The following is a 230,686-nucleotide window of genomic DNA, read 5'->3' on the forward strand; positions in this document are numbered from 1 at the left end:
GTCGGTGCGCCGACCAGTAAGCCCAACTCAGGAAAGTCCCAAAGCTGTGGACCTTGCTGAGTACAGTACTCGAATGAGTACGGAACTTTATACAGAAAATCTGGCGAGGATCATGGAGCGTCAGGGAAATTTATCCGAAGCAAAGAAGATTTACAAGGCTTTGATTTGGAAATTTCCCGATAAAAAAGCTTACTTTGTGAATTGCATTGAAAAACTACATAATCTTAGAAAATAAATGTTTACTGTTTTAATTGGAGTGATCATCGTTGCAGCAGTATTGCTGGTTGTGGTTATCTTGGCGCAAAACCCTAAAGGTGGAGGATTATCTTCACAGTTTGGCGGCTCAAGCACCTCTCAGATCATGGGGGTAAAGAAAACCACAGATTTTTTGGAAAAAATCACTTGGGGATTGGCAATTGGTATTGTTGTGCTAACCCTTGCTACTCACTTTTTTATTGGTGAGCAAAGAACTACAGGAGGAAATACCTTCAACAGCCCTAATGTAGAAAAAGCAATTCAGTCAGCTCCGGCGACTCAACTGCCTCAGGCACCTGCTGAAACACCAGCAAGTGACGATGCAGCAGCACCGGCACAAGAAGCACCGGCAAATTAATTTTGCTGATAAAACACACTCTTCACTGAAGAGCGGAAAGCGCTGTTCCTATTCGGGACAGCGTTTTTTTTATGCCCAAAAAAACCACCACCCCCGCAGCTAAAAAATGGCAGGTGATCTGCCATCAACATCCATCAGCTATGTCATTTTTTCAAGCCTGTCAGTGCCACAACCCACCCGATGATGGTATTTATAAGTCAATTTGTCACAAATAAAGACGGCTTATAAATTGGCACATTCTATGTTCAAATTATGTTCGAAAATGTTTTAATTTTTAAACAGTAATAACAGAAATGTCTAACGTAACCATTAAACCTCTTGCGGACCGCGTGCTTGTGGAAGCCGCTGCCGCTGAAACGACAACAGCATCAGGAATTATCATCCCTGACACTGCCACTGAAAAACCATCTCAGGGTACTGTAGTGGCTGTTGGCCCAGGAAAAAAAGATGAGCCTTTAACGGTAAAAGTTGGCGATAGTGTATTGTATGGCAAATATGCCGGCACAGAGATCACTCACGAAGGCAAGCAATATTTGATCATGCGTGAAGCTGACATCTTCGCTATTATTTAATCTGTTTTTTTCATTTTAATTCTAAAATCCATACATCATGGCTAAAGATATTTTATTCCACGCTGATGCGCGTGAAAAGCTAAAAAAAGGTGTTTCAGTAATTGCTGATGCTGTAAAAGTAACTTTGGGACCTAAGGGCCGCAATGTAATCCTTGACAAAAAATTCGGTGCGCCATCAGTAACCAAAGATGGTGTTTCTGTTGCCAAAGAAATTGAATTGGAAGATTCAGTAGAAAACATGGCAGCGCAGTTGGTAAAAGAAGTTGCTTCTAAAACTGCTGACATGGCAGGTGACGGAACCACAACAGCCACTGTCTTGACACAGTCGATCTTTGAAAGCGGTATCAAAAACGTAGCAGCGGGCGCCAACCCAATGGACCTTAAGCGTGGTATCGACAAAGCTGTTGCTTTGATCATCGAAGATTTGAAAAAAACTTCAAAAGCAATCACTTCTTCTGAAGAGGTTGCACAGGTGGGTACAATCTCTGCCAACAACGATAAAGAAATCGGTACGATGATCGCGGAAGCGATGGATAAAGTGGGTAAAGACGGTGTAATTACTGTTGAAGAAGCCAAAGGTACTGAAACAGAAGTAAAAACGGTAGAAGGTATGCAATTCGACCGTGGATACCTTTCTCCATATTTTGTAACCAATACCGAAAAAATGGAAGTGGCGATGGAGTCCCCTTACATTTTGATTTACGACAAAAAAATCGGCAGCATGAAAGAATTGCTACCTGTTTTGGAAGCCGTAGTGCAAACAGGTAAAGGTTTGGTCATTGTTGCTGAGGACATCGAAGGTGAAGCTTTGGCGACTTTGGTTGTGAACAAAATGCGTGGTTCTTTGAAAATCGCTGCTGTAAAAGCACCAGGTTTCGGCGACCGTCGCAAAGCAATGTTGGAGGATCTTGCGGTACTGACAGGCGGTACGGTAATTTCTGAAGAGCGTGGTTACAAACTGGACGCAGCAACCATCGATATGTTGGGTACTGCTGAGAAAGTAAACATCGACAAAGACAACACGGTAATCGTTAATGGTGCTGGTAACAAAGAGCTTATCCAGGCGCGTATCAACGAGATCAAAGTTCAGATCGAAAACACTTCTTCAGACTACGATAAAGAGAAATTGCAAGAGCGTTTGGCTAAATTGGCTGGCGGTGTGGCAATTCTTTACATCGGTGCTGCTACTGAAGTAGAGATGAAAGAGAAAAAAGACCGTGTAGATGATGCATTGCATGCAACGCGTGCTGCTGTTCAGGAAGGAATCGTTCCTGGTGGTGGGGTTGCTTTGATCCGCGCATCGAACGTTCTTGATGGTGTTGAAGGCGAAAACGAAGATCAAACTACAGGTATCAACATTATCCGTCGTGCAATTGAGGCGCCTTTGCGTACTATCGTTGCCAATGCTGGCGGAGAAGGTTCTGTCGTTGTTCAAAAAATTCGCGAAGCGGAAGGTGACTTCGGTTACAATGCCCGTGACGACAAATACGAAGCAATGGTAGCTGCTGGTATCATCGACCCAACGAAAGTAACGCGTTTGGCTTTGGAGAATGCAGCCTCAATCGCTTCATTATTATTGACAACAGAATGTGTTGTTGCTGATCGTCCTGAAGAAGGTGCTGGCGCACCAGCTATGCCTCCAATGGGTGGCGGCATGCCAGGCATGATGTAATAAACACATCAAAAAAGCATATTATTTTAAAGGCCAGTTATTTGACTGGCCTTTTTTTATATCCCATATCATCAGCCAATAGTCCAATTCATCACTATTTAGGGCATAAAGGCAAAGGTTCTTTCATTTTTTACAAGACGACATAACCAAATAGCCCCAAGAAAAGGTTAAGACCATAGATTATACACAAACTATAACTATGAAAAACTATATTGACCGTTTTCTCGACCCTATGCTCTCTGGGCTTGGTGGAGTTGTCCCTTCGGTTGTAGGGGCTATTATTGTACTCATTGTGGGTTTTTTGATTGCCAAGGCCATCAAATCAGTCCTTAAAACGATCCTCAGCAAATCCAGGCTTGATGAAAGAATCAACAAGCGGACAAAAAGTGGTAATTTCAATATTGAAAACACCATTGCAAACATCGTCTATTACCTCATATTAGTCTATGTGCTGCTACTTGTCCTGGACATGATGGGCGTACGGGGTGTTTTGGCGCCACTACAGGGCATGTTCAATGAATTCATTCAGTTTATCCCGAGAATTCTTGCCGCGGGCATCATCGGTTTTGCAGGCTATATTATTGCCTCCATTGCCAAGGAAGCTGCTGGCCTGCTTACAGGAGGACTTGATAAATTATCCGCAAAAATTGGCGTAAAGTCTTCTTTCGATTTCACCAAAGTGGTGCGTCAGATCGTTTTCCTGATAGTCTTTATTCCAATTTTGATCATTGCGCTGGACAGCCTGAAAATGGAAGTCATTTCTGGTCCTGCAACAGAAGCTTTATCTACCCTACTCGGTGCGATTCCTAACATTATTGCAGCGGCGATTATTTTAGCCCTGTTCTTTATCGGAGGTCGATACATCTCAAAAATCATTGAAAGTTTAGCCGCAAATTTGGGCATCGACCAAATGGCCAATAAAGTGGAAGGCATTCAGTACATTTCCCAGAAAACAGCAATCAGTAAGATCATCGGTAACCTGGTCTTTTTCTTCATTGCTTTCAGCGGTACAATTGCAGCAATCGAGAAGCTGCAATTCATGCAACTCTCTGCCATTCTAAGCGAATTACTTGAACTTTGTGGGCATATCTTCTTTGGCCTGATCATTCTCGGTGTAGGTACCTGGATTGCCTCCATCGCTTATAAGATGCTGAGCAAAAATCAGGAGAACAAATTCGTCGCTTCCATTGCACGTGCAGGAATCATCGGCCTGTTCCTGGCTATTGGTTTACGTCAGATGGGCATTGCAGACGAAATCGTTAATTTAGCCTTTGGGCTTACCCTTGGCGCCATTGCAGTAGCCATTGCACTATCCTTTGGTATTGGTGGCCGCGAAGCCGCTGGCAAGCTGATGAACGACTGGGTGGAGAAATACCGCAACAGTAAGGGTGGCAATAATGAAGGACCTAAAAAATTACATTAAAGCATCATGCAATGCACACACCGATAAAAATGGCTATTGATCACTCCCTTTTTAGCCACATCAATGAGGTGCATTGTTTTGTAAAAAGGAAAGATGTTACACGCTAAAGCCTTCATTGTATTACAAGAGGTCTTTGGGAAAACGTTTTAACAAAATCATTCCTTTACATCAAATAGTAAATTGATGACCATTAAAAAAGGCTGCCTTATTTTGGCAGCCTTTTGCTATTCTTCACGAATAGAATTATCCTGAATGTCATCAATTCCTCTTAACTCGACATCAAAAGAGAACATGTTCTTAAAGTCCTCTCCAGTGTCTTCCATATCTTCATCCTCCACATCATAATACCACACCACACTTACCGAAGTATTGGAAGGGTGCCCCTCTTCAAGCATCTTGAGCATATCCACAAAACACTTGCTTGAACTCGTATTCATGTATTAGAGCTGAAATACCACCTTGGTTTTTTCGGGCGGATTTTGAAGGTAAATCTTCAGCCACGTCGTCACCTTTGCAAAAAATGTCCGAGCATCTTCTGGTATTGAACGGCCTCGAAACCTCATCAATCCCTTGTCGGTAGATAACAAAATTTCTGGCGTACGACGATCTGCACTTATATATACAATCTCTCCTTTTCCCATTAGGTTGAAATGAATGCCTGACACAGCCAAAGCGCCATGCCACAAATGAATTTATTCCACAAATTAACGGAAAATTCAATGAAACACAATAAGAAGGATTCCCTCTTATGAAATAAAAATAGCAAACATTTAGTTCATATCTCTAATTGTTTAACAATCGAACTAAATTAACATTCTTAGTTTAAATTTAAATTATTCAATAGAATTGGAGCCTGCAAATCTTAAAAATAATTTAGATTAAATTTAAACATACTCAATTTTTAGGGGTTAAAAATGCGAATACTGCAAATTATCATACTTTTTTACCCTTTACATTGACACTCATCATAATTTTATAGAATATGCAAAGGTATATTTGTTATGTATTACAAACATGACACTTTTTTTAAAATTTTTTAATTATGCAAGAACACGGAATCAAATCGAAAAATGGTTTTGAACACTTAGGATTAAAACCAGCAGTAGTTAAATGGAACTTGGGACCTGCGGAATGTACGCAAGAGGTATTAAGCCGTGGAGAAGGTGTTTTAACAGACAGAGGTTCTGTTATGGTGGACACTGGTAAGTTCACTGGACGTTCTCCTAAAGACAAATATACTGTAGAAGATGCTCAGACTAAAGATTCAGTATGGTGGGGTAAAATCAACCAACCAATCTCTGAAGAGAAATTCCAGATGTTAAGAACAAAATTGATCGCCTCTTTCGAAGGTGAAACAATGTATGTTCGCGATATGTACGCAGGTGCAGATCCAAATTATAGATTGAACGTTCGTGCTTATAACACTATTGCTTGGCAGCACATGTTCACCTACAATATGTTTATCCGCCCTTTGAAAGAAGAGTTGGAAAACTTTGAAGCCAACTGGACAATTCTTTGTAACCCTAAGTTTGAAGTAGAGAACTACGAGGAACTGGGAATGAACGGTAAGAATTTCGCGATCGTAAACATGACTACCCGCGAATTGATCATCGGTGGAACGGCTTACGCTGGAGAGATGAAAAAAGGAATCTTCTCTGTGCTTAACTATGTATTGCCACACGATCACAAAGTACTTTCAATGCACTGTTCTGCCAACGAAGGTAAAGAGGGCGACACAGCGATCTTCTTCGGACTTTCAGGTACTGGTAAAACAACTTTGTCTGCCGATCCTAACCGCGCGCTTATCGGTGATGACGAGCACGGCTGGACGGAAAACACGATCTTCAACTTTGAAGGCGGTTGTTACGCGAAATCTGTTGACCTGACAGAAGACAAAGAGCCAGACATCTGGAAAGCGGTTCGTTTCGGTGCTATTGAAGAAAATACGCGCTTCTTCGAAGGAACGCATACAATTGATTATGAAAACACCTCGGTAACAGAAAACATTCGCGTTTCTTACCCTGTTCACTTCATCGAAAATGCCAAAGAAGTATCTATCGGTGCGGTGCCTAAAAACATTTTCTTCCTGACTTTCGATGCCTTTGGGGTAATTCCTCCAATCTCACGTTTGTCTAAAGGACAGGCAATGTTCCACTTCATCTCGGGTTATACTTCAAAAGTTGCGGGTACTGAGATGGGCATCACAGAACCTACCCCTACATTCTCTGCTTGTTTCGGTGCTGCATTTATGCCGCTTCACCCTGCAGAATATGCAGAATTGCTTGGTAAGAAAATGGATGAGCAAAATGTGAACGTATGGATGATCAACACTGGACTGAATGGTACAGGATCACGAATGAAGCTGAAAGAGACTCGTGCGATGATTACTGCCGCTTTGGAAGGTAAATTGGACAACGTAGAGTTTATCCAACATCCAGAGTTTGGGTTTGAAGTACCATCAACTTGTGAAGGTGTAACCACTGAATTGCTGAACCCTCGTAACACCTGGGCATCAGAAGAGGCTTATACTGAAGCTTGTAACAAACTGGTAGAGCTATTCAACAAAAACTTTGTTCAGTTTGAAGAAGGTTCTTCTCAAGAGATTATGGCTGGTGCACCTAAGGTGTTGGCAGACTAATCACTGAACAGCGATCAAATATTCATGGGAACGGCTGCCTCTTCTGAGGTGGCCGTTTTTGCTTTTTTATGGTATTTTAACACAGGAAACCACCCAAATATTACTTGAATCCCCTTTTAAATATTAATTTAGTCGATAGAAAGTAATTCAATCAACTTGTAAACACTCAATATGAGGATAATATTTTTCGCTATACTGCTTTGTGGACTTGCTTTTTCAAGCCCCGCAGTCGCACAGAAAGAAACAATGACCCTCACTGGGGAAACCACTCCCAACGGGGTCCGAGAGGGCGTATGGTACTATGTTCATGGCACCGACTCACTGGTCGCAGGGATTTACCAGGATGGCCTAAAGGAAGGCATGTGGAACAGCTACACAAAAGCGGGACGACTGTACAAAAAAGTTTCTTACAAAAAAGGGAAAAAGGAAGGTGGTGAACAGCAAATTTATGCCAATGGGCAGCTGTTTCTGGAGTGTGTTTATAAAAATGACAAGCTTAATGGCCTTTTCAATACTTATCATGAAAATGGCAAACTCAAAAACTCGGGGGCTTATGTGTTCGGGAAAAAAGAGGGCAAATGGGTGTTCTATAACGAAGCTGGAAAAAAAATCAAAGAAGTCCCTTATAAAAACGGACTGATTGAGGGGAATGTAAACACCTACAACGAGTGGGGAAATATAGCCTCTGCCGCTCAGTATAAAGCCGACAAACCCGACGGCCAATACGTGGAGATGGATAATGCTGGAAATGTCATCACCAGGGGAACATATATCAATGGCAAAGAATCAGGCACCTGGAAATACCAATATCCTTTCAGCCTGCAAAAATACAAAGAGGAGACATTTGAAAATGGGCTGATCCAGGGAAAGCAAACGACTTACTTTGAATCGGGCAGAAAAGAATCGGTGTTTCATTATGTAAATGATACCGTGCAGGGCGCCGCAGCCATGTTCTATGAAAATGGCAATATCTATAAAAAAATAAATTATAAGGACGGCCTTGAAAGTGGCACTTATATTGAATATTTTGACAATAAAGCACGAAGCGCAGTTGGGAAATACAAAGAAGGGCTGAAAACTGGCAACTGGGAGTTCTTTTACGAAAACGGCATGACCTCCGAAGCAGGAGAATATAAATATGACCTGAGAAATGGGCTATGGAAAGCTTTTTACAGGGATGGAAGCCTGAAGTCGGAGGGGCATTATGTTGATGACCTTAAAGGTGGACAATGGTTTTATTACCATCCAGATAAATCCATCTCTAGCATCGGCACCTATCTCGCAGGGGAAGAAGAAGGTCTTTGGGGGTATTTCCACACCAATGGCGCTTTGCAAACCGAACTGACCTATGAAAATGGTTTGCTGAAAAAATGCACAGACCCGATTTCCAGCAAAGGAAAAGCGCTTAAAAAAGGCACCTTTGTTGATGGCAATGGCACTTTGATTTTTTATAATGAAGAAGACAAAAAAGTCAGCGAAGAGAATTATGCCAATGGGCTTAAAGAGGGCAAAAGTCGATTGTTCTACCCTAACGGAAAAGTAAAAGCGGAAGGCGATTTTATCAAGGGCAAGAAAAACGGTTTATGGATGTTCTATCAGAAAAATGGCCGCATAGAAAGTAACGGAAGTTACAAAAATGACCAACCAGTTGGTAAATGGCGATACTATGATAAGTCGGGTACTTTAATCAACGAGAAAGATTTTTAATAGAAAACAATCAAATATTTATAACCCAAATCCAGCATTGATCAGTTTTAACGATTTTTAACGGACTTTAGAAAAAAATCCTTTGAGGTTTTCGTTAGTTGATTATATATTTAAATTGGATTTTATAGAAAATTAGTCTTATAACATTATGAAAAGAACTTTTTTGGCAGTGATTTGCGTCTTAGCAATGGCCTTCACTGCAAATGCACAGGATTTCGCAGCACTGAAAAACGATGCGAACAAAGCAATGGCGGCGAAAGATTACACCACAGCATTGGACGCTTACAAAAAAGCTGAAGCTGCAATGCCTGCAGAAGTGGATGCGACTATCTACTTTAACGCTGGTTACTCTGCTTACAAAACCAAGAAATATGACGAAGCTGCAAGCTATTTCGATAAAGCTGCAGAAAACAACTATAAAGCTTGTAAAGCCCTTGACCTGAAAGTTGCTTCTTTGAAAAAAGCAAAGAAAATGGACGAGGTATATAAAGCATGTGAAGCAGGTATCGAAAAGTGCCCAAAAAGCCGTACAATGGTTCACACTTTATCAAGCAAATACTACAAGCAAGGTGCTAAAATCGTAAAGAAAGCCAACCAGATGCAAGCGGATCCAAAGCAAATCGAAGCTGCTAAAGCGGAAGCTAAAAAAGCGATTCCATTATTGGAAAAAGCTTTGGAGATCGAGCCAAACAACTCTTCTGCAAAAACTTTATTGGACAATGTTCAACAAATGATCAAATAATCATTTGACAATAAGAAATGAAAGAAGCCACCCATTCGGGTGGCTTTTTTTTTATGCCTGAAAAATCACTTGCCCTGCCAGAATCTCCCCAAATCGAAAGAAGGTCAAACGCCATATTCAATCGATCAGCACACGACCCCGTAGCCCCATGAGTCACCCTCTCAAGCTGAAGGAAGGATCAGCCCCTGTCCTGCTTTTGTTGAGTTCTTAAAAAGGGGAATTAGGTAATTTATCGTCGATCACCTCCCTATGGCACAAAAAATCACCCCACAAAAAAAGGCTTTCTGCCTAAATGGAAAACCTTGAAGAGATGTCAATAAGAGACGATTGATTAATCGGTTGATTGTGCCCGATATTTAGGATGGAAAGCCGTGATCCCTTTCGCCTTGAATCGAAACCGAAATTCAAAACCTTTATCAAAATCAGTAACTGCCTGTGCGTTCCAGTGCATGACCGTTTGGCCAGAGAACATATGTTCAACCACTTCCATAAACTGATAATCCTGTAGCGCATCAACAAAGAAAGCACTGTCGTATTTCAGGTCGATGGTGAGCTTAAATGTTCGGCAAGGCGCAAAAGGGCGCAATGCACTGATTGATTTTTCAACGAGCTCATCCCAGCTCTTGGCGTTTACGGTAATCTGCATATCAGTAAAATTGAGTCCGCAAAGATCGTCAATAATGCGCACTCCTACAAACATATCATTAAACTGCACTATTGAACAATTATATAGGATCGATCATCGCTGAGGATCAACTTTTTAGAATAATAAGCATTCCTATAAAGAGAACATCATCAATTTTAGCATGGTTACAGTAAAAAAACTAAAATCTATCGCTCGGCGACAATTGAATGGAAAAAAGGTGGGTCGGCAGATCGCATCCGTTTTCATGCGTCGATATCTTTTTGCACAGGAGAGTGAAGTTAATTTAGAACAGATTCCTGTAATCCCGCCAGAACCTTTGCCCATGGTGGTTCCCGAGCACGACTTTATTCATTTTCGTGACGATTACAAAACACAAAATGCCGATTGTGAAACGCCGCCCTCGAGCCTAACGATTGTAGAAAACTGCACGGTTTTTACAGATAACCTCTTTGAGTTTTTTGTACTGCAAAACAATCTTATTCTTCAACAGCATTCTTACTTTCATCGTGTGGACAGCAGTGCCGAGGCTTGTTCAACGGGCCACTACTTACCAAAAATACGCAAGCCCAGACAACTTCAGGGAAGCGTATTCAGCATGGTGATTGGTGGAGGAAAAGACAACTACTTCCATTGGATGGTGGACGCTATCCCCCGATTGTGGCTATTGAAAAAAAGTGGGCGATGGGATGACATTGACTGGTTCCTGATGCCCAATTATTCTCTGACTTTCCAAAAACAATCCATCGAATTTTTCGGAATTCCCGAAGAGAAAATCATCAATGCAGAAAACATTGAATACCTGCAATGCGAACGACTCTACTTGCCCACAACGTCGAGGTATAACGGATGGTTCAGGCCATGGCTGATGGACTTCTTTAAAGCCTATACGGCTGAGCTAACAGCGACCATAGATGCAGCACCATATATATACATCAGCAGAGGCGATGCCAGCCAGCGAAGGGTAACCAATGAAGACGAGGTGATCCTTGCCCTGCAAAAGCAGGGTTTTGATATTATTCAGCTTTCAAAACTTAGCTTTCAAAAACAGATTGCCTTGTTTAAGCAGGCGAAGGTGATTATAGCGCCACACGGGGCGGCCTTAACCAACCTTTTCTTCTGTGAACCAAAAACGAAGGTCATTGAGGTGTTTCCTTCGGAGTATGTTTCTCCACTTTACCAGGAACTCGCGCTGCGGCTGAACTTACAATACAAAATGCTTATTTGCCCCAGCATTAAAGGGGCCCATAAAAACGAGACACTTCATATTGCCAACAAGGCCGATATTGAAGTCCCTATAGATGCGCTCCATCAGTCGGTTAGCGCCTATCTGGAAGAAACAAAAGATTTAATTGGCAAGAAGCAAAGCAAAAGCTACAGGAAAGCCAAGTAAGTCAGGTAAGCCAATTCTTCAAACAACAAAAAGCCTCTTCATGAGAGGCTTTTTATTTTGACCAATTTCAAAATCAGTTTTTCTTTTGTTGTTGGGCGGTATGTATTTGCTTTGCCAGGGCGGCAAAGTCATCAGCAAGTTCTTCCACCAGATGATCAATCGTTTCGTTTTTTTTCAAAGCAGTCAATTGACTCAGGGTTTCTTCAACCTCTTTTTTCACTTGATTTTCACTTTTATCAGTGGTCATTTTTCATATACTTTAATGCGATAGAACTTCATCAAAATTCATACACAAATTTCCAGAAAAATACTTTTTAAAATATTAAGGGACAAACACACATTAGATATGATAAAATACAATATTTATATCGCTTTTTTCAATACGTTACCAACTTTCTTTTCCTGCCACCAAAAATTATTCCCAGATAAATCTTCGAAGGCCTGCTGAAGACCCACTTCTGGAACTTTAATCTGATACTGATATTGCCCGATACCCGCAAACAGCGCCTTTATGGGAGCATCCCAAGTGTGCAACGCCAAATCAAAAGTACCCCAATGCACTGGAATCATATACTTGACCCCCAACGTCTGATTCGCCTTCAATGACTGTTCGGGTAAAATGTGCGCATCTTCCCACAACTTATCATAGGCTCCAACCTGAAAAATACTGATATCGAACCCGCCAAAACGATCGTGGATTTCCTGAAATTCTGTGGGCATATCCGCAGTATCGCCACTGTATATCACTTTTCTCCCTGCGCCAATAAATGCCCAACCACTCCACAACGTTGAGGACTGATCTAAAATCCCGCGCCCAGAAGAATGACGGGCAGGAACACAGACCAGCTTCACCGTCCCAAGTTGCACACTCTCCCACCAGTCATATTCGTGAATACGCTCCGCAGAAACGCCCCAACCCTTGAGGTGATGCCCTATGCCAAGCGGCACATAAAAGTGTACGGAAGTCTCTTTTGCCAAAGATTTAATCGTGGCCGCATCCAGGTGATCGTAATGGTCATGTGAAATCAGTACGGCATCAAGCTTCGGTAATTCAGCCACGGTGATCGGTACTTCATGAAAACGTTTTGGACCAGCAAAGCTGAACATCGAGGCACGTTCACTAAAAACGGGATCTACCAAAAAGCGCTGCCCTTCAAAATCTAAAATAAACGAAGAATGACCAAGCCAGGTATATTCAAAATCTTTAGGTTTCAGGCTGAAATCTTTGGCACTGATCTTATGTACTGGAATATCAATTTTTGGAAGTCTGTCCTCCGTTTTGGCATGATAATAAGCCTTGGCCGTAGCCCAGAAATCATATTCATAATAAGGCTTGGCAGGTGTTAGGTTAACAAACTTCTTCCCATTAAAATTCGGGGAGTCAAATTGTGGTCGCATGATCGAGGATTGAATAAAGGAATAGCCGACTGCCGTCATGATGAACAGCAGTAAAAACCATAATAAGCGTGGTTGAGGCATGAGATTAATTAAATGTGATATGTAGATGCTTACGATCCAAAAATGAAAAGGTTTTCATTTTTGTTGGTTTATGCTTTTATCGCATCCCAAAGCAACTGAAAGGAGGCCTCGATCTTGGCGGAAGTCAGGACTATTTCTTTTTGATGTTGTGCGGTTGCAAGGGCCGTGAGGTAACCATACATTAAATTAAAGACCAGGTCATGGGGTGCATCCTTAATCAAAAGCTGCCGCCTGCCTTCGGCAAGAAAGGCATCGGCACGCAAAAGCCATTCCCCCGAAGCTGCCCGAACGGTGGAATCATAATAAGGGCTTTGCTTGTATTGCTCCATAAAAATACGCTGCGGCTGATGTGCTACGCTGAAATCGATCAGTTCTTTCCACAACTGAAACAACTGCAATTTAAAAGGTTGCTGAGGGTCAATCTCCTCAAAAGTCACCTGCATCACTTTGGTTTTCAAATCCAGGTACAGTGCCCGCAATAACGCTTCTTTATTTTCAAAATAAATATATAGCGTACCAGAAGCCATTCCTGCTGCTTTGGCAATCTTGGGGATGGTCGCTCCTACAATGCCAATCTCATTCACCAGCTGAATAGTCGCTTCGTAAATTCGGGCTATTTTTCCTTCATCTTTTATGCGCATACTCAAATTAAATGAAAATACGTTCATTTATCAAGTTTCCGAAAGGATATTTACGCTTTGAGTGAGGAAAAGCGCTGCTCCCATTGTGCATAAGCCTCACAGTAATCAATACCACGCAGCAACTTATTGGCTGTCAAGGTATCGGGCATAAAAAAATACAGGTCATCATAGGCAAATTCCAGGTAACTGTACTTTTTCACCAATTTGGAAAGCTGCGAGCCATTAATGATATATCCGTGCTTATTTTTTAGATCGACCTGATCGAAATTCTCTACCGTCAACTGACGGTGCTCTGCCATCGACATCACGGCCTGCCGCAACAGCGCAATAAGGCGGTTATATTCTCCAATAAGTTCGCCCAAAGTAACATTGGAATTTTCCATCCCACAACCCATAAAGGAGGGCTGTTCGAGGGCTTCAGGCAAAACAACGATAGGGGTATGCTGACTTTGTTTCATGTTTCAATAAACGCAAAAAACGGCTAAAAAACACCTGCGCGCCCAAGAACAAAAGCATAAGTCAGCCTCACGACCAGCCCCCTACTGCCATTGCGGATGCGCAAAGGGGTGCAAGTCTTTTTTAGCCTTAATCAGTCTGTAAACATAAAAGTTACGGGACAACTTCCCTCCCCTTTTCACAGGAATGACCGTCGCCAGTTCCACCTGCTGAAAATGGTCAGCATACAGCCCTTCAGCATCTACAAACATGGTCGAAGGGGTAATATAATAGGCACTGTCTCCTTTTTTAAATCCGCCACGTGCTTCAGTAAGCCAGGCGTACTCATGGGTGTCGAGCAAATTACCTCCACCATACATGTCAAACCCCAAAGGCGTGGCCACATAAAAGTCCAGGTGAGCAGCAGGAAACCATTTTTGGCTCATCATCTTGTTGCCGAGGTACTTCCCATTTTCCTTCTCTTTTTTTATAAATGCCGCAAAGGGCGCACGCAAATCTTTCCAGCCATGCATATCAAGGGTTACATCTCCCCGCCCGATACGTGTGGGTGCTGTTTCATGCGACAGCGGCACAATGCCTGTATTAATATCGATGATACCCACCACAAAAATAAAAAGGATCAGGCCTACCGACCATTTCAACACCGCAGGGTAGAGCACCTCTTGGCTGTTTTTACGCTCCCGCAGCCAAATTGCGGCCAGCAACATCAGGCTGAAAAACCCAGGACTTGTCCAGTGGGGCAAAATCTGCTTGAACAATGCCACTCCCGTAAACAAGAGCACCAGGGGCAGCCCCATGTAAATCAATACTTTTCGCAAAGGGTCAATCGTCAACTTTTTTCGCTGAGCAGCAACAAGGGCAATAATACACAAAACGGAATTGATGGGATTGTTATAGGCAATCTGCCCCAATACCGCCTGCATCAAAAACAATGGCCTAACTCCCGTATTTGGATCTACCCGTTCACCGTGAAAAGTAAAACTGATAAATGCATTCTGATAATTCCAGTACAGCACAGGAGAGAAAATCAGAATACTCAAAATACCCGCAGCATACAGCTCCCAGCGCAACCACCAGCGCCAATTATTAAAACTGATATACAACAAGGCACCCATCCACAGAAACACCCCGTGGTATTTACTATACATCGCCAAGCCCGTCCAAAGCCCTGCCAGCAGCAGTTGCTTGCCATGGTCGTCCTGCTGCCGATTTTCATCAAAAGCCTTAATAAAAGCAAACAGCCCCAGGAGCCAGAACAAAGACTGCGGCGTATCGGGGAGAATAAAAGTTCCCGCAATAATACTGCAATAAACCGAGCCTACATAAAGCAAGGCAGCGTACCAGCCTGTCAGCTCATCTTTCAGGTATTTACCGATATTGAAAAAGACCACGATGTTCACCGAGCCAATCAATAGCGCCCCACCGCGAATAAACACTTCATTGGTAAAATTCAAATTCAGGCTGCTGAGCCGTATAAGCCAGCCCACCAAAGGGGGGTGATCAAAATGGCTGATATCAGGCAGCACGGCATACGTCCAATAATACACCTCATCGTTACCCAAAGCGGTAAAATGAGCAATACAGAGTCGGATTAAAAAAGAAATACCAACAAGTATTCCCAGTCGCTTTGGCCAATTGATGGCACTCAGTTGGTTTTCGGAACTATTCATGCCCGCAAAAATAAGAGAAATGCGACGATCCTGAATATTAAAATATGAAAATTATTCTCTGTGCAGCTACCTATTTCATCTCTTGGCTTGCGCAGCTACTACCGATAAAAGTGAAAAATCAAGACAAATAGTCGTATATTTGCAAGCGCAATTTTTAAATCGATCGAACTGAATCCACATGAATATAGATAATCTGTTTCAAGAAGGCCTTGCCGAAGCTCAGAAAAACAAGCTTCCCGAAGCCATCAAGAAATTTAATCAGGCATTACTTCTCGACCCAAATCATGAGTTGAGCCGTGTGAACCGTGCCATTGCCCTCGGAAAAAACAAACAATATCAGGAGGCAGCGCAGGATTACGCCATGCTGATCAATGCCAGCCCTTTCAATGCCCAGTATTATGGCGACCGTGCCGTTTGTTTTTTTATGCTCAAGCAGCACGACAAGGCCATGAAGGATTTCGACAAAGCCGTATCCCTCGAACCGTCGAACCCTTACCGCTATTCTTCAAGAGCTTTCATCAAGGAACGCCTCAAGGATTATGACGGTGCCATTGCTGATTACGACAAGGCCATCGCCCTTGACCCAGAAGATGCCGTAGCGCATAACAACCGCGGCATGATCCTCGAAAATATGGGCAGAATGAAAGATGCCCAGAAAAGTTATCAGGAAGCTGATGAACTCAACAAGCCGCAGCGGTCGGCAGAGGACCAAAAGGCAATAGAGGAAGCCGAGGAGATTGAGGTCAAGCAGAAAAATGGAAAGATCGCCATTGCCAAACCTCAAAAAAATAAGGAGAAAAAAACCAAAGCACCCAAGCCTCAGCCAAAGGCTGCCGAGGTGGTTATTCCTGCCTCAGAGGTTGAACAGCCGAAAACCGTTACCCTTTCGCACCTGTTCAAAACCCTCAAGGAGATCCTCACAAATGCCGAAACCAGGGATGAGTTTCTGCTGTTTGTCAAATCGATTTTCACTAAAAAGAAATCCTGATTTGAAATGCTAAAAAGCGTTAAAACCGCCATTTTCTGAGGATAATACATTATTTTAAGCATTCACAAATTTTTTAATCACCATGTTCAGCAAGCTGAAATTTATATCTTTTGACCAATCTGCCCACCCCTTCGCCAGCATACTGTTGTTGATGCTTGCTTGGTGTTTATTTCAACCAACCAATGCGCAGGCGCAGTATTATCAGGGACAGGATTATCGTTTCAGCCCCGAGGTGGTTAAGTGGGTAACCCTGGGCAAGCAGTACATGGATAAGCAAGACTACCCCAATGCCAACATTGCCTTTCGTCGGGCATTGGCCACCAAGGATGTCCTGCCCACTGATATGGCCTATCTGTTTGCCGAAACCCTCTATCAGATTGACCAGTATAAGAATGCACAAAATTTTGTGGAAAAATACATTGGCCTCGAAGGTGAAAAAGGACACTATTACCCTGCAGCCATTGCGCTGAAACAAAAGATTCAAAGCAAATTGCAAGTCATTATCGACTGTAAATATTGTAATGCCCTCGGCTACCGACTCAAAGCCTGCGCCGAATGTAGCGGTAAAGGCACCCTCGACCAGTCCTGCCCCCGCTGCCATGGCGTTGGCAAAGAACGCTGCCGAGCATGTCAGGGGCAAGGGGTAAAAATTACCGTCAATCAGTTTGGGCTGAACGAATATGCCATCTGCCAGATATGCAACAACACCGGATTTGCCCCCTGCTCCCTATGCAACGGTGCAAAGCGCGTCCATGCGGCCTGCCCAGTATGTTTAGGTTCAGGGACTGTACCCACGCAGGAAATCTGTGACCACCAACCTCATACTCACTAAAAAATCAGCATAGCGCAGAAGAATAAAAAATGCAATTAACGTCCTTAGAAATAAAAGGCTTCAAGAGCTTTGGTGATCGTATAGAGATTAACTTCAACGAAGGCATCACGGGGATCGTTGGCCCCAACGGTTGCGGGAAGTCCAATGTTATTGACGCCATCCGATGGGTGCTCGGCGAGCAGAAAACCAGTGCCCTGCGCTCAGAAAAAATGGAGAATATCCTTTTTAATGGCAGCAAACAGCGAAAGCCGACCAATATGGCGGAGGTGTCACTGACTTTCAAAAACACCAAAAACCTGCTCCCTACGGAATACAACACCGTTACGATCAGCAGACGTTACTACCGAAGCGGCGACAGTGAATACCTGCTCAATGGCGTTACTTGCCGACTCAAAGACATTCACGGGCTCTTCCTCGACACGGGAATTACCGCCAACTCCTACGCCATTATTGAGCTCAGAATGGTTGAAGAGCTCCTTAATGACAAAGAAAATGCCCGAAGGGGGTTATTTGAAGAGGCTGCGGGCATTTCAAAGTTCAAGGTTCGGAGGAAAGAAACCATGCGTAAACTTCGCGATACTGATGCGGACCTTGAGCGTGTGGACGATCTTCTGGCGGAAATTGAAAAAAATATGCGCTCCCTCGAACGGCAGGCAAAAACCGCCCAGCGCTATTTTAAGCTGAAGGAGGATTACCGCAAGTGGAGCCTTTCCCTTGCCTGCCTGGAGATTGTCGATCTGCGCGATCAATTTTTACGGGCCACGCAGGAATTACAAACGGCCTCTGATCAGCGGACTGCCCTTTCAAGCCAAATGGCCCTGAAAACCGCCACCATCGAGGAGCAAAAAGCCATTTTAACAGACACAGAGCACGCCCTGAAAAACCAGCAGACGGCCTTGAATCAGCAGGTCAATAAAATCAGGGATTACCAAAGTGCGCAACATGTGGCTTTGGAGAAAAAAAGATTACTGACCGAAAGGGCCGAGCAATTGCAGCAACAATGTGAGGAACTGATGGAGCAGCAGGCCATGAATGAGCAACAAACTCAAGCAACAAACATGAGTCTGCAATCCAGTGAACGGCAGTTCAACGACAGCGAAATGCAACGCTCGCAACTGGAGCAGCAGAAAAATCAGCTCAAAGCACAGGTCGATGAGTACAAACAGAAAATGACCTCTGCCATTTCAGCAGAAAAGGCCAGTCAGCAACGATTGTATCAGGCACAAAAAGCACTGGAAGTCGCCAAAGTACAGCAATCGGCACTCAAGCAGGAGCTTGAAAAAAACGCCGCTCAGGAGCAGCAGCAGAAAAGCGAACTGAGCACTTTTGAACAGGCGCTCTTGCAGCTCGATCAGGAGCACGAGGCGCAGCACAAAGCCATCACCGCGCTTGAAGCGGAAGAACGACAACTGAAAGAAAGCATTGCGGAGCAGCAACAGGTTGCCGAAGGTTTGCGCGAGCAGGTTCGGAACGCCAATCGAATACTCGATGCCAAAACCAATGAATTACAGCTCAAGCAATCTATTATGGAGAATCTTGAGGGCTACCCAGAAGCGCTCCAGTGTCTGCGTCAGCAGTCTGCATGGTCCGAAGGGCCTGCGCCACTACTGTCTGAAATTGTGGATGCACCGAAACAATATCACCCAGCGCTTTCCGCTTTCCTTGAACCGTTCATGCACTATTTTGTCGTGCAAACGCAAGCCGAAGCCATGGCAGCCATTCAGCTTTTAAAATCAGCAGAAAAAGGCAAAGCCAACTTCTTCATCCTCGATAACATCAGTGGCGCCCCAGTCGGAACACCATTGCCTGCCTGTACCCTTGCCGCTGAGGTCGCGGTCTGCGATTCCACTTATAAACCACTCCTCGAACTCCTGCTTCATGGAGTGTATTTTGTCGCCCACCGACAGCAAATTCCGCTCGACACGCCAGGCATTTTCATCACCAATGAGGGGGATTTTATTCAGAAAAAGTTCAGCATCGGCGGAGGCGCCATAAATGCCGAACAAAATAGCCATTTGGGAAGTGGCCGCCAGATAGAGCAGCTCACCAAATTAATTGCCCAGCTTAGGGAACAGCTCAAGACCAATGAGGATGCTCTTGAAACGACCGAGCAGGAAATTCATGCCCTGCAGTCGGCATCAAAAGCCGAACAGCTCTCCGATTCAAAAATTGCACTGGGGATTTTAGCGCAGGAGCGGGCCGTAGCCAAAAGCCGCTTCGAGCAAACACAGCAACTCATCAGTCAGGGAGACAATAATCGACAGGAGGTGGAGGAAAAGCTGGGTATGCTCGCCGAAGAAATTGCCCTGCGAACTCCTCAGCTTGAAGAGGAGCAGCAGAAAATTCTTGAATTACAGGAGGAAGCTGAAATTTTTGAGGAAGATCACGAGCGTATTTATGAAGATTACCAACGTGTAGAAAGTCAATTTAATACTGTAAACCTTGAGTTTCACAAGCTGGAACATCGTATGGAAAACACGCTTCAGCAACTCGAACAACTGGAGCAGCTATCGCTAAAATTGAAAAAATCCGTTCAGCAGCAAAAGCAGGAACTGGAGAAAAACCGACGGGAACAGGAAGCGGTAAATGCCTATGACACGGGTGATGACGAGGTTCTGGATGCCCTTAATGCCGAACGCACGCAAATGGAGGAAGAGCTCACCCGCATGGAAAAAAACTATGGGCAGGCGCGCAGTCAGGTTGAATTGGAAGAGGGGGAACTGAAGCAATATCAGCGTGAAAAAGAGGTTGCTGATGAACTGATGCTGAAATATTCTCATTTGCTGAATGAAACCAAAATGGCCATGAGTGCCACTAAAGAACGCCTGAGCGTAGAGTTTGAGGTCGATCTTGAGCAATTATTGGAGGAAGATCAGTCGGAAACCGAAGAAGAAGAACAGATCACCGACCTTGAATTGCTGAAGCAAAAAGTTGCTGAGACCAAAGACAAGCTGGCTAAAGTCGGGCCGATCAACCCCTTGGCCGTAGAGGCTTTCGATGAAATCAAGACCCGATATCAGTTCATCACCGAACAAAAAGAAGATTTGGAGGCTGCAAAAACCTCTCTGATGGAAACCATTGGGCATATTGATCAAACGGCTAAAGAGAATTTTATGCATGCTTTTGATCAGATCAAAACCAACTTTATTCGGGTTTTCAGGTCCCTGTTTACGGAAGAGGACGATTGTGACCTCAAACTCAGCGACCCAGAAAATCCGCTCGAGTCCAAGATCGACATTATTGCCAAACCAAAGGGAAAGCGGCCATTATCGATCAGCCAGCTTTCAGGTGGGGAAAAAACACTTACGGCAACCTCCTTGCTGTTTGCGATCTACCTACTGAAGCCTGCGCCTTTTTGTATCTTTGATGAGGTTGATGCCCCACTGGACGATGCCAATATCGACAAGTTCAACAACATCATCCGTACCTTTTCCAATGAGTCGCAGTTCATCATCGTTACTCACAACAAGCGAACGATGGCTTCGACAGACATTATGTATGGCGTCACTATGCTGGAACAGGGCGTTTCAAGAGTTGTCCCCGTAGATTTAAGGCCACTGACCGAACAGGTACCCGCATAAAACTCAAAAAAGGCGATCAACAACTGATCGCCTTTTTTTTGCACGTATTTAAAACGTTTGTAAAGTTAAAATTAGAGACTGCCATTTAACGTTTACTGTATGTTTTCGTGGCTGAATTCAAGGTAGTGAAATTTCGGTTTACCGCGGAGTCAATCTGCAAGATTGACTTGCTAAATTTGTCCTCCGAATCTAGTCAATCTTGCAGATTGACGGGATTTCTACGAAGAACCAAATTCTCGGAAACCACCAACCAGCCATGAAATATACAGCGTGTTGAAGGTTTTTTTATTTTTTTGCCAGATAGATATACTCTTTAAGCGAGTCATTTTTGAAGTTTATCTTTCTTCTTTGAAACACTACCCAATTCAGTTTTTCTAATTCGTAAATGTCGCTATCTACGAATGAGCCAATTTGTTTTTCAATCAGCAAGTTGTCGCTTGTTCCGTCTTTATAAAAATACGGAAGTTCATCTGCGAAATGTTGCCTGTTTTTAAAAAACTTAATTCCTGTATCTCTATCTATAACATAAAGCTTATCATCAGAATAACCTGGGTATAACTCACGCATTTTAGTCAAGTTCCTAGGTTTTCCTTCTCGCATGCGATGATACTGTTCCAGCATTTTAAGCTCAATATCATATATATCACCATAGTCAAGAAAGATTTGATCTTTAACAACAGCTTTAGTTCTAATTTTTATTCCATTTTCAATTAAACTATATCCAGTGAAATCAACCGTATAATTTATGACAACTATTAAGATTTTTGATTTAGGAAAGATGTCCACTAAATCACTTTCAAGGTCAGTTAAAGTATCTTCTTCACTTATGTTTTTGTAGAAAATCTGATCTAGAAAGATATATGTATTGCCATCAGAAAAAGTAACACTCAAATCTTTTGGAGACAGGTTTGAAATTGAATTGGCTATTATTTTAGTTTTTAATTTCTTTGTATCCAGTTCATCTTCCGAAAATTCTCTCGGTAACGAGTTTATCAATATTCCGCAAATCTGATTTCCCATATTTTAATTACCTACAACAAACCGCTATCGTCGAAAATCAAGTTAATTCCATTACAAGCACTTATATCTCACTCAACTTCATCTCAATCTTAGGCCCTTCAGGTGCGATAACCTGTTTTTTCAAAGGCTGTCCCCACTTCCATTTTGGGCTTACCTGAAAGATTTTCCCGCGGGAATCCACCACCAGTGACATCTGATTGATCACCTTTTCGTGCTGCTTCACCAACACCTTATAACGTGAGCCATATTCCAGATACGCCAGGCTGACGGCAGAATAGGTGCGTTCTTTCCCCGACTCTACATTCATCAGGTAGATTTCGGTGTTCTTGGGCTTTTCACCCGCAGGGGTCAAAATCTCAAAGTACAACTCCTGAATTTTGCGTCGCATTCTGATGTTTTTCACAAACACCTCAGGGTAACGCTTGGTATGCTGAAAATTGATAATCCCACGGTATGGCTGACAGGTGTTGGCCAGCACTTCAAACTGATATTTATTCCCCAAGGGCAAAGGTACGACCTCTGGCTGCTGCCCCGCCTCGAAAAAGGAAGAATGCACCAGCTGATTGCCAGTATAGATATTAATTTTGCCACTGGTAGAACGCTGATCCTTCACATCTGCCAGCGAAAACTGCACCTGAATATCAGAAGAAAGGGCGAAATTTTGCTTGACCTTTTTATAGGTCGTAATGGCCGAAAGGTCGAGCAAGGTATCCGCCTCCACATGGTTGGGGGCAAAGAAGGTCAGTTTGTATTTTTTCCCCGCAGGGGCAATCAGGCTGTAGAAGCCGTCATTCACATTATTTTGCGTTACCAGCACCTCCTGATTTTCCTCGATATCCACCAGGCGCATGGTTGCAGGAAGGTGCATACCTATTTTTTTATCCTTCACATAACCCTGAACAAGCACCATAGGCGTTACTGGAAGGTCTTCAGGAATTTTCACCTGATAAAGCTGCTCGTCGACCACCGTGTAAAGTTGCTCAAGGGTAATCGGTACGCCACCAAGAAAATCATCTTTGGGGGTATTGGCAAAACTCAGCGGTTGCGGTTTGCTCCACTGCCCTTCCTGGTTTTGAGCATAGTGAATATCATAACCACCAATTCCGTTGGGGGCTTTCAGGGACATCAGCATCGTTTGACCACCACGATAAAGCACGGGTCGCTGAACATCATGTTCATTAAAAGCTGCGGCAACTTTTTTGGAAGCAGAAAACGACCCAACATTCACCCATTCCGACTGGTACAGGTTGTTTTTCCCCTCGCCAGTGTAGTCAAATTCTTCCCGGGTAAAATAAAGGGTTTTCCCATCCAGGCTTAAAGAAGGAGAGCCTTCCTTTTTCCAGCTGTTTACATCACCACTGATTGGTTTTGGCTTTTGCCAAACAGCACCAGAACGTTCACTGTAATAAATATCATAACTTGCGCCCCCTTTTGCTTTAGCGGAGAAAAACAGGTAATTGGCATCGTAACTGATGAAGGGATCTATGAGCGCATCAAAATCTCGGCTGATATGCGAAAGCTTGATCGGATCGCCCCATTTCCCATCCTCAGACCGAACCACCTCAAATAGTTCTACTGCTCGTTTTTTCTTCCCTGCTGAAAGGTAAATCAGCACATTCCCTCCTGCTGAAACGGTTGCTCCAAACACTTTTTCCTTACTGCTGATAAAATCACCCATCAGGGTGATTTGGGCTTGCAAGGGCATAAAATTGAAGAGAAGGAGTATCAATGACAGCGGAAACAAAGCTTTCCTGACCATAGGTTTGTAGTTGTGGTTGTACTTCAGTTGAATTAAATATCAAAGCTTGATACGTAATCAACAACTAAAAATTCAATAAATTTATGCAAAAATAACAATTTTAATGGAGACGCCCATCAATTTAGCGCGCATTGGTCATAAAAAAACCGAAGTGGTCATCACTTCGGTTTAATTTTTTTTATAAAAAGGACGAATATTAAGCGTTCGCCAATTCTTCTTTCAATTTACCCAACGATTTCTTGGCATCGCCGAACAACATTTTTGTACGGTCGCCGAAGAATAATGGGTTCTGAATACCGGCATAACCTGTACCCATAGAACGTTTAAAAACCACCACGTTTTTCGCTTGCTCCACATCCAAAATCGGCATACCGTAAATCGGAGATCCAGCATCAGATTTTGCCGCAGGGTTCACTACATCATTGGCACCAATCACCAATACCACATCTGTATTGTTGAAGGCATCATTGGCAGGCTCCAATTCCATCAGCTTATCGTAATCTACATCAGACTCCGCCAAAAGTACGTTCATGTGACCTGGCATACGACCCGCTACTGGGTGAATGGCATATTTCACATCCACACCTTCTGTTTCAAGCACCTGCTCCAGTTCATGACAAACGTGCTGCGCCTGCGCAACCGCCAAACCATAACCTGGCACGATAACTACGCGCTCAGAATATTTCAGCTGAATGGCCAAATCTGAAGGCGTTGCTTCTTTCACGACTTCCTCACGACCAGAACCTGACGCACTGCTTGCAGATGCACCGAAGCCACCGATAACAACAGAAATCAAGGAGCGGTTCATCGCCTCACACATCAGGATCGTCAATAGAATACCCGATGCACCTACCAGAATACCACCTACAATCATGATATTGTTTCCGTAGATCAGACCGGCAACCGTCGCGCCAATACCTGTAAATGAGTTCAGCAATGAGATCACTACCGGCATATCGCCACCACCAATCGGCGAAACAAAAGCCACACCGTAGAACAATGAAACGATGGTCAATACGATCAGCAAAGTGAAGTTCATTTCATTGCCCGCCATAATCAAATAAGACAACACAAATACGGCAATCAAAGTCGTTACATTGATAATTTGCGGCACTGGCAACTTAATGTTGTCACGCAAAGAACCATTCAGCTTACCCCAGGCAATTAAAGATCCTGAGAAAGACACCGCACCGATAAACAATGCAAATACAGAAGAAAATACGGAACCGGTAAACAAATCTGCATGTCCGGCTACGGCAGCAAGTTTTCCTGCCACACCTTCTGGTGCGTAATTTTTCAATTCAATAAAACCAATCAACATGGCAGTTGCACCACCCAAACCGTTGAACAAGGACACCATCTCTGGCATCGCAGTCATCGCTACACGCTTTGAAGCAACCAAACCAACGCCAGAACCAATCGCCATAGCGATGATAATGAACACATATTTGGTCATCGAAACGGCTGTGCCGGCAAGCATTGGTGTAAGCAAAGCAATCAAAATGGCCAAGCCCATACCTGCACCAGCCACCAGGTTCCCTTTGCGGGCGGTTGCTGGATTAGACAATCCCTTCATCCCGATGATGAAGATGATGATACTAATCAGATATAAAAAATCTATGATCTCTTTTCCCATAATAGTCTAATATTAAGCATAAACAGTTACCTGCTTATTTCTTTTTCTTTTTGAACATTTCCAACATGCGGTTCGTCACAGCGAAACCTCCCACAACGTTGACCATCGCCAGGGCAATACCCAATGAACCGACAACCAAGGTGATATAGTCTGCATCATCGGCCTTAAGGATCATGATGATCGCACCAATCACAACCACTCCCGAGATGGCATTTGAACCCGACATCAGCGGAGTATGCAATACCGTTGGTACTTTGGCAATAATCTCGATACCTACAAAAGTTGCAAGCACCAAAATGGTGATCATTGCCAGGTTATTTTCAATGAAGTTTAGAATCAATTCCATTTCTACAAATTATTTGGTTAAAGCTGGGGCACCGAAACGCACCTCACCGTTATAAACAATACATGCTGAACCGAAAATATCCTCTTCGAAATCAAAAGAAAAACCTTCCTCAGAAAGGAAATCTTTATGCTTCAGGAAGTTCTCCACATTTCGGCTGAACAATTGCGAAGCATGCTCTGGCACCTCATCGGCAAGTTCTGAATTCCCGACGATCGTAACGCCGTGTGTTTTCACGACTTCACGGTGCTTTGAAAAGGCCACATTACCACCTGTAGAAGCGGCAAGGTCAATCAAAACAGCCCCTTGCGGCATGGCTTTCAACATTTCCTCATTTACCAATAATGGCGCAGGACGGCCACGCAATTGCGCTGTCGTGATCACGATATCGGCTTTGGAAACCTTCTGGAAGATCAAATCAGCCTGACGCTGCTTATATTCTTCGGTTTGCTCAACGGCATAACCTCCGGCAGCTTTGTCATCGCTGGCGCCTTCCACCTCCACAAACTTGGCTCCCAAAGACATTACTTCCTCTTTGGCGGCAGCACGGGTATCGAAAGCCTCTACCATCGCGCCTAAACGGCGACCAGTAGCAATGGCCTGCAAACCGGCTACCCCGGCACCCAACACCAACATTTTCGCTGGGCGGATCGTTCCGGCAGCGGTTGAAAGCATCGGCATATAACGTGGCAAATGATCTGCGGCAGTCAATACGGCTTTATAACCTGCAATTGAGGCCATCGACGAAAGCACGTCCATTGCCTGAGCAATCGTTGAGCGAGGGATCATGTCCATACTCAGGGCAGTCAAACCTTTTGACGCCAGTTTTTCACAGATGGAGTCATCGGCGAACGGTTGAAACTGAGAGATCAATACGGCACCCTTTTTCACCTGATCAAGGTCAGATTCAGGCAATGGGATAATGGTCGTAATGACATCGGCAGCGGCCAAAACTTCGGCACGGTCTGCGGCTTTAGCCCCTTCGGCTACAAAAAGTTCATCAACAAGGGCAGCGCCCTCTCCGCAACCTTTCTCAAAAACCACCTCGTGTTTTTGAGCAACAAGTTTCTTGACAAAGTCAGGTGTGATCGCCACACGCTTCTCCGTCAATTCCTTTAAAATTCCAAAACGCATAGAATTGCTGGATGATATGTTTAATCAAAATATTCTTTAACTGAGCTGAAATAGTATTCAGCAGTTTCCTACTGATGAAAATTTCATCTTTAATAAAAAACTTACACGAAGAACGGCATTCGTACGCAATCGCACAAACGATTGTTATGAAAACAACATAGTTGTTACCTATATCTTATAAATAGTTAGATTATTTATGATCTGTTGCAAATCGAGATTTTTTACAACAGCTCCATTCACAGCGGATTTCGTTGAATAAATGAAAAATTTGATATAAAGTAGCTTATATTTTTTAGTATTTTCACAAATCATTATCCTATCTTGCCTTGATAATAATGTCTAAAATGTCAAAAAAAATAATTTTTCACACTTGCAAAATTACTTTTATGGCTTTGGTATTCAATTTGTATAATTGATATCATACTTATCTTTTTGGAAACTTATGGCGATCCGTTTAAATAAAAAATCAACGATTCTATTCATTTTAGGTCTATTATTATCTGCCTTGAGCATCACGGCCAAGGCTGACAACACGCACCTACGTAAAGAAAAAAACTTTAATTTCAGCACCGATCGCCTGCATACTGATCCCGGAATAGTTCAAGGAAAAATGATCCTGCTGTCTAAAAATGGAAAGATGATGTTTCCGCAGGAACCCCTTGAAGCGGACGAAAAGGCGGCATTGAAAATGCTTGACATCGAAGGATCTCACCAAAAAAATGCTGGGCAATATTATATTTTACTCAGTCGGGTAGCCTTCCTCGTCAATAAAAGTCAAGCGGAAATTTGCAACGAAGATCTTTGTAGCCTCGCCACACAGCAAGCCTTATTGCCTAATAATTCGGTATCAAAAATTGGCGACCATCAATTTCAGCTAACCGGTGGCATCATGTCCCCAGATTTTAAATACAGTCTACAGTTTCCTGCCCCCCTACAACCCTACGAAGCCTTTTTATCCAACTACCTTAGCCAAGACGAACTGGCGCATACGCAAATCAGCATTCAAAAAAATTATGATTTCGGACGTGTCCTTTTTCACAAAACCTCACAAAAATCATATATCATTACTACATATACTCGTTTTTCGAATGACAAAACACTAATTCAGAACTTCACTATAAATTATATCTATAATATTCCACCTGATTTTCTTGGAGGAATTAGTAAATTTGAATCGGCAATTTGGGAAGGCATACTCGATTTTGTGGATCACTTTCAATCGGTGATACCTGCAATCGCAGCTTCTCCTGAATTGTAACTTAAACAAACACCTCTCAACACCCGCCTATTTCACCTACGAGCAAGCCGCACGTGGAAATAATGCAAAATATCCTTACAACACGAAGAACATGAAGATACCTGAAATATCCCTTCCAAGAGTCGTTATCCTTGGCGGTGGATTCGCCGGTTTAAATATAGCAAAACGTATCGACACCAAGCACTATCAGGTCGTGATGGTCGATCGACACAATTACCACACTTTTCAGCCCTTACTTTATCAGGTAGCCACCTCCGGCCTTGAGCCCGACAGTATCGCCTACCCTTTGCGCAAGACTTTTGCTGATAAAAAAAGATTTCATTTCCGTATGGCAGAAGTGAAATCGGTGGATGAAAGCACCAAAATCGTCCAGACTTCCATTGGCGATATCCGTTACGATCACCTCATTATTGCCACTGGTGCCCGCTCCAATTATTTTGGAATGGAAAATGTGGAGCGTAATGCCATGCCGATGAAAACCCTCACCCAGTCGCTGGACCTGAGGAGTTTGATTCTTCAGAACTTTGAAAAAGCCCTGTACTGTAATGACATTAACGAGCAAAAGCGCCTGATGACTTTTGTAATCGTTGGTGGTGGACCTACGGGCGTAGAGCTTGCCGGTGCTTTGGCAGAACTTAAAACACAGGTATTGCCGACCGATTATCCGGATCTGGATTTGCGAGATATGGAAATTCACCTGGTGGAAGCCGCTCCAAAGGTACTGAGTGCGATGAGTGATCACGCTTCCCGCAAGGCCGATCGGTTCCTGGATAAAATGGGGGTGCATTTATGGATGAATACCTTCGTAAAGGATTATGACGGACAAACGGTCATTACTTCCGAAAGAGAGATTCCTGCTGAAACGCTCATCTGGGCAGCAGGGGTAATGGGTGCACCGATTCAAGGACTCAACGCCTCGAAAATTGGTGCTGCCAACCGCATTATTGTCAATACTAAATGTGAAGTTGAGGGCGCCGACAATGTTTATGCCGTAGGAGATGTTTCCCTGATGGCCACCAAAAACTTCCCTAAAGGCTTGCCGATGCTTGGCTCTGTAGCCATGCAGCAGGGAACCATGCTGGCCAAAAATTTCAACGCTATGGCCAAGGGCAAGAAAACCCGTGAGTTCAAATATAAGGACAAAGGGACCATGGCCACTATCGGACGAAACCGTGCGGTTGTCGATCTTCCTTTTTACAAATTCAGCGGTACCTTCGCCTGGTTTACCTGGATGTTCGTTCACCTGATGCTGCTTGCCGGCTTCCGTAACCGTGTGGTAACCTTTATTAACTGGGCATGGGGTTATTTAAGATATGACCAAGCCAACAGACTGATTGTCCGTACCTATCGCAGAAACAAAGGCGAAGTGCTGGAGCAGAATGACGTTTAACGCATCGAAGAATAAAATAATCCTCAGGAATAATTTTCATTCCGACAAAAAGGCAGCCCGTTTTCGCGAGCTGCCTTTTTTCTTTACCTCAACACTGTGCTGTCAGTTCAAAATATTACCGATTTATCAATTGCTGAAAACATTATTGGACGCCTATTCCAAGATTGACAATGAACATGTTAAAGATTAAATAAATGGTAATCCTGCAATTCGAGCCCGGAATAATGTATTCTTGGCAGGGTTCTTGCAAAATAGTGTGCCGTACCAATTTACTTATTTATGAAGGGTCTTAAAACATTCGGTTTCCTTCTTATGCTGAGCCCGCTCAGCAACACCTGTGGCTTTAACTCAAGCACATGGGGATCAGGTAAAATGCCTGAGAAAAACATGGAAGCCGGAGCAGATGCAAACTTCATTATGGTCGATGATTTCACAGATATTGTGAAAGTCGATGGGCCGGAAGTTACCCCAAATATTTATCAAAATCTCATGAGCTTGCATGAACTCCCTGTAAAGGAAAAAACAAGCACTTTCATTAACATGATGCTCCCTGCCGTATTGGTCGCAAGAGAGCGAAAACTCGCCGAATTGAAGCAGGTTGAGGCATTGATCGCCTCCATGGATGAAAAACCATCGGCCGCAAGCCTACTTTCCCCATATATGGAAAAGTACAAGGCCAAAACGATTGAAGAACTGCCTGAACGATTAACGCCACCGCCGGTCAGCATGATCTTGGCACAGAGCATTATGGAAACAGGCTGGGGCACCTCACCCATTTTCACAGAAGCAAATAATGCCTTTGGAGTTTGGTCATTCTCACACAAAGAGGCACGCCGACTGACACAAGGCACCAGAAATGGAAAAAAAGTATATGTCAGGGCTTACGACAACATTTTGGAGTCTGCAGAAAATTACCTCGACATTATTGGCCGGGTAAGCAGCTACAAAAACCTTCGCAAGACCATGCAAAAAACCGACAACTCTCTTATATTGGTTAATCACCTTTCCAACTATTCTGAAGAAGGCAGCCTGTATGTAAAACAGCTCCGTAGCCTCATCAGAAAGTACGAATTACAAAGATTTGACCATTACTTTACCCTGCCTACTTACGCCGTTTAGCAGTGGCAAAAAGTAAACAAAAAAAGGACCGCCCTAAACGCGGTCCTTTTTTTGTGCCTTAAATTGGAGCATTAAAAAAGCCACAGGCGAATATCATCACCTGCGGCTTTTCTTATCCTCAGCCTGCTCCTTTACAGGAACAAAGGCTGTATTTTAGGTTATATTAAGGCAATTCAACCGCACGGTAGTTACCTACCTGAACAGGTGAAATCGTTGATCCGAAATCTTTATTGATCGCATCGATAATTCCATTGGCAGTTACGGCATACCCACGAGGAGTCAAGTGGATACCATCAGTAGAGAATGCACCACCAGTAATATACGCTCCTGTAAGTGTTACACCATCAACAGCGTACCCTTTGATTACACGATCAAGGATTGGCTGAATGTCAAGGTAAGCTACATTTGGATTAGCATCGACAAGTGTCTTAATTTCAGTGTTCAGCTCTGTCGTTCTTTCAACTACAAGTGCTTTTTCATCTTGATCTAAAACATACTCGGTACCAATCGGGCTAACCTTAATACCATATTCATTATCAAATTCATTTTTAGCAGCAGGATAAACCATATCCAAATCCAACTGACCACCAGTAGCAGCTTTAACCTGCGCGGCAATTGCTCCCGCAGTAGCATCATCACCTGCATTTTTCGCTTCAACATATTGCTGAACCGGCACAATCAAAGCTTCTGAGATTGTCCCAACACCCAAAAGTGTAATAATAGCATTCGGTTGTTTTTGGCCTGCTTGTACTAAAGCAACATCAGTAAATAACTGCACCAAACCTGGAGAGGTCAAATCCAAATACCCCAATCCTTTTGCCAAAACATCACTCTGGATTCGAGAAAAAGTTAACAAAGCATCATCTGTGTCAATATCAAATTTACGAACAGTCGTAGAAGTTGAATCTTCTAACTGAATTAATGGGAAATTAAGTCCAGCTTCAAAGTTAGCGCCATTAAATCCACCCATAGCATACAATAGGTTAGCTTGCACTGCAGTTGCCGCATCAAAAGTTACCCTTTGCGCAATTGAATCTACCGCTAACAATGCCTGCACCTGAGGATTAACAGTGGTGAAATACGGCGCATCCAACACATTAGGAATAGATACTGCTACTCCTTTTGCATCATTCGCAGTCATCGTATTCAACAAAGCTTGATAATTTGGTAAAAATGCCTCACGACTTGTTAAAGAGGCTGTATTAATAGGATTAAAAGCTGATCCACTTTTACCTCCGTCAGCTGCATAACCCAAAATATCATTATTTCCCAACCATAAGGTGAAAAATGAAGGATTGGTTTTCGCAAGTGTGGCAATATATGAATCCATTCGGTTGGCATCCGGCAACATGCGGTAGAAAAACGGATTGGTTTTCACAGGATCACTTCCGTAGCCTGGCGCCTGAACATCCACTACACGAATACCAGGAACACCCATATTATTAAAAACAGGACCATCTGCCAAAGGCTGAGCAAAAGCAGGATCTGGTGCCACATTTTCGAAAACAGGGGAACCACCCACAAGGCCGGTCAGTTTCATATAGCCTGAACCATTTCCAGGGATCGTCGGCTGCGTAAACTCACCACCACCAACAGCCTGCATTTGCTGCGCGATCATCAATGGATAAGAGTTTTGCTGACTTTCAGCATAAAGGCCTCCATCGGCATAACCTGAAGTCAGGGAGTTACCAACAGCGATATAATTTGAAAAATCTGCTGATCCAGAAATTGGCGTGGGCACATTTTCAACCTCACGACAACCCACCATAGCAGTGGCAGCCAAACCAAGACCTAATAATATATTTTTATATGATTTCATCATCAGAATTCAGAGATAAAGGGGGGAGAATTAGAATAAATAAGAAACAGTCAAACCGCCTACCAAGCCGCTCAGCTTGTAAGTACCTGGCAATACATTTTGCTCAGGAGTTCCTGTCAAAGAACCGTCGGCCTCAATACCTTTAATAGTACCGGCATTTTTCGCATCGGTGTAAGTCTGGCGACGCTCGCTACCATTAATCCAAATGAAGGAAGCGTCCACAGAAAGGTGCTCGTTTGGCATCCATCCCAAACCGAAAGTCAGGTTGGTACGGTCTTGATCAGGTGTTTCAGGTGTCATGAATCCGTCTTGTACCGGAGTCTGATCGTAGTAAATACCGGCACGCAAAGCGAAAGTAGGAACGATTTTATATTCCGCACCCAGCTTAGCCTGCAGGGAATTTTTATAATCACGTGGAGAAGAAGAAATGAATTCTCCATTGATAGGATCAACAAAGTTGAAAGTCAGCGACTGGTAAGCTCCCCAGCCCACAATGTTACCTTCAAAACCAATGGTTACTTTTTCATCTGGTGTTACCGTTACCCCTACTGAAGTTACAGAAGGCAAAGGCAAGGTAGCATCGAACTGCGTTCCACCCTGAGGGAATGCACCACTGGCATAAACCAAATCAGGAATATTGGCAAAAGTCACATCTCCACCGCTTACTTTCGCATCTACACGCGAACGGTAGCTAAAGGAAAGGTTGACCATTTTCGAGGCCTGAAAATACAAACCAAGGTTGTATCCGATTCCGATATCTGATTTACCGTCCAGCTCAATTTGAGCCTGAGGGCTGACCTGAGGAATACCACGTTGCAAGTTTACAGAACCCGTAGAAACCACCAAACCTGCACCTACCGAGAAGCGGTCAGAAACACGGTAAGAAACGGTAGGCTGAAAGAAAATCGCCTGTAATTTAATGGAAGTTAATAAAGAAGATCCTTTCCAGTTATCATCCCAGTTTACGGATGAACCATAAGGCGTATAAACACCAATACCAAATGCCCAGTTGCTGTACTCGCCATCGCTATTTTTAGGCTGAAAAGCACCATAAACATGGAATGGCGTACCTAAAGGAGAATTTGTTGAAGCGGTGTAATTACTGTTAGGTGTTTCAGAATCCCAGTAATTCACTTTGGAATCAATCAGGTTGAAACCTACAGAAATACCACTGCGTCGCGCCATAGCCAACGCGCCAGGGTTCCAGAATACACTTGAAGGATCAGGCTGAAGGCCTACACCGAGGTTACCCATTGCGGCTTGGCGATTACCTTGCAGCAACACCTGGTATCCTGCTGCCATAGAACTGATACTACCCATTAAAAGTAGCGCGAAAAGTAAAATTCCTTTTCTCATAAGGGAATAATTTATTTTGGTATAGTTAATTGAAAAGTTACTCAGTTTCCGTTTGAGACATTCCGCTTCAAACCTTACAGCGAGCGAAAAAATCTATTTAAAAATAACACTCTACGGAAACCGCATGCAATATTAGGGATAAATTTTACGATAACAATATCGATCAATATAAAAATAACATCATTTTTACATTAGTGTATATTTAATTTATGCATTAATACAGACAGCTGAAAGGGTTTGCTGTTAATTTTATTGCTTTAATTTAATTTTTTACTCACATCAGTAAAGGAAACCGAAAAACACCAAAAGGAAACCCATACAAGCATATTAGTTTTATACCGTAACAATTCAGTCAAAAAAAAACGCCTAAAAAGGCGTTTTTCACTCCAAACATTACATCAAACAGCGTACTATTATAGCACTGCGTTTCTTCTACGGCACCGCAATCTCCCAATCAGTCTCTTGCTTGTAAGTTATTGCGCCATCGTGAATCTGTAATGGCGATGCAAAATTATTGTGGTACAACTGCCCGGTACCTAAACCCTGAGGCATGGTTACCTTCAGGTGTGCGGTAAACTGGGCGATAGCGTTCAGCCCCACATTGGACTCCAAGGCCGAAGTCATCCACCAACCAGCCTTTAGGGTATCCGCATGTTGAATCCATTGCAGGGATGCGGCGATCCCCCCCACCAAGGTCGGTTTCAGAATAATATATTGCGGCTGAATTTCATTCATCATCTCGGTCTGCTCCTGCTGTGTACTCAGGCCAATCAGTTCTTCATCAAGCGCAACGGGCGTTACAGCCTGATGACACAACCGCCCCATTGCTTCCCACTGTCCGGCTTTCAGTGGCTGTTCAATACTATGGACCTCCAGTCGGTTCAAATCCCGAAGGACCTCCCGGGCTTCATCGGGTGCAAAAGCCCCATTGGCATCTACCCTCAAAACAATTTTGTTGGCCGAATACTGCCGCCTCAGCTGGTGGAGCAAATTCATTTCCCGATCGTAATCGATGGCCCCAATTTTCATTTTGATACAGGCAAACCCTGCTTTCAGCTTCTGTTCCATTTGCTGTGCCATGAACTCCTCGGAGCCCATCCATACCAGGCCATTGATCGGAATAGCCTCTTGCCCATGATAAAAAGGCGTATCAAAAATCATTCGCTTTCCGCCATTAAAGTAATCCATCCAGGCCATCTCCATCCCAAACCGCAAAGAAGGAAGGGAATCGGGAATTCGCTCCTGCGCCCATTTGGGTACTTCGGCGAGTGTGGCGGGAAAATCCTGTGCACTGCTCCATTGCTCCAACAGGCTTGTCATTTCCTCCTGAACGGTCGGACGATCATCTACACTCAGTCCTTTCAGTGGCCCTGCCTCCCCCCAGGCCGTGCGCTTACCATCAGTCAGTTGAATAAGGTAAGTGCGCTTCTGTTTGAGCACCCCCCGCGAGGTCCCGGCATCAAACTTGAAATCGAGATCGTAAGGAAAGAGTTTTAGTTCAATTGGAGGCAGATTATGGATATTCATATCGTTAAATTCTTTGGTTCGCAATTGCCGATCAATTTGCAACCATGAACTGAAAATACAAAAGAGTGGGCCTGAATTAGCAGGTATTCTTTTTTCAGTGATCCGGAATGACAAATCAAAAAGTTACTTTCTGCTCATTTGAAAATTTACATCACCTTGTATTACCGTCAGCACAATTTTTAATTAAGCTAAGTTCAGTTGATAAAGATAAGCCATTGTTTAGGTATCTTTCATTTATCGCATACACCCCGCCTCTCTGACGCTTCAAGAAATTAATATGCGTATTATTGATGAATCGCATCGCCAATCGCGTCCATCACAGGAATGATTAAACCTCCAACCTTTTGCAATTGTAAAAATTTAAGGTTAATTTTTAATACAGCGTTATCGAGCTCGGCAGTTTGCTGCTGAAAAGGAACAACAACCCTTCATTTTTTTAACATCGCCATTGAACATGGCGCATCAACTTAACGGAATTATGGACAAAGATTATGTCAAAGTTTTGGTGGAAACCAACAAAGGAAGTCGCAACAGATATGTATGGGAGGAATCAGCGAAGCAAATGCGCTTTAACAGGACACTCTTTCATAATATGCGCTACCCTGCCGAATACGGCTTTATTGAAAATACCATTGACGAGGACAATAAGCCACTCGATGCCTTGGTATTGATTGACGAGCCCACCTTTCCGGGCTGCCTGATCCACGCCCGCCCTATCGGGATTTTCAAAATATTTGAAGAAAATACCGCAGACCACAAAGTTATCTGTGTACCGATTGAAGACCCCCGATGGAACAAAATATATCACCTCGATGAAGTGAACCCCGATTTAATGAAGGAAATAGAATTTTTCTTTGAGGCATACGTCAGGTTTGAATCCCAGAAAGTGGACATTGAAGGCTGGCAGGATTCTTCCATGGCTCAGAAAGTGCTTGAAAAAGCCAGCGAGCGATACCATGCGCAGTTTGCCATTTTTACGGAAGGATAAGCACAAAAAAAGTGATCAGTAAACCGCCATCACGACGCTACTGATCACTTTTAAATGATCTTATTCATCAGCCCCCGATACTGAGCGCATATTTAAGTCGAAGTAAATCAGTAACATGCTCACCGCAAACCTCCTGCGTCCGTCAGCCCTGACACTTGCTGACAATATCACGGGCAGCCACATAGCCGCCGCTCCAGGCATTCTGAAAATTATATCCGCCTGTTACGCCATCCACATCCAGCAACTCCCCGGCAATATACAGATGCTCGAATTTACGGCTTTGCATGGTTTTGAAATCCACCTCACCACATTTCACGCCGCCTGCGGTTACAAATTCCTCCTTAAAAGTGGTTTTCCCCTTGACGGTCAAATCCATCGACACCATACTGTTAATCAACTTATTGGCCATTTTCTTTGGCAGATCTGCCCAGCGCATCTCACCATCCACACCGGCCATCTCCAATAAAGCCGCCCACAAGCGCTGTGTCAATGGTTTTAAAGGGCTGTTGCTGATCTTCTTTTTAGCCTGACTGCTGCGGTTGTCTGCCACCCAATTGCGGATCAAATCTTCATTCCAGCTCGCATCCCATTTCACCAATACCTGAAACTGATAATCCTTTCCTGCCAGTTCCCGTGCCGCATAGGCAGACAACTTCAGCACCGCCGGACCACTGATCCCCCAATGGGTGATCAGCAAAGGACCATCATGCGATAATTTTGTGCCGGCAATTTTAACCTCAGCATTGGGTACTGCCGTTCCGCTTAAACTCACCAGTGGAAAATCAGGAATATTGAAAGTAAACAACGAAGGCAGTGGCGCTTCAATCTCCAGCCCAAGATCCGTCAGCCAAGAATAAGCCGCAGCCTTGGGATGCCCACCTGTGGCCAGCAACAAGTAATCGGCCATAAGTTTTTCACCATTGGCCAGCAAAAGTTCATACTGCGCGCCCACTTTTTCGATGGCCTGCACCGCAGCACCATATTGCACCTTTACACCAAGCCGTTGCGCCTCATTACGCAGGCAGTCAATGATGGTCTGAGAATCATTGGAAGCCGGAAAAACGCGCCCATCCGGCTCGGTTTTCAGGGCAACACCCCTTTGCTCAAACCAGGCCCGCACCTGCTCAGGGCCAAAAGCTTTGAACAGGTTTCGCAATTGCTTCTCTCCCCTCGGGTAATGCTTCACCAAAGCCCCCACCTGATCGGTGGAGGTGGTCACATTACAACGCCCGCCACCGGACACCTTTACTTTTGAAAGCGTTTTATTGCTCTTTTCCAAAATGGTGACCGAAACACCGGCAGGCAAACCATCCATATTGGCTGCAGCAAAATAGCCCGCAGCCCCTCCTCCAACAATCACTATATTTCGACTCATCGACTATTATCTATCTTAAGCAGCGGTTTTCGGCATTCCTTGCTGAACAATGAACCCTACCGACATCACCACTGCGCATCCTATCAAATTAAACCACAAATATCCGATATCACTGAACTTATAACAAGAAATAACCACAGCTTCGGCCACCAGGGCACCAATAAACACGGCGTGCCCCTGCACTTTTTTCAAATAAAAGGCTGTCAGGAAAATGCCCAAAATGGTGCCATAAAACAACGAACCGATAATATTTACCGCCTGAATCAGGTTTTCGAACATACTGGCGTAAGAAGCGAAGAGCAGCGCCACCACTCCCCAGCCAAAAGTAAACCAGCGCGATGCCTTCAGGTAATGGCTATCCGAGCCATCTTTCTTGATATTCCTTTTGTAAATATCCACCAGGGTGGTAGAGCCCAGGGCGTTGAGTTCCGAAGCCGTCGAAGACATTGCTGCGGAGAAAATCGCGGCAAGCAACAGGCCAATAATTCCATGGGGTAAATAGCGCATCACGAAAGTAATGAAGACGTAATCTGTATCGCGGGTTTCGGCCGTAGGTACTGCCGCGGAAATCAGCTGAACCGCCTGCTCCCGCACCTGCTTCTCCTGCTCATTCACCGATTTAATCTGCGGAATATAATCAGGGTTCCTGTCCTGTTTAGCCCAGTCGGTAACCAAGGCTTTTTTCTGCTGATATATTTGTTCATGGGACTGCTCCAATGCCTGAAAAGCCTCCTTCTGATCGGTCAGGTACACCTGTTCCACTACCGACTGATTGAAAAACAACGGTGCCTTTTCAAACTGAAAAAAGACAAATACCATCACCCCAATGAAGAGGATCAGAAACTGCATGGGAATTTTCAGGATACCATTCAGCAACAAGCCCAAACGACTCTCAGTAAGCGATTTCCCAGAAAGGTAACGCTGCACCTGCGACTGATCTGTGCCAAAATAACTCAGAAACAGAAAGAAACCCCCGAGTACCCCCGACCAGATATTGTACCGGTCGTTAAGATCAAACTCCCAGGAAATCATTTCCATTTTATCGAGGTGCCCCGCCAGTGCCACCCCGTCGGAGAAGCTGAATTCCTGCGGCAACATCAACACGATCAATATGCCGGCAAGGACCATCCCGCCCATCATGATGGTCATTTGGTGCTGCTGCGTTTTACTCACCGCTTTTGTTCCACCAGAAACGGTATAGAAAATCACCAGCACGCCAATAATCAGATTGGTCTGAAAAAGGGGCCAATGCAATAAAGTCGACAGGATGATAGAAGGAGCGTAAATCGTGATTCCGGCCGCCAGCCCCCGCTGAAACAAAAAGAGAAAAGCCGCCAGGGAACGTGTTTTTAAATCGAAACGCCCTTCAAGATACTCATATGCGGTGAAGACGTTCAGCTTGTAAAAGATGGGAATTGCGGTAACACAAAGGACCACCATAGCCAGTGGCATCCCGATATAAAATTGCATAAACCGCATACCGTCGGCGTAAGCCTGCCCCGGAGTAGAGAGGAAGGTGATCGCACTCGCCTGCGTGGCCATAATCGAGATCCCGACGGTCCACCACTTCAGCTCCTTATCGCCGAGTAAAAATCCCTGAATATTTTTGGCATTCTTGGTTTTCCAGATGCCATAGGTTACAATAGAAAAAATTGTCCCGATCAATACTACCCAATCCAGCCAATTCATGATACCAATGACGATAAAAGGGTAAACAACAAGACATAAAAGATAAAGATCCCAATAGTGATCAGGTAGAGGTTAGTCCAGGTACCTGCTATGGGTGGTTTAGTATCATCGGGCTGATCCCAAAAATTCATAGGGGTTGTGTTAGGTTTTAAAAAAGGTTGTTGACTGCCAAAGCAGTAAAATTCTGAAAGATCAAATTACGCAAAGCATCAGCAGGGACAAAAAAAACACGCTGAAAAAATGACTTCAGCGTGCTGGTGTTCCTGTTGGAATATCTTAGAACGGTGGATTGGCACCGTTTTCTTCTTCTGGCGGAATATAATCCGGTGTTGGTGGTGTACCCAAAGAGGAAGGATCGTTGGCCTTGGACTGAATGGTCATCACATTATTTTCAGAATCGAAAGTTGCAGTACCATCAGGTATGCGGGTCATGTTCTGAAAACCGCCCATGTCAAGGTCCTCAAATTTGGTATACTTACCGATAAAGCGCAAAGGCACCGTATCCAAAGCGCCATTACGGTGCTTGGCAATAATTACCTCTCCCGTTCCCGAAGTTGGGTTACCGGCCTCATCCTGGGTAATACCATAATACTCCGGACGGTAAAGGAACATCACCATATCGGCATCCTGCTCAATCGCTCCAGATTCACGCAAATCGGAAAGCTGCGGACGTTTATCACCTCCACGGGTTTCCACCGCACGCGACAACTGCGAGAGTGCAATAACTGGCACATTCAGTTCCTTGGCCAAGCCTTTCAGTGCACGGGAAATCGAGGAAATCTCCTGCTCACGGTTTCCGCCACTTGCGGATTTAGCATCACCGGACATCAACTGCAAATAGTCAATGATGATGATCTGAATATCATGCTGTGCCTTCAAACGACGACATTTGGCGCGAAGCTCCAAAATCGACAAGGCAGGGGTATCATCAATAAAGATCGGGGCGTTGGTCAGGCGGTTGGTACGCTCCACAAGCTGCTCCCACTCAAAATCCTGCAACATTCCTTTTTTCAGCTTCTCGGACTCCAGCTCTGCTTCAGCGGAAATCAAACGATTCACCAGCTGAACATTCGACATCTCGAGCGAGAAAATCGCTGCGGGTTTTTCAAAATCCACGGCGGCATTTCGCAGCACGGTCAATACAAAGGCCGTCTTACCCATCGCAGGACGGGCGGCAATAATCACCAAATCGGAAGGCTGCCAACCTGCCGTTACGCGGTCGAGTTGTGTCAGACCAGAAGGGACACCTGTCAGGCCATCTTTCAAGTGCTTTTTCGCTTCAAGCTCGGCAATTGCTTGCCCCATTACAGAACGCATATCGGCGACCGACTTGCGAATATTGGAGTTGGTAACCTCAAAAAGAGAGCGTTCGGTATCGTCAAGCAACTGAAATACATCACGGGTTTCATCATAGGCTTCGGTCTGAATTTTCGAAGCCACCTGAATGAGTTCCCGCTTGATCGACTGCTCGGAAATAATCCGGGCATGAAACTCCACATTGGCGGCATTGGAGGTTTTGGAAGTCAGCTTGGAGATGTATAAAGGGCCTCCCGCTTTTTCCAGATCACCATTTTTTCTCAGGCGGTTGGTCACCGTCATCAAATCTACCGGCTCTGCATCGTTAAACAGATCACGAATCGCCTTATAAACCAGCTTATGCGGTTCTTTATAGAAACTCTCCGGACGCAGGATATCGATCACATTGGTCAATGCATCTTTCTCCAACATCAACGCACCCAAAACCACTTCTTCCAGCTCCGATGCTTGTGGAGGCAATTTCCCTCCGGCCATCGTGCTCGGCACCCGTGTTTTGGTAGGCATTTTACTTTCTGCTGGTCCCCCAGTTACAGGCAAGCGAAATGCTCCGGTTCCTTTTTCTTTATTCTCAGACATATATATTCGTGATAACGGCCTATTTGATTTTCAACTGTGTCTTATAGCACTGACAATAGCCATGCCACCCTAATTTCACAATTAATAAGATCACAAATATAAGGCATCCGATCCGAGAAACAAGCATAAGGCGGGCATCAATTCTTAATTTCCGTACACAAAAGTCGTCCCTGCCCTCAGGAGGAAAGCACTGCAATCCTTGGGGCGGCTTGAATAAATTTCTATTTTTGTTCTCCTATTAAGTATCATTCCCCATGGAAAATAACAACCCACTAAAAATACACCTCATTGCAATGGGAGGGGCCATTATGCACAACCTCGCTATTGCACTAAAAAGGGCTGGGCACCTTGTCACGGGTTCCGATGACGAAATTTTTGACCCCGCACGTACCGCCCTTCAGCAGGAAGGCCTACTCCCTGACACCGAAGGCTGGAATGCCGAACGCATCAGTGAAGACCTCGACGCCATTATTCTGGGGATGCATGCCCGTTCCGATAACCCGGAGCTCCAGAAAGCGGAAGCTTTGGGGCTCAAGATTTATTCCTTTCCGGAGTTTGTCTATGAGCAATCCCAGGACAAAAAGCGGGTGGTGATTGCTGGCAGCCACGGCAAAACGAGCATCACGGCCATGATTATGCACGTGCTGCGTTTCCATCAGCAGGATTTTGACTTTTTGGTGGGTGCCAAAGTTAAAGGTTTTGACCTTTCGGTGAAGCTCTCCGATGCGCCGGTCATTATTATCGAAGGCGATGAATACCTGAATTCTGCCCTTGACCGTGTACCGAAATTCGTAAAATACCACCATCATATTGCACTGATCAGCGGTATTGCCTGGGATCATTTTAACGTGTTCCCAAAACTCGACGAATACATTGGGCTTTTTGAAACCCTTGCCGACCTCAGCCCGAAAGAGGGCGCGCTGATTTACAACTGCCAGGACCCTGAGGTCAACCGCATTGGACAAATGCCCCGTGCAGGCGTGGCACAAATCCCCTACCAGACGCATCCTTACGCTGTAAGGGAAGGGAAATCGTATCTGATGACCGAAGAAGGCGACGTTCCAGTAGCTATTATCGGTGCTCATAATATGGAAAATCTTGCTGGCGCCAAGGGTGTATGTCAGCAATTGGGCATTACTGATGTGCAGTTTTATGAAGCCATGCGCACTTTTGAAACGGCCAACAAACGACTGACCATTCTGAAATCCAGCGACGAACAGATCGTCTATCATGATTTCGCCCATTCGCCAAGTAAGGTAAAAGCCACAGCAAAAGCGGTACAGGAACAGTTCCCTCAGCGCGCCATGCATACCATTCTGGAATTGCATACCTTCAGCTCGCTGAACAAGGATTTCCTGCCTCAGTACGCCGACGCTTTGGCTGGTATTGAAAATCCTGTGGTATTTGTCAATAAATCAGTCCTTGAACACAAGGGACTCCCTCCTATTTCAGAAAAAGACATCAAAAATGCCTTTGCTAAGGAGGACATTTGTTATCTTCAAGACCCCAAAGACCTTCAGGATAAAATCGAATCCTGGAGCCCCGAGGGTAACTTACTGATCATGACCTCAGGAAACCTTGGAGGCATCAACCTACAATCGATCGCTGACCGTTGGGTCAAGTAAACATTTTAAAGCAGCTTATCATGAATTTAAAACTAAATAAACCCCTTGTATTTTTCGACCTTGAAACCACAGGGGTAAATGTCACTGGCGATCGTATCGTTGAATATGCCTTCATCAAGCAAAACCCTGATGGCAGCATCGACAAGCGCGTAAGCAAAGTCAATCCTGGTATTCCTATTCCTGTAGAAACCTCCATGATTCATGGCATTTACGATCAGGACGTCAAGGAAGCACCAACATTCAAGGACGTCGCCAGAGATTTGGCGCAATTCATGGAAGGTTGCGATTTGGGAGGCTTCAACATTGTTCGTTTTGATGTTCCCTTGTTGCTGGAAGAATTTAATCGCGTAGGCGTTGATTTTGACATCACCAAACGCAATTTGGTAGATGCCCAAAAACTTTTCCACCTGATGGAAAAACGCAACCTGACCGCTGCCTACAAGTTCTATTGTGGCAAAGATTTACAGGACGCCCACTCTGCGGAAGCCGACACCATCGCTACTTTGGAGGTTTTCAAGGCACAAATTCAAAAATACGAAGGGCAGGAAGCTTTCGACATGAAAGGCAATTCGATTGGTACCATTGAAAACGACATGAAGGTGATCAATGAAATTGGCGCCAACAATCAGGTAGATTTGGCTGGACGAATGGTGTACAGCGACGAAGGCGTGCCTTTGATTAACTTCGGAAAGCACAAAGGCAAACCCGTTGCACAGGTGTTGCGCAACGAACCAGCCTATTACGACTGGGTAATGCGTGGCGACTTCCCTCAGGATACCAAAAGACGCCTGACGCAGATCAAACTTGGCTTGCTGAAAAAAGGCAATCTATAAACCAATATGACTCTACTGCACCAAAAAATGCAGGCGAGTAACTTTAGGCTCAAAAACGGCTTCCTTGAAAAATGGAGCCGTTTTTTTATGTCCGCCTATTTTTGAAATTTTTCAGCAATTTCTTTCAAAGCTCCATAAATCCGCTTTTATTGAAGGCAAATAACACGCAGTATTATGATCAAGGATGTATTAGGAATAGGCCTGAAGGAATATATGGCGGGAAATGAAGAGGCCATGTTCTTTATTCACAACCAATTTGGCGAAGCGGACGAAATGCCGATCGCATCGTTTTTTGAACCTGAGGACGAGCTCACCGACCTGGAGTTTGTTGCACTCGAAACCTGCCGAGGCAGGGTACTTGATGTCGGTGCAGGGGCGGGGCGTTTTGCCCTCGGTTTGCAGAAGCGCAATCTCGAGGTGGTCGCTATTGATACCTCCGAAGGAGCTGTGGAAGTCATGAAACAACGTGGGGTAAAAGATGCCCGAGTAGCAGATATTTTTAATTTTAAGGAACAAAAATTCGATACGATTCTTTTAATGATGAATGGTATTGGATTGGCGGAAACCATTGAGCAAATTTCCCTGCTGCTTGAAAAATTAAAGGGGATGCTTGATGACAGCGGAGAAATAATTTTCGATTCTTCGGATGTTGAGTACCTATATGACGATCAGGTAAAGCCTAAAGACCGTTATTATGGTGAAATCGATTTTCGTTTTCAATATCAGAGTTTAAAAAGCGAATGGTTCAAATGGGTCTATGTAGATTTTGATACCATGAGTGAGATTGCCGACAAGTCGGGATTTTTCTGCGATTTGTTGATGCAAGATGAAAATGAACAATACCTGGCAAGCCTGACCCTGAAGCCAGATTAATTTTACCCTATGAAAACACTCAAACCGAAAGGAGACGCCTTGTTCTTTTGCATGGGATCCCATTGTAAAGGCAAAAACGAAAAATTATTTGATTGGGCCAAGGAGAAAAAATCCTTCAAGCCTTTCCATATTCTTCAAATGAAATGCTCTGGCCACTGTGATGACAAGCCTGTCGTTTTTGATTCCAACAGTCAGCAATGGCTCGGAAAAATGAAAAAAGAAGACCTCAAGGCGATGGTCGAAACTCCTGAAGAAAAAGCGCCTTCAGAGAAAAAGAAGGACAAAAGTAAGGACAAGAGCAAAGAGAAAAAAAGTAAAGGCAAGGACAAGGCCTAAAGGCTTCCTCCTTCTGGTTCGCCCACCGTTCATCAAGTCAGTGATTAATAAATACATCCGTATCGCCTTTCACTGAGCATTGATCGGTACATAAAGAGGCGCACAATAATCATTAGCGACGATTACTCAATAGCTGTTTTCAATTTTATTCCTGCTACCGCATGGAGGATCATCTGAAAGGCGGGTTGGGTGACCGTCGTTTTTTTTACCCAACCGCTGAAAAAAACGCCTCCACTTTAATGCCCCGAAAACTGATGGCCAATGTTTGAATCATTCCGCCTAAAAATTTGACTCATTTTTTTTACCTTGCCCATAGCATTATAATGCCCACACACCCTTGTGTGCTTACTTTTATTACCAACCACATTTTTTTATGCGAACAGCAACCCAAATCGTACCTGAAACGCCACAGGACACCGTGGCACCAAAGCCCCATAACAAACGGCTGACTTCCCTTGACATCTTTCGGGGGATCACCATGATGATGATGGTGCTTGTTAATAATCCTGGAGACTGGAACAACATCTACTACCCTTTTGCGCATGCCCAATGGCACGGTTGCAGCATGACCGACCTGATCTTCCCCTTCTTTATTTTCATGATGGGGGTATCGATGACTTTCAGTCTTAAAAAAGCCAAGGAGCAGCCAGAATTGCGCCCTCAGGCTTATAAAAAAGCGGGCATCCGCGCCATGAAGCTCATCGGTATTGGGTTACTTTTGAACCTTTTGCCCTTTTTTGATTTTGCCCACTGGCGCTTCATGGGTGTTTTGCAGCGCATCGGTATTTTGTTCATCATCAGTGTGCCCCTGTTTTTTTCCCTCGACTGGAAGGGGCTCCTGCGACTGTCATCCATTATTCTGATTGGATATTACCTGTTGCTCACCCGACTGCCCATCCCTGGCATTGGTATGCCTGACCTGAATGCCTTTGATCAGAATATCGGTGCTTATGTAGATTTCAAACTGATGGGTGCACACCTTTGGGAGCACGCCAAAACGTGGGACCCCGAAGGACTGATCAGCACCATTCCCGCCATCGTTACCGCCCTGAGTGGTATTTTGGCAGGACTCTGGATCGGCCATAAGAAAAGCACCCCTTACGCCTGTGTTACTGGCCTGATGGTGGCGGGTTTTATCCAGCTGATTGCTGGCGAATGGTTCGGCCTTGGTTTTCCCATCAATAAATCGCTATGGACGAGTTCGTTTGTTATCCTGACCAGTGGCTATGCCTGGCTGACCCTTGGGGCGCTTTACTGGTTATTGGATATTTACCGTTTTGAACACCGTGGCCTGACCTTCTTCAAAATTTTTGGTGTCAATGCCATCAGTGCATTTATTTTCTCCAATCTGCTGGTCAAATGCTTTGAAGCCTTCCCCGTGAATGGTCACAACCTGCTGAGCCTGCTTTACCAGTCGGCCTATATCTCATGGATGCCTGCCAAAACAGCCTCCCTCGCCTATGCGGTAACCCTCGTGTTGCTCAACGCCATCCCGATGTATTACCTGTACCGAAAAAACATTATTTTTAAGGTTTAATAGTGGTATCGCCTTCAGGCCTGAAATACAATATCAAATAAAAAAAAAGGCTGGTGATCAGTTCACGGAAAATTTAAACATTCCCATTACTGTTCACCAGCCTTTCCTGAAGACGCTTTCTTCCCATTTTCCTATAATTTCAGTGCTTTGAAGTTATAAGACAGGTACGCCAGCAAATCACCGAACGCCTCCACATGCTTTTTGTCTTCTTCAGCAACAGGCTTGCCCGTCATTTTGCATAGCAGGTAGCCATAAACCCCATTAATACACACCTGAATCGGGTTGGTTACTTTCCCTTCAGCCTTTTGCAAATACAGCTGAATGGATGGGCGAACGGCATTGAACAACTGCTGATATTCTTTATCCTCGGTCAGCAATTTAAAGTGCAATTCAAGCACCTTGTCCACAATTTCCTGATTGGCTTTCAGATGCCCTTCCTGCTCCACACCTTCCGCTTTCATCTCGGCAATCAATTGTCTGAAATAAGTACGCTTCTCCTCCTTCTCCTCCTCAGAGATCGGAAAGTGCTTCACCACATACTCCTCAATTTCAGCCATATCAAACTGATAGGCACGCACCAAATCTTCCATCTGATATTGGAAGATGATATATTCTGAAATATTATTTTCTCGTCTTTGCTTCGCGAAATTTTCCATATACTTTGTTCTTTGCCCAAAAGTAAGGAAATGCAGGAATTATACCAATCAAAAAAATCCCCAAGCATTAGCTCAGGGATTTTGATATTTTAAGAGTGTTCTTCTTTTGCTTTGGGCTCGCTTTTACTTTCGCTCGCCGACTTTTGAAATTCTTCCAACAAGCGGCGTACGGCGCGCTCATTCTCTACAAAATAAGTCGCTTCCGTCGATGCCCTGCCGACTTTAACGGTATCCCCTTTATCGCCAATGGCAACAAAAGTATCTTCATCCGTCCAGTCGTCGCCAATAGCAAACAGGTAATCGTGGGTAAACTTGCGAAGGAAGCGGTTGGTTGCTTTTCCTTTATTAACATCGCTCGATTTTACCTCAATCACCATATCGCCTTCAAGCACCTGCAAATTCATGCCGTGGGTAATATAACGCAGGTGGTTCACCAGCTCGCGGGCACGCAACTCCCCAAAGCCCTGTTCCGCCTTGCGGTAATGCCATGCAAGCGAGTAATCTTTTTCTTCAATAAATGAGCCTGGCGTTCTGTTCACGAAGGTGTCCATCACCAATCCCACAGCCTCTTTCCACTGCCCATTCATATTGCTGGCCTTCTTCCATTCCATGCCCTGATATCGGTACCAGACCCCATGTTCTGCCACCAAATCTACCGGAAGGTGCCCCAGCCAGTTCCCCAGTGTTTCCCGGTCGCGACCACTGATGATCACCACACGACCTTTACCATTTCCAATTTTGGTCAGCAAAGACAATAATTGACTGTCTGGCGTCGCTTTTTGCGGATCATGATGAAAGCCGGAGAGGGTACCATCATAATCCAGGAACAACATCGGCTCATTGGAATCATGATAACGGTGAACAAGATCCGTTCTGAGCTGCCCTTTCAGTGATTTCGCTCCGGCGGTTTTCTGGTCATCCTTAATGCCTTCAAGCTGCTCCAGGAACAATTTCACCCAGTGGTGGATATTATATCTTTTAATGGTCTGTTTCATGACAGCCATGTGCTGCTGCTGCACTTCCACTTCCATTTCCAGCGCATCCCTGATCGCATCAGACAATTGGTGGATGTCATTTGGATTAATGCGGATCGAATCCGAAAGTTCTTTGGAAGCACCTGCCATTTCCGAAAGAATAAGCACCCCTTTATTGTCGAGCTTACTGGCCACATATTCCTTGGCTACCAGGTTCATGCCATCGCGCATCGGTGTTACCAGTGCCACATCGGCCATGCGGTAAAATGCCGACAGCGAGTGGATATCAAAAGAACGGTAGAAGTAATGAATAGGCTTCCAGTTGACGGTCCCGATTTTGGCATTGATACGCCCAACGGCCAGATCAATTTCCTCTTTCAAAGCCCTGTATTTTGGTACAGTATCCCTTGAAGGTACCACAATCATGAACAGGGAAACCTCGCCAATATACTGCGGATTCAGATCAAAGAACATCTCTATTGCTTTGAGGCGGTTTGGAATTCCCTTGGAATAATCCAGACGGTCAATCGAAAGCATGACCTTGGTTTTGCCAATGCTGGTGCGGTAATCTACCTCCTGACTGAGGGTATCTGGGTGGCTTGCCATGCCCTCATATTTCTCAAAGTCAATCCCCATCGGGAAGGCGTCCACCGTAACAGTACGGTTACCGACCACTACCTGCGTTTGGTTGACTTTCATGCCTGCCAATCGCGACACAGAACTCAAAAAGTGACGCATATCGTCAAAAGTATGAAAGCCGACCAAATCAGCCCCCATCAGTCCCATCAGTAACTCACGGCGCCACGGAATGGCACGGAAGGTTTCAAAAGAGGGAAAAGGAATATGCTGAAAAAAGCCGATACTGATCTGTGGCAATTGATCGCGGAGCATTTGTGGCACCAGGAGCAATTGGTAATCGTGCACCCAAATGGTGTCATCTGGTCGGGCAATCTCAAGAATGGCATCACAGAATTTCTGATTGACCTTCTTATAGGACTCCCAGTGATTTTCATCAAAATTGGCGTAGGAAGGAAAATAGTGGAATATAGGCCAGAGGGTTTCATTACTGAAGCCTTCATAAAATTCATGCACCTCTTCTTCGGTCAGATATACAGGTCGCATATTACCCGCTTTGAGTTGCTGATCGACCACTTTGCGGTCGTTATCATTTTCTACGGCCAGGCCAGGCCAGCCGATCCACAAGTTATCTCCTTTTTTATAAACCGAACCAAGTCCTGTAGCCAAGCCCCCTTCACTTGTTGCAAATTGAAGCTGTTCATTGTCGTCTCTAAAGACCTTTAAGGGAAGTCGGTTAGATACAATAATTGTTCTACTCATGGTATGTAGGTTTTTATGTTGGGAAGCATTAGCGAATGGATATAAAGAATGTGCTTCCTCTTATTTGCTATTCTATTGTTGTCAATAAAATTAACAATTTCTGCGTAAATATTCAATAATATGGGCATTCGTTGTGAATTTCGAGCCCCATTTGCCTAAAATTGACAATCATATTGACCAAACCGCCCTATTTAAAGACTTTTCACTATTATCCTGAAAAAGGGCTACTGATCCCTTTTACCCCCCTCGGATCACAAGGCCCGGCCTTCTTTTTTGAGGCTTCGATACGGATATTTATGGAAAGGGGAAATATTTAAAATCCACAATAATAATTGAACCCACTACTGAAATGAGCACACTATAAATTTAGTCCTGAATTCCTGAAATAAATCGGCGCTTAAATATTGAAAAGCCATTATCTTTGCGCTATGGAATCATCTACCTATTTCAACTTTTTCAGTGAGCGGAAAGTCCTTTTGATCATTTTGCTCAACTCAGCCACCATTTTCCTTCAAGGGTTCGAGCTCTCGAAGGCGTTCTCCTTTTGGCTAAACCATTTTGATAATTTTTTCACCATATATTTTGTCTTTGAACTCAGCAAAAACATCAAACAACAGGGGTTCAGCAACTTTTGGCAATCAGCCTGGAACCGATTCGATTTCGTGCTGGTCGCCCTCGCCTTACCCTCCTTGCTGTATTGGTTCGGGAGAGAAACAGGCAATCAGGGGCTGGATTTTTTACTAATCTTCAGAACGGCAAGGGTCTTTAAATTCATGCGCTTTTTCCGCTTTATTCCTGGTGTACAGTCATTGCTCGCAGGCATTAACCGCGCACTGAAAGCCTCGGTGCTGGTGATTGTCACCTTCCTGATTTATAACTTCATAGTCGCCATTATTGCCTGCTCACTTTTTCAGGACCTCTCGCCAGAATATTTTGGCAACCCGCTCAGTGCGCTTTACAGCACCTTTAAAATTTTCACGGTAGAGGGCTGGTATGAAATTCCCGAAAGCATGATGGCCAACGGCAACCTTACCATTTTTCAGGAAGTGGGCATAAAGTTTTTCTTTATTGTGATTTTGCTCACGGGGGGAATCTTTGGTTTATCGCTTGTAAACTCCGTTTTTGTGGATGCCATGGTGATGGACAACAATGATGAACTTGAAGTGAAAGTTGATGACCTTAACAAAAAAATAGACCTGCTGACCGCAGAAATTCGTCAGCAACAAACCTCAAAATTTAGTCCACAAGAATAATGCAAACAGAACAACTAAACCACCTGCTAACACAGCCCCAATTCAACTTCGGGCAGTTTATCGCATTCATTGACCAGCACTACCAATATCAACCAACGGCTTTCAGGAATGGGGATTTACAAAATGATGCTGGCCAAAATGAAGGCTCTTGCAAACTATTTTTCTTCGCCAAACTGCATCAGCTTTCCGCCGAAAAAACACTGAAGTGCTTCGGCGAACATTATGCGACCGTTTTGGACACTCCCGAAGGAGACAGCCATCAGAATATTCGCAACTTCATGAAACACAGCTGGGAGGGCATCCAGTTTAATGGCATCGCCCTTTCCGAAAAATCATAATACTACAATTGCTTTCCATGCTCGTGCCAATCGATCAGGTATTTCACCGCCAGGGAAACCTGATCGCCCCAGGCACTGGAAATTTCCAGTATCCGCTGCTCAAAATTGTCGTTGGGAGCGATATCATATAGGTTCTCCACCACAATCGCCAGGTCACGGTCATGAATCGGGTTAATATTCGGAAGCCCAAGCGTATATAAGAGGATCATTTCAGTACAGTGCTCCCCCACCCCGTTAATTTTCGAAAAATGGCCCCGCAGTTCCTGCTCCGTCATGGTGAGCCAGGACAAATCCGGATTCATTTTCCAATAGGCAGCCACATTTTGTGTTGTTTGCCGGCGCTCATCAGTAACCCGTCCAGTACGAAGGGCTTTCTTCTCGAACGCTTCATATTTATCCACGGTCAGGTTCGACATCCTCGCCTCATCAAGCAGCTGATCAAACAAACCTCCACGGCTTCGGTAATGAATGATCCCCTCCAACACACAGCTCAATAAGTCATGGAATACATTTTTTGTGCTGTGCACCTGCGGCAGCGGTAACCGCTCCACAATACGGCACAGGATAGGATCAGCCTTGAAATAGATTTTGGGGTCAAAATTTGTTTGGTCAGTCATATTGATAAAGTTATTCTAAAACGCGCATCATAGCAGCGCAAAACCACGCTCCTACCTGTTAGAATACCTTTGAAGGCCGATTTGTTTGTAGCTACCAAAGCACTGACGGACAAAAAAAAGGTTTCACCCATTTTACTGATGAAACCTTACTGAATATATGTATTTGCTTAATTCAATCTTTTAACGAACGTCACCTTATCTTCTCCTTGCTGATAAAAATCCCGAATGACGGCCTCCTGTAAATAACCACATTGATAGTAGAAAGATCGCGTCGCTTTGAATTCGTCCAGGCCTGAAGTGTCCACCAGCAACAGGCGTACACCGCGCTTCTGCAGTTCTGCCTCAATATGGGCCAATACCGAACGGCCGATGCCCTGCCCCTGCCGATCTGCATGAACGGCGATCAAAAACAAATTCCAGGTACCTTCGGTCATTTTTTCTGGTGCGCAATAGGCCACAAAAGAAGGTCCATCCTGATCGCCTGTCAGCCACAGGCACTCTTCCTGTTGTGCGAAATAGGGGGCGATCATTTCCTCGATCATTTCAGAGGGAAACAGCTCACTACTGTCAATTACTGCTTTTAAATTCGACACATCAGCAGGCACTACCGCCCTGACAGCATATGGCTTAATCTCTTCTATCATGATTAGTGGGGTTCAGTTAAAATTAGTTTGTAATGCAGGATCATAATTCGATTTAAAATACAATATGCTAATTTTAAATGTAAAACGGATTAATATTCACATGAATTGAAAGCCGCAACCCAAGAGATTCGCAACAAAAAAAATAAAACATCAGTGTTCGCGAAACACCACCAGGTGGTGTATCAGACAACTCAGCGAAATGGCAAACACGACCACCGCCATGAACAACTGATCAAATGCCAATAAGCCACTCCCAGCAATGACACCTATGATACCAATACAAAAATATCTCTTAACCATACAATTAATATACCGAATAATACAATAACATCCTAAGTTACTATAACTGTTATAACAATTAGTATGATTATAAATGTAAGAATAACAACTATATATAGGTTATATCACAAAATAAGGAGAATAGACCTGCCTATTTAGCCGTAATATGTCAATTGAAGCGCAAAAAAAGATAAAATAAAAAATTCGGAAACGAACAATCAGCATAGAAATATAACAAGCCTAAGTTTTGTGCAACTGTTGGATGTCCACCGCCTCCACCGATGCATAGGGACTTTTCGGACATCGTGTCCGAAAAAAGGTAATCTATGGATAAAATATTAAACAATCATGGAGGGCTGAAGTGGTAGAAGTCAGTCGCTCCTTGCGTTACAGACAGCGACTCAATACCAAACCTTCGCCCTTTACCATAAAGCAAAAAAAGCCCCCCACGCATTGTGAGAGGCTTTTCACGCCTTAGAGGCGCTTCCCTTGTGACCCTATTTAGAATCGAACTAAAATCTTAGGCTCCGGAAACCCACGTACTATCCATTGTACTATAGGGCCATGTCATTTGGGAATGCAAATATAAGCAGGAAATTGATTATTAAAAGGCTCTTGATGGACTTTTTAAACAGAACTGACGGGCGGCAAACGCAAGTCTTTGAATATAAGAATTTTCTGATGGAACTTTTTTTTCGCTTAATATTTAGTCTGTACTGCTCGTAAAAAGAAGATCGAAGCGACTGTCAGGACGACGCCGATCATGCCTGCCTGTGCGTAATGCTGATATTGCCCTGTGGCCGACTGGCTAACGATAAAACCCACGGCAAACGAAGCTGAAGCACTTGCAAGCTGTTGTACAGAGGCCCGAACGCCCATAAAACTCCCGCGCTGCGCTGGCTTGGCGGTCCCTAATATTAATGCATTCGCGGGAATACTTCTTCCCCCAACAACAAAAAACAAGGTGGTTACCAACAACACCTGCCACAAAGGCACCGCCGACATATTGGTGATTTCTATCAGTGGAATGGTGGTCAGCAAAGCAAAAATCGCGAAAATACGGAACTTCCCAAACCGGTCAGAAAGGCGGCCAATCCACGGGGAGGTAAAGACGGTCATCAGCCCGCCGCAAAAGTAAATCCAGGTCAGCTGTTGCTCTGCAATCCCAACGTTTGCAACCATATAAGGTGCCAAAAATGGGATGATAAAAAAATGCCCCGAAAACATGAAAAATGCCCCCAGCAAACCATTCCGCTGATCGGCATCACGGCCAATCTCCCGCAGTTGTGCGAACACTGCCGTACCAGCCTGTGCAGTAATGTGCCCACGCATCACCGGCAAAAAACGATAGAGGCAAACCAACAATATTAAACCCAGCCCAAAAATAGCAAAGAAGGGCACGCGCCAGCTGTAAGTTACCCCAAAGTACAAGCCAAAGGGAACGCCCAGTGCTGATGCCGAGGAAAAACCCATCATCAGTAAACCTATTCCCCGCCCCCGTTTTTCTATGGCGACCACATCGCCCACAATAGCAAAAAGCAAGGCATTGATCACCCCGCCAAAAAGCCCCGTAAATGCCCGTGCCAACACAAGCTGCAAGTAGCTGTCGGCAAAAGCACAGCAAAGGGTGCCGAGTAAAAATCCTGAATACAATACCATCAGAAAATCCCTTCGGCCATATTTATCAATATAAAATATCGCAACAAAACCTGACAGCGCCGCGGCAAAAGTGTAAGCGGAAATCACCGTACTCCACTGCCCCGGACTCAGCGAAAAGAGCATGCTCAGTTCATGACCCAAGGGCATCATGACCATAAAGTCAAGGACGTTGGTAAAACTCACGGCTGCCAAGAGCAGTAACAGTATTTTTTCCTGCGTATTGAATGTGGAGGTTGGTATTGAGGTTGAGGCCATAATATGGGATTTGATCACCTCTTCAGAGGGACGATTTACAGGCAATGATGGCGGTTATAATTTCAGATAAGCCGACCGTTTTTCAGCCGAATCACTACATGTAACCATCAGTTGATCACTGCCTTTTTATTGAATATTCCATTCGAAATCAGCGCGGAACAATGCGTTCCAATCCTCTTTCTCCGCAATATGGTCCACCGCATTCTCGCGCACCACTGCCAAAAAATCATCGCGGTCAATCATTTTTGCCCCGATCGAAAACAGGTGATCGGTATGGTACTGGCAATCAACAAACTCAAAGCCTCGCTCTTCCAAATTCTTACACAAATGAATGAAACCGAATTTTGACGCATTGCTTTTTCTGCTGAACATTGACTCCCCAAAAAACACCTTCCCCATCGCCATGCCATAAAGGCCACCAACAAGTTCTTCACCATCCCATACCTCCACAGAATGCACAAAGCCCAATGTGCGTAACTCCGCAAAAGAATCTTTGTATTCCTGGGTAATCCAGGTACCGTCCTGCCCTTCACGCTTAATGGTTTCACAACCCTCAATCACGGCCATCAGGTCCTGATCGTAGGTTACCCGATACTTCCGAGCACGCAAAAGCTGGCGCATACTTTTCTTAATGCGCACCTGCGATGGAAAAACCACACAGCGGGGATCGGGGCACCACCACATGGGCTCCATGTTTGGATCATACCACGGAAAAATTCCTTCGCCATAAGCGGTAATCAACCGATCTACCGCCAAATCGCCTCCAATAGCCAACACGCCTGACTCATGCGCCAGCTCCCCTGGAGGAAATGTTCGTTCGTTTTTATCAATAAAAAAAATTCCCATGCCACAAAGATAAGCCTTTTGACTTCTTCTTGTTTTTAAGTTAAAAAAAATGCTAACTTTTATTTTTCAACCACCCCTCCAACCAATGAACTACGACCAAGTATTTGAAGCCCTGGAACAATTCGGCAGCGAACAAACCAGAAAAGTCCTGCGTCGGCACGGTGCCAAAGCACCATTTTTTGGCGTCAAGGTTCAGGACCTGAAGAAAATTCAAAAAAAGATAAAGCGCAACCATTCCCTTGCCCTGGACTTGTACGCCAGTGGCAATTCCGATGCCATGTACCTGGCGGGACTCATTGCTGAACCCCAAAAAATGAGCCGCGAACAGCTACAGCAATGGGCTGAACAAGCCTATTGGTATATGCTCAGTGAATATTGCGTTGCGCCAGTAACTTCCGCAAGCCCTTTTGCCATGGAGCTGGCTGAAGAATGGATCGAGGCGCAAAAAGAACATTTACAGGCTGCAGGCTGGACGACCTACGCCAACTACCTGAGCTTTCAGGCCGATAGCGAGATTGACCTTGACCGCGTCCAAGAACTGATTCAGCTTGCGGAGCAAAGGGTTCACCTAAAAGACAACCGCGCGGCTTATGCGATGAATAATTTTGTGATTGCCGCAGGAACTTTTTGTGCGCCATTGTTCGATACGGCACTAAAGGTGGGAGCGCAAATTGGTAAGGTGAAAGTCAATATGGGGGAAACCAGCTGTAAGGTGCCCGAGATCGTCCCTTACCTTTTAAAGGTGAAAGCGCGGGACAAAGTCGGCAAAAAAACTAAACGTCCAAACGGTTGATATTTACCGCACTTAAATATCGATGCTGATAATTTCGATCAATTGATTTATTTTTTCCTGCAGAAATCAATCCGATTTTTATCATTTTTACTTAGCTTTGCAGGCAAATGCTCAACATCTTCCGATCATATCGTTTTATGCGCCTGATGGCGTGGACGACCGCATTGATTCTGTTTAACTTCAGTATCGATGTGGACGACAGCTCGCTATGCGAAGAAATTAAGCATTCGGAATTCTATGCCTTGCAGGAAAGGGAAAGTTTCGTCGAGCTATTCACCTGTCTTTTTCTTGGTGAGGAAGCCTCAAAAAGCTTCCCCGACAATCCCTTTGCGACCACCAAGGCAAAAATCATCAAACAGCTTCAGATCAATGTGCCCTTTGACCTCCAGCCGAAAGGTGGAGAGCTGATTTTGGGTAATCAACAAACCCTGTGGGTCAATGAATATTCCGACCCCGATGGCAGTTTGCCATCTCCTCCCCCCAGGCGGGCTTAATGCTTTTCCCCCTCACTCCCAAACACCGCTGATAAGGTAGCATTATAAAATGTACGGGTAATTATTTGTCTACAGTTTACGCAGATTTCCACTGATAAAATCATGGGTTATCTTGAATCTGTTTTCACAGGGCAGCTGCGCCAGTAGTTGCTTTCAAGACGGTTCCGCAAGCTGTACCGATACACTTATAGGTGTATCCGAGCAATGCACTTTTGATGATTTGAGCAGGCACATCGGTCAGCTCCTACCGCCGTCAAATGTAATTTCGCAGGACAACCCCAATTCATGGCCATAATACTTCACCATTATTATGGAATACCCCCTATCATCACGGTCACCTATTTATGCTTTTTAAATTTAAAGTAAGGGCATTTCTATGTCCATTCAAAAAGCAATGTTATGAAAAATCTAATGACAATCATGGCCCTATTTTTCGCCATGACTACCCCACTATATACTTACGCGCAGGAAAATGAGGAACCTCAAAAACTTATCGAGGCGCTTACCTACGAGAAACAACCGGGCTTTGCCAATGCCTCTTCCAAGATTTTCACCTCAGAGCGCAAGTTTACTATCAGTGGATTCGGCGAGGTAAATTATGTCAATTTTCAGGGATCCAAAGACAAGAGTTCCGAAGATATGGAGCTTTTCTACTCCAACCTGTTCCGCACAGGCATCTGGCTGGGTTATAAATTTACCGACCGCATTATTTTGGTTGGAGAACTTCAGACAGAATACCTCACCGACCAATTTCAGCAGGGGGAATTTGCTTTCGCCTACGAACTGGTGCTCGATTTCCTGATCAACAACAATTTCAATCTGCGGTTTGGTAATTACCCAATGGGTATTGGCTGGGTGAATCAGAATGATGAGCCGATCGGTTTTAAGTCGGTCAATCGCCCTGAAGTAGAACGGCTGATTATCCCAACGGCATGGATGGAATTCGGATTGCTGGCCTACGGGTATGCACTGCCTAAACTGGAATATGCCTTCGGTGTAACCAATGGTTTTAACGGTCCAAATTTTTCCTCTGGCACCTGGATCAGAAATGGCAGAAACCACAACATGTTCGAAAGACCTTCCTCCTATGCCTTCAATGGTAAATTACAATATGGCGACGAAGACGATTTCCTAATCGGTGTTTCTGGTTATTATGGCGACGCCTCCAAAGGATACACTTTCAGCACCGAAGACCATAACCCTTATGCAGGTGAAAAGCTTAACTCAAACCTCGGAATGCTGTCTGCTCACGGAATTTACAAAGTGGGGAATTTGGAGCTTTTCGGACTGATGGCCAAGGGATGGCTCTCAGGAACAGAACAGCTATTTCAGATCCATCAGGAAATTCTTGGTGCTGAAACCTTCGGATATTATGCGCAGGCGGCTTATGATATCCTGCCATTTTTCAATCAGAATACCGAATGGAAACTGCCCCTATTTGTTCGTTATGAACGCTTGAATACCCATCAGAAAATCCATCAGGACTTGCAGGGATTAGATTACCCTTTTGCGAAAAATGACCTGGAAGTGGTGACCGTGGGATTCAATGCGCAGCCGAAAAAGAGTATCGTACTTAAAGCCAACTATCAAATCAGAAAAAACTTTGCGGGCATTGAAGAACCCAATCAGGTAGAGCTGGGTGTAGGATTTATTTTTTAAATCTTAACTTTAGAGAAAGGATGGGCAATGAGGCTTATTTTTGTGTCATTGCCCCCAATTTAACCACCTTTCACAATAGCAAAAGAATGATTATATTGGTATTATACAAGATGTATCATACTGATGGACAACAACAAAGAGATTGCGGCACTGCTGAATACCTGGGAACAAACCTACAAAAAAGGGCAGCTGACCTTATGGATATTTCTTGCCCTGAAAGAGGATCAAAAATATGTGGAGGAGATTAAATCCTTTATTGAGGAAAAATCCCACCAAACCATCCGCTGCGAAGAGCAAAGCATTTACAGAAATCTGAGAAAATATCAACAGCTTGGGGTGGTGGATTTTGAAACCCAAAAAGGAAACAAAGGGCCTGACAGAAAATATTATTACCTCACCGTCATGGGGCATCAACTCACCGATACCTTCATCGACCGCAACATCCGATTGTTTTTTTCAGCAGAAATGATGCAGCTCCTCAACCAATAAAACCACCCCTACTGACCGTCGTTTTGTCGGCAACCGCAGAAGCATGAAGCTTAAAAAAGGCATAAAAAAACCTCCCTGGATTGTCTCCAAGAAGGTTTTGTATTTTTTTAAAGCGCTACCCTTTTTAGGCCGCAAGCTTCATTGATTTAATTTCATTTACAGGTCCAAAGGCTTTCGCGCGGATAACTTTCTTTCCTTTCAACAATTGTACTTCAACAGGCATGAATTTTTTCTCTGCAGTAGTTTTAAGTACTTTTTGGAAATATGCCGTAGCAGCTTCCACCTCTCCTTTGCCGAACTTTTCTTTACTGCCCATTACTTTCACAGGCTGCGCAGGAATAACGTGATACATTTTTACAACCACCGAATATTCTGGCTGAAAGCTCTTAAAGAAGTTTTTAATAAAATTTTTCATACAATCCGTTTTTGTTGATCTTAACTTAGTAGCACACTTAAAAGATCAAATAAAAAAATTCAATCAAGGGTGAAGCTAACAAATAAGTGAGTGAAATCGCAATTAATTAATGATTTAATTTAATCCCAAGCCAAAACTTACACTCGTTTTTCGATACTCCATATTGATATTTGACTATTGCTGTCGGAGCACATAACGACGGTGAAATCTATTGATATCCATTGAAACTCCCGAAATAATCGCACCAACATATAAAACTGTGGTGATCATCACCCCCCGCAATGTAAATAATACCAGCCATTGCATTTGAGGAAGAAGCAAAACAAGAGCATAAGCGATGAAGGGAAAGGGCAAAAAGTACAAGGTGTTTTTCGTAAAGGGCTGAAAATGCCATTCATGTAATATTAACCTGAACTTGAGCAGGTTGTAAATCAACATCGAGAGGAAAGTCGCACAGGCCGCACCAGCAATTCCAAAAGCAGGGATCATCAGTAGGTTGGTCACTACCAGTAAAAAGGCCAGAACCACCGTAAAGTAAGTTACCCACTTATATTTTGGCGACTGAAGAATAATCTCGCTATTGAGGCCAAAGATCATATCGACCACCTTGCTCAAGCCTACCCAAAAGACCACCATGGCGCCCGCCTTATAAATTTCGGAGTTGGGCATCAGCTGATATACGACATCAATGTTGCACCAAATCCCCAGAAACAACCATGAGGCCACTACCGCCAGTATTCCCGTAGTTTGCTGATACAGCTTTTCAATTCCCTCGAAATCATCCGATTTAAAAGCCTTTGAGATCAACGGTATGGCAATCTGGGAAATAGCCCTTCGGGGAATCTCTATCACCGTACCTATAAAAAACGCTATCACATACACCCCGAGAGCATCCAGACCAATCATGCTGCTGATCATCAGGCTGTCCACCTTCGTAGAGACCAAAGCGCCTGCTGAAGACAAAATGACAAACCACGCAAAATGCAACATGGGCTTTCGTTCCGATACTGGAGGCAAAACTTTCCCCTGCCAGTTCAGCCATCCTTTTAGCTGCGCATAAATGATCAGCAAAAGCACAGCCACCGCATAAGCACCTACCAGGCCATACATCAGTTCATGAAAACCAATCCACGACAACGCCACGCCGCCAATAAGCAAGCTCAGGGAAATCCTCAGAAAAACTTCCTTGGTAAAAGCAGAAAAAACGATATTCAGATTTGCCCGATAAAACGACTCCATCATCAGCTGGTAGATCATCAAGATCATCAGTACAGGCACAAGGTAAAAGTAAGGCATCATCTCTGGATTAACGCCCATCAGAAGGCGCGCCCAGTAATCTGGAGCAAGCCAAAAGAAACAAAGGAACAAGCCAATCAGCGGCAAGGGATAGAGCAAAGCGAATTTGGGAATCGACATCGGCTGCTTCCTCAGCGTAGGAATAAACCGGTCAAGGACTGTCGGCAGGCCAAACTGCAGAAAGGACGCCAGTAACATGCCCAGATCCTGCAACAGACGCACCATGCCTATTTGGTCGGGAGCCAAAACCTTTGGCATGAAATACAAAAAATTCAGGGCGCCAAAAATCACCCCGAAGTATGTCATCAAGGAGGCTCGAACCCCTTGCTTCACTACAATCCCCATAAAAGCTTGATAAAATAAAGGCCAAAGTTACAAAGGGTACTTGAATTGCCAATCTTTTCGGTGGCTTCCCTTTTAAAATTTTATTCTTTTCGTCCCAAAAAAACATCTTACCGCAAAAAATACACTTCCACCGATTCGCTTAGATTACAACAAAAGAAAACACCATAACCACTATAAATCAACTACTTAACCACACTTTTGAAGCCTTAGACATTGTAAAAGTTCAGAAAACTTGAATCCCCAAATCTGTCTACGGTTTCTATTTTTGAATCATACTAAACGACGGGAAAAGCAATCTAATCAAAATGGTACAAGCCAATCAACCATATTCCACTTCTAACTTGCCAATGCTTACTGGCGAAAACGTCCTGCGCATTCGTGAGCAGCTGTCGGTGGAGATTAGCGTCATTTTTTTGCTTCAAGTCAGTGTAATTTCAGCGATCGTCGTCATCTGCTCTTTGGTATAAGGCACTGACGAACAAGATGATCATTTCCGCTGAATAATTACCAAAGAGCACGCTTGATTCACGCATTATTTCACAATTCTCCTTTATGAATACATATAAAAAATATAGTCATCTGGTAACCACAGACGACAACCAGCCCGCCGCACAAGCCATGCACTACGCCCTTGGCCTGACAGAAGAAGAGTTAGCTAAACCATTTATCGGAATTGCCTCCACAGGTTACGAGGGCAACCCTTGTAATATGCACCTGAATGATTTGGCCAAAGATGTTAAGAAAGGCACCAAAGATGCTGATCTTGTAGGATTGATTTTCAACACTATCGGTGTTTCCGATGGTATTTCAATGGGAACCCCTGGAATGCGCTACTCTTTGCCTTCGAGGGATGTTATTGCCGACTCCATAGAAACAGTGGTAAACGCACAAGCCTATGACGGTGTCGTTACCGTAGTGGGTTGCGATAAAAATATGCCTGGCGGACTGATGGGACTTATTCGCCTGAACCGCCCTTCGATCCTGATGTATGGCGGAACGATCGCCTCAGGGAAACACAATGGGGAGAAACTCGATATTGTTTCTGCCTTTGAAGCCTGGGGAAAGAAAGTCGCGGGAACCATTACCGAAGCGGAATACAAAGCCATTGTACAGAAAGCCTGCAACGGCGCTGGAGCATGTGGCGGAATGTACACCGCAAACACCATGTCATCGGCGATTGAAGCACTGGGAATGTCATTGCCTTTCAACGCCTCGATTCCTGCACAAAGCCCACTCAAAAAAGAGGAAGCTGTAAGAGCAGGTCAACTGATGCGCAACCTGATTGAAAAAGACATCAAGCCATCAGATATCCTGACAAAAAAATCTTTCGAGAACGCTTTCCGCCTGACCTTGATTATGGGCGGGTCCACCAATGCGGTTTTACACCTATTGGCATTAGCCGACACCGCGGATATCGCTTTCGACCTTGAGGATATGCAACGCCTTTCAGATGAAACGCCTTTCCTTGCAGACCTTAAACCTTCAGGAAAATACCTGATGGAAGACCTGCACGAGATCGGTGGTACGCCAGCGGTCATGCGTTTGCTACTCGACAAAGGTCTTTTGCATGGCGACTGTATGACCATCACAGGAAAAACCGTTGCCGAAAATCTTCAGGACGCACCACGCCTTCCAGAAGATCAAAAAATAATCATGAACTGGGACGAACCGATCAAAGCCTCTGGTCACCTTCAAATCCTGAAGGGGAATTTGGCACCTGAAGGTTCGGTTGCAAAAATAACAGGTAAAGAGGGATTGTCCTTCTCGGGTACCGCCCGTGTTTTTGAGGGTGAATTCGATGCCAATGATGGCATTGCCAAAGGCACTGTCAAGAAAGGCGATGTGGTTGTCATTCGTTACGAAGGACCACAGGGAGGCCCTGGGATGCCTGAAATGTTAAAGCCAACTGCCGCCATTATGGGAGCTGGATTGGGTAATGATGTGGCCCTGATCACCGACGGGCGTTTCTCTGGAGGAACACACGGATTTGTCGTGGGCCACATCACACCAGAAGCGCAAGTCGGCGGACCTATTGCCTTGATTGAGGAAGGCGACAAAATTACCATTGACGCAGAAAGTAACTTGCTCACGCTCCATATCTCTGACGAGGAGATGGCGCAAAGAAAGGAAAAATGGGTTGTGCCAGCATTGAAAAAGACGCGCGGAACTTTATATAAATATGCCAAAAATGTAGCCACAGCCTCTAAAGGTTGTGTTACCGATCGCTTTTAAACTGATAGCATTATGGAGACTGAAAATCAAACAACAACGCAGAGAATAAGCGGTGCTGATGCCTTTGTAAAAGCGTTGGTATATGAAGGTGTCGATACCATTTTTGGTTACCCTGGCGGTGCAAATATGCCCATTTATGATGCCATTTACCGTGCGGAAGGCGAGGTAACCCACCTTATGGGAAGACACGAGCAGGGTGCTATTCATGCTGCTCAGGGCTATGCCCGCGCCTCAGGAAAATGCGGTGTGGTACTGGCCACTTCAGGCCCAGGCGCTACCAATATCATTACTGGTATTGCTGATGCCATGATCGACTCCACCCCTTTGGTGTGTTTCACAGGTCAGGTGCCTTACAACCTTATCGGTACCGATGCCTTTCAGGAGTGCGACATTACAGGAATTTCGATGCCCTGTACCAAATGGAACTATCAGATTAAAGATGCTGATGATATTGCCGAGATTATTGCCAAGGCTTTCTACATCGCACGATCTGGACGACCAGGACCAGTACTGATCGACATCACGAAAAATGCGCAGTTTCAGGAAACAGATTTTAAATATCAGGCTTGCGAGATCATCAACAGCTATATCCCGAAACCACAACTTAATGAAAGCGCTGTGGCGGCAGCAATTGCCACCATACGCACTGCCGAGAAACCTTTCCTTATCTGGGGACAGGGCGTTATTCTCTCGGAAGCGGAACAGGCACTGAAGGACTTTTTGGACAAAACACAAATCCCTTCCGCCTCTACCCTTTTGGGCTTGTCGGCACTGCCTTCTGACCACCCCACCTATACTGGAATGGTCGGCATGCACGGTAACTATGCGCCCAACAAGCTCACCAACTCCTGCGATGTACTGATCGCTGTCGGGATGCGTTTTGATGACCGGGTAACTGGCAACACCGCAACTTACGCGACACAGGCCAAGGTGATTCATATTGAGCTTGACCCTGCGGAGATTGATAAAAACATCCCTGCAACCATCCCTGTAAATGCCGATGCCAAAGAGGCTCTTTCGGCCATCAGCGCAGGATTAGATGCACAGTCGAAAGACAAATACGCCAGCTGGTATGCTGAATTTGATGCCTTCTATCAGGAGGAGAAAAATGAGGTAATTTTGCCTGAGGTAGCACCCGAAGGCGATCAGCTGACCATGGCGCAGGTGGTAGAAAATATTGCCAAAACCTTTCATCGTGACGCCATCATTGTATCTGATGTAGGGCAACACCAGATGAAGGCAGCAAGGTACAGCGCGTTCAACAAAAGCCGTTCACACATTACCTCTGGCGGCCTCGGAACAATGGGCTTCAGTCTGCCTGCCGCAATTGGCGCCAAAGTTGCCTGCCCTGAGCGTGAGGTGGTGGCCATTATTGGCGACGGTGGTTTCCAGATGACCCTTCAGGAATTAGGGATGATTCTCGATTATAATATTGCCGTGAAAATTGTGGTACTCAACAACGAGTTCCTCGGCATGGTACGCCAATGGCAAGAGCTGTTCTTCGACAACCGTTACGCAAGTACGCCACTGAAGAACCCTGACTTTGTCAAGCTCGCAGAGTCCTACGGCATTACCTCCCTGAAAATTGACCATAAGTCGGCATTGAATGATGCCCTGGCTCAGCTTCGGGATCACCAGTCGGCCATGTTCCTGGAGTGCATGGTTGTCAAAGAAGAAAATGTATTTCCGATGATCGCCTCTGGCGCCACGGTAACAGATATAAGGTTAAAATAAAGTTCATGACTATGGTTAAGCAAGTGCCACTCAACGAAGAGTTCACCATCTCGATATTCACCGAAAACGCTATTGGTCTGCTCGCAAGGATAACCAATCAGTTCACCAAACGCCACATCAACATTGAAGCGTTGAATGTGTCGCAGTCGGAAGTAGAAGGTGTTCACCGCTTTACGATCGTTGTCAATACAACGCCTCGTCAGGTGGATCTGATCACCAAACAAATAGAAAAGCAAGTGGATGTTTACCGATGCTTCTACCACAAAGCAGAAGAAACCATTCACCAGGAAATTGCCCTTTACAAATTGCCAACATCAGTATTGAAAAATGGCATTGAGGTCGAGGACATTATCCGACGGGAGGCAGCGCGTATTTTATCGATTGAAGAGCATTTCTTCGTGATCGAAAAAACAGGTTACCGCAAAGAAACCACCCGACTTTTTGAAGAACTAAAAAAGTTCAATGTTACTGAATTTGTCCGCTCGGGAAGGGTATCGATTACCAAACCGATGGACGAACTGAAGGAACACATTCAGGAAGTAAAGGCCAAAGCGGCCGTATAACGACACCTCTTTGATCTCGGGAAACATTCCCCGGTGATCATTTAAAATGTACGGGCATTGGAGACAGTGCCCCTACTCCATAAAATAAATCTAATATCAAACGAAATAAAAAATAACATTATGGCAATCATCAATTTTGGCGGCGTAGAAGAAAATGTAGTAACACGTGAAGAGTTTCCTTTGGAAAAAGCGCGTGAGGTCATGTCATCAGAAACCATCGCTGTGATCGGTTACGGTGTACAGGGTCCTGGTCAGTCTTTAAACCTGAAAGATAATGGTTTCAATGTGATCATTGGACAGCGTCAGGGTTCAGCATCATGGGACAAAGCCGTTGCTGATGGCTGGGTACCAGGAGAGACACTTTTCTCTATCGAAGAAGCGCTTGAGCGCGGAACAATCATCCAGTATTTATTGTCTGATGCAGGTCAGATTGCCGTTTGGCCAACTGTAAAAGCTGCTTTGAAACCAGGTAAAACACTTTACTTCTCACACGGTTTTGGTGCTACTTATGCAGAGCGTACAGGTATTGTTCCTCCTAAAGATGTAGATGTAATTTTGGTCGCTCCAAAAGGTTCTGGTACTTCATTGCGTCGTATGTTCTTGGAAGGACGTGGATTGAACTCTTCATTTGCAATCTTCCAGGATGCTACAGGTAAAGCACGTGAAAAAGTGGTTGCTTTAGGTATTGGTGTAGGTTCAGGATATTTGTTCGAAACTACTTTCAAAAAAGAAGTTTACTCTGATTTAACAGGTGAGCGTGGTACTTTGATGGGTGCTATTCAGGGAATTTTTGCCGCTCAGTACGATGTATTGCGTAAGGCAGGACACAGCCCTTCTGAAGCATTCAACGAGACGGTAGAAGAATTGACACAATCATTGATGCCATTGGTTGCTGAAAACGGTATGGACTGGATGTACGCAAACTGTTCAACAACCGCTCAGCGTGGTGCTTTGGATTGGTGGAAGAAATTCCGTGATGCAACACAGCCTGTATTCCAGGAATTGTATGATGAAGTTGCTTGTGGTAATGAAGCACAGCGTTCAATCGATGCAAACTCGAAAGACGATTACCGTGTAGGTTTGGAAGCAGAATTGAAAGAGCTTCAGGATTCTGAAATGTGGCGTGCAGGTGCTGCTGTTCGTAAATTGCGTCCAGAGTCTGAAAAAGTAGAGGCATAAGCCCTTACCTTTGAAACAATCAATCATCTAATAATTTTGAGAGCCACCTACTTTAAGGTGGCTTTTCTTTTTTGGGTGCCCTTTAGGCTTCTTCTTCCTTAATATAATCAGCAAGAAATTCGCGCATCAGCTTTGTATCCGCCTCAAGATCACGAACCAGTTTACCCTTCTCATCGCAACGGAAATCGGCATAAGGTACATCAATAATGGCAATCCCTTCTTTGGCCAGCGTTGTTCGCTTGCGCTGATCGTACATCGCGCGTTGCTCGCCTCTTGTTACGCCACTAACCGTCATTCTTGTCGATTTAAACTCGATCGGTTGTTTCTCAATAAATTCAATGGCCATATTCAGCTCTTCGTAATAAGCATCAATAGGCAGGGCTGTACGCGATTTTCCATCTTTATGGTAATCTCCCAACAGGAAGCTGAACTTATGCTGCGAAGAAGCTTCTTTTCCAAGCAATTCGTTGGCAATATTCACCAGGTAAAACCCATCGGTAATCACCTGAAGCAACTTATCTTCTTTCTTCACCTCTTTAGGCTCCTTACGCACACCTGCAGGAGAAGAGAAGGTTTTTCCTTCACGCACCAGGTACCAATAAGTGGCATCTTCATGGCGGTCGGCGTAAATCGCAGGAATCTGCTGAAGCTCTCCTTGCTTGTCCAGGGCTTTCAATACCTTACGGAAAGGCATCCCTTTTTTTACATCTTTAGCAAATACACCCGCCTGAACCATATCAGGCATGATTAATTTCACAGGGATTGAATTAGCCTCAGGATGTTGTTCAAAGTAGGTCGCAATTACTGCGTTAATCTTTTCTATTTGACTTGTCGTCATATCAGTTTTTCTTATTTATGCTCACTCTACAGCGGCTTAATGCTGCCTATTGCCTGTATATAACTGTTCAGAAGGTAAAAAGTATGCCTCGCAACGTGAATATCTCTGACAATAAAACAAGCCCGCAAAGGTAGCCATAGGAATCCGCTTGACCAAACAGCCCATCGTTTATCTAAAATGAATTATTGACAAACCGACGGCCCCTCCTCATTTTTATGCTTCACCATAGCCACTGCCAGCGTTGCTATTATGCCCTTCGTGGAGATCCCCAAGCAGGAGCATTTTTGGCACAAAAAAAAAGCCCATACCAAAACGGTAAAGGCTTTCTACATATTTAGGAACTAAAATTTAGTTTTTCACTTTTCCTGTTACAGTAACAGTCGTACCCGCAGTTGCTGTTTTTACATCTGCACGGGTAATGTTGATCATGAAGTAATCGTCGCCTTTTTTAGTCGCAATCACCAAGTCATAATCTTTACTTTCGCTCACGCTTACATCACGGAAATCGTCCATATCGTCAGCAGCGTCTACAGCTGCCATCAATGCTTCTACAGAAGTGATATTTTCATAATCCTCTGCCGATAATTTCACTAATTTATCAGCATCTTTTTTGATGATCGCTGATGTATTAGTGTTTGATGTCCAGGCAAGGCCGTAAGCATCCAAACCTGTTGCGTCTGCTCCACCAGAACGCTCCGCTTTAAAATCAGCCTCTTCCAATGGCGTAGCAGTCTGCACCATGAATTCCACTTTTGCTGTTTTCACACCAGTAGAACCCGAACCGATCAAAGATTTATCGCTGATCGAAATCATAAATTCCATTTTACCATCGTTATCCAATGCCTCGTCAATATCATTTTGACTTACAGTGTAATTTACCGTGTAAGCCACCTGCTTGTCGTTGGTATAAACATACTCATCACCAGCACGAAGATTTTTCAAGGTTTTATCTCCACTGTCATCTTTCTCGGTGTCAATGATATTTTCCACTGACAGCTCAGCATAATCCACTGGTCCACTCACTTCAAAAGTGCGTAGATTTTTGTCTGTTGAAGTCAAAAGTGCTGTAAAGGAAATTTTTTGGCCAGATACCACGTAATCGTCAGTGCTCTGTGTTGTTTTGATATTCAAAGAGTTACTCTCCGAAGGCAAAATGTCTTCTGTTTCACCACAGGAAGTCAACACACCAACCATGAATAAAGCTAATGTTGCGTAAAATAAATTTTTCATAATAAAAATTAGGTTCATGAATTCGTCCGCAAAAGTATTATTTTATTCAGTAAACTCCATGACTATGATTGCAAAATCATTAAAAAAACAACAACAAAAACTTAACTCCCTATATGGCAAGTAATTACAAAATCAAGACAACACTTATCGTTAATTATATATTTATATATATTATTTATAAATATATTCAATTAGTGATATTATTTCTAAATCGTAAAAAAACCACATGATGAAGAATCATGTGGTTTTCTCTTTATAACAATTTAATACCTTATGGTAATACTGTTACAGGCACTTCATAAGTTTTCTCGAAACCTGCACGGTCACGCACTTTGATATCGATATTGTAATACGTCTTCTCTTCACGACGAGCGACAGCATTCTCACGAATAAGCTGATTCAAATCAAAATTGAATTCTGATTCTTCAAAAATGCTCGGGATAAACATATTTTTGATATTCGTCTTATCATATTTCCCCAATCCCAACGCTCTCAGAGATTGCCCTTGATTAAACTCAGCATCTTTTCCTGGGTGAATAGAGATAGATTTCACATCTGTATCACGGCGAGAATCCTCACGGTACAATTCAACAGTCATGCCGTCAAATGCCGTTGTGGCCTTCAGGTGAAAACGCGCATTGAAATCAGAAGATCCTGTATGGAACGTAATTCCTTTGTTCAAATTAAAATCGATACCACTCAATTCAACATTGGAATCTGGGCCGCTCTCACATGAGGTCATTCCAAATACTGCCGAAAAAGCCAAAAATAGTAGGAGTAAATTTTTCATTCTTTAAGTAATGGTTAGTTTACCCTCATAAAAACAACATTAATGCCAATAATTGTTCATTTAATTCATACTCATGAAAATACAATTCACCTCTTTCTAAAAAAATACAAAAATAAAGCGCTGATGTTCAACCTATTGAGACCACACCACTTGACGGTTTTTCATTTCAAAATCTGTAACACAAACCCCCGAAAGGTCAATCATCAGCGGAGGGTTGGTGAATATTTCAACTTCATATCACATTTTTTGATGGGCAAAATTGTTCATTTCACCGAGCACCCCACTACTGATGAGGCGTCTTATTGACTCATCAGCTGCGCCTCAAGTTCTTTAATTTGTCGCTCGCTGGCTTCTTGTGTTGCCTGCAATTCTTCGAGGTTCTGTCTCAATTCTTCTTCTCGCTGTAAGAGTTCCTGAGCTTGTTGCTGACTGACAGAAAATAATTTCTCGGTCTGCTCACCCATCTGCACTGCATTAATCCTCATGGCCATCATCTCCACCATACGCTCCAGCAAGTTGATCTGTAACGCACTCAATGGCTCGAAAAATCCAAGCTCCAAAACCCCCACAACAATTTCCTCATAGCGAATCGGATAAAGGTACAGCGCACCGGTCTTTACGCTTCCCAAGCCGGAAGAAATCGTCTGAAAATAATCCTCAGGGAGGTCTAAAAATGTTTTGGCTTCGGCATCCACAAAAGTAGCACCTACCACCCCCTCACCTACTGATAGCGTACGTCCCGACTTTTCCGCCCCATAGGTTCCTGCGGCATAAAGTTGCTCCTGGTCCATTGCTTTCAGGTAAATCACCCCAAGCGGACAAGAAAGGCTTTCTGCCAATCGTCGAAGGATTCCCTGACATAGTTTATCAACCGCATTTCTGTTGCTATTCAATACCTTCGACAGCGCACTCAGCTCCCCCTCAATCCATCTTTCATCGGCTTCAGCAGCATATTTCTCTTCCAGCATTCGTTTTTGTTCAGCTACATCCGCTACAGCTTTGGCAACTTTACGCTCCAGCAAAATTTTCGCTTGCCTTTCTCTTTTTATCCTGTACCTGAAGCCTAAAACTACTGCGGTGATCATGAATAGAAGCACCGACAAGCGAAACCATACCGCATTATAAAATAATGGCCTAACCTTAATGCCCAACTGACGCTCGCGGCCCCATAACCCATCTGAATTTGCCGCTTTTAGTCGAAAAACGTACTCCCCTGCCGCTAAATTACTGTAGGTTACACTCGATTGCCCTTTTTTAGCCACCCGCCAATCTTCATCGAAACCTTCGAGCATGAAATCCACCCGGCTTCTTTCAGGAGATAACGTTTGCAAGGCTGTAAAACTGATTTCAAGTAAATTCTGTGATTCTTTGATGTTAAGATCGCTCAGGTAAAATGGATCGACCGTGGCGATTTGGGTCCCTCCTGAAATAGGCTGACCCGCCCGCAGCGGCGCCCCCATAATGCTAATATCATTAATCACTGCCACTGCCCCGAGGGTATTTTTCTGAATGTCTTTCGGGTTAAAAACCGTCATTCCTTCAGTACCACTAAAAATCATTGTGCCGTCCTTTCGCTGATAATGTCCTCCCCAGAAATACTCATCGCCCTGAGTACCATCCTGCTTGCCAAAAATCAGCATTTCTTGATTGTCTTGCTGATAAGACACCAAACCTTCTGTTGTAGAAAACCACAAACGCTGCTGAGCATCTTCATGCACACCAAGCACCAAATTTGATGGTGCGCCCTGCGATTCATTCAGCTGCCAAATTACTTTGCCCTGAGGAGTCATCTCAAAAATTCCCGCACCAAAGGTCGCCACCACCAAGTTGGATCGGCTGTTTTTTGTCATGGCCGTGATTCTGTTATCAGGAATATCAGTGGGGTCTGAATCATCTATTGACTTATAATTTACCGCCTTTTCCAACAGGCCATCATCCCCAATATGTACGCAACTGATACCGTCCCAAGTCCCCAGCCAAGCGCGTTTGTTTTCAAAAATTATTGTGGCAGCTTGCACACGATTATCCGCAATTCTGATGTCGCCCGTTTCAGAGGTGTAATTGATAAAGGAAAAATCCTGTGGATTGAAAAGTGACAAACCGCCACTGGTCGCCAGCCACAAATAACCATTAGGCCCATAACATACATCCTGTACTTCATCATGAGGTATCGCACTGTTGTGGGTGGTGTAATGCGCAATCAGTCGCCCTTTATCCAAATCATAAAGCCCAAGACCTTCACCAAAAAGTGCCAGCCAAACCTTGTTATCCTCGGCAGGTAATACCTTATAAACCGAACTTGGCACATGACTAAAATGTGTATCAGCATACGTCTTCGAGGCAAAACGGGTAAAACCCATATGCCCTACATATCCAAACCAAAGGTTTCCATCCTCATCTTCAGCATACCCACGCACAATGTTATGCTTCAGCACGCCACCCTTGGCACGGAAAGAACGGAAATCCCTGCCCTTAGCCCATTTATTTATGCCACCATAACGTGTACCGATCCACATGGCGCCCAGCTCGTCTTTAAAAAAAGATACAATGTCATCATCCGACAAATCATAAATCCCCTCGCCTTTGCTGATTTGTTCCATAGAACCATCTGCTTTTTCAATGAACACCCCGAGCTCGCTACCAATCCATAATTCGCCATCAAAAATTGCTAAACTGGAAATTTGATTCATCGAACCGCGGGTTGGAAGTTGCAGGGCTTTAAAAGAAGAGGACGCCCTATCAAGCATAAAAACACGATCCCCAGAATTGGCGTAGAGCCGCCCTTCCTCAGCGTGGTAGGCCAGTGCCCACACAGGCTTCCCCTGCACCCCCATCAGGCTCACTACCGAAGAAGGAATGTGGTAACGGTAAACACCCTGTGAGGTCGCCAGCAATAACACCTCATCGGACTGTGGAATAATTTCATAAATCAACAGGTCTTCTGTGCCTGCTATAAGTCGGGCTTGCTTTTCCTTCTTCTGAAACAGATAAAGTCCCTCTTCTGAACCAACGAGCACGCTTTGCCCATCGAGCACCCTAACATCTGTCAGTACAATTTTACCAAGAGTATAATGTGATAGGGTATCTTGTTCAAAAGATAAATAAGAAAGGAACCCCCGATTCGTAGTCAGCCAAATACCCTGATCCTGATCTACCGCCAAGCCATTTATATAATTATCCATGAGGCCCTGTTGTGGGTCCTCGCCAGTACGGTAAGTTTGAAACTGACGGCCATCGAAGCGGCTTAGGCCATTTTGGGTACCCAGCCATAAATAGCCCCTCGAATCTTTGGTAATTGCATTAACAGTATTGTGCGCTAAGCCCTCTACAGTACTGTAATGATTGAATATTCGTTTATTTGAATAGGCTGAAAAAATAGCCGAAAAAATAAGGGTCAGCACCATCGCTATTCGACCCAAAAAAGTAATTTTACGCATACGCATATAGGGTTGATGAAATAAGGATGAAATTATGATAATTATAAATCATTAAAAAGAAACCCCCTAATCATTAACAACTATCAATTCCGCAAACGATTTCGGTACCCCAAATAAAAAAAGGCGATTGACTTTACATCAACCGCCTTCCATATACCGCAATCTTATTTTTACATTTTCCCGATCAGCTTATATTCTATTTTCGCCACATTGTTTCCTGGAGAAAAAGTTAAGGCTGTGAACTGAACAACAGAAAAGTTGTTGTCATCCTTTTTAACAATTAAATATACAGGCTTAAAATTACTATCGGCCTCAACTTTCGTTTCTGAAACCTTACTACCACCATCATAAGCGTTCATTGCCGCATTATATGAATCTTCATTAGCTGCTGTTACCGCATCATAAACGGCCTTATCAACCACGACCATATCCTCGGATTCAAATACCATAAAGTCACCTTCTGAGGTGGTGCTGTTGTTTTTATACTTGATGCCTGCGTCCTCATTTTCATTTTTGCCATCACTTTGCGATGAACCTGTATAAACCAAATCTGCCGTTTCTGCTGCTGCAAAAGTAAACTGTGGAACGGTGAAACTTGCCGTTGTTTTGGTCTCGCCATCCCTATCGGTCAAGGTAAATTCGTAAGTCAGCATGCCGTCACCCGCTCTTGCATCTTCAATATCCTGATTAGACACCGTATATTCCATGGTGTATTTTACAGACTTATTATTGATCTGATCATAAGAATCTCCTGGACGGATTCCTTCGAGATTATCATCGCTGTCAGTATCCAAAATATCTTCATAAGCCTGGGTTATGCCAGGCCCTTTGATGGAGAAAGAACGCAAATTTCGATCGGTAGAGGTCAGGTCCATGGAAATGGAGATCACCTGGCCTGCAGAAACCGCAGCGCCCTCCACGGGATCCTGATTGGTGATCATGATTTTCAGGGTGTCTGATTCAGGTAACATATCATCATCACTTGAACAGGCCACGCCCACAAGCAACAACAATAAAAGCCAGCTTCTTTGTAATAAGAATTTCATAAGTGGTTTTTTTTAGAGATTAAAAGGTGTTTAATCCTTTAAAAAACGCTACTCTGATCCTGCCGTTATTCTGTTCATCATTTAATCGGCACGTAAATCCACAAAAAAAGCACGAGCCTAAGACCCGTGCTTTAAAGTATATTATCAGGATATATTACCTATATCACCCCAAATTTTTCAGTGCTTCTTCCAAAGTTTTGATCTTCATTTCAGCATCTTCTTTCTTTTTCGTTTCTGATGCTACAACAGCCTCAGGCGCATTGTTCACGAAACGCTCATTAGAAAGCTTTTTCATAACAGAATTCAAGAAACCTTTGGTGTATTCCAATTCTTTCGTGATGTTTTCTTTCTCTGCTTCAACATCAATCTGACCTTCCATTGGAATGAAGAATTCGTCATTCTTAATACGGAAAGAGGTCGCATTGGCAGGCGCTTCAGCAACGTAATCGATCACCTCAATATTGGCCAATTTCTGGATCATCCCTTCGAAAGCTTTGTAATCTGCTTCCGCACCTTTGATGCTCAAGTTGAACGTTTCTTTAGGGCTGATACCTTTAGAAGAACGTACGTTACGGATCTGAGAAATCACATCGAAAGCGTTTTGCGTCGCAGCGATCATGGTCTCATCAAATGCACCACCTTTTGGCCATTGTGCAATGATTAGGGCGTCCTCAGCTTTACGATCCGCCATTTGGTGCCATAGCTCTTCGGTCAGGAATGGCATGAATGGGTGAAGGATTTTCACTACCTCTTCAAAGATTTCGATCGTTGCATTATAAGTCGCACGGTCGATAGGCTCACCGTAAGTAGGCTTGATCAACTCCAAATACCAAGAACAGAAGTCAGACCATACCAATTTGTAAGCCGCCATCAATGCATCCTGGATACGGAATTTCTCGAAGTGATCTTCGATCTCCGCCAATACCTGATTCATACGGCCACGGAACCAATTGATGGTTGCTGAATGATCTGCAGTGATCTCATCAGAAACCTCCAAACCTTTCACCAATCGGAAAGCATTCCAGATTTTGTTGGCGAAGTTACGTCCCTGCTCTACAAGCTTGATATCAAACAGCAAATCATTTCCTGCTGAAGCGGAAAACAAAATTCCTGAACGAACACCATCAGCACCATACTGCGCGATCAGGTCCAAAGGATCTGGAGAGTTACCCAAAGATTTGGACATCTTGCGGCGTTTCTCATCACGGACGATGCCCGTCAGGTAAACATTTTTGAAAGGAATCTCACCCTTGAATTCTGTACCCGCCATGATCATACGTGCTACCCAGAAGAACAAAATGTCTGGACCCGTCACCAAGTCATTGGTTGGATAATAATATTTGATGTCCTCGTTTTCAGGATTTTTGAAACCGTCGAAAACAGAGATTGGCCACAACCAAGAGCTGAACCAGGTATCCAATACATCTTCGTCTTGCGTCAAGTCCGCAGCCGTCAATGCAGGATTGATCTCCTGTGCTTTCACCAAAGCTTCCTCAGCGGTTTCCGCTACCACCACTTTACCGTCTGGCAAGTAGTAAGCAGGAATTTGCTGACCCCACCAAAGCTGACGAGAGATACACCAATCGTGTACATTCTCCATCCAGTGACGGTAAGTATTTTTAAATTTCGGTGGGTGCAACTGAATATCATCAGACATTACGGCATCCAAAGCTGGCTTCGCCAAATCTTGCATTTTCAGGAACCACTGCGTAGAGATTCTTGGCTCGATCACGGCATCCGTACGCTCAGAGAAACCTACCTTGTTGGTGTAGTCTTCCTCTTTCACCAACTGACCCATAGCATCCAACTCTTTGGCGATTTTCTTACGAACAACAAAGCGATCTTCACCTACGAAGAATTGTGCTGATTCGCTCATCGAACCGTCTTCACTGATCACATCGATGGTCTCCAAATTGTGCTTCATGCCCAATTCGTAGTCATTCACATCGTGTGCAGGTGTTACTTTCAAACAACCTGTACCGAATTCTACATCCACGTACTCATCCTCGATGATCGGAATAGAACGGTTCACCATCGGAACGATCACACGCTTGCCTTTCAAGTGCTGGAAGCGCTCATCCGTTGGGTTGATACAGATCGCAGAGTCACCCAAAATAGTCTCAGGACGAGTCGTCGCGATTGTAACGAATTCATTCTCCATGCCTTCAACGGCATACTTCACATAGTACAATTTCGATTGTACTTCACGGTGAATTACCTCGTCATCAGACAAAGCAGTCTTACCGACTGGATCCCAGTTTACCATGCGGATCCCGCGGTAGATCATGCCCTTGTTGTACAAGTTCACGAACACTTCGATCACGGCAGCAGAAAGGTCTTCTTCCATCGTGAAACGTGTACGGTCCCAGTCACATGAAGCACCCAATTTCTCCAACTGCTTCAGGATGATTCCGCCATATTTTTCTTTCCACTCAAAAGCATGCTCCAAGAACTGCTCACGAGTAATGTCTGACTTTTTGATGCCCTGCTCCGCCAAAAGCTTCACTACTTTGGCCTCAGTAGCAATCGATGCGTGGTCGGTACCAGGTACCCAACAAGCATTTTTGCCTTCCATACGCTTCTTACGGATCAATACATCCTGAATCGTATTGTTAAGCATGTGCCCCATGTGCAACACCCCCGTTACGTTCGGTGGTGGGATCACGATAGAATACGGCTCTTTTTCTGGATCAGGCTTGGAGGCAAAGAACTTGTTCTCCATCCAATACTGATACCACTTATCCTCTACTTCTGAAGGATTATATTTTGTTGATAAAGTCATGGTAAACTGTTTTTTATCTTCGGTCGAAAATAATATTTTTCGCAGTCTGCAAATTTAGGAAAATTTTGGAGATGCTGCGGTCTTTTTGATCATGATTTTTTATCCGAGATCGGAGGGGTGCTTGGTTTTTAGACCATGATTTACATGATTAAAAGGATTAGCATGATTTTCTTTTTGCCTTGATTATTGTTATTGAGAATAATCATCACTGTAATTCAAAAAAAATCCTTTTAATCTCACTAATCTGTGGACAATAAAAAATAATACGGTATTTATAGGCCAAACCATTACCGTTTTGAATTCAGCACCTTAATCAAAATGACCGACGCAACAACAAGGCAGAAGGGAATTACGATCAGCATCATCGGTAAACCATAGCCCAATGGATCAGCAATATAAATATCGCCCAAAACAGCAAATAACATCATGAACACATACACCACACGAACCCATAACCATTCAGGCGTTTGTCGGTTCTGAAAAAACAAACCTGGAAGCACCGCAATACTTCCAATCAAAATTGCCTGCGCCATTTCAATGGTTTTATCATCGCCCGTAGCGGCCATCCCATTCACATATAAATACCTGAAAAAGAACAAAATCCCGACAAGAAACCCCAATAAACCTACCCACTTTGCCAACTTCGATTTTTCCATTATTCCTAAAATTATAATTCACAAAAAAGCACAACATGGTGGTTGTGCGACGAAGGGGCAAGTTATTATTTTTTAGCGGAAGTTTTATTTTTTCACCCACAGATGACACAGATTTGCACAGATTGATTTTGGGGAAAAGGTTCACTCTATTTTTTTATCCCACCGCGAGAGTCTCTCTCGTGATAGCAAACTAAGTATTTTGTACCTGTCGGTACGGACGTTGCATGCAACGTCCCTACAACCCAGTAAACCTCCTCCACCTTAGAGAAAATCAACACGTATCTGAGGATTAACCTCCAGTAACCCCCTCACCAAACCCTCCACATCTTTAGGCGAGATATAAATCTTTTCATCTTCCCCATAAAAAATCTCCAATCGATCAAAATGACAGGCAGGCGCAATATGTCTTGAATAATTCTTTTTGATCTCCTTAATCTCAGAAATAGGTATAGTCCACTTTTTAAAGAGGGTAAAAACCACCAATTTCTTCCCTTCTATTTGGTATTGGATATGTGTAAGAATAAAAAAAATAATGACAGAAGTTGCTCCATAAATTGCAGGACCTAAAGACCGTACCCATCAAACTGACTCAGAATCAACACCATTAAAACACCCCACGCAAACCAAGGAACAATGCCGAAAAGCCACCAATTCACTTTAGTTCGAATGCTTTTCGGTATCGTCTTTAACACATGTTTAGTATTCTGACTCATATTTTGCGAGCTTATTTGGTCATTATTTTGATTTGTGGGTTAATCTCAACCAATTGATCGAGGAAGACTTTCTCTTTCCGTGGTGAGATCATCAATTTTTCACCATTCTTAAAGTCAATCTCCAAACGCTTGGGGGACAGTGCAGGAGCAGTCAGCACACTATTTTTTGGTCTAATCTGACCAATATCACGGATCAATAATTCTTTGTAAAACCACCAACCCGATTTCACGCTCAGCTTACCGTTCCCAATTTTATAAAAAGTCGAATAATACCAATAGCCATGAATACAAATCATGGAAGCAACAAACACCAACCACGGCCATCTAATTTCCCATCCAGACACATCTCCATAAAACCCGATAAACAAGGGCATCATTATGGCAAAGAAAAGCCAATAATTTATTTTGGAACGGAAAATCATTTTTCAAGACATATTTAAAGATTCATGAACCTCCACCTTCGGATTAACCCTCAGGATCTCATCAATAAAAGCTTTTCTATTTTTAGGAGAGATAATCACCCCTTCATACTTGCCATACTTCACCTCGATCCGATCAAAAGAACAAGCGGGTGAACTCATCATATTGTAGGTCTTTTTGATTGACTGGATTTTGTCAATGGAGATTTCCTTTCGCATTAAGATACCACAAGTAACAATCAATTGCTGTTCGTCCAACCAATATTTGGTACTCAACAATACATATAAAACGAAAAGGATAGTGGCCATATCAATGCTGAAAACTACCCAAAAAGCTCCATCGTTGGTTCCTCCCAAAAAGGAGATCCCAAACAACAACAGGAATATTGGCCCGAAAAACCACCAGTCTATTTTGGAGCGAAATTGCATTTGTGTTGATCGTTAGTTAATCCTTAAAAATTAAACCGCTATGCTCACATTCTTACCTTTTAATGCCTCAATAAAATCTTGCTCTTTGGAAGGGTAAATCTTTAACGTATCGTATGTATTGTACTTCACTTCAAGATGGTGTCCCCCAAACATAGCGTGGTTTTCTATCACTGTAAGGGCATTGATGTCGTTTAAATTGACTTCTTTTGCTTTAAAGGGACCCATCGTTACCATTAATTTCCCATCAGCCACTTTATATTTTATACCAAAGCTTTGCGATAGCGCGATGATAACAAAAAGAGAAATAAAGACATTGAAATACCATGGTCCTTCTTCCTGAAAAAATAAGGCTATATAAGCAACACTTAACACCAAACGGAACCAATCGCCTTTTGTGATTTTCTTGGAGAACTTTTTCATAGGAGACATAAGTTAATAGCTATAAATTACTTTTAAAATACAAATAAACACACCAATAACAAAATATCGAAATGAGCAATATTTTAGGAGATCAAAAAAGTACATCGGATTAAAACCCGGAACTATTGAAAAATGTACCTTCGGCACGCAAGTCCTGAAAGGGCTTTTTATAAAAGACATGGAATTCATGCCAAGGAAAAGCCCATCGCGCTAAAAAACAAAAAAGCACATCGATTGCTCAATGTGCTTCCATATCTTAGTCGTTCAACAACTGCTCGGCCATATAGCGTTTGAGCCAAGCACGGGCGACTGTCCAATCGACCTCCACGGTACGTTTGGAGACCCCCAAAGCCGTTGCGATTTCTTCCATTTTCATATCAGCAAAGAACTTCATCTCTACAACTTTGGCCTGACGCTCATGCACCAATTCCAGTTCTTTCAAAGCCTCTTCAATCGCTAACAGTTGATCGCCTTCTTCCTCACGGATGTTCACCGCCTTGTCCAGCTCTACTTTTGTATAATCACCTCCACGTTTCAAAGCGTGCTTTTTTCGGGCATGCTGAATCAAAATTCGACGGATTGCCTGCGCACCAACAGCAAAAAAGTGGGCACGAGATTTCCAATCGATATGATCCTGACCGATCAAGCTCATAAAAGCCTCATTCACCAAAATGGTAGGTTGCAGGGTATGATCAGCGCGTTCACGACGATACAGACTTTCTGCTATTTGGTGCATTTGGCTAAACACCATCTCGTAAAGCCTCCCAGCATCAAAGTCCTCAGCTCCATCCTTGGCCAAATTCAATAATTGAGTAACTTCTTGTTGTTGCTCGCTCATAGTTGTATCATCAAGTTTAGGTTCTTCATTCTATTGTTAACAATAATGGTTTCAGATCGGTGCAACACCTTTTTTTCATCAAAAAACCATTAATTAGGAAAGGTAACGGATTCCGAGTGGATCTGAAAATAAAGCGCGGGAAAATCGATAGAATTTCTTTGAGTGCAGAACGGATATTAGATGTTGAGATTATTTTGATAGCTGTACGGATGCGATAAATCAGGCCTTATTTGAAATGCTTGTAGAGACGTTATTCTTAACGACTCCCGTCACAATTTGAATAAATAGAATGGAAAACCTGAAAGACCACCATTGTGTTAGACGTAAATAATTACGTCTCTACAGGATATTGATGACATTACTCAACCTCACCAATCAATCACCTCCTTATCCCTGAAAAACTTCCCCGAAGGCCCACCACTTGGCAATTGCGACAGCCAGACGATCGTTTCGGCCCCTTCTGCCACAGAGCGCGTCGCCGAGCTTCCGCCCATATCCGTCCTTACCCATCCAGGGCATACGGCATTAATCAGAATATCCGAGGCATTGATTTGATTATTGAATTGAACCGTCAGCGCATTCAGGGCAATCTTGCTCAAGGAATAGCCAGGCGTTCCGCCTGTTTGGCTCGACCATGCGCCTGCTCCACTGCTGACATTCACAATACGACCATATCCGCTTTTCTGCATCAATGGCAAAAAAGTCTGAATCATCTCCCAAACCCCAAACAGATTGGTATCAAAAGTATCCTTGACAGTGGATAAATCGGCATTGACCACATTTTGCCAAGTATCATAATTGATGCCCGCATTGTTCACCAAAATATCCAAACAACCATGTTTCTGCTCGATGACCTTCAAACAATTTTGGATCGAAGTGCTGTCGGTAACATCCAACTGCACCACTTCCATATTTTTAGGGTCTGACAATTTAGCCAAAGCCTCCTCTCCTTTTTTCAAATCCCTACTGCCTAAAAATACGGTATGTCCCTGCTCGGCCAACTGTCGGGCAACCTCGTGCCCGATGCCTTTATTTGCTCCTGTTACTAATGCGATCATGAATAGTAAATTATTTGTTTACTCCTTTGTTTGATAACCCCCAGCCATCAACCCAATAATTGGCACCCGTACCTAAGGAACACATCAGCACATTTTGCTAAGTTCCACCAACTTCAGCACCGTTTTCCAATTCCGTGTCGTAGCCCCCACCTTTAGCTTTTTCTCAAAAAAATTATTGGACATTTTAGTTTTGTGATATGCCCCTGCACAATATAAATACACCTCTTGTCCCGCAACATGGAATTGATCAGGCTCAAAATTATGTACCAATGCTTCTTCTATTTGTGTAGCCATCGGTACTTCTTTTAGAAAGACCAAATGTAACTGTGCGATTTCGGCATCCTTCACAAATGGATTATGCTCGACAATCCCTTCCATTTCTTGTGAAGTCCGAATTATCACGGGCACATCAAAGCCAAAATGTGCTTTGATCGCCTTCTCCAACTCAATTTCCAATTCAGCATTCGAACGATCCGACATAAAAAGCACATTTCCTGACTGAATATAGGTTTTCACATCCGTCCAACCCAAACCTTCACAAACAGATCGAAGGTCTGCCATCAGTATTTTCCTCTTGCCTCCTACATTGATGCCTCGGAGGATAGCGATTTTTTTGGTCATGACAGATAAAAATTACTTTGTACTCAAGCCCGAATGATCAAGTTCTTCAACACCAACGATCAACCCATTGGCGATAAAGTTATCTCCATCACTTAATTTTGAGATCGTATAGGTTTCCTGTTGCCCCTCCAAATATTGGATCTTCACCAATTTTTGAGTTCCATATGAAGATATAAACTCATCTCCAACGGCTATCTGATCAATATATTCGAACCCCTTATATTGTTTGGATTGATACGGATTTAGCGATGCCCAACCTTTTCCTCGAACTTTAAAAGGGTGATCTTTAGTTGCTGTCACTGTTAGACCACTCTCAAACTGATAAGTAACCAACCCACAATGCCTCACTTTTTCTAACTGTAAAACCTTAGCCGACTTCAATTTCCTTTCTTCAGAATCCATGTACTGAACAAGATCCCCAACTTTTAAAGCTTCAATATTCTTGGTCGAGTGTTCGGTTATTTGAATCTTCGTTCCTTTTGCAAAACAATGAACATCCAAGCCATCAAAATATATCTCAGAAATAGCAACATCATCATATTTCAGTCCTTTATAAACTTCCATGATTTCAAATTTAAGCTTCCAATCAGGCTTCTTCTCCAATGCTCCCCAATCTTCTCTACCACTATTTCCTATTGGATCTACAGCGAAGGTCTGCTCTCCTCGAACATCCTGCAAATTCAAGATGGCATAAGGCTCATCATCAAGATAGACTTTCAATTTTTTCACACGAGAATTATTTTCCCATGCCATCTCACTTTTCACATAACCATTGACAACAATAATTTTATTAATTCTTGGTGATGTTGCGTCAAAAGTATATTCCAAATATTCTCCAACCCCATAACCATCAACCCCTTCTACCCAAGCATTTTTATAGTTCAAATCATGTGCATTGGAAGGTTCATAATTAATTTCACTTTGTGATTTCAGAAAGCTTGACCCTGTAATTTTTTTTGGTCCCTGAGCTCCACAATACCAACTACAGCCTGCTAAAACATCCCAATATCCGTCCCTTGCTTCTTCATAATTACGAACCACATATTGCTCAGCTTCAGAGAAATTTTCAAACTTTTCTCCTTTGACCAATCCCTCGGTAATTCGCTTATAAATCTTTTCCTTAAGCGCATACTCTTTCTCTCCTTCCTCATTTAATTCAATTGGTGATATTTCTAATGGACTTAATTCCTGAATCTCCTGTGATAATGCGGATATTGATAAAAAAATAAAGGCTACGATTGAAAACTGTTTCATCATTTCAGAAATTGGTTTCTTTAAAACAAAAATACGCCAAGGCATGCCTTGACGCTCCATGATCAATGTTGATTTAACATCACGTCCCACAAAATGTCTGATAACCGCTATCAATCCCCCCATCCATCACCTCAAACCGAACACCTTCGGGATGCTCTCCATAAGGTTGCGACAAACGCTCCATCAACTCATTGAACGGTTGCATATCGCCTTCCACGGCGGAATTCAATGCATTTTCAACCCAATGATTTCGGGGAATGATGTTCGGGTTGTACTTTTTCATCCAAGATTTATCGGGAGAAAAACGGTGCCAATCCTCCTTCCATTGTTTAAAATCTTCTGCTTGAAACAAGGGCGTGTCAAGATCCCGATCTTCATGCAATGCCAAGAAGGTTTGGGTATAATCCGCTTTGTACTTTTCCATTAAAGCCAACAGGCGGTCAACCAAAGACTTGTCCTTATCTTCGACCTGCCTCAATCCTAATTTACCGAACATCATTTGAGTCCATTTTTGAGAGAATTTAGCCTTAAAGCCATCAATCACTTTTTGTGCCTTTTCTATGGATTGGTCTTCATCATCGGCGATCAATGGCAAGAGCGCATTGGCAAAGGCGACGATATTCCACAAAGCAATATTGGGCTGATTTCCATAGGCATACCGACCCTGCGTATCAATCGAACTGAAAACCGTTTTCGGGTCATAGGCATTCATGAAAGCACATGGCCCATAGTCTATCGTTTCGCCCGCAATACTCATATTATCCGTGTTCATCACCCCATGGATGAAGCCCACCCGCATCCAATCGACGATCAAGTCAATCTGCTGATCCATCACGGTTTCAAGCAATCCAAGCGTCGGATTTTCAGCATTTTTCAGGTCGGGATAATGTCGATCAATGGTATAATCAATCAATGCCTGAAGCTCTTCTAAAGTGCGGACATTTCGGGCATATTCGAAGGTCCCAACCCGCAGATGACTGCCTGCAACTCGGGTCAAAATAGCTCCATCATGATGCTCTCCACGGAACACTTTTTCACCCGTAGCTACCACTGCCAAGCTACGGGTGGTCGGGATGCCCAAATGATGCATCGCCTCACTAATCAGGTATTCGCGCAACATGGAATAGAGCGTCGCTCGTCCATCACCCTGACGGGAATAAGGCGTCCGACCTGCGCCCTTCAACTGAATATCCACTCGTTTTTGATCGGGCGTAACCTGTTCTCCCAACAAGATCGCACGGCCATCACCCAACATCGTGAAATGTCCAAATTGATGCCCCGCATAGGCTTGTGCCAAAGGCTGAGCCCCTGCAATCAATTGGTTTCCTGATAGGTATTCAGCAATAGAGGTTTGAAAATTAAGCCCTAATGTATCGGCTAATTTCTCATTATAAAGCACTGTTTTTGGGGCGGCAACAGGCACAGGCGATTGAAAGCTATAAAAAGAAGCGGGAAGATTTTTATAGGTATTTTCCAGATGGAATTTGTGGTCGGTGGTAGGCATTTTAAGGTTTTGGTTTTATGGTATATTAAAGATAGGGAAATTTTCCATAAACCTCATACCTGTCTTTGGTTCAAGCGTCTCGCTTGGATCAAAGTAATTTGTGCAGTGTTAAGGACCATGATTAAAAGGATTACCATGATTTTCTTATTTTACAGTAGGTGTTGATATTAACAGTAACCTTAATCCATAATAAATTGCTATCCATTTTTTAGTCCAAGCGAGACGCTTGAACTAAAAAATACTTCCATACTTTACCTCAACCGTTCCCCAATCCTCATGGCAATTGATGTTCCCACAAAAACATTATAATCCCTCAAATTATTTTCCTTCTCAAAAATCATATCCCTGCTTTGCAACCAGCGTCCTTCCAACCGACAGATAATGTGATCACTCGGCAAATAATCGATATTGAACGATAGCCCTGCGGTTTGAAAACCATCGGGGGAAATGGAAGAAATAATCACTTCCTTTTCATCATAAAAATACTCGCCACGCACCGCCATCTGCCATTTTTCATGCAGACGATATTGAGCAATCAGCGTCGGCACCCACCAAATATGATAGTCCTCACTACCCTTTTCTTGTTGTTGAATACCGATATCAAAGCCTGTGGTCAAGGAGAATTTCGACCAATGAAACTGTAAATAAAGATCATTGAAATACCGCATCCGTCGTTCGGCATCAGGGAAATCAGAACCGATAAAAGTGCTCCAATTCACCATCACTTTCTTCGAAAATTGATATTGTACCTGCGTACCGAAAGACGGCAAGGAATTGCCTTCCACCCGGGTGATTCTCTGCCAACCATTGACCACCAATCCCGCCAAAGTCAATCGCTCGGTAGGGTTAAACGTCAGCTTGACGCCTGTCAGAAAATAGGGAGAGTTCTCCGCCGACAAAGAACGTGTCATCGTCGGGTTGTCCATCGCAAAAGGGTTTTCAAAACCAATATGTGAAGGCATAATGCCCGCATCCAGCCAAAGGCTGTTTTTGTTATTCAAAGAAATCCCAACATTGGCTTCAAAGACATTTTTCAGCAAATCCTGTTCCGCCGCATAGTTATCCTGCGGATAGGTTCCTGCCTGAACCGCCAGCTTTGCCCGATACTTCTCATGGTCTAAATCCACCCGAATCAGCCCCATATTCACATTGAACTCATTATGCCGATTGTGATTAAAGAAGAAAGGCTGTCGGACTCCCCCTTCGGGTTCATTGAAGTCATAAACATAAAAGCTTTCCGCATAAGCCCCGAGGGTCAGCTGATAGCTTTGTGGTTCATCTTGTGCTTTTGCTTCGAGGAATGAAATACACAGGAGCAATAAGAGGAGAAGGTGTCGGCGGGTTGGGGTCATCGAGTATAAAAATTAGGCTGTTGTTTATATTGTCCACAGATTATTTATTGCATTGAAAATCAATCGCATCTCATTCTAATTAAAGTGAAATTTGATCGAAGGTTTTGTATTTCAATAACAATTGCCTGTTAAAACCACTCACCCCATTGAAGCACAGTACCAAACCATTTTAATGGTTTTCTGTATGGTAGCCCATTGCTTTAGCTGTGGGCAAGGATAGATTTTAGACAGGACATGCCGTAGCTCCACAGCATGCCCTGGTATTACAATAATGGAAATATCACGGCACACGGAACCGCATCCCCACATAAAATTCCCGTCCACGGGTCGGGCCCCAAACCGAGCTCGTATCGAAATAAGGGCCAAAAGGATCCTGCCAACCCACAATCGGCTGTTTCTGACGAAAATCAAAAATATTCTCGCAACCACCATAAAACTCAAATTGCTTGAAATTGTAGGTGAACTGCATATTGACCGTCGTGAAAGGGTCCGAATAATCGGGGCGCTGAAACTCCACAGGATTACTTTGGGTGTTGGGCAATCGCTGTCGATCATACCAATGAATATTCATATCGATATGATATTTTTGGGATAAAGGTTTATATCCGAGCGTGGTAACCGTCTTGTGTTGTGGGTTGAAAGGTAACGCCACTTTTTCGCCTTCAATCTCTCGGTACACATCTAAATAGCGGTAGCCCGTTTTGAACTCAAACTGTTGCCATAGCTTGACGAAAAATTCCAGCTGAAAGGCATTGCTCACGCTTTTGCCGTCAAAGTTTTCAATCCGTGCTTCGGTCGGCGAACTGTCGTAATCGGGAAAGATCTGATTATTGAAATCCGTTCGGTAAAGGTCTGCACTGACAAAACCCGACGCTTGATCATTCTCGAATTTTTGAGTAAAATTAAGCCCTGTATTCAATGCCTGTTCAGGTTTCAGATCTGAAGCGAAGATAACATTTCGAGAGCTTGCCAACAGGTTGATGTTCTCACTGAAAATATTCGCCGTACGCCATCCTGTCCCTACATTCGCACGGATCACACTGTTTGGTGAAACATCATATTTCAACAGCGTGCGAGGCGTAAATAGCCAACCAAATTGATTGTGATGATCCATCCGAACACCTGCCAACCACGTCAATTTCCCATCAAACAACTTCAGTGTATTTTCGATAAATCCCCCTGCAATATGTTCATCCTTCAGATACTGACCGTCATAGGTTCGGTTCAAGGTATTGTCAGTAAAAGCGATTTGCTCTGACAAATTCAGATGTCGGTAGCTGAAGCCTGTCTTTAGTGAATGGTCCGCATAATTCAACTCATATTGAATATTTCCATAGAAATTGGTTTGTTGAGCATCATATTTTACCGTTCCGAAATAGGCATTTTGATCCTGATAAAAGCTCGACGCCATCAACACAAAATGATGTTGGTCATTCAATCGAAACCCTGTTTTTGTCCAAACCTCGGGCTGTTGCATATTCACCAACTGACCATAAACAGCCGTACTTCCCTGATCTGTTTTTTCGTTGAAATTCACCTGACCACCGACCCGCTGTTCGTCCACATAGCGCAGACCTACCCGACTATGCCACCCCCAATCACGCTCATTGCCATACTGCAAATCATTGGAAATCAAATAACGACGGATTTTGGGAACATCTAAAAACTGATCCCCATCTCGATCAAAATCATTCGCAGGAAAAACCGCATGAACCGCCGTCAGATTGCTCCACTTGCCTTTCTTCAAGCTAAAATGCGTATTCAACTGTTTTTCAGAAAAGCTATTGACATAGGCATTGAAGAAAAATTTGTCCGACTCTGAAGGTTTCAGGGTCGCCACATTGATCTGCCCGCTGATGCTTTCAAAACCTTGTAGAACACTGTTCGCTCCCTTGGATATCGAGATATTTTCGACCAACGTCCCAGGAATACTGCTGATGCCATAGGTATAACTCAAACCTTGAATCATCGGTAGCCCATTGACCAACACTTGATTGTAAACCCCTGAAAGTCCTAAAATACGCAACTCCTTGGCATTGGTCACCACATTGGTCGTTTGGGGCTGAATGGCGATCTGCGTCTCGAAGCAACCCGCCAAATCACAACAAGCCGATTTACCCAACTCCGTTCGGGTGATCTGTTGCGTTTTGATTGGCGTCAGGTTGGACATGATCACCCCATCCCGCTGCTCGGAAACCACCACTTCATCCAAAACCTTGGAGGCCTGTAATTGAAAACTCACCGACTTTTGATTGCTGATCGTGATTGTATCGGCAAAATAGCCCATATAGGTCGCCACCAGCTTTTGATGCGATGGGTCGATCGATTTTATCGAAAATTGACCATGTTCATCGGTCATGGTGCCCGTGGTGGTATTGAGCCAAAACACGCTCGCACCCACCAAAGGCTGTCGATTTTTATCAGTAACCGTCCCCTCGATCGCCTGCGCAAACAAAACATAAGGGCACAACAAACTGACAATGAATAAGAATTTTTTCATTGTTGAAAAGATTGGAAAGGAAAAGGGTGCGAGATAAATTTGGTTCAAGCGTCCCGTTTGGATCAAATTCAAAATCGCATTCCATAGTCCAAGCGGGACGCTTGAACTAAGAAAAATACCCTATGCTTTACATAAATTTATTGCTTAACCTTATAAGGGCGATCGTTCGGGTTTTTACAACCACTGGTGTTCTGAATCACCGCATTGATTTGTTTTTCGCTCACTACCGCAGGATCAAAAGTGATTTCAAAAGTAGAAGTAGGACCCGATTTTACGGCTTTGCAAGAGCTCACCCCTTCCAATCCTTCCACATTATTGGCGATCGTTTTCAGATCTGAGGAACAGGTAACACCCTTTACTTTGGTCTTAATGGTTTTAGTGCTCTCGGCTACTTTTTCGATAAGGTTGGTAGAGGAGGCAAAGGTATTCGCAGGAAAAGCGAACAATAGGGCGATGATGCAAATATTGAAATATTTCATTTTTTCTGATTTTTGTTGGTTGATCGTTTCGTTGGCTGAATGCCGAAACGGTTAGAATTGCCCATAAATTATTGAATGTACATCTCGGTACGGACGTTGCATGCAACGTCCCTACAATAGCATTTTGGACACACAAGATTTTCGTGCTGAGGCGAAATCAACCAAGCTTGGGCGGTTGCCAAAAATCAGGAAAGAATTGAGAAAAAAGAGTGGGAACCAATCCCTTCAATTCATCAGTAGGCATCAAAAGTTCTTCAAACCGAAAAATCGAAAGTTCTGAAAAAAAGAACGGGCAACAGGAACAGCATACATGGAAAGGGTTGCAAACACCTGGGCTTTCCTCTTGATGATGATCCGCTGAATCGTTATCAGATCCTGTTTGACATTCACTTACGCCCCCACAGCATTCCACCTGCACATCTGATGCAGAATTTTCGGCATAGGCCATTGGATTTCCCGAAAGAAACAAAGTCGTGAGGGTCAATATGTAAATGAGGATCTTCATTTGCTAATGCAAATTTAATGAAGATCGGGGAATTATTGCAAGGGGAAGTGATTTTTAGATGTGATAACATTAGATATAATTTTCAATCCAATAACTATAATCAGCCAAAATCTGCCCCTCCTTTGATGCTTGATCTAAGGCTTGAAATTCGAAAAGCTGTAAAGAAAATACTTTACCTGACGCTACACTCCTTACCTCAGCAAACAAATTTGAACATTGCTCAACATTGTTATCAAAACCGATTAACTCAAAAACTTGTCTTCCATTAGGCGTATCAGCCCCATAATCTGAATATAAAAAATCCCACGCTACACCTGTTACTTTCAATGGTAATTTTACATTCTTTTTAATGTACTCCAGATATTTTATCAAAGTGCCCGTTGAAACAACCAATGAACTATCTTGAATTATTTCGGAAATTCTTATTTCTTCTTCCTCCATATTTTTTCCAAATATTTAATACTGCCTTAGTTCCATTATTACTCCAAAATCCTAAGATAAATCAGCCTATTTTCTTTTTCCTTTATTGTTATGATCTCCCAAATGGGCTTATGCCCCTTTTTACTTGGGCGAAATGACTGATACTCGACACCTCTTATATCATCATAAGTTGCTGTAAATTGTATTTCTTTCTCAGAATATCTTGGCTTACCCGATCTAATATCAAACATTTCAGGGGCATCCTTTATATAGTTTGGAGAACTCAAAAAACGACTCATTAACCTTTCTTTATCTTCCGCTGAGATTTCCAATTCAAATTGATGAGAATAATCCATTAAACTTGAAACATCATTATATTCCAATTCAAAATCATGTAACAACTCAATATTATGTTCAGCCAAACAAGCCTTAACATCAGACTTAAAAAATAAATAATCTTCAATAAATAATGCAAAAACAACCAATGTGATGATCAGAACCATTAGGTTGGAAGTAAATTTCACTGCTTTTTTCATGAAATCCAGGTATAAAAAATCCAAAAATAACACTTATAAGATAATAAAATTTAGAACAAAAAAAGAGGCCATCCACCGACAGCCTCTTCTTTCTCAACACATTAATATTCTTATTTCAAAACACCCTCTTCTTCCGCAACGGCTTCAGGCTGTTTAAATTCTTTGAAACAAGCAAATCCAATCAACAACACTGTCAAAATCGAGCAAACCAAACCGATAGGCTCACCGATGGCGTAGCTTGGTGGGTTGAAGGCAAACTTGATCGTGTGCTTTCCTGCAGGAATCATCATTGCGCGCAAAACATAGTTGGCACGGAAGTGTGGTGTTTCCTGTCCGTCGATCGTTGCCGACCAACCAGGCTGATAGTACATTTCACTGAATACCGCCAAGGCTTCTGAACTGCTGTTCGACTCATAAGTCATGTGCATTGGGTGGTATTCGGTCAGCTTGATGCTCGATGCAGGATCAAATTTATAATCGGTTTTCACCACATCAGCAAAGCGTTGATCGACGATGGCTTCTTGTTTTGGATTGATATTATCCAGTGCTTTCATCTCGGCATCGGCATTGGCAACGATCTTAACGGTCGGCACAAACCAGGCATGTCCACAAGCCTGAGGGTTTACCTGCACTTGTGGCTGTTTGGTTTTCTGATCAGGAACGATGAAATATTTGGTGTTGAGCATGTTCAAAACGCCCATATTATTTTTGGCAATTTGTCCTTCGATCAGTTCCTGATAACGTCCGAGTTTGATCGCGCTATATCCGCCAATAGATTTATGGTGATAGGACGTTACACCATCGTTGAATGTGTTGGTCGCCAAATTGAACACCCTGAAATCAGGATCTTTGTCGGTATTGATCTGCTGATCAATTGGCGTTGGCGCAAACAACTGACGCGTATAAGCCTTCACATCTTTGAAATCATCAGCATTCAAATAGCGTAAGCCCACGCCAACCAAATCAAACAACATCAGCACACATAAACCGCCTGTAACGATTTTAACAGACAATTTCTCTACGGCCAGAGCCCACAGGCCTGCACCTGTCAAAAGAATTAAAATCAAGGAACGGAAAGCATCTCCACGCAACAAAGACGCGCGATCATCCTGAATGGCGGTGATCAACCAGGCAGGCAAGCCCATTGAACCATCTTTCGGCCCACGGAACGACATCATGGCACTGGCCACAATCGCCAACAGGCACAATCCACCTACGACGATGGTCGTATTTTTCAACCCTTTGATGAAATCAGTTTTGGAGATCTGACCGTCCAAAAAGCGTTGGATGGCCAAAACACCCAAGAAAGGGAAGATCAACTGTGCGATCGAAAGAATCATGGTGACCGATCGGAATTTGTTGTAAAGCGGCACAACATAAAAGAAGAAGTCGCTTAACAAAGGGAAGTTTTTACCCATCGACAGGAAGATCGACAGCAAAGCCAACACCACGGCCCACCATTTTAAAGATCCTTTGATGGTGAATAATCCCAACACAAAAAGGAACACCACAATCGCCCCGAAGTAAACAGGACCTGCTGTAAATGGCTGATCGCCCCAATACATCGGCAAGGCGTTCACAAACTGATCGGCCTGCGCACGCGGCACCTGATTTTTGATCAGTGTCTGATAGGTTTCAGAATCTTTAGATAACGATTCATGTGAGCTTCCGCCATAGAAATAAGGGATCAAAGTGGTGATCGGCTCGATCACGCCGTTGCTCCATGCGAACACATAATCCTTGTCCAGTCCACCGCCTTCGTGTTGTTTGGCGGTCAATTCGGATGTTCCACGAGTTGTCGATGGTGCCAAATTCGCTGTGGACCACAAGCGAACCACATTGGAGCCAATCGCCAACATCGCTGCCACAACCAAGAAAACGGAAGGCTTGATGAAAGCAGCCCATTGCTTGCTACGAATCGCTTTAACCAACTCCACAATACCAATCCCGAGGATCATGTACAGCAAATAATAGTTGATCTGAATATGTCCGTAGTAAACCTGCATTCCCAAAAAGAAGGCCGTCATGGCCGCACCCGACCAGTATTTACCACGATAGGTCATGAATACCCCTGCCAAAACAGGTGCCATATAAACCATGTCATAAACCTTGTTTATATGCCCCGCCTCGAGGCTAATCAGGCTAAAGGTGGAAAAAGCATAGGCAGCAGCACCTGCAAAAGACAGCCAGGGGTTCACGCCAAAACTGACCAGCAGGATATAAAAACCCACAAAACCCAGAAACACCAAAAGCGCCGAATCTGGAAAAAGGGCCTTTATGCCCACATGCACTTTCTGAAAGAGGTTCTGCTCCGAGCTCATGAAGTTGGGCATGCCACCGAAAGAACTGTTAGTCCACAGGATTTCCTCCCCATTTTTACTGTACAGTTCAGACTCATGGGCGGCCCCTTTGAACTGTATCACATCGGATTGTAAAAGTTCTTTTCCACTGAGCGTTGGCCCGAAGTAGATTAAGGTAATGATCAAAAATGCCCCCACCGATAGCAGGTGTGGCCAAAGCTTATTCCAATTCATCGAAAAATGGTCAATTGTTAAAGTTATATTTTTTCCTCCGTCAAGAAGTCGGTTTTTCAATCAGCTAAGATAAAGACCTTCCCACGAAAAGCGGAATAGATCATCAATTTATTCCGCAAACTACCTTATAATATCATAGAATCAGTTTCAATGACTGACAAAAATCAGCTAAAGAGCCAAATTTTTTAACTTAACTTTGATATCGGTTTAATACCATGAACTTATATAGACATCATCCCATTTTTAGTTATTGCTTAGTAAATAATATCCCATGAAAAAAATAGCAGTTCTTACCTCAGGAGGAGATGCGCCAGGCATGAATGCGGCGCTAAGGGCGGTAGTGCGTGCAGCCACTTACTACGGTATGGAGGTCTATGGCGTGAAGCGAGGCTTTGACGGACTCATTCAGGGTGATATATATAAAATGAAGTCCTACTCGGTGAGTAATATTATCTCTTTGGGGGGCACCATCCTGAAAACTGCCCGAAGTGTGGAATTCCACTCCAAAGAAGGGCGCGACAAAGCTTTTGAACACCTGCGAAGCAGGGATATCGAAGGGCTTGTGGTGATTGGTGGCGACGGTACCATGAATGCCTGCTTGCGCTTTTCCGAAGCCTACAGTTTTCCAGTGGTGGGGATTCCGGGCACCATTAACAACGACCTTTATGGCACAGATTTCACGATTGGTTTCGATACGGCAGTCAACACTGCCCTGGATGCTATCGATAAAATCCGTGACACCGCCAACTCCCATGACCGCATTTTCTTTGTGGAAGTGATGGGACGCGATGCAGGATACATTGCGATTCAGACGGGTATCGGTGGCGGGGCTGAATTGGTGATGGTCCCTGAAACAGAGACCTCGATTCAGGATGTCATCTCTACCCTTCAAGCAGGTTGGGACCGTTCAAAAAGCGCCTCTATTGTGGTTACCGCTGAAGGCAATGCCGAGGGCTCAGCACTGGATATTGCGCAGAAGGTAAAGGAGCACATCAACAATAAAGACATCAAAATCACGACCCTGGGGCATATTCAGCGTGGCGGAGCACCTTCAGCTTTCGATAGAATATTGTCCTCGCGTCTTGGGCTCGCTGCTGTGGAAGCGTTGAGGAATGGCAATCATGGTAAAATGGTTGGCATTATCAAAGATGAGATCAGCTATACCGACTTTAAAACCGCCATTGAAACACCAAAGCCCCTGAACGAGGAATTGGTACGGTTGGTGGAGATTTTGAATAGTTAGCCCATTATTCTGCCCACAGGCTAAGTGATTTAATAAGAAATCTACTAAAGTAAAGATAATCCCGAAGGGATGAAATAACTTAGCCCGGGGCTGTTGCCTAACCATAAATTGATTTTGTCCCACGAAATTTTATTTCGTCACTGTATGGGCTGACCTGTGTGTCTGCCCGAATCATCATAAATTTTGTGTGGTTTGGATACACACATAGGTGCATCCGCAATGTCATTAAGTTAAGGATTTTGGGCTGACTCAGGTGTAAATTTGAAATGCATGTAAAGGCATAATTCATTATGTCTCACGTAACCATTTGAATTAATCCAAGAAAAATCAGCGTTGTGTTAGACGTTAAAAATAACGTCTCTACGGGGTAAGGTGCTTAACTTAATGACATTGGGTGCATCCGTACAGTTATCAGAATAATCTTTTGCGCTAAATTCAAAGAATTTCGTTATGCAACCGCCGCTATTCCTTGACTTCACCTTTCAGGTGCTCCCGAATCAGAGCAACGATTCCCGCTTCATCCTCAGGATGAAACCAATGAAACTCCTCATCCTTCTTAAAATAAGTCAGTTGGCGTTTAGCATATCGTCGGGTGTTTCGCTTTAAAAGGCGTATAGCCTCTTCCCGATCATATTGCCCATCCATATAATCAAAAACCTCTTTATACCCTACCGTCTGCAGTGCATTCACCTCCCGATAGGGCAACAAACGCTCCACCTCCTCAAACAGGCCTTGTTCAATCATGATGTCCACACGGCGATTAATTCGGTCGTATAATTCCTCACGCTCCCGTTCCAAACCGATTTTCAGCATTTTAAAAGGACGGGCATCCAGCTTGTTTTTTCTGTAAAAAGACATCGGCTGACCACTTACCCGAAAAACTTCCACGGCACGCATCACGCGCTGTGGGTTTTGCAAGTCCACTTCATCAGCATAGGCAGGATCATTGGCCCACAGTTCTTTGACCAAAAACTCCAGGCCCTTTTCTTCATAATCGGCAATCACCTGCGCACGAACAGCTTCAGGCGTTTTGGGCATATCATCAAAACCCTCCACTAAGCCCTTGATATAAAGCGTGCTTCCGCCCGTGGCAATTACGGTATCATGAGTGGCAAATAAAGTTTTCGCCTTGGCCAGGGCATCGAGCTCAAAACGCCCAGCACTGTAAGGGGTATCCACCGACATATGATCGACAAAATGATGTACCACACCATCCATCTCCTCCACGGTAGGCTTTGCGGTTCCTATTGCCATTTCCTTAAAAAACTGTCGTGAATCAGCACTGATGATCTCCGTACCGAATAGCTGCGCTAAAGTAACACAAAGCGCCGTTTTCCCAACAGCTGTTGGCCCAACAATGACCACCAATAATTTATCTTCCATTAATTCCTTCGCCATATAAGCTGCAAGTTCGTGATTCTTGACCGATATTTCAACGCCCATCACTAAAAGGAGATAATCGGCCTGATAGTTTTCAGATTCATTTCGAGAGTGCTAATTTTTTTCTAATTTACCCTTCAATTCCATTGAAAAAACCCATCATGCTATGATTGGAGACCATAAATCCCTGTCCCATAAATCAAAGGACGAGCTTATTGAAGAGTTGGTAAGGCTGAAAGAAAGCGGCAACTCGCAAATTCAGTTGCTGGTGCAGGAAGCCAGCACCGCTGCCATTGTAGTTAACACCAGCGGGGAGATCAAGGCTTCCAATGATGCCTGCCTTGCCCTGTTTGACGTCAATGAAAAAAGTGAAATTGAGCAAAGTGAGCTCTTCACCAAAATCGTCAACTACAAACAGAAACAGCAAAACATCCTCAAGCACAGCCTCGCTTATTCAGGAGGAATTACCGTGGCCATCCCCCACCATGACGGCAAAGATTTATGCTCCATCCTGGTGTCCTTGTCCACCATTAATTTCGGGGTGGCGCAGTGGATTTTTGTAAAACTGACCAAGGAGAACAACCAGCCCAACCTCGACCTTCCGAGTTCGGCGGTGATGACCCGAAAAACCAACGACTACGACAACGTTTACAGCTTTGATGAGGAGTGGCAAAACTTCTCGGGAATTCCGAGCGATCAGCTGATAAAAGAATGGGTGGACCTGATTCATCCCGATGATTTTCTCGAGGTACGCTCTAAGATGAAGCAAGCCCTCAGCAACAGAAAAAATTATCGCCTGGATTACCGCCTGAAAAATAAATGGGGAAAATATATTATGGTCCAGGAAACGGGAATTCCCCGCTACCCTGAGGACGATGTTTTCTCTGGATTCATCATCGCGACCATCCCCCGCGAGATCAGTTCAAGCTCAGTATTATCAAGCACCGTAGGGGCACTTGGCCCGATGATCGTCAATGTTACCCCCGACGGGTTCATCCTGAGTTGCAACCATACTTTTGCCAATGCTTTCCAATTAAATGCACAACAGCTTTTCGGCCGAAAACTCAACCAGTTCATCGTGCCGAAAAATATGGATCCCAAAACAACTTTCAGGAAACAGTATTACCCTGAAAGCCTCCATGAATTTGACCCTATCCATTGCAAGGCCGTCGAGAGCCAGTTTTCACACATTGAGCTCGACTTTTTCCGTGTGCCTGGCAAGATCAACAGCCGCACTAATTTAATCACCCTCGTTTCCACCTCCATCCAACAAAAGGAGGAAAGCCCGAGAAAAACCAAACAGACCCTGCGTTATCATGTGCTCGATGACCTCGACGAGATGATCGGCTTTCTGGATCTCAACGGAAACTTCGAGTATGTAAACATCTCCCTTGCCCGCTCCCTCGCCCGGCCGCAGCACAAGGTAAGGGGAATTTCACTGATGAGCATTGTCGGGCAACAAGCACCAGAGTTGCGCAAAAAACTCGAGCAGCTCATTTTGAAAGGAGATAAGGATTTCACCATTTCCCTTGAGATACAGACCAGTGGAAAAAATCACGAAATTTTCCACTGCACCTTTTCTTTGCTGAAAGATCAGGAGGGACCTTATAGTATTAAATTGGCCGTGCGCCCATTGGAAGCATCCTACCTGCTCAACCGTGCGCAGGAAATCTTTCAGCGCCTGCCCATCTGGATGCGTAATATCGACCAGGACAGCAAATGGTTCCCTTCCATTGCGGTAAACATGCGGTCCCTAATCCTTTTTGATTACGCTTGCCTTCAGCTGATCACCACCGAAAATCAGCCTGGAGCGCTCTTCGAATGGCAAGCACGGGCAGATTTCGAAGACATTAACCTGCCCGAAACCCTCATCAAGGGAATCATGCCCAACACGCACCCTTCATTTTTGGAGGAGGAACGTTTTAAGCATTTGGATTTCGGGGGTACCGTACCAAAGCACATCGTTCACCTACCGCTGCAATGGTCAGGAGAAACGATCGGCCACCTGTTGCTCATCAACCGCTTTGAATCCACCAAATACAGCTTGAAGGATTTGCTGATCCTGGAAATTATTGCCCCAGCGATTGCACAAGCGATTACCGACAAGGAGAAAGAGCTGCCGTATAGTGCCAAACTCACCGCCCACCGGCCGCCTGTACTTTCTGCCATTCTGGATATGGAGGCCAATATTATCGAAGCCTCTGACAAGTACACTGAATTTTGGCAGGAACACCAGAAAACTACCCACACGGGACAAAGTTGCCCAGAAAAAAATCAGCTACTGATAGATGGTGACTGGCAGAAAATCTGGGGAAAAGTGTGTAAGGGGGAGGCTCAAACCGCAGAGTTTTTCCAGGTACAGCCCAATAAGAACAAGACCCAGTTTATGGTCATGACCTTCATTCCGCGCAAAAACCAGCAGCAGGTGGAGCTTATTTTGCAGGACTATACCGATCAGAAAAAAGAACAGCTGAGCCTGACACTCAATGAGCGCAAATACCGAAAAATATTCGAACGATCGCCCGATGTATATTTCAGGTGCAACCTCAGGGGCAAGGTGACCATGGTTTCCCCGAGTGCGCTCGAAGTAATGGGCTACACCCCTGCCGACCTGATAGGGAAAAATGTTGGTGACTTTTACCTCTACAAAGGTACTGCCCGCCATTTTGAAGAAAGCCTGCTACGCCAGAAACAGATTGCCAATGAGCCTGTTTTTGTTATTCAGAAATCTGGACGGCCAATTTATTGCTTTCTCCACCTGAGGTATATTAAAAATGAAAATGGCCCGCTGGAACTCGAAGGTTACCTTAGGGATATGAGTGAGCTCAACAAAACACAGGAAAAACTGCGCAATACCATCAAGGCCAAAGACAACTTCCTTTCCAATATGAGCCATGAAATTCGGACGCCGATGAACGGTATTATTGGGATGGTGGACCTGATCGAGGACACCCACCTGACCGAGGAACAGTCCGAATACGTGGATGCCCTGCGCAAGTCCTCACAAACGCTGATGGAAATCCTGAATGACATTCTCGACCTGTCTAAAATTCAGTCAGGAAGAATGGAGCTTCGCCCTGCGCCAAAAAACATCCGCGAAACGATCACCAAACTGTTCAACCTCTTCAGCCCTCAGGCAGAGAACAAAGGCGTGGATTTTGAATATATCATCGACGAAAATGTTCCTGAACACTTGCTGATCGACGAAACGAGGCTATTGCAGATCCTTTCCAACCTGACCGCCAATGCCCTCAAATTCACCGAAGCCAAAGGGTTCATTAATATCTATTTAAAGGTCGAAGAGCAGAAAGCGCAGGTTTACAAGTTACGCATCGAAGTGAAGGATTCTGGAATTGGCATTGACCCCACCTACCACAACAGCCTCTTTCAGGCTTTTGAACAAGGCGACCACAGCACCACGAAAACATTCTCTGGTGCAGGCCTGGGGCTCACCATTTGCCGAAAATTATGCAGGCTTATGAATGGGGAAATCAATGTAAACTCCATGCTGGGGCTGGGCAGTACGTTCTGGTTCACCTTTGAGGCGGGCATCCCTCAGCAGGAACACGAACCGCTGATCAGGAACCTGAAAAAAGAACTGGTAACAGACTCCCTGAGCAACATCGCTTTTACACCATCGATTTTATTGGTGGACGATAATTTTATCAATAGAAAGGTTGCTTCGGAAATATTACTGAAAGCAGGTTGCAAAGTGCTGACGGCTGAAAGCGGACAAGAAGCCATTGAAAAGGTACAGCAAAATAGCTTTGATTTGGTGTTTATGGACATCCAGATGCCACAGATGGACGGGGTACAAACCACCAAAAACATCAAGGCCCTTGGACTGAAAAATTGTCCGCCGATCATTGCCATGACCGCCTACGCCCTCGAAAATGACCGACAGCGGTTTATCAAGGAAGGGCTCGACGATTACCTGGCCAAACCGATACGCGCACAGGAAATTATTCAGAAAGTGAAAGAATATGCCCCTGCCTTATCAGAAAAAAAGACCATTGAGCCAAAAATAATCAAAGAAAAGAGCAGTGCTTTAAACAAAGCGATCGTAGATCAGCTTTATGATATTGGCGGATATGAATTGATTGCGGAAGTATATGAAAATTTCGATTTGGAAACAAAGGAGTTATTATCTGAAGCAACTATTTTTGCACAAAATCAAGAATATAAAAATATTTTAGGTAATTTGCATACCCTTAAAGGAAATGCCGCCACTTTAGGGGTCGATCAGCTTGCTGAGAAAGTGAAAAATACAGAACAAACACTAAAAAAATCACCATATTCGAAACTAAATCAAGATTTGGAGGAAATAGGCAAACTATTTGATAGGTTTAGTAGTGAATATAAGAGTTTCTTAGATACTTATAAAAATCAATAAAAATGGCCGATAAAAAGAAGGTGTTAATTGCTGAAGACAGTTCAGTAATACAAACTCTAACAAAAAAAATCCTACTTATCCAAAACTACGACATTGACTCTGCAAAAAACGGCAAGCAAGTTATGGATAAGGTCGCTAAGAAAGATTATGATGTGATATTGATGGATATCAATATGCCACAAATGGATGGTATGCAATGCGCCAAGGCTATCCGTGACCAAGGTAATCAAGTGCCGATTGTTGCGATTACAGGAAATGCACGAAATTATACAATGGAGGATTTTAAATCCGTAGGTATTAATGACTTTTTACCTAAGCCGTTAGATTTTGACGCTTTGGTTGAAACCGTTAAGAAATACACCCTTGGGAATAAATAAGCAAACTATACGCTCAGAAAGGCAATGCAGGTAAAGCATTGCCTTTTTTTTTGCTTAAAAACTCCTTATTTTTCGCCTTTATCAATCCCCCCAGCTATTGCATGACTGTTAGATATACTAAAAACTTCCTTTCGCAACTCGAGGACATCTTTGCGGAATCAGCCTACACCTTAAGGTTTGAAAAAGGGCAGTTTAAATCCGGCTGGTGCTTGCTCCATCAAAAAGGCGTTGTTATCGTAAACAAATTCTACCCACTCGAAGGGCGCATCAACTGCCTGTTACAGATCTTGCGCGAGCTCCCGATTGATCAACAGGAGCTCTCCCCGGCGAGCAGGCAATTATTTCAAAACATACTGGCACAGCCGGTGTAACTTCAATCCATATGAAAATCACCTTTTTAGGCACAGGCACCTCCCAGGGAGTACCGATCATCAATTGCGACTGTCAGGTATGCTCCTCCCTCGATTTCCGTGACAAACGACTGCGATGTTCCGTTCATATCGAAACTGAAGACACCCATATTATTATCGACACCGGGCCCGACTTCCGCCAGCAAGTGCTCCGCGAACGTATCCCCGACCTCGACGCTGTACTGCTTACCCACGAACATAAAGACCATATTGCTGGCCTTGACGACATCCGCGGCTATAATTTTTCATTGAATAAAAGCATTGATGTATTCGGCAGGGACCAGGTGATTGAACGCCTGAAAATTGAGTTCCCCTATGCATTTGAAGGGAATTATGTCGGTAAGCCCAAAATCAATACGCACACCCTCAACGGCAAACCTTTCCATATTGGCAATACCAAAGTGGTTCCCATCGATGGGCTGCATGGGGAAATGCCTTGTTTTGGGTTCAGGATCAACGACTTCACCTACATCACCGACATGAACCAGTTGCCAGAAACGGAATGGCCGAAAATCGCTGGCAGTAAAATACTGGTGCTGAATGCACTTCACCACCAGCCACACTACTCGCATTTCACGCTGAAAGAAGCACTGGAACTGGCGAAAAACCTGGGCGTCAAAGAAACATACTTTACCCATATGAGTCACCATATGGGTTTGCACAGCAGTGTGAACGCTGGCCTCCCAATGGGCATCAATTTAGCCTACGATGGGCTGAAGCTCCATTTATAACCTTTAAAATCAAGTATTTTGCATAATAATTATTACTTCATTCACCGACTCTCTCAGCACCTTGACCAACTACTCAAAGGATGGAAAATTGGCGCTTGTTTCAGTCAGGCCAAAGATGAGCTGATCATTGGCTTTTTTAATAACACGCGGGAAATTTACTGCAGGGCCAACCTGGCACCTGAGGTATCCACCCTTTCCTTTCCGCAGGATTATGCACGCTCCAAAAAAAACACAGTCACCCTATTCCAGGAAATTCTCGACCACGAAATTCAGCAGGTAGAATGCCTGGACAATGAACGTTCGTTCATCATTAAGCTGGAGCAGGATTATGAGCTGCTGTTCAAGCTTCATGGGTCGCAGGCCAACATTTTGCTTTTTCAAAATGGTGAACGCGTCGCCATTTTCAGAAATAATATTTCCAAAGATCAGGAGCTGACCATCAATGATCTCCGCAGACCGATCGACCAGTCTTTCGAGCGCTTCAAAGAGGTGGAAGGTGATTACTTCAAGCTCTTCCCCACCTTTGGAAAGTACGTTAAAAAATGGCTGATCCGCGAAAATTACGAAGCACTGAACATTGAGCAGCAATGGAAGTTAATTCAGATCGTCATCGAGCAACTCGAAAATGGTGATTTCTTTGTCAGAAGTGTGGACAACAAAGCACAGTTCGTCCTTTTTGACACCGAGGAAGGAGACCTCATTTACCAGGGCAAAGACCCTATCGAGGCCATCAATGCCTACTATCTACAGTTCAGTAAAACCCACTGGCTGGAGCGAGAACGAGGACAGAACCTCAAAAAGATAAAGCAGGACATTGACAAAGGCTATGCCTACCTTGCCAATAATGAGGATAAGCTTGAAGGGCTCAAAAATGGGATCAGCTATCAGCATATCGGTGATATATTAATGGCCAACCTGCACGCTATTGAAGCGCGAAGCACACAGGTAACACTGCACAACTTTTACACGGACGAACCCCTGAAGATTAAGCTGAAGAAAGATCTGAGCCCACAGCATAACGCGGAGCAATATTATAGAAAGGCGAAAAACCAGCGCCTGGAGATCGAAAATATCGAGCAAAATATCCAGCGAAAAATGGAAGAGCTTGAAAACCTCGAATTGGCGCAACTATCTATTCAGGGAGCGGAAAGCATTAAGGAAATCCGGAAAATCCTGAAAGATCATCAGTTGCAAAACAACGCTCAGAAACAAAATAAAAAACAGGTGATCCTGCCTTACAACACTTTTGAGTTCCACGGCTTTGATATTTGGATAGGGAAAAACCCCAAAGCAAACGACAGGCTGATCAGTCAGTATGCTTACAAAGAAGACCTTTGGTTGCATGCCAAGGATGTTCCCGGCTCTCATATCCTGATCAAGCAAAAATCCGGGCAACCTTTCCCTACGGATGTGATCGAAAAAGCAGCCTCCTGGGCGGCATATTATTCCAAAAGGAAAACCGACAGCCTTTGCCCTGTATCGGTTACGCCACGAAAATATATCCGAAAAACCAAGGACCTTGAAGCTGGAAAAGTGATCATTGACCGAGAAGAGGTGATTTTGGTGGAGCCACAAAAGCCCTGATTTAAACTAAGAATGGTGGCTTAGGCTGGCCGTAGCTAATTCTAATGCTGGTCGTAGAACACTTTCTGCGATCAGCCTATAATAACCTATCGCGAGAGTCCCTCTCGTGATAGCCCCACCTTAAAGCATAATGCATCATGTCTCACGCCTCGTTTATTCCCACGGGTTGCATCCGAGGCTATTGAAAATATTCCTTCGGCACACTTTTCTGGTCGCAGACTCCAATCTACGATCCAACTCTTCACTGTATTACTATCCTGAAAATAGTGAATAAATGAGAATCAATCAGAGATTTAACAAGCCCTCAATTGAGTAATTATTTTTTTTCATGAACTCAATTGTCTCATCATACCAATATGGTTTTTTTCTTTTGGTTTTATTTAACCTCTTTTCAAGCTCTTCCTTACCCCCCATTGGAACCGTCGGACGATATGGTATATTCTTCCCCTCTTTAGTATGCCTATTACTTAATCGATTCAATTCGGATCCTAACATTTCTTCCAAGGAGGACCACTTCATCAATTCTTTGTATGAATCTGTTGAGCTAAAAATAACCTCCTCTGTCTTTAAGTTCAGGCACAACTTACTTCCATTCCATCTATAACCTCCTATAACTACCATATCATTAGGCAGTCCAGGTAATTTTTCTTCATTGTTATAAAAAATAAAATCAAACGGCTGCCACGTAGAATCGATGGAACGCTCATTATTCTTTCTTAAGCCATAAACTGAGACACAATTGAATAACATCAATCCATTAAAACACTGAAAAAACAACCTTAATGAATTTGGAAATTTGCAACCAACTTGACTTTCAAGATAATCTATCTCCCCATCATAAATACCTGCATAAAGTAAATGAACCCGAGCCAATGGGGCAATAAATGGAGCTTTACCTATTAACCTTGTCCCATCATCCAATACTTCAACACCAAGACTTTCGAATTTTTTTAAATCTTCTATAAACTTTCTATACATCGTTTTAACTTCCTTGTGCTTCCCCAATACAGGTATAGCATTATTACCCCCCACCTGATCGGAATTTTATTACTCCCCATCCCAATCCGCTAACTACCATAAATCACATATCTTTCAGCACTCCCGCCAAGTTATAGACTGTAATTGTATTGTCAGAACCATTAAAGATCTATTTGCTATTTTATCCATTATGCTATTTAGACACCTTATTCTCGGCTGCCTCGAAGGCTTAGGGCTTTTTCTATTGGAATTTGTAGATAGTATCCACAATATTTAACGTTCAACACCTGACAACCATTTCGCAAAATATTCAAAGGCATCACCTTCGTTATCAAATAACTTAACACTAAAACTTTTTCCTCTTTCAAAATAATAAGTTAACCAAGTGACCCCTACTTGTTCAATAACATAAACATTATTATCTAATTCTTTCGGCTTGCCAACAATGATGGCTTTCTTATATTTGTCCGATTTATTTAAAAATTCTTTGAATTCACTTTCTGTCATCTTTCAATAATAAAATGGCCTTGCAATTGCTGATTTGCCCATCTACCTCTAAAATACCAAAAGGGTCTACTCCCCCAATTCTTATCTCCCATTTCCCGAAGGCTGTTCACTCATAAAAACAATTCCTTACCTGTTTACTCATGGTATGGCGCTCCTGCGAAAATAACGATTGCTGTAGCTACGTCCTTAGCCGAATAACATATAAAATTATCATTTTCAGACTAAACCCCAATAAATCATCATCATAATCAAGAAAAATATGGGACGATTTTAAGTGAGAATAAATGGGGGCATCGCAAAAACAATCATTGGTGAGCAATAAGAGCGGGAGGATCGTTGAATGCCATTAATCGTTAGAAAAGCTATGGATTAGATGGATTAGGTGATACCTAATAAATTATGCCTTTAGGGGTTAGGATTTAGTCATCAAAAGAGAAACTCTCGCGATAGGGTATTGATATCCGATTTGTGATGTTCGATTTGCGATGTTCGAAGGGCTCAACCTATTTCAATGGGTTTTTCAATGGTAGGTTAAGGTTTCAACCTTGATGAAACAATGGATGGGTCGTAGGTCGGATTCTACGACCAGAAGAGGAAAATCCTTGTCCATAAACAACAACCCATCAAAAAATCAAATTTTCTTTGGTAGCGATACGCTCCACATCAAACACTTTAAAGTAGTTCACGATCGTCAATTGCTTCAATCCATTGCGCAACCGTTCGAAATAATCCTGATGCATCTCTCCTTGCACATAGAGCAAAAAATCGAACTCTTTCAGTTCTGGGATCAAATAGTGAATTTCATCTTTGGGGTTTACAACGGCCCTATTCTCAATAAGCCGAAAATTCCCATAAGGCGCTTCATACTGATAGTATGATATCTTGATCGCCGCCCGGTTAAAAGGATGGATTTCACACTCTGCCTGCTTGGCAAAGTCTATGCGCATGGCTTGGTTCAGGTACCAAACCAACTTATAGGCCCGCATCGGGGCAACAATCCCCATCAACTGAAAATCGTAATTATTTTCGACCAGTAGTCTTCTCTTTTTCAATTCAATTTTAATTCAGCGGCGAAAAATCCCTTTATTTATCGCAAAAATAGAAATTTTTTTTTCACAAATACCGGAATTAGCCCTTTTAAGAGGTGATTTATTGATAATAATTGAAAAAAAATCGGTGGCTCCTCATTTTTTTTCGGAAACTAAAAACATCTATATTCCTTCAAAAATAATCACAACGAATTCATTTACAGTTCATTGAAGCCACAAACAGCCTACACCCCCACAAATATCTGCTACCCTTATAACAAATATTCTTATAATAAATCGTTTGACATTAAGTGCCGAATTGTATTTCTTTGCACCGTAGTTAAATAACAAAAATTTTATAACAATGTCTGAAATCGCAGAGAAAGTAAAAGCGATCATCGTAGAGAAACTCGGTGTGGAAGAATCAGAAGTAACTTTGGAAGCAAGCTTCACAAACGACTTAGGTGCTGATTCATTGGATACTGTAGAATTGATCATGGAATTCGAAAAAGAATTCAATGTATCTATTCCAGATGATCAAGCTGAAAACATCTCAACTGTAGGTCAAGCAGTGTCTTACCTGGAAGAGAACGCATAAATAAGAATTTAAAAGATTTTTATGTCTTCAAGAAAAGTTGTTGTCACGGGTTTAGGTGCGCTGACGCCATTAGGTAATAACGTTTCAGATTTCTGGAACGGGCTTACTAATGGGGTCAGTGGCGCTGCACCCATCACGAAGTTCGATGCCTCAAATTTCAAAACGCAGTTTGCGTGTGAGGTAAAAGGACTCAATGTCGAGGATTTCATCCCTCGTAAAGACGCGCGAAAAATGGACCTTTTCGCACAGTATGCTGTTATTTCAACAGAAGAGGCTGTGAACGATGCAAACCTAATCTCTGATGAGTTAGATTTAGATCGTGTAGGGGTTATTTGGGCTTCCGGTATCGGAGGGTTACGCTCTTTCCAAGAGGAGATCACATCTTTCGCCAAGAATGATGGTACGCCGAAATTCAATCCATTTTTTATCCCAAAAATGATTGCTGATATCGCTGCGGGACACATCTCGATCAAATATGGTTTCAGAGGTCCAAACTTCTGTACGGTATCGGCATGTGCTTCGGCAACAAACGCCCTTTTGGATGCCTACCACTACATTAAAAGTGGCATGGCTGATGTGATTGTTACTGGCGGCTCTGAAGCAGCGGTAACAGAAGCAGGTATTGGTGGCTTTGGTGCATTAAGAGCATTATCGACAAGCAATGAGGATCCACAGACGGCTTCACGTCCATTTGATGCAACCCGTAATGGTTTTGTATTGGGTGAAGGAGCTGGGGCTTTGGTCTTGGAAGATTACGAACACGCCAAAGCACGTGGAGCGAAAATCTATTGTGAACTGACTGGTGGCGGAGCAACTGCTGATGCACACCACATGACGGCCCCACACCCTGAGGGATTGGGTGCTGCACGCGTAATGGAGATGGCACTTCAGGTTTCAGGATTGAAGCCAGAGGACATCGATTATGTGAACGTTCACGGTACTTCTACCCCACTTGGTGATGTTGCTGAATTGAAAGCGATTGAAAAAACATTCGGTGAGCATGCTTACGAATTGAATGTAAGTTCAACAAAGTCAATGACAGGCCACTTATTGGGCGCTGCGGGCGCAATTGAAGCTATCGCCTCTATTAAGGCGATGGAATCAGGTATTGTACCTCCGACGATCAATAACACGCAACTTGATGAGAACATTGATCCTCGATTCAAACTGACGTTAAACAAGGCTGAGAAGCGCGAGATTCGTGCGGCATTGTCGAACACGTTTGGATTCGGTGGCCATAACTTCTCGGTGATCTTCAAAAAAATCGAAGAATAACCAGCTCGTTGTGATTCGAATTCTAAGAAGAATTTTCACCTTAAACGCTCGTTTAAGTGCAAAAGATAAAAGGCTTATGTCTTCAATCACTCAGATTGTAGGCATCAAGCCTTTAAATCTTTATTTATACCGACTGGTTACACAGCATACCTCTGTGGCTAAAGAGACCAAGCACGGTACGAAAGAGTCCTATGAGCGTTTGGAATATTTGGGTGATGCGGTATTGGGGACCATCGTGGCAGAGTTCCTGTTCAAGAAATATCCTTTCAAAAATGAAGGATTCCTGACAGAGATCCGCTCACGGATGGTAAATCGCGAAACACTGAATCAGATTGCGGTTAAGATTGGCTTGAACAACCTTGTGGAGTACAACCAGGGGAACAAGCACGGCCTGGCCTTCAAATCGATTTATGGCGATGCCCTCGAAGCCCTTGTGGGTGCCGTATACCTTGATCATGGCTACCGCAGATGCCATAAGTTTGTGATCAAGAAGTTACTCATTCCTCATTATGATCTGGAGAAGGTGATCCTTACCAACCCCAATCATAAAAGCCAACTTATTGAGTGGGCACATCAGCACAAAAAAGAAGTAAGATTCGAAGTGGAGGAAGTAAAGAACAATAAGCATTTTAAAGAATTTGCTGCCCAGGTATTCATTGACGATGCACCTATTGGAAGAGGTACTGGCTTATCAAAGAAAAAAGCAGAGCAAAATGCTGCGGAGAAATCCATGGAAAAAGTCAATAAGAAATAAAAAAGCGACCGTTGTAACGATCGCTTTTTTTATGCTGAAATTTGCCGTTCCTTATTTTTTAATAAACACCATCTGGCTCAGGTAAATATCCTCCTCATGCTGTTGCTGATCCTGCCAGGTGAGCGCCTGATCTTCATCCCACTCGAAGACCACATCCTCACGGCCATCGTTAAAGCGTAACCGGACTTCGTTTTCATTGCGCACCCATCTTTCGGCAACAGTCTGCCCGTCAACCGAAAGTTTATTACCTGCGGAAAAGGTCATCTCCTGAAACATATCAGGCTGTTGTTCCAATAGCGCCTCCAGCAATTCCCCTTCAAACACCTGCGCATAGCCGTCAGATAATATCGATGCAGAATTCAACACGTAAGTACCTAAAAATGGATCTGTAGGCGCCGCCTCTTCTTCAGATTTACACCCCAAAAGAGCCACAACCATCAACATCAAAATCAGACTGTATTTTACTTTCATATCTTATAGAGATCAATATTTCATTTTCTTTTTTAGACGAACTATAAGGGGCTTCAGTGCATGTTCCTCAAAAAAAAAGTCATAAAAAAAGCACCTTTCGTATGAAAAGTGCTTTCTGATGATCAAGCCCTTGGATGATTTGATATTTTCATCAGCAGTAACACCGATAAAATGCATGCATCCCTTCTGAAAAACATCAGGGGTTTATTTGCTCATATGCGCTTCAATGTCCTCCACTTCTATAGGAATTTGCTTCATCAGGTCGATATTACCTCCCTGCTTCACCGCAAAATCATTCTCAATACGGATTCCCATATTTTCCTCTGGAATATAAATTCCAGGCTCAATGGTGAACACCATATTCTCTTCAATCACACGGTTCACCTTGCCATAATCATGCACATCCAAGCCGAGGTGGTGAGAGGTGCCATGCATAAAATATTTTTTGTAAGCAGGCCATGAAGGGTCCTGATTTTTCACATCCGTTTTATCGATCAGCCCCAAGCCCAAAAGCTCTCCTTCCATCATTTTACCGACTTCCTTATGATATTCAGGAATGTTAATACCTGGCTGAAGGATATCATTCGCCCCTTTGAAAACACGCAAAACGGCATTATATACTGATTTCTGACGATCAGAAAAACGACCGTTCACAGGAATGGTACGGGTCATGTCTGAAGCATAATTACTGTACTCCGCACCAACATCCATCAGCAACATATCACCATCATTACAAACCTTGTTGTTCTCCAGATAATGCAAAACACAGGCATTGTAACCCGATGCAATAATCGGCACATAGGCAAAGCCTGCGGAACGATTGCGCATAAATTCATGGACATATTCAGCCTCAATCTCATACTCCATCACGCCTGGCTTCACAAACTCCAACACCCTGCGGAACCCCTTATTGGTGATCTCACATGCCTTCCCGATCAGGTCGATCTCAAGGGCAGATTTAATGGCGCGCAACTGGTGCATAATAGGAGCAACACGCAAATATTGATGCAAAGGATAACGCTCCTGACATTGCTTGATAAAGCGTGCGTCGCGGGTCTGTACCTCAATTTCTGCACGCCAATGCTCATTGGTATTCAGGTAAACACAGTCCACTTCCGCCATCATCATCTGAAAAGTACTTTCAAATTCCGAGAGCCATTTCACTTCACGCACCCCCGAGGTCTGCGTAGCTTCCTCTTTTGAGTATTTGTGCCCTTCCCAGATAGCAATATGCTCGTTGGTCTCCCTTACAAAAAGCACCTCACGCCACTTTTCATCAACGGCATCAGGGTAAACCACCAAGATACTCTGCTCCTGATCAATCCCACTAAGGTAAAATAAATCCGAATGTTGCTTAAATGGCAGGGTACCATCGGCATTGGTCGGCATAATATCATTGGAATGAAACACCGCCAACGCATTGGGTTTCATGGCCTTTGCCAAATTAGCACGGTTCTGAATAAACAATTGTGGATCTATCGCCTCGTATTTCATAGTTTATGGTCATTTTTAATTGATGTATCAACGGATCAATTTACCCAATTTTCCCTCAAGATTAACATATTATTGCTATTTTGCAGTCCATACCTTTTTATAATTGAACCCCTAATTTAGCATGTTGCGCTCCCTGATTCTCTTTGTTTTTGCATTATATTCCGTTGGCGCAACGGCACATCAAAAAAAATACTGGGTCATTTTCAAAGACAAAGGGCAAGCAAATACAGCGGCCTCACTTGACCGCCCCCTGTATTCCCCCTATGTTTCGGCACTGAAAAAGGAACAACTGCCGATCATCTGCCAGTCGAAGTGGCTGAATGCCGTCTCCACCATCATGGAGCCTCAGGACAGCGCCCGTCTGCTGAGCTATCCCTTTATAGCGCAAATCAGGCCGCTGAATCAACACCTTCAATTAATGTGCAGCCATATTGCCTCGCCTCCAGGCCTTGAGAAAGACCAATATGCTTTTAATCAGATGCATGGGCAGGCCTTTGCCGACAAAGGACTCAATGGCACGGGCGTCAGGATTGGCGTGATTGATGCGGGCTATATTGACGCCAATGTAAAGCCAAGTCTGAAAACCATCTTTGAGCACCAGCATGTAATGGCCACCAAGGATTTCATCAGCCCATGGAAAGCCGATTTATACCAGTCGCCAGAAACTTTTCAGGATTGGCACGGCACCGAAGTGCTAGAATGTATTGGGGGGATTTTTGAAAAAGGAAAACAGCAGAAAGGCTTTGCGCCCAATGCCAATTATTATTTGGCGCGTACCGATCACGGGAATCAGGAGTACCGCGGGGAAGAGGATTATTGGGTACAGGCATTGGAATGGCTCGACAGCATGAACGTGCGGCTGGTCAATTCCTCCCTGGGTTATGCCAAAGGGTTCGATGACCCTGCCGAAAACTATCGACCAGCGGATATGGATGGCCAAACAAGCATGATCTCCAAGGTGGCCGAAATTGCGACCACAAAAAAAGGCATGTACCTGGTGGTGTCGGCAGGAAATGAGGGCGACGACCCCACATGGCGGGTAGTTTCTGCTCCTGCGGATGCAGAACATGTGCTTTCCGTTGGCGCAACAGAATACGCCTACGGCAATAAATTTGAATACTCGGCTCAAGGCCCCCAGCACCTGGATTATATTAAACCTGACATTGCCTGTTATGCCCCTTCTGGCACCTCATTTTCGGCGCCCATCATTACAGGTTTGGTGGCTTGCATGCTTCAATATAAGCCACAGCTCACCAATGAACAGATCACTGCCATCATTCAAAAGTCGAGCAATTTACATCAGTTCCCCAATAATTTTATTGGCTATGGTGTTCCGAACTGCCGCAGGATACTCGATATGATGAACGACCAAGGAAGTCTGTTCCCGAATAAATTGCTTGTGGCTGAAGAAAAAACGATCACTTTGCCGATTCAACACGAGGAGGCGCTGATCTTTCAGAAAAAGGACGAACGTAATGTGGTCAGTCAGTCAATTAAAAAAGTGAAGAGAAAAGGACTGACCCTGAAAAGAATGCAGGGCATCAGCCGCACAACCGTCGTTACACCCGACGAAGTCTATGAAGTGAAATGGGCCGCCTTATAAATTTTGCGACAGGTACTTTTCCCTCGGGGATGCCAGTCTGATGGGCCTTTCGAAAAGCTGGGCAATTCGTCCTGACCAACTACTTTACCACTTGTATAATACCTGTAACCGCAACTGAAATCGCTGATTTCCTTCCGCCTGATCGAGCCCACTGCCAAATGACGTTCTGCCGTGGTACTGCTCATAGATTCCATGCAGCCAAAAATCCCAACGGCTTTCAGTATGGTACTGCACCATCCCTGCCAGTCGGCTCCCCTGCCCATAAAAAACGGGGGTGGAAAACTGGAACCGTACGTTCTTCTCATAAATATACTGACGCGCCTCCCAATCCTCGACATCAAACAATGCGAAACGCCCATAAAAGCGCCATATGCCATCATCGGTTCGGTAAGTAATATCTTGCACCAGCACTTGCCCGAGCGCCTTACCTGCGCCAGAAATATGCAATCGGCTCTGTCCAGCCCACCGCCCTTCGGGCTGATATTTATACAGCACATAGCCTCGCCATTTCCGCACCGTTAATAAGTCTTTGTACCGCTGATCTGCTGTAAAAACATGATCGCGCTCTTTCTCCTCCAGTCTGAAATTTACTGCCCAGCGGTGTGTTCGCTTTGGCTGATAATGAATGGTCATGCTGTGCTCATAACCTGCTGAATTACTTGACAGCCGATATTGCGGCGACTGAAAATAAAACTGATCCATATACAGGTCGATCCACAGTTTCGCGGACAGATACAACTTATTCGCCCAATACAATCCCTGCTCTCCAGATTGCTGACCACTTTCAGAAAGCCCCTGTCCCAAATCGCCCTCATACGCCTGATGATAATACCGATAATACAAGCCCGTCGTCCATCGGGCGGAAAGGGCATTCATCCATAAAGCATTCACGACCAGCCCCCGCCCATTATTGGAAGCCAACTCTACTGCCAGGCGGTTTTTGCTGAAGGTATGATCTGCATAAGCGCCGATCGTAACAGATTGCTGAAAACGTGCCGTCGGGGTCGCCCTCAACTGCAACTGCCCGCCATACAAATAAGCACCCGCGAAAATGGCTTTCGATTCATTGCGATAACCAACACTGGTACCGACGTGCTGCTGCCATACATTATGCCGATGGTCTTGCTCACTGCCCCTTCGGTGGTATCCTGTTGTGTATTGAGTGGTGGGTGTTCCTTCAGCGATATTGTAGTCTTGCAGCCTGCTCGAAGCAAAACAGCTGTACTGCCATGCTCCCTGACGGTATTGCAACCCCAAGCCACTGAAATATCGGGAGGAAAAGCTGCCATTAGCACCCTTCATGACGCCTGCTGAACGATTAAAAGCCAATAATGGATCGCTGCTTTTTCCACCAAAAAATCCTTGATTCAGACTCAGACCCAAGCCCTGCGATAGCTGAAAATTCCCAAAAAACAATTTCAGTCCAGCATGTTGATAATGTAAGTAGCCACCATAATAATCCGCCCCATACTGCCGATTTTTTATGGCAAACTGAAAGGCCTCCCCCGCCTGAAGCTGTGCGTTCAAAGCCATTTGCCAACGGCCGTGGCCATATTTGAGCCGTAAGTTCCGATCCACTGCACTCCCCTGATAATCCCCCGACTGATACCCCACCGCTTTGGGAAACCGGGAGGTGGTCGTCAGCAATAAATAGCGTTGGCGCCTAAACGTTTTTTTACGGTGTGGTCGAATATCAAAACGCAGAAAGGGAGCTGCAACCTTTGCCAGTGCCTGATGCCAATGTGGCAAATATTGCAGTTCGTAGACCGCGAAAATATCCCCAAAATTACGCCGATACTGCCGAAGGCTTTCGAGCTGTGCGGTGGTCAGGAAAAATAAATCGGAATAGTCGTCGGTCAGGTTCACCTCCACGGGCGCATAAAGCAACTCCTCGAGGTCGGTACGCAAACGGGGCTCATCGATAGGCTCCGATTGCAATTCCTGCAAATAGCTGAAAACGGCCTCTACCTCAGGTTGAGCCACCAGTGCAGAAGGCAGGATCAGTCCAAATATGAGTATCCATTTCTTCATAGCACCTTATTTGGAGAAGGTATAGGCCAATGACAGCGCATGACTGAAACCGAGCGGATATTGCAGCCCTCCTAAATATTGCCCGCTGAATTGCTGAAAACGCCCACCAAAGCCGAAGGTTTGCGCAAAAGGGTAAAATTGACTTTGCCCGATGAGATACCACTGTGAAGGAAAAACATACTGCAAAGCAAATCGGCCACTGGTATGATGGCCCAGTGATTTATCCACTTCAAAATGCGCAAAAAGAGAGGATGATACCGCATAGCGCAATCCGATACGATACCGTTTCCGCATCGCCTGCGCCTCGTTTGATCCCCCCCACTCGGAACCAATATGCTGGGCATCCAACACTGCCATCCACTGCTGATTAATGGTATAGCCCAGCCCGAGGTCAAGGCTGTAAATATGCTGCGGAGCCCTTTGCTCCGCCAAGCTGCCATGCTGGTTCAGGCGCAGCCCGAAGGTAAACGCCCCAAGCCGATGCGTATAAGCAAGCCCTATTTGTTGCTGACCAAGGTAGCGATCACCAAAATACTGATAGCCAAGATTGAAAACCCCCTCCCGATGTGGAACAGCCACTGCCAAACCTACCAGTGGCAAAGTAAAGGTTCCGTAAATCAGCTGATAATCTGATTGTAAACGGCTTGAACTCACATTACTGAGGCTCCCGAGAGCCACCTGTGAAGACACATCCCCATTATTGATGGTTACTGGCAATAGCAGGCGAGGGATTGGAGAAAGATAGGACTGGGCAGCAGCTTTTAAAGGAATAAATACCACCCATAATAATAGCACAAAAAAACGGATCATCAGCTTAAATTTCTTTAAACCAATGACCCGTTTTGATCCTTCAAGTTAAAATTCGGCTCGTTTAACCCTGTACGTAAACGAAATGACTTTGAACCTTATCAATATATGTGGCTAATTTCTCTTCACTTTCTGACGTCCAATCGATCACGTCTATGGCTTCTGGCTCGATCATAGAAAGCTTATCCTTGGCATGACGCAAATTGAGCCCTTCCACCCAAATAGTGTGTACCTCTCGATCTACCTTATAGGAAAGGTAAAATTTATAAAGTCTTCTATGTTCCATTACCTTATTATTTAAATCGTGTATGATTAAAACATTTTCTTTGCAGTCTATGTGGTTACCTTTGCGATTATAATTGTTATACTAAATTTACAAATAAAATCAGTACGCAAACCGTTCGAGTAATAAATGACTACTTTTAAGAAACCATTGTTTAATCTGATACTATGCTTTAGTATATTTTGTTTTGCCTTCGCCCACAAGGCCGCGGCCCAAACACCTCATAATCAAGTCAATAAAAAAGGACAAAAAGAAGGAAAATGGATTTACTTCTATCCCGATTCGACGGTAAGTGCGGTTGAATTCTATAAAGCTGATCAACTCGATGGAAAACTGACCACCTATTACCCCAATGGCCAACTCAAGAGTGATGAATTATGGCAAAAAGGGCTCTTAGAAGGCCGTGCGACGTATTTTTTTGAAAATCAGCAGGTGGAAAAAATGGGCAGTTACCTCAATGGGTTTTATCATGGGCAATGGACGTTTTATCATGAAAATGGGAAGAAGAAAAGGGCTGGAAGCTATCAGTTTGGAATTCCAGAAGGAGAATGGTGCTTTTATGACCACAAAGGGCGACCACTGGAAAAAGGATTATTTTCAGAAGGCATGCGGCAGGGAAAATGGCAGTACTTCAGCAAAAAAGGTATAGTAAGATTTTATGCTTTTTTTGACCAAAACAAAGATACAGTATGGTATAAAGTGCATAAAGATGGAAGAACAACGCTAATTAATGATAAGTAATAAATATAAACTTCGTTGATCCAAAAAATCACCTGTTCATAATTTTCTTATTCTACCCTTATGCTGAAGGCAAAAAAAAGGGAGCCCGCTTATCGCTGACTCCCTTTTTTTTATTCAAGAATTCTTTAGTTCTTTTTCCTTCTTGATTTTTTCTTTTTCTTACTCCTCTTCTTTGAAGTAGCTTCCTTAGGCGTTTTCACCAAGGTCATTTCGTCAATCAAATGGCTTGCCCCAGCAAATTTATCAATGATAAAAAGTGTATAGCGGATATCGACCGAGATAGTACGCTGAACGTCTGGCTCAAAGGCAATATCACCACTCATGGCTTCCCAGTTACCGTCAAATGCCGTACCGATCAGTTCGCCTTTTCCATTAATCACAGGCGATCCAGAGTTCCCGCCAGTAATGTCATTATTACTCAGGAAACAAGTAACCAACTCACCTTTATCGTTGGCGTACTGCCCGTAGTCTTTGGCTTCCCAAAGCGATTTCAGCTTGGCAGGCACCACAAACTCTGGGTTGGTCGGATCTTCTTTTTCCATCACACCATCCAAAGTGGTGTACAGGTCATAATGCACGGCATCTGCAGGGTCGTAAGCCAGCGTTTGTCCGTAGGTAACACGCATGGTACTGTTGGCATCAGGATAATACGCTTTGTCTGGGTGCATCATCATCAAAGCCTTGATATACCCGCGCTCTCCACGTGCAATTTCCTTGCTCGCTTCGGCTACTTTACCCTGCACCATTCGGCTGTTATCAATAAATGCATCTGCCACATTCATTGCAGGATCATTTTTGAAAGCTTCGGCGCTTGGATTGTTCAAGAAAGCCATCAGTTTATCTTCCTCAAAAAGGAAGGAGTTTTCAAAAATATAATCTACCAACTGGTCGAAATCAGCGGCTGATTTTTCACCATCTTCACCAAACTTCACATTGTTTACCGCAGCAAATACATCTGGGCGGTACTCATCTGATACTTCTTTATAGTACATCTCAAGTAATGCACGGAAAACTTTTTTGTCCACTTTGGCACTGTAATCCTTGAAATACTCTTCAACCATTGGTTTCAGTGCTTCAGTATATTCCTCCAGTCCTTCTGCTTTCTCGTCCTCAGCAAGGAATGGCTGAAGCCCCTGGAATCTGCGGGTAAAGTAGATAAATTCGGTCAGGTAAGGCACGAAGATAGAATACTGAATAGGCGCCGAGTAGTCGGTCATCATTTTGAATCCATGTTCCAGCTCAGGCAATACCTTGCCGAACTCATCGGTACGTTTGCTGTCAGCTTTAACCCAGGATGCAAATTCATTTTCCTCTTTCTGCTTTTTGTCATAAACACGCAGGCGTTTAAGTCCTTTGGTCTGACCTATCAGATATTTCCAGTAATTGGCCGTAGAGGCATATTTTGAAGCATACTGAATTCTTGTCTTGTCGTCAGCACTCATATCCTGCTTCAGGATTTCCAGTTTTGTCTGCATCAATTTGATACGCAAAGCATAAGAAACATCCAAAGCTTCTTTCACGCCATAAGACGACAAGTAACGCTTGGTGCTTCCAGGGTATCCCATAATCATGGCAAAGTCCCCTTCCTGAACACCATCCAACGATACTGGCAAATAATGCTTCGGCTTGAAAGGAACGTTTTTCGGGTCGTATGATGCTGGCTTACCATCTGGCGACATATAGATTCGGAAGAGCGAAAAGTCACCCGTATGGCGAGGCCACATCCAGTTGTCGGTATCGCCACCGTATTTACCGATAGACGACGGAGGCGTTCCTACCAATCGAACATCGCGGTAGGTTTCATATACAAACATATAGTAAGCATTGCCCTTGAACAACGGCTTAACATCCACCTGGTAATCGTTGCCTTCTTCTGCCTTTTTTGCAATTTCACGCATGGCCTGACCGATACCTTTTGAGCGTTCTTCGTCAGACATGCTCGAATTTACCGCCGCTTTAACCTGATCGGTAACATCTTCCATGCGCACTAAAAAGCGAACAAATAGCTTTGGGTTGGGTAACTCATGCTGCTTGGAGGTTGCCCAGAACCCGTCTGTCAGATAATCGTGCTCCAATGTTGAATGCTCCTGAATAGACCCGTATCCGCAATGGTGGTTGGTCAGTACCAAGCCTTCCTTGGAGATCACCTCGCCAGTACAAAATCCACCGAAGGAAACAATGGCATCTTTTAAGCTTGCCTGGTTTACGCTGTAAATCTCCTCAGGAGTCAGCTTCAGACCTTTCTTTTGCATGTCCTCATAATTGAGGCGCTTGATCAACATTGGAAGCCACATGCCTTCGTCTGCCAATGCAGGGAAGGTTACTGACAGCAATAAGACCGCTACAAGTAAACGCTTAATCATAAAAAATTATAAGTTAAAGTTGAATTTACATTTCAGTGCAAAGCTGATCAAAATTTATAAAAAATAAAACCACAATAGCACGAAAGGTAATAATGTTTTAATAACGGTCTAAATTGCCGATAAAAATGAAAATCCAAAATGCGTTTGTCGCATGGAGTTATAAGAAACTTCTAATCTAAACACAAAATCATAGGAGCCCGCAATGTCCATTCCAGACCCAAAGGAATAGATCATTTTATCCGTCAGGGCGATATTCTGCGGGTAATTGGGGTAATTTTGGACATATCCGTAATCACCGAACACCTTGAGGTAAACGGCAAAGGGTAAACCATTAAATTGATTTTTTTTCGTAATGGGATAAAAGCTATAGTTGCCTGAAAATACTTGTTTTTTAAAATCCCATTTATTCAAAAAATAGTGTTGCCCCTCTATCACATTAAGTTCATAGCCTCTGATATCAAAAGGTCTGAAGCCCAAACCATTCATCAGGGTGTAGGCAGGAATTGCTCTTGGGCTCGACAAACTGACCGAAGCAAGGGTGCTAAAATAAAATTGATGAGGTAATTTCCAGTATTTACTGTAACGGGTCAAAAACTGCCAAACATCGACATCATTCTGTGTGCCAATCCCCATTTTCTTCAGGGAGAATTCGAGCAAATCCCCCTCGGTGGCATAGTTCTGAAAATCACGGTGATCGATCAGTAAATGATAATACAGACTAAAATATTGCTGACTTCGCGCCCCGTTTTTATAATAATTGGGATTTTCCTGAATCACCGTATCCGCCACCCACTCATGGTTAAACCTCAGCCCGAATTCATGCCGCACATAAAAGCCTTTGCGGAGGAAGAACATCCAGTCGGCATCATACGATTCCCAGGCAGGTTGTTGCGCATCGAGAAACACCCGCTTGTGGTCGATGGTTTTCACGGCCAGGTTCTGATTCATCCGATAGTTAAACTTCAGCTTACTGCCAAAATTCTGTTTTTTGTTGAGGTAAGGGATCTTGTAATAAATCCCAAACCGACGGGTATAACCAAACTGCGCTAAAACACCGAGTTCCTCATTACGCCCTCTGATGTTGCTCTGCCGAAACTGAATCCCGTAATTCAGTCGGCTGAAATCGGCATTGTGATTTTCCACCCAATCGTTGATGTTCCGATCAGCAAGGGAAAAAATAGGCAAAGGCCAGGTGTACCACCGCTCTTTCATCCGAACGATCATGTCCATGCTTTGCCTGCTGCTATCGGTTACCAGGTCGATTTTTACTGATATAAACAGAGAGGTATTCATCAGTTTGTCTTCCATCAGTTTGAGTTGAGTACGCAAAACTGATACCGACACCTTTTGCCCCTGCTGATAGTCGAGCTCCCGAAGGATGATCTCTGGCTTGGTTTTTCGGTTGCCCAGCAGAATGATATTATCCAGGCGATAAGTATCCACCGCCCCTGTTGCTGTATTTGATTGCGCAAAACAGCTCATCGTCATCATGATCAGAATTACAGGAAGAAACAGGTGGATGGTTGTTTTGGACATGGAAGAAGGGTTGTTGTGTTTTTAAGCCATGATGACCTTGATTAACAGGATTACCATGATTTTATTTTTTTATCGAGTCGTTAATATAGATTAAAATAATCTGTGGAAATCTGCGTAATCAGTGGACAATAAAAACAAAGATCATACAAAAAATCAATCTGTGAAAATCTGTGCCATATGTGGGTGAAAAAACATAAAAAAACGGATCGCCCCAATTGAGATGATCCGTTCATTGCATGAATAATCAGCAATTACTCATTCGGCAATTTGAGCCCATCTTTTTTGGTTGCCAAAAACCAGATTACCAGCCCCATGATGATGAAAGGTACCGACAGCCACTGCCCCATATTCAATGGAATGGTGTTTTCAAAAGGAACCTGATTCTCTTTGAAGAACTCCACCACAAAACGAATCGAGAATAAAACCGTCAGGAAGATTCCCAATAGCTGACCGTGTGGAATATCGCCTTTGCGTTTCATCCAATAGAAGAATAGGCCAAAGAAAAGGATAATGTAACTGATGCCTTCGTACTCCTGTGCAGGGTGACGAGGAATCCCCAGAACGTTCACATGAGCCACCCACTGCCCATTATCCGATGCCAATTTATAGTGTATTGGCTGATCGGTAGGTACGGTAATGTGCTCCTTCACGTAGGAGTATTTTGTCAGGTTATATTTAACATTTTTTTCAATATAACGACGTACTTCCTGCTCTCTGACACCCTTATGGAAAGTCATTTTCATGTCGATTGGCACTTCGCCTTTCGCCACATTTTCGATCATTGAAGAGGCGGCTTTTGAAAAATCAACCTCATCAATTCCGCTTTCACGGACAAACATCGCTTTCGGATCATGGGCAAATACGACCCCACTCGTTGTGCCTGTTGGCAGACCGATAATTTCTGAATTCAAAAAATTACCCGTACGGATACACAAAGCACCGATACCGACCACCAACGCTACGCGGTCAATGACCCAGAAGAATTTCTGATCTTTATGCTTGCGTGCGTAAATATATATGGCAATTAAAATTCCGATCGTTGCACCATGCGATGCCAGCCCACCTTCCCAGATCATCAGGATTTTCCATGGGTGAGGCAGATAGTTTTGTGGCTCATAGAAAAGCACATGACCAAGACGCGCCCCGATTACCGTACCGATCACGGCATGGATGGTTAAGGATTCAATATCCTTGATCGGTTTCATTTCATTTTTAAAAACATAAACCATCACCTGTTGCATGATGATAAAGCCCAAAGCGAAAAGCAATCCATACCAGCGAACGTGGTTCAGGATTGGGATATCCAAATTGGGGAAAATTTCAGGAGTGGGATACCAGAGAATGTAGCCCATCAATTGTGATAACATATAAAAAAGCGTTTCGGTGATCGATTATAAAGATTTAAATTCTTATTTCGGTAAATGTAGGAAATCAGTAGGATTTTTTCTCGAAGAATTGGGGGTTTATTTTAATATAAGCCCTGTGTAAAAATGTTGGTGGGGGAATAAGGACGATGATTACCTTGATTTAAAGGATTACCGTGATCTTTTATTTTAGCATAGCTGAAGAAATGGTCAAACCGACAAATAACCCAAAAAGTTAATTTGCAAGCTGTATGGATACACCCAATGTCATTAGGTTAAGCGCCTTATCCCGTAGAGACGTTATTTTTAACGTCTAACACAACGCTGATTTCGCTTAGATTTATTCAAATGGTAACGTGAGACATAATGAATTATGCCTTTACATGCATTTCAAATTTACACCTGAGCCAGCCCAAAATCCTTAACTTAATGACATTGTGAATACACCTATGTTTGTATCCGAAATTTGTTACGATTAGGGCAGACACACAGGTCAGCCCATACAGCGCCCCAAAACACCCTACCTATCAGCTCAAAAATCCTTTTAATCCCATTAATCTGTGGACAATAAACACATTACTTTGATCCAAGCGGGACGCTTGAACCAAAGCAATTCATCCTTGGTTTAAAACCCATTACGCCCTTTCCAAAAGGCGCAATTCCTGATCGAAACCACCCGACAAAATCGGGAAACGACACCAGGTGCGGGAATCCACATTGAAATCATCCAAATGGAAAGACGGTGCATAACGCTCGCGCTTCCATTGGTTGCGTGACCACATGCGGAAAAATTTGATCACGTGGGCTTTCAGCAATGCTTCGGGCTCGAGTTCAATTTTCAGCAATTCATCGAAAACACGCATGGGGGATTTCCGTTCTTTGATTGCCAAACGTTCGATTGCCTGAATGACGAAATACGGCATCAGGTCGTCTTCATCGGTTTGGGTCTGCTCCAATGGACGCAATTCAGCCGTTGGATTCAGATTATTCACATGGTTGAGTGATTTATAATTCAAGGCTTCTTCTGCCCACTGCAGCCAATTCAAGACAAAATATTTATCCACACCTGCAATCGGGGCGATCGACCCTGCGGTGTCGCCGTCCATAGTGGCGTAGCCGACATCTCCCTCGCTACGGTTGGAGGTGGTCAAGAGCAATCCGCCAGTGGTGTTGGTCAGCATCCAGATGATCGGCGCACGGGAACGTGCCTGAATGTTCTGCAGAGCGATATCGTCCTGCTCCCAGGTCAATTTTCTACCCAAAGCCGTTTCGACTTTTCCGGTATAACTTGCGACTTCCTCATCGATCAGCCAATGGTGGAAATCAGCCCCAATCTCTTCCGCCAATGCCTGTGCCGAATCCAGAGTGTCCTGCGAGCTGTTCACCGTCCCTTGATAAGCAGTAACCAATACCTGTTTTCCCAAGGCTTTGCGAAGCTCCTCGCCTGAGAGTTTGTTCAATTCCTCAAAAATATCAGCTCGATGGATTTTCTCCAAGAAGCGTTTCAAGCCCAATTCGTTCAATCCTCTTTTGACCAATTCACCGACCAAAACGGCGCAGGTGCTTGAGTCAGCGCCTCCACTCAAGGACAGAACGAAACACTTGCTGTACGTCTTGCGCAGGTAATCAAACATCGCCAAAGAGGATGCCTTGATGAACTCCGTATTTTTATCTTTCGGATCAGGATTCAAAGTTGGTTTTTCAGAAACGCCATCAAAATTCACCTTGGCGGTAATCAGATCGACATTTTTGAAAGACATGCGGGAACTGCGCTGAAGCAATTCGCCTTCCTGCGCAATGATGATGTCGCCATCATAAACCATGCGGCCCGCTTCATTACCCAATAAGTTTGAGTAGATATAAGTGAAACCATAGGCTTTTGATGCAGGCAGGATCAATCCCTCACGCACCAAACTTTTTCCAAAGGCAAAATGACTCGCCGAGGGGTTCAGTACCACATCCAAGTCCCAACCTCTTTCGAAATAATGTTTTGCAGGGCGATCCTCCACCCAAGCATCTTCACAAATCTCAAAGCCGATTTTCAGCCCTTGCGCTTCGAACAAGTAATCCCCGAATGGATAGCTTTTGCCTTCGAAAGTAAATTCGCTTTGTGTGCCATTTTCCCAAGCCGTAAACCAGCGAGGTTCATAATGCACGCCCTCGTTCGCCAAATGCTGTTTGGCATAAAAGCCCACAATCTGCTGATTGTCGATCAGACAGGCCACATTGTACAGCTTGCCTTCTTTCCAAATCGGCAAGCCCACACAAACGGCAATGTCGGTGGTTTCTGCAACGATCTCAGGCAAAAATGACTGCGCTTTTTCCGCCACCCAGTCGCTCAAAAACCAGTCCTCACAACCGTATCCAGTAATACATAATTCAGGCAAACACAACAGGCGAACCTCCGCTTCTTGCGCTTCTTTGATCGCTCGCTTGATGTTCGAGACGTTCTCTTCCCATTTCATGGGCGTCTGATTCAAAGCCGATCCTGCAACAAACATTTCTCTCATGCTACAAATAAAAGGAGTGTTACCTTCAAATCCATAGATTCGCCATGAAAATGTGGTGAGTGAAGGTTTTTAAAAAGAACGGGGTGTGGAGGGGATTGAGAAGGGCATCATAATCCTTTTATTAAAATAGGATTTGGGAGTTCCAATAAGTGCTTTTTTTTACAAAACAGAAAAATAAACACCCATTACATACCACCGAATAGATTGACACAGCCACCGCTAATCAAAAAAACACTCCATACTTTAAATCAAGATCCTTTTTAACTTCATTATCCAAATTGGCATTTTTAAAATTATAACAGTAATTTAAAAAAGGCAATATGTAATATAATGATTATTATAATACAAAAAATCACCTATCGCCATATTACATTTGGTTTAAAAATCAACACAAATGAAAACCAAAGCTACTACCGCCCTTATTATTTGCCTTATTTTATCTGTTTTTAGCTGTACAGAAACAGAAGAGGCATTGCCAATCAATGAAATGATGAATCACTGTATGCCCGAGAATGTAAATGTGTCTTTTGAAGATACATGGACTGAGAATGGCATTGAAATATCTGAAAAATTCACCTACAACAATCAAATAATATACGAAGGAGATGCTATTAAAAATCTCACTCAAGCAATAATAACTGAAGCTGGGGATACTTTAAAACCCGATAAACCAATAAAACTTACGATTAATGATGAACAACAAATTATTGAAACAGTAAATATGTTCCAAAAGGAAGTATTTACTTACGATGAAGAGGGACGTATCTCTCAAATTGTCACCTATTTTGACTACTCAAATTACCGTTATAAGCCAATTATGCGTGTTTTACCGATGAGCATCGATAGACGATCAGAATTCACTTTAGAATCAAAAACAAAGTATAGTTATCAAGGAGAATCAACGAGCCCCATATCTGCAAATATTGAATATTCTAACAACACATCTGAGCACCTAAAATTTTTTTACCAAAATGATTTATTAGAATCTATAGAAATTAAATCGAGTAGTGACCAGATAAAGTTTTTAGAATTTAAATATGACAATAGTTCTTTTGTAGGACCGCATTTGCCCTTTGCGCTAATTCGAGCTTTACCAAATTGGTCATATCCTGTTCTACCTCAATCACTCGTTCCTTCAATAAATAAAAACATCACGGAGTTAAACATATACACCAGTAATTCTAATGGAAGCAAGGGATATAAAGTTAACCAGATAAAGTGGGGGCATGAATACAATGAAAATAATCTAACGATCAAAACTCAGCTTTTAGCACTCCTTGAGTTTGGAGAAAGTGGTGAACAGATTGACGATGAATTGGAGGGTGTGAAATTGTCTGTAAATTATGAGTACCAATGTAGATGACAAAATCGGGTAGATGGCTGGTGAAAGAAAATTTCCTCTTTCACCAGTACACCTCCCACACCACCCTGCATACGGATCCGTACAGGGCGGTTTCTTGTCTTGAAATTATTAACCTCAATGACTTTCATTTCCTGTCGTTATCTTTCGGCATAAACACTCTTACCTATTTTCGGATTCCGTCCTATCTTCCAGTAAGGAGTCCCTTTCGGGCATCTGCTATCATCTGCTTTACAGTAACTTTCAGTTGAAAATCTGACAAGATTCAGTCCTTCCATAGATTGTGAGACCTCTGTAGTTCTTACAGCTCATTGCCTCTATGTACTATGACCTCTGCTGACTTCTCGCAATAAACCTTTTTCGACCAGGTATTACTGTCTGCGAGACCTCCCGCGGTAAGACGACTTAACTTTCTCTCCATCTACCTGCACCATTTACAGCATTGCCTTCCGAGTAGTTTTGGACTTCGTTTTGTTTGGCAAACTTATCCAGACAACACTGCCTCATGATGTTCGTGTCCCTCAGGCCAGAGATTTGCATACAGCTTCCTTCAGATTATACCTCACGGTAAACACCCTTGCCTTCTGCTATGTGGTTGGCACTACTAACCCCCACTACGGACTTGCACCGATTAGTTAATCGCCATGCACGGCGCACCAAAAAAAAATCCCTCCTACTTTATCGTAAGAGGGATTTTTTATTTCCAGGATCATCACGCACCAAGCCGAAGCCTAATGCTCAACGACTAAAAAACGCTGATAGGCTCCTCGGATTTTTTCCTGTAAAGATTCGGAGGCAGGCATCAGCGGCAAACGGACATCATGACTACAAATGCCCATTTCACTGAGTAGTTGCTTGACGCCTACGGGATTCGATTCGTCGTACATCAACGGATTGATCTCCGCAATTTGATGAAGTGCTTTTTGTGCCGTCTCCATATCGTTGGCCAAAGCAGGCTTAACGATTGATTGCATCTGCTCGGGCAGCGCATTGCCCAACACAGAAATCACACCTTTTGCTCCAACGGAAATCAAAGGTAAAGTCAGCAAATCATCACCCGAAATCAGTAAGAAGTCTTTAGGTGCCCGGCGGGCAATTTCTATGGCATTGCCCAAATTCCCCGAGGCGTCTTTTGTCCCGATAATATTTGGGTGTTCTGCCAGGCGGAGGGTTGTTTTTACATGAATTTTAGAGGCCGTACGCCCAGGTACATTATACAAAATCACGGGTACTGGCGAGGCATCAGCAATCGCTTTGTAATGCTGGTAAATCCCTTCCTGCGTCGGTTTATTATAACATGGACTTACGCTAAGGATCGCATCGATCCCTTCAAAGTCAATCCCTGCTAATTGTTCCAATACCACGCGAGTGTTGTTGCCTCCAACGCCTAATACAATAGGTAAATTCTTTGTATTATGCTGTTTGACAAAATCAAGCACTTGCTTCTTCTCGCCTTCAGTGAGCGTAACAGACTCCCCCGTAGTGCCCTGCACCACCCAGTAGTCCACACCCCCTTTGGCTGTATGGTTCAACAACTGACTTAAAGCTTGGTAATCCACATTACCTTCGGCATCAAAGGGAGTTACCAAAGCGACTCCCGTACCACTAAAATCCTTCATCTTGTTATCCTTAGTGTATGGCTTGTAAATATCGATAAAATATGGCGGTCATTTGTTTGGGCTGTTCATGATCCTGGAGCATAAACATCAACTCATAAAACGCTTCTTTACCTTCAAAAAATCTACCGATACGCATTTTGGCATTTGACCTTGCATTCACATAATCCGTCAGCGAATCATGTTCCAGATCAAAATGCAGCAGCATATCGAAATCCTCTTCCAGAAACCGCTCAAGCATTTCCGACTTCAGCGTTCCTGAAAAATTGAAATCCTCGGCACTGAAATGCCCCCACGGCTGCGCGGGCACCAATGTTTTTTCAGGAATACAACAGATCACCTCCACGGTTTTACCCGCTTGCTGAAGCTGTTCAGAAAATCGGCGAATCTCCATTTCCTTGGCCTCCCCCGCAAGGGTGTAAAGAATAGAAATACGCTTTGCTGATGCGATATTCATGCTATTACGCACGGCATTATTTGACTTTAGGTAGTGTTTTGTCTTTCGGTTGATGCAAGTTTCTTTTAAAGAAAACATAACGGCTAATTTTCCAACATTTGTTCTAACTGTACTTCCGACAAAATCGCTATCCCCATCTCCTTAGCTTTCTTGGTTTTTGTCGTTTCTTTTTCTGAATTCGACACAAGATAGTCTAATTTTTTAGAAAATGAGGACATCACTTTTCCCCCAGATGCCTTAATTCGGCCTTCCAATATGCTTTTCTTTGTAGAAAATTTACCCGACAGACAAAAACTCTTCCCGCCAAGTTGATCGTTGTCCCCTAAATCCACCGCCTCGATTTTCATCTTCAGGCCTGCTTGTTCAAGTCGTTCAACGATCTGTGTATTTTTTTCATCATTAAAATAATCAACAACGCTTTTGGCGATTTGCTTCCCGACATCAGGCACGGCCTCAAGTTCTTCAAGCGGTGCATAACGAAGCGTTTCCATCTGCTCGAAATGTTCCGCAAGCTTTACGGCCACAGTTTGTCCGACGTAGCGAATGCCGAGTGCAAAAAGCACCTGCTCAAAAGGGGTCGCCAAGGATTGTTTGATTCCCTCGACCATTTTTTGGGCAGATTTCTCTTTGAAACCTTCGAGGCTTAAAGCATCCTCGATTGTCAAGTCAAACAGATCGGCCACATTCTTCACCAAACCTCTTTGAAAAAGCTGATCGATTGTCCGCTCTCCCAAAGAGTCAATATTCATCGCTTTTCGCTGAATAAAGTGTTCAATTTTACCTTTAATCTGCGGTGGGCAACCTGTCGTATTCGGACAATAGTGGTTAGCCTCTCCTTCCACACGAATCAAAGTCGTCTTACACTCAGGACATTCTTCAATGAACTGAATGGCTTCCGCGGCTTCCTGACGTTCCTCAGTAAGCACACCGGTAATTTTCGGAATAATCTCTCCGCCCTTCTCCACCGTCACCATATCCGACTGATGTAAATCGAGCCGTTCGATCTCGTTGGCATTGTGCAAAGATGCCCTCCTGACGGTGGTTCCCGCCAAAGCAACAGGCTCCAGGTTCGCCACAGGTGTAATTGATCCCGTGCGCCCTACCTGATAGGTTACAGAGGAAAGACGGGTGATGCCCACTTCCGCCTGATATTTATAGGCAATTGCCCAACGAGGCGATTTGGCCGTGTAGCCCAAAGCTTGTTGCTGTTTATAGCTGTTCACTTTGATCACGATGCCGTCGGTCTCCAAAGGCAATGATTTTCTTTTTTCCTCCCATTCAGCAATGTAAGTCAATACCTGCTCGATGGTCGTACATTTTCGGTAAGTCTGAGAGACGTTAAAGCCCCACGACTTAATGGTTTCAAGTGCTTCCTCATGTGTAGTAAAGGGAAGATTCTCCCCTAAAACCGCATACAAATAGCAATCAAGTTTACGTTTGGCCACCAAAGCGGAGTCCTGCAATTTCAGACTTCCCGAGGTGGTGTTTCTCGGGTTGGCATACTTATCGCCTTCAGCCAAAGTGGCATTCAATCGTTCAAATTCTTTGTGCGACATAAACACCTCACCACGCACTTCAAACTCCTCAGGCAGTTGCCCCTGCAGCTGCAAAGGCAAAGTGCGAATGGTTTTTGCGTTGGCGGTAATGTTATCCCCACGGGTACCATCGCCACGGGTGGTAGCCAGTGCCAGTTGCCCATTGCGATAGGTTAGGGAGATCGCCACCCCGTCAAATTTCAGCTCACAGATATATTCCAGTTCCTCAGCAATGCCTTCCCCTTCAAGTCCTTTGCGCACCCGCTGATCGAACTCTCTCAAATCTTCCTCCGAGTAGGTGTTTCCCAAAGAAAGCATGCGGTATTTATGAACCACATTTTCAAAATTTTTGGTGACTGTCCCACCTACCCTTTGCGTTGGAGAGTTAGGATCGGCAAATTCAGGATAATCCTTCTCCAGCCCAATCAGCCGATTCAGCAATTGGTCAAATTCCTGATCCGAAATTTCGGAACGGTCTTCCTGATAATAAAGATGATTATGATGGTTGATGACCTTGGCCAAAGAATCCATCTCCTTTTTTATTTCTGTTGTTGCCATATCTCTTGTTGTAACAAAAGTATTGTTTTTTATATCTGTTCAAAAATTGAGGGGAATGTTGTATTTCGCTAATTGAGGGTATGGACGCACTCAAACACAAGTGTAATTTACTGATTGTCAATATTTTAAAAGCAGTAAGCTATTTGCCCACCTGTCCCAAAACCAACGCTACCCGTTACAATCCTAACACTAAGGTAGGTCTTGCACTGATTTATAACTAAAAAAATTTAAAGGAATGAAGCCTCTGCCTTGTTCAAAGGCAGATTTAAGCTTCCGAATACCAAGTACCCATTTACACCTCGGTACGCACAAAAGTTACCCCATGAGCTTGCAGTTCCGCTAACACGGGCGCGTAAATCTCAGGCAAAATAGGGCGATGAAGTCCACGAAGGTTTATTTTGCCTTCAAAGAGCATCCGAGCAACAATGCCCAAGGGCAGCCCTACGGTATCCGAAATAGCCGTTTGCGTAGCGTTTTTTCCTTCTACCACCATATAGGAATGATGCGTTTTCCTTTGCCCTTCAAGGTCATAAACAAAACGGTGCCACATCACCACCATATCTTTTTCATTGGCCAGGAGCGTCCATTTTTTGCGGAGAATATGTTCAAGGATTTGCGCTGGACTTCCAGCCTCAAGCCCCACCAGTTCATCACTGAACAAGCCCAGCCACTTGAGTTTATACATGATTTCTGCTTCAAGGCTGATACTCAGATAATGCGCCAGCTTCAGCTCCACAGAATCGTCAGGGTTATAAGACAAAAAGCTATTGATAAACTGTCGGTGGGTCATTTGCCCGACGCCTTCCATTTGGTAGGTGTCATCTGTTGCTCCCAACTGCACGAAAACATTCCACGCCTTACAAAAACCCACACGGCGCAAAGTTCCGCGGTACAACGTTTTAATCCCCTGAAGCTGATAGACATTCAGGTATTTCAGAGAATCCCGATTGGCATAGCCTTCAAAGTAACCATAATCAGGAATATAAATCACTTCGGTACGATTGAATAACCGTTGATAAGGAATGAATTTATAACGCCCTTCCTGAAGAAATTTCACCACGCCCTGCCCTGCCAGCACCACGTTTCGCGGATTCCAGGTAAACTTATATTCCCACGGATTTTCCAGTTTGGAGGGTGCCAGCAAGCCTCCTGTAAACGTCTCAAAAGCATGTAGCTGACCACCTTTCGCCTTAATCTCATCGAGTTCCTTCATCGCCGACATATGATCGATTCCAGGATCGAGGCCACATTCCTTCAGCACTAAAATCCCCGCCTCCTCAATTTCTTTGGACAGCGCTGATATCTCATCCGTTACGTAAGAGGCCGAAAGGAAATGCACCTTGAACTGAAGGCAATACCGCAAAACCACCTCATGAAACCGTGCAGGCACCATTGAAATCACCATCATTGATTTCCCCACCCAGGTTTCCATGGCCTGTGCATCGAAAATATCAAGCGCAATGGCCTGAGCACTGGAACCTTCGGGAATCTTGGCTTCCGCCACCGAACGCTCATGATCAGCAACCACCAACTCAAATTGGTTATTTTGATTATAATCGTTTAAATATTCAATCATAGCGCTGGTAGATTGCCCCGCCCCGATACATAAAATCATTGGCATAACAGTAAATTTTGGATTTTTATGGTATAATTAACAACATAATGCAATTGGCTATATTATATTAAAAAGATTTCAGCACTTTTGTACCACTTTATGAGCAAAGAAAAATTAACGATTGAATTTGAGCGCGTCGGATTTGACGACCTGACCACCACAGAACAGGAACTTGTAGCGCAGGCGCGTGCAGCAGCAAAGAATGCTTATGCCCCATACAGTCATTTTCAGGTCGGTGCGGCCTTACTATTGGCCGATGGCGCAATACACACGGGGAACAATCAGGAAAACTCCGCTTACCCTTCAGGCCTGTGTGCTGAACGAACGGTACTGTTTGCCACTTCAGCCAATAAACCCGACATGCGGGTAGTTACACTGGTGATCACGGCTAAAAAAGAAGAAGCGGAAACCTTTCAGGCAGTAACGCCTTGCGGTGCTTGCCGACAAGTCATGACAGAATATATGGACAAACAGAGCGCGCCCTATCAGGTCATTCTTGAGGCAGGGAACCAACAGTTCATCAAAGTCAAAGATGTCAGAGATCTTTTGCCTTTTACATTTTCCAAGGATCAATTATAGTTTTATAATTAATTGGTACCTTTAGGAACTTTGAAAAAAAATGATGTATAGCGCTATTTTATTGTCTTTTTAAACTATTTTTAGTCCAACGGCATTTAATAATTGTATTCAAGACCTATTTTTTAAAACTTACCATTATATTAGGAGGTGAAATTAAAAGCTTAATGCTGTTTTAATTACTCCGACGTATAATTAACCTTTTTACAGGCCGACTTTGTGTATTTTATTCCCAAATTGGCCATCGGAGAAGCAACCAATATCGACCCAACATTAATACATGATGCAAGAAATAGATATATCAGATCTACGGAAGCTGACAGAATATATTAAAACTAATGGTAACTACGATTTTACCAATTACGCCATGTCCTCTTTTAAAAGACGCGTGGTGCGGGTACTGGAGCTTTACAAGCTCGAATCTGTAGACCATTTAATTGAAAAGTTTCGCACTGAGCAAACTTTCATGGAGGTTTTCCTGACCGAAATTACTGTCAATGTTACCGAGATGTTCCGAGACCCTTCGTTTTGGCGACACCTCCGCGATGACGTTGTGCCCAACTTGCTCCTCAACCATAAATCCATTAACATCTGGCACGCTGGCTGTTCCTCTGGTGAGGAAGTTTTTTCCATGGCCATTTTATTGAAAGAAGCCAACCTCCTTGATCGCGTTCGCATTTACGCCACTGACCTGGACCATAAGATTATCGCAAAAGCCAAAAAAGGCCGGTATACGATCAAGAACATGGAACTGAACAGAAAAAATTATGTGCGCTTTCAGGGCAGCACCGAATTTGACCAATATTATAAAGAAGAAAACGGCTTTGCGGTATTGGACCCCAGCCTGATCGATCAGGTAACCTTCCGAGTGCATGACCTGGTACAGGGGCCTGTTTTCAATAAATTTGATTTGGTATTGTGTCGCAATGTGATGATTTACTTCAATCAGAACCTTCAGAATGTGGTCCTTAACAAACTGCATGAAAGCCTTTTCAATTATGGTTATCTGGCCGTGGGTTCCAAGGAATCATTGATTTGGTGTGATATTGCCAATAAGTTCATTGTTGTCAACAATGAGGAAAAAATTTACAAGAAGATTAAGGAATAACGCTAAGATCTTTTTGTATGAAAAAATACGCCATCAACGATCAATACAAAGCGGTGGTCATCGGCGGCTCAGCAGGGAGTTTTCAGGGAATCACCAAACTGCTCAGTGCTTTGCCCGAAGATTTCCCTCTTCCGATTATTCTTTGCCTTCACCGTTTGAAGCATGTCAGGAATGGATTTGTAGAGGCTTTGGATATTAAAAGCACCAAGAAAATCTATGAGCCCCTGGACAAGGAGCCGATCAAGCGCGGGAAGGTTTATTTGGCACCGTCAAATTATCACCTGTGTGTGGAACTGGGTAATTATTTTTCATTGTCCACAGAGGAGATGATCAACAATTCAAGGCCAGCCATCGACATCACCCTGGGCACTTGTGCATATGTATATCGGCACAAACTGATTGGGATTTTGCTCTCTGGCGCCAACCGTGACGGCGGTGCAGGCATGGCCAAAATTGCGCAGAAAGGTGGACTGACGATCGTACAAAACCGCGCCGAATGTATGATTCCGACCATGCCACAGGCTGCTTTGGACATGAGCCCGATAGATTACGAATTGACCATTAACGAAATAACTGATTTTTTAAACCAATTGCACAAAACTTTGAAGGGATGAAACAGCGAAAACGAAAAATTATCGGCATCGCCTTAGTGTGCTTGACCATCATTGCTACATTGCTTAATGCTGTGTTGGGTTATATGCTACCTGCTACATTGGTTGAACAGGTTGGTACACTGACGCTCAATGAACTGCCACAACTTCAGGAGATCATTTTGCCACATCAGGTACTGACGGTTGCCAACTTGGTATTTATTGGACTGACACTGCTTTACTACCTCTCAGGAGGAATTACAGACACTGAGCAGCATGTCGTTTATATTGAAAGAGAATCTGAGGAAGATGATAACCAAATTGATGCTTCTGCCGAGCACCGTGCTTACACCTGGGAATCAGGGCAGATGGAAAGATATTATAATCAATCGAACAATAATAAAGAACGATTGAGTGCCATTTTAAATCACCTGTGTAAGGATCTTGAAGCCGGGCAAGGCGCCATTTACCTTACCGACACCGATTTAGATGCTGACCAAAACCAAAAAGCGACTTTCCAGGCAGGATACGCCTTTACTTATACCGACAATTCCAGACTGGAAATCAATGCAGGCGATGGGCTGTTGGGGCAATGTATTAAGGATGGACAAGAATTCAACCTGGCCACGATCCCTGAAGGCTATTTGAGAATTTTATCAGGACTGGGGGAATCCAGCCCAACATCATTAGTGATCCTTCCGATCAAAAACAATGAAGCTGTCGTGGGGGCAATAGAAATTGCCAGCTTCACACCATTTACTCAGCACGACATAGATTTTATCAAGGAACAGATGTCGGCATTGGGGCGCCTATTGGGCTCCAACTCGCTCACACCCCAATCCTAACCTTTATCAACCATGTTAAAAGATTTAAAATTCGGTTCTAAAATCGCTGTCATTATCTGTGGGATGATGATCCTGGGTGTTGGACTGATGGGCTTTTTAGGCTACCAGCTTACAGAGACCACCACCGTAAACCAATACCGAAAGACTTTAGAATCGCACAACCAGCTTAAAGCCTTGCAAATTGCATCGCTCTTCAACAACCAGTCCAATTGGCTCGAAGCATTAGAAACCAACTGGCAGGCTGCATATACAAGTGAAGGTGCCTTTCCCACAATGGAAAGTATCAAAGGATGCTTGCCAAAATACACTTTCACCAATCTGATGTTGATCAACAACCAGGGCGTTATTGTTTCTGCACTTGATGAAAGCACACAGGGCAACCTGATCTCAGACCCTACTGGAGGGATCCTGTCTTCACTGTCGAAAAACAAATTTGTGTCGCCAGTCTATCAGAAAGGAAGTTTGCATGTTTACGCTTTGGGTAAAGCTATTCAAACGGAAGAAGGCGCCTTTTTCATTATTGCTGAAGCGGATGCCACCCCTCTTTTCAGCATTGTGCAAAACAATGAACAACTCGGGGAAACGGGCGAATCTATTTTGGTTTATAAGCACAACAACAAAGTTTATTACAACAGTCCGCTACAGGCAGAAAATGTAAAGACAGCCGTCAATATCGACCATGAAAATGTTCAGCATATTCTCAGCGCTATTGCAGGCCAACAAGCAACAGGCTTTCAGGTCGATTACCGAAACAAACCTGTTTTAGCCACCTGGGAGCGCATCAATGAAAGCCCTTTGGCGATCATCACCAAAATAGACCGTACTGAAATTGCCCAGCACACCGCCAAGCTTATCTGGCAGTTCATTGCTGCGGGTATTGCGGTTTTACTGATTGCGCTGATCATCACTACCATCTTCTCGAGAATTATCACCAAAGCATTGAACAGGCTACGCGTAACATTGCAGTTGGTAGGTAATGGTATTCTTCCTGAAAAAATAGAAAATTCAAGTGCTGATGAAATCGGCATGATGGCGCAGGATGTTTCTCATCTGGTGAACGGATTGAAAAGAACAGCCTCTTTTGCCAGCAATATTGGTAAAGGGCAGTTTGACTCTGCCTTTGAGCCACTCAGCGACAAAGATTCCCTCGGGAACTCCCTCATCAATATGCGGGATAACATTCAGGAGGCAGAAGCCCGCGACCGAGAACGAAACCAGATTGTACATGGATTAGCAGAGATTTCTGAAATCCTGCGATCACATGATGAACTTGACCACCTTGGCAATGAGATTGTCCAGTTTATCTGCGGAAAGATTGATGCCATTCAGGGCGCTTTCTATACGGTAGAAAAAGAAAATGAGCAAACCGATGCAGAAGCAGAAGTGTTGATGCGTGCAAGCTTTGCCTACAACCGCAAGAAATACCTCAAATCCAGGTTTAAATTTGCGGAAGGACTTGTTGGGCAGGCAGTGGCAGAAAAAGACATTATCCTGCGTACAGAAATCCCTTACGATTATGTAACCGTAACCTCGGGATTACTCGGTGACCAGCGACCAAGCAGCATCCTGATCGTTCCATTAATTACTGAAGAGAATGTATATGGCGTGTTGGAGTTTGCAAGCTTTAAAAACTTCTCTCCTTCGGATGTAAAGTTCCTGCAGGAAATCTCCGTGATCATTGCACGAACAATCTCCAATATTAAGGTAAATGCCACCACAAGGCGCCTGTTGGAAGAATCCAGGAGCATGTCCAATGAGTTGCAGGAAAAGCAGGAAATTCTTCAGCAGAATGCCGAAGAAATGCAAGCTACTCAGGAAGAACTTGAGCGTACCAACGCACAGCTGAATGAGCAAATCGAAGAGGTGAACCGTGGGCAGCGACAAATGCAGCTCTTGCTTGAGAACGCCTCTGAGGTTATCACGATTTATGAACGAAACGGAAACATTAAATATATCTCCCCTTCTGTGCAGCGGATCTTCGGTTACACACCTGAAGAACTGATCGGAAGAAGTGACCGCCAGTTTGTACTTGAACACTATCGCGATGATATCGCGCAGGTATTTGAACAGCTGATCGCTCAGCCAACAGAGAACCGTAACCTTCAGTTTGAATATCAGCGTAAAGACGGCACCACCATCTGGTTGGAGGCTACAGGAAATAACCTGTTGAATGATAAAGCCATCAACGGCCTACTGTTCAACTTCAGGGATATTACTGAAAGACGCCGAGCGGAACAGGAAGAGAGAATGCGTTCTAAAATGCAGTCCTTATCGGAAAATTCACCCGATTTGATCACCCGTTTCAATGCCGACAAAAAGGTATTCTATATTAACCCAACCATTGAGCAATATACAGGCAAGCAACCAGAGGTTTTCGATCAGAAATCTTTTGACGAAGCACAGTTGCCAGAAAATATTACGGCGCAGTACGATCAAATCATTGATGAGGTGATTGGCCTTGGCAAGCAGATTGCCACAGAAATCAATTTCCCTTCTGACCAGCTTGGGGAGCGCATCATGCAACTCAGGGGTATTCCCGAGTTTGATGACGAGGAACAAATTGAATCGGTATTGGTGGTATCGCATGATATTACTGAGCGCAAGCAGATTGAGATGGAGGTGAAAAATCAGCATAAAAAAATCACCGAATCGATCAATTACGCCAAACGCATCCAGTGGGCTATTGTACCAGATGCGCAGGTGCTTGAAACCCACCTGCCAGAGTCTATGCTTTTCTATAAAGCCAAAGATGTTGTCAGTGGCGATTTCCCTTGGTATGCTGAAGTGGGCGACGATGTTTACATTGCTGCCGTCGATTGTACCGGGCATGGTGTTCCTGGTGCGTTAATTTCACTCATTGGCTACTTCCTGCTGAACGATATCGTGAAGTCACAAAAAGTCAGCGACCCAGGAAAAATTCTGGATTTACTTGATGAGGGCGTAACGACTACATTGCGTCAGGACCGTGGAGATTCCATGTCGAAAGATGGAATGGACCTTGCCTTGCTGAAAATCAATAAGAAAACCAATAAGGTCGCTTTCGCTGGCGCACACAGGTCGCTTTACAAAGTACACCAGGGCGTGTTAGAGGAAATCAAAGGAAATAAATTTGCGATTGGCGGAGGAAAATACCGCAATCAGACCGATTTCACTACACATGAATTAACCATGGAAAAAGATGATCTTTTGGTCTTCTGCTCCGATGGTTACCCAGATCAGTTTGGTGGACCAATGAACAGAAAGTTTGGCCCTAAACGCCTCAGAGAATTAATTCAATCTAATTACAACCTCCCAATGCCGCAAATGCAACAAGCTTTTGAGGACGCCTGGGAAGATTGGAAAGGAGAATATAAACAAACTGACGACGTATTACTGATAGGAATTCGCTTTTAGTTATACTAAATCAATATAATACTGTAAAAATTGTAGGCAACTATTTTAATTTTACATAGTATTATAAAATTATACCGTTAATCAATAAATTTGTTAATACAACTTGTTTTCAAACCGTTCGTCCTATGAAATTCATTTTTGATCTACACAAGACCATGCTCGAGAACAATCTCATTTTGGTTTATGAAGGGGAATTTACCCAAGAAATTACCAAGTCGGTTCTGGCAATGGCTGAAAGAAATATGGATTCGATCGGAGAAGAGTCGAGTACCAAGCGTAAAGTTTTTAATGTGATGGTCGAGTGCTTGCAGAATATTGTCAAGCACGGAGACGAAGAAAGTTCTGTCAGTAAGCAGGCCATTTTCATGATTGGAAAGAAAAATGATAAGTATGTTATCACTTCTGGAAACCCAATTAAAAAAGAAAATGTGGAAGGGTTGAAGTCCAAATTGGAGGAAATCAATTCCTTGGACAAAGATGGACTAAAAACTTTATACAAAGAAATCATCCGCAACACCTCGATCTCTGATAAAGGGGGCGCGGGACTTGGTTTCGTTGATATGGCTCGTAAATCTGGTCAAGAATTAGAATATGACTTCAAACCTTTGGATGAAGAATATTTTTTCTTTTCGCTAAAGACTACCATTAAGCGCATTTAAAAAATTTAAAGCATTTAATTCCAACACAATGAATATTATTAACCTAGAAGGAGCAGAAGATACCCCAAAAATAATATTAGATAAGACTAATGGTATTTTTGAAATCTCAGGAAGATCTCTTCCTGAAGATTCTCAGGGTTTTTATCAGCCAATCCTGGATTGGATTGAGGAGTACGGAAAAGATCCGAACCCAAGCACTGAGTTTATTTTTAAATTGGAATACTTCAACACCGCTTCATCAAAATTAATCCTTGATGTACTGTCGGCCCTTGAAGATATCGATGGCGCCGTTATCCAGTGGTATTACCTTGAAGATGACGAAGACATGCAGGAAGCTGGGGAAGAATTCTCGGAACTTGTGGATCTTACTTTTGAATTTCAGGAGTACTAATATAATTTTCTCTAATTAAGGATAATCAGAAAAATGCAGGGAGATTCTCTGCATTTTTTCGATCTACGCTAAGCTAAACATCAACCTATGAGTGAGGAGATACTAAAAGCGCTCACCCAACTTTTTGCCATCATCACCAAACAAGATGGCGGAGTGACAGAAAATGAACGTCAGTACGTTTTGCGCTTTTTCCAGCAAGAATTAGATCAGGACAGCGTGGCCAACTATTTGACCATGTACGATGATTTGGTAGGCTATGGAAAGGTAGAAGAAGCTGAAAAAGATGCCAACGGCGAGGAGATTGCAGTAAAGAAACCCCGCAGAACTTCCATGAAGGACTCGGTGCGTACTTTGGGGATCTGTAAAAAGATCAACAAGACCCTTACCCAAAAGCAGAAAGTCGTTGTTTTAATGAAGCTGATGGAATTGGTCGCTTCGGACAGCAACTTATCCCCACAAAGGATGGAAATCATCAATACGGTTTCTGATGTTTTTAAAATAGCCAATGATGAATACCGCGCCTGTGAAGCCTTCATTCTTCTTGAAGATGAAATTGCCCTGCAACAGGAGAATATCATCAGCCTTTCCAAAGAAGACCCGCTTCTTGACAACAACAATATCCATGTAGACATTAAAGGACACATGCATTTTCTCCGCATTCCAAGTGTGGAGATGTATTTTGTGAAATATGTCGGTACAGAGGACATTATCCTCAATGGCTTTATCCTCAAGATCCGTGGCGTATATCTGTTCTCCAACGGAAGCACCATCAAAACCCCTAAGGGGATGGCGCTTTACTATAGCGACCTGATCAGGAACTTCTTCCACGAGGACAACCTGACTGCCCTGAGTTTCAATGCAGACCAAATTGAGTTTAAATTCCCTTCTGGGGATGTTGGGCTGCGAAATATCAATATCTCTGAAGGGCCAGGAAAGTTAATCGGTATTATGGGGGCTTCTGGCGCAGGTAAAACCACGCTGCTGAATGTCCTTGCGGGCCTTAATGCGCCCTCATCGGGTACCATAAAAATCAACGGTTTGGACATGAACTCCCCTGAAGGAAAAGAAAACCTGAAGGGCGTTATTGGCTACATAGCACAGGATGACCTGCTCATTGAAGAACTGACCGTTTACGAAAACCTGTACTATAATGCCAAATTATGCTTTGATGACATGTCGGAAGAAGACCTGCATCAAAGGGTAATGGATGTACTTACCAACCTTGGTCTTGAAACCAGAAAAGACCTGAAAGTAGGAAGTGTCCTTGATAAAACGATCTCTGGAGGGCAACGTAAACGCCTGAACATCGCTTTGGAGCTTATTCGTGAGCCTGCGGTTTTGTTTGTTGATGAGCCTACAAGTGGTTTGTCGTCCCGTGATTCAGAGAATGTCATCGATTTGCTGAAGGAATTGTCGTTACGTGGCAAACTCATTTTCGTGGTGATTCACCAGCCTTCATCGGACATTTACAAAATGTTCGATAAAATGATTATCCTCGATACTGGCGGTTACCAAATTTTTTATGGCCACCCCGTAGAGGCGGTAAATTATTTCAAAAGAGAAACCAATCAGGTGGATGCCGAACGTGGTCAGTGTCCTTCCTGTGGTAATGTAAACCCTGAGCAAATCTTCAATATTGTAGAGTCTTGCGTGGTGGATGAATACGGTGAGTTCACGAAAAAGCGAAAGGTAACCCCTACGCAGTGGAAAGACCGCTATGAAGATAATTTTGAGCATCAGCGCATAGAAGATGTTTCGGTAGTACCAGAAAAGAGCCTGAAGATTCCCAACTATTTCAAACAGGCAAAAATCTTTATTACCCGCGACGTTTTATCAAAAATATCGAATAAACAATACCTGTTTATCAACCTGCTCGAGGCCCCTATTTTGGCCCTGGTACTGGCCTTTATTATCCGATACAAATCGGCGCCAGACCTTTCAGGATACATTTACAGGTTCAATGAAAATATTCCAATCTTCATCATGATGGCCGTCATTGTCAGCCTGTTTATGGGACTGACCGTGAGTGCCGAGGAGATTATCCGCGACAAAAAAATCAGGAAGCGGGAATCCTTTTTGAATTTGAGCTGGAACAGTTACCTGATGTCCAAGATAGGCATTCTATTCAGCCTGTCCGCCATTCAGGCCCTGGGCTTTGTGCTGGTCAGTAATACCATTCTTGAGATCCGCGGCATGTACTTTGAATACTGGCTCGTGATGTTTTCTGTGGCATGCTTCGCCAATATTCTCGGCTTGAATGTCTCTTCCGCCTTTAACTCTGCGGTCACGGTCTATATTCTCATTCCGCTGGTAATTATCCCTCAAATGGTATTGAGTGGCTTGCTGTTCCCTTTTGAGAAAATGAATGAGGTGATCAGTACGAAAGGAAAAGTGCCTGTCATTGCTGATGTGATGGTATCAAGATGGTCTTATGAAGCTCTGGCGGTAAAACAGTTCCGCGACAATGCCTATGAGGCCACTTACTACCCGATGGAACAACAAGAGCGACAAGCGGACTTCAAGGCCAGCTACTTTATTAAAGAGCTGCGGGCAGAAGTGCAATACATCAAAAACAATCTTGGCAAAGAAGACCCGAAACTGCAACAGCAAATTTCAGAGAACCTGCGCACCATCAAGAATTCTATTGAAGCCGAAGCGTTCAAGGGTGTTCTGAAAGATTACGACCTCGCAGTATTGCTGCAAGAGGACAAGGTGAATGAAAGTACCTTTACGGTGCTAAATGAATATCTTTCGCAGCTTGAACAAGAATACCTGAAGGTGTATAATGAGGCGGTTTCCAAAAAGAATTTTTACATTCACGCTTTGGAGCATGCCGAAAATTCAACTTACAACCTCAACGACTACAAGAATAAATATTCGAATGAAAGTTTAACTGACTTGGTTAGAAACTTAACCGTTCAGGATCGCATTCTGCAATATAACGGCAGGTTACTACAACAATTGGATCCTATCTTCCACTTGCCAGAAACCCCTGCTCATGCTTTAGATTACAGAACGCATTTCTTTGCGCCAAAAAAACACCTTTTCGGTCAATACTTCGATACCTATTATTTCAATATTCTTGTGATATGGTTTATGAGTGCTTTGCTCTACCTTGCACTCTATAAAGAGTGGCTTGCAAAGCTCATGGAAAAAGCCTCCTCGGGCAATCTTTTCAAACGTAAAGGGTAACATATAAATTAATCCAAATATCAATTAACCTTTTAGTCGATATTTGGATTTGATTTTTTTTATTATCTTTAACAATAAAATTGTATGTAATGAAAAAACTACTTTTAGGCCTACTGCCATTCCTTTTTTGGGCATGTTCTGAAGAGAAGCCCAACACCAAGGATTTAGATGCAGAATTTGAGGCCCAACAAACAACCAGTGCGCCGAGTGTTTCTCAGGAAGCAATATCAGGCATCATCCAGCAAATCCCTTCGCCTTTAGAGATTTCATTTCTTTTAAAAGATCAGGGTATTAAGTATGACAACCAATTTTTGAATGACCCCAAGGCCATTTCAAATTATAATAGCGATTTCCAAAAAGCCATTAACCTCGGTATTTATGGTGCGGATTTAGGGTACACCAACATCTATGAGCAAAATCAGGATGCGGTTTACTACCTGCAATCTATTCAGAAATTGTCTGAAGGGCTGAACATTGGCCAGTTTTTCAATTTTCAGGAAATCCGCCGTTTGGCAACCAACAGCAGCAACCTTGATTCGCTGTTGTTAACCACCACACGAAATTACAACAGCATCAACGAATACCTGCAGAAAAAGCAACGTGCAAATTTGAGCGTTTTGCTGCTGACAGGAGGATGGCTTGAGGCGCTACATATTACCACACAGGTGGCGCAGCAGAATCCTTCCAACCAAGGTTTGGTTGATAAGATTGGAGAGCAAAAATTGGTTTTAGACCAAGTAAAATTGCTGTTGGATTTCTACAAAAACTCAGACCCAAATATCGGGCAGCTGAGAAAAGACTTCGAACCACTCGTACAGGCATTTAACAAGGTAGATTTTATTTATACCTACAAAGAGCCTGAAATGAAAGAGGTAGATGGCGAAATGGTAATCATAGACAACTCCACCACTGAAATAAAAATCACCCCTGAAATCCTTGAGGAGATCAAGAGTGAAACGACCAAAATCCGTTCTATCGTAACCAAATAAGCCCTATACCTATGAAAACCATTTTGTATATTTTTCTATTATGCATTATTAGTGTTGTGGGCACCACCAATGCCCAGGCGCAGTGTTCAAGTGATGCTTATACTGAAACTTGTCTATCGAACTTAAAAGACGGCTTTACTTTTTTGAAAAGCTTTAAAGTTGATGGCCAGGGTGGCGCAAAACAAAAAGTTGAGTATAGCTACGTTTTCAGTAAAGACACCAAATACTACATTAATGTTGCTGGTGAAGGAGGCGTTGACGGCATCGTAGTAACGATGTACAACTCTAACAGAAAATTGGTAGCCACCAATTATGCCAATGGTAAATTTTACCCAGGCATCACCTACCCTTGTAATGCCACAGGCATTTACTACATCACCTTCACCTTTAAGGATTCTAAAAATTATTGTGGAGGAAGTGTCTTAGGTTTCAGTAGATAGCCATTGATATTTCTCAATAAAAAAAACCTATTCAGCTTTTGAATAGGTTTTTTTATGCCCAAAAATTCTTTTTGCCCCTCAGGTTGCCGCTTATTCCTTGGGCAAAAGGGATTTTTCGTAAACAGGGTCTTTTATATCTGTATTTTGAATATCACTCTCTACCAACCCGTCCCGCAACCTGACGATACGGTGGCTATAATGCGCAATATCATCCTCATGTGTTACCATGATAATAGTGTTGCCCCGATCGTGCAGTTCTTTAAAAATCGACATAATATCATAAGAGGTTCGGGTGTCGAGGTTCCCAGTAGGTTCATCAGCAAGAATAATACTTGGATTGTTTACCAGCGCACGGGCAATTGCAACACGCTGACGCTGCCCACCAGAGAGCTCATTTGGGCGGTGATCAGCCCGAGAGCCCAATCCCACATTTTTAAGCGCCTGAAGCGCCCTTGCTTCACGTTCTTTCTGCCCAATGCCCGCATAGATCAGCGGGAGGGCAACATTTTCAAGAGAGCTTGCCCGAGGCAATAAATTGAAGGTCTGGAACACAAAACCTATTTCCTTATTTCGTACCTCAGCAAGTGAGGCCTCGTTCATCTGTGCTACCTGATGCCCATTTAAAGCATATGAGCCACCTGTGGGCGTATCGAGGCAGCCTACAATATTCATCAGCGTCGATTTACCAGACCCTGAAGGCCCCATGAAGGAGACATACTCCCCTTTGGAGATTTCGATTGATACGCTCTTTAATGCAGAAATGGTTTCGGAGCCCATCTGATACAGACGGGAAATATTTTTGGTCTTGATGATTGGTTTCATTGTCGTTATATTTATCCAAAAGATGGAAAAATATTGGCTAAAAACCGAGTTTTTCGACGACAATTGGCACTAAAATCAGTTTTGATGGATCTTTAAAAAGTGCTTCAGACAGGGGTCAATCAAACAATACGAAGTTTCGACGATCCGATCAATGACGGCCGTTTCGCGGTCTTTCCACACCTCAATGTAGGAAGTTCCGACGCGGTACAGTCGGATATCCAAAGTTCTGGCCACCACACAGGAAATACAAACGCCCTCATCGGCTATAATTTTGGCTTGTTTATCGAAACTCAAGCCTCTTAGTTGAAAATAATTCATAGCAAAATCATATAGGTAACACTCTTTTGCTTACGAATATTTATTAAAAGGTTAAATATTTAACATTTCAGCAGATGTAAGTAAGGATATTGATTAAAACATTCAAAAAGCCAACACTACCATTGCTCATCCGTCTTTTCTTTTTCCGCAACTTCCTGTTCAAATCTTGATTCTAATTGTTTAAAGGCTTCAGGGCTTGTATAAGGCATTACGTCCTCTATTGCTGATAAGCCATAATCGTCCAAACCAACACTTACGCTCTGTAAGGCATAGCCCTTAGTCAGTGGAACGGAATATTGATTCTGATTCAGGTAAGTAAGAAACAGCTGGTAAGTGTCATCTTTTTCAGGTAAATCTGCCAAATACTGGGTCGCAGATGTCGCGGCTGGTGCAAAGTAAGGGTTACGTTTCAAAAGCTGATGATAATCGCTCATGGCCGTAGTGTCTTTGTTGGCAGCTTTAATACTCGCTGCTGCCAATAATTTCCAGTCCCCCTGAAGGTGAGGCAATGCTTTTTGCAGTTTAGGAACGTCGTGTTGATACACTGCCAGAGACAATGCCAGATCAACCGCTTCGTCGCCAAGAGATTGTAAACGCGCTATAAGCGGGCTAACATGTTGCCACTGGTCAAATTTCATGGCCACCTGCCATAGCCAGCGCAATGCCTTTACCTGATATTGTTGATCCTTCATCTGATCCACCACTTTAAGCTGCTGCTCAAATTCCCATTGGGTCTGATGGAATCGCATCTTCAGAAAAAGCAAATCATCAGACCAGCCCTTTGCTGAAGGGCCTTCAAGCTTGGCCAACAGCTGCTTTTGTGGTTCACGATAAGCAAATTCCGCAGCATCTTTTGCCCTTCCTGCTTCAAGCAGTACATTAAAGGCCAAATCCGTAGCGACAGAATCTGCAAGGTTCAGTCCCTTGGTTACATGCGGCACGGCTGCCTGAGGCTCACCGAGGTCCACCATCCACTTGCTCAACATTTGCTCATAAAAGGCCCGATGAAAGAAATAGGTATCACTCAAGACCTTCATCTCCTGCACTCCCTGACTCACCTGCCCTACTTCATAATGATAGATCGCCTTGCCGTAGCTGAGCAACTCCTGAAAATTATCGTTGGCCGTAGCCGTAGAGATTGTCGCCAGGCGTTTTGCCCATGCGGTATCCTGATGCTGCATGGCATAAAAGCTGTAGTTATAGACCTCTGCCAAAGTGGGCAGATCCGCCACCGTATTCGTCTTGGGTGCGATAATGTTACTGTTCGCCACCATCGGCGATATGGCCAGTAAATTAGCCTTCACCCCAGTGTTATTTGCAAATTTAAGACCGCTAAGCTCTTGCGCAGACAATTGACCTTCTGGCCCCTTAAAAGCAAGCCAGTTTACGGTATTAATGGCACCAACATCGGCGTCATTCTTCAGCACCGCTAAAAAGTCTGCTGCTTGTTGCTTATTGGACTTTTGATAAACCAAGGCCAGATTCGTTTTCAGCTGCTTATTTTCAGGAAACAATTTCAGTCCTTCTTCCAAAGTAAAAACGGCATCGAAATACTGATTTTGAGACAGGTAAATATTACTGATGTTTACATATGCAAAAGGGCTTGGGTGCTTCACGTTAGCCGACTCATAATACATCAAAGCCTTGGCCAACCGGCCTTGTTCATTCGCCAAAGTTGCCAAACCATAAAAGGAATGGTGGTTCTTCCAGCCATACTGAGCTCCTTTATTGTAATATCCTTCCGCTTCAGTGCTTTCATGATGCGCATAATTCAGATCAGCAATACCATTATAATAGGCTGATAACAGTTGATTCTTCTGCACAAAACGATCCCGTGCCATGATGGTCATCATGGTCGCCAAGCCAAAAATATAAACCGTACCAAGGTTCATTTTATTCCCTCTGAAGACCACACTTGCGGCATCCTTTCCCATTCGAATGACTTCAGAAAAATTGACAAACAAATAAATGAAGAACATCCCTGACACGCAAAGGTGTGATAAATAGATCAGCTTTGAGAGCATTTCAAGCATGACATCACTGCCGACAATGAAGTAATGTAAGACGGTTGTCCAACAGATCAACATCAGGGCGAGATACATCAGGGCGCCCAATGGGCGAAAAGGGAGCCAATGACCCCATGCCAACTCTTTGGCCTGAAAAGCCCAAAGCCCCACCACGGAAGAAGCGAGCAATAAAATAAAGGGGCTGTAAAACAACCACTGATTATCAGCATTACTGTTTTGCTGCCAGAAACCGATACCGAGAAGGCTAAGGTAAACCAGCGAAACCGCAATAAAATGCCCAAAATTATTACCAATCGCTTTCCGGCCCCCAATGAGCCTGAACAGCAACCAAAAGTTATCGAGGCTCACCAAAAATATAAACAGCCCCGCCAAAGCTACCCACGGCAGCACGCCGAAAGTCATCACGCGTTCTAAGGGATAGGACTCTGTGGCAGCATAATGTAACATCCCGATGGCCCCGATGGTCAGGATCAGAAAGGTCGCAAATCGGCCAAGCATAGCCATTTGCGTTCGATAAACCTGAATAAGATATGACACCCCCATGAAAAGCAGGAGTGTGATCAGCAGGGCGAGGTTATCAAACCGACCGAAGGGAATGATGACATCCAGCTGAAAGCCCCACAAACAGGCAGACAAAAGCGTTGCGCCAATATAATACAACCTGCGCGGCAGTCCACTAACCACCGCCCACAACATGCTGTAGCCCGTAAGACACAAAAGCCAGAAGGTTATATTTCCCAACAGGGAATATTGAATGCCTGAGCCTTCAAAATACTGATTCAGTAAAAGATAATTGACGGAAATGGAGGTATGGCCCAAACCAAGTTCTATCTGACGAAGCGTAATGGGAAGCTCAACGGTTTTGGAAATCACATTCCAGTCCATGGCAACAACATTGCCCCCCAAGTAGAAATATAAAAAGGCGCAAAGCACCACGCCTACCATCAGTGTAAAAGCCCAAAACAATCCTCGCCATGCCGCTGGCCATTCTTTCCAAAATTTTATCATCGCTGTTGCTGTCAAGCTGTCGTTAATGTTGATGGACAAAAATAACACTTTCCTGCCCCGATATAAACAAAGCCGCAACATTCTGTGCTCAAAAAGTAAAATCCTTGTACATTATATTGATGTGCCGTTGTACTATTTGCAGGCGCCATCAATATCAAATGATTTTTCTATCCTCAGGATTGGGTCAGATGAAGACCGATTTTGAGGGTATCGAAGATCGGATAGCTGTACAGATACGGCTGAATGAAAACAGGATGTAAAGGCAAGGGGCTTTGAATGCTTCCCTTAGGCTTCTTTGCTTAAATATGCCTCCTTATTATAGGCTTTCAGGTCGGCAGCAAGCAAGGCCTTAATTTCTTCCTTCAGGCGTGGAATATCATCATGAGTCAGTCCTTTGGTAGGAATAGGGTCATGGATAATCATCAGGGATTCATGCACATGTACAGAAGCCTTGTCACGGGGAAGGATTTTCCACGAATAAGGCATTGAAACGGGAACTAAAGGCACTTGGGTATCGATGGCGACAATAAATGCCCCGTCTTTGAAAGTCCCCATCATAGGTGGGTTTTTAGTGATCGTCCCTTCAGGGAAAATCGCCACATTTTGCCCCTTGTTCACTACTTCTTTACACATAGCAATGGCCTGCTTGGCACTGCTCATACTTCCCCGCTTTACAACAATGCTAAATCGGCGGTAAATATAGCCAAAGATCGGCACCTTGGTCAGCTCGTGCTTTCCCAAAAAGGTCGTCAGCATAGGTCCACTGCCCAGCACAGGAATATCCAAAAAAGAAGAATGATTGGCCACAATCACCGCATTTTGCCCTTTAGCCAAACGTTCCTTCCCTCTCCATATCACTTTGGTAGGCACACCCGCCATAAACAGGGAATATTTACCCCAGACACGATACAAACGCAGGCCCCACTTCTGCCCAGCAGGAAAGTAGGATAACACAGCAAAACAAGGGAGGAAAAGCACCATTAACAGTGCAAATGAGCCGAAGCCCAAAGCGGTGAAAATTTTATTTTTAATCATTATAAGAATTTCGCAATACTAAACTGACAGCCAACAAAATTAATGCTGTAAAGGCATTATTCTAAAATTTAAACAAAAAAAAGCCAACCTTTAGCGGGTTGGCTTTTCAATTTTTATAAAATCAGCGATTAGCTGTCTTTTCTCTTCTGGATTGAAGTGTACAACACTTTCAATGCATTAGCGTCTTTTAGCGATTGCTGAACGTCTGTTACAATACCCATTTTAGCTTCTTTATCCACTTTCATAGCCATTGTAATTTGATCACGTTCGTAATCTGCCAGTTTATCTTTCTCCTTAGCAACATACAAGATCAAATCTTTTGGTTCTGCAAAAACATCATTGATCTGGATTACTGGTTCAGTACCAAAACGTGATGTTTCTTTCGGAGCTCCTACATAAATGTAAGACACCAAAGATTTTTTCTCAATCTTACTTAATTGCGTCGCCGCAGGAAAACGTTGCTGAACTTTAATATCGTCCGTACGCATCGTTGTTGTTGTCATAAAGAAGAACAACAACATAAAGATAATGTCAGGGAGTGCCGAAGTAGGGATGTCCTGACTTGCTTTCGACTTCTTTTTAAACTTTGACATTATTAACTTCCTGATTTAGTTGGGTCAGCAATAGAAATACTCATAGGAATCTTGTTACCATCGCGGCCAATCTTCGAATCCTCGTACATTTTTTTCTCACGAGGTTTCTTACGATCAAGCTTTAAGTACTGTTCAACGGTCAGTCCGACATTTGCCGCATAGATTTCGTTGTAAGCACCTTTCAGGTTATCCAAAATTTCAATGTAAGTAGCGTAGCTTGTACCACGGTCTGCCTTAAATGACACAACCGCATCTTTAGGTGACTCTGACAATTTTGGATCACGGCCATAGTTCATGACGAACTCTTTCACTAATGGGCGTAATTCATTTAAGTCAGTCATTGGCTCATTATTCACCAACACACGGTCGGAGGAGTTCACCAATACCTTAAAGATGTTTCGTTCATTCTTCCTCACCTCATTCTGCTGTGTATCAGGAGCTTTTGGTGGTAAACGTAGCGAAACACCTTTATCAGATGCAATCGTGGTCGTTACCAAGAAGAAGATCAACAGCAAGAACGCGATATCCGCCATAGATCCAGCATTTACTTCTGGGGTTCCTCTATCTCTTGCCATAATAAATTATTTAAATGCTTTTGCGAACTCTGTAAAAATCGCTAATACAAAAGCACCTACCATGAACACATAAGCTGTGATCAGAGAAGCACCTACCATTTGCGAAATAAATGGAGTTACATCAAACTTAGCGTAAGCAGCAGTTACTTCACTTCCAGCAAGGGCAAAACCCACACCAAAAATACCTGCAACAACCAACACGCCAACTAACGATTTCATTAAGCCCTTAGGATTGTCGAGTGCTTTTAGCAAAGGTAAGACGATTGCCAAGACAGTCGCTAACCCCGTAAGAGCATACCCAATGTAAAGGGCGATATCTACAATTTCCATTATTAATTACGTTAAATTAGCCAAACAATTGTTCTAATTCAATCATGCCTCATGGGCGATGATTATTTTCTGTATTTCACCAACAAGTCAATCAATGAGATAGAAGCATCTTCCATATCATTAACCAAAGCGTCGATTTTAGACACACAGTAGTTGTAGAACAATTGAAGGATAACAGCAGCAATCAAACCTGCAACAGTAGTCAACAAGGCTACTTTAATACCAGAAGCTACAACGGTTGGAGAGATATCACCAACAGCCTCAATCATATCAAAGGCTTGGATCATACCCAATACCGTACCCATGAAACCAAGCATTGGCGCCAAAGCAATAAACAAAGAGATCCATACAAGACCCTTCTCCAAACGACCCATTTCTACAGAACCGTAAGCCACAACAGACTTCTCTACCATTTCGATACCTTCAGAAGAACGCATCAAACCTTGTGTAAAGATAGAAGCAACAGGACCACGAGTGTCACGTGTAACTTCCAAAGCAGCTTCAACACCACCTGATTGAAGCGCAGCTTCAACTTTCGCCAACAACTTCTTAGTGTTAGTAGTCGCAAGGTTCAAAGTAATGATACGCTCAATAGCAACGGCCAAACCGATGATCAAACACAACAATACGATACCCATAAACTCCCATCCACCTTCGATGAATTTTTGTTTTACGGCTTGGTGGAACGAAGTGTTCTCTTGTGGAGCAACCTCTTCAACCTGTCCATTGTCTTGAGCAGCAGCTGGTGCTTCCTCAACAACTTGGTTTTCATTAGTAGTAGCTGCAACCTCCTCAGTTTGAGCGGCAGCATCATCCGACTGTGCATACGTCTTTACGGTTGTACCGAAAGTGACCATACCAGCGATCATCAACAAAGCAAATAACTTTTTCATAGTTCAGTTTCTAATTAATTCTCTAAGTGTAGAATTTAACTGTTAAAGTGTAAGAAAAAATTTAAAGTTAGAAGAAAAGCGAGGTGACGAACCTCAGAATCTTTATAGACTTCTGCCTTTTGGGCTAAATTACCATCAGCTTAGTAGGGCGTCTCTTCTCTGAAATATTCTACTGTATCGCAGTATCACGAACACAAATAAATCAATAAATATCTCTCAATGCAAGAATAATATGTTTTTTTGAAACCTTTTAAATGATCGTCATTTCGCCACAAAGCGGTACTTGGAGCATTTTCCTCACTAAATCAGTGCTTTTCTGATTCCCTAACAAAAACATTAATTTTACCATGGCGGCTTCGGAAGTCATGTCATATCCACTCACTACCCCGATTTTTTCGAGTTCGGAGCTGGTCGCATAGCGGCCATGGATTACCGTCCCCCCGAGACATTGGGTAACATTCACTACCGTGATTCCTTTTTTAATCGCATTTTCAAGACGATCGAGGAACCATTTTACCGTCGGTGCATTTCCTGACCCGTAGGTTTCCATCACGACCCCTTTAAGATTGGGGATATTGAGGATGGCGTCCACATAGGCATCACTCATAGAAGGGAATATTTTAAGAAAAGCCACATTAGTATCGAACTTCCACTGAAAGCGCAAAGTATCCTGTGGAATCCATGGCAATACCGCCGAACGGTTGTACTCAATTTCCGTCCCGACAACCGCCAGTGCAGGATAATTCTCCGAATTGAAGGCATCGAATTGCGAGGAGCGAATCTTTTGCACCCTGTTTCCACGGAAAAGTTTGGAGTCAAAATAGACGGCCACTTCTGGCACCAGCGGCTCATGGTTTCCGTCGTGTGCAGAGGCCAGTTCAAGGGCAGAAATCACATTTGCCCGGGCATCGGTACGGCGGGCACCAATCGGCAACTGCGCCCCAGTAACGATAACGGGCTTATTACAGCCTTGCAACATAAAGCTGAGGGCTGCGGCAGTGTAGGCCATGGTATCGGTACCATGCAAAACCACGAAGGCCTCGTACTGATGATAATTTTCTTTGATGATGTACCCCACATCCTGCCAGTTCTCAATTTTAACATTGGAGCTGTCAATGGTGGTCGGGAAACTGATGACCGTCAGGTCAAGGTTCAGGGTATTGATTTCAGGAAGCCTTTCAATAATCTCATGAAAGCCCACAGAAATCAATGATCCCGTCCGATCCTTTACCATGCCGAGCGTCCCTCCTGTATAAACAATCAGGATTTTGGCTTTGGGCTCATAAGGAGCGGCAGTATTCAGTCTGGTGATTCTATATTTGGGTGTCATTTGTTCTCAGAATTTGGCACTTATCCTTTAAAAAGGTTCAGTGCATTTTGGGTGGTGATTTTAGCGACTTCAACAACAGAGATTTGTTGGAGGTCAGCGATACGCTGTGCAACAAGCGAAACATAGTGCGGCTGGTTTCTCTTCCCCCGATGTGGCACAGGCGCCAGATAGGGAGCGTCCGTTTCCAAAAGCAAATGCTCACAGGTAAGGTGCGGCAACAGTTTGTCCATGCCACCATTTTTAAAAGTACTTACCCCACCAATACCGAGCATCATGCCTGCCGCAATAGCGCGTTCGGCATCTTCTACACTTCCAGAAAAGCAATGAAATACGCCCTTCAGGTTGCCGTCCTGCAATTCTTCGACAACAGCGACGGTTTCTTTGAAGGAATCTCGGCAATGAATCGCGATGGGGAGGTCAAACTCTTTCGCCCAGCCGATCTGAATCTTCAGGGCTTCAATTTGGCGATCGAGCGCAGTCTTGTCCCAGTACAGATCGGTCCCGATTTCTCCCACCGCTGCAAAAGGAAATTTCTTCAACCACTCGTACATTATAGCAAGCTGCGATTCAAAGTCCTCTTTAACATCCGTAGGGTGAAGCCCCATCATGGGAATACAAAAGTCGGGGTATTGGCGATGAACATCCATCATGGCATCAATGGAATCCACATCAATATTAGGCATGTAAATTCGACGAAGACCCGTAGCTTTACTGTCAGAAATGACCTGTGCCAAATCTTCTTTAAAATCCTCTACATAAATATGCGCATGTGTGTCAATAAATTCCATATCCCCGCTTGTTCACAGTTTTTTTACCCTATTTTTCTCTTTTCTAAGGACAAAAATATTAAAAAATTCACAAAGCGCAATAAATCATAATCCGCCCCTACCACTGATCAATAGATCGAAAAAAATTTCAGATGCGAATGAAAGGCCATATCCTTGGTTTCTTTCAAGAGATCCGCTAAATTTTAATGAATTTTTACAAAGTCTTAAATTTATAGCCCTTTTTTGAAAAGTGAGAAAGATACCTCGGTAATACAAATTTTATATTTTTTTCTGATTTTAAGCTATCGTGAAAAACAATTACACTCCCATTTCGGGATAATTTCACGGATTTCATTAAAATCTCTTCTTTGGAAAGGCTGCCATCGTAGTCACAAGAAAGGACATCCCAGAGGATAATTTCATAATGCTGTTTTAATATCCTTGCTTGCGAAGGACGCATTCGGCCATGAGGTGGACGAAATAAGGGGCGCGATCGTTCGGGAAAATCCTCCTCCTCAAGAATATGCTGACACTTATCAATATTCTTTAAATAATCCTCTTTTTTGGTTTTCCAACCTTGTAAATGATTGAAGGTATGATTCCCAACAACATGCCCCCGCTCAAGGAGTTGCGCATACACTTGAGGGTATTTCCTGACATTGTCCCCTACAACAAAAAAGGTGGCTTTTGCCCCATATTCTTCAAGGCACTCCAACACCCATGGGGTTACCTCAGGTATTGGGCCATCATCGAAAGTCAGGTATATCACTTTCTGATCCGTTGATTTTCGGAAGGTATAGTCAGAAAACCAACGCTGAATACAATCTGGTATCCGATGCGGTTTTATCAATCCCATTTCTTGATCGTCAACAGAGAAATATCATCTGCAAAAGGGACTTCACCGCGAAAATCATTCAGTGCATCCATCATGATCTGGTTGATCTCATCAGGCTTTTTGCGGAAATTCCTACGCAGGCACTCTTCCGTACGCTCCTCCCCAAAATCTTCCTCTGCAGTATTGAAGGTTTCTGTCAGTCCATCGGTATAGCAGAACAGGGTAAACTCAGTCAGGTTCTTTACCACCCCTTCGGAGATAAATGGTAACGGATCCATAATACCAATTACCGTAGAACCCTGATCAAGGAGCTCCAGCCGCCCGTCTTCGCGAATCAGCATCGGCTGATTATGCCCAGCATTTACATAATTAAGCTGCTGTTCCCGCTGGTCGTAAATTGCCAAAAACACGGTAATAAATTTATCCTGACCATTTCGGCTATAAATCTGATGATTTACGGCAGCTACTGCTTCTTTCAAATCTGTGGTATGCAAAATAATGGTCCGTAGGGAAGCCTGAAAATTGGACATCACCAAAGCGGCGGGCACCCCTTTGCCAGACACATCGGCCATACAGATCAAAAAACGGTGATCGTCAAGGGAGATATAATCATAATAATCGCCACCAATTCCGTGATGTGGCACATACTCTGCTGCCACATGAAATTTATCGCCCTGTGGTAATTTGGTTGGCAACAAGCTCTTCTGCACCTGATGGGCAATCTCCAGCTCACGGCTCATCAGCTCTTGTTTCATCTGCTGACGGGCAAACTTTTTGTTTTCAATTGCCACCGCCACCAGGTTTGTGATTGCCTGAATAAACTGCAGGTTCATATCATTCACCCGCCCGACTTCTTTCTGCGCCACAAACAACATCGCCAGGCGCTGGTCTTTATGCGAAACGGGGATCAGCACATCAAATTCCTGAAAGCTTTCGTCGACATTGGGGCCGAAATCTTCTTTCTTGGTAATTTTAGTAATATCAAGAAAAGCCTCTGGTAGGGGCGCCTGCGTGTAATTCTGAGCGGTATTAAATTGCGCTTTACAATTCATGGTCCGCGCATTCGTTTCCTCCACAATGAAAAGCGCCAAACGGCCAACACCCGCGGACCCCATCAAAGTAAACTGATAGGCCAGCACCAGCTGACTTTCTTTTATATTATCGTTGATCGCATTGGAGAGCTCAAGCAGGGCATTGATCTCCATATTCTTCAACTGATATTCCTTTTGATAATCTATCGTTTCCATTTTGAGATCTTTCATCATCACTTTATGCGTTTAGGATCGAGCACATCCCTGAGTCCATTACCAAATACATTAATCGCTCCTACCATCAGCATGATCGCCAAACTTGGGAAAAGCACTAAATGAAGGCTGTTATTGGTGCCAATAGCGCCGAAACCCTCCATAAGCATCGCCCCCCAAGAAGGTGTGGGAGGTTGCACGCCCATCCCCAAAAAGCTCAGGCCTGCTTCCAGTAAGATTGCCGCAGCAAAATTCACCGTAGCCATCACGATTAATTCTCCTCCAATATTGGGTAAAATATGGACAATAACAATTTTATAGTCAGACAAACCGATGGACCTTGCCGCCTCCACAAAAAGACTATGTTTCAAACTCATCACCTTGCCACGTACCAAACGCGCAACATCCACCCACATGGTCAGCCCTACGGCGATCACGGAGACAAACACCCCCTGGTGATGCAAAGCCATACTGATGGCTATAATAAGCATTATTCCTGGAACAGACCACACCACCGACATCAGCCACCGGAGGAAAACATCCTGCCACCCTCCGAAATAGCCTGCTACGCTGCCGACCAGCACCCCGATTAACAAGGACACCAGCGCGGCAAAAAGCCCGATAGTTAAGGACGCTCGTGCACCGAAAAGCAGCCGACTGAGTAAATCCCTGCCTGCGCGGTCGGTTCCCAACAAAAAACGATGGGTTTCAATATGTGATTTGAGTAATTCTTTCAGCTTGATTCTGGAGACGAACACATCGCTGCCATTGGCCAACAACACTCGGTAGCCATTTTTTTCTTTCATATAAGGCCTACTGGAAGGAAAGGACATCGCCTCCAAAGGCCCAACGTATAAGGGCATGACAATATCGCAAAGGTGAAATCGCTTCCATTGATTACGATGAGAACCAAAGGGTAAAATCATCACCAGGTCGCCGGCTACTTTCAGGGAATCGTAGGGTTCGAGCAAAAACGACGACGGTGTTCCCGACCACCATGAACGCCACAGACTCGTGTGCTCCTGCTCCACATTTTTTCGCACCTTCAGCATGGGAACCGTAAAATTCACCCCCTGCTTGCGCAGCTGAATATTCCCTCCGTTTACATCAGGGGTGCTGTCAGGAAGCACCCAATAACCTCCCAGGACTACCGCAAAAGCACACAGCATCACCAGCCCACTGTAACGGCAGGCACGGTTACGCCAGATTTGCTTCAGCAGACCCACTTCAGCATAAATACTTTGAACAGGAGGTTGGGCAACCATATTTTAGGAGTTAATAGGGCAAAAAAAATTAATGTCCATGCAAGGCCAGCATGCCTTGTTTCGACGCCAGAAAATACAGCGTTTTCATGTGATCTTCAATATAGGCAATTTCCAGTGGCTCACCATCTATCTCGCTGAAAGCCTTCACCCACTCACGCTGAATCAGGGACAACAACCCCTGCTCCAGGTCACGCTCCGCACATCCAACTTCTTCCAAAAGCTCATTATAGGAAATCACGAAAAAGAGTTCCTCTAAAATTTCATTTTCAATATCCGACATCATCAAACTAAGCCATGTTTAGAAAGATAAATTTACAATTCAAAATTCAATTTACCTGCATAAATATCCTAAATTACAGCTATGAAAAAATACCATGGCAAAACACTATTCCTGCTCCTGACCACCCTCCTGCTGAGTACCTGTCAGATAGCAAAAGCACAGGTTCAAATTTTCAATACGGTGCGTGGCGTTATTTTGGATGAAAACCAACAACCCCTTCCCTTTGTGCATGTAATGGCGATCAAAGGTCGATTTGGAGCCACTACCGATGAAAAAGGGCGTTTTGTGGTAAAATCCAATGCGACAGACACCCTGTGGTGCTCCTTTGTGGGCTACCAAATGCAGCGAATCCCTGTACAAATCCCTGACGGGGCTGTTTCTATTGACCTGAGCATCACCCTCAGCCCGACGACCTACAAACTGAAAAATGTGGACGTTACGCTGCTGCCCGAAAACATTGAAGATTTTAAGGATGAGGTGATAGAACAAGACCTCAAGGAAGGATGGCAAATTGACCCCAAAAATAATTATGAGGCCTATATGAAAAGTCGACGCCAACAGGCGGCGCTGCAAAAAACACCTATTCCGGGTTTCGACCAACCCGATGCCTTTAACTTTTTAACCCTCGACCTGAAAAAAGGAAAACGCATTAAGCGACGGGAACAAAAGCGAAAAAGACAGCATATTGCAGCCAATAAATTCAACAAGAACTGGGTATTGAGCCTGATTGGGCCCGAGAACGAAGCAATTGTGGAAGAGTTCATGAAAACCTGTAAGTTCAGTGAAAGCTACCTTGTGGAGACGGATCAATATCAGATTGCCAAAGATGTATTGAACAACTGGGATCTGTATCAGGATCAGCAAAAAAGAAATTAAGTGTTTTGCGGATAATAATAAAAGGTGTCTGAAGTATCCATCGGGCACCTTTTACTTTTGATATACCCGCCCCTTCCATTCATAGCTTGACCGCCACGACAGCAGGCCAAAATAAACCGCATAAAAAGGGTAAAGAATAAACATGACCACAAAAGACAGCATGTCCCACGGCCGTTTGGTTTGATAATGAACCCCAGCGAGCAACATCCCTTCGGACACAAAACGGACCATCAGCACCATTAAAGCGGTTTCGCCAAAAGAAGGCCAGATCAGTCCCAAGACCAAAAACAAAAGGGTTAAAGCATGCAAAGAAAAAACAGCCACAGCGGGAATGGCTTCCAGCCAGCTTTTACCGACATTCCACTTACTTGACCACCGCAACCGCTGCGCCACAAAAGCGCTCCAGCGGGGCATTACATCCGCCAGGACTACCGCCTGGGCATTCTTCTGAAAAACAACACTGTTCTCTGAAAACTTCAGGCACTTTCGCATCAGCAATTCGTCGTCGCCCGTAGGAATCTGATCAATCCCCTCAAAACCTTTAACAAAATCGAACATCGATTTGCGGTACGCCAGATTCGCTCCATTGCAAAAAATAGGCTTACGCCAGCCGCTCATCCCTCCGGTAAAACCCATGAGGCTCGAAAATTCCATTTGCTGAAAACGGGCAAACCAACGGCCATCGCCCTGCAACATCACGGGCCCCATCACCATTTCCACCTGCGCCGACACAAAGGGCCGCACCATAAGGTCGAGCCAATCGGCGTTCATCGTGCAATCGGCATCCGTACACAAAATTACCTGCCCACTCGACTGTGCAATTCCCTTGGCAAGGGCCGCCTTTTTCCCTTCCCCCTCCACCAAATCAAGCACTTGAATATTCGCCTCCGGCACCTGATAGGCTTTCAATTGCTGAAAGGTATCATCTGTGGAGTGATCATTAACAAGTACAATTTCATAATCAGAATAATTTTGCTGAAGTAAGCAGCCCATCAGGCGATCAATCACTGCGGGTTCATCTTTGAGTGCCACCACCACACTGACTTTACCCGAAAACCCTTTTTTGAAATTCGGGTTCCGATGCCAGGAGAAGGCATTCAGCAAGACGATCAGGGCATAAACAATCGCAATAATCAGGAGGAAGAATTGAACCATTTCCATTTGAAAAGAAAAAAAGAGCCCAAAAGAGCAGGTATAAAAATGTTAAAGCACCACAATATAAGCCCCGATCCGACAATAAATCCTATTTCCGCAACTTGATCATGAAAAAAGCTCCATAAGGCAAACTCACGAATGCCCAGATCCCCCAGTAAGTGTACTGCGGGAATCACGGATTTGGCCAGGAACATGAAAAACACCCCCTGAAGTTGCTCGCTAACAGGAAGCGCCACCCCAAGCCAATGCATCAGTAATAATAACTGAAAACAAAACACCAGATAACGCCCCAGCGACAACAGCCAAATCTTGAGCAAATCTCGCCTACTGAAATAGCGACCAACAAAGCGCAACCTTTGCTGCCAACGCGGGTGCTTCCGGATATACCGCCACCCCATCACCAACGCCACCACGACCATCATCAGTCCCAAAAAGACATAAACCCAAAAATCAACCGCCATATTCTGAAGAAACCCCCAGAGCCCAACCAGCCCAAACAACAGCGTCCAGCTCATTTGCGCTACCTGCCCCATGAATATCGGCAGGATCAGTCGGATATTCCGACCCGACTGCAGTGATAATATTCGACCTAAATGATGCCCGAGTCCCATTGGCCCAACCAAGGAAAAAGCCAAAGCTGACCATACCCCTGCAAGGGCATTAAAAAAGCTGATCTTACGATGCTTACGAACAATCCATTGCCATTTCCACGCTTCCATCGACCAGTTAAGAACCATCAATAATCCTAAAATGAGATAACGGAGGGGCATGGTGGTGATCTCCCCAAAGCGAAAATAAATTTCTGAAGCCGGAAAATTATCCTTTATTTTGCTCCACAATACATACATTAAAGCCAACCAAAGCAGTCCTTTGAAAAACAAAAAACTTTGCTTTAGGCGCTTTTTGGCAATTGAAAACGGAATGGCATCGAACACAGAAAAAATCATTCTTGGTTTGGACCCCGGCACCCAGGTAATGGGCTATGGGGTAATTCAAATTAAAGGTAGCAAAATGTTTTGTCTTCAGTATGGAGTAATTCATTTAAAAAAGTACAGCTCGCACGCTTTAAAACTCAAAAAGATTTACGAAAGAGTGTGGGGCATTATTGAAGAATATTTGCCCGATGAAGTAGCCCTCGAGGCGCCATTTTATGGCAAGAACGCGCAATCCATGCTGAAGCTCGGCCGTGCGCAGGGCGTGGCAATGGCTGCGGCACTCAACCACGACATCCCCGTAACAGAGTATGCTCCCCGAAAAATAAAACAATCCGTTACCGGCAACGGAAATGCCTCCAAGGAGCAAGTGGCCAACATGCTCAAGAGCCTGCTCAGCCTGAAAGAATTGCCGGAATACCTCGATGCTACCGATGCCCTCGGCGTAGCCGTTACCCACCATTTTTCCGGTGGTCAGCAGGTCGCAAAATCGGCTTCCTGGAGTGCCTTTCTGAAAGATAATCCAGACCGCAAAAAATAAGGAGCGAGTTTCCTTCGCTCCTTGAAAGTGTGTTTCAAAAATTGTTCCGCTGGCGGCAACACGTCAGCAATAAATCTACTCCTCGTCCATCTCCATAGGTGGCATAGGTGCTTCTTTCATATGGTCGGGGTCCATCAGCAAAAACTTCGCGCCATTGTTCAGCATGCCCATTGGCCCGCCATGATGTGGACGCATATGCTTGGCTTTTTTATTGGGCTTCTGCCCTTTTTTCTTGCCTTTGGATTCCGTAGCAGGTGTTCCTTTAATTTGCTGCGCACCTGTTCTCCTGCCGTCTTCTTCCATCATTTTCTCATGCCATTCTTTCAGCTTGGGCTCAAGGCTTACCAATACCTGGTCCAAATCCTGTTCATGTCGGTCGGCAATTTCCCAAACACCTTGCATAATTTCCCGCTTGGATTTTTCCAGCTCACGCATAGCTTGTCGCTGTGCCGATGAAGGCAACTCAAAATTTTCGCTATGCTTAGCCGGTAGTTCTGCCCTCAGCTTTTTTCCTTTCGCTTTCAGCGCCTCAAGCTCCTGTCGGTATTGTGCAATTTCTTTCTGTTCCTTGGCACTCAGTTTAGCATCGAATGCCTTTCTGGCATCTTTCATCACAGGCATCACCTCATTTTTCAGGAAAGCCCTCATCTCTTTCTTTTTAACCTTCTGATGGTGGGGCTGTGCTATTCCCGAAAAGCTTATTGCAAACAATAAAAATACAAGTCCAATGGATTTTTTCAATTTTATCTGATTCATAACATTCACGTTTTAATGACATTATGAAGGACGACAATCAGCAGTAAATGATCATGAAAAATCAATCAACGGCAGCATTCTTTCTACCAACAAATGGAAACTGATGAGTTTGGGCGGGAACGGTTGGAGGTGTGGCAGGCTGCTGAACAGCGGTATCTTTTTGTTGAAGGCTTGAAGTGGCAGGCTGTTCTTCTCCAAATTCAAACAGATCAACAAAGTGATCGACCATGGCACTTTGCAATGATGTAATCTGCCCTTCGATCGTTGTGAAAGCAATGTGCCCCCAATAAGCCACCCCTTTGCGCACAATCGGCTGATTGGTGCCGTGCCAATCCTGTTGCCGCATTTCCACATCCTGAATCACCTTCAGCTCGAAAGCGATGAACAGGTCAATGCAAATGAAGAGGCATATCAATAAGCAGGTAGACTTCTTTATTATCATATCATTCTTAAGTAGGCAATATTTGCAGAATTTAACACTCGCCAAAAAGAATATTCAAGGAATAATATTTCGATTTTGGTTTATTTTTTAGTTATTTCAACTACCAAACCTATTATCCCTAAAAACATCTCCTTCCATGACGTCCCGACTGTTCAAAGTGCTGTGTTTACTACTGATCAGCCAAACCGCCTTTTCGCAAGCGTATCTGCACTTCGATAATGCGTATCAAAGTCAGTACCAAATTCAAGAAAAAAAGAAAAAAAGTGGCCTTTTGGCCCTAAGCCCACCAAAAAACAGTGAAAAAATAGTAATCTACCACCGAAAATTTCAAGAAGTAACGCTTAACCCATTTGCGATCGCCACTTCAGGCCTATCTGAAAATCAAATATTTATAAAACAAGGTGAGCAAAAATTTCAACCCGCAAGTGTTGTTATGCTTGAACAGGCTACGGGCAAACAGGAACAATACGCGCATTACTACCGTCAGATTCACCGACTGAAAACCGCTGAAACCGCCAGCATTCTTCTTGGCGCAGGCCTGATCGCTTCAGGCATTTTACATACCGTTACGACCAATAATATTGAAGGGAAAACGGCGCAGTACCGGACCTCCCCGATGTTATATATGGGAGCCACGGTGGGTTTGTCTTCTTTAATTTGGCGAGCGATCCGAAAAAAGAAGATCCGTGCGCTGGTCGATGATTTCAACCAGCATGGCGCTGCACAAAGTATTTCAGGACTATAAAAAATAAGGCTGCTCCAAAAAAAATTGGAACAGCCTTATTTTTATCTATTGAATTCATGCCCGCAGGCCATTACATCTTTACATCTTCTCCCTGATTTTATCTGCAGCGGCAGCAAGCTCGGCTGCTGAAGGGTTCAGTTTTTTCCTGCTGAAATTAATATCATCCATTTTATTCAAAGGAACCAAATGAATATGGGTATGGGGCACTTCAAGACCAATCACTGCCACACCTACCCGCAGACAAGGGATACCGGCTTTCACCGCTTTGGCCACTTTCTTGGCAAATGCCTGAAGCGCCAGGTAATCCTCATCAGCCATATCGTAGATATAATCCACTTCTGCTTTCGGCACCACCAACGTGTGCCCTTCCACTAAAGGGTTAATATCCAAAAAAGCAATGTGCTTATCGTCTTCTGCTACAATCTGAGCGGGAATTTCACGCTCAATAATTTTGGTGAATATCGTGGCCATAGTCCTGATGATTTAAGTCAATTACATGGTAATTTCAAGCACTTCAAAATTCATTTTTCCTGCTGGAGCAGTTACCTCAGCAACTTCCCCAACCTTCTTACCTACCAAACCTTTACCGATAGGCGACTTGATGGAAATTTTCCCCTGCTTCAGGTTCGCCTCTTCTTCGGAAACCAAAGTATATTTCACTTCCATTCCGTTTTTCAGGTTCTTGATTTTTACCGTTGAAAGGATGGAAACTTTTGACGTATCGATATCCGACTGGCGGATCACACGTGCATTGGCTACAACATTTTCCAACTGTGCGATTTTAGCCTCAAGGTGCCCCTGAGCATCCTTAGCAGCATCATATTCTGCATTTTCACTCAAATCACCCTTGTCACGTGCTTCTGCAATTTGCTGCGCGATGTCGGCACGGCCACGTAATTTCAAGTCACGCAATTCATCTTTTAGGCGCTGAAGGCCCTCTTCGGTATAGTATGATATATTACTCATCTTTTAATTGATCCGATTTTATTAAAAAAAAGAATAACGACCCCTAAGTGAGATCGTTGCAGATCGGGAAATGTACATGCGCAAGCCAAATACCGAAAGCAAATCGGCCGATCAAGCTGCAGGCATTCCCCCTTAACGCTAACAAAGATAAACATTTTTTTAAACCGCCCAAAAGAGAAAAGCCCTTGAAGTCAATCGCCTACCCTCAATTATGACACATTTATGTTGAAATGAGAACAAAAAAGCATCCGCAAAAATCAGATTTCGCAAAAAATTAAAGTAACTTTACCAAGATGATTTTTGCGATTTTTCAATCTTAATTAATGAAGTCAACCCTCATATATCTACTGTTTTTTTTAAGCCTAACCGCCTTCAGTTCCCTTGATGCTCAACCGATATCAATGGATAGTCTGAACCAGTTGAGCTTTGACGCCAAAATCAACCTGGCCGAGAAGATGGTTCATGACGAACCGAATTTCGCCTATCGTGCGGCAGAAAGCGCCTGGCTGCAGGCGGAATCCGAAGGCAATAAAAAGCGAATGGGCAGGGCCCTTCCTTACATGAGCCTTGCTTCATTTTATCAGAATTACAAGATTGACGAGCTCAAACATTGTCAGGATGCGGCAGAGTATAATCTTGGCGCCAAAGACACCCTCGGGCTGATTATCACCAGAAAAACACAAGGATTAATTTCTCAGGGAATAGAGGACTATAGCCGAGCGAAGGGCTTTTTTGAAAACGGCCTTACGCTTGCCCAGGCAATTGGCGACCTTTATTACGAACGAGAGATGATGGGGCTGCTGTTAAGTGTTGAATCAATGCTCGGCAACCGGGAAGTTACCCTTGAATTGGCCAACAGCCTTCAGAAACTCCACACCCAAGATCCCAACGTTACTGTTGTGAAGGCACTCCCAAATCGGCTGGTGGCGAAGTCTTTTCTTGAAATTGGCAATGCCCTACTGAGAATCAATGAAGAAAACAATGCCGAAACCTACCTGAAAAAGAGTTTGCAGGTCGCGGAGGAATATAATCTTGCCAAAGGCATTTATGACAGCCAGCAAAGTCTCGGAAAAACTTTTGCAAAAAAGGGAAGCTACGGCATGGCCTTGGTGTATCTGGCAAAAGCACAAGAATACGAACGGCTGGCCAATGACAGCACCGCTTTAGCGGCCAACCTGTTACTGATGGGAGAATACAGCTTCAGGCGACAGGCAAAAAACAACTATGAGGACACCAACCTGAATAATCAGGCCATCGGTAAAATCCGTGAAGCTTTACAGATCGGCTGGGCGAAAAACCTCAAATACACCCTTCGGGATGGCTATGAGTTGCTTGCAGAAGTTTATAAGGAGCTGAAGGATTATCCCAAAGCGCAGTCGGCATTGGAGAAACAATGGGAGATCACTTTGCTGATTAATTCTGAGACGCAAAATGGACTGATTGCAGAGCTTGAATCCAAGACGAAAATCGATGAAATGAAGCTCAAAATTGCCAAGGCTGAAAAAGATCAGCGGGTGATGGAAAAGGAGAAAAACTTCCAGCTGATGATCTTCATTGGTATTTGTATCATTCTGGTGATGATCATTTCAGGGGTTTCGCTGGTGGTTATGGGGAAAAACAAGCACAGTAAAATTCTGCTCGCCCATAATAAGGAAATTGAAAGAAAAAACGCACAGCTTGAGGCGCTGAACCAAACCAAAGACAAGTTCTTTTCCATCATTTCCCACGATGTTAAAGGTCCGCTGCACAGCCTCAGGTCGTTCTCCAATATTCTGATGAATCACCCAGAGCACCTGAGCATAGATGAAATCAAGATGTTGGCCAAAGATCTCGACGGATCCCTCGAAAACCTATTGGGCTTGCTGGAAAACCTGCTAATATGGGCACGATCACAAACGGGGGCCATTCAGATAACGCCAGAGGTATTTTCCATTCAGGAGTTGGTGGATAAAAACCATCGCTTGCTTGGCAATACGGCAACCAATAAAAATATTCAGCTGAAAAAAGGGCCCACGGCTTCGGTCAGTGTTTTTGCTGACATCAAATGTATTGATACCGTGCTCCGCAACCTGATTTCCAATGCCCTGAAGTTCACTAAAAAAGAGGGTGAAATTTACACGACCATTACCGAACGGGATCATGACGTGGTGATTGCTGTGCGGGATAATGGTGTCGGTATTCCCAAATCAGTACAGTCAAAGCTGTTTATCCTCGGAGAGAAACATTCTACCATGGGGACTGGCAATGAAAAAGGCACGGGCCTTGGACTGATTCTCTGCAAGGAATTTGTGGAACAGAACAAAGGGAAAATCTGGTTCGAGAGTGTTGAGGATCAGGGCACGACTTTCAGCTTTACTTTACCCAAAGCCAAGGTCAGCGAACTTCCGACGCAGCCTGCGCAACTTCCCGAGCAAGTGGCCCATAAATAGCATTTTTATGGCTTTTACTGCAATACTTGTCGGGCAGCAGATCATTTATTCTTCCTATTTTCATTAATTTAACAACAATCATGCGCTCTATTGTTAGATGCCTCATGATCTTGAACAGGAATTAAGCTGAATAATAGTATTTTTCATACCTACCTCTTAATTTCGCTTTCTTACAATTTTCAACAATCACATCACGATTGACCCGCTTTCTATGATTGCACATTTAATCAGCCTGATGGTATTTCTGCCGCTTGTATTTGCGGTAGTATTGCTTTTCATTCCGAAATCTAAAGACCTGCTCTATCGCCCTTTGGCCCTGGCAGGCGTTGGTGTACAGTTACTGCTTTCACTGCTCATGCTTGGGAATTACCTTTCGGGTAAAGATGCCCCAATTGGTGTGAACCAGATCAGTGGTTATCAGTTCGTCGAACAGTACGACTGGATACACCTCAAGCTTGGCAGCTTGGGGCAATTGTCTGTACAGTATTTTGTTGGCATCGACGGGATCAATATCGCCATGATCCTGCTGAGTGCGCTGGTCATGTTCCTTGCTATTTATGGCAGTTGGGGCATTAAGCAGCAGACCAAAGGATATTACGCCCTGATGTTGCTGCTTTCGAGCACTATTATGGGCTGTTTTGTGGCCCTGGATTTCTTCCTCTTTTATGTATTCTTTGAATTCATGCTGTTGCCGATGTACTTTTTGATCGGTATTTGGGGAGGGCCGCGCCGAGAATATGCCGCCATCAAGTTTTTCCTTTATACCCTCTTTGGTTCAGTCCTTATTTTACTGGTCATGATTGGCCTGTACAGTTCGGTCATCGACCCACACATGACCGCTGTGGCAATGGGTTGGGCACAGGATTTTAAAAGTGTAGATTCGGCCACCCTGCTGAAAGTTCAGCAAGCGTTGAGCAATCAGCTGATTCCTTCGCAGCAAATGGTCCGAAGTTTCAACCTTGTACACATGATGGACGGGGCCAACTTCATTCCTTCGGCGATTTTCACGCTGGGAAATTCCGCAACCCTGCTCGGGCTGAGCTATCGCCTATGGGCATTTTTATTGCTTTTCATTGGCTTTGGCATTAAACTGCCGATGGTTCCTTTCCATACCTGGCTGCCTGATGCGCACGTTGAGGCTCCAACGCCTGTATCTGTGGTGCTTGCGGGTATCCTGCTGAAAATTGGTGGTTACGGTTTACTCAGAACAGCTTATTCCATTTTCCCTGATGCCGCTATTCATTGGGCCTGGCTCGTTGGTTTTATGGGGATGCTGTCGATCATATACGGTGCCATGAATGCATTGGCGCAAAAAGACCTTAAACAACTCATTGCTTATTCGTCGGTTTCACATATGGGATTTGTACTGCTTGGCCTTGCCTCAGGAACGGCTGAAGGGGTCAGTGGTGCTATTTATCAGATGTTCAGTCACGGACTGATTTCTGCCCTGCTTTTCCTAATTGCAGGTTTCATTTACGACCGTACCCACGACAGGATGATTGAAAATTACAGCGGCCTTGCCCAAAAACTACCGTACTTCACCACCTTCGTGATTATCGGTTTCTTTGCATCACTCGGCTTGCCTGCTTTTTCAGGATTTATTGCAGAGGTGTTCGTATTCCTTGGTGCATTCTCCTCTCAGGGCATCAATGGGTTAATCCCACGTTGGATGGCCATCGTTTCACTGCTTGGCTTGTTGCTTGGCGCCGCTTATTACCTGTGGACCTTACAGCGGATGTTTTTCGGTAAATACTTTGTAAGAAAAGCCGCCTGGGAAGTGCAGATGACCGACATGACCCTGAAAGAATATATCGTAATGACACCGCTGGTCGTTTGCGCATTACTATTCGGAATATTCCCTTCATTACTGTTAGACCTGATCAATGGCAGTGTTGCTGCCTGGGTGCACTTGGTGATGGGGGCTTAATGGCAGATTTATGAACGTTGACGTTTTAAATAAAATCATCGATGCCCTGCCGATGATTCTTCCGGAGTCGATTTTAGTGCTGACGATTGTTTTTTTGACGCTGCTGAGCATCAGTCCGTGGAAAAAAAACAATGGCTGGTCTATCCTCTGTTGCTGGATTGGGGGCATCGCTTATCTGCTGGCCGCATTTTATCAGCTGGGAGAATCCTTTAATATCGGTTTCTCAGGGATGATTTCACTGAATGATTTTGCTATTTATGGTAAGCTGCTCATTGGTGGTTTGTACCTGTGTGTGCTGCACCTGAGTGCCATTCACGTCACGGGGCATAACAACCAACACCACGAATACTGGATCCTGACGGTCGCCATTTTACTCGGCGGCTCTACCCTGCTGATGTCAGAGAGCTTATTGATGATCTACCTTGCGGTAGAGTTGCTTTCCTTCTCTGCCTATGGCCTGACGGCCTTCAATCAGCATAAAGAGGGCCAACAATCAGCGATTAAGTACTTGCTTTTTGGTGCTGTGGCCTCCGCCATGACCGTCTATGGGATGTCGCTGTTATATGGACTGACAGGCACACTCAGCCTTTCCAACCCGCAGTTTTGGTTACACCTTACCGATGTGCCAACACCCATTTTGGCATTTGCCGTTTTCCTGGCCACCTGTGGACTGTTATTTAAAATTACAGCAGTACCCTTGCACCCCTGGGTGGATGATGTGTACCAGCATGCACCAACACCCGTGGCGGCATTTTTCAGTACTTTGCCAAAAATTGCGGTGTTCTTTTGTCTGGTAAATCTTGTGCAGATTCTGCAACCTTTCAATGCACTGAATAGCCCTTCTTTAACCTTGCTGATTGGCATTGTGGCGATCATGTCCATGACCATCGGAAACTTGCTGGCGTTGTGGCAGAAAGATGTCAAAAGAATGCTGGCTTATTCGTCCGTTTCGCACGCAGGATTCCTGCTCGCCATTGCGGCAATTCCCAACAAAGCAGCCTGGGATGCTGGCCTGTTTTATGTTGTGGTATATGGGATCATGAATTTAGCCGCCTTTGGAATGGTACAATATTTTGAAACCCGAAAGCTTGCGGTTACTTATGCGGACTTCAATGGATTGGGAAAAAAATTACCCTTGTGGGGGATAGGGCTGGTTATCGTAATGATTTCACTGACTGGCTTGCCACCAACAGCTGGCTTCAATGCCAAATTGATGGTCTTTATTGCTTTTTGGGAGCAGTTTGAAAGGTCGGGGATGAATATCTATCTGTACCTGCTGATTGCGGGTGTGCTGAACACCGTCATTGCGCTGTTCTATTACATTAAGCTGCCCTATCACTTCTATTTCCAAAAACAACTGCCAGAAGATGATGACTATGAGGAACGACGACTGAACGTCATCACTACTCCGCTGCGCTGGTCCTACGGGATCATCACCATTATCCTCATCATACCGCTATTGGTCTTGTTTTTTGCCCCGCAAATTATCTTATAAAATAAAAAAGTCGTGATGCTCAACATCACGACTTTTCATCTTTTAGGCCCTCAGGACACCAAGCAATTAGTCTTTATACAAAGGTAATTTTTCAACAATGGCTTTCAGTCGGCGTTTACGCACCCCGATAAACACCTCAGAACCTGCTTTTGTATGGCCTTTCTTGATATAGCCCAAGCCGATCCCTTTATCAAGCATAGGAGAGATAGAACCCGAAGTTACTCGTCCGATTTCATTATCCTCAGCATCAAAAATCGTGTAGCCCTGTCTTGGAATACCCTTTTCTTCCATAATGAACCCTACCAAACGCTGACTCACCCCAGCTTCCTTCTGTGCTTTAAGTGCTTCCGCATTGGTGAAATCTTTGGTGAATTTAGTGATCCATCCCAAACCGGCTTCAAGTGGCGAAGTGGTGTCGTCAATGTCATTTCCATACAGACAAAAGCCTTTTTCCAGACGAAGGGTATCACGTGCACCTAAACCAATAGGCTTCACCCCAAGATCTTTCCCCGCTTCAAAAATGGCTTCCCAAAGTTCTTCTGCATCTTCGTTCATTACGTAAAGCTCAAAACCTCCAGCGCCCGTATAACCTGTGGCCGAAATAAGGACATCCTCCACACCACCGATGGTATCCATGGCAAAAGTATAATAGTCCATTTGGCTCAGGTCGCGCTTGGTAATGCGCTGGCAAAGCTCCAGTGCTTTTGGCCCTTGTACAGCAAACAAAGACATCCCTTCAGAGATATTCTCCATTTGTACACCTTCAGTATTGAAAGAAGAAATCCAGTTCCAGTCTTTTTCAATATTTGAGGCATTCACCACCAGCATATATTGTTCATCAGCCAGTTTATAAACCAAAAGGTCGTCAACAATACCACCATCTTTATTTGGCAAGCATGAATATTGCGCTTTGCCGTCAAAAAGCTTACTCGCATCATTAGAGGTAACGCGCTGAATAAGGTCCAGAGCCTTAGGACCACGAAGCATGAATTCCCCCATATGGGACACATCAAAAACGCCTACGCCCTCCCGCACTGCTTTGTGCTCTTCAATATCTGAAGAATATCTTACGGGCATGTTATAACCCGCAAAAGGAACCATCTTGGCATTCAGTGATTCATGCACATCGTTCAACGCTACTTTTTTCAATTCCATATAAAAAAATTGGTTTTAGTTTATCAATTTAGCTGACCTCAGCTGAGGCAAATGTAACAAACTAATTTGAGAATTAAATACTCTTGACAAGCCGATCATACATTGAATTATATATTTATTGACTTGGCTATTTTAGACAAAAAATCATGAATTTGATTGAAAAAACGAGAAATAGCATTGAAAAACATCAATTTTAAGCTAATTTTCTGTTATCGGCGAAAAATTTAAGGCCGATAGATCAAATTCTAACCTTTTATTTAAAGGATCAACCTTACCATTTACCTATCTCAATGTTGCAATCAGCGAACGATTTCCTCCTACTTATAGACAGCTACCTTGGAAGCTCCCTTTGGTTTGTCTTTGCCCTTTTATTTACTGGGTTATTTTTCACCATCTACCTCGGTTTTCCACAAATTCGGTACTTTGCACACGCCTTACGCATTTTGGGTGGGAAATATGACAAAGACACCGATGAAGGCGACACCTCCCACTTTCAGGCCTTAGCCACTGCTTTAAGCGGCACGGTGGGTACTGGGAATATTGCTGGTGTGGCATTGGCCATACACCTCGGTGGACCTGCGGCTATATTCTGGATGATCGTTACGGCCTTTTTCGGTATGACGACCAAGTTTGTGGAGGTGACCCTTTCCCATAAATACCGTGAAAAAACAGCGGATGGCACCATGGCAGGTGGTCCAATGTATTATATGAAAAACCGCCTCAGTATGCCCAAACTGGCGGCAGCATTTGCGATTTTCACCATCATTTCTTCTTTTGGAACAGGATCACTACCGCAAATCAACTCGATTTCGAATGCTGTTTTTTCTACTTTCAGCATCCCCCACTGGATTACTGGGGCAATTTTGGCTGTCGTGCTTGCGGCGGTAATTATTGGTGGTATTAAAAGAATTGCCGCAGTAACCTCTAAACTGGTTCCTGCAATGGCTTTCATTTACATCATCGGGGCGTTCGCGGTAATCATCTACAATTACGAAAACATTATTCCGTCGCTCAATCAAATTGTTGCTAACGTATTCACCGGTTCAGCGGCCACTGGTGGCTTTTTGGGGGCTACCCTATCATTTGCCTTCACCAAAGGCGTCGGTCGTGGTTTATTCTCCAATGAGGCAGGACAAGGTTCCGCCCCAATTGCCCACGCTTCGGCAAAAGCACATGAACCTGTATCCGAAGGAATGGTCGCCATTCTTGAGCCTTTCATTGACACCATCGTAATTTGTTCAATTACAGGATTGGTTTTATTGTCTTCAGGTGTCTGGAAAGAGAAACATCAAAATGTATTTCAGGCTACCGACCTTGTGGTTTTGCAAGATTATTTTGAAGAAAGCAATCCTGCCGACAAAGAGCGTGTGGAACAGTATTTAACATCAACGACAACGCTACCTCATTATTCAGGCACATTGCAAGTGGTTGATGGCCGTATTCAAGATCGGGTAACGATTCTCCATAACCGATCATGGGCCGAAAACATCCTCCTTACCAAAACCGTTAAAGGCACGGTCACCAATTACAATGGTCAGATCAGCGTAGAACACGGCAATTGGCTCAACAAAAACAACCTCACCATGTCGGGGGCTTCCCTTGTGCACTCAGCGCCATTAACCGCATTGGCCTTTTCGAGAAGTTACTTTGGGGAGTACGGCAAGTATATCGTTACCATTGGTCTGTTGCTTTTTGCATTCTCTACCGCCATTTCCTGGTCTTACTATGGAGACCGCGCAGTTACTTTTCTTTGGGGTCCCAAAGCCGTTATTGGCTTCCGGGTGGTTTATGTTATTTCTTTCTTTGTAGCTTCCTTCACCGACACCACCATCATCTGGACTTTCGCCGGCATTTCTATTGCGCTGATGACACTCCCGAACCTTTTCGGAATCCTGGTGCTCCACCGTGAAATGAAAAGTACCATTAAGGATTACTGGGAGGATTTCGATTCAGAGGTAAAAAATAAAGTTACTGTTGAACAGTAAAAACCCGCTTTGAACTGATATTATCGCCAAGCGTAAAAGAGAATATGTTAATATTCAAATTATAACTTATATTTTCGTAATTTAACACCACGCTATTTCGATAATCATCATGAATAAACTTCAAGCACAGCTTACCCTCTTATTTTTGCTTTTGCCTGCCGTGGTATTTGCGCAGGTTGATGGCCGGCAATATTTTCGTCTGGCAAAGGCAAAGTATGATCAAAAAGATTACAGCCAGGCTTTGGAGTATATTAACCAGTCGGTAGAAGCCGACAGCAGCTTTCTTAACGCTTTTCTGCTCAGGGCACAAATCTATGAAGCCCAGAGGAAGTACGCCAAGGGTATCAAGGATTACACTTTCATCATTGACCAAATTGGTAACAACAGCTCACAGAGTTTCAGTTATCTGTTTGAGCGCGCCATACTGAGCAGAAAACGTAAAGATTTTAAAACAGCACTGAAAGACATCGACCAGGCGATAATGCTGAACCCCACTTATGCGAAAGCACATGCGGAAAAAGCCTATATCCTCTTTATGGAGCGAAAACCAAAAATAGAAGCCCTCCAGGTGTTGGACGATGCCATTGAGCTCGATCCCAACAACCCTGACTTTTATCAAAAAAGGGCGTATTTTAATGCCACGACCTTGGACCTCCGCCTCGGCGAGCCCGATCTTTCTGCCGCTATTGTGGACATCAACAAAGCGATTGAACTTTCTCCCCGCAACAACGAACTTTACGCCTTCCGAAGGAAATTATACCAGCAGTCCAATCAGGACGATTTAGCGATTCAGGACCTTACCCGCTCCATCAGTTGGGGGGATTATGATGAAACCCAGCTTTTCGACCGTGGCAAGCTGTTCATGAAAAGCGGCAAGGCTGATTTGGCCATCAAGGATTTTAATGCGGCCATCAAAAAAAATGACCAAAAAGGACAGTTCTACCGTTACCTTGGCCTGGCCCTGCACAATCAGGCAAAATATCAGGAAGCCATCGATATGTTTACCTCGGCAATCAACCGTTTCGAGGGGCAAATAGACACCGTTGACCGGCAAAATAATCACGACCTGTATTACCGCCTTACACAGTTATATGCCCAGGCTTACATCGAGCGAGGCATGTCGCGTATTCAACTGAATCACAACAATGAAGCATGCTTCGATTTCCGCCAGGCATTGAAGTACAATGAAAAAATCGCCAACAGATACCTAAATCAGTACTGCGAACCGTAATTTTGCTGCGACCTTAAAATAGCGAATAATTTTTTATGGTTCATATTTTTCATAATTTGCGCTCCGTTTTAACATTCTACTCCAACGAGTATTTTTAATGAAAAATTATTTAAGAGTATTAGGTTTCGCAAGACCCGTAGGAATGAAGGTACCCGCTTATGTGGTATTCACTATTTTCCAGACGATCTTTAGCTTAATCAATTTTACATTATTGATCCCGGTGCTGAATTTGCTTTTCGACCCTAAAAATGCGGCGGCAAACCCAGTAACGGCTTTACCTTCCTTTGCTTTTACAAAAGATTATTTCCTTGATCTTTTCAATTATTATTTCACCCACTTCATTCAGGTTTATGGCCCTGCGGGTGCATTAAAGTATGTTTGTGCGGTACTGATCGTTTCGAACTTACTGGCCAACCTGTTCCGATATTTAGGCGCACTGATATTGATCTCCATGCGTTCACAGGTGATTTACAACTTGAGACATTCGCTTTTCAAGAAAATCAACCAGCTTCATTTAGGCTTTTTCACCCATCACCCTAAAGGGGATTTGATCACCAGAATTACCTCGGATGTTACGGAAGTGGAAGCCTCGGTAGTCAATACCATGACGGTGGTTTTTAAAGAACCCATCCTGATCATCAGCTACTTCTTCTTGCTTTTCAGCATGTCGTCCAAGCTTACCCTGACGGCTTTGTTGGTACTGCCAGTTTCTGGGGGAATCATTGCCAGCCTGGCCAAGAAACTTAAAAGTGTTTCGCAGGATCACGCCATCTCTTTTGCCTCTATCATGAGCCAGCTGGATGAATCCCTTGGAGGGATCCGAATCATCAAAGCATTTGGTGCTGAAGGCTTTATTGGCAAACGATTTGACACAGAGTTGAACCGATTCAGAAAATTGACCATTACCTATGCCTCCCGCAGCGAAGGCGCCAGTCCACTCTCAGAATTCCTCGGTGTTTTCGTGGTCATAGGCTTGTTGTACATTGGCAGCTCGATGATCCTGAAGGACGAACCAGAAATTTCCGGATCGGTATTCATCTCATTCATGATTATCTTTTCACAGGTACTTACTCCTGCCAAAAATATTTCAAAATCTTTCTCCAACATCCATAGGGGATTGGTTTCCGCCAACAGGATTTTCACTTTACTGGACACTGACCCAGCCATTAAAAACACGCCTCAAGCCATTGAGAAAGGGAAGTTTAATGACAAAATCAGCTTTAACAATGTCCACTTCAGTTATGATGACTCGGAAGAAGAAGTTATAAAAGGGGTCTCTTTTGACATTAAAAAAGGGCAAACCGTTGCATTGGTGGGACCTTCCGGAGGAGGAAAATCTACCCTGGCCGATTTACTGCCACGCTTCTTCGATATTCAGAAAGGAAGTATCACCATTGATGGGCAGGACATCTCTAAGCTGACGATCGAAAGCCTGAGAGAAGAAATGGGAATTGTATCGCAAGAGTCGGTGCTCTTTAATGATACCATCCATAATAATATTGCATTCGGTATTCCAAACACCTCGAGGGAACAAGTGATGGAGGCGGCAAAAATTGCCAATGCTCACCAGTTTGTTTCTGAAATGGAAGATGGCTACGACACCATTATCGGTGAACGCGGGTCAAAACTTTCCGGTGGCCAGCGCCAGCGCATCAGTATTGCACGCGCCGTTTTGAAAAATCCGGAAATCCTGATCCTTGATGAAGCAACAAGTGCGCTGGATACAGAATCTGAAAAACTGGTACAGGATGCGCTGAATAAGCTGATGAACAATAGAACGGCCTTTGTTATTGCCCACCGACTGAGTACCATTCAGCATGCACATCAAATTTTGGTGGTGCAACATGGTACCATTGTCGAGCGAGGGACACATACTGAACTATTGGAACGCGACGGGCTCTATAAAAAACTGCAAGACTTGCAGGCGACCTAAAATATTTGTGTAATACTCACAAAAATGATGTATAATAGGCGAATATTTTATATTTTTCGTATGAAGTAAGGAATTGGCTGCTTTGCCAAATCAATTCTTACCCATATAAGTTATCTTACCTATAGATTTAGCACCTTAGTATCACGATGAAAGGTTTTGCCCGAATAATACATATACTTTTTTTCCTAATCATGTTGGTCATGTTCTTTTTTGGACTGCGCGCCGCAGACTATGCCCTGCATTTTCTGGAATACTTTGATTATATATGGATAGGGATGACCTTCGTCTTTGTCATTTACCTGCTGGCCGCTGGGGCGACCATCAGTGCGTTTTTCCGCAAGAACAAAGAAATTAAGGCCCTGAAAAAGGAAAATACTTCACTGAAAGCTAAGATGTTTGATCTGCATGAAGAGAATAAGGAGCAAACTGAGCAATTAAAGCTCAAGAGGGAAAACCCGCCTGCTCCTCCTCTTGAGGAATAAAAGACAAACTTAGCCCAACCCTGCATGCTCGCAACAACCTATGGCAGCGCTGTATATGGAGTAGATGCCCAAATTATTACGATTGAAACAAGCGTCGGTGACGGCGCGAAATTCTTTATTGTAGGACTTCCTGACATTGCCGTTAAGGAAAGCCAGCAACGGGTAGAGGCCGCCCTGAAATACAATGGCTTCTTTATGCCACGAAACAACGTGGTGGTCAATATGGCACCCGCAGACTTGAAAAAAGAAGGTGCCGCCTATGACCTCCCCATCGCCCTGACCATCCTTAATGCCTCGGGGCAGCTCAATGCATCCATTGCTGATTACCTGATCATGGGCGAACTGTCGCTCGATGGAAAGGTACGCCCCATAAAAGGTGCCCTACCAATGGCTGTGGCAGCTCGGCAAGCAGGATTCAAAGGATTTATTCTCCCAAAATGTAACGCCAACGAAGCTGGAATTGTCAATCAGCTTGAGGTGATTGGCGTGGACCATATCAGTGAGGCCGTTCATCATCTATCAGGCAAAAAAATCATCCCCCCGACGATCATAGAAACCCGTGAAGTATTCTACAATGAAAACACGGCTTTCTCGGTAGATTTTGAAGAAGTTCAAGGCCAGGAAAATGTAAAAAGGGCACTGGAAATTTCTGCCGCTGGCGGACACAATTTAATCATGATTGGCCCTCCGGGAGCAGGAAAAACCATGCTTGCCAAACGTTTACCGACCATCCTCCCGCCATTGAACCTCTCTGAAGCACTGGAAACCACCAAAATCCACTCCGTAGCGGGAAAACTCAAAACTGATTCAAGGCTCATTGCTCAACGACCATACCGTGCGCCGCACCACTCTATTTCAGATACCGCATTGGTGGGCGGTGGTACCATCCCGCAGCCTGGGGAGATTTCCCTGGCTCACAATGGCATTTTATTTCTTGATGAACTGCCAGAATTCAAAAGGACAGCGCTTGAAGTCATGCGCCAGCCGTTGGAGGATCGAACGGTTAATATTTCAAGGGCAAAGCTTAGCGTAAGTTTCCCTGCAAATTTCATGTTGATTTCTTCCATGAACCCATGCCCCTGCGGGTATTTTAATCACCCAGAGAAAGAATGTGTCTGCAATCCTACGCAAAGATCAAGGTATCTGGCCAAAATCTCTGGTCCCCTACTCGACCGCATCGATTTACATGTAGAAGTTACTCCCGTAAATTTTGATCAATTGACCTCCAAGCGGAAAACGGAAAAAAGTGAGCACATCAGGGAAAGGGTGTTGAAATCAAGGACAATACAGAGCCTGCGTTTTGAGAACATTGAGCATGTACACTGCAATGCCATGATGTCATCAAATATGGTTCGGAAATATTGTGAAATCGATGATCAGGGAAAAGCCTTACTCAAAAATGCGATGCAAAAACTCGGTCTTTCTGGTCGGGCATTTGACCGGATCCTGAAGGTGGCACGAACGATTGCGGACCTTTCTGCCAGCGAAAAAATAGCCGTCAATCACCTTGCTGAAGCCATACAATACCGTAGCCTCGACCGCAGTATGTGGACTTCATAAGCACTCTTCAGGCTATTGCGGCAAAGCTGTTCACCGATGATTCCATGCTTATATCCATAATAATATAAGTATATCCGACAAGCCTTCATCGCAATCAACTGGAGTAATATATAGCCGTTTTTTATCACAATTAGGTGATAAAAAACACAACATGCGACAACTCTATTCTACATTAATATTAATTCTTTTCATTTTTCCCACTTTTGCCATTGCGCAAGAAGGTGTAATATTGAATGGAATTATCTATGATGCACAGACCAACACCCCTGTGCCCTTTGCACATATTATTGTAGATGAACAGCGGAATGTGATTACCTCAGATGCCGTTGGTGCTTACAACTTTACGGGTCAGCTGAATCAGCTTGTTACCATTCAAAGTATTGGCTACAGTTCAAAGACCCTCCGCCTGGAACAAAATCACCAGATATACCTTGAGCCACAGACGACCCAACTACAAGAGGTGGTGATTACCGCTCAAGAGCAGGAGATCAGTCGGCTAAATCGGCCAAGCAAAGAAATTACGATTGCAGAACTTCAGGAGCTTCCTCAGTTTATGGGAGAGGTGGACATCATTAAACATGTACAAATGCAATCGGGTGTTTCGCAGGTAAGTGAAGGCTCTTCAAGCTTCTTTGTACGGGGCGGAAGTTCCGATCAGAATTTGATTCTTCTCGATGGCGTACCCGTCTATGAGGTTTCTCACCTTTTTGGTATCATTTCGGTGTTCAATCCCGACATTCTGGCCTCTTCAGATCTTTACAATGGTGGTATTCCTGCACAGTTCGGCAGCCGTTTGTCATCGGTGCTTGACGCCAAAACCACTCGACCGGATTTAGAGCGTTTCACGATGAAAGGCGGGATTGGCGTTTTGGCTTCCCGACTCAATGTATCTACACCCATCGTTAAGGAAAAACTGGCCATCAGCATGAGTGCAAGACGTTCCTATATTGACTTGTTCCAGAAAAAATTAGGGCCTCCGGAAGCGCAAAAGAACTTTATTCATTTCTCAGACCTTTACGGGCAAATCCTCTATCAGCCTACAGATAAAGACAAGATTCACTTCTCCGCCTATTATGGGCAGGATCAGTTTACCTCTCAAGAAAATTTCGCCTTTTCATGGGGAAATCAATTGATGCAAATCAGCTGGGAGCATTATTTCAACAGTGGCATATTCTTACGTTCAGGGATCAACCATAGCCGTTTTGGTTTTCAAATGGATAATCCTTCAGACCCTCAACTCGCTTTCCTTTGGGAAAATGAAGTTTCAAAAACGCAATTGTTTACAGAATTGAATTGGGAGTTTTCTAAAAGCAGTTTACAGGTCGGCTTACAGGCCAATTACAGCCATTATAAACCCGGTGAAGTCAGCCCTATTTCGACCTTCAGCCAGTTTTTGGAGTTCAACCTGCCACAGTATCACAACACGGAATATTCACCATATATTCAGCAGCAGTTTCAGTGGAACAACGTGCAGCTCGCCATGGGCGTTAGAGCCTCCATTTTCCAGCACATTGGTCCCTGGGAAGATCCAAAAAGCAATCAGTCTACCGCAATTAAAGACTTGGTGCCAGTTCATAACTACTATCATCTTTCGCCACGGGTAAATTTACATTATCAGCCTGCCAATGAACTGGATTTGTTTTTTACTTATCAAAAAATGTATCAACCAGTACACCAGATCACCAACGGAACCATCCCATTGCCTTTCAATACCTGGATTCCAAGCTTTAAAGACCTTGCCCCTCAAACAGCAACACAGATTACCATTGGCGCAACACAGAAAATCAGCCAAGGCTATGAATTAAAAGTCGAAAGCTTTTTTAAGCTGATGAGGAATGTCAGTGAATTTTCCGACAACGCACAGACGATTGGAAATCCAGAATTGATTTATGATGTCAGACAAGGTAATGGATACGGCAGAGGCATAGAAGCAAGTTTGTCAAAAACCAGCGGAAAGCTAAAGGGGCAAATTAACTACACTTACTCTCGAAGCAGCAGAACAATCGAGGGGGTAAACCAGGGAAAACAATATCGGACTTCTTTCGACAGACCGCATATTTTAAACCTGTGGATGAGCTATAAATTTAACCCACAGTGGAGTGTCGGCGCTACTTTTCAGTATGCCTCGGGGCGTCCAACGACCCTGCCATCAGGGAAATACAAATTCAGAGGTTACAGCCTGAATTTCTTCCCGCAAAGGAACAACTACACGATGCCAGACTTTCATCGTCTGGATCTTTCGGCCACCTATCGACCAAAATCCAACGATAAACACCGATTCAAAAGTTCTTTCAGTTTATCGATTTACAATACCTATAATCGCAAAAATCTCTTTACCATTTTTGCTTCCCAGGACAGAAGCGGCCAACCAGTATTCAAGCAAATTTATTTGTTCCCTGTAATGCCTACTTTAACCTATAATTTTGAATTCTAATGAGATACTTATACCTGATCATTTTACCCGCTTTGTTAACCCTGTTTTCCTGTGAAGAAATTATTGATATCGATATTCCTCTGGAACAAAATGTACCCATTATTGAAGGTTTGATTTCTACACAGGAGAATGAATCCTACTTTAAACTGAAGTATGCCTACAACTTTTACGAGGATGAAGACAGTGTGCCATTCATTAAAGATGCGCAGATTGTTGTAAAAGAGGTGCATCAGGGGCGTATTCAAGAATACCCATTTGTTTGGGACGAGGATTTGGAGCGTTATATTATCGATTACGAGGGGACGTTTACAGGTAAAGTGGGTGCGGAATACCAAATGTATATTCTGTGGCAGGGAAAGGAATATATCGCACGGGATAAAATGCCTACCAATGATGTAAAAGTAACCCTGAGAACGGAGGTGAACCAGCACCGCCTGAATGCCCTAATCAATTTTCAGGGTAGTGGCTTTGGCGATGGCCGTATATTTGATTTGTTTGTAAATTTCAATGAGCCAGCAGATGAACGAAATTACTATCAGATTCACTTCCCGACAAGTGCCAATGGAGTAAAAACATCTATCATCTATTTATATGACGATCAGCTTTTCTCTTCTTCCCTAAAGGATTTTCAGGCGCCACAGACCTACACGCCGAATTCCAGGGCAACTATTGATGTATATTCCTATTCAGAAGAAACCTTTGCTTTTTTCAAGGATGTACAGGGAGGGATCAACAATCCTGGAGGGCTATTTTCAGCCATCCCCTCCAATCCACAAACCAATATTCAGTCTAACAGCGAAACCCTTGGCTATTTTTTGGTGGCCAATGTTGTTTCTGAAAGCATTGTTGCGGAAGCCGACTCCGTGACACTCGAATTATATAATCAGGCGATTGAAGGCTACGAGGCACCATAAAGTAAGTCAGATAGATAATTCGGTGGCCAAAAAAGGAAAGTATCACATCCCAATATGAGGTTCGTATTTGAATCTGATAAACTTTCTTTTAGTTTTGTCTTATACTACACTGTAGACAAAACATCAATCTATGAAATTCATTATTACCTTATTTGGCATTTTTTTGCCACTTTTCGTCTTTGGGCAAAATAGTGGCTCCATGAAATTCAACTTACAGCGGCTGGGAAAGAATGTAAATTCCACTTATCATGAGTCCGCTCCATTGGTGGCACCCGATGGAAAAACGCTGTATTTTGTCCGTACAAACCACCCTGATAACAAAAAAGGGGAAAATGGTGGACAGGACATCTGGTTCTCGGAAATGCAAGCGGATGGTTTTTGGGGCAAAGCCCAGCATATGAAGTCTCCGTTAAACAACAGAAGATTCAATGAAGTGATGTGGATTTCTCCCACAGGGCAATACCTGCTCGTTCGGGGTGGTAACAGTAAAAAAGAAGATGGTTTGGCCATTACCACCAAAACCTCCTCAGGTTGGAGCAGCCCAAAGGCGATCACGGTTAAAGGATACAACAAAATGAAAAAAGGCCGCTTTTCTGGTGCAACCATGAGTAGCGACATGGCCGTACTGATCTTGTATTTCAGTGAAAAGCCCGACGATAAATTCTCTGACCTTTATGTGAGTAAAAGAATTGGTGGCACGGAGTATTCCGCTCCTTTACGCCTGACCAACCTCAATACCCGTCGGGATGAATTTGCCCCTTTCCTTTCACTGGATGACAAAACCCTGTATTTTGCCTCCAACCGACCTGGCGGAAATGGCGGTATGGATATTTACCGATCAGAAAGATTGGATGATACCTTTTTGCGATGGTCGAAACCAGAAAATGTAGGTCCGCCAGTAAATACAGTTGGTTTTGACGCCTACTTCTCCCTCGATCAAGAAGGAAAAGCCTACACCACCAGAACTTACCCGGGCACTACGGGAAACTCGCTGGATATTCTTGGACTATTGCCAAAGCCTCCAGTATTGACCCTCTCAGGGTCGATTACCAATGAGGATGACCAGATGCCACTCGAGGCCTCCATCAATGTGCTCAACGTTCACGCTAAAATAGACACTTTCTTTTACAGCAATGCAGGAGGCTTTTATGAAATTGCCATTCCTGACGGCCATAAATACGATCTGAAAATTGCCATTGGCACTAAAGAATATGTTTCCACAACCTTTAAGGCGCCAAAAATCAAGCAGGACTCTACCATGTATTTTGATTTTGCGCTGAAAGCACCCCGAAAGCTTGCGGAAGTTTATGGCGTGGTCATGAATAAAAAAACCAACGAACCTATTGAAGCAGAGATAAAAATTACTGGCGCCGAGGAATTCCTGACCAACAGCGCTGCTTTTGATGGGGGCTACAGTGTTGAAGTCGCAAAAGAAGGCACTTATGAATTCAGCATCAACATAGAAGGTTTTATTGGGCTCTCCGTCCCTGTTGAAATTGAAAAACACCATTTTGACGAAGGCTACCCGCTTGATTTTTATCTTACGCCGCTTGAAGTAGGAACCACAGTCCGCCTGGACAATGTGTTCTTTGACTTTGACCGCGCAAGCCTGAAAGCATCCTCTTTCGAAGCTTTGGACAAAGTGGTACAGCTTATGGAAAAGACGCCAAATCTTCAGATTGAAATTGCAGGACATACCGATAATGTGGGAAATAACAACTACAATAAAACACTTTCCAGAGACCGAGCGGCAGCAGTACGGGCTTATTTGGTAGAACAGGGGATTAGTGACTGGCGAATTACCAGTAAAGGATACGGCGCAGAAAAACCTCAGGTGGCCAATGACTCCGATGACAATCGGGCGATCAATCGCCGTGTAGAGTTTACTATTTTAGATATTTAGGCTGTTTTGATATTGAAAGTCGCCGAAGAGTCACGAAATTACCACCATAACCTTTACCAACCAAAATGAAACAGATTCTATCAATACTATGCCTTGGGATCATCATGATTTCCTGTAATGGTGAAAAGAAAAAACAACAACAGGAGTTAAAACAAATCTATGACCAAGTCATTGATATTCACGATGTAGCGATGCCCAAGCTTCAGCCGATCGTCAAATATCAGGCGGAAATTCAGAAACAGCTGGCCAACGGACAGGATTCCCTGGATAAACCCACCCTCGACGAGCTGAATAAGATGAACATCAATTTACTCAAATCTGAACGGGCGATGATGGACTGGATGCACAACCTCAATACCCAATATGATACCCTTTCTTTTGAAGATGCCAAGCAGTACCTGTTAGAAGAAAAGGAAAACATCACGCAGGTAAATGAAATGATGGATCGTGCCGTGGAGCATGCACGAACAAAACTTCAATAATTAAAAAAGGAACCCTAATCAGGGTTCCTTTTTTTTGCCATGTTGTTTAAACGAAAATAGGACTTGAAAACTATCTTGGTGCCATTTCCTCTTTCGGTTTTGCCTTTTTCACCACAATATTACTCCCCTCAAAATACAGCTCGTTGGTTTCAACAATTGCCATATAAGCTTCTGGGGTGTTCGGCATTTCTACAAAACCGAATCGCTTAGACATACCTGTCTCACGGTCAAAAATTACACGGGCAAAAGCCACTTCGCCGTATTGTTCAAAAAGCTCACGGAGGGAATCGCTGGATGTGTCAGCTCCTAATTTGGCAACAAAAATGTTCATCACTAAAACAATTAAAGATTAATAAGTCGTTCAACCGTACATGAATCAAAATACTGAACCCACCAATGAAGGATTTCAGCATGAAAATCAAAAACCGAAGAACTTATAAGATAGAAATTAGTGATAAATATTAATTATTTCAATAATTATTTGACTTTTTAAGAAATAAATTACCTTCTCATTGTGCTTTAATCCACAGGCTTACACTGACTTAAAATCTCATTGACCTGATCCACGGTTACTCGCTGCGATCCGCCCCCCCAAGTGATGCTGATGAAGGTCGCAATCTCAGCAATATCCAACGGCTTCAAGGTATTCATTGCGGGCATTGGCTGGTCGTATAACTGGCCATTCACCATAATTTCGCCTTTAAGCCCATACCTGATTGCGCAGATGGTTGCCGCTTGATCCTTTAAAAAATCTGACCCATTCAATGGCGGATAAAGCTTGCCCACTCCACGGCCATCCGCCTGATGGCAATTGGTACAATACTGCATATACAGGCGCTGCCCATTAACCACATATTGTTTGGTCTTGGTCTGTTCGGGATCGCAGGAAAACAACATCAGCAAACTCAGCCCTAAAAATAAATACTTCTTCATATTATCGATCATTATGCCCTAAATCACGATCTGGATCGATATGATCTCGGATCAATTTTTTAATCTCTTTCGGTTGTGGAAATCTTCGGGATACCTTAAAGCTGAATATCAGTTGATCGTCAATCAAAATTTCATAAGTGCCCCCCGTCGCAGGCATCAGCTGCACCCCCTCGAGGTCCGTTTCAAAGGTTTGCAACAACTCTTGCGCCATCCACCCTGCGCGTAATAGCCATTTACATTGCGTACAGTACTTGATCGTTATTTGTGGTTTCTTCAATTTAGGTTTCTGTTTTGTGCTTGATTTTAAGACTTCAAGTTACAAAAGCAGGAGTAATTTTGTGATAAAATCGTTAAAAAGGCAGAACTTATATCACCATCAAACTCAAAAATCATGGAAATAAGGCCAAACTGTGAAAACTGCAATAAACCCCTGCCCTACGACAGCGAGGAAGCGATGATTTGCACCTTCGACTGCACCTTTTGTGCCGATTGTGTAACAGGAATCCTTGAGGATGTTTGCCCTAATTGTGGCGGCAATTTTGAACGTCGACCCATACGTCCGAAATCACTGTTAAAAAAATATCCCATCAGCAAAAAAGCCGTGTTAAATCCAATAAAAAAAGCCACATTTGAAGAAAAAAAACGACAACTCAAGCCTATCGCTCCCGCAGATCGTTAGACTCGAAAACTAAAATTACTGTTCACTGAAAAATCCCTAAAAGCGACTACAAACATCACCTTTATGAACATTGAGAACATAGAACTGCAATACCTGACCCTGAACGATTATCAGGAATTGAAGTCGGCAATGATCGAGGCATACGCCTCCTTGCCTGATGCCTATTGGCTCGAAGAGCACTTGAAATCACTGATTGACAAATTTCCTGAAGGACAAATTGTACTGAAGGTGAATGGTCAGTTAGCGGGTTGTGCCCTCTCGATCATCGTTGATTATTCCGAATTCGAGGATCATCATACTTATCAGCAAATCACAGGAAATTACACTTTCAACACCCACCGACCTGACGGAAATGTGCTCTATGGTATTGATGTATTCATTAAATCAGAATATCGTGGCCTCCGACTTGGCCGACGCCTTTACGATTACCGCAAGGAGCTTTGTGAAAGGCTGAATCTGCGGAGCATCGCCTTTGGCGGACGGATCCCCAATTACCATAAATATGCTGAAGAAATCAGCCCTAAAGAATACATCGAAAAGGTGAAAAGAAAGGAAATTCATGACCCTGTACTGAATTTTCAGATTTCGAATGATTTCCACCCCTCCAAAGTATTGAAAAAATACCTTGATGGCGACACCGACTCCAATGAGTTCGCCGTGCTTATGGAGTGGGACAATATCTATTACCAAAAGCCCAACAAGCAGGCTTCCCAACAGAAGACCGTCATTCGACTGGGACTGATTCAGTGGCAAATGCGCCCCTACAATAATCTGGAAGAATTGATGCAACAGGCCGAATTCTTCGTCGATGCCGTGTCAAGCTACAGGTCTGACTTTGCTCTATTTCCTGAGTTTTTCAATGCCCCACTGATGGCAGGTAACAACCACCTGCCAGAATCGGAGGCCATTCGCGAGCTTTCGAAATACACGGATCGGATTGTTTCAAAATTTTCGGAATTGGCAGTGGCTTACAACATCAATATTATTACGGGCAGCATGCCAGAAATTGTTGATGATTTGCTCTATAATGTTGGCTATTTGTGCCGTCGGGATGGATCTACGGATCGATATGAAAAATTACACGTTACCCCTGACGAAGCGAAAGTGTGGGGAATGCAGGGCGGACGTGAGCTGAAAACCTTTGATACTGATTGTGGGAAAATTGGAGTACTGATCTGTTACGATACGGAATTCCCAGAGCTCGGCAGATTGCTTGCTGATGAAGGGATGGACATTTTGTTTGTCCCATTCCTGACCGACACCCAAAATGGTTACTCGCGGGTTCGCCATTGCGCACAGGCTCGGGCCATTGAAAACGAGTGCTATGTTGCCATTGCGGGCAGTGTCGGTAACTTGCCCAAGGTACACAATATGGATATTCAGTATGCACAATCGACCGTTTTTACCCCTTGCGATTTTTCATTTCCCGCAAACGGGATCAAGGCGGAAGCTACGGCAAATACCGAAATGATTCTCATTGCTGATGTGGATTTGGGTTTGCTCAGGGAGTTGAATCAGTTTGGAAGCGTAAAGAATCTGCAAGACCGCCGAAAGGATCTTTTTGTATTGAAAAAGAAAAAATAGAAAGCCGATATTGTTCTTCGGGACACTTAGGGACATTTCGAAAAACAAATATATTTTGGTCGTGGACAGCTGTCTACGACCGCAATATTCCTAAAAATGCCTCCAAGCCCGCACGCAGCGGCATGGCTTCCTCGGCGGTTTTGCCGACCACCCGCAAGCCATTGAAATAGGTCAGGATCAAATGTGCCAAAGTCGCCGCAGGCACCGTTGATGTTACCGACCCATTCTGTTTCCCTCGCTCAATATAGGTGGTAAAATGTGCCTCCACCTTCGATGCATTTTCCTGCAAAAGACCACGAATGACCTCATCAGCATTAGAGAGTTCGGTTGTAACATTGACCACAAAACAGCCCTTGTGTTGCGGGTCGGTGATGATATCATCAATCACCATACTGAACAGCGACCGAAAGCCCTCCACCACATCCTCATGCTTGACCAAAATCGTCGGCAGCTGATCGACATTCTGCTGTTGATACAATTCAAAAGCCTGCTGAAAAAGCAGCTCCTTACAGTCAAAAGTAGCATAAAGACTTGCCCGATTCACCCCCAAATGATCGACCAATGACTGTATGGACGTTGCATGATAGCCCTGCGTCCAAAAAACCTCCATGGCTTTCTCAAGCACCTGCGCCTTATCGAATCCCTTGTTTCTCCCCATCTATCGTATTCTTTTTGCAATGCCCCGAATCACCGACCCTCTGCCGATATGTCCTGCCCCTTCCTGTAAATCAACGGTCACTTCTTCGAGCAAACTGAAATCAAAAGCAGGAAAATCAGCCCTCATTTCTTCTACTGAAAAGAGCATTGACGGGTCTTTCGGCCCTCCAACCTTCGGGTTCATTTCCTGATACTGAAGGTGATTACTGCTGAACCCCTCAAAAATCAACTGCCCACCAAGGCGCACCAACTGACCAAGGCTCCTGAAATATTCCTGCCGTTGATCCGCAGAAAAATGCGCATAAATCAATCCCAGCGCATCGAACTGCTGTCCGTGGAAATTTAAAGCCGATAAATCGCCGACTTCATAATGAAGCTGAACCCCATGGCGTTGGGCAAGCTGTTCCGCTTTGTCCTTTGCTGCCGAACTCCAGTCAAAAGCCCTCACCTGCCAACCCTGCAAGGCGGCATGAACAGCATTTCGCCCCTCGCCCTCTGCAGGCAACAAAAGCGTGTCCCCTTGTATTTCTGCCAATGCTGATTTTAAAAAAACATTGGGAGAGGTCCCATAAGCATAAGCGGCCTGACGGTATCGTTCGTTCCAAAAATCTTTCATAAGTCCATAAATTTCAGGGGACTGTTGCACAAGCCAGTGCTATGAATTTAGCACAAAAGTTTATTTCGTAAGCTGTACGGATACACCTGAGTGTATATCCAAAACACACAAAAATTATGATGATTCGGGCAGACACATCGATCAGCCCATACAGCGGCCAAATAAAGTTTCGTGGTATTACATAAAATTATGGTTCTGCAACAGCCCCTGTTTTATTATAATAAAATAGGATTGATATTGATTCCTCCGTCCACATTATACTCCCCACCTGTAATAAATGAGGCCGCATCCGAGGCCAGGAAAGTCACCAAATGCGCTACTTCTTCAGGCTTGCCAAAATCATTCAGCGGAATCCGCTTCTGTAGTTGCTCAGCGAACCCACTGATTTGCGCCTCATCCATACCTGTTTTCTCAAATATTGGCGTACTGATCGGCCCAGGATTCACGGCATTAACCCTGATTTTCCGACTGGCAAGCTCAATAGCCGCTGTTCTTGTGTAAGAATTCAGCGCTGCTTTTGAAGCTGAATAAATCGAGGTGTTCGGCATGCCCGCATAAGCATTTACCGACGACAGGTTAATGATTGATCCGCCATCTTTTATCAGTGGCAAAAATTTTTCAATAGTAAAAACGGCACCCTTAAAATTGGTCGCCATCTGATGATCGAAAAGCTCCTCACTGACTTGCCCCACAGGAGCAGGCTGAAAAATCCCCGCATTAACAAACAGCACGTCCACATGCCCAAATTCTTCTTTAACCTCTGATACCAACTGATCAATCGCGGCCAGTGATGTTACATCTGCCACCTTCCCCACGACACCCAAATCCGCTGCGGCTTTTTGTACTTTCTCCTCTGATCGCCCAGTGATGATCACCGTTGCGCCTTCAGCCTTAAACTCCTCCGCTGTGGCATAGCCAATACCACTGTTCCCACCTGTAACGACTGCAATCTTTTCCGCTAACTTACTCATTGTCTGATTTGTATTTAAATTAATAGTTGATTTTAGAACGACCGTTCCAGTATTATGTTTTTAGGGGTGGGATGATTGCTGAGCCAAATGTCTTTTCAATTACCTTTTCTACAGAAACCTTGAACAAAAAAATGGACTGGAAAATCAATACCTCAAAGAAGGAAGATCTGCCGACTATAATTCCTCCTTTTAAAAATGGGTTTTAAAAAAGTCAAGCGAATCGATTTCACTAAAGACGGTATCAGTATTCTTCATCATCATTTGATAAAAACAGCAATTGGACTATAAGTCAACATGTGAAATGATGGCGGAAACATGGTTGATTTCTGGTTTTCATCAAGTCTGCTCGGGACCAGGCAATTCAATAGCAAAAAAATTTTGCCCTTCCGCCTGTACTTTCAGAAATTGAGTAAAAATCAACCGCACCATTTATGCAAATAAAAATCGACGACCTTCAAGGCGACGCCATCAAAGCTCTTCTGAAAGAACACCACACTGATATGTATGCCACCTCCCCAAAAGAAAGTGTACATACCTTGGGCATCGACCATCTCAAATCAGCAGACATCACCTTTTTTACCGCCTGGGAAGCGGATCAGTTATTGGGCTGTTTGGCGATCAAAGCACATTCTGAAGATCAGGTGGAATTAAAATCTATGCGTACTTCAAAAGTGGTCAGAAATAAAGGGGTGGCCAGTCAATTGTTACACCATGTTTTGAGGTTTGCCAAAGAAAAAGGCTTTAGACACGTGCATCTTGAAACGGGCACCCAGGATTACTTCAGTGCCGCACGACAGCTTTACAAAAAATTTCAGTTTACCGATTGCCCTCCCTTCGGTGATTATCAGCCCGACCCCAACAGTCATTTTATGTACCTGGACTTACAGCATTTTCCTGTAAGAGAAAACCAGTAGGAGAACTTGTAGCCAAATTCCAATCCTTGGCATATCCATGAATTTCTCTTTAAGATAGATCAGCACTCAATAGTAGAATATTCATTTTTTATCCTATATTATCCCACATTAATCACCCAACATCTTTATGAAATACAAAAATTTAAAGCATCTGACCGTTGCATTTGCCTGTGCAGCAACGGCATGCCAATCACCCCCGAAACACGAGAATATGCAAACCTTAAAATATCCCGATACTTTCAGAGACACGAGCGTTGTTGATGATTATTTCGGCACAAAAGTTCAGGATCCTTATCGTTGGTTGGAAGATGACCGTTCGGAAACCACTGCAGCGTGGGTTAAGGAAGAAAATGCCGTTACCCAATCTTTTTTATCCCAAATTCCTTACCGTCAGCAGTTGGTTGATCGCCTGACGACCCTGTGGAATTACGAGAAATATTCCTCTCCATTCAAGCGCGGCGATTATACTTATTTCTATAAAAACGATGGGCTTCAGGCACAGTCGATTGTTTATCGAAGCAAAGGCGCAGAGCAGGCGGAAGTGTTTTTGGATCCGAACAAATTTTCAGCCGACGGCACCTCTTCTTTGGCTGGTTTGTCTTTTAGCAAAGACGGCAGCCTTTGCGCTTATCAGATTTCTGAAGGTGGATCGGACTGGCGAAAGGTGGTGATCATGAATGCTGAAAGTCAGCAAAACATGGGCGACACTTTGGTGGATGTAAAATTCTCAGGACTGAGCTGGAAAGGTCAGGAAGGGTTTTATTACAGCAGTTACGACAAGCCGAAGGAAGGCAGTGATCTTTCAGGAAAAACACAATTCCACAAGTTATATTTCCACAAATTAGGCAGTGCACAAAGTGAGGATCAGCTGATTTTTGGGGGAGAAAAAACACCTCGCCGATATGTAGGCGGACAGGTTACCGAGGATCAAAATTACCTTGTCATCACTGCGGCGGTCAGTACCACAGGAAATGAATTGTACATTCAGGATTTGAGAAAACCCAATCAGCCGATCCAAACGGTGGTGGATAATTTCGACACTGAAAACTATATCGTTCATACCGAAGGCGAAAAGTTGTTCATCACTACTACCCTTGACGCACCAAACAGCCGATTGGCAACAACTTCTCTTCAGAAACTGGATCCGAAATACTGGGAAGACTTCATTCCTGAAACAGAAAATACCTTGTCGGTTTCAACAGGCGGCGGCTTTTTCTTTGCCAACTATCTGGAGCATGCGACCTCGAAAGTGGTTCAGTATGATTTGGATGGAAAAGTGGTTAGAAACATTGAGTTGCCTGGCGTAGGTTCTGCAGGTGGATTTGGCGGTAAGTTCACGGCGGAAAAACTATACTACACCTTCACCTCTTATACCAACCCCGCGACGATTTTCGAGTTCAATCCAAAAACTGGAAAATCTGAGCTTTACAAAAAATCGGAGGTACAGTTCAACAGTGCGGATTTCGAGTCCAAGCAAATTTTCTATGCTTCAAAAGATGGTACCAAGATCCCGATGATCATCACCTACAAAAAAGGATTGAAGTTGGATGGCAACAACCCAACCCTGTTGTATGGCTACGGTGGATTTGGTGTGAACCTGACGCCTTCGTTCTCTACGCCGATGGTGGCGTGGTTGGAAAATGGTGGCGTTTATGCCGTACCGAATCTTCGTGGTGGTGGTGAATATGGCGAAGAATGGCATTTGGCTGGAACAAAAATGAAGAAGCAAAATGTCTTTGACGACTTCATTTCCGCAGCAGAATACCTGATCGAAAATAAATACACGAGTTCAGAACGTTTGGCGATCCGTGGTGGCTCCAATGGTGGTTTATTGGTAGGTGCTTGTATGGCTCAGCGTCCGGAACTGTTCAAAGTGGCTTTACCTGCCGTTGGGGTGATGGACATGTTGCGTTATCACCAATTCACTGCCGGTGCAGGTTGGGCGTATGATTACGGAACAGCTGAGGACAGCAAGGAAATGTTTGAGTATTTGAAGGCATATTCGCCTGTACATGCACTCAAAAAAGGGACAGCTTATCCGGCAACGATGGTTACCACGGCCGATCACGACGACCGTGTGGTACCTGCACACTCTTTCAAGTTTGCCGCAGAATTGCAGCATTGCCACGAAGGAGAAAATCCTGTACTGATCCGCATTGAATCCAATGCTGGGCACGGCGCAGGAAAACCAACCGATATGATCATCAAGGAGTATGCTGATTTATTTGCTTTCACCCTTTGGAATATGGGTGTTGAGCAGTTGGAAGCGACAGAAGAAAATAGTTAAGAATACCTTATATCGCACTTTGGTTCAAGCACCACGCTTGGATCAAAGTGCATTCTCTCCAATGCCTACTTCCCAAAGAATTATCTGCCCAAAAACCCTCCATACCACAAATCCTTTCTCTATATTGCCGACCGAAAAAAACACCCCTTCCAAAGTAGCAGATATTCAATGCCTCAATATATATATTCCTTCAAATACGAAGCTCATCTATTAGATTTGTGCCAATTAGAAGCACGCCAATTGTTCGGTCAGCAACAGCAGGACAATATTTTATTTTCTGACATAAAAATTGACCCATCGATCAGCCCCTTTATTTTGGGTCGATTTGAAGTGATGCGCACTGCTACTGACTACCAACAGTTACTGAAACTGATCCGCATGATGAATATTCAGACCGATGGTTTCAAGGTAGATTATTTTTCCCTCGAAGGCGATGGCGCCCGATTTGAAGAGCGCCAGAAAATGATGAAAGATGTTGGCTACAGTATATTTGCAGTGCCCGACTTTAAACAGCCCTCCGTGGTATATTCCATTTGCACGGATCAGAAACAGTGGTATTTTGGAAAATTGAAACGCCATGACGGTGACTGGCGAAAACATAAAAACAAGCCCTTTTCCTTCAGTAATTCCATCGATATTCATACTGGGAAAACACTGGTCAGCCTGGCCTCAAAAGGCAATAAAGCCCACGCTCTGCTCGATGCCTGTTGTGGTGCAGGTACGGTGCTGTTGGAAGGTGCTATTGCAGGATTCAACATTTCTGGCTGTGAGATCAATCCCCGCACTTTTTATCATACCGTCAAAAACCTTAACCATTACGGCTACGAATTGGACATTCACCTGTCCGACGTCGCCGAGCTCGACAAAACCTACGACGGCATTATCATCGACCTGCCTTATAATTTGTACAGCGCCTCCACTGACGAGGTAACCCAAAACATTATACAGTCGGCCGCACGTATGAGTACCCGTGTCGTGATCGTTTCGATCAGTGATATTGAAGAGGTGATCGCCTCCGCCAATCTAAAAGTGGTCGATCAGTGCGTAGTAGAAAAACGGGGATATTCGAAATTTTCGAGAACGATCTGGCTTTGTGAGCATAGGTGATTTTTTTGTCCACAGAGGACACTAATGTCCACAAATTATTATTGAGCATTGGGGTTTCGGTGAAGGTTTAATTTATGACATTTCACCTTTTGATTGGCCACCGACAACTAATCCTTCGACAGGCTTAGGAACTAAGCAGTGGCCTGACAAATGGCCCCATCACAAATTCAATTGATCACCTCGCCCCACGACCTATGCATGACAATCAATTCAATAAATTTGACAAAACACTTTTTTTATATAATTTGTAAAGGTATATCAACCTTACATTTTTTAGATGGAAAACGAAACACAGGAAGTTCCAAAAGAAAAGGCACAGCCTTCAACAAAACAGCGATCACCTCATCAGCCAAGTATGGCATTTGTCGGTGCCTCTTGGATCGCATTTTTCACAGGTGCTATTGCTTACAATATAGGGCTCTACAACGCAGAAATGCAACTTAACGAAAAGGGCTACTACTTCACTATCTTACTTTTCGGTTTATTTGCTGCAGTGTCTGTACAGAAAAATGTACGTGACAGAATGGAGGGAATAAAGGTTTCTGACCTTTATTACGGCATCAGCTGGGGAGCGACCTTGATCGCAATCGTCTTGTTGGTGATCGGTCTTTGGAATGCCTCGCTTACTTTAAGCGAAAAAGGCTTTTATGGCATGGCCTTTACCCTTAGTCTATTCTCTGCCATTGCGGTTCAGAAAAACGTGCGCGATGGGCAAATTAATATAGAAGATTAATTTTTTAAACTAAATATACTTATGGTAGAAACACCTAAAACTGGAAGAGCTACTATCAATGACAATGGCTACGACATTTCAATCATCATTCCTGCTAAGAAATGAAAAGTAATCTCTTATTACTCACAATAGGCCTTTCAATATATTTTGGTTCTTCCACAGTAACCAAAAAATCAATTCAGACTGAGGATGAGACCCGAATTGAGGGCAAATATCCACGTGATCTAAATTCCAAGGTATCAATAATTGACACAACACTGAATCCTTTCACTAAGGAGTTGCTATTCAGCCAGAATGATTGTGAAAATAGTAACGAAAAAATTAATTGTGTAATTTCGAAATTCCCATCTATATCCTGTCTTCGCCACCTTTTTTGGCTGATTTTCGCTACACCCTAAAAATCAATCGATTACAATAAAAACAGGTCAAAAGTGGGTGTCCCGTTTCTAAATTTTGCCTAATTTAAGGCATGTTTGTGCGTGAAAAACTCAATAAAAGTGGTACCATTAGTGTCCAAGTCATACTGAAATCCTCAAAAAAGTACAAAGTTGTTAAGACTTTTGGCTCATCGGCTGACCCAAACGAGATTTTAGCACTTAAAAATGAAGCAAATCAATGGATTCATGGTCAGACTGGTCAGGTTGCCATTAATTTCGATAATCAAAGAGCCGAAACTGAACAGGTCCTTGACAAAATAGATCAAGTCAAATCAGTTGGCATTGACCTTCTACTAAATTCTATTTATGACGAAATAGGCTTTAATCTTGTCGGTGATCTCTTATTTCGGAGATTAGTATTTTCTCGCATTGAATATCCTGTAAGCAAGCTAGCGACAACAGAGCATTGGTCGTTAAATCATGGGATGAATGTCTCTGTCAATACTGTTTACAGGCTAATGGATAAGGTTCATTCAGAGTATAAAGAGATATTACAACATCTTAGCTTCGAACACTCGAAACAAGTTTTAGAAGGCGAGGTGAATATTGCATTTTATGATGTAACCACTCTTTATTTTGAAACAGATCATCAAGATGATTTAAGAAAAACAGGCTTTTCAAAAGAGGGGAAACATCAAAATCCGCAAATTGTACTGGGCTTATTGGTTAGTAGAGGAGGCTATCCACTTGCTTACGAAATATTTGAAGGTAATAAGTTTGAAGGGCATACCATGTTGCCTATCGTGGATGAGTTCTGCAACAAATATAATATTACCAAGTTGGTAGTTGTTGCTGATTCAGGGCTCATGTCTAATAAAAATGTAAAAGAACTACTTAATAAAGGCTATGGATTTATTCTCGGAGCAAGAATTAAGAACATGAACAAAGAAGTCAAAGACCAAATATTAAACTTGACTTTGGGTAATGGAGAGTCTGCTGAAATAGCTCAACCTGATGGATTAAGGCTGATTATTACATATTCTGACAAAAGAGCCAAAAAGGATGGTAAAAACAGACAAAAAGGGCTTGATAAACTCAAGAAGAATATTGCATCAGGTAAGCTTACAAAGTCCAATATCAATAACAGAGGCTATAACAAATATTTAAAACTTGATGGCGAGGTAAAGGTGCAGTTAGATGAAGAGAAGTTCAAGGAAGATGGTAAATGGGATGGCCTAAAAGGCTATTTAACGAACGTAGAGGGTAATTCTGATGAAATCATTGCCAATTATGGAGAACTATGGAAAATTGAAAAAGCTTTTCGTATCTCGAAGACAGACTTAAAAATTAGACCTATATTCCATCGGATTCAAAAAAGAATTGAGAGTCATATCTGCATTTCCTTTGTTGCATATAAGGTACATAAAGAGTTGGAGAGACAGCTCAATATTAAAGAGGCAAGGCTAAGTCCTGAACAGGCAATCAAAATTGCTCGGAGCATTTACGAAATTCAGGTTCGACTACCAGATGGAAGCAAAATAAACAAAGTACTTTTGTTGCAGCCCGAGCAGGTGAAATTGGCGGAATTATTCAATTTTTGACTTGGGTGTCCCGATGGCGAAAACAGGAAAAAATTAATTGTGTAATTTCGAAATTCCCATCTATATCACTACCGATGCATTTTGGTCCAATTCCTAAAATAAAATTAAACTCAAATCTTCAACTAACTGACAGCCTTTTTATTACTGAGGCATTACAAGACAAAATCTACTTCTCCGAAGAGGAACGCCAATACAGTTATTATTTGGGAGTGAATATACCAAGTGGAAACAACTTCAAGACTGTTGTTATCCCAGAACGGTTTAGCGTAGGCAAAAGCTATATTCTGTTGACAATATCAAATTCAGGTGAGCATATCGACAAAATTGTGGTAGGTTCTGAAGCTTCAGATTGGGGATCTGTTTTTGGAAAAATAGAAAGCCTGGATAATATTGAAGTAACGACAAAAAAGATGGGGTATGATCAGAAAAAAGACGTCCTCTATTTCTCGTCCAGTGAATGTGAACAGTACTTTATTAACGAAAAAGGCCGGATTTTAAAAAAATAAAAAAGGAGCCCCAAAAGGCTCCTTTCTCATTCAAATATATCTTAAAGACAGATCAGCTTAGGCATTCACCTTTTCCAACCATGCTTCTACTTCTTCTTTGGTAGGATTTTTAACATCCTTCAACTTCAATTTTTTACGCATTCCGCAAACGTCTTGGTGAAGTTTGTTGGCTTGCAATTCTTTGAAGTTTTCTTTTTGGATCAGGTTCAATTTCTGAAGTACAGGAATCAAATCTTCGGCTACGCCTAATTCGATATAGTCTGCGTCAGACATGTAAACAGGACGTTTTTCTGGTTTCATTTGAGGGAAGAACAATACTTCCTGGATAGAAACGTTATTCGTCAGCAACATCACCAAACGGTCGATACCGATACCCAAACCTGAGGTAGGTGGCATACCGTATTCCAATGCACGCAAGAAGTCGTGGTCGATAAACATCGCCTCGTCGTCTCCTTTGTCCATCAATGCCATTTGCTCCTCGAAACGCGCACGCTGATCTACTGGGTCATTCAACTCAGAATAAGCATTGGCGATTTCTTTACCGTTCACCATCAACTCGAAACGCTCGGTCAATTCAGGATTGTCGCGGTGACGCTTACACAATGGAGACATCTCCACTGGGTAATCGGTGATGAAAGTTGGCTGGATGTAGTTGCCTTCACATTTCTCGCCGAAGATTTCGTCGATCAATTTGGCTTTACCCATGGTTTCATCCGTCTCGATGCCCAAGTCTTTACAAACGGCCAACAATTCAGGAACATCCATTCCAGTGATATCAACACCTGTATTTTCTTTGATCGCATCGATCATCGATACACGACGGAAGTTACCACCGAATTCGATCTCGGTACCATCCACAGAAACTTTCGTTTCGCCATTATGAACTGTTTTCACGATGTGTTGCAAACAACGCTCGGTGAAGTCCATCATCCAGTTGTAATCTTTGTAAGAAACATAGATCTCCATGGCGGTGAACTCTGGGTTGTGCGTACGGTCCATTCCTTCGTTACGGAAGTTTTTGGAGAATTCGTAAACACCGTCAAAACCACCAACGATCAAACGCTTCAAGTACAACTCATTGGCAATACGCATGTACAATGGAATGTCCAAGGCGTTGTGGTGCGTGATGAACGGACGTGCCGAAGCACCACCAGGGATTGACTGAAGGATTGGCGTATCCACTTCCAAGTAACCTGCTTCGTTGAAGAAGTTACGCATCGCATTAACGATTTTGGTACGCTTGATGAAAGTGTCTTTTACATTGTCATTGACGATCAAATCCACATAACGCTGACGGTATCTCATCTCTGGATCCGTAAATGCATCGTGCTTCACGACATTTCCTTCCGCATCTTTGGTTTCCTTCACTACTGGAAGTGGACGCAAAGACTTGGTCAAAAGCTTGAACTCAGTAACGTAAACAGAAAGCTCACCTACCTGCGTTTTGAATACATACCCTTTGATTCCGATGATATCCCCCATATCCAACATCTTCTTGAATACCTGGTTGTACATCGTTTTGTCTTCTCCTGGGCAGATGTCATCACGACGGAAGTAAACCTGGATTCTTCCTGTGCCATCTTTAATCTCTGCGAAAGACGCATTCCCCATAATTCGACGAGACATGATGCGACCTGCAACAGTGATCTCCTTAAAATCATCAGGGCGCTTGTCGAAGTTTGCCTTGATCTCTTCGGCAGTTGTACTTACTACAAATTCTTCGGCAGGATAAGGGTTGATCCCCATCTGCATGAGCGCTTCACGCTCATCACGTCTTCTGATTTCTTGTTCGCTTAAATGCATGTTATTTTGTTCGTATAGAATGTTAGGCCATGCGGATAAAATTCTCTCGCACTTACCTATCGACACTTTTCGGGTGCAAAAATACAGAAACTAATGTGAAGAACAAAGAGAGACCGACGGATTGGCAAGATATATGACTTATAAATCATTTCTAAGGGAATTTTTATTTCCCCTATCCGAAAAAAGTTTAAATTTCGACTCAGAAAAACGATCGTATGTTATGGAAAAAAGATACCTGCACGAAGATGAAACTTTTCAAGACTGCATCGAGCGCCTACATTTACTAAACAAAGACAGCCTGCCCACCTGGGGCGCCATGAGCGTGGCACAGATGTTCTCGCATTGTGCTGAAGTACAAGAGGTGTGCAATGGCAGTAAATTACTGAATGGCACTTCTTTGCTTTCGACACTCTATAAAGCATATATAAAAAAGGAGAGTATTTCGCCTACCCCATACCAGCGGAATCACAAAACGCATCCACAATTTGTACAATTAGAAGAAAAGGACTTTGACAAGGAAAAAGCACGCCTGATTAAAGCGCTGACCCAATTTAAGAAGAAGCTCGACACGGCTTATGGTGAACACACGCATCCGCTTTATGGGTTAATGACCAAAGCGGAAATGGGCTGGGCAATGTATCGGCACCTGCACCATCACTTGCTTCAGTTTGAAGTCTAAAAAGAAAAAAAGGGGAAACCATCCCCCTTCTTTCACCTAATTAACTAACTATAACCCACCATTAATCTTCTTGTTGTTCCATCATCTCGTGAATAGACTGAACATTCCAGTGTGACATTTCATAATTGATATCCTCATCGGATATGTTGGTAACTTCATAACCATATGTGGTACCCTTTTTCTTGTCCTTCCCATTCATTTCCATAATGAATCCCGTAGGGGCATCCTTGAGGTCAAAGGTTTTTGAGCGCTTCTTCGACTGCTTGGCAAAGGTGCTGAAGAAGGGCGAGTTGTCGTGCTCAAAATCTGGTGCAATCCAAAATTCCCCCTGATGTTCATCGCTGTCAAGCATATAATGCTCACACTCATAGCCGTGAATATTTTTTGTTTTCCCCGTCTTCACAAAAGCTACTTCAGTCCCTGGGGCTTCCCCTTTTTCCATCGCCTCCTCATATTGGGCATCAATAGCATCCTGTGTCATCTGATCCATATCCATCGCCATGGCCACGCCTGATTTCTCTCCCCGCTCTTCGTTCAAGGAAATTACTGCCTTATTATTGGTGTCATATATAAAAACACTGCGGTCGTCTTTCTTTTTATTATTCGGCGACAGCATGGCCATTCCCCAATGGGTTGCATCATCATGAGGAATCAATAAATGCAGGTGATTTTCCTCCACTTTCCCTTTCTTGGAAGTATTGGTCACCTTCATTTCAACCTGTCGGTCAAAGGCATAATATTTCTGATATTCCACCGGCTCATTGATGGCCTTCATCATCCCAAAAAACTTCCCCGCCTTCTGTCGGTCATAAGCCTGCTCTTTGGTGGCATCTTTCTTGGCTTTTTTCTTTTTACCGAAGAAAAAGTTCCCCACTTTTTCCAGCCCAGTGTCTATACTGTCATCGGTTTTATTGTCGGGATTTTCAACACGATCCCCCTGCGTTTCTGTATTTCCTGAATTATCCTGTGCATAGCTATTCATCGCCAACAGCGAGACCACCACCACAACCCAAAGCTTTTTCATGATCCTAAATTTTGCTGGTTACAACAGCATAAAACTTAAAATAGCCCGAATGTTGCCGATTTGCCCCAACAAAGTGCACATTCAAAACATAAGACAATAAAAAGCCCCAATTATCCCCGATAATTTTGGGCAAATAAAAAAGACGACCTTGCGGATCGCCTTTAGCTGAACGGTTTTATAAGTACTCTCTTCGACCCTTGATCATCGACAAGTCAAAGTCTTCTTCATTGCCATCATCCTGATCGAAATAGCTCCGTTTGGATTTTGGCACTTTGTTTCTTTTTGAAGCCTGGCGTCCACCATCTTCATTTCCATACCATTGGGCGTCTGTTCTTTTTTTGCCCGCTTTATTTTTCATGCTGGGGGAAAAATTAAAAAAAACTATAAATATGTTTAAGTGTCAAACACTCCTCAATTATACATAAATAATCCTTTTACAAAAACAATAATCTGACAAAAATACGCCTCTTTTTTAGTGGCTGAATGATCGCTACAATCTGTACTGATGACCTCATTGAAGGGGTCTTTCAGCCTAAGAATAATTTTTTGTCAGAATATATTACATCAACCTTACCTGGTCGGGGTGCTTAGATTTGTGTGTGTCGTAATTTCTGCTGAAAAGCCATCTCAAGATCTCCAACGGTTTTCATTGCAAAGTCACTTTCTGGATCGAGGTTAATGCCGAAAAGTGTTTCCAATTTATGGATCACCCGATTGAGCGATTCCTCTCCCAAATTACAATCTTCGCTAAGGCTTAATTCTGGGTGGATTTTTTCCAAGTCCCAAAGCGTTTCCTGAGAAACGGTCAATTTTACGCCATAAGATACATTCATAGGTCTGTGTGGTCAAGTATAAAAATTAATTACGTTAGCATTAAAATGCAAAATAATTATTAAAACATCAACATCGACCTATAATTATTAACAAAAACACAACCGCTCGTCATATATTGATCATCTTGAAACCAAAAAAAACCGACGAGTTGCTACCCATCGGTTTTTAATTAAATCTTGATGATCGTATTTTTCAGGCTTAGAATTGCGCACATTTGGCTTTCAGCCAGGCTTGTTCTTCCGCATCAAGCAATGGCGAAAGCACTTCCAACACCTGCTGATGATATGCATTCAGCCACTCAATTTCTTTGGCCGACAACATCGAAACCTCGATCAGTTTTGGTTCAAATGGTGCAAGGGTAAGGGACTCAAAACCTAAAAACTGCCCGAATTCATTGTTGTAAATCTCCTTCACGGTAATCAGGTTTTCAAGTCGGATACCATAAGCATCCGTTTTGTAGAATCCTGGTTCATCAGAAACCACCATCCCGACTTCAAAAGGAGTGCCTCCAGTTACGCCTTTGTTTCCAAAACCTATTGGTCCTTCATGAACATTCAGGAAGGCGCCCACGCCGTGTCCTGTGCCATGGCCATAGTTCATGCCTTCTGCCCATAATTCATGACGTGCAAGCACATCAATTTGCGGACCAGCATAACCTGCAGGAAAAACGATACGCTCTATCCCTATGTGTCCTTTCAACACCAAAGTATAGGCTTTTTTATGTTCAGCCGCAGGCGTTCCGATATAAAATGTTCTGGTGATGTCCGTTGTGCCGTCTTTATACTGCCCACCAGAATCAATCAACAACATCCCTTCACCACGCAGGCTTTTGGCTTTTGGGTCTTGTGGTCTGTAATGGACAATAGCCCCATTCCCCTGATAACCCACAATCGCTGAAAAACTTTCTCCAACATAGCCGTCCTGTTCCGCCCTGAAGGCTTTCAGGCGTTCTGCACATTGCGCCTCCGTTTTTCCTTCGGCAGCCGCTACCTTTTCTACCCACTTGTAGAATTTAGTCAGGGCAACGCCATCTTTAATCATCGCATTGCGCATCCCTTTCAGTTCTGCTTCATTCTTGATCATTTTCAAAAACTGAACAGGAGATGGTGCCACACAAACCTCTTTGCCTTCTTCAAGCAACTCATAATGATGAATAGAGAAACGGGCAGGGTCAATCCATAAATGCTCAAAAGTCCCTTTCGACAACCAGTTAAAAACTGCGGTGTAATCTGCGACCGTTACCGCTGCCTCTTGCAGGTGCGCATTAACTTCTTCCGTAATTTTCCCTGCTGCGGTATATAAAGTGGCACGATCGGTTTCTATGCTCAAATAGGCATATCCCACAGGGTTGCAATCCACATCGGCACCACGAAGGTTCAGCATCCAGGCGATTTCATCAAGCGCCTCAACCATCAGGGCGTCGGTTCCTTCAGCCTTCATTTTTGCTCTGATAGCGGTCAGTTTTTCACTCACCGACTGCCCAGCATACGCCATTGGGTGAATAAAAAATTTGGCTTCAGGCATCTCAGGGCGGTCCTTCCAGATCACTTCAAAAGGATCGAATTGCGCATTAACACAAATGTCTTTCGTCTCCAGTTGCTCCATCAGGGCCTGATACACATTCAAGGAGAACAATTGTCCGTCGATGCCCACAGTATCCCCCTTCTTGAGGTTTTCAGCAAGGAAATCGATATATTCTGGGGCTCCCTGAACTTTTAACTGGTGTTGCTCAAACTCGCTTTCCGACAGTTCTTCCTCCGCCTGAATCAGGTAGCGGGAGTCCGTCCACAGTCCAGCATGGTTCATCGTTACCACCACGGTACCCGCAGAACCCGTAAAGCCAGAAATCCACTCGCGGCAAGCAAAACGGTCGGCAATATATTCACTTTGATGGGCATCGTTGGCAGGAACGATGATCGCACTCACGCCAGCAGATTGCATCTCTGAACGTAAAGCTGTTAATCTTTCATTTATAGTCATTTCTCTGTTGCGTTTACTCTAATGGCTAATTTAATGCGAATAATTCACGAATCAAGCCCCTGCAGGCGGGAAAATGAACTTTATATATCAAGAACAGCGGATTCAAGGGGGGATCAAAAATGGCCTTCTTTTTTGTTGCAGCCCAGTACACACCCATAAAACCAAAAATCCCGACCTGTACAGATCGGGTTTGTTTTTCAATATAAAAAAGTAGGTAAGCGTTGGGTAAAAAATTATTTCGCTTTGCGGCGATCGAGTTCTTCCATGATCAGGTTGAGCTCGCGGCTGCTTTGGCCTGCGACGGAGGTGTTTTCTTCCGCCCTTCGGAATAAATAGGGCATCACCTTCTCTACAGGGCCATAAGGCACATATTTGGCCACATTGTAACCATGATCCGACAAATTATAGGACAGGTGGTCGCTCATTCCATATAACTGTGCAAAGCAAACCCGTGGGTCATGATCTTTCAGGTTGTGGCGCTGCATCAGGTCGATCAACAACTGTGCTGACGCTTCATTATGCGAACAGGAAATCAGCCCAATACTGTCAAGGTGCTCCATACAGTACCGAAGCCCATCATTATACATATTGTCTGTGGCTTCTTTCGTTGGGTTGATGGGGTTTTCATAACCATACTTCTCTGCGCGTTCAGCTTCCTTCTCCATATAGGCACCGCGCACCAGCTTTGCCCCAAAATAAGCGCCAGATTCCTTCACTATTTCGTGCAGGCGGCGCATTCTTTCCACCATGTTTTTTCGGTACATCTGAAAAGTATTGTACACAATCGGACGATCTTGATTATGGGCGACCATCATTTCTGTAACCAGGCTATCCACCGCATCCTGATACCAACTGTCCTCAGCATCAATCAAAATGGGCTTTCCTGATTCGGAAGCTGCTCGACACAAACCATCGAACCGCTGGCGAATCGCTTTGAAGGATTGCTTCTCCACTTCGTTGAGGGTTTCCTTATTGGAGATCTTGGTCCATAGCGCAACATCCCCCATACCTGTGGGTTTAAATACACAAAATGGAATTTTATCATTCTCTGCCGCTTCCTCAATGGTCCTGAGCGTTTCCCTATAGGTGGCATCAAAAGCTTCTTCGGTTGATTCTCCTTCAACAGAATAGTCTAATATTGTTCCAATTCTATATTTATTTAACTCCTCTATTGTATTTTTACTATCTTGGATCGATTCTCCACCACAGAATTGTTTAAAAAGCGTCGCTTTTACTATATTTTTAACGGGTAATCGGAACTTCAATGCTACATTTACAAAAGAAGTTCCTAAATTTACAACTGTGGGATAGTTGATCGTTTTGAAAAGCATATAACTGCGCCAAAGATCTGTATTTGATTTTGATCTAAACGCTTTATATGTATCACTGAAATTAACTGGATTTATTTCCACCATACTTAATTAATTTAGACAATTATATATTTTGATACGTAAAATCAGCCTAATATAGGAGATTTTCTGTATTTTTCAACAACAATACACCATGCAAATCGAACGACTTAGTGCTTGGAATGACCAAGGAGATCAGCCATTGATTATTGCTGGACCTTGCTCAGCAGAAACTGAAGAACAATTATTCAACACCGCTACCGAATTATATAACAACGGAATCAGAATCATCCGTGCAGGTGTTTGGAAACCTCGTACCCGCCCAGGTACTTTTGAAGGTATTGGTGAAGACGCTTTGCAGTGGATTCAGAATATCAAGAAAAAATTAGATGTTAAATTTGCCATTGAGGTAGCCAACGCGCAACACGTGGAATTGGCATTGAAATATGGCATCGACATTCTTTGGATTGGTGCACGTTCAACCGTGAACCCTTTTACAATCCAGGAGATTGCCGACGCATTGAAAGGAAACGATGTTCCTGTATTTGTGAAGAATCCATTGAACCCAGATTTGGCGTTATGGATTGGTGCTTTGGAGCGCCTGAATCAGGCAGGAATTACGAAACTTGGTGCAATTCACCGTGGGTTCTCGACTTCAAAAAAAGTAAAATACCGCAACTTGCCACAATGGCAGATTGCTTTGGAATTGAAGCGTAAATACCCTGAGATGCCAATGATCTGTGATCCTTCTCACATCGCTGGTGACCGTGAGTTGATCCAGTCGCTTTCTCAAAAAGCAATGGACTTGGTTTATGATGGCTTGATCATCGAATCTCATATCAACCCTGCAGAGGCTTGGTCTGATGCTGCTCAGCAGGTAACTCCTGCCGCTTTGAAAGAGATTTTGGAATCATTGGTGATCCGTAAATCAAACACGGACAACCCTGAGGTTCAGAACCATTTGGCAGAGATGCGTGAGCGCATTGATGAGATCGACCGTGAGATTTTCGATACGCTTGCAGAGCGCATGAAAATTGTTGATCAAATTGGTGAGTACAAAAAAGACAACAAAGTAACGGTATTTCAGGTGAACCGCTACAAAGAAATGATGCAGGCTCGTACTGAGTGGGCAGAAGATTTGAACCTGAATCAGGAATTCATGGAGAACATCTTCTCATTGATCCACGATGCGGCGATCCGTCGTCAGACATTGATCATGAGCGAAACTGAGAGCAAAGCCTAAGCTGCGCTTACCAAAGATAAAGAGGGTATAGGTTCAGCACCTGTACCCCTTTTTTTTATCAATAACCTTTTATTGGATATGTTGCCAAATACCATTGATATCACCTCTGACATACAGCAAAGTTTAAGGGGATTTTTAGATGCAACGACCTTCAGCCAGCTGGCGGTTCTGGTGGATGAAAACACCAAAGAACACTGCCTCCCGCTGATTCAGCCTGTCCTTCCTGACAGCACATTAATCATTGAAATCAAAAGCGGCGAAGAGCACAAAAACTTCGGCACCTGCCAGCATATTTGGGAACAAATGACCTCGGCAGCCTTCGACCGAAAAGCCCTGTTTATTAATTTAGGCGGAGGTGTAATCGGCGATATGGGCGGTTTTTGTGCGGCAACTTACAAACGGGGCATTCGGTTTCTGAACTTGCCCACCACCTTGCTTGCGCAAGTTGACGCCAGCGTTGGCGGCAAACTCGGAGTTGATTTTGGGCCATATAAAAATCACATTGGGCTATTTAAAGAGCCTGAAAGTGTCCTCGTTTTTACCGATTTCACAAAAACACTACCCTCACAGGAGATCCGTTCTGGCTATGCGGAAATCATCAAGCATTGCCTCATCCGTGATCAGCATTACTGGCTTGAGATTCAAAAACACGCCCTCGAACAGCAGGACTGGAAGGCGCATGTCGCGCATTCTATCGGGGTAAAATATGCCGTGGTACAGGAAGACCCTACAGAAAAAGGGCTGCGGAAAATATTAAATTTCGGACATACCATTGGACATGCTGTAGAGAGTCATTTCCTCAATCATGATCAGGGCCGCCTGCTTCATGGGGAAGCAGTAGCGATCGGTATGATTGCCGAGACTTACCTTTCGGCAGAGCAAGGCTACATCAGCAAGGAAAATTTGGCCGAAATTGTGAACTACACATTAAAAATTTACGACAAGGTAGACCTCAGTAATGAGAATTTTAATGTGATTGCAAAACATGCTTTGCAGGATAAAAAAAATGACACGGGAAAGATCAAAGCCTCGCTGCTATTGGCGGTAGGCGATTGTGGCTTCGATATTGAAATCACCACTGAAGAGATCATTTCTGCCCTAAAATACTATCAAACGCTATAACCTATGCTTTCATTAACCAAGAAGTCGCTGACCAAAGGGGCGACCGTCCCGATGGAAGCCTCCAAGAGTGAGTGCAACCGTGCGCTGGTCATCAATGCTTTGGCGGAAAAGCCCGCCAAACTGAATAACATTTCCAATGCAAGGGATTCACAAACGATGATCCGCCTGCTGCGTGAAGATCAGGAAATCTGGGATGTCCTTGACGCTGGAACCACCATGCGATTCCTGACGGCATACGCTGCGATAACCAACCGCAAAAAAATCATGACGGGGACTGCCCGCATGCAGGAGCGCCCAATTGGAATTTTGGTAGATGCCCTGCGCAGCCTGGGAGCAGATATTGAATACCTGAAAAACGACGGCTTCCCGCCTTTCAAGATCAAAAGTTTTGATCAGCAAAAAGCCGATACCCTCGAGATGCGCGGCGATACCTCTTCCCAGTATATCTCTGCTATTTTAATGACGGCCCCTTTACTGCCTAAAGGACTGAAATTAAACCTCACTGGCGATGTAAACAGTCGTCCGTATATTGAGATGACCATCGATTTGATGCGCCAATTTGGCGTAGAGGTGAAGGAAATCAACGAACGCAGCTTTGAAATCAGCCCTCAAAGTTATACCGCTTCAGCTTTCTCTGTAGAATCCGACTGGTCGGGAGCTTCCTATTGGTTTTCAGCCGTGGCACTTCAAAAAGACAGTGAACTATTTTTAAGAGGACTGAAGGAACACTCCACGCAAGGCGACAAGGCCATCATTGAACTGATGAACCCACTTGGGGTATCTGCTCGTTTTGAGGAGGGTGGTTTACGCATCTGGAACCATGGCGAAGTAACCAAAAACCCTGTGGTTTTTGATTTCAATAAATGCCCTGACCTTGCGCAAACAGTGGCCGTTACTTGTGCGGCGCTTAATGTTACCGCACACTTCAAAGGCGTGCAGTCGTTAAGAATTAAAGAAACGGACCGCACCCTTGCTTTGCAGGAACAGCTGGCCAAGTTTGGTGTAACGGTGAGCCCAATCAATGACCCTTTCGAGTTTATGATTACACCAAATGCTGATGGTTTCCCTACCAAAATCAAACCTGTGATCAACACCTATGAAGATCACCGAATGGCGATGGCCTTTGCGCCTCTTTGCCTTTTGATGGAACTGGAAATTGAAGAAGAGGAAGTGGTGAAAAAATCATATCCTGATTTTTGGCAAGATTTGGAAAAGGTGACGGTATAAATCCCACTCCGTTTTATTGCTTATTTGCATGAAAGTGGCTGATGATCAGTGACAGGCAACAGACAGGGTTCTCCCTCGATTAGCCGATCACAAATCAACAGCCACTTTTTCTATTATAGCCGATCTCACTTGTTAATTTTTTTGATTAATTATAGATACATTTGTCTATTATTCGCATCATTACAATTACATAATGTGTATTTTTCAAAAAAATAACTTTTTCATCTTATTGATCTGTGTCGCTATTACGGCCTGTAATCAAAAAGCATCCGAACAATTCTCTGTGCCCAATACGGCTATTTTAAAGCAGCGCATCCTTCCCCCTGAAGGGTTCAAGAGAGCAACACAGCCCAGAGATTCCTGGGGAGAGTTCCTCGAAAATCTGCCGCTCCAACCAGAGGGCAGCGAAGTGATTCAGTATAATGGCGTTCCTATCAGTAACCAAAACAGCCATATCGCCATCATCAATTATGATGTCGGTAAAAGAAACCTCCAACAGTGTGCTGATGCTGTTTTGCGCTTGCGGGCTGAATATCTATGGAAAACCGACCGTAAAGCCGAAATTGAATTTAAATTCACCAGTGGGCACAATTTCAAATGGTTGGATTATGCCCAAGGGATTCGGCCGATTGTCAGTGGCAACAAAGTGAAGTTTAAAAAAACAGCCTCCGAAAATCATTCTTATCAATCGTTCAGAAAATACCTGGACATTATCTTTATGTATGCGGGGACAATCTCGGTGGAAAGAGATTTAAAAACCGTGAATCGGGCGCAAGGAAACTATCAAATTGGGGATGTTATTGTGAAGGGCGGAAGTCCTGGCCACGCGGTCATTATCGTTGATCGTGCAAAAAACAGTCAGGGGAAGTTCGTCTATCTCCTTGCTCAGAGTTATATGCCTGCGCAGTCTATTCATGTGATGGATCAGGGAGGAACCTACGGCCCTTGGTTCGATATTCCTACCGAAGGTCCATTCCACTCCTCAAGATGGTATTTTACCAATCCAAAAATCCGACGGTTTTAGCTTGCGCGAAGAAAAAAAGCCCACCATATTGGAGGGCTTTTCTATGCTCATAAATCACGAAACGATTAACTGAAATATCGGAAATCGTGCTTATCCTCTATCTGTTGCAAAGCGTTAAAAATTAACTGAATAACACTTTCGACATCATCTTTGTGCGTCATTTCCACCGTGGTGTGCATATACTTCAACGGAAGGGAAATCAAGGCTGAAACTACCCCGCCATTTGAATAGGCAAAAGCATCGGTATCTGTTCCTGTTGATCTTGAAGAAGCCGCACGCTGATAAGCAATATCGTGCTTCTTGGCGGTATCGAATAAAATTTTCAGCAGGTTATTATGCACCGCAGGCGCAATCGTCAGCACTGGGCCATCGCCCGCACTAAAGTCCCCTTGCTTGATTTTATTGTAAAGTGGCGATTGCGTATCATGGCAAACATCCGTCACAATGGCCACATCAGGCTTGATACGGTCAGTAACCATACGTGCGCCATTGAGGCCGACTTCTTCCTGCACCGCATTTACGATATACAGTCCGAAAGGCAATTTAACATTCCCTTCTTTTAATCGACGAGCCACCTCAGCAATCATAAAACCACCAATACGGTTGTCCAGTGCACGGCCACATAAATAGCGGTTGTTCAGTTCCGTCAGGTCCTGATCGAAAGTAACGACCGTCCCTACCTGAATACCAAGTTCATTAACTTCATCTTTACTGTGGGCGCCCACATCAATGGTCAGTTTCTCTGCATTTGGCTTAGGCCCCTCTTTTCCTCCACGAACGTGAATTGCTGGCCAGCCGAAAATACCATCAACCACACCATTTTCACCGTGAATTTTCACACGCATCGAAGGGGCGATTTCAAAATCAGAACCTCCGTTACGGGCAACATACAGGTAGCCTTTATCATCGATATAATTCACATACCAGGCAATTTCATCGGCATGTGCTTCAATCACGACCTTATATTCTGCCTCAGGATTAACCACCCCGACAACGGTACCGTAATTGTCTACAAAGTACTCGTCGATATACGGTTTAATATAGTCTAACCAAATTTTCTGACCTGCCACTTCAAAGCCCGTAGGCGCATTGGCATTCAAATAACGATATAAAAAGTCTTGGCTTTTCTGGTCCATAATCGACACTTTAGTTTGAATGTATATTTTATTGAGACAATTTAGTGATTCTACGGACCACACACTATATTTGATCATTAATATTAAAAAATAAAATAATGCCGATCACAGTATCTTCCATCTATGTCTATCCCATCAAATCGTTGGGTGCTATTTCTCTCAATAAAGTACAAGTTGAAGAAGAAGGACTTCAATATGATCGGCGATGGATGCTCGTCGATGAAAATGGCCGATTCATGACCCAGCGAACCCTTTCGGTCATGGCTCAATTGCTCCCAGAAATCAGCTCTCAGGGCCTGAAAGTAACCCACCGTATTGGGGGGGATGCCCTCCATGTTCCATATGAGGCGGAAGGCCCTATGCGAACCGTGAAAATCTGGGACGACGAACTGGAGGCACAGGAGGTCAATGAGGCCTGTAATGCCTGGTTTTCGGAAAAACTCAACAAGCCTTGCGCTTTGGTTCAGCTGCCCAATAACCGCCAACGAATGGCTTCAAAAAAATACACTGAAGATGATGAAGTAGCAGTAAGCTTCGCGGACGGTTTCCCGATCCTGATCGCCAACGAGGCAAGTCTGGAAGACTTGGCGCAAAAAAGCGGCATGGCATTGGAAATGGAGCGTTTCCGACCAAATATTGTGGTGAGCGGTGCACAAGCATGGGAAGAAAACACATGGAAAGAACTACAAATCAATCAGCTAACACTCATGGGTGCGAAGCCATGTGGCCGATGTAAAGTGACCACCCTGAACCCAAAAACGGGCGAAAAAACAGGAAATGAGCCTTTAAAAACCCTCATGAAATTACGCAACTGGAAAGATAACGGCATTTTTGGGGAAAACTGTTACTCCCTTGACGATGGCGAAATCAAGCTAGGCTACTTACTGACTGTTGTTGAAAAAAAGGAAAATCCTGTAAAAACAATTGGTTGATATTCACCCTAAATAATACACCACCCCATATTATGTAAGGTAACATCAGCGCGTTAACATAGTAGAAAAGATTACCCCCCAAAACTATACTACTATGTTAACACCATTTTTTTCAAATACCCTCCCTGCTACGCAGTTCACTCAATCGTTCGACCAATATGCAATATCTGTATTGCCAAACCCCTCTTTGTTGGTGAGCAGTATTGGTTTCTCCTCGGCCCCTCCTACAGCGGACAACATTCCCGTTGTACCCATTAATCAGGGAGTAGGCATTCTGATACTTATCGGTTTAAGCCTGGCAATTTATAAACTCAAATTTTCAAAATAATGGACTTACTGCTGAACGCCTGACCGTATCAGCCAAAAAGCCCTGCGCAAATCATGGGCAATTTCTTCCTTTTTTAAACAGAAAGTGCTAACTCGAATGCATAACAATCAACATCAGCATTTCGATGAAAAAGACCTTTATTCAACTATTTTTAGCGCTGGGGATTCTTTCTGCCTGTAACAGCAACAACGATAAACCATTGCCCATCCTCGGGCCGCGGACACCAGTGGAAACTACGGTAGATGGCAAGCTTAGCCAGGATACCGTTTATCACAAAATTGGATCATTTTCCTTCCTCAACCAAGATTCAGTAACCGTCAGTAATGCAGACTATGACGGCAAAGTATATGTCGCGGATTTCTTCTTCACCACCTGCCCGACCATCTGCCCAATCATGAAAACACAGATGATTCGGGTTTACGAACATTTCAAAGACAACGATCAGGTAAAAATCCTGTCGCACTCCATCGACCCTGACCACGATAATGTAGCCGTTTTGCACAAATTTGCAAATCAGCTCGGGGTACAGGCACCAAAGTGGAATTTTGTTACTGGTGAGAAGCAAGATATCTATCGTGTTGGTCAGGAAAGTTATATGGTCAGTGCACTTGAAGACCCTGAAGCTCCAGGCGGGTTTATTCACAGTGGTGCATTCATCCTCGTCGATCAGCAAGGGCACATCCGAGGATTATATGATGGCACCAAAGAGGATCAGGTTGACCGACTCATCAACGACATCCCCAAACTGCTAAAATCGAAACCGTAGCGATATAGCCTTCCATCCTACTGCAAATTTTAAGTTTTCAACACGCGCTTAAATGACAAGGGAAATATTGCGCTGATCAGGCAAAAAACAGGGCTGATCATCCATATATTCTGCTGTCATCAATAATACTCAATAAGTATAACTTATTCCCCTCTTTTGAGGCTATCCAGAAACAGGATAGCCTCTTTTTTTTAGATGAAAGCGACTTATTCCAAGAAAATACAATACGCGTAACATTTTTTTAATCCAAATAGCAACCTCCACAATCTCCTGCCGTCCTAACCAATAAACAATCAGACAAAACCATGAAAACGACAATACACAAAGCAACAGAAAGAGGACATGCAAATCATGGGTGGCTCAATGCTCACCACAGCTTCAGCTTCGGCCAATGGTACGATCCAAAAAAAGTGCATTTTGGCGCACTCAGAGTCTTAAATGATGATATCATTGCTCCAGGCATGGGCTTTGGCACGCACCCTCATGATAATATGGAGATTGTAACCATTCCGATGGAAGGGGAACTCAAGCACCGCGACAGCACAGGCAGAGAGGAAGTTATTCATGAAGGAGAAGTACAAATTATGTCTGCGGGCTCAGGGATTCAACATTCTGAATTTAACCCGAACAAAGATCAGCACACGAACCTTTTACAAATCTGGGTGATTCCCGAAAAACGCAATATAGAACCTCGCTACGATCAAAAAATATTTGCGCAGGAAGGCCGACAGAATCAATGGCAAACAGTAGTAAGCCCTTCGGACGAAAATGCCCTTTGGATCAATCAGCAAGCAACCTTCGCGATCTCCGAACTGGAAGCGGGAAAAGCGGTGGATTACCACCTGACAAAGCCTGAACACGGAATTTATCTGTTCGTAATGGAAGGAGAAATTTCGATGGGCAAAGATCTTACGCTCGGCAAACGGGATGCCGTAGGTATTGAAGCAAGCGAGCAAGTACAAATCACTGCGACGCAAAACAGTAAAGTCCTGCTGATCGAAATCCCGATGCTTGAATTGCACTAAAGTGCACAGCAGTACGCCAAAACCTGAATATCACTTCGGGTTTTGGTGTCATAAAATCGGAATTTCACTTTGCGCGGGCGAATAATTTGTTCATTTTTGCAATTATATTGCATAAACAATGAAACAACTTTTACTGCTTTTCAGCCTATTTCTTTCCCATCAAATCTTCGCCCAGCATCATGCGATCAAGGGGCAGGTATTGGATCATGACACCAAAACCCCCTTAATTGGTGTGGTGGTGTACATCAATGACGGACAACTCAACACCCTCACCGATCTCAACGGCAGATACAATTTCCCCGAAGTTCCTGACGGTCACCATACCGTATTTGCCAGTTATCTGGGTTATTTGCCCAGCCGAAAGAACATCAACCTGCACCAAAATCACCAGAAATGTAATTTTATGCTTGAGCCTGAAATCAGGGAACTTGAGCAGGTGATCATCAATGCCGAAGAAATAGAAAGACGCCGAAAGCAAAGCCAGACCATCACGGAAATCAGTGAGGAGGAACTGGAAAAACAACGGGGAAGCACCTTTGTGGATGCCCTTACCAAGCAGGCGGGAATCAACAGCCTGAGCACTGGCGTGGGGATCAGTAAACCTGTAATTCGTGGGATGTTCGGCAATCGGGTGATTGTCAATGATGGTGGCGTGAAGCAGGAAAGTCAGCAGTGGGGTTCCGACCATGGCCTGCCCATTGATAATTACAACAGCAACAGTGTCGAGATTATCAAAGGCCCAGCGAGTTTGCTTTATGGCTCGGACGGTATCGGTGGTGTGGTTAAAATATCACTGGCCAAGGTCCCCACCCTCAACAGTTTTCACGGGCAGTTCACCACCAACTATCAATCAAATAATGATGCCATAGGTTCAGGACTGAAAATCAGTGGAAATCATCACGGATATTACTTCATTGCCGAGGGTTCTTACACCTCTTTCAATAACTACCGTGTCCCTGCTGACCAGTTTGAATACCTGGATTTTATCTTCCCCATTAAAGAGCAGACGCTCGTTAATACCAATGGCCACGACCAATCGGTGGGCTTGCAAGTAGGAACGGCAAAGAAATGGGGCCGCCTGAACCTTGCGGTTTCCGATTTCCAGCAGACCGTCGGGCTTTTTCCTGGTGCGGTAGGCACTCCTTCTTTTGGCTGGCTCGATGATTTCCCGATTTCCAGCAGGTGGCCAGAATTACCCATGCAGGTGAATCGGCACCAAAAAGCCATTTTCACCGCTGACCTCAAACTGAATGATGACTGGCTGAAAATCACCCTGGGGTTGCAGCAAAATAACCGACAGGAACGCTCCCGACCAGAAGCACACCCTGCCGACCACCCAGAATACAGATCCCCTGGCGATGTGGCGCATGGGCTTAACCTGCGCAACTATTCCGCAGAAGCACTCTATAACCATCAGCGGGAGGGCTTCAACTGGAGTATTGGAATGGGCGGAAACTTTCAGCAACACCACTTCGATGGTTTTGAATTTTTACTGCCCAACTATATCAATACCAGTGTTTATGCCACCACTTTTTTTCAGAAAGACCTGAATGAAAAATGGAGCCTGAGCGGTGGCCTTCGTTATGACCTGTTCGCTTATCAGGTGGAGCAATTTAATGACAGCAGTCGATACAGCCCAGGGCAAAACAGTGGTTACTGGATCAACAGAAGTCCACACATTGACCGTACCGAAGGCAATTGGTCGGGTGCCATAGGACTAAGTTACCGCCCCAGCGAACAATGGACCGCAAAAGTCAATTTTGGCAAAACGTTCCGTATGCCAACAGTGGCCGAACTGACCATGAACGGGGTGCATCATGGCACTTTCAGGCATGAGCAAGGCGATGCAAGCCTACAGGAAGAACGTGGTTATCAGATTGACCTCGGGCTCGCTTTCAGTACTGAGCAGTGGCATGTTGAGCTGAGTCCATTTTTCAACTATTTTGAAAATTATATCTTTCTCGGGCCCAGTGGACGGTTCTCGCCCCTACCCGATGCCGGACAAATTTACGACTATAAAGAGGCTGAAGCCATTCATGCTGGAGCGGAGTTTTCGGTGAACTATCAGCCAACCAACTACCTCAGTTTCAGCAATGCTTTTGAGTACCTTTACAACCTGAACCTGGACACCAACCTGCCGCTGCCTTTTACGCCACCAGCGTCCAATTATGTGGAATTCAGTTACCATTGGAGGCACCGATCGCAGTTTGAAGACCTGTACATTGGGGCGGGACACCGTGCGACGGCTGCGCAGAACAGGGTAGACAGAAATGAACGTACAACACCAGGTTACCAGCTCATTAACCTGCACGCTGGCATGAAAATCTGTATGCCTCATGTACAGTATCATATTATGCTGAAAGTCGATAATCTGACCAATCAGACCTATATGAATCATTTGAGCAGATACCGTTTGCTGAACCTGCCAGAGCAGGGGCGAAATATCAGCCTGACCGTCAAGATGAATTTTTAATGCAACTTTATTGCAAAAAGATTGCTTCATTCACGAAGATGCAATAAGTTTGCATATACAAAATCACAATAACATCAATTTATCATGAAGAAATTAAGCTTATGGGCATTGGCCTGCCTGATCTTTTGTGCTTGTAGCAGTAACTCAGAAAATGAATTACAGGCACCAACAGTAAAAATCATTCAGCTGGCGAATGAAACCGAAGAGCACGACGGTCATGAAATGGCATTGGTAGAAGCTGGAGAAGAGCTCTATTTGAATGCAGCACTGAATGCCGAAAATGGTATTAAGAGTTATAAAATTGACATCCACTTTGGCGAAGGACATGACCATGACCACCGTGTGAAATCAACAGGTAAAGAGTGGCAATACGACCAAACTGTTGTAGTAGACGGAAATCCTAAAACGCTTTCTATTGATGAGAACATTGTAACCGTACCTGAAATGATCGACGGTGAAGAAATTGCTGAAGGTAAATACCACTTCGCTATTTATGTGATCGATCAACTGGGTAATGAAGATAAAACATTCCAGGATTTACTGATCCACCATCACGATCACGACCATTAATTGATGATCATTACTGATGTAACAAAAAAGCCATCCCACGTAAAACGGGATGGCTTTTTTTAGATCAATTTTTTTATTTTGACCGTGGGCGTTAAAAATCTTCATGAAGATCATCTACCGCACGGAACTCATGCTTTTCCATGTTCAGGTATCGGCTCGCCGCCCAGTCCTGACCAAAGCCCCAGGCACCAAAAGCACCTCCAGTGGCAAATAAAACTGCGGGGGCAATTCCTCCCGTAACAGCACCAGCGACAATCACCCCTGCACCTGCAAGAACACCACCGACTACATACTTCACACGGGCACCATTTCTTGCCCGACGGAAAAGCTCCATACGCTCCTCAGGATTCAATGGTCGGTTCACCTGATTGTTATAGGCAACATGCAAATTCCTCATGGAATTCTCTGTCAGGCTATTAACGGGCAAACTGATCAGCTTCCCCTGATGGTCCTGAAATTTCACCATACGTTTAGCCTGAAAATTCGAACTTTTCTTCGAGAATAATTTTTTCTTTTCTTTGGTTGCCGAGATACGAATAGAGCCTGGCACAGCAAAATACGTTTGGCGGTTTTTTGTCTCCAGGGTTACGTGATCCGCAATGCCCTCAACCTGTGCGAAAGCTGATACGCTCATCAGTATGGCCATCGCCATTAAAAATAGATGTTTCATGTTGTGTTAGGTTTATCTTGCGTTAAGATATCACAATCCCCCCACACTACAAATTCAATCTTAAAAAATCAGCGGGAATCCTGCCCTCCTTTATAAGTTCGGTATTTCATAAATTCATTAGCTTGCGTAAATTGCACCCTCTAAAAATCTGATGTATGAAGAATCTATCGATCTGTTTGACTCCCGAGCTCATTCACCTTTCCGACCTCAAGGGAAAGGTGGCCGTTGTTATTGATGTATTGCGCGCCACCACCTGCATGGTAACAGGCATGGCCGAAGGCATCCCTTCCATTACCCCCGTAGCACAGGTGGAAGAATGCAAAGCTTTGCAGGCCAAAGGCTACATTGCTGCTGCCGAACGCGGCGGAAAAAAAGTGGACGGCTTCGATATGGGTAACAGCCCCTTTGATTATATGGAAGCGGCCAAAACGGGCAAAAAGGTAGCCGCCACAACCACTAACGGTACTTTGGCCATCAGTAAATCCGCTGCCGCAGACGAAATTCTGATCGGTGCTTTTGTTAACCTCGACGCCATCATCTCCTACCTGAAAGCACAGGAAAAAGATGTTGTGATGGTTGCTGCTGGATGGCAAGGGAACTTCAACCTTGAAGACAGCCTTTTTGCAGGCGCTGTCGCAGCGGGACTTGAGGGGGAATTTGAACTTGAAGATGATGCCGCCCTGGCCACAAAAGTGATGTATCAGGCCGTAAAAAATGACCTTGCAGGATTTTTGGCGCAATCTGCACATGCCAAACGCCTTGCCAAGATGGATATTCAAAAAGACATCGACTTTGCCCTGACACTCAACACTTATAAAGTGGTGCCAATGGTTATTAATGGCGAGATCGTCCTCGCTTAGCCAACAGCAAACCCTCCCTAAATTTTCATTCATCCTTTACTGCCCAAATTCATGATTGTTTGTATTGCCGAAAAACCCTCCGTAGGACGAGAAATTGCCGAGGTCCTTGGTGCCAAAGAAAGACACGATGGCTACTACCAAGGCAATGGCTATCAGATTACATGGACATTTGGGCACTTCTGCACCCTGAAAGAACCGCACGATTACGCGCCCCATCTCAAAAGCTGGGGGCTCAGCACCTTACCGATCCTCCCCAAGAGCTTCGGCATAAAAGTGATGGGCGATGCAGGTGTAAAAAAGCAGTTCAAGACCATTGAAAAACTCATTCAGGGCGCGACGGAAGTGGTAAACTGTGGTGATGCAGGACAGGAAGGGGAACTGATTCAGCGCTGGGTATTGCTCAAGGCAAAATGTAAGGTGCCCGTCAAACGATTATGGATTTCCTCCCTGACCAAAGAGGCTATTGTCGATGGTTTCAAAAACCTTAAAGACGGCAAGGACTTCGATCGCCTTTATGCTGCTGGAAGCGCTCGCGCTATCGGCGACTGGCTACTCGGCATTAATGCCACAAGACTTTACACCCTCAAATACAGCGGGGGCAAAGGCGTGCTTTCCATCGGAAGGGTGCAAACCCCTACCCTTGCCCTGATTGTTGAGCGGTACCTGGAAATTGAAAACTTCAAACCGTCGCCGTACTGGGAGCTTAAAACCCGATATCGTGAGGTGAATTTTTCGGCGGCCAAAGGGCGATTTCTGCAAAAAGAAAAAGCACAGGTGGCCATGGAAGCCATTAAGCAGGAGGCTTTCACCATCAAGAATTACAGCAAGAAAGAAGGCAAGGAAACGCCTCCACGCCTTTTTGACCTGACCGCATTGCAGGTGGAATGCAACAAGAAATTTGGCTTCTCGGCGGATCAGACCCTGAAACTTATTCAGCAACTTTACGAGCGAAAACTGGTCACCTACCCACGTGTAGATACCACCTACCTGCCCAATGACATGTACCCAAAAATTGCGGGTATCCTCGGCTCCATGAAGGCTTATGAGGCACTCACTGCCCCACTGCGAGGAAAGCCGATCCGTAAATCGAAAAAGGTTTTTGATGACAAAAAAGTGACCGATCACCATGCCATTATTCCAACCCACGTGACGGCATCGGGCATGAATCAGCAAGAAACGATGGTATATCAGACCATCGCCTTACGATTTATTGCGGCCTTTTACCCTGATTGTATCGTATCGAAAACGGCTGTTTTAGGCGAGGCAGCCAAGGTGGAATTCAAGGCCAACGGTAAGCAGATCATTAAGATGGGCTGGCGCGATGTATATGCTCTGAGTAACCAGAAGGTGGAGGAAGAGCAGAAAAAAGGGGAAGAAGAAAACCAGATGATGCCCGCTTTTGAAGTCGGGGAAAGTGGCCCACACCAGCCTACACTTCAGGAGAAGGAAACCAAACCACCCAAGCAGTATTCCGAAGCCACCTTGCTCCGTGCCATGGAAACCGCGGGTAAGCTGATTAAAGAAGAGGAGGTTAGCGAGGAGGAAGATATTGAGGCTGAAGATCTGAGAAATGCCCTGAAGGAAAATGGTATTGGCAGACCCTCCACAAGGGCGGCAATTATCGAAACCCTTTTCCGCAGAAAATACATTCAGAAACAAAAGAAAAACCTGATTCCCACACAAACGGGCATTCAGCTGATTCAAACGATCAAAAACGACCTGCTGAAATCCGTCGAGCTCACGGGGCAGTGGGAGTACAAACTTCGGCAGATTGAAAAAGGCACTTTTAACCCTGCTGATTTTCGCGAGGAAATGCAACAAATGCTGATTCAGCTGGTGCATGAAGTAAAAAATGATTACAGCGGACACATCAGTATTCAGGATGCCAAAAGCCAGAAAACGAAGCCTGCGGCCACCACAAAATCCGCCGAAAAAACCATCGAAGGCATGACCTGCCCGAAATGTACCAAAGGCAAACTATTGAAAGGAAAAACAGCCTATGGCTGCGAAAATGTTCGTCATCAACAATGCAACCTTATTTTGCCATTTGAATTTATGGGCAAAAAAATTACCGATGCCCAATGGTACAGGCTGCTCGAAAAAAATGACAGTGGCATGATCAAAGGTTTTCAGAAAGATGGTCAAAAAGTCAGTGGAAAGCTGTCCTTCACGCCCGACTTCAAATTGCAATTGCAGGAAAAAGCTGAAGACACCCTCAAATGCCCGATCTGTAACGCCAATACGATCAAAGGAAAAACGGCTTACGGCTGCGAACAATATAAAACCTGCGGATTTAAAATCCCTTTTGAAAACTATGGCAAAAAACTGACTTCCGCCCAATTTAAAGCGATCGTCAGCAAAGGAAAAACCAACCTGATCAAGGGGTTCAAGACAGGAAACGGAACCCTATTCAATGCATACCTCAGCTTTGATGAAAAAGGGCAAATTAAATTTTTACCAGAAAAGACCGCAGGAAAGCCCAAGTAATATCTTTTGAATTAATGAGTTGATTATAAACACTTTTGATCTTACCTTAGGTCAAACTTACCTACATCAATTCATGCAAAAATGTTTACTCGTGATCCTCTCCCTGATGATCTATATGGAAACTACTGCCCAAAAAAAGGCCGTTTCCGACAGTACCACCTATAAAAAGCACAGCATGCTGGCTTTACCCGTGGTGTACTATTCCCCTGAAACAAAGTTCGCTTTCGGGGCACTTGCCTACAACCTGTTCAAGCCTCACCCGCTGGATTCCCTTGCGCAAACTTCTTACGTCCGCACGGCCTTCATCTACACCTTGAACAATCAGTATTTGCTGGAGGTGGACAATCAGATTTTCTTTCGCGACGATCGCCGACGAATGAAGAATTACTTCCTGCTGAGAAGTTATCCCGACTCTTTTTATGGGATTGGGCAGGATATTGTTCCGGAGGAGGACAGGGATTTGATCAAGTTCTTTGACCTGACCTTTCGGTCTTCTTACCTCTTTCAATTGTTCGATAATATGTACCTCGGGGCGAGGTATCAGTATTATGATGCCATGGATATTGAGAAGCCTGAGGAAAACCTGCTCGACACCAACGATCACCTTGGCAAGGATGGTTACCGAACTTCGGGCCTGGGTATTGCCTTTCAGTGGGACACCCGAAACAACATTCTCAATGCTTCTTCGGGGTATTTTATTGAACTGGAATCCGAGCATAATTTTAAAGCCATCGGCAGTACTTATCGCTATGACTGGATGCGCCTGGACATGAGATATTACAAAAGGGTCAATAAATCGGGGGTGGTAGCGACACAGTTTCGTGGAGATTTCACCTCGGGGGATGTGCCCTTTGAGAGTCTGGCGAAGTTAGGGGACTCCCGTATTATGCGAGGGTATTTCAAAGGAAAGTACCGTGATAAAGTAGTAATGGCCACCCAAGTAGAATACCGCCAGCATGTATGGAGGCGCTTTGGACTCGTGGGCTTTGTGGGCGCAGGAAATATTGCCCCTGCACTTGATCAATTTTCCACCGATCAGCTCAAATACAATTACGGCGGCGGAGTTCGCTTTATGGTCAAGAAAAAAGAGGAGCTTAATATCAGGATTGATTATGGTATTGGCAACGATGACAACTCGGGCTTCTATGTGGAAATATCAGAAGCATTTTAAAAAAAAAGGGAGCCCCTACTACATGGCTCCCCTCAATAAAACGATTATCGATCATATCACATCTTTTCGTTTCGCAATTTTGCCTGGTGATGACCACCAACCAACATCTCCCCTTCTCCTACCAAAGACAGTGGTGATCAGCGGCATACCCTGTAAAGGTAGAATTTAAAATGACTTTTTGCTGCGGCAGTGTTCACTTCCGTAAACAATCCGATAAAAAGCGAAAAGATATTCCATGATTGGGTGCCCCACCACCTGCTACAGAAGCGCCATGGCAAGACAGGCACCCCAATTCACACCACATTTTCACACCTCATTTTTCAGGGTACCGTCAAACAGGAAAAGCAGTGCGCCTCATCGGGTGTTCATTTATAGCTTCATTAAACTATGGGCCATAAAAAAGGTGGTCATGCCGAAGCACCACCACCATATATATCACCTGTAAATTGCGCATCAAATATCTTCCGTTGCTTCCGTCACGCCATGCGGTGCAGCCTCTCCGTTTTCATCAATATTAACAAACACCATTTTATCGATCGTAATAATCGGTTGGTGATCTTCCTTGCGTCGGGCCACCGCGCGTAAAGTTACCGAAGTTGTTCCAAAAGCAATCACCTGGCAACCAATCTCAACGATATCGCCCTGTTGGGCTGAAGCGGTGAAATTAATTTCAGACATGTATTTGGTTACCAGGCGGGCTGATCCCAGCTGACAACGCGCATAAATATAAGCTTCGACGTCAATCCAAGCCAACAACTGCCCACCAAAAAGGGTCAGGTGTGAATTCAAATCACTTGGCTGTACGAGTTTTCTACTTCTAAACTTCATAGAGATTTCTATTGATTGTTGATATTTAGATTGAATTATTCTGTCTTGGTGGAGCAAGCCCCCATGACTGCGTGGGTATTTTATAGTCTACAAATCAATGTAACGAAAAGACCTTTTCCATATTTTGAACACATCACCCCAGCAGGAACGCCGCCCCCTATTGCGATAGCATCAACAGCTTGTTGCGCACGTTAAATATGAGGTGATTCAGCGCTGAAAAACGTTGTAGCAGGAATTTACTTCAACGGTCATTTCACAAGATACATTAATCTGCGGACAAAATAATAAGCGTCATTTTCGAGGCACTACCGCCGCATTCGGGGTAACGATATATGGTATTTGATGGAAAGTAAGCGGATCACAATCACGGTGCTCATGGTCACGAAACTATTCACCACCAAGCCAACACCCATCATATTTAAAAACACATACGTCCCGCCACCAAGCAGGCAGGCGGTGGCATAAACCTCTTTTTGCAGGATCAGCGGAATATCATTGCAAAGGACATCACGCGTGGCGCCCCCAACTACTGAAGTAACCATCCCCATGATCACCGCATAAGGTGCACTGATCCCCAATGAAAGGCTTTTCTCTACACCGATCAGGGTAAAAACACCGATACCGATAGTATCAAACAAAAAAAGGGTCTGTTTCAGTCGCCGTACATGTTTCGCAAAAGCAAAGACGATCCCCACAGCCAAAATCACCACCAGCAGGTAGTTCAGGTCATGAAACCAACTCACTGGCTGTTGCCCCAAAAGCATATCGCGCACTGTTCCGCCTCCCAGCGCAGTAATAAAACCGATCATCATGGCCCCGAAAACATCCATCCGCTTATCGGCGGCAGTCTGAATGCCCGAAATGGCAAAAGCCAGGGTCCCGATCAGGTCAAGTACATAAATCAGCTCGTCCCGCATCGACTAAAACCCCTTTGTTCGCTCCATATAAGACTGAAGAATCACGGCAGCGCTAACCTTATCAATATTGCCTTTTTTGGCGCGGTCTTTCTTTTTCGATCCCGCACTGATCATCGCTTGCATCGCAATCTTGGAGGTGAACCTTTCGTCCTCCAGATGAATGGGCAGGCTGATCATTTTCTTTAACCGATTGACAAACGCCTGAACATTTTGTGTATTGTTGGTATCGCTGCTATCGAGCTTGGTAGGCCAGCCGACCACCACACAGTCAAGCTCTTCCGTTTTGGCATAGTTTACAATGAAGTCTACGATATCCTTGGAATGCACCGTATCCAGCGGACTCGCAATAATTTGCATAGGATCCGTTACGGCAATACCGACACGTTTTGTCCCATAATCTATGGCCATGATTCTACCCATATTTTCTTTCTTTAAATGTTTTCCGCACAAAGGTAAGCAAAAGATATTCCACAACACATCACAATCAAAAGCTAAAATGGTGTATTTTTGCGCCACAAACGGATATACAGCAGAATACTGAGCTTATTTTATGAAAACGGACATTCAAATTGCACGTGAGGCGCACCTTGCACCTATTCAAGAAATTGCCGAAAAAGTCAACATCCCTACCGAGGATCTTTACCCTTTCGGGAAGCATATTGCCAAAGTACCACACACTTTGGTGGATGATGAAAAAGTGCAGAAGTCAAACTTAATTTTGGTGACCGCCATTACCCCTACCAAATCAGGAAACGGCAAAACCCTGACGAGCATCGGCCTGACACTGGGTCTCAACAAGCTGGGCAAAAAAGCCATTGTTGCTTTGCGTGAACCGTCCCTTGGCCCTTGTTTTGGAATGAAAGGTGGCGCCGCAGGTGGAGGCTACGCACAGGTGGTACCAATGGAAAAGATCAACCTTCATTTTACGGGAGATTTCCACGCCATTACCTCCGCTCACAATATGATTTCAGCTTTGCTGGACAACTACCAGCATCAGAATAAATTCACTGGAAAACTTCTTAAAGAGGTGGTTTGGAAACGTGTTCTTGACGTAAACGACCGCAACCTTCGCCAAATGGTCTCAGGTGTTGGTGGCAATGCCAACGGTATTACCAGTGAAACAGGCTTTGATATCACGCCTGCTTCTGAAATTATGGCCATTATGTGTTTGGCCAATGACCTTACCGACCTGCGCATACGCATCGAAAACATTCTGCTCGGATACACCGCTGACAATAAAGCTTTCACGGTAAAAGACCTTGGCGTTGCTGGAGCGATCGTCGCTTTGCTTAAAGATGCCATTGATCCTAACCTGGTACAAACGACCGAAAACACTCCTGCTTTCGTTCACGGAGGGCCTTTTGCCAATATCGCTCACGGCTGCAACTCTGTTTTGGCAACTAAGCTGGCCATGACTTTCGGTGAATATGCTGTTACTGAAGCGGGTTTTGGTGCTGATTTAGGTGCTGAAAAATTCTTCAACATCAAATGTAAGCATGCTGGCATAGCCCCAAAAGCAACTGTGATTGTTGCCACTTGCCCTGCTTTGAAAATGCACGGCGGCATTGCTGAAGATGCCCTGAAAGAAGAAAACCTCTCGGGCGTTGAAGCTGGCCTGAAAAACCTGGCCAAGCATGTCGAGAATATGCAAAATTTCGGGCAGCCAGTAGTCATTGCCATGAACCGATTCCCTTGGGATACGGAGGCAGAATTGGCCATTGTGGAGCAGTGGGCAAAAGCTCAGGGCGTACGCTTTGCACTCATGACCGCCTTTAATGATGGCGGCGAAGGAGGCCTTGAATTGGCGAAAGAAGTTGTTGCGGCTGTTGAAGAAAATCAGGCGACCCTGAAATTCAGCTATGGTGAAAACGATGCTGTGGTTACTAAATTGGAAAATATTGTCAAGAATATTTACGGTGGAACGGGTGTTGTTCTTGAGGGACGCGCACCACTGATGCTTCGCCGCATAAAAAGACTGGGCTTGGAACACTTGCCCGTTTGTATGGCCAAAACACAATATTCTTTCAGCGACAACGCTAAAGCTTATGGTGTCGCAAAAGATTTTAAAATCACCATTGACGACCTGATCATTAATACTGGTGCTGGATTTATTGTTGCCAAAGCAGGTGCGATCATGCGTATGCCTGGTCTGCCAAAAATTCCTGCAGCCAATAATATCGATGTCATTGACGGTCAAATCGAAGGCCTTTCATAAGCCTTGCGCCTTCACCGCATAAAAAAATAAAAGCGCAGTCCTTTAAAGTGATTGCGCTTTTTTTGTTCCTTAAATTTCTTCCGCAGGAAAGATATCGCTGTCGAGGTGCTTTTCCTCATACCCCTCCTTCACTTCATCAAACAGGTTACCGTCATCATCATAGTCAGGGTCGGCATCAATAATCTGTACTGCCTGTTTGCTGGTCATCCTGATCAGGTAAATTTTGTCTTCGGTTTCAAACCTCAGCGCACTTACCTGCTGATGGTCTTTCCCCTTAAAGGTGATCAAATGGTTTCTGAAACCTGCAGGGTAGGCCAATTTCAGCTGTTCCTTAAGCTCTACACTTAATTTGTCATATTCTTTAGTAACTCTTAACTTCTCCATAAGCCGACGGTTATTAAATAAAGAAACTGATTTGGATAGAAAATATTCCTTTCGATTGAATACCTCAAAATAAAATTTTTTCTTCAATAGGCAATAAATATAGCCACCTGATTATAGCCCAAAACCATCTTTTTTCGCCCAGTGGTTACGCCTTCCAAACACCCCATTTCGCGCATAAAAAATGCCTGAAAATCACTTCAAAATTTGAAGGGATCTTCAGGCACATCGTATTTTCAATAGCGCTATTTTATTATTCCAACGAAGGGGGTGCAAAGAGTTTCAGATCTTTAAATTCCATCTGAAATTTATTCCCAATCGCAGCATTGCAAAGACAGCCTTTATAATTATAAACCGCTTTCAGGAACCAGTCTTCTTTGAACATCATCGCTTCCACACCACCGTGATCTCCCGTTTTAAGCAAAATCGGGGTGAAAATATTACTCAGCGCCGTAGTTGCTGTTCGCCCCACACGGGAAGGAACATTGGGCACGCAATAATGAATTACATCGTATTTCCTGAAAATCGGTGATTCGTGAGTCGTCGGGCGGGAAGTCTCAAAACAGCCTCCCTGGTCTACCGTAATATCCACAATCACGGAATTGGGACGCATACTCGCCACCATTTCCTCCGACACATAATAGCGATTGCGGCCTTTCTCTGGTCGTATGGCCCCAATCACCACATCGGCTTGCTTCAGTGCCGACCGCAGGGTTTCTGTTTCAATCGTGCTTGTGGCTACATTATGAGCCAAAGCCGCTTTCAGGCGTCGAAGCTTATAAAGATGGTTATCGAAAATCTGTACATTGGCTCCCAGCGCAAAAGCAACGCGTGCGGCATATTCCGCCACAGTTCCAGCACCAAGAATAATGACATTGGAAGGGGCTACACCTGTAATACCACCAAGCAAAACACCGCGCCCTTTACGGACACTGCTCAAATACTCCGATGCAATAAACAGGGCATTCATGCCCGCAATCTCCGACATTGCACGTACCACAGGCATCCCACCAGATTTATCTTCCAAGAGCTCAAAGCCCAAAGTGGTCAGTCGCTTTTCTTTTACCTTATCGAGGAATTCCCGTGACATGGTCCCGAGGTGAATGGCAGAAATCAGCGAACTGTGCGGCTTCATTAACTCCAGCTCCTGAATAGTAGCGGGTTCAACCTTCAGCACAATCGGGCACTCAAAAGCCTGTTCTGCGGAATAGACAATTTTCGCTCCGCGTTCAGAATACTCCTTATCATCGAAATTGGAAGAGAGCCCCGCACCCGTTTCAATCAAAACCTCGTGCCCGTTGTTCACAAGCACTCCCACAGAGTCGGGGGTCAGTGCCACACGGTTTTCCTGCATGGAGCGTTCCACGGGCATACCGATGGTCATGGCCTGGTGCTGGCGACCGATCTTGGCAGGCTTTTCTTGCGTCAGGAGGGATTCCTGCGCCAATTTCGAAAATCCAAAAGGAGTGTTTTTAGCCATTTCTGGTGACTTTAATTAAGCGATTAGTTTCGTTAATAACATCAATATCTACCAGCAGATGGCGGTCGGGAATCAGGGAAGGGATGAGTGAAGACCACTCAATAAAACAGTAACCTTCGGAATAAAAGTACTCCTCGGCACCAATCTCTTCTGCTTCCGCCTCGTCATGAATGCGGTAAAAATCGAAATGATAAACAGGCAAGCCATCTTCGGTACGGTATTCATTTACCAGCGAATAGGTTGGGCTTGTGGGATCATCCACCACACCAAGCGCTTTGCACAGTGCGATCGTCAGGGTTGTTTTTCCTGCTCCCATGTCCCCGTTCATCAACCAAACATTATAATCAGAACCAAAGGCCATCAGCTTCTCTGCGGCTGCGGCTAAATCCTTCAGGCCTTTCGTTTCAATAATCAGTTCTTTCTCCAAAATGCAATTTTTTTTTGACACTCTTGTTAAATAAATAAAGGAAAGTAGAATGAAAACCTATAAAAACAGGCATCAACATACTTCCCTTTCTTTACAAAGATAACTTATTTTGATTTTGGCACCATTGAAATAAATGGGCAAATCATTTCTTCCATTGATATACCACCATGCTGGAAAGTATCTTTATAATACTTCACATAGTAGTTGTAGTTATTCGGGTAAGCGAAGAAGCTGTCTTCGGTAGCGAACACATAAGCCGTAGAAACATTCTGCTTTGGCAGGTGTAAATCTTCTGGATTTCTGCTGACCAATACAGAGGAATCGTTAAAGCTGAGATTTTTCCCCGCCTTATAGCGCAAATTGGTGTTGGTGTTTCGGTCCCCAATAATTTTATAAGGACGTTTTACCCGAACAGTTCCGTGGTCGGTCGTCAGTACGACGTTCGCATCCAGGTTCGACAATCGCTGAACGATATCAAACAAAGGCGAGTGCTCAAACCACGATTTTGTCAGGGAACGATACGCAGACTCATCTGGGGCCAACTCACGAATCACCTCCATCTCGGTACGTGCATGCGACAACAGATCCACAAAATTGTAAACAATAACGTTCAGGTCGTTGCTCATCAGGTTGCGGAGGTTATCGGCCAGCTGCTTGCCTTGTGCCACCTGCTTGATCTTGTGATAGGACCATTTGTAATCCAGGCGCATCCGTTTAAGCTGTTCTTCAAGAAACTCGTGCTCATGATTGTTCTTCCCTTCATCGGTTTCATCGCCAACCCACAAATGTGGATAATGCTTACTCATTTCCAGCGGCATCATTCCCGAGAAAATGGCATTCCGTGCATAAGCCGTGGTGGTCGGTAAAATAGAATAGAAAGTCTCGCGGGTTTCAATCTTGAAATACTCACTGAAGATTGGTTCCAGGAAACACCACTGATCCCAGCGCAAATTATCAATCAGCAACATAAAAGTTGGCTTGCCCTGAGCGACCACTGGGAACACCTTCTTGCGCATCAGATCATTGGCCAACACCGGACGCTCACAGTCGGGATCATTCAGCCAGTCTTCATAGTTGTCGATCACAAATTTCGAGAACTTGTTGTTGGCATCGCTTTTTTGCATGTCCAGCACCTCCGACATACTGCTGTCGTCAGAGCTTTCAATTTCAAGTTCCCAATAGGTTAACTTTTTATAGATATCGGCCCATTCCTCATGGTTCATATCATCCATGAAGGCCATCGAGATATTTCTGAAATCCTGCTGATAGCTTTGGTTGGTTTTTTCAGAGACCAACCGCTTATTGTCCGTGATTTTCTTCACTGCCATCAAAATCTGGTTAGGATTTACCGGCTTAATCAGGTAATCGGCGATTTTACTGCCAATGGCCTGCTCCATCACATCCTCCTCCTCACTTTTGGTAATCATCACCACAGGGAGGCTGGGGCGAATGTTTTTTATCTGATCCAATGTTTCAAGACCCGTCATTCCTGGCATCATCTCATCCAGGAAAACCACGTCAAAATGATCCTCATTTACCTGCTCTACGGCATCAGCCCCACTATTTACAGCGGTTACTTCGTAGCCTTTTTTTTCTAAAAATAAAATGTGTGGTTTGAGAAATTCGATCTCATCGTCTGCCCACAATATCTTATACCTTTGCATAAATCAAGGATTATTGGTTTCTTTATATATAAAGAGTTGAAAAAACTTCTTACTAACGTCAAATAAACATTATTATCATAAACGTTGGCAAAAATTAAGAGTTTTTAACAAATTCAGTAGCAAAATAGTAAATGCAAGCTTGAATAAGAAGAAAATAATCAACGACCCCGTGTATGGCTTCATTAATATTAAAGATGAACTGATCTTTGATTTAATCCAACACCCCTACTTTCAGCGACTCCGCCGCATTCGGCAACTGGGCATGACCGACCTGGTTTACCCTGGTGCCCAACACACCCGTTTTCATCATGCCCTCGGGGCAATGCACCTGATGACCCGCGCCCTCGAACAGCTCCGCGACCGTGGGGTTGAAATCAGCGAAGCGGAAATTTTAGGCGCCAAAGCAGCCATCCTGCTCCACGACCTCGGCCATGGGCCTTTTTCCCACGCCCTGGAGCACACCCTGCTGAAGGACATCGACCATGAGTACATTTCCCTCAAACTGATGGAGTCGCTCAACAAACAATGGAATGGCAAGCTTGATTTGGCCATCCAGATGTTCAAAAAGGAATATCCCCGGAAATTCTTCTGCTCCCTGATTTCCTCACAGCTGGATATGGATCGCCTCGATTACCTGCAAAGGGACAGCTTTTTTACGGGGGTTTCTGAAGGGACCGTGGGCGCATCCCGTATCATTAAAATGCTTGACGTAAAAAATGATCGGCTCGTCATTGAAGAAAAGGGCATTTACTCCATAGAAAATTTCTTGCAGGCACGCCGACTGATGTACTGGCAGGTTTATCTGCATAAAACATCCCTTGCTGCAGAACAGATGATGATCCGCCTGATCAAGCGGGCACAGTTTCTGGTCGCACAGGGAGAAAAGGTGGTCGCCTCCGAAGCCCTAACCTACTTCCTTGAACATGCTGAAAATATCCGAAACCAGGAAAAGGAGGAAGCCATCGCGCAATTCGTTCAATTGGATGATTTCGATATTATGGCCGCCATGAAGTTATGGCAAAGCCACCCCGATCATGTGCTGTCGACCATTAGCCAACAACTCCTGAATCGGAACATTTTTAAAATAAAATTGCAAAACGATCCCTTCACGGCAGAAGAAATACAAAATACCAATCAAATAGTTCAAAATACCTTTTCGGTCTCCGAAACAGACGCCAACTACCTTATGGCCGAAGGTTTCGTGACCAATTCTGCTTATTTAAACCATGATGATCAAATACTTATCTCTAAAAAATCCGGGGAAATTATTGATCTCGAAGCTGCTTCAGACCTACCGAACATCACTGCATTGAGCAAAATTGTAAAAAAATACTATCTATGCTTAAGCAAAAATGTATCTTTGTAGTTGAATTTTGAAAAAGGACTCAAAACTGAATGGAATTTACACTGAATCAGATTGCTGTAGTTTTAGAAGGTGCGGTCGAAGGGGACGGCAACCGAGTAATTAAAACTATTGGGAAAATTGAAGATGCGGGAGAGGACGCAATCTCATTTTTATCTAACTTAAAATACGAAAACCACCTGTACACCACCAAGGCGGCAGGCGTTATCGTTGACGAGGACTTTCAACCCAAGCAAGAGGTCGCTACGACACTCATTCGTGTAAAAAATGCCTACTCTGCTTTTACCGCACTTCTTGAGGAGTATGACAAATACACTCGATTCGCAAAAGAAGGCGTGGAAGAGCCCTCATTTATCGGAGCAGGTTCCACAACAGGCACTGAAGTTTACCGTGCGGCATTTTCCTACATCGGGAAAAATGTTACCATCGGGAACAACGTCAAAATTTATCCTCATGCTGCCATCGGCGACAATGTAACAATAGGAGACAATACTGTTATTGATTCAGGCGCCAAGGTGTACAGCAACTGTATTATCGGAAACAACTGTTATATTCACGCCAATGCCGTAATCGGAAGCGATGGATTTGGCTTTGCGCCACAGGAGGATGGATCTTACAAACGCATTCCTCAGTTGGGGAATGTTATTTTGGAAGATGACGTTAATGTTGGTGCCAATACCGTTGTTGATTGCGCAACAATGGGGTCCACTCTTATTAAGCAAGGGGTGAAACTTGACAACCTGATCCAGGTCGGACATAACGTCGTGATTGGAAAAAACACCGTAATTGCTGCACAGGCAGGGGTTTCGGGCTCTTCCAAAATTGGCGAAAATGTAACGATTGCCGGACAGGTAGGCATTGCCGGCCATTTACAGGTGGCTGACAAAGTTGTTTTGGGTGCTCAGGCGGGCATCCTTAAATCTGTCAAACAGGAAGGAGCGATATACATGGGAAGCCCTGCGTATAACCTCCGCGATTACTTCCGGGCATACTCTGTTTTCAAGAAATTACCTCAAATGGAGGCTGACTTGAAAGAATTAAAAGAAAATGCTTAACTTTGCCCTCCAATTTATATGATCAATGAATACTAAGCAACACACTATAAAAGGATCGGTCGCAGTGGCCGGTGTGGGATTGCACACAGGTCAGATTGCTACCATGACCTTTGTTCCTGCAGAGGCAGGCCATGGCTATAAGTTTCAACGCGTTGACTTAGAAGGCATGCCAGTCGTTGAGGCGGATGTCGATTATGTAGTCGATACCTCCAGAGGTACCACTTTACAAAAAGGTGAAGCGCGCGTAAACACCGTTGAG

Annotated in this window: 201 protein-coding genes, 1 tRNA gene and 1 pseudogene (2 of these 203 only partly in view); 94 read left to right on the forward strand and 109 right to left on the reverse strand. The window is 44.0% G+C overall.

Going from position 1 to position 230,686, the window contains the following annotated elements:
• The 5 genes from AABK40_RS09075 to AABK40_RS09095 all read left to right on the forward strand — a co-directional run.
• Positions 1–235: the 3' portion of a hypothetical protein gene (locus tag AABK40_RS09075; protein ID WP_338396836.1), read on the forward strand. It extends 656 nt beyond the left edge of the window; 235 of the gene's 891 nt are visible here — the last part of the coding sequence; its start codon lies off the left edge, out of view; its stop codon occupies positions 233–235.
• Positions 236–613 (forward strand): preprotein translocase subunit SecG, encoded by a 378-nt coding sequence (gene secG / locus AABK40_RS09080; protein ID WP_332918989.1) that lies wholly within the window; start codon positions 236–238, stop codon positions 611–613.
• 293 nt (positions 614–906) lie between these two features.
• Entirely contained in the window at positions 907–1,185 is a 279-nt protein-coding gene (locus AABK40_RS09085; RefSeq protein ID WP_332918988.1) for a co-chaperone GroES, read from the forward strand.
• Between the two features lie 37 nt (positions 1,186–1,222).
• A complete protein-coding gene (gene groL, locus AABK40_RS09090; RefSeq protein ID WP_332918987.1) occupies positions 1,223–2,857 on the forward strand; it encodes a chaperonin GroEL in 1,635 nt (544 codons plus the stop codon).
• Between the two features lie 199 nt (positions 2,858–3,056).
• A complete protein-coding gene (locus AABK40_RS09095) occupies positions 3,057–4,280 on the forward strand; it encodes a mechanosensitive ion channel (RefSeq protein WP_338396837.1) in 1,224 nt (407 codons plus the stop codon).
• A gap of 224 nt (positions 4,281–4,504) precedes the next feature.
• Here AABK40_RS09095 and AABK40_RS09100 read toward each other — a convergent pair.
• Positions 4,505–4,921, reverse strand: a pseudogene (locus AABK40_RS09100) (DUF1987 domain-containing protein).
• A 401-nt stretch (positions 4,922–5,322) separates the two neighbouring features.
• On the opposite strand from AABK40_RS09100, the gene pckA reads away from it, so the two are divergent.
• The 3 genes from pckA to AABK40_RS09115 all read left to right on the forward strand — a co-directional run bounded on the left by pckA (position 5,323) and on the right by AABK40_RS09115 (position 9,367).
• A complete protein-coding gene (gene pckA / locus AABK40_RS09105) occupies positions 5,323–6,918 on the forward strand; it encodes a phosphoenolpyruvate carboxykinase (ATP) (protein ID WP_332918984.1) in 1,596 nt (531 codons plus the stop codon).
• A 171-nt stretch (positions 6,919–7,089) separates the two neighbouring features.
• Positions 7,090–8,625 carry a toxin-antitoxin system YwqK family antitoxin gene (locus AABK40_RS09110; protein ID WP_332918983.1) on the forward strand — a complete coding sequence of 512 codons (1,536 nt, stop codon included), beginning with the start codon at positions 7,090–7,092 and terminating at the stop codon, positions 8,623–8,625.
• A 148-nt stretch (positions 8,626–8,773) separates the two neighbouring features.
• Positions 8,774–9,367 carry a tetratricopeptide repeat protein gene (locus AABK40_RS09115; RefSeq protein WP_332918982.1) on the forward strand — a complete coding sequence of 198 codons (594 nt, stop codon included), beginning with the start codon at positions 8,774–8,776 and terminating at the stop codon, positions 9,365–9,367.
• A gap of 331 nt (positions 9,368–9,698) precedes the next feature.
• Here AABK40_RS09115 and AABK40_RS09120 read toward each other — a convergent pair whose 3' ends face one another.
• On the reverse strand, positions 9,699–10,067 hold the full coding sequence (locus tag AABK40_RS09120; RefSeq protein WP_332918981.1) for a hypothetical protein: 369 nt from the start codon (positions 10,065–10,067) through the stop codon (positions 9,699–9,701).
• A 106-nt stretch (positions 10,068–10,173) separates the two neighbouring features.
• On the opposite strand from AABK40_RS09120, the gene AABK40_RS09125 reads away from it, so the two are divergent.
• Entirely contained in the window at positions 10,174–11,403 is a 1,230-nt protein-coding gene (locus AABK40_RS09125; RefSeq protein ID WP_338396838.1) for a glycosyltransferase family 61 protein, read from the forward strand.
• 73 nt (positions 11,404–11,476) lie between these two features.
• Here the strand turns inward: AABK40_RS09125 and AABK40_RS09130 are convergent, their stop codons facing one another.
• The 5 genes from AABK40_RS09130 to AABK40_RS09150 form a co-directional block, all read right to left on the reverse strand.
• Positions 11,477–11,650, reverse strand: coding sequence for a hypothetical protein (locus AABK40_RS09130; protein WP_338396839.1), 174 nt, complete (start codon positions 11,648–11,650; stop codon positions 11,477–11,479).
• A gap of 116 nt (positions 11,651–11,766) precedes the next feature.
• Positions 11,767–12,882: an MBL fold metallo-hydrolase gene (locus tag AABK40_RS09135; protein WP_338396840.1), complete on the reverse strand. Its 1,116-nt coding sequence runs from the start codon at positions 12,880–12,882 to the stop codon at positions 11,767–11,769.
• A 68-nt stretch (positions 12,883–12,950) separates the two neighbouring features.
• Positions 12,951–13,523 carry a TetR/AcrR family transcriptional regulator gene (locus AABK40_RS09140; RefSeq protein WP_332918977.1) on the reverse strand — a complete coding sequence of 191 codons (573 nt, stop codon included), beginning with the start codon at positions 13,521–13,523 and terminating at the stop codon, positions 12,951–12,953.
• A 50-nt stretch (positions 13,524–13,573) separates the two neighbouring features.
• Positions 13,574–13,981, reverse strand: a complete 408-nt coding sequence (locus AABK40_RS09145; RefSeq protein ID WP_332918976.1) for a hypothetical protein — start codon at positions 13,979–13,981, stop codon at positions 13,574–13,576.
• Positions 13,982–14,062: 81 nt separating this feature from the next.
• Positions 14,063–15,649, reverse strand: coding sequence for an ArnT family glycosyltransferase (locus AABK40_RS09150; RefSeq protein ID WP_338396841.1), 1,587 nt, complete (start codon positions 15,647–15,649; stop codon positions 14,063–14,065).
• 178 nt (positions 15,650–15,827) lie between these two features.
• Here AABK40_RS09150 and AABK40_RS09155 point away from each other — a divergent pair, with 178 nt between their 5' ends.
• From AABK40_RS09155 to smc, 3 genes are all read left to right on the forward strand, one after another.
• Complete coding sequence (locus AABK40_RS09155) at positions 15,828–16,637, forward strand: tetratricopeptide repeat protein (RefSeq protein WP_338396842.1); 810 nt, start codon at positions 15,828–15,830, stop codon at positions 16,635–16,637.
• Positions 16,638–16,788: 151 nt separating this feature from the next.
• Positions 16,789–17,469, forward strand: a complete 681-nt coding sequence (locus tag AABK40_RS09160; RefSeq protein WP_338396843.1) for a tetratricopeptide repeat protein — start codon at positions 16,789–16,791, stop codon at positions 17,467–17,469.
• A gap of 29 nt (positions 17,470–17,498) precedes the next feature.
• Complete coding sequence (gene smc / locus AABK40_RS09165) at positions 17,499–21,050, forward strand: chromosome segregation protein SMC (RefSeq protein ID WP_338396844.1); 3,552 nt, start codon at positions 17,499–17,501, stop codon at positions 21,048–21,050.
• 285 nt (positions 21,051–21,335) lie between these two features.
• Here the strand turns inward: smc and AABK40_RS09170 are convergent, their stop codons facing one another.
• The 5 genes from AABK40_RS09170 to AABK40_RS09190 form a co-directional block, all read right to left on the reverse strand.
• Positions 21,336–22,070: a hypothetical protein gene (locus tag AABK40_RS09170; RefSeq protein ID WP_338396845.1), complete on the reverse strand. Its 735-nt coding sequence runs from the start codon at positions 22,068–22,070 to the stop codon at positions 21,336–21,338.
• A 61-nt stretch (positions 22,071–22,131) separates the two neighbouring features.
• Complete coding sequence (locus tag AABK40_RS09175) at positions 22,132–23,829, reverse strand: TolB-like translocation protein (RefSeq protein WP_338396846.1); 1,698 nt, start codon at positions 23,827–23,829, stop codon at positions 22,132–22,134.
• Positions 23,830–24,025: 196 nt separating this feature from the next.
• Positions 24,026–25,465 carry an NAD(P)(+) transhydrogenase (Re/Si-specific) subunit beta gene (locus AABK40_RS09180; RefSeq protein WP_332918969.1) on the reverse strand — a complete coding sequence of 480 codons (1,440 nt, stop codon included), beginning with the start codon at positions 25,463–25,465 and terminating at the stop codon, positions 24,026–24,028.
• 34 nt (positions 25,466–25,499) lie between these two features.
• The gene (locus AABK40_RS09185) at positions 25,500–25,811 is read right to left on the reverse strand and encodes an NAD(P) transhydrogenase subunit alpha part 2 (RefSeq protein ID WP_332918968.1); all 312 of its coding nucleotides are present in this window, start codon (positions 25,809–25,811) and stop codon (positions 25,500–25,502) included.
• 9 nt (positions 25,812–25,820) lie between these two features.
• A complete protein-coding gene (locus tag AABK40_RS09190) occupies positions 25,821–26,942 on the reverse strand; it encodes an NAD(P) transhydrogenase subunit alpha (protein ID WP_338396847.1) in 1,122 nt (373 codons plus the stop codon).
• Positions 26,943–27,384: 442 nt separating this feature from the next.
• On the opposite strand from AABK40_RS09190, the gene AABK40_RS09195 reads away from it, so the two are divergent.
• From AABK40_RS09195 to AABK40_RS09205, 3 genes are all read left to right on the forward strand, one after another.
• Complete coding sequence (locus AABK40_RS09195; protein WP_338396848.1) at positions 27,385–28,200, forward strand: hypothetical protein; 816 nt, start codon at positions 27,385–27,387, stop codon at positions 28,198–28,200.
• A 91-nt stretch (positions 28,201–28,291) separates the two neighbouring features.
• Complete coding sequence (locus AABK40_RS09200) at positions 28,292–29,590, forward strand: NAD(P)/FAD-dependent oxidoreductase (protein WP_332918965.1); 1,299 nt, start codon at positions 28,292–28,294, stop codon at positions 29,588–29,590.
• Between the two features lie 279 nt (positions 29,591–29,869).
• Positions 29,870–30,709, forward strand: a complete 840-nt coding sequence (locus tag AABK40_RS09205; protein ID WP_332918964.1) for a glucosaminidase domain-containing protein — start codon at positions 29,870–29,872, stop codon at positions 30,707–30,709.
• A gap of 163 nt (positions 30,710–30,872) precedes the next feature.
• Here the strand turns inward: AABK40_RS09205 and AABK40_RS09210 are convergent, their stop codons facing one another.
• The 3 genes from AABK40_RS09210 to menC all read right to left on the reverse strand — a co-directional run bounded on the left by AABK40_RS09210 (position 30,873) and on the right by menC (position 35,411).
• On the reverse strand, positions 30,873–32,531 hold the full coding sequence (locus tag AABK40_RS09210) for a hypothetical protein (RefSeq protein WP_332918963.1): 1,659 nt from the start codon (positions 32,529–32,531) through the stop codon (positions 30,873–30,875).
• A gap of 27 nt (positions 32,532–32,558) precedes the next feature.
• A complete protein-coding gene (locus tag AABK40_RS09215; protein WP_338396849.1) occupies positions 32,559–33,884 on the reverse strand; it encodes an OmpP1/FadL family transporter in 1,326 nt (441 codons plus the stop codon).
• A 432-nt stretch (positions 33,885–34,316) separates the two neighbouring features.
• A complete protein-coding gene (gene menC / locus AABK40_RS09220) occupies positions 34,317–35,411 on the reverse strand; it encodes an o-succinylbenzoate synthase (protein WP_338396850.1) in 1,095 nt (364 codons plus the stop codon).
• A gap of 454 nt (positions 35,412–35,865) precedes the next feature.
• On the opposite strand from menC, the gene AABK40_RS09225 reads away from it, so the two are divergent.
• Complete coding sequence (locus tag AABK40_RS09225) at positions 35,866–36,399, forward strand: inorganic diphosphatase (RefSeq protein WP_338396851.1); 534 nt, start codon at positions 35,866–35,868, stop codon at positions 36,397–36,399.
• Positions 36,400–36,541: 142 nt separating this feature from the next.
• On the opposite strand, the gene AABK40_RS09230 is transcribed toward AABK40_RS09225, so the two are convergent.
• The 3 genes from AABK40_RS09230 to dnaB form a co-directional block, all read right to left on the reverse strand.
• Positions 36,542–37,774 (reverse strand): BaiN/RdsA family NAD(P)/FAD-dependent oxidoreductase, encoded by a 1,233-nt coding sequence (locus AABK40_RS09230; RefSeq protein WP_338396852.1) that lies wholly within the window; start codon positions 37,772–37,774, stop codon positions 36,542–36,544.
• 15 nt (positions 37,775–37,789) lie between these two features.
• Entirely contained in the window at positions 37,790–39,463 is a 1,674-nt protein-coding gene (locus AABK40_RS09235; RefSeq protein WP_332918958.1) for a sodium:solute symporter family protein, read from the reverse strand.
• A gap of 276 nt (positions 39,464–39,739) precedes the next feature.
• Positions 39,740–41,284 (reverse strand): replicative DNA helicase, encoded by a 1,545-nt coding sequence (dnaB, locus tag AABK40_RS09240; RefSeq protein WP_332919299.1) that lies wholly within the window; start codon positions 41,282–41,284, stop codon positions 39,740–39,742.
• A 326-nt stretch (positions 41,285–41,610) separates the two neighbouring features.
• Between dnaB and AABK40_RS09245 the strand changes: the two genes are divergently transcribed.
• The 5 genes from AABK40_RS09245 (at position 41,611) to AABK40_RS09265 (ending at position 46,560) form a co-directional block, all read left to right on the forward strand.
• The gene (locus AABK40_RS09245) at positions 41,611–42,981 is read left to right on the forward strand and encodes a UDP-N-acetylmuramate--L-alanine ligase (protein ID WP_338396853.1); all 1,371 of its coding nucleotides are present in this window, start codon (positions 41,611–41,613) and stop codon (positions 42,979–42,981) included.
• A gap of 20 nt (positions 42,982–43,001) precedes the next feature.
• Positions 43,002–43,814, forward strand: coding sequence for an exonuclease domain-containing protein (locus AABK40_RS09250; protein WP_332918956.1), 813 nt, complete (start codon positions 43,002–43,004; stop codon positions 43,812–43,814).
• A gap of 174 nt (positions 43,815–43,988) precedes the next feature.
• On the forward strand, positions 43,989–44,687 hold the full coding sequence (locus AABK40_RS09255) for a class I SAM-dependent methyltransferase (RefSeq protein WP_338396854.1): 699 nt from the start codon (positions 43,989–43,991) through the stop codon (positions 44,685–44,687).
• Positions 44,688–44,696: 9 nt separating this feature from the next.
• Positions 44,697–45,023, forward strand: a complete 327-nt coding sequence (locus AABK40_RS09260) for a (2Fe-2S) ferredoxin domain-containing protein (protein ID WP_338396855.1) — start codon at positions 44,697–44,699, stop codon at positions 45,021–45,023.
• A 373-nt stretch (positions 45,024–45,396) separates the two neighbouring features.
• The gene (locus tag AABK40_RS09265; protein WP_338396856.1) at positions 45,397–46,560 is read left to right on the forward strand and encodes an acyltransferase family protein; all 1,164 of its coding nucleotides are present in this window, start codon (positions 45,397–45,399) and stop codon (positions 46,558–46,560) included.
• Between the two features lie 131 nt (positions 46,561–46,691).
• On the opposite strand, the gene AABK40_RS09270 is transcribed toward AABK40_RS09265, so the two are convergent.
• Together AABK40_RS09270 and AABK40_RS09275 are read right to left on the reverse strand one after the other, a co-directional pair.
• Positions 46,692–47,216 (reverse strand): DUF4924 family protein, encoded by a 525-nt coding sequence (locus tag AABK40_RS09270; protein WP_338396857.1) that lies wholly within the window; start codon positions 47,214–47,216, stop codon positions 46,692–46,694.
• A gap of 89 nt (positions 47,217–47,305) precedes the next feature.
• Positions 47,306–49,528, reverse strand: a complete 2,223-nt coding sequence (locus AABK40_RS09275) for a bifunctional alpha,alpha-trehalose-phosphate synthase (UDP-forming)/trehalose-phosphatase (RefSeq protein WP_338396858.1) — start codon at positions 49,526–49,528, stop codon at positions 47,306–47,308.
• Between the two features lie 428 nt (positions 49,529–49,956).
• Between AABK40_RS09275 and AABK40_RS09280 the strand changes: the two genes are divergently transcribed.
• A complete protein-coding gene (locus AABK40_RS09280) occupies positions 49,957–50,781 on the forward strand; it encodes an ion transporter (RefSeq protein ID WP_338396859.1) in 825 nt (274 codons plus the stop codon).
• The gene (locus AABK40_RS09285) at positions 50,781–51,119 is read left to right on the forward strand and encodes a HopJ type III effector protein (RefSeq protein ID WP_338396860.1); all 339 of its coding nucleotides are present in this window, start codon (positions 50,781–50,783) and stop codon (positions 51,117–51,119) included. The genes AABK40_RS09280 and AABK40_RS09285 overlap by 1 nt, the downstream gene beginning before the upstream one ends.
• Before the next feature lie 2 nt (positions 51,120–51,121).
• Here the strand turns inward: AABK40_RS09285 and AABK40_RS09290 are convergent, their stop codons facing one another.
• The 5 genes from AABK40_RS09290 to aat all read right to left on the reverse strand — a co-directional run bounded on the left by AABK40_RS09290 (position 51,122) and on the right by aat (position 55,419).
• Positions 51,122–51,736 carry a hypothetical protein gene (locus AABK40_RS09290; RefSeq protein ID WP_338396861.1) on the reverse strand — a complete coding sequence of 205 codons (615 nt, stop codon included), beginning with the start codon at positions 51,734–51,736 and terminating at the stop codon, positions 51,122–51,124.
• Between the two features lie 167 nt (positions 51,737–51,903).
• On the reverse strand, positions 51,904–52,380 hold the full coding sequence (locus AABK40_RS09295) for a GNAT family N-acetyltransferase (RefSeq protein WP_338396862.1): 477 nt from the start codon (positions 52,378–52,380) through the stop codon (positions 51,904–51,906).
• A gap of 771 nt (positions 52,381–53,151) precedes the next feature.
• Positions 53,152–53,223: transfer RNA gene (locus AABK40_RS09300), tRNA-Arg, on the reverse strand.
• A gap of 135 nt (positions 53,224–53,358) precedes the next feature.
• Positions 53,359–54,573 carry an MFS transporter gene (locus AABK40_RS09305; RefSeq protein ID WP_338396863.1) on the reverse strand — a complete coding sequence of 405 codons (1,215 nt, stop codon included), beginning with the start codon at positions 54,571–54,573 and terminating at the stop codon, positions 53,359–53,361.
• Between the two features lie 126 nt (positions 54,574–54,699).
• Positions 54,700–55,419 (reverse strand): leucyl/phenylalanyl-tRNA--protein transferase, encoded by a 720-nt coding sequence (aat, locus tag AABK40_RS09310; RefSeq protein WP_332918945.1) that lies wholly within the window; start codon positions 55,417–55,419, stop codon positions 54,700–54,702.
• Between the two features lie 85 nt (positions 55,420–55,504).
• On the opposite strand from aat, the gene AABK40_RS09315 reads away from it, so the two are divergent.
• The 4 genes from AABK40_RS09315 (at position 55,505) to AABK40_RS09330 (ending at position 58,854) form a co-directional block, all read left to right on the forward strand.
• Complete coding sequence (locus AABK40_RS09315) at positions 55,505–56,212, forward strand: DNA alkylation repair protein (protein ID WP_338396864.1); 708 nt, start codon at positions 55,505–55,507, stop codon at positions 56,210–56,212.
• A gap of 107 nt (positions 56,213–56,319) precedes the next feature.
• Positions 56,320–56,706, forward strand: a complete 387-nt coding sequence (locus AABK40_RS09320; RefSeq protein ID WP_338396865.1) for a hypothetical protein — start codon at positions 56,320–56,322, stop codon at positions 56,704–56,706.
• Positions 56,707–57,105: 399 nt separating this feature from the next.
• Entirely contained in the window at positions 57,106–58,365 is a 1,260-nt protein-coding gene (locus AABK40_RS09325) for a hypothetical protein (RefSeq protein ID WP_338396866.1), read from the forward strand.
• A 123-nt stretch (positions 58,366–58,488) separates the two neighbouring features.
• Positions 58,489–58,854 (forward strand): PadR family transcriptional regulator, encoded by a 366-nt coding sequence (locus tag AABK40_RS09330; RefSeq protein ID WP_338396867.1) that lies wholly within the window; start codon positions 58,489–58,491, stop codon positions 58,852–58,854.
• Positions 58,855–58,978: 124 nt separating this feature from the next.
• On the opposite strand, the gene AABK40_RS09335 is transcribed toward AABK40_RS09330, so the two are convergent.
• Positions 58,979–59,269, reverse strand: a complete 291-nt coding sequence (locus tag AABK40_RS09335; protein ID WP_332918940.1) for a hypothetical protein — start codon at positions 59,267–59,269, stop codon at positions 58,979–58,981.
• A 174-nt stretch (positions 59,270–59,443) separates the two neighbouring features.
• Complete coding sequence (locus tag AABK40_RS09340; RefSeq protein WP_338396868.1) at positions 59,444–60,910, reverse strand: lipopolysaccharide biosynthesis protein; 1,467 nt, start codon at positions 60,908–60,910, stop codon at positions 59,444–59,446.
• A gap of 552 nt (positions 60,911–61,462) precedes the next feature.
• Between AABK40_RS09340 and ilvD the strand changes: the two genes are divergently transcribed.
• The 4 genes from ilvD (at position 61,463) to ilvC (ending at position 66,618) form a co-directional block, all read left to right on the forward strand.
• A complete protein-coding gene (ilvD, locus tag AABK40_RS09345) occupies positions 61,463–63,142 on the forward strand; it encodes a dihydroxy-acid dehydratase (RefSeq protein WP_338396869.1) in 1,680 nt (559 codons plus the stop codon).
• A gap of 12 nt (positions 63,143–63,154) precedes the next feature.
• Positions 63,155–64,876 (forward strand): biosynthetic-type acetolactate synthase large subunit, encoded by a 1,722-nt coding sequence (ilvB, locus tag AABK40_RS09350; protein ID WP_338396870.1) that lies wholly within the window; start codon positions 63,155–63,157, stop codon positions 64,874–64,876.
• A gap of 11 nt (positions 64,877–64,887) precedes the next feature.
• Positions 64,888–65,439 (forward strand): acetolactate synthase small subunit, encoded by a 552-nt coding sequence (gene ilvN / locus AABK40_RS09355; protein ID WP_338396871.1) that lies wholly within the window; start codon positions 64,888–64,890, stop codon positions 65,437–65,439.
• Between the two features lie 120 nt (positions 65,440–65,559).
• A complete protein-coding gene (gene ilvC, locus AABK40_RS09360; protein ID WP_332918934.1) occupies positions 65,560–66,618 on the forward strand; it encodes a ketol-acid reductoisomerase in 1,059 nt (352 codons plus the stop codon).
• 82 nt (positions 66,619–66,700) lie between these two features.
• On the opposite strand, the gene AABK40_RS09365 is transcribed toward ilvC, so the two are convergent.
• From AABK40_RS09365 to AABK40_RS09470, 23 genes are all read right to left on the reverse strand, one after another.
• Positions 66,701–67,456, reverse strand: coding sequence for a hypothetical protein (locus AABK40_RS09365; RefSeq protein WP_338396872.1), 756 nt, complete (start codon positions 67,454–67,456; stop codon positions 66,701–66,703).
• A gap of 348 nt (positions 67,457–67,804) precedes the next feature.
• Positions 67,805–68,686 carry a hypothetical protein gene (locus AABK40_RS09370; protein WP_338396873.1) on the reverse strand — a complete coding sequence of 294 codons (882 nt, stop codon included), beginning with the start codon at positions 68,684–68,686 and terminating at the stop codon, positions 67,805–67,807.
• Between the two features lie 271 nt (positions 68,687–68,957).
• Positions 68,958–69,476, reverse strand: coding sequence for a hypothetical protein (locus tag AABK40_RS09375; RefSeq protein ID WP_338396874.1), 519 nt, complete (start codon positions 69,474–69,476; stop codon positions 68,958–68,960).
• Positions 69,477–69,775: 299 nt separating this feature from the next.
• Positions 69,776–72,913: a ligand-binding sensor domain-containing protein gene (locus AABK40_RS09380; protein WP_338396875.1), complete on the reverse strand. Its 3,138-nt coding sequence runs from the start codon at positions 72,911–72,913 to the stop codon at positions 69,776–69,778.
• A gap of 170 nt (positions 72,914–73,083) precedes the next feature.
• Entirely contained in the window at positions 73,084–73,959 is an 876-nt protein-coding gene (locus AABK40_RS09385; RefSeq protein ID WP_338396876.1) for a hypothetical protein, read from the reverse strand.
• Positions 73,960–74,122: 163 nt separating this feature from the next.
• Complete coding sequence (locus AABK40_RS09390; RefSeq protein ID WP_338396877.1) at positions 74,123–76,741, reverse strand: valine--tRNA ligase; 2,619 nt, start codon at positions 76,739–76,741, stop codon at positions 74,123–74,125.
• A gap of 287 nt (positions 76,742–77,028) precedes the next feature.
• A complete protein-coding gene (locus tag AABK40_RS09395; RefSeq protein WP_338396878.1) occupies positions 77,029–77,397 on the reverse strand; it encodes a hypothetical protein in 369 nt (122 codons plus the stop codon).
• 261 nt (positions 77,398–77,658) lie between these two features.
• Positions 77,659–77,952, reverse strand: coding sequence for a PH domain-containing protein (locus AABK40_RS23850; protein WP_421953305.1), 294 nt, complete (start codon positions 77,950–77,952; stop codon positions 77,659–77,661).
• Between the two features lie 169 nt (positions 77,953–78,121).
• Positions 78,122–78,532, reverse strand: a complete 411-nt coding sequence (locus AABK40_RS09400) for a PH domain-containing protein (RefSeq protein WP_338396879.1) — start codon at positions 78,530–78,532, stop codon at positions 78,122–78,124.
• 3 nt (positions 78,533–78,535) lie between these two features.
• Positions 78,536–78,958, reverse strand: a complete 423-nt coding sequence (locus AABK40_RS09405; protein ID WP_338396880.1) for a PH domain-containing protein — start codon at positions 78,956–78,958, stop codon at positions 78,536–78,538.
• 30 nt (positions 78,959–78,988) lie between these two features.
• Positions 78,989–79,378, reverse strand: coding sequence for a PH domain-containing protein (locus AABK40_RS09410; protein WP_338396881.1), 390 nt, complete (start codon positions 79,376–79,378; stop codon positions 78,989–78,991).
• A gap of 256 nt (positions 79,379–79,634) precedes the next feature.
• Positions 79,635–80,216, reverse strand: coding sequence for an ECF-type sigma factor (locus tag AABK40_RS09415; RefSeq protein ID WP_332918921.1), 582 nt, complete (start codon positions 80,214–80,216; stop codon positions 79,635–79,637).
• A gap of 368 nt (positions 80,217–80,584) precedes the next feature.
• The gene (locus AABK40_RS09420) at positions 80,585–81,274 is read right to left on the reverse strand and encodes an SDR family oxidoreductase (protein ID WP_338396882.1); all 690 of its coding nucleotides are present in this window, start codon (positions 81,272–81,274) and stop codon (positions 80,585–80,587) included.
• A gap of 84 nt (positions 81,275–81,358) precedes the next feature.
• Positions 81,359–81,895, reverse strand: coding sequence for a DUF1697 domain-containing protein (locus AABK40_RS09425; protein WP_338396883.1), 537 nt, complete (start codon positions 81,893–81,895; stop codon positions 81,359–81,361).
• 12 nt (positions 81,896–81,907) lie between these two features.
• Entirely contained in the window at positions 81,908–83,209 is a 1,302-nt protein-coding gene (locus AABK40_RS09430) for an NADase-type glycan-binding domain-containing protein (protein ID WP_338396884.1), read from the reverse strand.
• Between the two features lie 19 nt (positions 83,210–83,228).
• On the reverse strand, positions 83,229–84,653 hold the full coding sequence (locus AABK40_RS09435) for a protein adenylyltransferase SelO (RefSeq protein ID WP_338396885.1): 1,425 nt from the start codon (positions 84,651–84,653) through the stop codon (positions 83,229–83,231).
• Between the two features lie 251 nt (positions 84,654–84,904).
• Positions 84,905–86,005 carry a porin gene (locus tag AABK40_RS09440; protein WP_338396886.1) on the reverse strand — a complete coding sequence of 367 codons (1,101 nt, stop codon included), beginning with the start codon at positions 86,003–86,005 and terminating at the stop codon, positions 84,905–84,907.
• Positions 86,006–86,285: 280 nt separating this feature from the next.
• Entirely contained in the window at positions 86,286–88,505 is a 2,220-nt protein-coding gene (locus AABK40_RS09445) for a TonB-dependent receptor (RefSeq protein WP_338396887.1), read from the reverse strand.
• Between the two features lie 137 nt (positions 88,506–88,642).
• Positions 88,643–88,984 carry a heavy-metal-associated domain-containing protein gene (locus tag AABK40_RS09450; RefSeq protein ID WP_332918914.1) on the reverse strand — a complete coding sequence of 114 codons (342 nt, stop codon included), beginning with the start codon at positions 88,982–88,984 and terminating at the stop codon, positions 88,643–88,645.
• Positions 88,985–89,141: 157 nt separating this feature from the next.
• On the reverse strand, positions 89,142–89,489 hold the full coding sequence (locus AABK40_RS09455) for a hypothetical protein (RefSeq protein WP_338396888.1): 348 nt from the start codon (positions 89,487–89,489) through the stop codon (positions 89,142–89,144).
• 69 nt (positions 89,490–89,558) lie between these two features.
• Entirely contained in the window at positions 89,559–89,930 is a 372-nt protein-coding gene (locus AABK40_RS09460) for a calcium-binding protein (RefSeq protein WP_338396889.1), read from the reverse strand.
• A 38-nt stretch (positions 89,931–89,968) separates the two neighbouring features.
• On the reverse strand, positions 89,969–90,445 hold the full coding sequence (locus AABK40_RS09465) for a hypothetical protein (RefSeq protein ID WP_338396890.1): 477 nt from the start codon (positions 90,443–90,445) through the stop codon (positions 89,969–89,971).
• 110 nt (positions 90,446–90,555) lie between these two features.
• Positions 90,556–92,979 carry a YfhO family protein gene (locus tag AABK40_RS09470; RefSeq protein ID WP_338396891.1) on the reverse strand — a complete coding sequence of 808 codons (2,424 nt, stop codon included), beginning with the start codon at positions 92,977–92,979 and terminating at the stop codon, positions 90,556–90,558.
• A 271-nt stretch (positions 92,980–93,250) separates the two neighbouring features.
• On the opposite strand from AABK40_RS09470, the gene pfkA reads away from it, so the two are divergent.
• Positions 93,251–94,222 carry a 6-phosphofructokinase gene (gene pfkA / locus AABK40_RS09475; protein ID WP_332918910.1) on the forward strand — a complete coding sequence of 324 codons (972 nt, stop codon included), beginning with the start codon at positions 93,251–93,253 and terminating at the stop codon, positions 94,220–94,222.
• A 462-nt stretch (positions 94,223–94,684) separates the two neighbouring features.
• Here pfkA and miaA read toward each other — a convergent pair whose 3' ends face one another.
• Positions 94,685–95,620, reverse strand: a complete 936-nt coding sequence (gene miaA, locus AABK40_RS09480; protein WP_338396892.1) for a tRNA (adenosine(37)-N6)-dimethylallyltransferase MiaA — start codon at positions 95,618–95,620, stop codon at positions 94,685–94,687.
• Between the two features lie 148 nt (positions 95,621–95,768).
• Between miaA and AABK40_RS09485 the strand changes: the two genes are divergently transcribed.
• From AABK40_RS09485 to AABK40_RS09505, 5 genes are all read left to right on the forward strand, one after another.
• Positions 95,769–99,995 carry a response regulator gene (locus AABK40_RS09485; RefSeq protein WP_338396893.1) on the forward strand — a complete coding sequence of 1,409 codons (4,227 nt, stop codon included), beginning with the start codon at positions 95,769–95,771 and terminating at the stop codon, positions 99,993–99,995.
• Positions 99,996–99,997: 2 nt separating this feature from the next.
• On the forward strand, positions 99,998–100,372 hold the full coding sequence (locus AABK40_RS09490) for a response regulator (RefSeq protein WP_332918907.1): 375 nt from the start codon (positions 99,998–100,000) through the stop codon (positions 100,370–100,372).
• Positions 100,373–100,473: 101 nt separating this feature from the next.
• Positions 100,474–100,743 (forward strand): hypothetical protein, encoded by a 270-nt coding sequence (locus AABK40_RS09495; RefSeq protein ID WP_332918906.1) that lies wholly within the window; start codon positions 100,474–100,476, stop codon positions 100,741–100,743.
• An 11-nt stretch (positions 100,744–100,754) separates the two neighbouring features.
• On the forward strand, positions 100,755–101,513 hold the full coding sequence (locus AABK40_RS09500; protein WP_338396894.1) for an MBL fold metallo-hydrolase: 759 nt from the start codon (positions 100,755–100,757) through the stop codon (positions 101,511–101,513).
• Between the two features lie 18 nt (positions 101,514–101,531).
• A complete protein-coding gene (locus tag AABK40_RS09505) occupies positions 101,532–103,097 on the forward strand; it encodes an NFACT RNA binding domain-containing protein (protein ID WP_338396895.1) in 1,566 nt (521 codons plus the stop codon).
• A 285-nt stretch (positions 103,098–103,382) separates the two neighbouring features.
• Here AABK40_RS09505 and AABK40_RS09510 read toward each other — a convergent pair whose 3' ends face one another.
• The 3 genes from AABK40_RS09510 to AABK40_RS09520 form a co-directional block, all read right to left on the reverse strand.
• Entirely contained in the window at positions 103,383–104,129 is a 747-nt protein-coding gene (locus tag AABK40_RS09510; RefSeq protein ID WP_338396896.1) for an SMI1/KNR4 family protein, read from the reverse strand.
• A gap of 219 nt (positions 104,130–104,348) precedes the next feature.
• Complete coding sequence (locus tag AABK40_RS09515; RefSeq protein WP_338396897.1) at positions 104,349–104,582, reverse strand: hypothetical protein; 234 nt, start codon at positions 104,580–104,582, stop codon at positions 104,349–104,351.
• 623 nt (positions 104,583–105,205) lie between these two features.
• Entirely contained in the window at positions 105,206–105,634 is a 429-nt protein-coding gene (locus tag AABK40_RS09520; protein WP_332918902.1) for an IPExxxVDY family protein, read from the reverse strand.
• Positions 105,635–105,974: 340 nt separating this feature from the next.
• Here AABK40_RS09520 and AABK40_RS09525 point away from each other — a divergent pair, with 340 nt between their 5' ends.
• The 3 genes from AABK40_RS09525 to rnc all read left to right on the forward strand — a co-directional run bounded on the left by AABK40_RS09525 (position 105,975) and on the right by rnc (position 108,237).
• Complete coding sequence (locus tag AABK40_RS09525; RefSeq protein WP_332918901.1) at positions 105,975–106,208, forward strand: acyl carrier protein; 234 nt, start codon at positions 105,975–105,977, stop codon at positions 106,206–106,208.
• Between the two features lie 21 nt (positions 106,209–106,229).
• Entirely contained in the window at positions 106,230–107,483 is a 1,254-nt protein-coding gene (gene fabF / locus AABK40_RS09530) for a beta-ketoacyl-ACP synthase II (protein WP_338396898.1), read from the forward strand.
• A 76-nt stretch (positions 107,484–107,559) separates the two neighbouring features.
• Entirely contained in the window at positions 107,560–108,237 is a 678-nt protein-coding gene (gene rnc / locus AABK40_RS09535; protein WP_332918899.1) for a ribonuclease III, read from the forward strand.
• A gap of 51 nt (positions 108,238–108,288) precedes the next feature.
• Here rnc and AABK40_RS09540 read toward each other — a convergent pair whose 3' ends face one another.
• Both AABK40_RS09540 and AABK40_RS09545 read right to left on the reverse strand, forming a co-directional pair.
• Complete coding sequence (locus AABK40_RS09540) at positions 108,289–108,708, reverse strand: hypothetical protein (protein WP_332918898.1); 420 nt, start codon at positions 108,706–108,708, stop codon at positions 108,289–108,291.
• A 204-nt stretch (positions 108,709–108,912) separates the two neighbouring features.
• The gene (locus AABK40_RS09545; RefSeq protein WP_338396899.1) at positions 108,913–110,202 is read right to left on the reverse strand and encodes an aminopeptidase P family protein; all 1,290 of its coding nucleotides are present in this window, start codon (positions 110,200–110,202) and stop codon (positions 108,913–108,915) included.
• 121 nt (positions 110,203–110,323) lie between these two features.
• On the opposite strand from AABK40_RS09545, the gene AABK40_RS09550 reads away from it, so the two are divergent.
• Positions 110,324–111,805: a S8 family serine peptidase gene (locus AABK40_RS09550; RefSeq protein WP_338396900.1), complete on the forward strand. Its 1,482-nt coding sequence runs from the start codon at positions 110,324–110,326 to the stop codon at positions 111,803–111,805.
• Positions 111,806–111,889: 84 nt separating this feature from the next.
• Here AABK40_RS09550 and AABK40_RS09555 read toward each other — a convergent pair whose 3' ends face one another.
• The 3 genes from AABK40_RS09555 to AABK40_RS09565 form a co-directional block, all read right to left on the reverse strand.
• On the reverse strand, positions 111,890–113,836 hold the full coding sequence (locus AABK40_RS09555; protein WP_338396901.1) for a hypothetical protein: 1,947 nt from the start codon (positions 113,834–113,836) through the stop codon (positions 111,890–111,892).
• Between the two features lie 6 nt (positions 113,837–113,842).
• Positions 113,843–114,646, reverse strand: a complete 804-nt coding sequence (locus AABK40_RS09560; protein WP_338396902.1) for a hypothetical protein — start codon at positions 114,644–114,646, stop codon at positions 113,843–113,845.
• A 61-nt stretch (positions 114,647–114,707) separates the two neighbouring features.
• Entirely contained in the window at positions 114,708–114,929 is a 222-nt protein-coding gene (locus tag AABK40_RS09565) for a hypothetical protein (RefSeq protein ID WP_332918893.1), read from the reverse strand.
• A 126-nt stretch (positions 114,930–115,055) separates the two neighbouring features.
• Between AABK40_RS09565 and AABK40_RS09570 the strand changes: the two genes are divergently transcribed.
• Positions 115,056–115,667: a toxin-antitoxin system YwqK family antitoxin gene (locus tag AABK40_RS09570; RefSeq protein ID WP_338396903.1), complete on the forward strand. Its 612-nt coding sequence runs from the start codon at positions 115,056–115,058 to the stop codon at positions 115,665–115,667.
• A 125-nt stretch (positions 115,668–115,792) separates the two neighbouring features.
• Here the strand turns inward: AABK40_RS09570 and AABK40_RS09575 are convergent, their stop codons facing one another.
• The 4 genes from AABK40_RS09575 to nadE all read right to left on the reverse strand — a co-directional run bounded on the left by AABK40_RS09575 (position 115,793) and on the right by nadE (position 123,440).
• On the reverse strand, positions 115,793–118,030 hold the full coding sequence (locus AABK40_RS09575; RefSeq protein WP_338396904.1) for a S46 family peptidase: 2,238 nt from the start codon (positions 118,028–118,030) through the stop codon (positions 115,793–115,795).
• A gap of 108 nt (positions 118,031–118,138) precedes the next feature.
• Positions 118,139–119,566, reverse strand: coding sequence for a BamA/TamA family outer membrane protein (locus tag AABK40_RS09580; RefSeq protein ID WP_338396905.1), 1,428 nt, complete (start codon positions 119,564–119,566; stop codon positions 118,139–118,141).
• Between the two features lie 251 nt (positions 119,567–119,817).
• Positions 119,818–120,933, reverse strand: a complete 1,116-nt coding sequence (gene lgt, locus AABK40_RS09585) for a prolipoprotein diacylglyceryl transferase (protein ID WP_338396906.1) — start codon at positions 120,931–120,933, stop codon at positions 119,818–119,820.
• 632 nt (positions 120,934–121,565) lie between these two features.
• A complete protein-coding gene (gene nadE, locus AABK40_RS09590; protein WP_338396907.1) occupies positions 121,566–123,440 on the reverse strand; it encodes an NAD(+) synthase in 1,875 nt (624 codons plus the stop codon).
• Positions 123,441–123,834: 394 nt separating this feature from the next.
• Here nadE and AABK40_RS09595 point away from each other — a divergent pair, with 394 nt between their 5' ends.
• Positions 123,835–124,803, forward strand: coding sequence for a hypothetical protein (locus AABK40_RS09595; protein WP_338396908.1), 969 nt, complete (start codon positions 123,835–123,837; stop codon positions 124,801–124,803).
• 728 nt (positions 124,804–125,531) lie between these two features.
• Here the strand turns inward: AABK40_RS09595 and dapA are convergent.
• The 4 genes from dapA to AABK40_RS09615 all read right to left on the reverse strand — a co-directional run bounded on the left by dapA (position 125,532) and on the right by AABK40_RS09615 (position 130,587).
• Positions 125,532–126,419: a 4-hydroxy-tetrahydrodipicolinate synthase gene (gene dapA / locus AABK40_RS09600; protein ID WP_338396909.1), complete on the reverse strand. Its 888-nt coding sequence runs from the start codon at positions 126,417–126,419 to the stop codon at positions 125,532–125,534.
• A gap of 10 nt (positions 126,420–126,429) precedes the next feature.
• A complete protein-coding gene (locus tag AABK40_RS09605) occupies positions 126,430–126,951 on the reverse strand; it encodes a DUF6913 domain-containing protein (RefSeq protein ID WP_338396910.1) in 522 nt (173 codons plus the stop codon).
• A gap of 5 nt (positions 126,952–126,956) precedes the next feature.
• Positions 126,957–128,966, reverse strand: a complete 2,010-nt coding sequence (gene ligA, locus AABK40_RS09610) for an NAD-dependent DNA ligase LigA (protein WP_338396911.1) — start codon at positions 128,964–128,966, stop codon at positions 126,957–126,959.
• A 292-nt stretch (positions 128,967–129,258) separates the two neighbouring features.
• Positions 129,259–130,587, reverse strand: a complete 1,329-nt coding sequence (locus AABK40_RS09615) for a saccharopine dehydrogenase family protein (protein WP_338396912.1) — start codon at positions 130,585–130,587, stop codon at positions 129,259–129,261.
• 93 nt (positions 130,588–130,680) lie between these two features.
• Between AABK40_RS09615 and cdd the strand changes: the two genes are divergently transcribed.
• The 10 genes from cdd (at position 130,681) to AABK40_RS09665 (ending at position 142,764) form a co-directional block, all read left to right on the forward strand.
• Positions 130,681–131,160: a cytidine deaminase gene (gene cdd / locus AABK40_RS09620; RefSeq protein WP_332918884.1), complete on the forward strand. Its 480-nt coding sequence runs from the start codon at positions 130,681–130,683 to the stop codon at positions 131,158–131,160.
• A 277-nt stretch (positions 131,161–131,437) separates the two neighbouring features.
• Positions 131,438–132,265, forward strand: a complete 828-nt coding sequence (locus tag AABK40_RS09625) for a CheR family methyltransferase (RefSeq protein ID WP_332918883.1) — start codon at positions 131,438–131,440, stop codon at positions 132,263–132,265.
• Between the two features lie 17 nt (positions 132,266–132,282).
• Complete coding sequence (locus AABK40_RS09630) at positions 132,283–132,879, forward strand: chemotaxis protein CheB (protein ID WP_332918882.1); 597 nt, start codon at positions 132,283–132,285, stop codon at positions 132,877–132,879.
• The gene (locus tag AABK40_RS09635; protein WP_338396913.1) at positions 132,876–133,700 is read left to right on the forward strand and encodes a GAF domain-containing protein; all 825 of its coding nucleotides are present in this window, start codon (positions 132,876–132,878) and stop codon (positions 133,698–133,700) included. Before AABK40_RS09630 ends, AABK40_RS09635 begins: the two co-directional genes overlap by 4 nt.
• A 12-nt stretch (positions 133,701–133,712) precedes the next feature.
• Positions 133,713–137,093 carry a PAS domain S-box protein gene (locus tag AABK40_RS09640; RefSeq protein ID WP_338396914.1) on the forward strand — a complete coding sequence of 1,127 codons (3,381 nt, stop codon included), beginning with the start codon at positions 133,713–133,715 and terminating at the stop codon, positions 137,091–137,093.
• Positions 137,094–137,218: 125 nt separating this feature from the next.
• Positions 137,219–137,752: a SiaB family protein kinase gene (locus AABK40_RS09645; protein WP_332918879.1), complete on the forward strand. Its 534-nt coding sequence runs from the start codon at positions 137,219–137,221 to the stop codon at positions 137,750–137,752.
• A 28-nt stretch (positions 137,753–137,780) separates the two neighbouring features.
• Positions 137,781–138,143 (forward strand): DUF1987 domain-containing protein, encoded by a 363-nt coding sequence (locus AABK40_RS09650; protein ID WP_332918878.1) that lies wholly within the window; start codon positions 137,781–137,783, stop codon positions 138,141–138,143.
• An 87-nt stretch (positions 138,144–138,230) separates the two neighbouring features.
• Positions 138,231–141,335 (forward strand): ATP-binding cassette domain-containing protein, encoded by a 3,105-nt coding sequence (locus AABK40_RS09655; protein ID WP_332918877.1) that lies wholly within the window; start codon positions 138,231–138,233, stop codon positions 141,333–141,335.
• 89 nt (positions 141,336–141,424) lie between these two features.
• Positions 141,425–142,324 carry a hypothetical protein gene (locus tag AABK40_RS09660; RefSeq protein ID WP_332918876.1) on the forward strand — a complete coding sequence of 300 codons (900 nt, stop codon included), beginning with the start codon at positions 141,425–141,427 and terminating at the stop codon, positions 142,322–142,324.
• A gap of 11 nt (positions 142,325–142,335) precedes the next feature.
• Complete coding sequence (locus AABK40_RS09665; protein WP_332918875.1) at positions 142,336–142,764, forward strand: hypothetical protein; 429 nt, start codon at positions 142,336–142,338, stop codon at positions 142,762–142,764.
• Between the two features lie 90 nt (positions 142,765–142,854).
• Here AABK40_RS09665 and AABK40_RS09670 read toward each other — a convergent pair whose 3' ends face one another.
• The 14 genes from AABK40_RS09670 to AABK40_RS09735 form a co-directional block, all read right to left on the reverse strand.
• Positions 142,855–143,586, reverse strand: a complete 732-nt coding sequence (locus AABK40_RS09670; RefSeq protein ID WP_332918874.1) for an ABC transporter ATP-binding protein — start codon at positions 143,584–143,586, stop codon at positions 142,855–142,857.
• A gap of 75 nt (positions 143,587–143,661) precedes the next feature.
• Complete coding sequence (locus AABK40_RS09675) at positions 143,662–143,904, reverse strand: hypothetical protein (protein ID WP_338396915.1); 243 nt, start codon at positions 143,902–143,904, stop codon at positions 143,662–143,664.
• A gap of 116 nt (positions 143,905–144,020) precedes the next feature.
• On the reverse strand, positions 144,021–146,939 hold the full coding sequence (locus AABK40_RS09680; RefSeq protein ID WP_338396916.1) for a tetratricopeptide repeat protein: 2,919 nt from the start codon (positions 146,937–146,939) through the stop codon (positions 144,021–144,023).
• A 285-nt stretch (positions 146,940–147,224) separates the two neighbouring features.
• Positions 147,225–147,974 (reverse strand): lysophospholipid acyltransferase family protein, encoded by a 750-nt coding sequence (locus tag AABK40_RS09685; protein WP_338396917.1) that lies wholly within the window; start codon positions 147,972–147,974, stop codon positions 147,225–147,227.
• 128 nt (positions 147,975–148,102) lie between these two features.
• The gene (locus AABK40_RS09690; protein WP_332918870.1) at positions 148,103–148,567 is read right to left on the reverse strand and encodes a biopolymer transporter ExbD; all 465 of its coding nucleotides are present in this window, start codon (positions 148,565–148,567) and stop codon (positions 148,103–148,105) included.
• 2 nt (positions 148,568–148,569) lie between these two features.
• Positions 148,570–149,142 (reverse strand): ExbD/TolR family protein, encoded by a 573-nt coding sequence (locus AABK40_RS09695; RefSeq protein ID WP_338396918.1) that lies wholly within the window; start codon positions 149,140–149,142, stop codon positions 148,570–148,572.
• A 6-nt stretch (positions 149,143–149,148) separates the two neighbouring features.
• On the reverse strand, positions 149,149–149,472 hold the full coding sequence (locus AABK40_RS09700; protein ID WP_338396919.1) for a hypothetical protein: 324 nt from the start codon (positions 149,470–149,472) through the stop codon (positions 149,149–149,151).
• A 62-nt stretch (positions 149,473–149,534) separates the two neighbouring features.
• Complete coding sequence (locus AABK40_RS09705; RefSeq protein ID WP_338396920.1) at positions 149,535–150,365, reverse strand: MotA/TolQ/ExbB proton channel family protein; 831 nt, start codon at positions 150,363–150,365, stop codon at positions 149,535–149,537.
• A gap of 250 nt (positions 150,366–150,615) precedes the next feature.
• Positions 150,616–151,695: an asparaginase gene (locus AABK40_RS09710; RefSeq protein ID WP_338396921.1), complete on the reverse strand. Its 1,080-nt coding sequence runs from the start codon at positions 151,693–151,695 to the stop codon at positions 150,616–150,618.
• A 20-nt stretch (positions 151,696–151,715) separates the two neighbouring features.
• Positions 151,716–152,483 carry a TatD family hydrolase gene (locus AABK40_RS09715; protein WP_332918865.1) on the reverse strand — a complete coding sequence of 256 codons (768 nt, stop codon included), beginning with the start codon at positions 152,481–152,483 and terminating at the stop codon, positions 151,716–151,718.
• A gap of 193 nt (positions 152,484–152,676) precedes the next feature.
• A complete protein-coding gene (locus tag AABK40_RS09720) occupies positions 152,677–153,318 on the reverse strand; it encodes a polysaccharide deacetylase family protein (RefSeq protein ID WP_338396922.1) in 642 nt (213 codons plus the stop codon).
• Positions 153,309–154,562, reverse strand: coding sequence for a PP2C family protein-serine/threonine phosphatase (locus AABK40_RS09725; protein WP_338396923.1), 1,254 nt, complete (start codon positions 154,560–154,562; stop codon positions 153,309–153,311). Before AABK40_RS09725 ends, AABK40_RS09720 begins: the two co-directional genes overlap by 10 nt.
• Positions 154,562–155,806: an ABC transporter permease gene (locus AABK40_RS09730; protein ID WP_338396924.1), complete on the reverse strand. Its 1,245-nt coding sequence runs from the start codon at positions 155,804–155,806 to the stop codon at positions 154,562–154,564. Before AABK40_RS09730 ends, AABK40_RS09725 begins: the two co-directional genes overlap by 1 nt.
• 28 nt (positions 155,807–155,834) lie before the next feature.
• Positions 155,835–156,089 carry a hypothetical protein gene (locus AABK40_RS09735; protein WP_332918861.1) on the reverse strand — a complete coding sequence of 85 codons (255 nt, stop codon included), beginning with the start codon at positions 156,087–156,089 and terminating at the stop codon, positions 155,835–155,837.
• Between the two features lie 78 nt (positions 156,090–156,167).
• On the opposite strand from AABK40_RS09735, the gene AABK40_RS09740 reads away from it, so the two are divergent.
• Entirely contained in the window at positions 156,168–156,962 is a 795-nt protein-coding gene (locus AABK40_RS09740) for a carboxypeptidase-like regulatory domain-containing protein (RefSeq protein WP_338396925.1), read from the forward strand.
• A 51-nt stretch (positions 156,963–157,013) separates the two neighbouring features.
• Here AABK40_RS09740 and AABK40_RS09745 read toward each other — a convergent pair whose 3' ends face one another.
• A complete protein-coding gene (locus AABK40_RS09745) occupies positions 157,014–158,123 on the reverse strand; it encodes a glycosyltransferase (RefSeq protein ID WP_338396926.1) in 1,110 nt (369 codons plus the stop codon).
• Positions 158,096–159,064, reverse strand: a complete 969-nt coding sequence (locus AABK40_RS09750; RefSeq protein ID WP_338396927.1) for a hypothetical protein — start codon at positions 159,062–159,064, stop codon at positions 158,096–158,098. Before AABK40_RS09750 ends, AABK40_RS09745 begins: the two co-directional genes overlap by 28 nt.
• Here AABK40_RS09750 and ruvC point away from each other — a divergent pair.
• Positions 159,039–159,590 carry a crossover junction endodeoxyribonuclease RuvC gene (ruvC, locus tag AABK40_RS09755; RefSeq protein ID WP_332918857.1) on the forward strand — a complete coding sequence of 184 codons (552 nt, stop codon included), beginning with the start codon at positions 159,039–159,041 and terminating at the stop codon, positions 159,588–159,590. The genes AABK40_RS09750 and ruvC overlap by 26 nt on opposite strands.
• Before the next feature lie 75 nt (positions 159,591–159,665).
• Here ruvC and AABK40_RS09760 read toward each other — a convergent pair whose 3' ends face one another.
• Both AABK40_RS09760 and AABK40_RS09765 read right to left on the reverse strand, forming a co-directional pair.
• The gene (locus AABK40_RS09760; RefSeq protein ID WP_338396928.1) at positions 159,666–160,346 is read right to left on the reverse strand and encodes an OmpH/Skp family outer membrane protein; all 681 of its coding nucleotides are present in this window, start codon (positions 160,344–160,346) and stop codon (positions 159,666–159,668) included.
• A 61-nt stretch (positions 160,347–160,407) separates the two neighbouring features.
• Positions 160,408–160,788 carry a hypothetical protein gene (locus tag AABK40_RS09765; RefSeq protein WP_332918855.1) on the reverse strand — a complete coding sequence of 127 codons (381 nt, stop codon included), beginning with the start codon at positions 160,786–160,788 and terminating at the stop codon, positions 160,408–160,410.
• A gap of 136 nt (positions 160,789–160,924) precedes the next feature.
• On the opposite strand from AABK40_RS09765, the gene AABK40_RS09770 reads away from it, so the two are divergent.
• Positions 160,925–161,533: a hypothetical protein gene (locus tag AABK40_RS09770; RefSeq protein ID WP_338396929.1), complete on the forward strand. Its 609-nt coding sequence runs from the start codon at positions 160,925–160,927 to the stop codon at positions 161,531–161,533.
• A gap of 78 nt (positions 161,534–161,611) precedes the next feature.
• On the opposite strand, the gene AABK40_RS09775 is transcribed toward AABK40_RS09770, so the two are convergent.
• Positions 161,612–162,004, reverse strand: coding sequence for an HIT family protein (locus AABK40_RS09775; protein WP_332918853.1), 393 nt, complete (start codon positions 162,002–162,004; stop codon positions 161,612–161,614).
• A 21-nt stretch (positions 162,005–162,025) separates the two neighbouring features.
• The gene (greA, locus tag AABK40_RS09780) at positions 162,026–162,499 is read right to left on the reverse strand and encodes a transcription elongation factor GreA (protein WP_332918852.1); all 474 of its coding nucleotides are present in this window, start codon (positions 162,497–162,499) and stop codon (positions 162,026–162,028) included.
• 401 nt (positions 162,500–162,900) lie between these two features.
• Here greA and AABK40_RS09785 point away from each other — a divergent pair, with 401 nt between their 5' ends.
• From AABK40_RS09785 to AABK40_RS09795, 3 genes are all read left to right on the forward strand, one after another.
• A complete protein-coding gene (locus AABK40_RS09785; RefSeq protein WP_338396930.1) occupies positions 162,901–164,928 on the forward strand; it encodes a tetratricopeptide repeat-containing sensor histidine kinase in 2,028 nt (675 codons plus the stop codon).
• Between the two features lie 211 nt (positions 164,929–165,139).
• On the forward strand, positions 165,140–166,855 hold the full coding sequence (locus AABK40_RS09790; RefSeq protein ID WP_338396931.1) for a complex I subunit 4 family protein: 1,716 nt from the start codon (positions 165,140–165,142) through the stop codon (positions 166,853–166,855).
• Positions 166,856–166,865: 10 nt separating this feature from the next.
• A complete protein-coding gene (locus AABK40_RS09795; protein ID WP_332918849.1) occupies positions 166,866–168,350 on the forward strand; it encodes an NADH-quinone oxidoreductase subunit N in 1,485 nt (494 codons plus the stop codon).
• Between the two features lie 66 nt (positions 168,351–168,416).
• On the opposite strand, the gene gcvT is transcribed toward AABK40_RS09795, so the two are convergent.
• Positions 168,417–169,505, reverse strand: a complete 1,089-nt coding sequence (gene gcvT / locus AABK40_RS09800) for a glycine cleavage system aminomethyltransferase GcvT (protein ID WP_338396932.1) — start codon at positions 169,503–169,505, stop codon at positions 168,417–168,419.
• A 290-nt stretch (positions 169,506–169,795) separates the two neighbouring features.
• On the opposite strand from gcvT, the gene AABK40_RS09805 reads away from it, so the two are divergent.
• From AABK40_RS09805 to AABK40_RS09845, 9 genes are all read left to right on the forward strand, one after another.
• Entirely contained in the window at positions 169,796–171,490 is a 1,695-nt protein-coding gene (locus AABK40_RS09805; RefSeq protein WP_338396933.1) for an alanine/glycine:cation symporter family protein, read from the forward strand.
• 109 nt (positions 171,491–171,599) lie between these two features.
• On the forward strand, positions 171,600–172,721 hold the full coding sequence (locus AABK40_RS09810) for a tetratricopeptide repeat protein (RefSeq protein WP_332918846.1): 1,122 nt from the start codon (positions 171,600–171,602) through the stop codon (positions 172,719–172,721).
• A 97-nt stretch (positions 172,722–172,818) separates the two neighbouring features.
• Positions 172,819–174,654, forward strand: coding sequence for an ABC transporter ATP-binding protein (locus tag AABK40_RS09815; protein ID WP_332918845.1), 1,836 nt, complete (start codon positions 172,819–172,821; stop codon positions 174,652–174,654).
• 200 nt (positions 174,655–174,854) lie between these two features.
• Positions 174,855–175,136 carry an MreC domain-containing protein gene (locus tag AABK40_RS09820; RefSeq protein WP_332918844.1) on the forward strand — a complete coding sequence of 94 codons (282 nt, stop codon included), beginning with the start codon at positions 174,855–174,857 and terminating at the stop codon, positions 175,134–175,136.
• A gap of 24 nt (positions 175,137–175,160) precedes the next feature.
• The gene (locus AABK40_RS09825; protein ID WP_332918843.1) at positions 175,161–176,696 is read left to right on the forward strand and encodes a YifB family Mg chelatase-like AAA ATPase; all 1,536 of its coding nucleotides are present in this window, start codon (positions 175,161–175,163) and stop codon (positions 176,694–176,696) included.
• Between the two features lie 151 nt (positions 176,697–176,847).
• On the forward strand, positions 176,848–179,130 hold the full coding sequence (locus AABK40_RS09830) for a TonB-dependent receptor (RefSeq protein ID WP_338396934.1): 2,283 nt from the start codon (positions 176,848–176,850) through the stop codon (positions 179,128–179,130).
• Positions 179,130–180,044: a DUF4249 family protein gene (locus tag AABK40_RS09835; protein WP_338396935.1), complete on the forward strand. Its 915-nt coding sequence runs from the start codon at positions 179,130–179,132 to the stop codon at positions 180,042–180,044. The genes AABK40_RS09830 and AABK40_RS09835 overlap by 1 nt, the downstream gene beginning before the upstream one ends.
• Before the next feature lie 199 nt (positions 180,045–180,243).
• Positions 180,244–181,947: an OmpA family protein gene (locus tag AABK40_RS09840; protein WP_332918840.1), complete on the forward strand. Its 1,704-nt coding sequence runs from the start codon at positions 180,244–180,246 to the stop codon at positions 181,945–181,947.
• 65 nt (positions 181,948–182,012) lie between these two features.
• Positions 182,013–182,429, forward strand: coding sequence for a hypothetical protein (locus AABK40_RS09845; protein WP_332918839.1), 417 nt, complete (start codon positions 182,013–182,015; stop codon positions 182,427–182,429).
• 70 nt (positions 182,430–182,499) lie between these two features.
• On the opposite strand, the gene AABK40_RS09850 is transcribed toward AABK40_RS09845, so the two are convergent.
• From AABK40_RS09850 to AABK40_RS09860, 3 genes are all read right to left on the reverse strand, one after another.
• Positions 182,500–182,760 (reverse strand): RNA recognition motif domain-containing protein, encoded by a 261-nt coding sequence (locus AABK40_RS09850; protein WP_332918838.1) that lies wholly within the window; start codon positions 182,758–182,760, stop codon positions 182,500–182,502.
• Positions 182,761–182,948: 188 nt separating this feature from the next.
• Positions 182,949–183,362, reverse strand: coding sequence for a c-type cytochrome (locus tag AABK40_RS09855; RefSeq protein ID WP_332918837.1), 414 nt, complete (start codon positions 183,360–183,362; stop codon positions 182,949–182,951).
• A gap of 1 nt (position 183,363) precedes the next feature.
• Positions 183,364–183,639 (reverse strand): Rdx family protein, encoded by a 276-nt coding sequence (locus AABK40_RS09860; protein ID WP_332918836.1) that lies wholly within the window; start codon positions 183,637–183,639, stop codon positions 183,364–183,366.
• Positions 183,640–183,753: 114 nt separating this feature from the next.
• On the opposite strand from AABK40_RS09860, the gene AABK40_RS09865 reads away from it, so the two are divergent.
• Both AABK40_RS09865 and AABK40_RS09870 read left to right on the forward strand, forming a co-directional pair.
• Positions 183,754–184,041: a DUF1272 domain-containing protein gene (locus AABK40_RS09865; protein WP_338396936.1), complete on the forward strand. Its 288-nt coding sequence runs from the start codon at positions 183,754–183,756 to the stop codon at positions 184,039–184,041.
• 63 nt (positions 184,042–184,104) lie between these two features.
• Complete coding sequence (locus tag AABK40_RS09870; RefSeq protein WP_332918834.1) at positions 184,105–185,625, forward strand: bifunctional GNAT family N-acetyltransferase/carbon-nitrogen hydrolase family protein; 1,521 nt, start codon at positions 184,105–184,107, stop codon at positions 185,623–185,625.
• 73 nt (positions 185,626–185,698) lie between these two features.
• On the opposite strand, the gene AABK40_RS09875 is transcribed toward AABK40_RS09870, so the two are convergent.
• The 3 genes from AABK40_RS09875 to AABK40_RS09885 form a co-directional block, all read right to left on the reverse strand.
• Positions 185,699–186,283 (reverse strand): TetR/AcrR family transcriptional regulator, encoded by a 585-nt coding sequence (locus AABK40_RS09875; protein ID WP_332918833.1) that lies wholly within the window; start codon positions 186,281–186,283, stop codon positions 185,699–185,701.
• Positions 186,284–186,898 carry a class I SAM-dependent methyltransferase gene (locus AABK40_RS09880; RefSeq protein ID WP_338396937.1) on the reverse strand — a complete coding sequence of 205 codons (615 nt, stop codon included), beginning with the start codon at positions 186,896–186,898 and terminating at the stop codon, positions 186,284–186,286.
• Between the two features lie 215 nt (positions 186,899–187,113).
• Positions 187,114–187,869: an SDR family NAD(P)-dependent oxidoreductase gene (locus AABK40_RS09885; RefSeq protein ID WP_338396938.1), complete on the reverse strand. Its 756-nt coding sequence runs from the start codon at positions 187,867–187,869 to the stop codon at positions 187,114–187,116.
• A gap of 431 nt (positions 187,870–188,300) precedes the next feature.
• On the opposite strand from AABK40_RS09885, the gene AABK40_RS09890 reads away from it, so the two are divergent.
• The 6 genes from AABK40_RS09890 to AABK40_RS09915 all read left to right on the forward strand — a co-directional run bounded on the left by AABK40_RS09890 (position 188,301) and on the right by AABK40_RS09915 (position 195,394).
• Positions 188,301–188,783, forward strand: a complete 483-nt coding sequence (locus AABK40_RS09890) for a GNAT family N-acetyltransferase (RefSeq protein ID WP_338396939.1) — start codon at positions 188,301–188,303, stop codon at positions 188,781–188,783.
• 211 nt (positions 188,784–188,994) lie between these two features.
• Positions 188,995–191,070, forward strand: a complete 2,076-nt coding sequence (locus tag AABK40_RS09895) for a prolyl oligopeptidase family serine peptidase (protein ID WP_338396940.1) — start codon at positions 188,995–188,997, stop codon at positions 191,068–191,070.
• Positions 191,071–191,286: 216 nt separating this feature from the next.
• Complete coding sequence (locus tag AABK40_RS09900) at positions 191,287–192,177, forward strand: TRM11 family SAM-dependent methyltransferase (protein ID WP_338396941.1); 891 nt, start codon at positions 191,287–191,289, stop codon at positions 192,175–192,177.
• 355 nt (positions 192,178–192,532) lie between these two features.
• The gene (gene yiaA / locus AABK40_RS09905; protein WP_338398064.1) at positions 192,533–192,910 is read left to right on the forward strand and encodes an inner membrane protein YiaA; all 378 of its coding nucleotides are present in this window, start codon (positions 192,533–192,535) and stop codon (positions 192,908–192,910) included.
• 469 nt (positions 192,911–193,379) lie between these two features.
• Positions 193,380–194,888 carry an IS1634 family transposase gene (locus tag AABK40_RS09910; protein ID WP_338396942.1) on the forward strand — a complete coding sequence of 503 codons (1,509 nt, stop codon included), beginning with the start codon at positions 193,380–193,382 and terminating at the stop codon, positions 194,886–194,888.
• Between the two features lie 74 nt (positions 194,889–194,962).
• Positions 194,963–195,394 carry a hypothetical protein gene (locus AABK40_RS09915; protein ID WP_338396943.1) on the forward strand — a complete coding sequence of 144 codons (432 nt, stop codon included), beginning with the start codon at positions 194,963–194,965 and terminating at the stop codon, positions 195,392–195,394.
• Between the two features lie 57 nt (positions 195,395–195,451).
• On the opposite strand, the gene lysS is transcribed toward AABK40_RS09915, so the two are convergent.
• On the reverse strand, positions 195,452–197,197 hold the full coding sequence (lysS, locus tag AABK40_RS09920) for a lysine--tRNA ligase (RefSeq protein ID WP_338396944.1): 1,746 nt from the start codon (positions 197,195–197,197) through the stop codon (positions 195,452–195,454).
• Between the two features lie 220 nt (positions 197,198–197,417).
• On the opposite strand from lysS, the gene AABK40_RS09925 reads away from it, so the two are divergent.
• The gene (locus AABK40_RS09925; RefSeq protein ID WP_332918826.1) at positions 197,418–197,876 is read left to right on the forward strand and encodes a DUF1569 domain-containing protein; all 459 of its coding nucleotides are present in this window, start codon (positions 197,418–197,420) and stop codon (positions 197,874–197,876) included.
• A 61-nt stretch (positions 197,877–197,937) separates the two neighbouring features.
• Here the strand turns inward: AABK40_RS09925 and AABK40_RS09930 are convergent, their stop codons facing one another.
• The 5 genes from AABK40_RS09930 to AABK40_RS09950 all read right to left on the reverse strand — a co-directional run bounded on the left by AABK40_RS09930 (position 197,938) and on the right by AABK40_RS09950 (position 203,045).
• Positions 197,938–198,900, reverse strand: coding sequence for a DUF4412 domain-containing protein (locus AABK40_RS09930; RefSeq protein ID WP_338396945.1), 963 nt, complete (start codon positions 198,898–198,900; stop codon positions 197,938–197,940).
• A 175-nt stretch (positions 198,901–199,075) separates the two neighbouring features.
• Positions 199,076–199,258, reverse strand: a complete 183-nt coding sequence (locus tag AABK40_RS09935; protein WP_332922220.1) for a hypothetical protein — start codon at positions 199,256–199,258, stop codon at positions 199,076–199,078.
• A 229-nt stretch (positions 199,259–199,487) separates the two neighbouring features.
• Positions 199,488–199,733 (reverse strand): hypothetical protein, encoded by a 246-nt coding sequence (locus AABK40_RS09940; RefSeq protein ID WP_332922221.1) that lies wholly within the window; start codon positions 199,731–199,733, stop codon positions 199,488–199,490.
• 199 nt (positions 199,734–199,932) lie between these two features.
• A complete protein-coding gene (locus AABK40_RS09945) occupies positions 199,933–201,714 on the reverse strand; it encodes an aminopeptidase P family protein (protein WP_338396946.1) in 1,782 nt (593 codons plus the stop codon).
• A gap of 233 nt (positions 201,715–201,947) precedes the next feature.
• Complete coding sequence (locus tag AABK40_RS09950) at positions 201,948–203,045, reverse strand: proline dehydrogenase family protein (protein WP_338396947.1); 1,098 nt, start codon at positions 203,043–203,045, stop codon at positions 201,948–201,950.
• Positions 203,046–203,217: 172 nt separating this feature from the next.
• On the opposite strand from AABK40_RS09950, the gene AABK40_RS09955 reads away from it, so the two are divergent.
• The 4 genes from AABK40_RS09955 (at position 203,218) to AABK40_RS09970 (ending at position 207,679) form a co-directional block, all read left to right on the forward strand.
• Positions 203,218–204,306, forward strand: coding sequence for a bifunctional 3-deoxy-7-phosphoheptulonate synthase/chorismate mutase type II (locus AABK40_RS09955; protein WP_332922224.1), 1,089 nt, complete (start codon positions 203,218–203,220; stop codon positions 204,304–204,306).
• 78 nt (positions 204,307–204,384) lie between these two features.
• Entirely contained in the window at positions 204,385–205,428 is a 1,044-nt protein-coding gene (gene aroB / locus AABK40_RS09960; protein ID WP_338396948.1) for a 3-dehydroquinate synthase, read from the forward strand.
• A 3-nt stretch (positions 205,429–205,431) separates the two neighbouring features.
• A complete protein-coding gene (locus AABK40_RS09965; RefSeq protein ID WP_338396949.1) occupies positions 205,432–206,655 on the forward strand; it encodes a 3-phosphoshikimate 1-carboxyvinyltransferase in 1,224 nt (407 codons plus the stop codon).
• A gap of 193 nt (positions 206,656–206,848) precedes the next feature.
• Positions 206,849–207,679, forward strand: a complete 831-nt coding sequence (locus tag AABK40_RS09970) for a DUF4846 domain-containing protein (protein ID WP_338396950.1) — start codon at positions 206,849–206,851, stop codon at positions 207,677–207,679.
• Positions 207,680–207,744: 65 nt separating this feature from the next.
• Here AABK40_RS09970 and AABK40_RS09975 read toward each other — a convergent pair whose 3' ends face one another.
• Positions 207,745–208,815: a M20/M25/M40 family metallo-hydrolase gene (locus tag AABK40_RS09975; protein WP_332922228.1), complete on the reverse strand. Its 1,071-nt coding sequence runs from the start codon at positions 208,813–208,815 to the stop codon at positions 207,745–207,747.
• A gap of 98 nt (positions 208,816–208,913) precedes the next feature.
• On the opposite strand from AABK40_RS09975, the gene AABK40_RS09980 reads away from it, so the two are divergent.
• The 6 genes from AABK40_RS09980 (at position 208,914) to AABK40_RS10005 (ending at position 214,909) form a co-directional block, all read left to right on the forward strand.
• Entirely contained in the window at positions 208,914–209,747 is an 834-nt protein-coding gene (locus AABK40_RS09980) for an MOSC domain-containing protein (RefSeq protein WP_338396951.1), read from the forward strand.
• Positions 209,748–209,841: 94 nt separating this feature from the next.
• The gene (locus AABK40_RS09985; RefSeq protein WP_338396952.1) at positions 209,842–210,075 is read left to right on the forward strand and encodes a hypothetical protein; all 234 of its coding nucleotides are present in this window, start codon (positions 209,842–209,844) and stop codon (positions 210,073–210,075) included.
• Between the two features lie 124 nt (positions 210,076–210,199).
• Positions 210,200–210,841, forward strand: a complete 642-nt coding sequence (locus tag AABK40_RS09990; protein WP_338396953.1) for an SCO family protein — start codon at positions 210,200–210,202, stop codon at positions 210,839–210,841.
• Positions 210,842–211,146: 305 nt separating this feature from the next.
• Positions 211,147–211,866, forward strand: a complete 720-nt coding sequence (locus tag AABK40_RS09995) for a pirin family protein (protein ID WP_338396954.1) — start codon at positions 211,147–211,149, stop codon at positions 211,864–211,866.
• 118 nt (positions 211,867–211,984) lie between these two features.
• Positions 211,985–214,339, forward strand: coding sequence for a TonB-dependent receptor (locus tag AABK40_RS10000; protein WP_338396955.1), 2,355 nt, complete (start codon positions 211,985–211,987; stop codon positions 214,337–214,339).
• Between the two features lie 84 nt (positions 214,340–214,423).
• A complete protein-coding gene (locus tag AABK40_RS10005; RefSeq protein ID WP_338396956.1) occupies positions 214,424–214,909 on the forward strand; it encodes a DUF4625 domain-containing protein in 486 nt (161 codons plus the stop codon).
• Between the two features lie 91 nt (positions 214,910–215,000).
• Here AABK40_RS10005 and AABK40_RS10010 read toward each other — a convergent pair whose 3' ends face one another.
• On the reverse strand, positions 215,001–215,579 hold the full coding sequence (locus tag AABK40_RS10010) for a hypothetical protein (protein WP_332922235.1): 579 nt from the start codon (positions 215,577–215,579) through the stop codon (positions 215,001–215,003).
• A 155-nt stretch (positions 215,580–215,734) separates the two neighbouring features.
• Between AABK40_RS10010 and AABK40_RS10015 the strand changes: the two genes are divergently transcribed.
• From AABK40_RS10015 to AABK40_RS10025, 3 genes are all read left to right on the forward strand, one after another.
• Positions 215,735–216,439 carry a 2-phosphosulfolactate phosphatase gene (locus AABK40_RS10015; protein WP_338396957.1) on the forward strand — a complete coding sequence of 235 codons (705 nt, stop codon included), beginning with the start codon at positions 215,735–215,737 and terminating at the stop codon, positions 216,437–216,439.
• Between the two features lie 51 nt (positions 216,440–216,490).
• Positions 216,491–218,926: a DNA topoisomerase 3 gene (locus tag AABK40_RS10020; protein ID WP_338396958.1), complete on the forward strand. Its 2,436-nt coding sequence runs from the start codon at positions 216,491–216,493 to the stop codon at positions 218,924–218,926.
• Positions 218,927–218,999: 73 nt separating this feature from the next.
• A complete protein-coding gene (locus tag AABK40_RS10025) occupies positions 219,000–220,097 on the forward strand; it encodes a BamA/TamA family outer membrane protein (RefSeq protein ID WP_338396959.1) in 1,098 nt (365 codons plus the stop codon).
• 453 nt (positions 220,098–220,550) lie between these two features.
• Here the strand turns inward: AABK40_RS10025 and AABK40_RS10030 are convergent, their stop codons facing one another.
• The 3 genes from AABK40_RS10030 to ruvX all read right to left on the reverse strand — a co-directional run bounded on the left by AABK40_RS10030 (position 220,551) and on the right by ruvX (position 222,262).
• Positions 220,551–220,925 carry an acyl-CoA thioesterase gene (locus AABK40_RS10030; RefSeq protein WP_338396960.1) on the reverse strand — a complete coding sequence of 125 codons (375 nt, stop codon included), beginning with the start codon at positions 220,923–220,925 and terminating at the stop codon, positions 220,551–220,553.
• Between the two features lie 305 nt (positions 220,926–221,230).
• A complete protein-coding gene (locus tag AABK40_RS10035; protein WP_332922240.1) occupies positions 221,231–221,842 on the reverse strand; it encodes a trimeric intracellular cation channel family protein in 612 nt (203 codons plus the stop codon).
• Between the two features lie 3 nt (positions 221,843–221,845).
• Positions 221,846–222,262, reverse strand: coding sequence for a Holliday junction resolvase RuvX (gene ruvX, locus AABK40_RS10040; RefSeq protein ID WP_332922241.1), 417 nt, complete (start codon positions 222,260–222,262; stop codon positions 221,846–221,848).
• Positions 222,263–222,392: 130 nt separating this feature from the next.
• Between ruvX and AABK40_RS10045 the strand changes: the two genes are divergently transcribed.
• A complete protein-coding gene (locus tag AABK40_RS10045; RefSeq protein ID WP_338396961.1) occupies positions 222,393–224,057 on the forward strand; it encodes a formate--tetrahydrofolate ligase in 1,665 nt (554 codons plus the stop codon).
• Between the two features lie 69 nt (positions 224,058–224,126).
• Here AABK40_RS10045 and AABK40_RS10050 read toward each other — a convergent pair whose 3' ends face one another.
• From AABK40_RS10050 to porX, 4 genes are all read right to left on the reverse strand, one after another.
• The gene (locus tag AABK40_RS10050; RefSeq protein ID WP_332922243.1) at positions 224,127–224,441 is read right to left on the reverse strand and encodes a hypothetical protein; all 315 of its coding nucleotides are present in this window, start codon (positions 224,439–224,441) and stop codon (positions 224,127–224,129) included.
• Between the two features lie 250 nt (positions 224,442–224,691).
• A complete protein-coding gene (locus tag AABK40_RS10055; RefSeq protein WP_332922244.1) occupies positions 224,692–225,918 on the reverse strand; it encodes an alanine dehydrogenase in 1,227 nt (408 codons plus the stop codon).
• Entirely contained in the window at positions 225,911–226,345 is a 435-nt protein-coding gene (tsaE, locus tag AABK40_RS10060) for a tRNA (adenosine(37)-N6)-threonylcarbamoyltransferase complex ATPase subunit type 1 TsaE (protein ID WP_338396962.1), read from the reverse strand. The genes AABK40_RS10055 and tsaE overlap by 8 nt, the downstream gene beginning before the upstream one ends.
• 104 nt (positions 226,346–226,449) lie before the next feature.
• Entirely contained in the window at positions 226,450–228,009 is a 1,560-nt protein-coding gene (gene porX, locus AABK40_RS10065; protein WP_332922246.1) for a T9SS response regulator signal transducer PorX, read from the reverse strand.
• Between the two features lie 139 nt (positions 228,010–228,148).
• On the opposite strand from porX, the gene AABK40_RS10070 reads away from it, so the two are divergent.
• The 3 genes in view from AABK40_RS10070 to AABK40_RS10080 are tightly spaced (at most 29 nt apart) and all read left to right on the forward strand, a layout consistent with a single transcriptional unit that may run on beyond the window.
• Positions 228,149–229,375 carry an HD domain-containing protein gene (locus AABK40_RS10070; protein WP_338396963.1) on the forward strand — a complete coding sequence of 409 codons (1,227 nt, stop codon included), beginning with the start codon at positions 228,149–228,151 and terminating at the stop codon, positions 229,373–229,375.
• A 29-nt stretch (positions 229,376–229,404) separates the two neighbouring features.
• Positions 229,405–230,427: a UDP-3-O-(3-hydroxymyristoyl)glucosamine N-acyltransferase gene (lpxD, locus tag AABK40_RS10075; RefSeq protein ID WP_332922248.1), complete on the forward strand. Its 1,023-nt coding sequence runs from the start codon at positions 229,405–229,407 to the stop codon at positions 230,425–230,427.
• Between the two features lie 25 nt (positions 230,428–230,452).
• Positions 230,453–230,686 carry the beginning of a bifunctional UDP-3-O-[3-hydroxymyristoyl] N-acetylglucosamine deacetylase/3-hydroxyacyl-ACP dehydratase gene (locus AABK40_RS10080; protein ID WP_332922249.1) on the forward strand. The gene runs 1,155 nt beyond the window's last position, so only the first 234 of its 1,389 coding nucleotides appear in the window; its start codon is at positions 230,453–230,455; its stop codon lies off the right edge, out of view.

Origin of the sequence: Persicobacter psychrovividus (genome assembly GCF_036492425.1) — a bacterium.
Taxonomy (GTDB): Bacteria; Bacteroidota; Bacteroidia; order Cytophagales; family Cyclobacteriaceae; genus Persicobacter; species Persicobacter psychrovividus.

What these genes read in the sequence shown, in the direction of transcription:
- secG (WP_332918989.1), top strand. Translation starts at nt 236, where the DNA reads ATGTTTACTGTTTTAATTGGAGTGATCATCGTTGCAGCAGTATTGCTG.
- AABK40_RS09085 (WP_332918988.1), top strand. Translation starts at nt 907, where the DNA reads ATGTCTAACGTAACCATTAAACCTCTTGCGGACCGCGTGCTTGTGGAA.
- groL (WP_332918987.1), top strand. Translation starts at nt 1,223, where the DNA reads ATGGCTAAAGATATTTTATTCCACGCTGATGCGCGTGAAAAGCTAAAA.
- AABK40_RS09095 (WP_338396837.1), top strand. Translation starts at nt 3,057, where the DNA reads ATGAAAAACTATATTGACCGTTTTCTCGACCCTATGCTCTCTGGGCTT.
- pckA (WP_332918984.1), top strand. Translation starts at nt 5,323, where the DNA reads ATGCAAGAACACGGAATCAAATCGAAAAATGGTTTTGAACACTTAGGA.
- AABK40_RS09110 (WP_332918983.1), top strand. Translation starts at nt 7,090, where the DNA reads ATGAGGATAATATTTTTCGCTATACTGCTTTGTGGACTTGCTTTTTCA.
- AABK40_RS09115 (WP_332918982.1), top strand. Translation starts at nt 8,774, where the DNA reads ATGAAAAGAACTTTTTTGGCAGTGATTTGCGTCTTAGCAATGGCCTTC.
- AABK40_RS09120 (WP_332918981.1), bottom strand. Translation starts at nt 10,067, where the DNA reads ATGTTTGTAGGAGTGCGCATTATTGACGATCTTTGCGGACTCAATTTT.
- AABK40_RS09125 (WP_338396838.1), top strand. Translation starts at nt 10,174, where the DNA reads ATGGTTACAGTAAAAAAACTAAAATCTATCGCTCGGCGACAATTGAAT.
- AABK40_RS09130 (WP_338396839.1), bottom strand. Translation starts at nt 11,650, where the DNA reads ATGACCACTGATAAAAGTGAAAATCAAGTGAAAAAAGAGGTTGAAGAA.
- AABK40_RS09135 (WP_338396840.1), bottom strand. Translation starts at nt 12,882, where the DNA reads ATGCCTCAACCACGCTTATTATGGTTTTTACTGCTGTTCATCATGACG.
- AABK40_RS09140 (WP_332918977.1), bottom strand. Translation starts at nt 13,523, where the DNA reads ATGCGCATAAAAGATGAAGGAAAAATAGCCCGAATTTACGAAGCGACT.
- AABK40_RS09145 (WP_332918976.1), bottom strand. Translation starts at nt 13,981, where the DNA reads ATGAAACAAAGTCAGCATACCCCTATCGTTGTTTTGCCTGAAGCCCTC.
- AABK40_RS09150 (WP_338396841.1), bottom strand. Translation starts at nt 15,649, where the DNA reads ATGAATAGTTCCGAAAACCAACTGAGTGCCATCAATTGGCCAAAGCGA.
- AABK40_RS09155 (WP_338396842.1), top strand. Translation starts at nt 15,828, where the DNA reads ATGAATATAGATAATCTGTTTCAAGAAGGCCTTGCCGAAGCTCAGAAA.
- AABK40_RS09160 (WP_338396843.1), top strand. Translation starts at nt 16,789, where the DNA reads ATGCTTGCTTGGTGTTTATTTCAACCAACCAATGCGCAGGCGCAGTAT.
- smc (WP_338396844.1), top strand. Translation starts at nt 17,499, where the DNA reads ATGCAATTAACGTCCTTAGAAATAAAAGGCTTCAAGAGCTTTGGTGAT.
- AABK40_RS09170 (WP_338396845.1), bottom strand. Translation starts at nt 22,070, where the DNA reads ATGGGAAATCAGATTTGCGGAATATTGATAAACTCGTTACCGAGAGAA.
- AABK40_RS09175 (WP_338396846.1), bottom strand. Translation starts at nt 23,829, where the DNA reads ATGGTCAGGAAAGCTTTGTTTCCGCTGTCATTGATACTCCTTCTCTTC.
- AABK40_RS09180 (WP_332918969.1), bottom strand. Translation starts at nt 25,465, where the DNA reads ATGGGAAAAGAGATCATAGATTTTTTATATCTGATTAGTATCATCATC.
- AABK40_RS09185 (WP_332918968.1), bottom strand. Translation starts at nt 25,811, where the DNA reads ATGGAATTGATTCTAAACTTCATTGAAAATAACCTGGCAATGATCACC.
- AABK40_RS09190 (WP_338396847.1), bottom strand. Translation starts at nt 26,942, where the DNA reads ATGCGTTTTGGAATTTTAAAGGAATTGACGGAGAAGCGTGTGGCGATC.
- AABK40_RS09195 (WP_338396848.1), top strand. Translation starts at nt 27,385, where the DNA reads ATGGCGATCCGTTTAAATAAAAAATCAACGATTCTATTCATTTTAGGT.
- AABK40_RS09200 (WP_332918965.1), top strand. Translation starts at nt 28,292, where the DNA reads ATGAAGATACCTGAAATATCCCTTCCAAGAGTCGTTATCCTTGGCGGT.
- AABK40_RS09205 (WP_332918964.1), top strand. Translation starts at nt 29,870, where the DNA reads ATGAAGGGTCTTAAAACATTCGGTTTCCTTCTTATGCTGAGCCCGCTC.
- AABK40_RS09210 (WP_332918963.1), bottom strand. Translation starts at nt 32,531, where the DNA reads ATGATGAAATCATATAAAAATATATTATTAGGTCTTGGTTTGGCTGCC.
- AABK40_RS09215 (WP_338396849.1), bottom strand. Translation starts at nt 33,884, where the DNA reads ATGAGAAAAGGAATTTTACTTTTCGCGCTACTTTTAATGGGTAGTATC.
- menC (WP_338396850.1), bottom strand. Translation starts at nt 35,411, where the DNA reads ATGAATATCCATAATCTGCCTCCAATTGAACTAAAACTCTTTCCTTAC.
- AABK40_RS09225 (WP_338396851.1), top strand. Translation starts at nt 35,866, where the DNA reads ATGGCGCATCAACTTAACGGAATTATGGACAAAGATTATGTCAAAGTT.
- AABK40_RS09230 (WP_338396852.1), bottom strand. Translation starts at nt 37,774, where the DNA reads ATGAGTCGAAATATAGTGATTGTTGGAGGAGGGGCTGCGGGCTATTTT.
- AABK40_RS09235 (WP_332918958.1), bottom strand. Translation starts at nt 39,463, where the DNA reads ATGAATTGGCTGGATTGGGTAGTATTGATCGGGACAATTTTTTCTATT.
- dnaB (WP_332919299.1), bottom strand. Translation starts at nt 41,284, where the DNA reads ATGCCTACCAAAACACGGGTGCCGAGCACGATGGCCGGAGGGAAATTG.
- AABK40_RS09245 (WP_338396853.1), top strand. Translation starts at nt 41,611, where the DNA reads ATGGAAAATAACAACCCACTAAAAATACACCTCATTGCAATGGGAGGG.
- AABK40_RS09250 (WP_332918956.1), top strand. Translation starts at nt 43,002, where the DNA reads ATGAATTTAAAACTAAATAAACCCCTTGTATTTTTCGACCTTGAAACC.
- AABK40_RS09255 (WP_338396854.1), top strand. Translation starts at nt 43,989, where the DNA reads ATGATCAAGGATGTATTAGGAATAGGCCTGAAGGAATATATGGCGGGA.
- AABK40_RS09260 (WP_338396855.1), top strand. Translation starts at nt 44,697, where the DNA reads ATGAAAACACTCAAACCGAAAGGAGACGCCTTGTTCTTTTGCATGGGA.
- AABK40_RS09265 (WP_338396856.1), top strand. Translation starts at nt 45,397, where the DNA reads ATGCGAACAGCAACCCAAATCGTACCTGAAACGCCACAGGACACCGTG.
- AABK40_RS09270 (WP_338396857.1), bottom strand. Translation starts at nt 47,216, where the DNA reads ATGGAAAATTTCGCGAAGCAAAGACGAGAAAATAATATTTCAGAATAT.
- AABK40_RS09275 (WP_338396858.1), bottom strand. Translation starts at nt 49,528, where the DNA reads ATGAGTAGAACAATTATTGTATCTAACCGACTTCCCTTAAAGGTCTTT.
- AABK40_RS09280 (WP_338396859.1), top strand. Translation starts at nt 49,957, where the DNA reads ATGGAATCATCTACCTATTTCAACTTTTTCAGTGAGCGGAAAGTCCTT.
- AABK40_RS09285 (WP_338396860.1), top strand. Translation starts at nt 50,781, where the DNA reads ATGCAAACAGAACAACTAAACCACCTGCTAACACAGCCCCAATTCAAC.
- AABK40_RS09290 (WP_338396861.1), bottom strand. Translation starts at nt 51,736, where the DNA reads ATGACTGACCAAACAAATTTTGACCCCAAAATCTATTTCAAGGCTGAT.
- AABK40_RS09295 (WP_338396862.1), bottom strand. Translation starts at nt 52,380, where the DNA reads ATGATAGAAGAGATTAAGCCATATGCTGTCAGGGCGGTAGTGCCTGCT.
- AABK40_RS09305 (WP_338396863.1), bottom strand. Translation starts at nt 54,573, where the DNA reads ATGGCCTCAACCTCAATACCAACCTCCACATTCAATACGCAGGAAAAA.
- aat (WP_332918945.1), bottom strand. Translation starts at nt 55,419, where the DNA reads ATGGGAATTTTTTTTATTGATAAAAACGAACGAACATTTCCTCCAGGG.
- AABK40_RS09315 (WP_338396864.1), top strand. Translation starts at nt 55,505, where the DNA reads ATGAACTACGACCAAGTATTTGAAGCCCTGGAACAATTCGGCAGCGAA.
- AABK40_RS09320 (WP_338396865.1), top strand. Translation starts at nt 56,320, where the DNA reads ATGCTCAACATCTTCCGATCATATCGTTTTATGCGCCTGATGGCGTGG.
- AABK40_RS09325 (WP_338396866.1), top strand. Translation starts at nt 57,106, where the DNA reads ATGAAAAATCTAATGACAATCATGGCCCTATTTTTCGCCATGACTACC.
- AABK40_RS09330 (WP_338396867.1), top strand. Translation starts at nt 58,489, where the DNA reads ATGGACAACAACAAAGAGATTGCGGCACTGCTGAATACCTGGGAACAA.
- AABK40_RS09335 (WP_332918940.1), bottom strand. Translation starts at nt 59,269, where the DNA reads ATGAAAAATTTTATTAAAAACTTCTTTAAGAGCTTTCAGCCAGAATAT.
- AABK40_RS09340 (WP_338396868.1), bottom strand. Translation starts at nt 60,910, where the DNA reads ATGGGGATTGTAGTGAAGCAAGGGGTTCGAGCCTCCTTGATGACATAC.
- ilvD (WP_338396869.1), top strand. Translation starts at nt 61,463, where the DNA reads ATGAATACATATAAAAAATATAGTCATCTGGTAACCACAGACGACAAC.
- ilvB (WP_338396870.1), top strand. Translation starts at nt 63,155, where the DNA reads ATGGAGACTGAAAATCAAACAACAACGCAGAGAATAAGCGGTGCTGAT.
- ilvN (WP_338396871.1), top strand. Translation starts at nt 64,888, where the DNA reads ATGGTTAAGCAAGTGCCACTCAACGAAGAGTTCACCATCTCGATATTC.
- ilvC (WP_332918934.1), top strand. Translation starts at nt 65,560, where the DNA reads ATGGCAATCATCAATTTTGGCGGCGTAGAAGAAAATGTAGTAACACGT.
- AABK40_RS09365 (WP_338396872.1), bottom strand. Translation starts at nt 67,456, where the DNA reads ATGACGACAAGTCAAATAGAAAAGATTAACGCAGTAATTGCGACCTAC.
- AABK40_RS09370 (WP_338396873.1), bottom strand. Translation starts at nt 68,686, where the DNA reads ATGAAAAATTTATTTTACGCAACATTAGCTTTATTCATGGTTGGTGTG.
- AABK40_RS09375 (WP_338396874.1), bottom strand. Translation starts at nt 69,476, where the DNA reads ATGAAAAATTTACTCCTACTATTTTTGGCTTTTTCGGCAGTATTTGGA.
- AABK40_RS09380 (WP_338396875.1), bottom strand. Translation starts at nt 72,913, where the DNA reads ATGCGTAAAATTACTTTTTTGGGTCGAATAGCGATGGTGCTGACCCTT.
- AABK40_RS09385 (WP_338396876.1), bottom strand. Translation starts at nt 73,959, where the DNA reads ATGAAATTCTTATTACAAAGAAGCTGGCTTTTATTGTTGTTGCTTGTG.
- AABK40_RS09390 (WP_338396877.1), bottom strand. Translation starts at nt 76,741, where the DNA reads ATGACTTTATCAACAAAATATAATCCTTCAGAAGTAGAGGATAAGTGG.
- AABK40_RS09395 (WP_338396878.1), bottom strand. Translation starts at nt 77,397, where the DNA reads ATGGAAAAATCGAAGTTGGCAAAGTGGGTAGGTTTATTGGGGTTTCTT.
- AABK40_RS09400 (WP_338396879.1), bottom strand. Translation starts at nt 78,532, where the DNA reads ATGATTTTCCGTTCCAAAATAAATTATTGGCTTTTCTTTGCCATAATG.
- AABK40_RS09405 (WP_338396880.1), bottom strand. Translation starts at nt 78,958, where the DNA reads ATGCAATTTCGCTCCAAAATAGACTGGTGGTTTTTCGGGCCAATATTC.
- AABK40_RS09410 (WP_338396881.1), bottom strand. Translation starts at nt 79,378, where the DNA reads ATGAAAAAGTTCTCCAAGAAAATCACAAAAGGCGATTGGTTCCGTTTG.
- AABK40_RS09415 (WP_332918921.1), bottom strand. Translation starts at nt 80,216, where the DNA reads ATGAGCGAGCAACAACAAGAAGTTACTCAATTATTGAATTTGGCCAAG.
- AABK40_RS09420 (WP_338396882.1), bottom strand. Translation starts at nt 81,274, where the DNA reads ATGATCGCATTAGTAACAGGAGCAAATAAAGGCATCGGGCACGAGGTT.
- AABK40_RS09425 (WP_338396883.1), bottom strand. Translation starts at nt 81,895, where the DNA reads ATGACCAAAAAAATCGCTATCCTCCGAGGCATCAATGTAGGAGGCAAG.
- AABK40_RS09430 (WP_338396884.1), bottom strand. Translation starts at nt 83,209, where the DNA reads ATGGAGCGTCAAGGCATGCCTTGGCGTATTTTTGTTTTAAAGAAACCA.
- AABK40_RS09435 (WP_338396885.1), bottom strand. Translation starts at nt 84,653, where the DNA reads ATGCCTACCACCGACCACAAATTCCATCTGGAAAATACCTATAAAAAT.
- AABK40_RS09440 (WP_338396886.1), bottom strand. Translation starts at nt 86,005, where the DNA reads ATGACCCCAACCCGCCGACACCTTCTCCTCTTATTGCTCCTGTGTATT.
- AABK40_RS09445 (WP_338396887.1), bottom strand. Translation starts at nt 88,505, where the DNA reads ATGAAAAAATTCTTATTCATTGTCAGTTTGTTGTGCCCTTATGTTTTG.
- AABK40_RS09450 (WP_332918914.1), bottom strand. Translation starts at nt 88,984, where the DNA reads ATGAAATATTTCAATATTTGCATCATCGCCCTATTGTTCGCTTTTCCT.
- AABK40_RS09455 (WP_338396888.1), bottom strand. Translation starts at nt 89,489, where the DNA reads ATGAAGATCCTCATTTACATATTGACCCTCACGACTTTGTTTCTTTCG.
- AABK40_RS09460 (WP_338396889.1), bottom strand. Translation starts at nt 89,930, where the DNA reads ATGGAGGAAGAAGAAATAAGAATTTCCGAAATAATTCAAGATAGTTCA.
- AABK40_RS09465 (WP_338396890.1), bottom strand. Translation starts at nt 90,445, where the DNA reads ATGAAAAAAGCAGTGAAATTTACTTCCAACCTAATGGTTCTGATCATC.
- AABK40_RS09470 (WP_338396891.1), bottom strand. Translation starts at nt 92,979, where the DNA reads ATGAATTGGAATAAGCTTTGGCCACACCTGCTATCGGTGGGGGCATTT.
- pfkA (WP_332918910.1), top strand. Translation starts at nt 93,251, where the DNA reads ATGAAAAAAATAGCAGTTCTTACCTCAGGAGGAGATGCGCCAGGCATG.
- miaA (WP_338396892.1), bottom strand. Translation starts at nt 95,620, where the DNA reads ATGGCGAAGGAATTAATGGAAGATAAATTATTGGTGGTCATTGTTGGG.
- AABK40_RS09485 (WP_338396893.1), top strand. Translation starts at nt 95,769, where the DNA reads ATGATTGGAGACCATAAATCCCTGTCCCATAAATCAAAGGACGAGCTT.
- AABK40_RS09490 (WP_332918907.1), top strand. Translation starts at nt 99,998, where the DNA reads ATGGCCGATAAAAAGAAGGTGTTAATTGCTGAAGACAGTTCAGTAATA.
- AABK40_RS09495 (WP_332918906.1), top strand. Translation starts at nt 100,474, where the DNA reads ATGACTGTTAGATATACTAAAAACTTCCTTTCGCAACTCGAGGACATC.
- AABK40_RS09500 (WP_338396894.1), top strand. Translation starts at nt 100,755, where the DNA reads ATGAAAATCACCTTTTTAGGCACAGGCACCTCCCAGGGAGTACCGATC.
- AABK40_RS09515 (WP_338396897.1), bottom strand. Translation starts at nt 104,582, where the DNA reads ATGACAGAAAGTGAATTCAAAGAATTTTTAAATAAATCGGACAAATAT.
- AABK40_RS09525 (WP_332918901.1), top strand. Translation starts at nt 105,975, where the DNA reads ATGTCTGAAATCGCAGAGAAAGTAAAAGCGATCATCGTAGAGAAACTC.
- fabF (WP_338396898.1), top strand. Translation starts at nt 106,230, where the DNA reads ATGTCTTCAAGAAAAGTTGTTGTCACGGGTTTAGGTGCGCTGACGCCA.
- rnc (WP_332918899.1), top strand. Translation starts at nt 107,560, where the DNA reads ATGTCTTCAATCACTCAGATTGTAGGCATCAAGCCTTTAAATCTTTAT.
- AABK40_RS09540 (WP_332918898.1), bottom strand. Translation starts at nt 108,708, where the DNA reads ATGAAAGTAAAATACAGTCTGATTTTGATGTTGATGGTTGTGGCTCTT.
- AABK40_RS09545 (WP_338396899.1), bottom strand. Translation starts at nt 110,202, where the DNA reads ATGAAATACGAGGCGATAGATCCACAATTGTTTATTCAGAACCGTGCT.
- AABK40_RS09550 (WP_338396900.1), top strand. Translation starts at nt 110,324, where the DNA reads ATGTTGCGCTCCCTGATTCTCTTTGTTTTTGCATTATATTCCGTTGGC.
- AABK40_RS09555 (WP_338396901.1), bottom strand. Translation starts at nt 113,836, where the DNA reads ATGAAGAAATGGATACTCATATTTGGACTGATCCTGCCTTCTGCACTG.
- AABK40_RS09560 (WP_338396902.1), bottom strand. Translation starts at nt 114,646, where the DNA reads ATGATCCGTTTTTTTGTGCTATTATTATGGGTGGTATTTATTCCTTTA.
- AABK40_RS09565 (WP_332918893.1), bottom strand. Translation starts at nt 114,929, where the DNA reads ATGGAACATAGAAGACTTTATAAATTTTACCTTTCCTATAAGGTAGAT.
- AABK40_RS09570 (WP_338396903.1), top strand. Translation starts at nt 115,056, where the DNA reads ATGACTACTTTTAAGAAACCATTGTTTAATCTGATACTATGCTTTAGT.
- AABK40_RS09575 (WP_338396904.1), bottom strand. Translation starts at nt 118,030, where the DNA reads ATGATTAAGCGTTTACTTGTAGCGGTCTTATTGCTGTCAGTAACCTTC.
- AABK40_RS09580 (WP_338396905.1), bottom strand. Translation starts at nt 119,566, where the DNA reads ATGTCCAAAACAACCATCCACCTGTTTCTTCCTGTAATTCTGATCATG.
- lgt (WP_338396906.1), bottom strand. Translation starts at nt 120,933, where the DNA reads ATGTTATCACAATTGATGGGCTACATTCTCTGGTATCCCACTCCTGAA.
- nadE (WP_338396907.1), bottom strand. Translation starts at nt 123,440, where the DNA reads ATGAGAGAAATGTTTGTTGCAGGATCGGCTTTGAATCAGACGCCCATG.
- AABK40_RS09595 (WP_338396908.1), top strand. Translation starts at nt 123,835, where the DNA reads ATGAAAACCAAAGCTACTACCGCCCTTATTATTTGCCTTATTTTATCT.
- dapA (WP_338396909.1), bottom strand. Translation starts at nt 126,419, where the DNA reads ATGAAGGATTTTAGTGGTACGGGAGTCGCTTTGGTAACTCCCTTTGAT.
- AABK40_RS09605 (WP_338396910.1), bottom strand. Translation starts at nt 126,951, where the DNA reads ATGTTTTCTTTAAAAGAAACTTGCATCAACCGAAAGACAAAACACTAC.
- ligA (WP_338396911.1), bottom strand. Translation starts at nt 128,966, where the DNA reads ATGGCAACAACAGAAATAAAAAAGGAGATGGATTCTTTGGCCAAGGTC.
- AABK40_RS09615 (WP_338396912.1), bottom strand. Translation starts at nt 130,587, where the DNA reads ATGCCAATGATTTTATGTATCGGGGCGGGGCAATCTACCAGCGCTATG.
- cdd (WP_332918884.1), top strand. Translation starts at nt 130,681, where the DNA reads ATGAGCAAAGAAAAATTAACGATTGAATTTGAGCGCGTCGGATTTGAC.
- AABK40_RS09625 (WP_332918883.1), top strand. Translation starts at nt 131,438, where the DNA reads ATGATGCAAGAAATAGATATATCAGATCTACGGAAGCTGACAGAATAT.
- AABK40_RS09630 (WP_332918882.1), top strand. Translation starts at nt 132,283, where the DNA reads ATGAAAAAATACGCCATCAACGATCAATACAAAGCGGTGGTCATCGGC.
- AABK40_RS09635 (WP_338396913.1), top strand. Translation starts at nt 132,876, where the DNA reads ATGAAACAGCGAAAACGAAAAATTATCGGCATCGCCTTAGTGTGCTTG.
- AABK40_RS09640 (WP_338396914.1), top strand. Translation starts at nt 133,713, where the DNA reads ATGTTAAAAGATTTAAAATTCGGTTCTAAAATCGCTGTCATTATCTGT.
- AABK40_RS09645 (WP_332918879.1), top strand. Translation starts at nt 137,219, where the DNA reads ATGAAATTCATTTTTGATCTACACAAGACCATGCTCGAGAACAATCTC.
- AABK40_RS09650 (WP_332918878.1), top strand. Translation starts at nt 137,781, where the DNA reads ATGAATATTATTAACCTAGAAGGAGCAGAAGATACCCCAAAAATAATA.
- AABK40_RS09655 (WP_332918877.1), top strand. Translation starts at nt 138,231, where the DNA reads ATGAGTGAGGAGATACTAAAAGCGCTCACCCAACTTTTTGCCATCATC.
- AABK40_RS09660 (WP_332918876.1), top strand. Translation starts at nt 141,425, where the DNA reads ATGAAAAAACTACTTTTAGGCCTACTGCCATTCCTTTTTTGGGCATGT.
- AABK40_RS09665 (WP_332918875.1), top strand. Translation starts at nt 142,336, where the DNA reads ATGAAAACCATTTTGTATATTTTTCTATTATGCATTATTAGTGTTGTG.
- AABK40_RS09670 (WP_332918874.1), bottom strand. Translation starts at nt 143,586, where the DNA reads ATGAAACCAATCATCAAGACCAAAAATATTTCCCGTCTGTATCAGATG.
- AABK40_RS09675 (WP_338396915.1), bottom strand. Translation starts at nt 143,904, where the DNA reads ATGAATTATTTTCAACTAAGAGGCTTGAGTTTCGATAAACAAGCCAAA.
- AABK40_RS09680 (WP_338396916.1), bottom strand. Translation starts at nt 146,939, where the DNA reads ATGATAAAATTTTGGAAAGAATGGCCAGCGGCATGGCGAGGATTGTTT.
- AABK40_RS09685 (WP_338396917.1), bottom strand. Translation starts at nt 147,974, where the DNA reads ATGATTAAAAATAAAATTTTCACCGCTTTGGGCTTCGGCTCATTTGCA.
- AABK40_RS09690 (WP_332918870.1), bottom strand. Translation starts at nt 148,567, where the DNA reads ATGTCAAAGTTTAAAAAGAAGTCGAAAGCAAGTCAGGACATCCCTACT.
- AABK40_RS09695 (WP_338396918.1), bottom strand. Translation starts at nt 149,142, where the DNA reads ATGGCAAGAGATAGAGGAACCCCAGAAGTAAATGCTGGATCTATGGCG.
- AABK40_RS09700 (WP_338396919.1), bottom strand. Translation starts at nt 149,472, where the DNA reads ATGGAAATTGTAGATATCGCCCTTTACATTGGGTATGCTCTTACGGGG.
- AABK40_RS09705 (WP_338396920.1), bottom strand. Translation starts at nt 150,365, where the DNA reads ATGAAAAAGTTATTTGCTTTGTTGATGATCGCTGGTATGGTCACTTTC.
- AABK40_RS09710 (WP_338396921.1), bottom strand. Translation starts at nt 151,695, where the DNA reads ATGACACCCAAATATAGAATCACCAGACTGAATACTGCCGCTCCTTAT.
- AABK40_RS09715 (WP_332918865.1), bottom strand. Translation starts at nt 152,483, where the DNA reads ATGGAATTTATTGACACACATGCGCATATTTATGTAGAGGATTTTAAA.
- AABK40_RS09720 (WP_338396922.1), bottom strand. Translation starts at nt 153,318, where the DNA reads ATGGGATTGATAAAACCGCATCGGATACCAGATTGTATTCAGCGTTGG.
- AABK40_RS09725 (WP_338396923.1), bottom strand. Translation starts at nt 154,562, where the DNA reads ATGATGAAAGATCTCAAAATGGAAACGATAGATTATCAAAAGGAATAT.
- AABK40_RS09730 (WP_338396924.1), bottom strand. Translation starts at nt 155,806, where the DNA reads ATGGTTGCCCAACCTCCTGTTCAAAGTATTTATGCTGAAGTGGGTCTG.
- AABK40_RS09735 (WP_332918861.1), bottom strand. Translation starts at nt 156,089, where the DNA reads ATGATGTCGGATATTGAAAATGAAATTTTAGAGGAACTCTTTTTCGTG.
- AABK40_RS09740 (WP_338396925.1), top strand. Translation starts at nt 156,168, where the DNA reads ATGAAAAAATACCATGGCAAAACACTATTCCTGCTCCTGACCACCCTC.
- AABK40_RS09745 (WP_338396926.1), bottom strand. Translation starts at nt 158,123, where the DNA reads ATGGAAATGGTTCAATTCTTCCTCCTGATTATTGCGATTGTTTATGCC.
- ruvC (WP_332918857.1), top strand. Translation starts at nt 159,039, where the DNA reads ATGGCATCGAACACAGAAAAAATCATTCTTGGTTTGGACCCCGGCACC.
- AABK40_RS09750 (WP_338396927.1), bottom strand. Translation starts at nt 159,064, where the DNA reads ATGATTTTTTCTGTGTTCGATGCCATTCCGTTTTCAATTGCCAAAAAG.
- AABK40_RS09760 (WP_338396928.1), bottom strand. Translation starts at nt 160,346, where the DNA reads ATGAATCAGATAAAATTGAAAAAATCCATTGGACTTGTATTTTTATTG.
- AABK40_RS09765 (WP_332918855.1), bottom strand. Translation starts at nt 160,788, where the DNA reads ATGATAATAAAGAAGTCTACCTGCTTATTGATATGCCTCTTCATTTGC.
- AABK40_RS09770 (WP_338396929.1), top strand. Translation starts at nt 160,925, where the DNA reads ATGACGTCCCGACTGTTCAAAGTGCTGTGTTTACTACTGATCAGCCAA.
- AABK40_RS09775 (WP_332918853.1), bottom strand. Translation starts at nt 162,004, where the DNA reads ATGGCCACGATATTCACCAAAATTATTGAGCGTGAAATTCCCGCTCAG.
- greA (WP_332918852.1), bottom strand. Translation starts at nt 162,499, where the DNA reads ATGAGTAATATATCATACTATACCGAAGAGGGCCTTCAGCGCCTAAAA.
- AABK40_RS09785 (WP_338396930.1), top strand. Translation starts at nt 162,901, where the DNA reads ATGGATAGTCTGAACCAGTTGAGCTTTGACGCCAAAATCAACCTGGCC.
- AABK40_RS09790 (WP_338396931.1), top strand. Translation starts at nt 165,140, where the DNA reads ATGATTGCACATTTAATCAGCCTGATGGTATTTCTGCCGCTTGTATTT.
- AABK40_RS09795 (WP_332918849.1), top strand. Translation starts at nt 166,866, where the DNA reads ATGAACGTTGACGTTTTAAATAAAATCATCGATGCCCTGCCGATGATT.
- gcvT (WP_338396932.1), bottom strand. Translation starts at nt 169,505, where the DNA reads ATGGAATTGAAAAAAGTAGCGTTGAACGATGTGCATGAATCACTGAAT.
- AABK40_RS09805 (WP_338396933.1), top strand. Translation starts at nt 169,796, where the DNA reads ATGTTGCAATCAGCGAACGATTTCCTCCTACTTATAGACAGCTACCTT.
- AABK40_RS09810 (WP_332918846.1), top strand. Translation starts at nt 171,600, where the DNA reads ATGAATAAACTTCAAGCACAGCTTACCCTCTTATTTTTGCTTTTGCCT.
- AABK40_RS09815 (WP_332918845.1), top strand. Translation starts at nt 172,819, where the DNA reads ATGAAAAATTATTTAAGAGTATTAGGTTTCGCAAGACCCGTAGGAATG.
- AABK40_RS09820 (WP_332918844.1), top strand. Translation starts at nt 174,855, where the DNA reads ATGTTCTTTTTTGGACTGCGCGCCGCAGACTATGCCCTGCATTTTCTG.
- AABK40_RS09825 (WP_332918843.1), top strand. Translation starts at nt 175,161, where the DNA reads ATGCTCGCAACAACCTATGGCAGCGCTGTATATGGAGTAGATGCCCAA.
- AABK40_RS09830 (WP_338396934.1), top strand. Translation starts at nt 176,848, where the DNA reads ATGCGACAACTCTATTCTACATTAATATTAATTCTTTTCATTTTTCCC.
- AABK40_RS09835 (WP_338396935.1), top strand. Translation starts at nt 179,130, where the DNA reads ATGAGATACTTATACCTGATCATTTTACCCGCTTTGTTAACCCTGTTT.
- AABK40_RS09840 (WP_332918840.1), top strand. Translation starts at nt 180,244, where the DNA reads ATGAAATTCAACTTACAGCGGCTGGGAAAGAATGTAAATTCCACTTAT.
- AABK40_RS09845 (WP_332918839.1), top strand. Translation starts at nt 182,013, where the DNA reads ATGAAACAGATTCTATCAATACTATGCCTTGGGATCATCATGATTTCC.
- AABK40_RS09850 (WP_332918838.1), bottom strand. Translation starts at nt 182,760, where the DNA reads ATGAACATTTTTGTTGCCAAATTAGGAGCTGACACATCCAGCGATTCC.
- AABK40_RS09855 (WP_332918837.1), bottom strand. Translation starts at nt 183,362, where the DNA reads ATGAAGAAGTATTTATTTTTAGGGCTGAGTTTGCTGATGTTGTTTTCC.
- AABK40_RS09865 (WP_338396936.1), top strand. Translation starts at nt 183,754, where the DNA reads ATGGAAATAAGGCCAAACTGTGAAAACTGCAATAAACCCCTGCCCTAC.
- AABK40_RS09870 (WP_332918834.1), top strand. Translation starts at nt 184,105, where the DNA reads ATGAACATTGAGAACATAGAACTGCAATACCTGACCCTGAACGATTAT.
- AABK40_RS09875 (WP_332918833.1), bottom strand. Translation starts at nt 186,283, where the DNA reads ATGGGGAGAAACAAGGGATTCGATAAGGCGCAGGTGCTTGAGAAAGCC.
- AABK40_RS09880 (WP_338396937.1), bottom strand. Translation starts at nt 186,898, where the DNA reads ATGAAAGATTTTTGGAACGAACGATACCGTCAGGCCGCTTATGCTTAT.
- AABK40_RS09885 (WP_338396938.1), bottom strand. Translation starts at nt 187,869, where the DNA reads ATGAGTAAGTTAGCGGAAAAGATTGCAGTCGTTACAGGTGGGAACAGT.
- AABK40_RS09890 (WP_338396939.1), top strand. Translation starts at nt 188,301, where the DNA reads ATGCAAATAAAAATCGACGACCTTCAAGGCGACGCCATCAAAGCTCTT.
- AABK40_RS09895 (WP_338396940.1), top strand. Translation starts at nt 188,995, where the DNA reads ATGCAAACCTTAAAATATCCCGATACTTTCAGAGACACGAGCGTTGTT.
- yiaA (WP_338398064.1), top strand. Translation starts at nt 192,533, where the DNA reads ATGGCATTTGTCGGTGCCTCTTGGATCGCATTTTTCACAGGTGCTATT.
- AABK40_RS09910 (WP_338396942.1), top strand. Translation starts at nt 193,380, where the DNA reads ATGTTTGTGCGTGAAAAACTCAATAAAAGTGGTACCATTAGTGTCCAA.
- AABK40_RS09915 (WP_338396943.1), top strand. Translation starts at nt 194,963, where the DNA reads ATGCATTTTGGTCCAATTCCTAAAATAAAATTAAACTCAAATCTTCAA.
- lysS (WP_338396944.1), bottom strand. Translation starts at nt 197,197, where the DNA reads ATGCATTTAAGCGAACAAGAAATCAGAAGACGTGATGAGCGTGAAGCG.
- AABK40_RS09925 (WP_332918826.1), top strand. Translation starts at nt 197,418, where the DNA reads ATGGAAAAAAGATACCTGCACGAAGATGAAACTTTTCAAGACTGCATC.
- AABK40_RS09930 (WP_338396945.1), bottom strand. Translation starts at nt 198,900, where the DNA reads ATGAAAAAGCTTTGGGTTGTGGTGGTGGTCTCGCTGTTGGCGATGAAT.
- AABK40_RS09935 (WP_332922220.1), bottom strand. Translation starts at nt 199,258, where the DNA reads ATGAAAAATAAAGCGGGCAAAAAAAGAACAGACGCCCAATGGTATGGA.
- AABK40_RS09940 (WP_332922221.1), bottom strand. Translation starts at nt 199,733, where the DNA reads ATGAATGTATCTTATGGCGTAAAATTGACCGTTTCTCAGGAAACGCTT.
- AABK40_RS09945 (WP_338396946.1), bottom strand. Translation starts at nt 201,714, where the DNA reads ATGACTATAAATGAAAGATTAACAGCTTTACGTTCAGAGATGCAATCT.
- AABK40_RS09950 (WP_338396947.1), bottom strand. Translation starts at nt 203,045, where the DNA reads ATGCTTTTCAAAACGATCAACTATCCCACAGTTGTAAATTTAGGAACT.
- AABK40_RS09955 (WP_332922224.1), top strand. Translation starts at nt 203,218, where the DNA reads ATGCAAATCGAACGACTTAGTGCTTGGAATGACCAAGGAGATCAGCCA.
- aroB (WP_338396948.1), top strand. Translation starts at nt 204,385, where the DNA reads ATGTTGCCAAATACCATTGATATCACCTCTGACATACAGCAAAGTTTA.
- AABK40_RS09965 (WP_338396949.1), top strand. Translation starts at nt 205,432, where the DNA reads ATGCTTTCATTAACCAAGAAGTCGCTGACCAAAGGGGCGACCGTCCCG.
- AABK40_RS09970 (WP_338396950.1), top strand. Translation starts at nt 206,849, where the DNA reads ATGTGTATTTTTCAAAAAAATAACTTTTTCATCTTATTGATCTGTGTC.
- AABK40_RS09975 (WP_332922228.1), bottom strand. Translation starts at nt 208,815, where the DNA reads ATGGACCAGAAAAGCCAAGACTTTTTATATCGTTATTTGAATGCCAAT.
- AABK40_RS09980 (WP_338396951.1), top strand. Translation starts at nt 208,914, where the DNA reads ATGCCGATCACAGTATCTTCCATCTATGTCTATCCCATCAAATCGTTG.
- AABK40_RS09985 (WP_338396952.1), top strand. Translation starts at nt 209,842, where the DNA reads ATGTTAACACCATTTTTTTCAAATACCCTCCCTGCTACGCAGTTCACT.
- AABK40_RS09990 (WP_338396953.1), top strand. Translation starts at nt 210,200, where the DNA reads ATGAAAAAGACCTTTATTCAACTATTTTTAGCGCTGGGGATTCTTTCT.
- AABK40_RS09995 (WP_338396954.1), top strand. Translation starts at nt 211,147, where the DNA reads ATGAAAACGACAATACACAAAGCAACAGAAAGAGGACATGCAAATCAT.
- AABK40_RS10000 (WP_338396955.1), top strand. Translation starts at nt 211,985, where the DNA reads ATGAAACAACTTTTACTGCTTTTCAGCCTATTTCTTTCCCATCAAATC.
- AABK40_RS10005 (WP_338396956.1), top strand. Translation starts at nt 214,424, where the DNA reads ATGAAGAAATTAAGCTTATGGGCATTGGCCTGCCTGATCTTTTGTGCT.
- AABK40_RS10010 (WP_332922235.1), bottom strand. Translation starts at nt 215,579, where the DNA reads ATGAAACATCTATTTTTAATGGCGATGGCCATACTGATGAGCGTATCA.
- AABK40_RS10015 (WP_338396957.1), top strand. Translation starts at nt 215,735, where the DNA reads ATGAAGAATCTATCGATCTGTTTGACTCCCGAGCTCATTCACCTTTCC.
- AABK40_RS10020 (WP_338396958.1), top strand. Translation starts at nt 216,491, where the DNA reads ATGATTGTTTGTATTGCCGAAAAACCCTCCGTAGGACGAGAAATTGCC.
- AABK40_RS10025 (WP_338396959.1), top strand. Translation starts at nt 219,000, where the DNA reads ATGCAAAAATGTTTACTCGTGATCCTCTCCCTGATGATCTATATGGAA.
- AABK40_RS10030 (WP_338396960.1), bottom strand. Translation starts at nt 220,925, where the DNA reads ATGAAGTTTAGAAGTAGAAAACTCGTACAGCCAAGTGATTTGAATTCA.
- AABK40_RS10035 (WP_332922240.1), bottom strand. Translation starts at nt 221,842, where the DNA reads ATGCGGGACGAGCTGATTTATGTACTTGACCTGATCGGGACCCTGGCT.
- ruvX (WP_332922241.1), bottom strand. Translation starts at nt 222,262, where the DNA reads ATGGGTAGAATCATGGCCATAGATTATGGGACAAAACGTGTCGGTATT.
- AABK40_RS10045 (WP_338396961.1), top strand. Translation starts at nt 222,393, where the DNA reads ATGAAAACGGACATTCAAATTGCACGTGAGGCGCACCTTGCACCTATT.
- AABK40_RS10050 (WP_332922243.1), bottom strand. Translation starts at nt 224,441, where the DNA reads ATGGAGAAGTTAAGAGTTACTAAAGAATATGACAAATTAAGTGTAGAG.
- AABK40_RS10055 (WP_332922244.1), bottom strand. Translation starts at nt 225,918, where the DNA reads ATGGCTAAAAACACTCCTTTTGGATTTTCGAAATTGGCGCAGGAATCC.
- porX (WP_332922246.1), bottom strand. Translation starts at nt 228,009, where the DNA reads ATGCAAAGGTATAAGATATTGTGGGCAGACGATGAGATCGAATTTCTC.
- lpxD (WP_332922248.1), top strand. Translation starts at nt 229,405, where the DNA reads ATGGAATTTACACTGAATCAGATTGCTGTAGTTTTAGAAGGTGCGGTC.